Raw genomic sequence first — 230,686 nt, forward strand, 5'->3', positions numbered from 1 at the left:
TATCGTTATTAATCCTACGGAAGCTCTTATTGCAATTGATGTAAATTCCGGTAAATCAACTTCTGAACAAAATATTGAAGAAACGGCACTAAAAACTAATTTAGAAGCAGCCAAAGAAGTAGCAAAGCAAGTAAAGCTTAGAGATCTATCAGGTTTGATAGTTGTTGATTTTATAGACATGAGCGAAGCTAAGAATCGTAAAATTATTGAACGATCCTTTAAAGAGTTTTTAAGTCGTGATCGTGCTCGTATACAAACCGGTAATATTAGTCAGTTTGGACTACTTGAATTCTCAAGGCAGAGATTACGTTCTTCTTTCTTAGAAACTAATTCGGCAATTTGTTCTCATTGTAACGGTAAAGGAGTCATTAGAGCAAGTGACGCTAATGCTATGTTAATTTTACGTACTATAGAGAATGAAATTTTTGAAGAAAGAATTGATGTAATAAATGTTTTTACCAATATCGTTTCAGTTATTTATCTACTTAATAATAAACGTGCTGAGATAAAATTTATTGAAGAAAAATATAATATAAAGCTTAATTTTTATTCCGATCCTAATGCTACATCAGATAGTTATTCGATTGAAAAAGTGAAGTTGTTCAAGAAAAATAACAATAATTTTAATTCTGTTAAGCCGGTAATTCAGAATCATAATGCTGATTATACTGAAGAAGAGCTGAAAAAAGAACAGTTACGCAAAAATAAACATAAATGGAAAACAGCTAATAATAGTAATAATGTTGCTAATGAAGTAAAAGATAAGAGTTTAGAGGCAGAAGAATCGGTGGAGCAAACCGTAAGCGTTGTGGAAGAGGTGAAAGTTGTAGAAAGTAATGCCGGCTTAGAAGAAGCACAAGCTGCTCCAAAAAAGACAAAACGTAGATATCGTAATAAAACATCAAATAAGAAATGTCCTTCTAATACCGTCGAAGATACGGAAAAGAATGCAGAGTCTTGATTTGAGGGCTATAATAATGTCATTCCTGCGAAAGCAGGAATCCAATAATCCTTAATGTCACCCCGTGGGCTTGACCACGGGGTCCATAAAAATAATAAAAAATACTAATAATATTAGTATTTTTAGCTGGATCCCGCGATCAAGTCGCGGGATGATAAATGATAAACCTATCCACGCCACAAGGCCTACGCGGGGATGACATAGCAATGCTGTAATGACGCGATAAAAAACATAAACTGAAAATAAAAGTGCAGAAAAGTTTAATTACAAAATGGTTGTGTATAAATTGTATAATGGTCATAGCGACGATTGTTATAGGGGGGATAACAAGGCTTACCGGTTCTGGTTTATCTATAGTTGAGTGGCGTCCGGTAACCGGTATTTTGCCGCCTTTTAGTTTTGAAAGCTGGCAATCGGAATTTGCTAAATATAAAGCTTTTCCTGAATATAACTCCGTTAATTACGGAATTACTTTATCACAGTTTAAGTTTATTTATCTGTTAGAGTTTATACATCGATTACTCGGTAGAATTACAGCTTTAATATATATTGTACCTGTAATATATTTTTATTTTAAAGATGTTATAAAAAATCGTGACATGTTACCTTATATAATTGCTTTGTTGTTATTTTGCGTACAAGGCTTTATAGGGTGGTATATGGTTAAAAGCGGCTTGTTGAATAGCCCGTATGTTAGTCATTTTCGACTTGCTTTTCATTTAATTATCGCCGTAATTATTTATCACATACTTTTTTATCAACTAATAAAAAATCGTTGTGATATTTTGTTAATCCCGTCACAAACAGATTTTAAATTACCATTAATATTTTCCGGTATTGCTATTACTGTAGTATATGTGCAAATTTTTTTAGGTGCTTTAGTTGCAGGGCTTGATGCAGGGCTGATATATAATAGTTTTCCGCTAATGGATGATAGATTTATCCCGATGGAGATAAAAGATAATTTCTTTGATCTTAAAAATTGGTATGATCCGGTTTTTATACAATTCATACATCGTTTAGTCGGCTATAGCGTATTTTTGGTTGTTGTAGTTTTGATAATTTGCTTGTTAAAAATAGAGCATCCGAAATTAAATAAGATAGCGTATTTTCTAATGATTGCATTATTTATGCAGGTATCTACCGGCATCATTACTCTTTTATACTCTGTACCTATAATAATTGCCTCTATACATCAGCTTTTTGCTATAATCCTGTTATCTGTAATAATTTGGTGCTATTTTTTAATAAAAAGTTCCTAATTTATTAAAAATATGATCATCGATGTCAATACTCCTATTTCTTCTAGATTAGATAAATATTTAAAACGTCTATATCCCTTATTGACTCAAGGAGTAATAGAGAAAGCATTACGTCAAAAACAAATTACCGTTAATTCTCAGAAAGCAGAAGCGAGTTTAAGCGTAAAGGGCGGCGATAAAATTTTTATTAACGATAAGTTTAATTTACCTGTTAAGCAACCTGAAAAATTAGTTTTTACCGACGCTGAAATTAAGCTAGCGAAGAAAATTACTACCGATTATTTGATATATGCAGATGATAATTTAATAGCTATAAATAAACCTGCAGGTCTTGCTACTCAAGGCGGCACTAAAATAAATTTATCTATTGACTCTGCATTAAAATATTTGAATTATAAAGGTACTGATTTTAAGCTAGTACATAGATTAGATAAAAAAACAAGCGGTTTGCTCTTAATAGCCAAAAATTATTTAAGTAGTGTAAAACTTCATGATGCTTTTAAAGAAAAATTGGTTGTAAAAACATATTTTGCCGTAACCTATGGGAAGCCAATTAAAAATGTAGGCGAAGTTAGAAGTAATATAGAAAAGAGTAAAGGAAGTACACCTAAAATTACTGATATTGATAGTGAAAATGGTAAACTTGCCATTACTTATTATAAAGTACTTAAATCACTTGATAATAACTTATTTTTAATTGAATTTACGCCGGTTACAGGTAGAATGCATCAATTAAGGTTGCATGCTAAATTATTAGGTTGTCCGATACTTGGAGATGATAAATATGGTAATAAAGCAATAATGCCGTATAGTAAATATATGTTCTTGCATGCTCATAATATATGTTTATCTGAAAAAATTTTTGGTCAAGAGATTAAGTTAGAAACAAAATTACCGTTTTATTTTACTAGACGTCTTACATAAATTGCTTCTAAAGGTAATTTGTACGTCGATCCGGTACTCGAATCCTCATGTCAAGTGTACGCTGTGGTTCTGCGTTCCGTGTCTCCTTCAAATTTCTTTTTATTAGCTGCGTTATGTAAGACGTCTATTGATAAGTTTGTGGAGTGTTGCAGTTATGATGCGTAGATATTTTTTATTGTTGCTTTTTTTTATTACTAATTGTATTGATTGTTTTGCAGATATACAGCAAAGAATCAATGAAGCAGAAAAAGAATATGTCAGTAATAGGTTTTTAAATGCCGTTTTTATGTTTGCCGATGATTATAAACCTTTATTCACCGGTGCTAAAGGAATTTTTGCTTTAAATGGTGAGCAATTAAAAGCAAATGAAATGATACCTATTGTTTCTGCTACAAAGCCTTTTACAGCAGCTGGAATCTTAAAATTACAAGAACAGGCATTATTAAATATTTTATAAATATCTTGATCCGGAAATGTGGGGTGGAAAAGTGCCGGATTGCGCATATAAAATATCTATCCATAATTTATTAACGCATAGTAGAGGTATTGCTGAATATTTTAGTTTTGTTAAACTTGATTTAAATATGCCTAAGAAAGAGATTCATAAGAAAATATTACAATTTGTTTCTTCTAAGCCTTTAGAAATATCTATAGGGAAAAAATTTAAATATAGTAATACTAATTTTGTTATACTCGGTATGATGATAGAAAAGGTGGCTAAAAAAGATTTAGCTAACTTTTTTTATGATGAATTTTTTAAACCGCTTAATATGAAATCTACTAGTTTTGCTTCATATAGTGAAGCCGCTAGAATCCAAAAAAACATTATTAGTTCTAATTATCCGGTAAGATATTTTTTAACGCCTAATAATAGTAATAAACCTATATTTACTTCTGTAACTGCTGATTTTTTAGCAGTTCCTTGTGCTGACGGTGGTATAATATCAACACCGGTTGATCTTATTAGATGGTATAGGGCATTAAATGAGGAGAAAATTCTTTCTAAGAAGTCGTATAAACTTATGACTACTAAATATTTTTTAGCACAAGATATAGAAGGGCGTAAGTCTTATATGGGTTACGGTATTTTTCTTACTGATCTTGATTCTAAGCGTTTAATGATTCATTATACGGGAAAAGCCCTTGGAATACAAAGTGAAGCAGGATATGTTTTGCCTGATAATCTTTATTTTGCTATACTCAGTAATACTATGATAAAAATTCCTGAAGAAGAAAAAGATAAAATTGACATGAAAAATCCTTTAAATCAACTTGGAATAATTTATTTTAGAGAGAAGGAGGGGTTATACAACAAGTCTAATGCAGATAGTTACTTGGAATATTAATTCATTGCGTCTACGGATCGATTTATTAAGAAAATTAGCATATGAACATCAGCCGGATATTATTTTACTTCAAGAAACAAAGGTAGCTGACTCATTATTTCCTCTTGAAGTTATTAAAAATATAGGCTATGAACATGTAATATATTCAGGGCAGAAATCATATAACGGTGTTGCTATTATTTCAAAATTTCCTTTGAATAATGTTTTTTCATTGGAGTTATATAATAGTGATAAAAGGCATATAGCAGCTATGGTTAATGATATAGAAATACATAATTTTTATGTTCCTGCCGGCGGTGATATACCTGATATCGAGGTAAATACAAAATTTAAGCATAAGCTTGAATATATAAGGTTAATGCAGGAATGGTTAACGACTAACCGTACTAAAAATGATAAAATGATTATTGTTGGGGACTTGAACATTGCTCCGCATGAACATGATGTATGGTCTAGTAAGCAGTTGCGAAATGTTATCAGCCATACCGATATTGAACGCTCGTTATTGGTAGAGCTACAAAATGCGTTAGGTTTTATTGATAGTAGCAGACATTTCGTATCGCTTGACGAAAAATTTTATACTTGGTGGAGTTATAGAAATATAGATTGGAAAAAATCTAACAGAGGTAGAAGACTTGATCATATTTGGGTTAGCGATAATTTAAAAGGTGCATTATTTTCTATGCATTTGCTATCAGAAGCACGTGATTGGTTTTCACCTTCGGATCATGTGCCATATTTTGTGACTTTTAATTTACAGATGTCATCCCGTGGTCAAGCCACGGGATAACAATAGTCTTAAGGAGTAATTAGTGGATATTAAGTTAGGAAAATATAAGCCGACAAAGGAAGAATATATAAAAAGCTTTAAAGATATGCTCCTACTGCGTCGTTTTGAAGAAAAATGCGGTCAGTTATACGGAATGGGAGAAATCGGTGGTTTTTGTCATTTATATATAGGGCAAGAAGCAGTAATTTCTGCAGTAGATATGGTTAAACAAAAAGGTGATAGCACTATTACTAGCTATCGTGACCATGCTCATATTATTTTAGCAGGAACTGAGCCTAAGTATGTTCTTGCCGAGCTTATGGGGCGTGCTACAGGTTGCTCGAAAGGTAAGGGTGGCTCGATGCATTTATTTAATGTACCCAACAAATTTTACGGTGGACACGGTATAGTAGGGGCTCAAGTACCGATAGGTACAGGGCTTGCGTTTGCTGAAAAATATAACGATACGCATAATATCTGTTTTACTTTTTTAGGTGACGGTGCCGTTAATCAAGGTCAGGTATATGAAGCTTTTAATATGGCTGCTTTATGGGGTTTGCCGGTAGTTTATATTATTGAAAATAACGAATATTCGATGGGGACGTCTGTAGCACGTTCTACCTTTATGCGTGATTTATATAAGAAAGGGGCATCGTTTGGGATTAAAGGATTTCAGCTAGACGGTATGGATTTTAAAGAAATGTATGACGGCTCTAAGCAAGCAGCCGAGTATGTTAGAGAAAATAGCTTTCCTCTGATATTAGAGGTAAAAACTTATCGTTATCGTGGGCATTCGATGTCCGACCCGGCAAAATATCGTAGTAAAGAAGAAGTGGAGCAATATAAAGAGCGTGATCCGTTGGTAATAATAAGAAAAACGATACTCGACAATAAATATGTAACCGAAGCGGATTTAAAAGCAATAGAACAGTCGGTAAAAGAAATTGTGAAAGAAGCAGTAGAATTCTCAGAAAATTCACCGCTACCTGATGAAGGGGAGTTGTATACACAGGTGTACTGTTAAGGCGTCATTGCGAGGAAAAACTGTAAGTTTTGACGACGCAATCTCAGAAATTTGTTATTATTTCATGAGATTGTCACGCAGCCTACGGCTGCTCGCAATGACGTTCACGCAGGCAAGCCTCCTTGCAATAATGTTTAATTTGATCAAATAAAAAAGAAAAATGCAAATAACGGTACGTGAAGCATTGCGTGATGCCATGCAAGAAGAGATGATAAGAGACGACAAGGTTTTTGTCATAGGCGAGGAAGTTGCAGAATATCAAGGAGCTTACAAGGTAACTCAAGGATTACTAGAGCGATTTGGTCCTAAGAGGGTAATTGATACACCGATAACGGAATATGGTTTTGCAGGGCTTGCAGTCGGAGCAGCTTTTGCAGGACTTCGCCCGATCGTAGAGTTTATGACCTTTAACTTTGCTATGCAAGCATTCGATCACATAGTTAATTCAGCGGCAAAAACACATTACATGTCAGGCGGGCAGGTCAAATGTCCGATAGTATTTAGAGGACCAAACGGAGCAGCAAGTAGAGTAGCTGCACAACATAGCCAAAATTATACAGCTTGCTATTCCCACATTCCGGGATTAAAAGTAGTAGCTCCTTATAGTGCAGCAGATCATAAAGGACTTATGCTTACAGCTATTAGGGACGATAATCCCGTTGTTTTTTTAGAAAATGAAATTTTATACGGTCATAGTTTTGACGTGCCGAAAACAATCGAGCCTATACCCTTTGGTCAGGCAAAAATTTTAAGAGAGGGTAGTAGTGTCACTATAGTAACTTTCTCGATGCAAGTAAAACTTGCCTTAGATGCTGCAAATGTTGTGCAGAATGATAATATTGATTGTGAGGTGATTGATCTTCGCACTATTAAACCGCTTGATACTGAGACAATAATAGAATCAGTGAAAAAAACTAATCGTTTAGTTGTAGTGGAAGAAGGGTGGTTTTTTGCAGGTGTTGGTGCAAGTATAGCTTCTATTGTTATGAAAGAAGCATTTGATTATTTAGATGCTCCGATAGAGATTGTAAGCGGCAAAGATCTTCCCCTTCCTTATGCTGTTAATTTAGAAACACTAGCTCTGCCGAGTGAGAGCGATGTAATAGAAGCCGTTAAAAAGGTTTGTTATTATAGTATTTAATGTATTAGCTTAGTTTTTTCGTCATTGCGAGCAACTGAAAGGAGCTTGGCAATCTCATAAAGCAAGATTCCAGAGATTGCTTTGTCAAAACTTACAGTTTTCCCTCGCAATGACGATGTCAACTTGTTTAGGCATATCTACTTTGCAGCTCTTTTACGGTCGTTAGGGTCAAGTAGAGCTTTACGTAAACGAATAGATTTCGGTGTGACTTCAACTCGCTCGTCATCTTGTATATAGCTGATTGCCTGCTCTAACGTTAAAAGCATTGGCGGAGTTAGCCTTATGGCTTCGTCTTTACCTGTTGCTCTAACGTTGCTCAGTTGTTTCGCTTTTAGTGGGTTTACCTCTAAATCATTATCACGATTATGTTCGCCGATAATCATGCCTCTATATACTTTGTCACTAGGGTTTATAAACATTTTCCCCCTTTCTTCTAGATTCCATAGAGCATATGCGACTGCTGCCCCGTCACCGTTAGAGATAAGCACACCGTTACGTCTTCCCTCGATATTTCCTTTATAATCAGCATATCCATGGAAAATACGATTCATAATCCCTGTGCCTCGTGTTTCGGTTAAAAACTGGCTGTGATAGCCGATTAACCCTCTAGACGGTCCGATAAACGTAACACGGCTTTTACCGCCGCCTGACGGCCTCATATCAGTCATTTCGGCTTTTCTCAGTGCTAAAGATTTTACGACTACTCCAACATAATCATCATCAACGTCAACTTGGATTTCTTCCATCGGTTCTTGCTTATTACCTTTCTCATCAGTTTGGAATAATACTTCGGGTCTGCTAATAGATAGCTCAAATCCTTCACGACGCATAGTTTCAATTAAGATCCCAAGTTGTAACTCACCACGCCCTGCAACTTGGAAAGCATTTTTCTCCGCAGCTTCAGTAACTTTTAAGGCCACGTTACTTTCAAGCTCACGCATTAACCTAGCTCCAATTAAGCTCGACGTAACTTTTGTCCCTTCGCTTCCTGCAAGCGGTGAGTCATTAACGCTAAAAGTCATGGATAAAGTCGGCGGATCGATAGGTAGAGACGGTACGGCCTCGGTTACCTCAGGGGAGCAGATAGTATCGGCAACGTTGGCGTTTTCAACGCCTGCTACGGCAATAATATCGCCGGCTGTAGCATCATTTATAGCGATTCGCTCTAAGCCTCTAAAGGCTAATATTTTAGTGATACGTCCGGTTTCAAGTACTTTATTCTCACGATTTAATACTTTTACGTTTTGGTTAATTTTAACAGTGCCGCTTTGTACACGACCTGTTAAAACCCTACCGAAGAAAGAGTTATATTCTCTAGTAGTAACAAGCATAGAAAACGGTGCTTTGTCATCGGCTAAGGGTTTTGGTACATGCTGTACTATAAGGTCGAAAAGCGGTGCTAAATCATCTGCTAAATTGTCTAAAGGATTAATTTTATCATCAAAGGTTAAAGATGCTCTACCTGCTCTACCTGATGCATAAACTATAGGGAAGTCAAGCTGATCGTTGTTTGCTTCAAGTGCCACAAATAGCTCAAATACTTCATCGATAACTTCTTTAATTCTTTGGTCATCTCTATCGATTTTATTAATAACGACAATAGGTTTTAAGCCGAGATTTAACGCTTTAGAAAGCACGAATTTTGTTTGCGGCATTGGTCCTTCCGATGCATCGACAAGTAGCACTACACCGTCAACCATGCTAAGGATGCGTTCTACTTCACCGCCAAAATCGGCGTGTCCTGGCGTATCCACTATATTGATACGGATATCGTTCCACATAAGAGCAGTGCATTTGGCAAGTATCGTGATTCCACGCTCACGCTCAAGATCGTTAGAGTCCATAGCACGCTCAGCAACTGCTTGGTTAGCTCTAAATGTTCCGCTTTGTTTAAGCATGTTATCAACAAGCGTAGTTTTTCCATGATCAACGTGGGCAATAATTGCTATATTACGAATAGATGTCATCTTTAAAAATTCTCACAAGTTTACAATAGTTTTTCCTATTATACACTAAAATACCAAAAATTGGAATATAAGTTCTTGAAAAAGAAATTGATTTAACTGTAGAATAAAAATTACTAAGAATTTTTAAACTTTAAAATAAGAGAAATTAATGAACGATAATACAGTTTTATTTATATTTGATTGTGACAATACTTTAGTTGGACATTCGCATAATTATATCGGAGAGAGGTTAGGAGGTTTAATAGCACGTAATATACAACATCGCTTTTTTAGTTCCTATGAAGAACGAGAGCAAGAAAAAGTTAGGCTTGAGCAAAAATTTTCTATAGAGCTGATGGAGAAATTCCTAGATAATGAAAATTTAGGTTGGAAAATGAAGAGCAAATAGCACGCCTTTTTAAGAATATTATATAAAATAGCTATAGCATCATTTAATGATTATCCTCATGCTGTAAAATATGCATTAGCAAGGTTACTAGGAAAGGAAGATGCAGCAAAAATTTATATAAAATCAGCTTTACCTTCTAATAATTTTGAAGAAATACAAAATTGTACTAAAAAAGAATATATAAGAGAAATAATTAATAATACCGAAATAACTGTCAATGCTGCAAAAGACTATGGTATTACAGTAGTTTTGGTTAAGAACAAAGGAACAGAGCATATTCATGAAGCTTTTTTTATATGAATTTAATGAAATGAACAGCATGAAATTTATATTGAGCTAGAAGAACCGGCTACTGAACCTTTGTTTAGTGATGGAGAGAGTACCTATTTAAGTCCTGAAGCAATAAAAGCTATTTCGTTTGAACCTATTTCTAGTGATTATTATTCGGATGGCGAATATATACCATGGGGAGGCGGGAATGTGCCAATGTTAGGTAAAGGTTAAGTTTTTAATTATAGACAAATTGCTTGATGTTATTTATTCTTAGATTAATAAGGGTGTTGCTCCAGTGTCATTCCCACGTAGGCGGGAATCCAGTCATCTTGAATGTCATCCCGCGACTTGATCGCGGAATCTCAGGATACTGCCTGTGACACAAGATCCCGTGGTCAAGCCATGGGATGACAATTCTAGTCGATACCGTTTAACCTAAAAGGATCAAGGATGATATACCGAATATTATGTTTATGCATATTCATAATAAATTTCTCAACTATTACGGAGGCACAAAATGTGCCAATTAAAGAAGATAATTTTAAAGTTAGAGTAGCTGTTGCTGATGTACAATCTATATTGGAAGGTTCGATCGCTATAAAAGATTTGCGTAATAAAATCGAAAAGCTTAATCATAAAATTCAAGAGAATATTGCTGCAAAAGAAGCAGAATTTAAACCGCTGGAAGAGAAGCTGCTAAATGAGCGTTCTCATTTAAGTGAAACTGAATTTGAGCATAAAGTAAACGAATTTAATGCAAAAGTTAGCCACGTGAGAAAAGAAATTCAGATTAAGAAAACAAAACTTGAACAAGCCCACGCTGAGGCTATGAGTAGAGTCCATGAAACAACTATTACAATAATTAGTGAACTTGCTGAGAAATATAACCTTAATTTGGTAATTCCAAGTGCTCAAGTCTTATATGCCAAAAATAATTTGAATATAACTTCCGAAGTGACTTTTATGTTGAATGAGAGATTAAAAGAAGTAACAATAAACTATTGATAGTGTTGTATGGATTTTTGTGTGTCATTCCCGCGTAGGTGGTAATCCAGAAAAATAACTTCAATATTGATACAGAAGTTACATATTTGATAAAATAAATCTATAAAAACTAGTTTTTATAGATTTTACTGGATTTCCGTCTACGCGGGAATGATATAAACAAGAGAGTATTTAATATGGCAGAATTTACACCGATTACAATTGCATACGGGGACGGTATAGGTCCTGAAATAATGGAGGCAGTGCTTTATATATTACGTAAAGCCGAGGCTCGTATTCGTTTAGAAACCATTGAAGTAGGTGAAAAGCTTTACAAGAAGCATTATACTTCAGGCATAAGCGAGGAAAGCTGGGAATCAATACAACGCACCGGTATTATACTTAAAGCCCCGATTACTACTCCGCAAGGTGGAGGATATAAAAGTTTAAATGTCACGATTCGTAAAACATTACAGCTTTTTGCTAATATTCGTCCTGCCGTTTCGTTTCATCCTTTTACTAGAACATTACATCCAAATTTGAACCTAACTATTATACGTGAGAATGAGGAAGATTTATACGCAGGTATAGAATACCGTCAAACGCATAATATGTATGAGTCAATGAAGTTGATAAGTCATACAGGATGTGAGAAGATTATTAGATATGCTTTTGAATATGCAGTAAAAAATAACCGTAAAAAAGTCATGTGTTTAAGCAAAGATAATATTATGAAATTTTCCGATGGGGTTTTGCATAAAGTATTTAATGAGATTGCAAAAGAATACCCGCAAATTAATAACGCGCATTATATTATCGATATCGGGACGGCAAGGCTTGCTACCAAACCGGAAATATTTGACGTTATCGTAACTTCTAATTTATACGGTGATATCATATCTGACGTAGCTGCTGAAATTTCAGGCTCGGTAGGTCTTGCAGGTTCTGCAAATATTGGGCAGCATTATGCGATGTTTGAAGCGGTACATGGAAGTGCTCCCGATATTGCCGGTAAAGATATCGCAAATCCGTCAGGGCTTTTAAATGCTGCAATAATGATGCTAGTACATATAGGGCAGGGTGATATCGCTACATTAATCGAAAATGCTTGGAAAAAAACTATAGAGGATGGCGTTCATACAGCCGATATATATAACGAGCAGAGTTCTAGTAAAAAAGTCGGTACAAAAGAATTTGCCGAAGAAGTAACAAAAAGATTAGGACAGTTACCGACAAAGCTACCTAAAGCAGATTATCCCTTAATTGCTGAGAAGCAAGAAAGCAATATAGATTATAAAATTGATACTAAAGAAGTTAAGAAATTGGTTGGTACGGATATATTTGTGAATATGAATGTATCTTCTGCTCATGATATAGCAGATAAAATTAATAAACTTGATCTTGGTAATTTTGAGTTAAAAATAATCTCGTCAAAAGGATTAAAGCTGTGGCCTCGTGATACAAGGTTTGAAACTGTTTCCGATCATTGGTGTTGTCGTTTTATGAATAAAGACGGCACCGAAATAAAGCATTTAGATATAACAAGATTGCTTGAAGCTTTAAGCACAGCAAATATCGATTTTATCAAAGTAGAGAATCTGTTTGAATTTGACGGGGTTGCAGGTTATAGCTTGGCTCAAGGTGAGTAAAAACGTCATTGCGAGTGAACTTTAGTTCGTGAGGCAATCTCAGGACTTGTGCATGAGATTGCTTCGTCAATTATTTTATAATTTCCTCGCAATGATGAAAGAAGGATAAACACAATGACACTATACTATATAGGAATTTTATTAGTAATTATTGGATTATTTGCTATATTTTCAGGAATAATCGGTTTTTTTAGATTTCCTGATTTTTATACTAAATTACATGCCGCAAGTGTTATTGAGAGTTTCGGCGTGCCTATTTGCTTAATAGGTTTTGCGTGCATTGAAGCAGATATTGTGAACTCTGTTAAATTAATTTTAGCGGCTTTATTGATTTTTATACTAAATCCGGTAGCAACTCATGCACTTGGTAAAGCATCTTTATTTATGAAAATTAGAGCTGATAGTACCGTCATTGCAAGGAAAATTACGAAGTAATTGACGAAGCAATCTCAGGATACTTGATAAAATTGCCACGTCGAAATTACGTTTCTCCTCGCAATGACGTTAAATTTTAATAACCATATGACAGTAAAGACAGCTTTAAATTTTGATCTCGGCAATTACCTACTTAACTTAATTGCTTTTTTATTGATCTTAATCTCGATAAAAATAATTTTTGCTAAAGATTTACTAAATGCAGTGATTGCTGCTTCTGTATTTAGCTTATTAATTGGTGTATCCTATCTTATTATGGATGCTCCTGATGTCGCAATGACCGAGGCAGCACTTGGAGCTTGCTTATCAACATGCGTATATTTGAATTTGTTGCGTAAATTACCTTCGGATTTAAAGAATATTGAGAGAACTAATATTATTCCAGCAAGTTTAATATGTTTATTGTTTGTAGTAACTCTTGCTTATATGGGGCTAGAATTACCGAATTACGGTGATGATAATGCTCCTATTCATATGCATTCAAGTAAATATTATATCGAAAATACCTATAGAGATATAGGTATACCTTCTTTTGTTGCGGCTATTCTTGCAAGTTATCGTGGATATGATACTTTAGGTGAAACTAGCGTAATTTTAATTGCAGGAATTGCCGTGCTGTTGATATTTTCAAGAAAGTCTGATGATGCCATACCGCGACTTGATCTCGGTATCTCAGGACACAGCAGGCGATACAAGATCCCGTGGTCAAGCCACGGGATGACAAATCCAATAATAAAATATATTACTAGTTTTATAATACCTTATATAATTTTATATAGTATATATATTCAGCTTAACGGTGAGTCTTCGCCGGGTGGTGGGTTTCAAGCAGGTGTTATATTGGCATCTAGCCTTATTGCTTATGATTTAGTTTACGGTAATCGAAAATTAAGCCGATATTTTCCTCCTAACGTGCTAGTTTGTATTGCGGTTTTAGGTGTAGCAATATATGCAATTGTAGGAACAATATCACTCTTTTTTAACGATAATTATTTAAATTATTATTCACTAACAAATTTTATCAATGATAAGCTACTTGCTCAGCATATTGCGATAGTTATTGTTGAAATGGGTATAGGTTTAACTGTTGCAGCTATTATGTACTTAATTTACAACGTATTTAATAATTATGAATAGTCTATTTGTACTAATTAAGCGTGAATTGATAGTGCAGAATCGCATTAATAATATAATAAAATATCTAGTTATATTTTTTTTATTTTGCATAATTAGTACTGTTTTAATTAACAGTGAAAGGGATATTAACAAATTCGGTTTAATTTTTTCGGTCATTTGTTTATTAATTTCATTAATCGGTTTTTCTTCGGTTATATTTAAATCTGATTTGGAAGACGGAAGCTTAGAGTTATTATTATCAATTGTTAGTCATGAAAAAATTATATTGGCTAAATTTTTTGCTATATTTATCAGTAGTACGATAGGGCTGGTTTTTGTTTTACCCATTATTTATGTCTTGTTTGATAAAACTTTGCTTGAGATAATATTTTTCTTTATTAGTGTATGGATGATATTAGTGTTATCAAGTAGTTTAGTAGTGTTATCCGGTAGCGTGCAATGTTATTTTAAGAAGAATGCTAACTTTGTCGGTACGTTTATCATGCCGTTATTAATTCCGAATATTATAATGACAGGTTTAATATTACAGGATAATAACTTACAATTAATTTTTATTATGATAGGAATTAATTTAGTATTTTTACCGATTTCATTCTTCTTGAGTTCCTGTTTAATTAAAAATATTTATAATATTACGTGATTTTGCTTTATTTTTACTAATGTAGTGATATAAAATAAGATGAATATTATTAATAAATTTTTTGAGCAAAATATATGTGGCAGGCTTTACGAAGGTTAATGGCAGCAAATCCTATGGGATTTTTTCTGTGGTCTATTATCACTAAATGGTATTTAATTATAGCGGTTGCTTCCTTAATTACTTTATATTATACAGTATTGGGCTTAAAAAAAATTGGGTTTATAGATTATTTTACTGAAACTACAGTCGAGATATTAGATACAACTAAAGCAGTTGCTCAAAATTGTACTACAAAACTCGGTCCTAATTGGAATCGTTTAGTTAGTTTTTGGAATTGCTTAAGTGATCCTGGCGAATATAAGCATGAAGAAGGGACAGGAGCACGAGTGTTAGAAGATGAAATAAATAAACTTACGCCAAAACAAGCAGATAGTGTTGCAGATGCTGAACGTCCTATAATAAATCCTTATGAAGCACGAGAAAATCCAAATAATCTTAATAATACCCCAAGCGGTAGTAATAATAATCATTAATTTATGTCACTTTAATATTATATGTCGGATACTGAAGATAATAAAAACAAACAAACAACACGTCGTGATTTTATGGTTCTAACGGCTAGTAGTGTTGCAGCAATTGGGGCAGCATGTACTCTTTGGCCTCTCGTTGATTCTTTGAACCCTTCTGCGGACGTGCTAGCTTTATCATCAATTGAGGTTGATTTATCAAATATTGCGGTAGGTCAAACAGTTACGGTTAAATGGCAAGGTAAACCGGTTTTTATCACTAACCGTACGCCTGACAAAATAGCTGAAGCAAGAGCCGTGAAAATGTCAGAGCTGATTGATCCTGAAGCAGATGAAGCACGTGTGAAAGCAGGGCATGATAATTGGCTGGTGACGATCGGGATCTGCACGCATTTAGGTTGTGTACCGCTTGCTAATCAAGGTGAATATGATGGATGGTTCTGTCCGTGCCATGGTTCACAATATGATTCTTCAGGTAGAGTTAGAAGAGGTCCTGCTCCTTTAAATTTAGCTGTGCCGCCTTACACTTTTATTAGCGACAAAAAAATTAGAATCGGGTAATTATTTATGAATGAAGATATTACCCCTAAAAAGCCTAATGCTATTATAGAATGGATAGATTATCGTCTTCCTATTTTTGCGTTCCTAAAGCATTTTAGTCATTATCAAACTCCGAAAAATCTTAGCTATTTGTGGAATTTAGGCTCTATTGCCGGTATTGCGTTAGTGATTCAGATAATCACCGGCGTCATACTTGCTATGCACTATACTCCGCATGTTGATCATGCTTTCGATAGTGTTGAGCGAATCATGCGTAATGTGAATTACGGTTGGTTACTGCGTTATACTCATGCGGTAGGTGCATCGATGTTTTTTGCCGCAGTATACTTACACATAGCAAGAGGTTTGTATTACGGCTCTTATAAAGCACCTAGAGAACTGCTTTGGCATATCGGTATCATCATTTTTCTAACCATGATGGCTACTGCTTTCATGGGTTACGTGCTTCCTTGGGGGCAGATGAGCTACTGGGGAGCAACGGTTATTACTAATTTATTTTCCGCTATTCCGTTAATAGGGGAATTCATAGTTACGTGGTTATGGGGTGGTTTTTCTGTTGATAACCCGACATTAAATAGGTTCTTCTCACTACATTATTTATTGCCGTTTATTATTGTTGCTTTAGTGGTGCTGCATTTAGTGGCCTTGCATCAGCATGGTTCAAATAACCCAAAAGGTATAGATGTTAAAAGCCCTAAAGATACTATTCCGTTCCACCCTTATTATACCGTAAAGGATTTTGTCGGTTTCGGAGTTTATTTCATAATATTTGCCTATTTTATTTTTTACGAACCTAATTATTTAGGACATCCCGATAATTACATTCCAGCAAATCCGTTAGTTACGCCTGCCCACATTGTCCCTGAATGGTATTTTCTGCCGTTTTATGCAATACTTAGAGCCGTGCCGTCTAAGCTCGGTGGGGTGCTATTAATGTTCGGAAGTATATTTGTGTTATTGTTACTACCTTGGCTTGATACTTCAAAAGTTAGAAGTAGCAATTATAGACCGATATACCGAATGGCTTTTTGGATATTTATGGCAGATTGTTTATTGCTTGGTTATTTAGGTGGGCAGCCGGCAGAAGAGCCGTATATTACCATTAGCCGTTTTGCTGCTTGTTATTACTTTTTTCATGTCTTAGTAGCTCTGCCGCTGATAGGTAAATATGAAAAACCTCTGCCATTGCCGGAGGAGTTGTAAGAGTTAAGTCATTGCAAAGAGATGTCATTGCGAGGAAATTGCATAGCAATTGACGAAGCAATCTCAGGAGTTTGTTATTATTTCATGAGATTGCCTTGCAGCCTATGGCTGCTCGCAATGGCGTTTTTTGTATTATACAAATTTATGAAGTAACCAATAGTATATTATAGTAACTAATAAGCAAAATGGTATACTCTATACTGGTGTTACTTTTAATTGAATAAAAAGAATATATCAACACAAAAATGATACAATTAAGGAGTTTAGTAAAAATTGCAAAATTTTAGTATTTTATAAAATTCATCAACTATGAATTCAGCAATAAATAGAGAAAAACAAATTAAAGCCGGTTTAAGAAATAAAAAAATTAAATTAATAAAATAAATGGCAAGGAAAGACAAAATCTCAACACAACAATCTTATAAAATAATATATACACTCCTGAGATTGCTTCGTCAACATTTGCAATTTGTCCTTGCAATGACGACTCAAAAAAATTTATGAAAACTAAACTACTGATCTCTATCATCATACTACTAACTTCGTGCTTAAGTTTAGCCAACGAAGAAGTATTACATCCAAAAAAGATGAAATGGTCGTTTGACGGCATATTTGGTACAGTTAATCGTGAAGCAGCACAAAGAGGTTTTCAGGTCTATAAAGAAGTTTGTAGTGTCTGCCACGGTTTAAACAATTTATATTACCGTAATCTTAAAGATATCGGCTTTTCGGATGATGAGATAAAAGAGATTGCCAAAGGTTATATGATACAAGACGGACCTAATGATGATGGTGAAATGTTTGACCGCCCCGCTCTTCCCTCTGATCGTTTTGTACCTCCTTACCCTAATGAGCAAGCAGCAAGAGCAGCTAATAACGGTGCCCATCCTCCTGATTTATCGTTGATAATAAAAGCACGTCATGACGGCGCTAATTATATATATTCGCTACTTACCGGCTATACCGAACCGCCGGCAGATTTTAAGCTGATGCAGGGAACTCATTATAATCCCTATTTCCCTGGCGAGCAAATAGCAATGCCGCCGCCGCTTACAGATGGGCAGGTAACCTATATGGACGGTACTAACGCAAGTGTAGAGCAGATGTCGCAAGATATTGTGGTATTTCTACAATGGGCAGCTGAGCCGGAAATGGAACATCGTAAATCTATGGGTCTTAAAGTTATGATGTTTTTAGCGGTATTTACTATCTTTTTCTATATTGCAAAAAACCGCATTTGGTCTAATTTAAAGTAATTGTTGAGTGGATCAGTTTTCCTATTATTGGCGTTGTTGCATGGATCATTAAACATGTTCAATGTCATTTCTGTGAAAGCAGGAATCTAGTTTTTTAATCTAATTATATACTAAATTTTTATATAGTTTGCTGTGTTTTTATCATTTTTTACTGGATTCCTGCTTTCGCAGAAATGACATAAATAATCAGTCCATGCTGCCCCTTTTTGCCTCTTTCTTAGTATAATGACTTATCTTTGCTATACTTATCCTAAAATTTATATAGATAGGTATTTATGATTACTTTACTTGTGGCGATAACAGGATTTATGAGTTCAATAATTCCTGAAATTTTGAAAATATATAAAGATATTAACGACACAAAACACGAGATAAATATTTTAGACCGTCAAATTGCTAATAACAAAAACTTAATCAGTCTAAAACTTTTACAGAGCTGACCATATTACAAGAAATGGCAGAGTAATATTCTCTTTACTCCACTTATAAATCAGGTGTTAGTTGGGTTGATGCTTTAAATGGCTCGGTAAGGACCCGTGCTTGCCTATAGCTTTTTTGCAATGTATGGAGGAGTTAAATATGTTCAATATAAATCGTTAAAAAGTTCTGCTCTGCTAGTTGAATATCTAGATATATTATTGGGCATAGAAGATCAAACTATTTTTGCGGAGATTATTAGTTTTTATTTTGGGCAGAGTACTTTCAGCAAATTATGGAAATATAAGACTTGAATTTTAAATAGATAATTTTATATATTTAAATATATAACTAACAAAATTAATGGTGGTTTTATGTTAAAGAGCGTAAGATTATATATTCCGTCTATAGCAGCTATGATTTTATCTAGTAATATTGCAATAGCTAATAAGAATTATGATTCCGGTAATGCAACGCCACTGCGTCAGGTAGCAGATTTAATAGATAATCAAATTACAAATATTGATAATTTATTTAAAAATAGATTGCTGCTTTATGAAGCTAATAGCATAAAAAGCAATTTTATTACTAAAGATAAGCAGTATATTATTGTTATGGAAGTACCTGGCTTTGATAAAAGTCAAATTAAGGTTAAAGTAAACGGTAATAAATTATTTATTACAGGGAATATAGAAGAAAAAAATAAAGCTGATGATTCAGATAATTATATGAATAAAAATTTTAATTATGTAATATCATTATATGAAGATGTAGATAAGGCAAATATCTCTTCAAGCCTTAAGAATGGAATACTTACTATTATTCTACCTCGTATTGAGATTAAAGAACAAGAAGCAAGAGAGATAGTCATTGATTAATCAAACATTGCTAAATATTAGCATTTAATTTTTCTGAAACAAAACCTTTCTCTATATAGTTAGGTAATTTTATTAGCTCATGCTTTAGTTCATTATCTACTCCTATGGTTTCAAATTTTCGATCGACTAAGAAAATTATAGGTTTAGTGTTATGAATAAAGAAGAAGTCAAAATTCGGTTTGTTATCAAAATATCGATTAACACGAGGACAATGATAAGCATGAGTAACAATAGCAATTTCAGCATTACTTAAGTCAATATTACCGTTTTCATGCTCTTTATATAGAGTGTTAAATTGTCCGTGCCGGTATTGGTTTGGTATTCCGGCAGCGTAAAAATATAAAAATTTTCTTTTGGATAATCGGTAATAATATTTTTATCAAGCGCTTCTTGTAGTAATTTATTATCATACGCTCCGCCGTTAAACAAAATCATCGGTCCGTATTTTTTCAATTCTTCATATGTTAGGCTAGATATTTGCTTATCAAGTTTTTTATTTGCTACTTCTCTTGCAATCTCTATCTATGCCACGCCTCATCCTAATCCGTCCTCTTTATCTGCAGCCTCTATATTTTGAGTATCGGAATTGATAGGTATTTTGATATAAGAATGTCTTGTGGATTTTTTCATTAGCAGGATCAAACTCTATTTACGGTTATTACCTGCTCAAAATGTTTTATCTTGAGTAAATTTTTGATAACTCTGAAATCCTAGATCGAGGCTATAGCTATAATAAATATAGAAATAGCAGTAGTAAAGTTTTTCTAGTTTTTCATGTTGCGATAAAAATAATAAGATTGAAATATGAAAAGGTCATACCAAAGCTTGACCATGGTATCAAGATAACTTTTAGTAATTTATTCGCTTTTTAGCTTTGCTAGATCTTGAGGGGTAGGCAGGAATTTTTCAAGCTTTTTAGGTAATGTTGCTGTAAGCTTAAATTGTGATACTCCTATTGGTTTTTGGATGCCTTCTATAGCGTATTCTACAGTAATACCTTGTTTTTCTTCGCACAAAATTAATCCAATTGTAGGATTGTCCGAATTATCTTTAATTGTGCGCTCCATTAAATTAAGATAAAAATTTAGTGTACCGGCATATTCCGGCTTAAACTTGCCGGTTTTTAATTCAATAAAACATACATAGCATTTGAGTTTTATGTGATAAAAAACTAAATCCAAATAATAATCTTCTCCCTCAAGTTCTATATGATACTGATTGCCAACAAATGCAAAACCTTGTCCTAACTCTAATAAAAAGTTTTTAATATTATCTATCAATTTATTTTCTAAATCTCGTTCTATTATTTTACCTTGAATATCTAAAAATTCTAAGTTATACGGTTCTTTTATAATCGACCTGGCTAAATCGGACTATAGCTCAGGTAAAGTATTGGAAAAGTTATTTATACCTTTCGCTGACCTTTCATGTAAGTTACTTTTAATTTGCAAAGATAATACATTTCTTGACCAAGCATTTTCGATGGTTTGTTGTGCATACCAAATTCTTTGATTTATATTTTTTAGTTTTGAAAAAATAATAATATTATGACTCCATGTGATTTCTCCAACAGGCGGTTGGAGAATTTGGTCATTATTATATTCTGCAAAAAACTGACGCATATAAGAAAGGTTTTGATATGATAATCCTTGCATTTTAGGAAATTCTTTACACAAATCATCAGAAATATTTTGAATCACTTTTGATCCCCATTTTTCTTTATTCTGACGTGCTAAAATTAATTTTCCTATATGCCAATAAAGAACTATCAATTCTTTATTTGCTGCTAAATGGGCTCTAATACGAGCTTTGCTAATTTCTTGTTTTAAATTTTTGATTAAATTAGTATATGATTCATTACTTAAAGTATTGCTCATTGATTTTCACTACTTCTTACCACCTGCATTCATAGCAAGGTTTGCGGAAACAAATTCTTCAAGGTCACCGTCAAGCACTCCTTTAGTATCGGAAGTTTCATAATCGGTACGTAAATCTTTTACCATTTGATAAGGTTGCAAAACATATGATCTAATTTGATGTCCCCAGCTATTATCGGTTTTAGCGGCATTCTGCTCGTTAACGCTATCAGTACGTTTTTGCATTTCAAGCTCATAGAGTTTGGCTTGAAGCATTTTCATAGCTTGAGCTTTATTTTTATGCTGCGATCTATCGCTTTGGCATTGTGTTACCGTACCGGTCGGTATATGAGTGATACGTACAGCTGAATCGGTAGTATTAACGTGCTGCCCGCCGGCTCCCGATGCTCTAAAAGTATCGATTCTTAAATCTTTATCCTCAATAGTAATTGCTATATTATCATCAATTTCGGGATATATCCAGCTACTTGCAAAGCTAGTCATTCTTTTACCGGCTGCATTAAACGGAGAAATACGCACTAATCTGTGAACGCCAGCTTCGGCCTTAAACCAGCCGTAAGCACGCTTTCCTATTATCCTAATCGTGCATGATTTAATACCTGCCTCTTCGCCGTTAATCATATTGATTATTTCGGTTTTAAAGCCGAGTCTTTCGGCAAAACGCAAATACATACGCATCATAATAGACGCCCAGTCATGGCTTTCAGTTCCCCCGGCTCCAGCATTAATCTCTAAAAAGCAATTATTACCGTCTGCTTCACCTGAAAACAAACATTCCGTTTCAAATTTGGCAGCAATGATGCTTAAATTTTTTAAGTCCTGTTCAATTTGTGACAGTGTTTCTAAATCGTTTTCAGCTTCAGCCATTTCTTCAAGTTCTAAAGCATCTTTTAAATTGGATTTGAGTTTATTAAAAGCGTTTAGTTTTTCTTCTAGATTACTTTTTTCTCGCAGTAATTTTTGAGCATTAGCCTGATCATTCCATAAACTAGGATCGGCTGTTAACTCTTCTAACTCGTTCAGTCTTTCAGTTGATTCTTCAACGTCAAAGTGACCTCCAAAGTAGTTCTAAAGACTGCTCAATTTTTTTTACATAATTTTCTATTTCAGCTCGCATTATTTTTTCCTGTTATAAATTTCGATTTTGTTATATATTATCGTGGTTTAGTGTCATGCTGCGACTTGATCGCGGGATAACAGACAATAAACAAATGCAAATTATATCACAATAATTATGAATCATCAAAAATATATAAGGAACTTCTCAATAATTGCCCATATTGATCACGGTAAATCTACGTTAGCCGATAGGTTAATTGAACATTGCGGCGGCTTGCAGGCTAGGGAAATGAGCCAGCAAGTGCTAGATTCGATGGATATTGAAAAAGAGAGAGGTATAACTATTAAGGCACAAACCGTGCGGCTTGTATATAAAGCTAAAGACGGTAACACCTACTATTTGAATCTAATGGACACTCCCGGGCATGTCGATTTTGCTTATGAAGTTAGTAGGTCACTTGCTGCTTGTGAAGGCTCGTTATTGGTAGTTGATAGTACGCAAGGAGTAGAAGCACAAACGCTTGCCAATGTTTACCAAGCAATCGAGAATGATCATGAGATTGTACTGGTGCTTAACAAGCTTGACCTACCGGCGTCAGAACCTGAACAGGTTAAGCAGCAAATAGAGGATATAATCGGAATCGATACAAGTGAGGCTGTGCTAATCTCTGCTAAAAGTGGTATAGGGATTGATTTAGTTTTAGAGGCTATAGTAAATAAATTACCTCCGCCAAAAGAAAGTAGTTCTGATATTTTGAAAGCTTTGCTTGTTGATAGTTGGTATGACCCATATCTTGGCGTGGTTATTTTAGTACGTGTTATTGATGGCTACGTACGTAAGAATATGCGTATTAAAATGATGGCTACTAACTCAGTTTATACCGTTGAAAATGTTGGCTATTTTACTCCGAAAAAACATATTGCGGATGTTCTGCATGCAGGCGAAATCGGCTTCTTTACTGCGGCTATAAAGCAAGTAGCGGATTGTAAAGTTGGGGATACTATCACTGATGAAAAAAAGCCTTGTGAGCAAGCTCTACCGGGTTTTAAACCACAATTACCCGTAGTGTTTTGTGGTCTTTATCCAACGGATAGCTCGGAATTTGAGCATCTAAAGGATTCACTGGCTAAATTACGCCTTAATGATGCTAGTTTTGAGTATGAAATGGAAAGTTCTTCGGCACTCGGAGTAGGTTTTAGATGCGGCTTTTTAGGGCTGTTACATTTAGAGATAATCCAAGAACGTTTAAGTAGGGAATTCGATTTAGATTTAATCACTACCGCTCCAAGCGTGGTGTATAAAATTCATATGCGGGACGGTGAGAACTTAGAGATACATAACCCAGCAGATTTGCCTGATTTACAAAAAATCGAATCAATGGAAGAGCCTTGGATTAAGGCAACTATAATGGTACCTGATGAGTTTTTAGGTGCGGTACTATCGCTTTGTACGGAAAAGAGAGGGATGCAGCTTGATCATAGCTATATAGCAAATAGGGCTAAAATAATTTATAAATTACCGCTAAATGAGATAGTTTACGATTTCTACGATCGTTTAAAAAGCTGTTCTAAAGGTTATGCAAGTTTTGAATGGCAAATGGATGTTTATGAACCTTCCGAACTTGTTAAGCTTGGGATTTTGGTTAACGCAGAGGTGGTTGATGCACTATCCACAATCGTACACCGCTCACGTGCCGAGCAAAGGGGGAGGGCATTATGCGTAAGGTTAAAGGATTTAATACCGAGACAGCAGATTGATATAGCAATTCAAGCAAGTATAGGTAGTCGTATTATCGCTCGTGAGACCATTAAAGCCCTACGTAAAGATGTGTTATCTAAATGTTACGGTGGTGATATAAGTCGTAAACGTAAATTACTTGAGAAACAAAAAGCAGGTAAAAAGAGAATGAGACAGTACGGTAATATCGAAATTCCGCAATCTGCGTTTATTGCAGCTTTAAAAATAGGTGATGAATAAAACTTTTTTATTTTATATAAAGAAAACGCTAGACGTTATAATAAAGATTTGTTATAAGGAAGTATCTGAATCTTCCAGATGCTTCTAATATTCCTCGGTAGCTTAGTGGTAGAGCAAACGGCTGTTAACCGTTCGGTCGCTGGTTCGAGTCCGGCCCGGGGAGCCATCCCTCAATTTTTGACCACTTTACGAATGAATCAAACGGCGAATGCAGCATAAAGTCAAGCTTTTTGCCTGTTAATTTAATTGAAAACACAGTTTTTATTAGGCATCTTTTTCCCTCAGCATTCGACAAAACACAATATTGATGTGCATTGGCAACTAAATTTAGTACATCTATCATTTTGTCCGTAAAACAATCATCACCTTTATTATGCTCTGCTATCTCTAACATTACTTTATCACGACGTGTTGTTAATTTATATTTATCTTCTTCGTATTCTTCATTTGTAAATATACCGTCTAAAAGTTTACTTCTAAGCTTATCAAGGCTATTTTTTACACTGATAAGCTCTTTATTTCATTCTGTTATTCTTGTGTTATAATAATCTTTTTCATATTTTGCCGATTCTTTAACACTTTTAATTATTTTGCTCAATAAATCAGGCTCAATATACATTGATGCAAAAACTTTTTCTATTTGTTCTATAATTCTTGAGTAACAATAGGCTTGTAAATATGAGGGTAGTATTTGTTGCCTTTTTTATAATGTATTACTCCGTGATAAAAAGTATTATTTAATATTTTATGTCAGGCAATGGCGTATTAGATGTGTTAGTTAACCCTTATGCACTTGGTACAAGCGACAGTATCAGAATAAGATTTATGTAGGATATCGATATTGCCATAAGACATCCTGAATCTTGTGCCGTTGCTAGGAAATGATCAACTAGCTTTTCTTGCTGTTTCCATAGTACGAATACGATTTTAATATGAGGCCATTCATTACGCTAGGTTAATTTTAAATCATATCTTGCTTGTAAATTAATCCCATAACTGGGCTGAAGTGTGAAAATATTTACCTAATCTCAGTGCCATATCAGTAGTAAGAGTTCGTTTGCCATGCACTAGCAACGCTAAGTAAGAAATCATCGCCTATTCAACTATCAAAACCGACAGTACTGCTGGTTGGTTGAGTTAGATTTATAACCGCTTAGATTATTTTGTGCCTTTTGAAGACTATTGCCGACAAAAGGACTAGCCCACGTACCGAAATCTACTGCTGTCTCATCACCGGCAGAAATAGAGAATATTTTTAAAGCCATAGATACGGAAGAAAAGATAAGGGAGTTGTTTGATAAAAATTATCAAGTTCAAGAAGAAAAAATTGATAATATAGTTAAGTCACTAAATGAAGAAAATAAGTTTGCGATACTTCGCAGAAATCTAACTAATAAAAGTACCTCAGAAATAAAAAATATAGTTGAGAAAATAAACAGAATGCAAGTTGATATAGGTAAAGTATTGTGATTCGGTAGTGCAGGAATAGGTAAAACCACGTTAATGCATTATCTATCTTATAAATGGGGAGAAGAAAAACTATGGAACAACAAATTTGATTATGTATTTAGAATCAGGTTAAAGGAATGGTTAAGCTGGACAGTACGTTATGGTACTAATATAGATGACGATATACTAAGTTGTTTTGTCCATTATTGTTTAGATTCTAACGATATAAAACTTGAAGATATAAAAAGCATACAAGATAAAGATAGGATATTATTAATACTGGATGGTTATGATGAGGTAACGTTTTTATCACAGAGTAATCGTGATTACCGAGATATTATGGATTCGGTATTTCAGTATAAAAATATCGTAATGAGTTCTAGGCCTAATGCGGTTATAGTGAGGGAATAGAGCAATATGTACATAAAAATTTTGAGTATGATAAAGAGCTTGGAACACCATTAAAAATCTTTTTGGATACTCATGGCCAAATAAAAGCAATATGTGCAGTTCCTATCAATACTGCATTAATATGTTTGGTTTGGAGCGCTCAAGCAATAAGGGATAAATTTCAAAAAAAACAGTAATCAAGATTTTAATATAAGTCGTTTATATAGTGAAATAATAATTTGTTTTTTTCTAAATGCCTATTATTAAGCCAGTTTATTATTTCACTATATAAACGACTTAAATATAAAAATCAAACTGAAGCTAATAATCACTTAAAAAACAAAATGAGTTTTTTAGAGCAAATAGCTTATGAGTCGTTTGTTGCAACAGGGAAGTGAGTAGAGAACAAAGTAGTCGAAAGCAAGAAAGATATATAGATATAGACGGAACAAGGGCTATTAAGAATAGAAGGGCAAAATTTTCAATTTATTCATTTAACATTTCAAGAATATCTAGCTGCATGTTATTTAAAAAATCAGTTAGCAGATAACAACACAAAATATACAGCAGCAAATTTTATAGGTGCGCATCGAAACGATCCGAAATATCTAATGACTCTGAAGTTTCTAGCAGGGATGGTAAGTAATGAAAATAATCAAGAGTTAATAGCAATATTTTGGAAAGCTGTAACATGTAATGTGGATAGGATATTAGAGTTAGGGATTGAAAGAAAGATTATACTATTAATGCATTTATTAGCTCAAAGCAACATTAACGGAAAATTTGATAGTAGAATACCGAATTTAAAACAAATACAATATTTAATAGATGAAGTTGTGCTAAAAGATATTACAGGTTGGGAACAACATATAATAGACAGTGGTTATTTATCGGAAGCGATTGTTAAAACAGTAAATGAAAAATTACAAAATAAAAAAAACTGACCCTCAAGAATTGAAAAAAGTTATAGGAATCATCACAGGATTAGCAAATAAGAAATGAATGGGGCAGTAAAACAAAAATTTATAAGAAGTTAACAAGCCTATTAGAAATTAAAGATGAACAATTACAAAAATTAGCCCAAATATTAGATAAGACAGTATTACAGGAAAGTTTAAAAAAAATAATACCGTTATTAAATAAAAAGGTATTAAATGAATATGTAAATATAATATTGATTGAAATAATTAATATTATGCCTAATTTAGATATAAAAATATTAAATCAGGTAAAAAAAATTATACAACAAATACTTAGTTACTAAAAGCTTAGTTAAGATAGTAAATACAACACCTAATATAGCACCCAAGGCAATTTAATGCACTGCAAGCATTATTTAATGATCCTATAGAAAATTTCAAGTGCGAGGCAGTTTCAGTTTTAGTTGAAATAGTAAAGGCAAAGTCTAGTTTAGTAAAAGAAGCATTGAACATATTGAAAACACTAATCCGTAATGCCTAATTATGTCAAATTTGATACTGTGCGATGTTTAAAATCAGAATAACTATTTGGTAACCCTAATAATGAAATTTTATATCAAGCTACTTGAGAAGCTTAACTGAAATGCTAAGTGTAATATATGAACAATAAGCTTTAAATACACTGCAAGATCTACTAAATGATTCTAATATTTATATTAAGGTTACGGCTGTTGTAAGCTTATAGTTAATATATATTGTACCAAGTTTAACATTAGCAATATTTAGTATATTGAAAGAAGTATTAAACGATTCCGGCAACGAAGTCAAAATTGTAGTTATTTGGAGCTTAACTGAACCAGTACGTATAAATCCTAGTTTAGCCCAAGAGACATTAAAAATATTGAATACACTACTTAATAACCCTAGTAATTATATTGAATTCACAATCGCCAAAATCCTAGGTTGGATAATACAAATAAACCCCAATATATCACATGACGCATCTACAATACTGAAAAATTTATTTAGTAATTCTGACAAGTCGGAGTCTGCTTTAAGTTTAGTTGAATTAGGAAAGGTAAAACCGGTAGAAGAAGCATTTAAAGTGTTCAAAGATATACTCAGTGGCCCTTATGTTGACAGATATGCTAAGTATGCAGTTGCTGTAAGTTTAATTAATATAATAAATTTAAGATCATTTGATAAAGCTAGTTATAAACAAGTTAATAGGTTAATAAAAATAATTGATCTACATAGAACTCAAAATTTTGATAAGGATTTATATTTAGAAATAGACGCCCAAACCCTCTACACACAATAACCGATTACATCACTCAAGAATATGAAAAAAGTAAAAATCCTGAAGTAATAGAATGGTTTATTGCGAGTTTTAACGAATTACCGAATATAAGCGAAACACAAATCTTTTTAAAAGAAGTTTAGAAATAGACGCCCAAACCCTCTACACACAATAACCGATTACATCACTCAAGAATATGAAAAAAGTAAAAATCCTGAAGTAATAGAATGGTTTATTGCGAGTTTTAACGAATTACCGAATATAAGCGAAACACAAATCTTTTTAAAAGAAGTATGTAAAAGCATATTAAAAAGCGGTGTGATAAATGAGTTGAGTGTAAGTTTATTTTAAATGGTATAAAGAAATATAATTTTACTTTTACGGTATCGGTTAGTAAAGCATCAGGAATAGAAGGCAAGATAATATTTGAAGATAGAAACTATGAAATATTTACAACTGATAATTCAGCAAGCAAAATAGTAAGTTTAGAGGAGTTTATAACTAAATTACTTGCAGAAACAGACGATCCGTTAGCAGAACAATATAAAATAAACCTATATAAATTTGGTGAGGATAATTTAAAGAAAATAGCCACTATTTATCCAGCAGAAATTAACACAGAACTAAGAGGGCAACTATTCAAGAATTTTTAGCCGCATGTTATTTAAAAAATCAGTTAACAGATAATAAGATGCAAAAATAAGGTTGAAAACCAGTAATTTTAAATTACTAGATGCCGGGGCAAATAAAAGATTAGATGCCTATGCAATTAAGATAGATAGCCACAATAAAATACTATAGTGGAACAATACAAAAAGCAGAAATCTTTGAGACATTGAAAGTTTAGCACAAGAAAGCCCATTATTATACGATTACTGTAATGCATTTTATTGGAATATAAAAATATCATAAATGCTTGCTGTATTGCTGAAACTATAAAAATAATATTAATGAGCAAGAGGGTATAATAAAAATTTTAGTAAAAGGTATAGGTTTAATAACGCAAAGTTTCTTAATAGATATATTAACAGATTTGGCTTGCAGTATAGTAGCAGCAACGCATGAGAGAAAGCATGGAAATAAAGTAATTAGTATAAACGATATTATTCGCAATAAAATTGGAATGGAAGATTTAGACGATAACTTAAAGAAAATAGTTATTATTAAAACACAAGAACGTAGAAACGAAATAATAAAGCTCTCAAAAACACCTATGTCACATTCTGATTCTACTAGATTTCGAGCTAATATAAAAGAATTAGGTAATGTAGTTAAAGAATTTGGGCTTTTCTAAAACTATAGAAAGACATGATCAGGATAATATAGCTGTGCAACTAGCTTTAAAGGACTCTATTTATTGAATCTTTATATACAAACCGTGATGATATATTGAATGAAAAAAGTGATATATTTTTTAGAAGAAGATAATATAAAGAAGAAAGTTTTTGGCAGATAAGCTTTATACGGGATAAGCAATAACAGCACTAATCAAACATAATGAAGTTGCTTCCATACCAAAAGGTTAAAATTATTATGCTTCTTTAGGCTTACAAAATCATTTATTACTACAATTTTTAATTGTAATCAACTATTATTAATAAAAATAAGAAATGACTTTTATGGAAGATTTAAGCTCTTGGAAAGAAAAGTTTGAAACTTGCGTTTACGCTAAAAAACTATTAGACAACATCGAATATTTAAATGCTAAAGTAAAAAATCCTGTTGATATAGAAGAAGTTACAAAAGGTATCTACTACGCTCGCAAGTATCACGACTTACAAATACGTCAATTAGGTGATCCTTATTATTTTCACCCGATTGAAGTAGCGATTATGCTTGCAGAGTTTGTCGCCGAAGAAGCTCCTAAGCTTTATAATGCTATTATGCTGCAAGCTGCTTTACTGCATGATACTATTGAAGATATAGCACTGACTGAAGAAGTAATAACTATTGGACCAGAAGTAGCAAAGCACGTAGAGGATTTAACTAGAATAAAACCTTACGGAAAAATAAGTAGTGAGAAAGGTCTGAATGTGCTAGTTAGACAAAAAAGATATGATACTTTTTTAATAAAGTTCTTTGACAGAATGTATAATTTACAAACTTGAGGTGCTAAATCACCTGAAAAAATGCGGAAAGTTTAATTAGTGTTGTAAAAATTGCTGTGTATATAGAGGCACATGAAATAAAACAACAATTAATTAAACTGTGCTACAAATAAATTTTGATGAATAATTTCTGCAGGGCTATAATTAACAGTATTTTTAATATATTAACAATAAATATATGATACATAAAATGCTACAGGACCTGTACAATCTAATAAAAAAAACGCTATAATAGTTTTAATATTACTTTTATCTTCTTAGGATCAATATTAGCTTGTTCTAAAGTTTTTCTTAAATATCGTTTAGCATCCACAAACTCCGGTGTCTCTCTAAGCGAAGTTCTCCCGATGACTCCTACTATAGTGATTCCAGCACCGATTAAAAAAGCTATACGCCAACTAAAACCAAATGAAGTAACTAAAGAAGCTAAGCATAATGCTCCAAAACCACCTTACAAAAACTATCTAAAGTTGCTACAGTTGGATATTGTACAGGTGGTTTAATAAATTCAGTTAAATATACATCTGCTCCTATTACTTTCCCCATTGAGGACATGCCTTGTGCCATAAGGCATGCTATCATAACCCATGTAGCTACAATTCCTATTTCATCATAAGCTGAAGATTTGCCATAATAAAACAAGCTATAGTCATAAGCAAAGTAGTTATTATTATAGTTGATTTTCTTCCTATATTATCACCAAGCCAACCAGAGATTAATGCTCCTATCGGTCTAAATACATATGTTGAACATAATGCAGCTGCTTCATAGATTAGAGCAGTCTGAGGATCAACTTGAGGAAAAGCTCGTTGAGAAGCACTGCTGCCATATGTACATATAAATATAAATCAAAATATTCAAGAAAAGTGCCAATAGACAAAATATCTCATGCTTGTTTTGGTTCTCTATTTAAACTTGTTTGTGCTTTCTCATAGCCGAGCATAAATTCTTTATAAAAAATTAAATTGTAAAGAAATCTATACTGTTTTATATAAAAGTCAATAGGAAATTTCGCTTTATACGAAAATCAGAAAGTGAAGTGCAACTTATTATTAATTTATGTTATCCATTTTGTCAATATAATTGCACTAGTTTAAAGCACTAGTTTAAAGCGGTATGTCTGTGTACCTGAGCATTCATCACAAGCCCAAAGCCGATTAGCATGGATGCGATCATTGTTCCGCCGTAAGAAATAAACGGTAGCGGTACGCCTACTACGGGAAGCAAGCCCATAACCATAGCTATATTAATAAATACGTGAGTAAATAAGATTGAAGTAATACCTATTACTATTAATTTACTAAAAATCTCTCGGCAATTTACGGCAATTAATAAAGAAATAGTTATAAGTGCAAAATATAATATTAGTAAAAACATTCCTCCTATAAAGCCGAACTCTTCAGCGAAGGTAGCAAAGATAAAGTCAGTTTGATGTTCGGGAAGAAAATCCAAATGGCTTTGGCTACCTTGATTTAAACCGCGTCCAAATAGGCTACCTGAACCTATAGCGATTTTAGACTGAATAATATTATAACTAGCACCGAGCGGATCATGTTCGGGATCTAAAAAAACCATTACCCGTTTTTTTTGATAATCATACATCATATTCCAAGCAATAGGTAGGCTAATAAGAGCAGCAAGACCTAGTATTATAAAATATTTTATTCTAAGACCTGCCGCAAAAAATATAATTGCCGAAACAATTAAAACAATCATTCCCGTACCTAAATCTGGTTCTCTAATTATTAGAAAAGCCGGTATTAAAACTCCTATAATCGGTATAATAACTTTATGAAATTTTGTAAGATCATCAATTGTTAGTGAATGGAAATATCTAGCAAGCATTACTACAACGGCGATTTTTATCGGTTCGGAAGGTTGAAGCTTAACTATACCGATATCAATCCATCTTTTACCGCCCATGGCAGTTGAGCCACAAAGCTCCACGGCTACTAGTAAAGCGAGTACGCACAAATAAAAGATATACGATAACCTAAATATTATGCGTAAATCAATTAATGCAATAATAATAGCTAAAGGCAAGAATATACAAAAATTTATAATTTGTTTGTAAGCCCAGGGCTGCAAATTACTATTTGCTGCAGAATAAAGCACAATGAAACCAATACAGCAAATTAAGCTAATTAGTAAAATTAAAGTAATCGGTAATTTTTGTAATTGTTCTAGATAATTTTTATGCATTGTTTTTGTATTCAGTAGAGGTGTTGTATGTCATTCCTGCAAAAGCAGGACTCCAGTACTTTAAAGCTTTTTAAAAGCTCAATTTATTGCGCTTGTTCCTGGCTTCCTGCTTTCGCAGGAATGACATAACAGGATTCCAGCCACAAATCTGCTAACTAAACCTCAACATCAAACACCTTAAAAATAAATACTAATTCGTCAGCTATCTCTTTCAGATAATCAAAACGACCGGCAGAACCTTTATGTCCCGTATCCATATTTGTTTTTAATAATAAGGGATTATTGTCCATTTTTAGTGCTCGTAATTTTGCTACCCATTTAGCAGGTTCCCAGTAACCTACACGTGGGTCGGATATACCGCAAGTAACGAATAGAGCAGGGTAGTTTTGTGCTTTTACGTTATCATAAGGGGAATATGATTTAATATATTCAAAATATTCTTTCTCTTTCGGATTACCCCACTCATTATATTCCAAGAGAGTTAACGGTAAGCTTTCGTCAAGCATGGTACTCAAAACATCAACAAACGGTACATGCGCGATTGCTGCTCTATAGATTTCCGGTTTTTCGTTGAGTATGTAACCGATTAACATACCGCCGGCACTACCGCCCATTATTACTATATTGTTGTTACTTGTATATTGCTTGTTAATTAAAGCTCTACTACAGGCTATGAAGTCTTCAAATGTTCTTTTTTTGGTTAAAAACTTAGCAGCTTCATACCAATCATGACCTAGATCATCGCCACCTCTAATATGAGCAACTGCGTAAATAAAACCGCGATCGGCAAGTGTTACTGCTGTATTTCTAAAATTGACGGGCATAGCGATGCCATAAGCACCGTAACCCATTAGATATAAAGGATTTGAACCGTCTTTTTTAAATAAAGATTTTTTATAAAACAAGGTTATAGGTACTTTTACATCTTCATTATCTGCAAATATTCTCTCTACTTTATACTCCTCCGGGTTAAAGCCTGAAGGTATTTCGTGGCTCTTTAATATCGTTAATTTATCGCTATTAAAATCGTAGCTATAAGTGGTATTGGGTCTTGCTAGAGAAGAGTACTCTATTCTGATATCGTCTTCCTCAAAGTTTGTAGAAAAACTACTTGCTTGGAAACTTTCGTCGGGAAAATGAATTGTATTTTCTTGTAAATCTTTAAATCGCTTTATTTTAATTAGCGGTAAACCTTGGTCACGATAGTTTAAGATTAAATAATTATTTGTAACATTAAAGCTTTTTAAATATTTGTCTTGTTCTTCCTTAATATAAATATCATCCCAATCATCCCAGCTAGTATTTTCAAAATTATTTACCGGCAGTTTTATAACATGGAAATTTTTAGCTTTATAATTAGTTTTAATATAAAAATAATCGCCATTATATTCTATTTCATAGAATATTTTGTTTTCTGCAGCTCGTACTAATTTAGGCGTAAAACTATCATCCTGCATAGAAATTACGTAAATTTCATTTTCATTATGATCGCCTGAATTTATAAAAATATATTCATGACTTGCTGATTTCTTGCAGCTGATAAAATGAAGAGGGTTTTTTACCTCGAATATTAATTTATCCTGAGTGATCTCTTCACCTATACGGTGAAACATTACCTTATCCCAGCGTTGATTCTCATTAATAGTAATATAGAAAAAGCCGTTTAAGTGTTCATGCCAAATTATAGTAGGAGCTACAGCTAAATCTCGATCGCTTGATACAAGCGAAGTTTGCGGCCTTCGCCTAGGCTCACGTACATTTGTACGTTCCGCAGGCTTGTCCTGAAATTCATCTTGTCTGAAGCGATCGAGATTTAGCTGTACATTGCCTAATTCATCAGGTAAGTATTTTTGTTCTTTAAGGTTATATATTTTGATATTGTATTGTTCATTACCTGTAAAATTAACACTATAAGCCATTAAATTGTGATCAGGTGACATTGCAACTGTAGCAACATCAGTAAAACTGCTATTTGGAGCAAGAAGGTTGACATCTAATATTACTTCTTCTGCTGAATCCATATTATTATGCTTTCTGCAATATATCGGATAATTTTTATTCTCCTCTACTCTATGGTAATAGTAATAATCTTTGTTCTTAACATAAACCGATTCATCGTCTAATTTAACCCGTCCTTTTAATTCTTCAAAAATCTTTTCCTTATCATTTTGCAGATCGGCAAAGAAATTTTCGGTATATTGATTCTCAGCTTTTAAATAATCTAAAATTTTAGAGTCTTCTACATTTGGCCACTTAGGATCACGCAGCCAGTGATAATCATCGTTTATTGTTGCTTCGTGAACTTCAAAGCTGTAATTTTGTTTGTCTGTTATTGGTGGTTTCATGTTTTTTTATTTTTTTGTGTTGTTATGCCTAAAATCGTCATTGCGCGGAGCCGTAGGCGACGCGGCAATCTAGTAAAATAATACAAAAATTCTGTAATCAGAATTGTTTACTAGATTGCTTCGTTGAAACTTACAGTTTCTTCTCGCAATGACGATTTTGGTATCTATACAACAATGACATCGAATTATTGTAGTGTTAAAATCAAACTAATTAATAGGAATAATACAATCAATATAGCAGTTTGTTGATTATGCCAAGCAGATATTTTACTGAAAATATTATCCCAAATAACCTTAAAATTAAGATATTCTGCCGCATCTTCGTTATTGTCTGCCGTTTCTTTATATTTATCGATACTGAAATATATAAATTTTTCAATATATTGGTATAGGTCAAGGTTTATGTTTTCTGTCGAAATGCGTGGTATTTTTCTAAATATTAAAGCCAATAACAGTGAGATGGCAAGGATCACTAGCTTAAAGTTAGCAGTATGTGATATTTGAATAGGGTAGAATAAACATATGCATAAAGTTATGATGCAGAAAGAGAGGTAGGTTATAGTTCTTATGTCATTCCTGCGAAAGCGGGAATCCAGAAATATTATAAAGCTTTTATTTTTAAGGTTTTTACTGGATTCCTGCTTTCGCAGGAATGACATAAAGCGAGATGGGAATGACGTAGAACTCTCCATCAACAACCCAAATAATATGGTACAAGTCGCTATCTTGGAAAATAGCATTACACTATTCTTGTTTAAAATATTAGCTATTTCATCTTTAATATAAGAAGAACTAATAGGCAGTATAGATGTATAGATCAATATACTAATAACAAATCCGCTTAATAAAATAAAATTAATTTGAGTATTCTGAAGATCTTGGTAATTTTTAATATCATACTCATCTTCTATATAAGCGAAATATAAAGCAAATAATCCGTTATATAATATATGTATGAATATAAAGCTTGTAATAAGATAAGTTATATTTGGAGAGTTTATGCTAATAGCCGTTAATATAAAACCAAGCTGTGATACGGTAAGATAACATATTAATCGTTTAAGTTTTTTTTCAATTAGAGACAATACTAATCCGTAAATGATCATTGATATCCCAAAAAACTTTAATATCTCAAGACCGCTAAATAATTTTAAAATGATAATTAAAATAACTTTAGTAGTAAAACTAATTAAATATACAATACCGCTACTTGAAGCTATAGGATAGCAATGAACCACCCAGCCGTTTACAAAAATAGCCGAGGCATTAATTAAACAACCTGCAAGTATGAATATTGCTGGTAACTCAAAATTATTTACTGATGCCGTTAAAGAAGTAAAAGTCGTATTACTTGTTGTTTGGATTAGAAGAGTCATACCGATTAAGATTAGCCCGCTGCTGAATAAATGAGTGAGGAAATATTGACGTGCCGGTTTTATCTTTAATTGGTCACAAAAAATAATTATGCAGGCAAAAATAGTCATGAATTCAAGCGAGATTATCATGGAAATAAAATCAGCTGCAAATACGCATATAATAGAGGATAAACAGTATAAACTACCGATTAAGCATTCTAATTTTCTATTTTGGGAAATTGTATAAAGAGTTAAGATAGCAGTAACAATTAGAAATGCTAGAGCTATTAGCTGATTTTGTGGGTGAAAATCAAAAATAAGCTCAAAATTAGTAAGCGGAAATGTACACTTGGTATTTTGAATAAACATTTTAATCCTTAGAAGAAACTGTTAAAACCTCTAGTCCCTGGATTCTTTTAAAGTCTTTTACATTTAGAGTTAATATCAGAAAACCTTTTGTAATAGCCGTTGCTGCAATAAGCATATCATGAGTTCCTATAGTTATACGTTGTGTGTATAAATCATGAGTAATACGTGCATATGTATATACTTCTTCAATACCGAAAGGTAATATAGTAAACAGACTTTTTACGTATTCTATAAAAGCTAAACATTTTATACGTTTATTCTCATTCTTGACTCTATCTACTCCTATTAATAGTTCAGTTAACACAATAGGGCTAATATAAGTCTGACCATAAGGTGACCATTGCTTAGTACTTACCTGCTTTCGCCTTTATAGTAAACTCTATTCATAATATCTGAAAAAGATCGTACAAATTCTGTTGCTCTAATAATTTGTGCCATATTTATCCTCAAAAATAATTACCATATTTATACCTTTGATACTTCAAAATTTGGTACGTCAAATTTCGGGATTTGCCTGTGCTCACTATTGTACGCTGTGTAGGTGCACTGCTTATTTGACTTCCAACTTTTGAAGTATCTACGGTATACATATTATATGATTATGTGTAGATTATGTAAATATGTTTATGTAATATAAGCTAAAAATTCTCTGATTAAGATTTGAATAAAATAGAAAAGAGTTACGGCACAGCAGCACATTATTATACTAATTTGCATAGAGTAGGGGAGTGGTTTTGTTACGTTAGATTCTACTAAAGAAGGTTTATAAATAGAGCTTAATATTTTGAGCAGGTAAAGGCTTGAGAATATACTACTAGCTATTACGACAATCATAACAATGATTTGATTCTGTTCGCTTGCGGCAAGTAATATTGAGAATTTGCTAATAAATCCGCTAAAGATAGGCATACCGATTAATGATAATGAAGAGATAGATATAATAAAAGAAATTAAAGGAAATTCTTTGGATATACCATGTAAATTCTGTACTTGATCGGCTTTCTTTAAACTGTAAATACTGCCCATACTATAAAATAAGCAGATTTTTGTAAAAGAATGTGAAACTAAATGGAGTATTGCGGCTCCAAGTGCCTTAGGTGTTAACATGAAAGCACTAAGCAATGCAAGGCTTAATTGGTTCATAGTGGAGTAGGCGAGTATTTTTTTGATATTATCCGTGTCTAGGGCTTTGATTGAGCTATAAAATATGCTTACTATCGGTATAAAAATTAACCAGTTAAACTCGGCAAATATCATTTGTAAATACGATAAACCGAATATATATAATAGGATTTTGTAAATACAAAATAATCCGGTTTTAACCACTATTACGGCATGCAGCAAACTACTAATGGGGTAATGTGCAACCATTGCAGCAGGAAGCCATGAATGCACCGGAAAAATTGCAGTTTTAGCAATACCGCAAATAAACATTAACAATAAAATAATTGACTGGTTTTTGGAAAAATAATTTTCTACTAAACTCCCACTTGCAAAATCTCCGTTACCGGTTTTAGTATAAATAATTATCACTGCCGGTAAAAATAATATTGTGGCAGAAATCATCAGAATTTTTAGATATTTATATAACCCTCTAAGTACTATATTATTTTTGGTATGTCCTATTAAAAAAGCTGTAGAAATAGTTAAAAGCTCATAGCAAATAAACATCGTGAATAAGTTGCTAGATAAAGCAATTAAAACACCGATTAGAATAGTGAAGTTAAAGAAAAATAAGAATCTAGAAGAATAGTCTATATTATTAATAGCAAGATATTTAGGAGTGTAAAGTAAAGCACAAATCCATAAAAAGCCTATTAAACTTAAGAAAATAAGCCCTAAAGGTTCAAGATGGAATCCTATAGAGTAATTACCGCATATATTAAATTCAAACCCTGCTCTAATACCTTTTAAAAACAACCAGTCTATAATTAAAATATTACCGAAGAAAAAAATAGCGATAGTAATAAGTAAAAAGTTACGTATAAAGCTATCTTTTTGAGTGGCATACGGGCTAGTTAAGTTTAATGCACCAACTAGCAAAGTTGATAGAATCAAAAGACTCGGAGTAGTAAATTGTGTAATCATGATAAGCTGTTATACTTTTTTTGATAGTATGGTTAAAGCATTACCTGTATGGTTTTCTATGTCATGCCTAGCTAAAAGTGGGGAAATCCAGAAAAAGCGAGATAAATCGTGCTTTTAGTTTTAAAAACTTACTGTGTTTATATTTTTTAATTACTGGATTCCCGCTTTCGCGGGAATGACAATAGTACCATTTTATAATGGTAAAATAACGATCCTACGGAGCTAAGTAAAATTATAATAAAATCTAATAGTAGATTTTGTGTTAATAATAATTCAAGAATATTTACTTTGATAAAAAATAATGGACTGATAGGTAAGCCACAGCTGCACATAATAGCAATTATTATTAAAACTTTGTTAGGCTCTCTTTTATAGCTTCCATTATAAGCATCTATCAAGAAAAGAGCTATTTTATTTATACTATCCGCAAGTAATAAACTTGGTAAAACTATTATACCGTTTTCGGTTACGTATAATAAAAATACGTAACCTATTTGAGTGCAACATGAATAAATTATAATATTCTTGAAATCTTTTGTTTGGTAAGCAAAATATGGGGCTATAATAAGAGTAGCTAAAGCGATAGGTTTTATAAAATTTGTAATAGCCGTTTTAATTGTCTCATAGCCTATAATAATATAAGTAAATTTATATATTATATATATTCCTATTATAGTAGAAATCCCTGCTAAATATACTAAAATAACTGAAGCCGTGTTATTATAAGCTCTCATCATCCAAAAATGCATAGGGAAAAAAGCTGTTTTTAAAATAGCACCTATTAAGAAAAAACCGATAGCTATAGTGATTATACGGGAATTAGTATGTGCTTGTAAATACGCTGCAATTTCTGCCATATTCAAACTACCAGTAATGCTTAGCAAAAATCCTATAGATATAAGAATAAGAGTTGCACCAATACTACCTATTATCAAATAATCAAAAGCTCCGATTAAAGATTTTGGATTATTACCTGAGGCTATCAGTACATAGCTACTAAGTGCCGAAATCTCTATAAATATATATAGATTAAAAAAATCGTGAGTAGCCATCATCCCTAAATAGCCCGTATGAGCGAATAATAATATACCGTAAAATAAAGATTTTCTATTATTGTTTATATATTTTAAGATAGTTTGATTAGTAATCTTATGACAAAAAACTAAAAAGAATAATAAAACCAAGTTAAGATAAACAATAATAGCTTGGTTTAGTGCATTTAGCCGATATTCTATTCCTATTTTTGAAGTCCATCCTCCCATGGTGTAAGATAGCTCCGTATTTTGTATAATGCTATATCCATAAACACTGACCAAAAGGCTAGATAAAATACAAATCGTAGTAATTATTCGTGCAAAGGTAATAAAGCGAAAAGATATTATTGAGAGTAAAGCCCCAAATAAAGGGAATAATATTTGTATGATAGGGACATGGTGAGCTAGAATCATTTATCAAAATTAATTTCATTTTCTGATATTGTACCACAATGTTTATAAATTTGATATATTAAACTTAAAGCTACGCTAAGAGTAGCAAACCCAACTACTATAGCAGTTAGCATTAATACATGAGGCAAAGGGCTAGTGTAAGTAGTGATGCCCTCTTGGAAAATAGGTACACCGCCTGTTTTAATTTTTCCGATACTTACATACAATACTAACACCGAACTTTGAAAGATTCCAAGCCCGATAATTTTATGAATATAATTACGACTTGTAAGCATTATAAATAAGCCGCTAGTGAGTAAGATCAAGGCAAAGAAATATATTAAATTATGCATAATTATATTGTTATTGTAAGAAAAGTATTGTTACGTGAATCAGTGTCATCGTCATTGCCGCAGTGACGTTGGTAGACATTAATACGCTTTGAAAGACTGATTAAATACGCATGTGACTTTTTTGCCCTTACGTATAGCGAGCTTAGGAAAAACCTGTTCAAGGATCACCATATTAGGATTATCTTGAGCAAGGCGATAATTTACTAAAGATTCTCGAAGTGAATCATCTACAGCAAAAATACCGGAAATTTCAGCGTTTTTATCTCTAAATTGCAGATAAGTAAACTCGCCGTCATCAAAAATTTTAATAGGAGCTATTTCTTCGCTGCCGCTAATATAGTAATTAAAGTTATATTTTTCAGGATGAGTCAGGTCGGGACTTGCTAGGGCAGCAGAAAAAGTTTGCATATGACCGCTCATATTGTCATTTTCGTCATCCGGATAAAGAAACTTTACGTTAAAGACCATTTCAGGATCACGCATATCAAGAGTTTCGGCGGCATATAGTTCAAAGAAGTACGTCCGTTTATTAGTAATTAAAGTCATATTAGTAGTAGCATCCGGTTCCATCGGTTTAATAAAAATCCTATGACCGGCAGGTACTATTTGCCATGAAGTAGTATCTCCCATAGAAATACTTACTATTTCCTCGTCTCTTGCTAGTTCTATACTTGCTTGATAGCCGTAATATCCTGTGAATTTGAAAACATCGTCAGGGTTATAAGTCATAACTCTGAGACGTGGGTCTCGACCTAGAGGTCGTGATATAGTAAGAGCCAATACATCTAATGTAAGTATTATAAAAGTACAAAATATTATTAGTTGCTTCATATTATTTCTGATTTTTATTCCTTAATAACTTTAGCTTGTAACTAGTAACGGTAAAATTGAACGGCATATCAGGTGATGTATTTGTACTGATAGAATCCATTATAAATCCGATTCTTGCTTCCCATACCATATTTTCTAAAATTGCATCCGTACTATTTTTTGCCAATGATTCAAAAGTAACAACTGCCTCGTTATCGTTTATATTTTTAATTGATAATATATTAATTGAGCGGCTATATAGTTTTTGATATCTTATGACCGGTGATAATGGGTTATCAATATTCATAAAATTAGCAAATTGCATATACACAATACGCGTAGAAGCATTTTTGATAAAGGTAAATTGTTCTTTTAATATATCGTAATTGTATTCTTCTCGTTGGTTTACATAATTCTGAAGCATAATATTTGCAATAGAGGTATAAGGCTTTACTAATGTTGAATGTTTAGTATTAGTAATGGCAGCTTGTTTTTCGGCATCATCTTTTATTAAATAATTTACTTTTTTATTTATAGGTAGCAATATGTTGATATTTATACAAACTAAGGTTAATAATAAGGTAAAAATCGTGCATATTAAAAGCAGAAGACTTCTATGACTGAACGGTAAGATATACTTAAAATTATACCATTTTCTTGCATCAATAAAATATTCGCCGGATTTTATATATTCTTGTATTGCGTTGGTTAATGGGTCCATAATTACTAGATTAATATCTAATTTTATTCTGTTTTAACACTCTATCATAATTATTATAATATGATTATGATTGAATTTAATGTTATTTAAGCTATAAAATAAGTTTATATTGTTGCTACAATACCAAATATTGTTTAACTTTAAAATTAAAATAAATAAATTATAAATTAAAATTATACAATAACAATTATTGATGGTAGTTATTATGTTATACTCATCCCACTTGAAAAATTGGCGACAGTGTCTTTATAAGTCCGCAGGTAGCCACATATTAAGTATACGCTCTTCTCCTAAGCTGAACTTCGTATAACTACTCTTTATTTACTTCAGAGTATAATCGTTTACAATCCTTTTAATATTTTTTTATATTTATAATAGATTTTTTTAAAAAATGCTTGTGAACTATTGTATAGTAAGGTAATTTTAAAATAGTAACAAGATAATTTAATAATGTATAATTAGAATGTTAAAATCATTAAAGCTTCTATTAGTATTAATTATGCTTGCTCAATTGTTGTCATGTACCCCTTCAGCTCCTTATGAAATTAAAAGCCCGTGCGTTTCTGCTGATATAGATGATGGTTCGAGTGTAAGCGTAAATCCTTGTATAAGAAGACCTGTTAATTCAGTAAATATAGTATAAAAGTAATAGTTTTACACAATAACAATGTAATAAGAAAAATACCTTTGATATGAATAATATATTTGGCTTCTTTAAATCAAGTAATAACTCGCAAAGCGGTTCAGGAGATACACAAACGCAAGAAAGTATTAAATCGGCTAATCCTTTAAAAATTACTCAGAATTGGTATGAAGAGCGATCTGATAAGTTACTTGTTCAACGTAACTTGCTTATCATATTAATAATACTACTAACCATTTTTATGGTTATAGCAACTTTAGTAATAGCCTTTGTAGTGAAATCTAAACAGTTTGAGCCTTTTGTTATTCAGCTTAATAGTAATACCGGACGTGCCTCAGTGGTAGAACCTATTTCATCACCAGTGTTAACGGCGGATGAGTCTCTTACAAGGTATTTTATAAAGAAATACATAACGGCACGGGAAACATATAATCCGGTTGATTTTGCAACGATAGCTCGTACGACAATAAGATTATTTTCAACAAGCAGTGTTTATTACAATTATCTTGGCTATATAAGAAATAAAGATTTTGATCCTACTTTAAAATATAAAGAAGCAAATACTACATTTTTAGTAATAAAATCATGGTCAAAAATCGCAGCAGATAAATATATAGTTAGATTTTCCGTAAATGAAACATCAGGAAACCAATTAGTTTATAATAAAATAGCGGTAGTAAGTTATGCTTATGTGCCTATGCAATTAACAGATTCAGAACTTGATGTAAATCCGGTAGGGTTTCAAGTGAACGGATATAGGGTAGACGATGACAATAGTTAGATTTTATTTTTTAGTTTTTATATTATTAAGCGGTTTTACAGTACAACGAGAATGTCCACTTGTAGATGCTCCATGTAATAGTAGTAATAATTATGTAGATGATTTATCTATAACTAAAGATAATAGGATAAAAACTTATATATATAATCCAAATGAAGTTTATTTATTAGTTTTGCATTTTGGCTTTCAATCGCATATAGAATTTGCTAAAAACGAAGAAGTCCAAAATATAATTCTTGGGGATGCTTATGCTTGGAAAATAACTCCTTTGGCAAATAGATTATTTATTAAGCCTCTTGAAAAAGATATTCGTACAAATATGACTATTATAACTAATAAAAGAATATATGAATTTGATATCGCTTCTACGGAACTTATGATGGGTAACGAAAGGGATTTAGTATATGTAATTAAATTTTACTACCCTAAGAAAAATAGTAATTACATGGCAAGATTTTAATCGATGTCATTTCTGCGTGGATATGTCATTGCGAGCAAGCCGTAGGCTGCGTGGCAATCTTATGAAATAATACAAACTCCTGAGATTGTGGACGTACAATTGCTATGCAAATTCCTCGCAATGACGGAAAAATCGATCCACGCAACAATGACAATAAACACTTTAACTAATATAATTTAGATATGGCTGAAGAGCAAAATAACAATCATAATACCGGTGCTTTATCAGGAGCAGATTCTCCTGAAGTACAAAGAGAATTATCAAAAGTTGCGGTTAGCTTTAATAAGAGTATTGCGATAGTAGTCGTAATTTGTGGTATTTTTATATATATTTTTTATACTCTTTTTTTCGGTACTGAAAAAGAAGAAATACCGGAGACTCAGATACCGAGTAATATTGTAAAACCTGTTATGGAGGTTGATGATAATATTCCGGAGATTCCAAAGTTACCTGATCCGCCTAAGCTTGAGACGCCCACCGCTCCTCCAGCGCCTCTCCCTCCGGTAGTAAAAGTTCCACCGGTCTTACCTCCTACTACTCCTGTAGAAGAGAATAAAGACAAAACGCTTCCATTGCCGCCGGTTTCGTTGCCTTCGACTTCAGGAACGTTAGTTGAGAGCGATGCAGAGAAGCAACGTCGTGAAGCAAAAAGAAAATCAGCTATAGTGTTAATTGGTGGTGTAGAGCCTAAAAAAACACCGGAACAGATTACAGCAGAAACGACCTTTAAAGATCGCGGTGATATGTCTTTGGTTCTCGGACGCGGTAAATTAATTGATGCAGTCCTTGAGACGGCAATAAATAGTGAGCTCGGCGGTGAAATAAGAGCCATTATTAGTAGAGACGTATTTTCTGAGAAGGATAAAGTGATATTGATACCGAAAGGGTCAAAAATATTCGGTAAATATGCAACCTCAACTTCGTCCAATAGTTATGGTAGAGTTTCTATAATATGGGATAGAATCGATTTAACGAGCGGTTATACTATAGAATTCGACTCACCTGCAGTTGATAATTTAGGTAGACCGGGATTACAAGGAAGAGTTGATAATAAATATAAAGAACAATTTGCAAATGCCGTATTACAATCCGGCTTTAATATAGGGCTTGCTAAAGTCCTTGATAAGTTAGTGCCGCCTCCTATAGCGTCTCAGGCAGCGGCTACCAATAGTGCTACGGCAAAACAATTGTTAAATACTGCTCAAACTATTGCGTCTAATACCGCTATGGATGCAAATACTAGGATAGTTACAATTTGTACTAATATACTTGCTGCTATTACCGATAAAACTTCGACTGCTTATACTACTATGACTCAAGCATGTACAACCGCACAAACTGCTTCTTCAGCGAATACTGCTGAGCAGAGACTTCAAACCTTAGTACAGGCAGTTAATACGGCAGCTTCAAGTTTGCTTACTACTACCTCTATAGCATCAACTCCGACGCAAGCACAACAAGCTTCTACTCAAGCTTTTACGGATGTAACGCATGTTGTAAAAAATATGATAACTCAGGAGCAGTTTAAGCCGACGACAACGGTTAATCAAGGTACGCCGGTTAGAATATACGTTAATAAGGATTATAAATTCCCAAAAGCCGTTTTATTAAAATCGAAGGTAATGAAATGAGTGAAGAATTTGCAGCCTTAGAGACGTTTTTACTTCCTTTTAAAAATTTATTTGCTGAAGACGGTATTAACGAAATTATGGTTAATAAGCCCGGAGAAGTATGGGTTGAAAAAAAAGGCGATATATATTCTAAGCAAATACCGGAACTGGATAGCGAACATCTACTTGCATTAGGGAGTTTAGTCGCTCAATCTACCGAACAGATGATTTCAGAAGAAAAACCGCTTCTTTCGGCAACTTTGCCGAATGGCTACCGTATTCAAATAGTATTTCCTCCTGCTTGTGAGATAGGACAAATCATTTATGCTATAAGAAAGCCTAACGGTATGAATCTAACTTTAGATGAATATGCTAAAATGGGGGCATTTGATGATACTGCAACAGAGAGTTTAGTAGATGAAGATGCAGTAATTTTAAATAATTTCTTAGCTGAAAAAAAGATTAAAGAATTTATTAGACATGCAGTTGTTTCAAAGAAAAATATCATAATTAGCGGCGGTACTTCAACCGGTAAAACTACTTTTACTAATGCGGCACTCACTGAAATACCTTCAATAGAAAGATTAATTACTGTAGAAGATGCTCGTGAGGTTGTGCTATCACGCCATCCTAACAGAGTGCATTTACTGGCTTCCAAAGGAGGACAGGGGCGTGCAAATGTTACTACTCAAGATTTAATAGAGGCCTGTTTGCGTTTAAGACCAGATAGGATTATAGTAGGTGAGCTTCGAGGTAAGGAAGCTTTTAGTTTTTTGCGTGCTATTAATACAGGTCATCCCGGTTCAATATCCACACTGCATGCTGATAGTCCCGCTATGGCTATTGAGCAGTTAAAGCTTATGGTTATGCAAGCAGATCTTGGTATGCCGCCTGAAGAAGTAAAAAAGTATATTTTAACCGTTGTAGATATCGTTGTGCAGTTAAAACGCGGTAGCGGCGGGAAAAGATATGTTTCGGAAGTATATTATAAGAAGAACAAGAACGCTGAGGGGATGGTTTAAAAACGTCATTGCGAGGAAAGAAGTAATTGACTAAGCACAATCTCAGGCCACGCTCCTTTTAGTTGCGCGCAATGACGTAAAAATTACTCCACGCAAAAACTAATATATAAGCATAAACTAGGAATATCAATTCATGGAATGGCATAAGATACTTAAAGTTACTAGAAATATATTCGGTCATGCTATAATTCATCCGGTTGTTATTTTTTGTACCATTTGGATAAGCGGTGCATTTGTTGCAATTTTTACTAATGAGGTTGGAGCTTTAGGTGTAAATATAAATGCTATAAATATTGCTTATAAGTGGGCTTATTGGCTTATTAACGTTTGGGGGCAGTTAAAAATTTCCGACTATAATTATTTAAAATTGAAGTTACTTGCCTCTTTTCTCAGTCCGACTATTATTGTTATAATATTTTACATTAAAAATTTTGAAAGAATAAAATCATTACAATTTTTCAAACAAGATGAAAAAGTATATGGAGATGCAAGCTGGGCTAATCCGTCAGATATAGAGGCTGCAGGTCTTAGATCTAAGAAAGGTATGCTGATCGGTGTTGATGCCGGTGGATATTTTGTTGCAGACGGGTTCCAGCATGCTTTATTATTTGCTCCTACCGGTTCAGGTAAAGGTGTAGGGTTTGTGATACCTAACTTGTTATTTTGGAGTGATTCGGTAGTAGTGCATGACATAAAGCTTGAAAATCACGGGTTGACAAGTGGTTGGCGTGAGAAGCAAGGGCAGAAAGTTTTTGTATGGGAGCCTTCTAATCCTGATGGTGTTACTCATTGTTATAATCCGATTGATTGGGTTAGTACTAAGCCTGGGCAAATGGTTGATGACGTTCAAAAAATTTCAAATCTTATAATGCCGGAAAAGGATTTTTGGAATAATGAGGCACGAAGCTTATTTTTAGGCGTAACTCTATATTTAATAGCCGATCCTACTAAAACTAAATCTTTCGGTGAAGTAGTGCGTACTATGAGGAGTGACGACGTAGTTTATAATCTAGCGGTCGTACTCGATACGCTTGGTGGTGTAATACATCCTGTTGCATATATGAATATTGCTGCATTTTTGCAAAAAGCCGATAAAGAGCGTTCCGGCGTAATATCTACAATGAACTCATCGCTTGAATTATGGGCAAATCCACTTATTGATTCAGCTACAGCATCTTCTGATTTCAATATACAAGAATTTAAAAAAGTCAAAACAACCGTATATGTAGGGTTAACACCCGATAATATACAGCGTTTACAAAAATTAATGCAGGTGTTTTATCAGCAGGCGACAGAATTTTTAAGCCGCAAAATGCCGGATTTAAAGGAAGAGCCGTATGGAGTAATGTTCTTACTTGACGAGTTCCCGACGCTCGGGAAGATGGATACTTTTAAAGCCGGTATAGCTTATTTTAGAGGTTATAGAGTTCGTTTATTTTTAATTATCCAAGATACACAGCAGTTAAAAGGAACATATGAAGATGCCGGGATGAATTCTTTCTTATCTAATGCAACATATCGTATTACTTTTGCCGCTAATAACTATGAAACGGCAAATTTAATATCGCAGCTTGTCGGTAATAAGACGGTAGAACAAAGATCATTTAGTAAACCTTTATTTTTTGATCTTAATATTGCTACTAGAACCCAAAACGTTTCTCAGGTTCAAAGAGCTTTACTTTTACCTCAAGAAGTAATACAGTTACCGAGAGATGAGCAAATTGTTTTAATAGAATCCTTTCCGCCTATAAAATCGCGTAAAATTAAGTATTATGAAGATAAGTTTTTTACTAGTAGATTATTACCGCCGACTTTTGTACCTACTCAAGTACCTTTTGACCCTAGGGCAAATAATAATGAGGCTTCGGAAGAGACCGAAACAATAACTGTTCCGGAAAATAATGAGTAAAATGCGTTCAGCTATTATTGATATCGGTTCAAATGCTTTAAGAGCTGTAGTTTATGAAAGTGATGAGCTTGGAGCGCCGGAAATTTTTAATTATAAATTTAGAAATTATCTTACAAATTTACTTAATTTAGATAATTTAGACGTAAAACATCAAACATATTTATCTCTACAATATCTTATTCATATTTTTACCAAACTGTCTGTTACTAATATTCGATGTGTTGCAACAGCTATACTTAGGGGGCATCCTAAAGCAGATGAATTCAAAGCTATAATTAAAAAGAGATTCAATATTGATATTGAAATTATCTCAGGTGAACGTGAAGCTTATTTAACTGCTGCCGGATTAATCTCTGGTATTAGTGATGCTTTCGGTATTGTAGCTGATCTTGGAGGTGGAAGTCTTGAGCTTGCACAGATTGGAAATAAAAAAGTCGGTAAATTAAAATCATTGCCGCTTGGTACAAAAATTATTGTTAGTAGCAATTTTGGTGATGTCGGGCTGATTACTAAAATGCTAGAGGAAGAATTTGGAGCTGCACATTATCCTAATTTATATTTAATTGGCGGTGCATTACGTCTAATGAGCCGTATATACATGGAGTCTATAAATTATCCCCTTAAAAATTTACATAATTTTGAAATAAATCGTGTAGAGTTTGAGTTATATTTAGAGAAATTATCGCAAATCGATAAATTAAAACTGAGTTATTACGCGCAGAAAGTCATAAATTATAATGCAGTTTTAGTAATAAAAGCAATGATTAAGGTATTTTCACCGGAAAAAATTATTATCTCAAATTACGGTTTAAAAGAAGGAGTAAGATTTGACTCGTTGCCGTCTCATGAAACAGAAAAAGATATTATTTATGAGAGGGTGAAGAGATTAGTAAAATTTGATAGAAATATATGTAAAATTGAAAAATATATTGAAGCAGTACAATATCTTGTAATTAATGCCGATGCCACGACTCTTATTATTATTGAACTCGCTATAATGCTAGCACAATATAATAAAAATATTGATAAAACGCTTAGAGCAAATTTTGTTTCGGAATTTATATTATCTTCAGACATTCCTTTTAGTCATAGACAGCGTCTTATGCTAGGTATTGCCCTTACGGTTACTTATACTGCTAAAACTGACATGCAGATTAATAAAATAGCTAAGAAAATGATTAGTAAAAGTGATTATTACAACAGTCATATAATCGGTTATTATATAAAAATTGCTAGAGAAATTGATGGGCCAGAATTTCAAGAGCCTTCTTTTTCGATTAAATTAAAAGACGATAAATTTTTACAAATTAATGCTTCAAATATCTTGCCTAAACAAGTCTTTGAAAAGGTTTGTGAACGTTTAAAAGATATAAGTTCTGCTAGAAAAAATATTAGGTATAATTTTAGTGATTAGGGTTTTTTTGTTATAGTGCTGGATAGTTTTCGAAAAGCCAGTGATGTCATACCTGCGAAAGCAGGGGATACAGGCTAAAAAAATCTTGATTGCAAAGATTTTTTTATTATATTGTTTCACTTTTAAAGTAAAATCTTTAAAAAGCCTTAAAGTACTGGATTCCTGCTTGCGTAGGTATGACATAAAAAGCGCCACACAACAATAGCTAAATTAATTACGCTCCATCAAATGTGTCACAATTATATTCCTTTGTACATCCTATAATAGTAGATTCCATTTTAGGAACTATGTGTTCCGCCCAAAAATCTACCAAAAGTTGCATTACATTAATAATAAGTAAGTCTTCGATGGGATGCAATAAATTATCTATACTAATTTCTAGATACCTAACTATGAACTCTGCAGCGCTATCATCTGATTCTCTGTGTATAAGATTTCCAATTCTTTCTAAGTAGTAAACTTGCTCGCTAGTAAGATCTTTATTTTTTATTATTTGTGGTAGAATCTTGGTTAATATACATTGCAATTGAACTTTTTGATCAGTTGCAAATTATTCATAATAATCCTGTTCTTTTACACAAGGTAATTTTAGTAAATTAATAATTAAATTGGTCACATAATATGGGTATGAGAATTAGTTTTTATAACTTCCTCTAATGCTCTTGTATCTGTTCCGGTCTATAATTATTAAAGTAAAATATAGGTAATATAGTCTCGTTTTTTAAATATTTAATCAATGCTTTACTATTGTTATATTTACTACTAATTTCATTTTTTTCCTCTGGTGTTAATATTAAATGTGCCGTTAAATCAAGTATTGGTTTTGCCGCTCTACTATATTAATATGAACTATTAATTAAACGCTTTAAGCTGTCAAAATTTTTAGGCAAAAATATTTTATCATCATTTTGATATGGTACATTTTTTACGAAATCTGTTTTTAAAATTTGAAAACTATTATTTAGTGGGATACTTGCATTGTACAAAGTTTTCTCTATTGCATAATGTCCAAATTTATGTGCTATTATTGATTCTAAATTTAATTTTTCTGCGCCTATACATATTAGGTTATTGTCTCAATCGTAATGAGAAAATGATTTATTATCAAATATTATTTTTAGGTTATCTTGCACTTTAATATTAACCGCTGCTATTATAGGCTAATAACTTATTTGTAGGCCCCTATTGCAAAAGCTTTGTATAGTTATGAAGAATTATATTGTCATTTAAATCGCTTACATTGTAAGTCCTTGTCATTAAAATAGTAATATAGTAATATCAGAGTTTTCGCTATATGCAATCGGTGATAATTTTTCTATTTTAAATTTTGCAATATTAAGTTCTTCAATATTTATCTCAATTTTATTATATTCAATAAAGCTTTTAAACTCTTGAAAACTTAAATAACTAGCTAATTTTTTAATTCAAATCCTTCTATTTTAAATTCACTAATTGCATTGTTATTGTGCTACTCAATCGTTCTCTTCTTAAACTTAATCAACTCTTGCAACATGCTGCTTTTTGTATCTCTATATTGTATAGTATCAAAATTTATAAATGCTGCTACATCAAGCATAGATGTATCATCGATGTTATATATATATCTATCGTATTCAGCAGAAGTAAAGTGGCTAGGGTTAGCATAAGAAAGAATAAGTGTATATGCTTCTAGATCAAATGACGTAATGGCATGATGTAACCCTAACAAATTATAGCTGTTCTTAGAGGCTAAAATTGATTTTATTTCGTCATATTTTTTAGTTTTTATAAAATTTTTATTAGCTTATTCAAAGCTGTTATGGGTCATTGTGAATAATATTCAGATGGTAAAGACATGTTTTATATCCTATCAAGTTGCTATATTTCATGGTAATATGTTTTATAATAAATAGTATATCTTTCTATTTGTAAAGAAATAATTTTAATTACATTAACGAACATGAACATCTTATTAAGCTCTCTTAGTCTACCTCCCAAATCATTATATAATCCTGAAAACAATAAATATATTAGGATATATGATAAAAAATTATTGGAAAAAGTTTTGGAAGAATAGTACTACCAAATCACAAAATTTTATTGAACTAAACGACATTGCATATGGTAATTTAATCAGAGTCGACATAGAAGCTTATCGCGAAAATGTTATAGTATATAGATGTATTAATTTAATTGCACAATCGGCAGGACATGTTCCGTGGAAAGTGCTTAAAAGTAAAACCGGAGCAGTAATATTTAGACTATCCGGTGCATTATTTACTAAAAAAACCGAATCCCAAAAAAGCCGGAGCGGATTTTGTTAGTGAGCTAATTGCAAGCAAATTATTATGCGGTAATAGTTATATTTTATCAGCTCTAGACTCGTACCCTAAAGAGATTTACTTACTACCGGCTCTTGTTACGGAACTGGTTATAGCACATAACAATTTAGTTGCTTATTTTGATTTGAAATTATTTGTCTGTTAACTCTTGCAGTACCGAAAATTAGCGGTATAGGTTCACCGTAATTAACTGTTACATATTTAAAACTTTCTTTGAAATTTTTAATATTGTCATATTCTATCGGTTCGTGATTTAGTTGATCTAAATACTCACCAAGCATTTTGCCGACAAATCTTCCCACGCTTGAAAATATGCCGCCGCCAAATGCATTTCTAACAGTACCGCCAAGCGAACTAAAAAAACTTCCAAACATATTTACCATATTATAATTAATATGGATTGATATTAGCAGTATGATGTGATAACACTAATATATGTAATTCCTGCGAAAGCGGGAATCTAGGAAAACATATAAAAAAACAAGCTTTTATATGTGTATTTTGTCAAACATGTACCAATTATTAAGGTTATTTTTTCTGGATTCCCGCTTTCGCAGGAATTACATAGAAAATCACAGGGTGATATGCTGCCTTTAAAAAAATGGAAATCATAAATGTTTAAAAAATATATATTTATTCTAATATTATTTATTGCTTCTATAGCTCGTGCAGAAATTATAGAAGTGGATAGTTTAAATAAAATAAAACAAGATTTTAAAGAAAATTATAATAAAAATTATGTACCTCAGGATTTATTAGTAGTAACGGTTCTAGATGATTTTTTGTTTAAGTCTTTAGTGCCTATCGTTACACAACTTGATAAAGACATTTATCTTACACTAACTCCTCTTTTACTTAATATTAATAAAAATTCAAAAGCTATTTATATAAAGCAATTGGTTTTAACTAATGATAGTTATAAGAAAGAATTACAAGAATCTGATTTTCCAAATTTTGTAAATGAAATGAGTAATAGTAAAATCCCCATAATAGCAGTAAATGATGGGTTTACCGGTAATTTTAATAATATTCCTAAATTTGAGATATGGTTTGCCGATTATTTAAAGAAAAATTTTGATATTGATTTTTCAAATAGTTTTCCAAACAATAATTATATTATTTTTAATAATTTCGACAGTTTTGCTAATACTTATCCGGTATTTTATAAGGGTATATTGACGAGTAATAATATATCGGAAGCGGAAATGATACTCAATTTCCTTATTCAAATGAATTTTATACCGAAATGCTTTATAATGATTAGTAGTAGCATAGAATTACTAAGCTCAATGGAATTGCAACTTAATAGTTATAGTTCTAATATATTATTTATTGGTTATCATTATAATAATAAAAATACTCAGAAAAATAAAGATGTTGCATATTATACTAAACTGATTAATGATTTAATATCTCAAATAAATAAGCTAAAAAGAAATAATCCACCTTTAAAGAATAATAATGCAAAAGGTAAAAATCCTTATGACACGAATAAATAAAGTTTTATTGAGTTTACTTTGCTTAGTTATTTCGTATGCGGGCTACGGTCAAATTATTCCTACTTACTCCGTAGATTCAGTAACAATGAAAAACTTATTACCGAAGATAGATGCAGATACGCTGGTACTTATAAATATAGATAATACTATCATAACACCGAAATCCAAATTATTTCGATATCAGGATAATTCTTATATAAATTTTACTAAATATTTATATAGTCTTGCAGCGGATAACGCATCAGTTAATAAAACTATTGCAAAATTGATAGTGCAGCGTCAGATGATGCTTGTTGAATCTAAATGGGTAGATTTAATTAATAAGATGAAACAGCAAGGTGCAACGGTTTTAGGTCTTCAGGAAATAACGGCCCCATGTAATTTAATTGAAAATTATGAAGGATGGTTATATACCTTACTTTACGGACTCAATATTAATTTTACTAATAAAGTTAATGATAAAGATGTATTTAGATTTAATCCAAGCGATGCTGAATCCCCTATTTTTTATTTAGGTATAATATTTACCGGTAATATAAATAGAGTAAAAGCTCTTATAGAGTTCTTAAAAATTATACCGAAACAACCTAAAAAAATAGTAATTTTTGCAAATAATAAAAAAGATTTAGAAAATATGGACTCTTATTTAAGTATGGTTGATATAGGATATTATGGAATTGAATATTTGGGGTGGCAAATGTTACCGGGGTCACCTGATCATCAAATCGCTGAGTTGCAGCAATCTACGTTTTTAAATACCGGTCAGTGGTTAGAAGATGATACAGCTGCAAAGATGTTAAATAAATAATTATGAATGACAATTTAATTAATGCTTTAAAAGATTTAATTATTAATACCGGCAAGATTGCACTAGATATAAAAAAGGCAGGAATGTTGACTGATATTAAATCAGATGGGTCAGTAGTCACTAATGCCGATAAGGAAATTAGTAAAATAATTTATCAAACTCTACAAACCTTAACCTCTCAAATAGCTATAGTATGTGAAGAGCAGCCGCTACCTATATTCAGCAGTGATACTTTTTGGTTAATTGATCCTATTGATGGGACATGGAGCTATGTAAACGGTAAAAGTACATATACGGTCAATATAGGGCTTATTGAAAACGGTTTTCCAACCATCGGCTTGATATATCACCCTGAAACAGCAAAGCTATATTATACTGATGTAAACGGTCGGTTAAAAATCGAACAGAATTCTAAAGAAATATTTGTTAATAATGAACCTAAACATGAAGAGCTTCATGCGGTAATAGGTTTTTATAATTCAAATAAAGCTACTAAAGAATTTTTAAGTAAGTATTCATTCGGTCAAATAAATGCAATAGGCAGTTCAATGAAACTATGCTTAATTGCTGAAGGAGCAGCTGATATATATCCAAAATTCGGTCAAACTATGGAATGGGACATAGCGGCAGGTCATGCTTTAATTAAAGCCGGCGGTGGTAATATTTTAGATACGCATGGACAAGAAATTACTTACGGTAAAGAAAGTTTCGCTAATCCTAATTTTTTCGCCTGTAGTAAATATTGGTTGGAAAGGGAGGCAAGGTTGCATAGATACTAGATTGTCATTGCAAGCAGCAGTAGGCTGCGTGGCAATCTCATGAAATAATAACAAAATCCTGAGATTGCTTTGTCAAAACTTGCAGTTTTTCCTTGCAATGATGAAAAAACTGATCCACGCAGGCACTGCCAAACTCGCATCAAACCAACTTCTTTAACTCATAAATTAACTCAAGGGCTTCTTTAGGGGATAGTTTATCAGGATCGATAGTGCTGAATTTTTTATCTAATTTGCTGCTTATAGTAGTTTTATTAGGTTCAAGATAAAACAAACTCAAATTATTTGATTCCGTTGATAAAATATTTTTTCCTTTACCTGTAGAAGTTTTTTCAAATTTAAGCAGAATCTGCTCAGCTCTGTTTATAACACTCGCAGGAAGACCGGCAAGAGCTGCAACATGAAGACCGTAGGACCTATCGGCAGCACCTGATATAATATTATGTAAAAATAGAATATCTTTACCTGACTCCTCAATAGCAATAGTATAATTTTGCAAAGCCGGCAGAAAATTACTCATAACGGTTAGCTCATGATAGTGCGTTGCAAATAAACAGCGACATTTCAGCTTATCATGAATATATTCAAGCACCGACCATGCTATAGATACCCCGTCATAAGTGGATGTGCCTCTACCTACCTCATCAAGTATGATTAGTGAGTTGTTTGTAGATTGAGCAAGGATTGCCGAGGTTTCAAGCATCTCTGCCATAAAGGTCGATTGTCCCTTAATTAAGTCATCGGCAGCACCTATTCGGCTAAATATTTTGTCGACTACCCCTATTTTAGCACTTTTTGCCGGCACGAACGAGCCTATTTGAGCAATGATTGCAATAATGGCGTTTTGACGTAAAAAAGTACTTTTACCTGCCATATTAGGACCGGTAATTAACCAAATACGCTCAAGCTCTGATAAATGACAATCATTATATACAAAGCTTTTGCTTTCTCGCTGTAGTGCTTGCTCTACTACAGGATGCCGTCCTTTAACGATATCAAAGCTTAAATCATCGGTAAACTCAGGCTTAACATAATCATATTCATCAGCGATGTAAGCAAAATTACAAAATACGTCAAGCCCGCTTAAGGAGCTTGCAAGCATTCGTAAATAGGAAGCTTTTTCGATTACTTGGCTACAAATATCCGCATATAATTCTTTTTCTAAGCTTATTACTAAGGTTTTAGCATTGACTAACTCACTTTCAAGCTGTTGTAGTTCAGCAGTAGTGTAACGAACATGATTAACCGTTGTTTGACGGTGAATAAATTTAGGATCAAGGATTTTATTAACATTTTTAGCGGTGATATCGATAAAAAGCCCTATAACATTATTATGAGATATTTTTAAACTGTCTATTCCCGTTTCTTTGCGATATTGATCTTTTAGCTTTTCAATATATAATTTTCCGTTATTAATTAAATCATGTAATTGGGCTACTTTCGGATTATATTCATGTTTTATTATACCTCCGTCATTTAAATTATTCGGTGCATCTTCTCGTATTGTTTCGTCTATTAAATTATATAATTCTGCATCACCTGATAGAGGTTTAATAATTTTTTCGATAAAATCAGGTAAATTAAAACCGTAAGCGTCAAAGAATACTCCTTTAATAATCGTTGCCGTTTCTAAAGTATATTTAATGCTAAGTAAATCACGACCTGAACTTCTGTTCATCGTAATACGTGTTAAGCAGCGTTCTATATCACTAGTTTTTTTTAGAAGTTCTCTAATTTTTTTTACTATTTCTAAGTTGGAATAAAAGAACTCGGTAATATTTAAACGATGATTTATTTTAGCAATGTTGGTTAAAGGACTTGAAAGAAAATGATATAGTAAACGTCCACCTTGTTTAGTAACCGTATGATTAAGGGTGCTTAATAAACTTCCTTGCGAGCCGCCTTGTGAGTTTGTGACAATTTCAAGGTTGCGTCTAGTAGAGAAATCAATAGTCATATAGCTATGAAAATTGATAATTCTAGGGATTGGCAAATGAGGAATATTTTGTTTTTGCGTTAACGATAAATATTCTAAAACGCTACCTATGGCACAAATTTGACTACTAGATATCTCGCCGATTCCTTTAATATCTTTCATTTTATAAAAATCTAAAATGATTTTTTTGCATTTATTAATCGCAAAAAAACTATCAACTTGATAGGTAATACGAAAATTTAATTGTTTGAAAATACTATCCGCAAGATTAGAAGATCTCAGATTTTCGCTAAGCAGAATTTCACGAGGTTTTAAACGAGCCAGCTCATTAAGAATTTCCGTTTCCGGTACATTAACTACAACAATTTCGGAAGTAGAAAGATCAACATAACAAAGGCTAGCTGTTTCTTTATTTTTCGGTATTACGAGACTTGCTAAATAATTAGGTTCGGCTGAAGCAATTAAATTTTCTTCAATTATAGTTCCCGGAGTTATAATACGTGTAACATCCCTAGTAACTACCGCTTTATAACCGCCTCTATTCTTTGCTTCTTCAGGTGTTTCTAGTTGATCACAAATAGCAACCTTATAATTTTCTTCAATTAACTTCGTTAAATAATTCTCAAGGGCATGATAAGGTACCCCGCACATCGCAATTTCTTCTTCGCCGTTTTTGCCGCGCTTTGTTAAAGCAATGCCAAGTACATTGCTTGCTAGAATTGCATCTTCATAGAACATTTCATAAAAATCACCCATTCTAAATAGTAGTAAACAATCTAAATGAGCAAATTTAATGTCTAGATATTGCTGCATCATTTTCGTTGCAACATCGTAATTATATTTTTGTTTCAACTCTTGAAGATTCATATTAAGCAGCATAATTTATATTGTAGTTTGGCTTTATTGCATGGATACCGAATCGTCATTGCGAGCGACTGCAAGGAGCGTAGCAATCTTATGAAATAGTGCAAAATGCCTGAGATTGCCACGTCGAGGCTTTGCCTCTCCTCGCAATGACGGATAATAACAATGTTTAACAGTTTATACAACTATTTTATCTTTGATAGGCGGGTGCTATGTCTGCCGCCTTCAAATTGGGTAGTTAAAAACTTATCTATAATATCAAATACTATTTTTTGGTCTATGGTTTTTGCTCCGAGTATCAAGATATTAGCGTCATTATGAGCTTTAGCATTTTCGGCAGTTAATATATTGTTGCACAAAGCGGCTCTTATTTCCGAGCTACGATTCGCAGCTATAGACATACCAATCCCCGTATCACTAATTAAAATACCGATAGGTGCTGATTTTTCAATAATAATATCTACTACTTTCTTAGCATAATCAGGATAATCAACAGTTTGTGTATTATTTGTTCCGCAGTCATAAATCTTTAGAGATTTCTGCTCTAAATAATTGATAATTTCAGACTTAAGCTCATAACCTGAATGATCACTAGCTATGACAATATTATAAGTTTTCATAGTTAATTTTTTGATGGAAAATAATGATAAAAATTATATACTATGTAAGATTTGTTTTCTAATGTAAATAATAGTTTTGTTAAATATATGAAATATCCTGTTGTACTTAGTATCGTTATATGTTTTTGTTTAGTTGCTTGTGTTGATCAGCCACCGGCTCCAATTGAGTATAAAGTAGGAGATGTTACTGTAAATAATAATTCTACCGCACTAGATCACGATGAGGGTATGATAGTTCAAAGAACGATGGAAGACAATCCCGCGTCAGAAAAAGTTAGCGGTAGACTTGAAGAGCCAAAGGCAAAAATTATAGAAGATGATAATGATGATATTGAGATTCCTATGTCGCGGAATGAAGACGAAGATGAAGAATCGATAGAACAATTAAACTTTGTAAAACCGTTAAATGGGGTAATTATTACCGAGTTTAAAGCCGGTAAAAGTAAAGGGATAGATATTGTAGCTAAAGAATATAGTGAAGTTAAATCGATAGCTGCAGGAACGGTAATATATTCAGGTTATAATAAGCAATTCGGTAATTTAGTAATAGTTAAATTAGATAAAGACGATCTAGAAGTAGCATATGCGAGTTTAGATGATTTATTACTGAAAAAAGGTGATAAAATTGCTAGAAATAGTGTTATCGGACATGTAGAACATAAATTATATTTTGCTATGCGTAAAAATAAAATAGCAGTTGATCCTAATAAGTATATAGAATTTTAAATGGAAGATGTTATTACTCTTACCAAATATGGTGAACCTCAAAATGTTATAGTAAGAAGGAGTAGCAAAGCTAAAAATATAGCCATCCGCATTACGTCTAAAGGTGCAGAGCTTGTATTACCTCTTAAGGTAAAAGCCGAAAAAGGTCATAATTTTTTGTTAAGTCAAGAATATTGGGTTAGGCAAAAATTACGTCGTAATGTAACTGCGATACCAAAAGATGAAGATAAGATTTCTATTTTGGGTAAATCTTATGAAATAATACATATTGATTCGTCTCAAAATCAGATAAAATTAAATGATTCTACGTTAGAAGTGTATTGTTGTAGTCAGGTACTAAAAAAACTTAGTATAGAAGTATTCCTTAAAAAGAAATTATTAGCAGAAATAAAAATAATAGTAGAGAATATATCTAAAAAACATAATTTGACTTATTCCAATATTAGAATAATGGAAAATGTTAGCCGTTGGGGGAGTTGTTGTAGCAAAGGGAATCTTGTTTTTAATTGGCGGGTAGTTTTTGCCCCCTTTGAAGTACTGAAATATTTAGTAGCTCACGAAATGGCACATTTAAAAGAAATGAACCATAGTAAAAATTTTTGGGAGCTAGTTGAGTATATATATCCCGAATACCAACCGGCAAAATTATGGCTAAAAAGAAACGGTAAGAATTTATATAGTTATTTGCCATAACTTTATGTCATTCCTGAGAAAGCGGGAATGACATAAAACAAGCCATGCAACAACGCAGTAATGACATCGGAAAGGTTAATTTAAAGAAAAACATAAAGGATAAATAGAATGCATAACACCACAAAAAGAGTAACAGTCCCGGCACTTGAAGCAATCTTATATGAGCCTATAAAAGTGTTAGATTACGGCTTTATTAGAGTTATCGACTATATGGGGGATGATAGTGCTATAGTACAAGCAGCTCGTGTGTCTTACGGTAAGGGTACGAAGCAATTAAACCAAGATAAAGGGCTGATAAACTACTTGCTTCGTCATTATCATACCACTCCTTTTGAGATGTGTGATATCAAGTTCCATATTAAACTACCGATATTTATTGCAAGGCAATGGATTAGGCATAGAACAGCTAGCGTTAACGAATATTCGGCAAGGTATTCTATTTTAGGTAATGAATTTTATCTACCTGAACCGGCAAATATTGCTTCCCAATCTGCTGTAAATAAACAATGTAGGGAAGGGGATAGCTTACCGAAAGAAGTGGCTGAAAAGGTCCTTGCAATTTTAGAGGAAGATGCTAGACAGTGCTACGGGCATTATAAAGAACTGATGAATGCCGATGAAGAGGGTAATATTATAGATGAGAACGCCACAGGGATAGCAAGAGAGCTTGCTCGTATGAATTTAACTTTAAATTATTATACGGAATGGTATTGGAAGATTAATTTACATAATTTACTTCATTTTTTAAGATTGCGAGCCGACCCTCACGCTCAATATGAAATTAGAGTTTATGCTGAAAAGATGCTTGAGATAGTCAAAGATTGGGTTCCTTTTGTTTACGAAGCTTTTGAAGAATATCGTTTGCAGGGAGCAAACATTTCACGTAAAGGTTTGGATGTAATTAAAAGAATGATAAACGGTGAAAAAGTTACCCATGAAACTAGTGATATGACTAAGAGAGAATGGGAAGAACTGATGAAGATTTTTGGGTAATGTATGTCATTCCTGCGAAAGCAGGAATGACATACAACAACCATAACGGAATTTGATAAAAAGGAGTATTTTAAGTGAGAAATATTATATATTTTATACTATCACTATTATTTAGCGTTACCAGCTATGCACTTGAAACAATAAACATTGAGCATGGGCGAGCTGACCCAACACCTATAGCGGTCAATAAATTTGATGCCGATAATTCTGCCGCTGATGTATTAGGTCACGATATGGTTAAAGTTATCTCTAATGATTTAAAGCTTTCGGGGTTATTCCGTCCTATTTCTGCTGCCTCTTTTATAGAAGAGAAGACAGGAATAGAATATAAACCGCTTTTTGCTGCATGGCGTCAAATTAATGCTAGTCTTTTAGTAAACGGTGAAGTTAAAAAACTAGAAAGCGGTAAATTTCAAATTAGCTTTATATTATGGGATACGTTGCTTGAAAAACAGCTCGTCGGTGAAATTCTTGAAGTACCGAAAAATCTATGGAGAAGAGCAGCACATAAAATTGCTGATAAAATTTATGAAAAAATTACCGGTGATGCAGGTTATTTTGACACTAAAATAGTGTATGTATCAGAAAGCAGCTCTTTACCGAAAATAAAAAGAATTGCTTTGATGGATTATGACGGTGCTAATAATAAATACCTTACCAATGGAAAGTCACTAGTCTTAACCCCAAGATTTGCTCGTTCGGCGGATAAGATTTTTTATGTTTCATATGCTACTAAAAGAAGAGTACTTGTTTATGAAAAAGATTTAAAAACAGGCAAAGAAAGTGTAGTAGGTGATTTTCCCGGTATATCTTTTGCTCCTAGATTCTCACCAGACGGTAGAAAAGCTGTAATGTCGATAGCTAAAAACGGCTCGACGCATATTTATGAAATCGACCTTGCTACTAAACGGCTTCATAAATTGACTGACGGATTCGGTATTAATACCTCTCCTAGCTATTCACCGGACGGTACAAAAATTGTATATAATTCCGATAGAAACGGTGTGCCTCAATTATATATCATGAATTCAGACGGAAGTGACGTTCAGCGTATTAGTTTTGGCGGTGGTTCTTACGCAGCTCCTAGCTGGTCGCCTAGAGGAGACTATATAGCATTTACTAAGATTACTAAAGGAGACGGAGGAAAAACTTTTAATATCGGAATTATGAAAGCATGTCCTCAAGATGATAAGAATAGTGAAAGGATAATAACAAGCGGATATTTAGTCGAAAGTCCTTGTTGGTCGCCTAACGGACGAGTTATTATGTTTGCTAAAGGTTGGCCGTCGAGCGCTAAAGCTCCAGGAAAAAACAAAATTTTTGCAATTGATCTAACAGGTCATAATGAAAGAGAAATTATGACACCGGCAGATGCTTCTGATCCAGAATGGTCAGGTGTACTGAACTAATGTCATTTCTACGGAAGCATTGTTGGGTGGATCGTTTTTCCGTTGTCATACCGTGACTTAATCGCGGTATCCAGTAAAATACTATTAGTTGTTTTTGGATCCTGTGGTCAAGCCACGGGATGACAGTCCAATAAGGCTTAAGCTACTTCTCTACTATGGTTTAAAATAAACTTCTTTATTTTTTCAAAAGCCGTATTTTCTATTTGTCTAATACGTTCCTTAGAAATATTATACTCATTGCTTAGAATATCTAGAGTTTTAGGAGTATCCGTTAATTTACGCTCTGTTAAAATACGCAGTTCCCTGTCATTTAAAATCTTCATAGCATTTGATAGTAACTGCCTTTTACTGGTAGAATTTTGCTTATTAATAGCCATAGCTTCAGGAGTAGGGCGTGTTTCCGGTAATAGTTCTATTAATTCTCCGGATTCTGCATCGTCATTATTTATAGAGTTATTTAACGATAAATCAGGACCTGAAATTCTAGTATTCATTGCAGAAACTTCATTAACCGAAACGCCTAGCTCATCTGCTATTTGTACAAAATCATCGGTAGTAATAGCCCTTGAGTATAAATTAGTAATTTTATGCTTAACTTTATTAAGACTAAAAAATAATTTTTTTTGTGCGGTCGTTGTTCCCATCTTTACTAATGACCAAGATTTTAATATATATTCTTGTATGGCTGCTTTAATCCACCACATCGCATATGTTGATAGGCGAAAACCAAGTTCGGGATTGAATTTTTTTACTGCCTGCATTAAACCTATATTACCTTCTGAAACCAATTCGGTAATAGGAAGACCGTAAGTCCTATAGCCGCTTGCAATTTTTGCAACAAGTTTAAGATGGCTTGTTACTAATTTATGTGCAGCTTGTAAATCATTCCCTTCTAAATAGGATTTTGCTAATAACAATTCTTCTTCTTGCGTAAGTGAAGGAATTTTATTGATTTTCTGTAAGTAGCTATAAAATCCTGATTCGCTAGAAATTGCTAATGCATTAATATTATTAGTCATACTAACCTTAAAAACTATTTTTTTATACTAACACTTTTATACTAACACATATATGATCTAAAATAAACTTTTTCTAGAATATTTTTAAATAAAATCAAATAATGTCTAAAAAATCCAATAAAAATTTAGCTTTTTCCTTGCTGGGATTAATAATTAGTATGGTGTTACTCAGTTTTGCTTCCGTACCTATCTATAATTTATTTTGTAAAGTTACAGGATATGGCGGCACTACTGCAAAAGAAACGGTGAGTGTATATTCTAAGGTAAAAGGCACTAAACCTATAATTATCGAGTTTGATGCTAATGTTGATAAAGATTTACCTTGGCGGTTTATTCCAAGGCAGCAAAGAGTGCAAATTGTTCCGGGGCAGAATACTCTAGTGTTCTATGAAACGGAGAATCTAAGCGATAACGATATAATAGGTACTTCCGTATATAATGTTACTCCAAATAAAGCAGGAAAATATTTCGTAAAAATTCATTGTTTTTGTTTTGAAGAACAATTATTAAAAGCCGGCGAAAGAGTCTTAATGCCGGTTACATTTTATATAGATAAGGATTTTGAGCTTGACCCTGAAATGCAAGACATTAAAGTACTTACTTTATCTTATAGTTTTTTTAAAGTACGAGAGATGTCGTCATTGCGAGGAAATTACGTAAGTAATTGACGAAGCAATCTCAGGAGTTTGTTATTATTTCATGAGATTGCCACGCTCTCTACGTTCGCTCGTAATGACGGCTTTGGAATTATGCAACAACACCAGCTCATTGAATATACTCGATAACCCATTTACGAAGTCTAACAATCGTCGGAGTATTTATAAGAGAGGTAGCAGGTAAAACTTTGCCGTTAGTATTAAAATTAATTATAGGATCTATACCGTATATGCTATACCAAGGTTTTAACGGTGAGCTATTTGAATATTTACGGTGGAACCAAGATAAAGAAGGTGTTGTTTCTTCATATTCTATTACTTTAACCGATTGTGGATTTTTATGATATATAAGGCTCAGTACCGATTGATCGGAATGATGCCATTTATATTCATCGTAGTTAGGATGGATATTATAATTTTTACCTGAAAGAATTCTAATATCTTCACAACTTTTTAGCCATTTTTCAATGAAAGAACGAGAAAGCTTGGTATTACGCACAATAATAACGGCACTCCAAATGTGATCGTCATTTCTGCATTCGTCTGTAAGGCAATCCATTAAAGCAAAAGTTTCGCCTTTAACAAAACTACCGTTTTTACGATTGCGATCATGTACCAGTAATATATCATTATCGCCTAAAAGATTTGTTAAATTACTGATATGCTTTTTAATAACAAATGCTGAATCTAAATATACTATAATAGCTCCTTCTGGTGCATTTTTCATTGTTTCAAGTATAATATAAGGCTTCCATAGCCATAACCCCGCTCCTGCAGGTGCATTAAAAATTTCTTGGTTTTTTTCTATAAACGCTTGATTTATGTGCTTTTTCTTATAGTTAAATATGAAGTCTATACCTTTATTAATTGCATAATGAGTGGTTGCATTTTGATTACGATAAACATACTCCAGACCGTCGGCATAAGAAACTAAATAAATTGGTTCTTTTATGGAATTCTGAATAGATAAATCTACTTTTTGTAACGATAAGTCATTAAGAAAACCTTGACGTGCATATTCTAAAATAATCAGTATGAAATAAATTAGAGCTAATGTAATAACTGTTTTGTATAATATTTTAAATAACATATAATTTTTGCATTATTTGAAGCATTTTGTCATTCCCAGGTGGATTAGTAAAGCGTTATTGCGAGGAAATACGAAGTATTGACGAAGCAATCTCAGGAGTTTGTTATTATTTCATGAGATTGCCACGTAGCCTAGGGCTGCTTGCAATGACGAAATCGATAATTATTAGACAACGCCAATTATAGCATTTTAATATATTAAAAGATAGTGTTGTAATTTAATTATAAATTTAGTATAATTTATTGTTTGTTTAAGGTTGGTATGATTAATTTAGGGGATAAGCAGTCTACTATAGTTGTCGCAATGTCAGGCGGGGTTGATAGTTCGGCGGTTGCCGCAATGCTGCATGAACAAGGACATAATGTTATAGGTATTACCTTGCAGCTATATGATCACGGTATGGCAGTAGGGAAGAAAAATGCCTGTTGTGCCGGTCAGGATATTTACGATGCTAAAATGGTAGCAAATAAGCTAGGTATTCCCCATTACGTACTTGATTATGAGAGCAAATTTAAAGAGTCGGTAATAGATAATTTCGTCGATAGCTATTTACAAGGTGAAACACCGCTTCCATGTGTGCAATGTAATAAATCGGTGAAGTTCAGGGATCTAATTAAAACGGCTAGAGAGCTTGGAGCAGATAAGCTTGCTACCGGTCATTACGTACGAAAAATAAACGGTGATAACGGAGCGGAATTACATACAGGGCTTGATCCAGCAAAAGATCAAAGTTATTTTTTATTTACGACAACTAAAGAGCAATTAGAATATTTACGTTTCCCTCTAGGAGGGCTTACTAAGGGTGAAACACGAAAGCTTGCTAGTAAATTTGGGCTTGAGGTAGTAGCGGATAAGCCTGACAGCCAAGATATTTGTTTCATACCTGACGGAAATTATAAGAGCGTAATAAATAAAATACGTCCAAATAGTAGTGAAAGCGGTAAAATTATTCATGTAAACGGGTTTGAGTTAGGAGAGCATAGCGGTATAATTAACTACACCATAGGGCAACGTCGTGGTCTTGGTATAGCTTATAATGAGCCTTTATATGTAGTAAAGATTGATCCTAAGGACAATATAGTATATGTAGGACCGGAGTCCGCATTAAACGTGCAGGAATTTATCATTAGAGATGTGAATTGGCTTGCAGATGAGATTAAAGATAACGAAAAGTTAGAAGTAGCAGTTAAAATTCGCTCGACAAGACCGCCGCGTCTAGCTGAAATAAGTAAACTCGGTGATGATAAAATGAAAGTAAAATTTTTATGCAAAGAAAAAGCCGTTGCCCCTGGGCAAGCATGCGTTATTTATGCCGGTGAAAGAGTACTTGGCGGCGGATGGATTACTAGAGAGATAAGGTAATTGTGTCATTACGAGGAGGGAAGCGACGTGGCACTCTAGTTAGACCTCCTGAGATTGCCACGCTCCTTTTAGTCGCTCGCAATGAGAGACAATTCACAAAAAAATAAGCTCACTAAAACAGGAGAAACTAATGAGTTTTTTAAGGAAGAAAAGTTTTGAATCAGTAAAAGAGATAGGCAGTTCAAGCGGTTTTAGCAAGACACTTGGAGCATTCGATTTAATATTACTGGGTCTTGGTGCGATGATCGGCACAGGCGTATTCGTCGTTACCGGTATAATTGCTGCTAAATATTCAGGACCTGCAGTAATGTTATCTTATGCGATTGCAGGTATTACCTGTATCTTTGTAGCGCTTGTTTATACTGAACTTGCTGCAATGCTTCCGACATCAGGAAGTATTTACACTTATTCCTATGTAGCGTTTGGCGAAGTATTTGCTTGGATGATCGGTAGTGTTATAATATTAGAACTTGGTGTTGCTGCAGGAATAGTAGCTGCAGGCTGGTCGGGCTACGTACAAGGAATACTAGCAGCAGGTGGAATCAATTTACCGAAAGAATTAACTACTGTACCGACAAACGGCGGTATAATAAATTTACCGGCATTTTTAATCTCGGGATTTATTGGATTTATTTTATATTTAGGTACTAAAGATAGTAAGAGACTAAATGCAATTTTAGTTTTCATAAAAATGACTGCAATATTTGTATTTATACTCGCTGCTGCCCCTCATTTTGATGCTACTAACTGGAGTAATTTTATGCCTTTCGGTTTTAGTAATGTTTTAGTAGGTGCGTCTATTTTATTCTTAGCTTTTACGGGTTTTGGAACGATTGCAACCGCAGCTGAGGAGTGTAAAAACCCAAAACGCGATATAATGATCGGTATTATTGGCTCACTTGTTCTAACTACTATAGTTTATGTAACAATGGCAGGGCTTGTTACCGGTATTGCACCTTTTGATCAGTTAAATAACGATCAACCGCTTGCTTATGCTTTAACTATCAATAATAGCAAGATCGGCTCTGCTATTGTTGCAACCGGAGCAGTTTGCGGTATGATGACGGTGTTGATGATGAATATTTACGGTACTTCTCGTATTTTTTATGCTATTGCACGTGACGGTTTACTACCGAAAAGTTTTGCAAAGCTGCACCCAAAATATGATAGTCCGTATATTACGATTATAATATTTGCTTCTTTAGCCGCTATCCTTGGAGGATTTTGTTCTACGGAATTATTAACGCAATTAACTTCAATGGGAGCTCTTATTGATTATATAACCGTTACAATAATAGTGGTATTATTTAGGGTAACGCTACCTGATGCTCAAAGACCTTTTAGATGTCCTTTAGTATTTATTATCGTACCGTTTATTTTAATTGCTTGTGCATATTTACTATTTATTCAAATATATGACGGTGAATTTAATCTATTAACCGCAGGTCGTGTATTAATATATTGGTTTATTACAATATTTGTTTTATATATTATAAGATCGTTTTTTATGCAAAAAGAGCAGAATTAAGAGGGGATATCCGTCATTGCTAGGAGAGGCAAAGCCTTGACGTGGCAATCTCAGGAATTTTGTACTACTTCATGAGATTGCCACGTCAAGGCTTTGCCTCTCCTAGCAATGACGGTTTCAGTATGTATCCACGCAACAAAACAAAATTAACCAAATGACTGAAAAGCTGCAACCACTCCGAGGAATGAAAGATCTCTTGCCGGATGATTATAAAGTTCACGACTATATAATTAACAAAGCAAGAGATGTGGGAGTATTGTACGGCTATAAACAAATGAGTACTCCTATTGTGGAGTATACTAAAGTCTTTAACCGTTCGATGGGTGAAAGCTCTGACGTAATCAGCAAAGAAATCTATAGTTTTTTAGATAAAAGCAATGATTGCGTAGCATTACGACCTGAATTTACAGCATGTATTATAAGAAGCCTCATCTCAAACAGATTACAACATAAATTACCATTAAAGTTTTTCTCTACCGGTCCTGTTTTTCGTTATGATAGACCGCAAGCAGGGCGTCAAAGACAATTTCACCAACTAAATTATGAGTATATCGGTGCTAAAGGAGCAATTACTGATGCTGATACTTTGAAGTTAGCCGTTGATATATTAAAAGCACTCGAAATAGAGCAGGATACTACCTTAGAGCTTAACTCTCTTGGATGTAATGAATCAAGAAGAGTTTATCAGCAAAAATTAGTAGAATATCTAAATGATTTTAAAGATCAATTATCAGAAGAAAGCAAAATAAGGTTATCCAAAAATCCAATGCGGATACTTGATTCTAAAAGTGAGACTGATCAGAAAATAATAGCAAACGCACCGGTTTTATCTGAATATTACACTGATGAATCCAAAGAATATTTTGAGGAGTTAATACAGTATCTAGATATTTTAGGTGTGAAATATAGCATAAATCCACGCTTGGTTAGAGGGCTTGATTATTATTGCCATACTGCTTTTGAATTCACTACAAAAAAGTTAGGGAGCCAATCTACTATTCTAGCTGGTGGACGTTATGACGGGCTTGCTAAAATCATGGGTAATAACGATGATGTGCCGGCTATCGGTTTTGCTGCCGGTATTGAGCGAATTGCTTTAATGCGGGAATATGATGTATCTGAAGTTAAGCCGGTATTTGTATTACCTATAGGCAAAAATAATATTTGCTATGCTTTAGAAATTGTAGATAAATTGCGAACAGAAAATATTGCTATTATCATAGAATCCCTAGGTAAAATAGCTAAAAGAATGCAACGCATTTTTAATGAAAATGCTCAATTTATTATTTTTATAGGTGACGAAGAGCAGGCGAATAATAACTTAAAAATTAAAGACTTAAAAAAAGAAGAAGAATATATAGTAGATTTTGCAAAAGCTCTTGAGCTATTGAAGAAATAAGATTTTTTCTTGTTATACTGTGAACCTTCTATGGTATCCATCACAACTAACTTTAAGTAATAAGCATTTATGAATCTTGCCACAAGCTCGGCATTGCCCGCATGGCTCTTATGTTATGCCTGCATAGGTCTTGTTGTGTGGATACTGAAGGTCGTCATTGCAAGGAAAAACTGTAAGTTTTGACGCAGCAATCCAGTAAAAAATTCTGATTTACAGAATTTTTTTTATTATTGTTTTGGACTGCCACGCAGTCTACGACTGCTCGCAATGACAGGGCGGTATCTATGCAACAACGCCTTCGCTGGAATGACATAAAACGAGCCGTGCAACAAGAGCTGCAGTTGTTCACAATGGCGATTAGGTGTTTATACAATAACACCATTTAACCACGACATCTAAAAATATGATTATTATAAACGATTTAGCCATGAGTTATGGTACAAGAATACTATTTACCGATGTAAATTTGCATATTAAAAACAATAAACGATATGGTGTAGTAGGTGCCAACGGAGCAGGTCAAACAACTTTTTTCAAAGTCTTAACTAAGGAAGAAGAGCCAGCTTTCGGTGAGATTAACATACCAAAAAACTTCAAAATAGGTTGTTTAAAACAAGCTCAGTTTCTTTATGAAAATACTAAAATTATAGATACGGTAATAGCAGGGAAGAAGGAGTGATGGAAAGTTTTACAAGAAAAAGAAGAGATATTAAATCGGCAGGAATGTAGCGATGAAGATGGGTATAAGTTTGGTGAACTTGAACAGGTAATATACGATAATGACTGTTATACTGCTGAAATTTTTGCAGCTAGCTTGCTTGTAGGTCTTGGAATAGCCGAAAAATACCACATTATGAGCCGCTTTCTGGGTTGTCAGAAGGTTATAAGCTTTCGTGTATTACTCGTACAAAGTCTATTTAATAATCCCGATATTTTACTACTCGACGAACCGACAAACCATCTTGATATAGAGTCAAGAGAAGCTCTGAAAAAATCTCTAATTGATTTTGATGGTACGGTAATATTAGTAACGTACGATCGGAATTATTACTCTTGCCCATAGGAAAAAGATTGTTGATTTTAAAGGTAAATATGATGATTATATTGAGAAATACGGCAACGATTATTTAAGTTCTACTACAAAATTATCCTAAGTTTTAGGCATTGCTCATTAAATATAGATATCGTCATTGCGAGGAGGCGTTGTTGTGTGGATACCACCACGTCATTGCAAGCAGCCATAGGCTGCGTAGCAATCTCGTCAAATATCCTGAGATTGCTTCGTCAATTGCTATGCAAATTCCTCGCAATGACAATAAAAATCGAGTCATGCAACAAAGCAGAATCTTAAAGTTAATCACTCCACATTATAAAACTCCAAATGATGACCGCTAATAAACTTTTTTATTTCAGCATGGTTACCATACTCATCAACATTTAATAATAACCCTTGTTCATTAAAATATAATATATTCGTAAATAATCAGTCATCACAGTCCCACTTAGCTTTAAAAGCATTTTCTTTAATAAGTTTAACTCCGGTTACTCCGTGTTTGTGATATATTATTCCTTTTTTTAAAGCAGAAACAAAAGAGGTAACTTTACTTTTATCAAAGGTGTTATAGATTTTTTTAGACATTGTACCGTAATAATCAAATCCTCTATATTTGCCAAGAAATTTATCCGTACCTTGTGTTACTTCCTGATTATCAATTTTAATTTGACCTTCTTTAGGAATATTCCAAGAATTATTATTGAAGTTGGTAATCTTTTGAATGGCTAGATAAAATTCATGTTTCTTTTTTAGTTGATAATATTGATGGATGTTTTTTGTATAATATTGAAGGGTTAATTGTTCTAAGTTTTCTATTGGCTTATTATCGGGGGAATAGCTTGCAATAATCCCTTCTTGTTTTTTTGACTTCATTTACTTGCATATTCTTGTACTTTTTTAGGTTATTATTTAATAAGGCGGTAACTACTCCAATTTCTACAGTGTTTTCATGGCAAGAATCATTTTGCAGAGCATTTTCAACATTTTGGAAAATCTTTTCAGATTTTTCAGAAGTTAATTTAGTCTCGTTATCTGCTATTAAACCGGTATTAACGGCGTTAAGAACCTCTGTTTTTTCATTGGATGTTAGAGTATTATTTTGAGGTAACGTATAATTTGGGTCCACGTAACTCCGAAGTTTTATAATAGCCTTTTCATACAAATTTATTTGATGCTCAGGTATCTGATTTAAAAGATCAGAAGCCGTTTTAAATTGTGTACTACATATGGCAATTGAGAATGTTAGAAGTATGTTGTTTGGGGTATCACTAATTGCTTTTAGTTTTGCGGTTAATATTGATTGCTGGTTTTTGTTAATTTTTTTATTGGAAATGCTGTTATAAAAAGCCATGTATTCACAGCCATCATATATTGATGAATAGAAAGGAACTAAGGTATTTGTTTTATTACATCTAACGTCTTATAAGAAATTTCATATGGATTAGTTAACATTTCTAGAATGTATTGTATATATTCTACCGGCACATATTGTATTAAGTCATTAGCTTTATCACATTTGCCTTGTATTCTATAATTAGACCATAAATGATAGGCTGCTGTTGGATGTGTAGGTAGAAGCACAAAAGCATGTTCATAACATTTAGTGGACATATAATAGCTCCCGGTTTCTTCATAAACACGCCCTGTTCTATAATACCACTGGGCTAAAACCTGATTTTCAGTGTGAGTATTTAACGAAAAAATAGATTCTTCAAGTAAAGCTTTTACCCCTGCAAAATTTTTATTTTCCATTAATAAATCAGAGAATTGACCTGACAAATCTAAGCTGGATTTTATATACGGTACTAGTGCTTGGGTAATTTTAAGCTTAGATTCCGGTTCAATAAGCTTTAGTACGGGGAGTAGATATTCTGCACATTTGCTATATTGTTCAACTTCTTTTGCAAAGTAATTAAAATATAGATTTATTGCTGCAATGATACATTTAAATATCTCTTTAGCAGCTTCATTGTGTCTATTTAATATACTACATTGAAAGGCAAGACTCATTATTTGAATTTTGGTTAGCGTATCAGGTGGTATAGAAATGATTTTATCCGGCATCCAATTTTATGAGTTCACCATCTAATTGATATTCAAAAAAGCCTGGTCTCTGTATTATTTCATAATTTTTCAACAATTCATGATTTGTGTAACTTTCATATGGATAATTAGGCATTAATTTATGTATTAGTGAATGCTTAATTTCTGTAACTTTCTTGCTACTTACTGTAGATTTTTCACTATTTAAATGTCCAAATATATAATGCATTACTTCTATAGCGGCACCAACAGTTGGTATAGATGAAAAGTTTTTATCCATTTCTACTACATCAAGACCGGAAAAGTTTTTTCTAAAATTTCTTATGTTACTTTCTGATAATATATTGAGGGTGTTATAAACCGTGATAATATCAAGCTTAAAAGTAATTGAAGGCTCTGCATTGTTTATGAATATAATTTAGTATTAGTTGGGCTTAAGAACTGCTACAATGTGATAGGAAAGGTTTAAAATTTTACATAGAATTATTATTAAAACTTACAGTGTATGAACTTTTTATTACTGGATTCCTGCTTCTAGCTAGGAATGACATCGAGAGGTTCCATTAACTCACAAAGCAATTCTTTCTAAGTAATGTCTATTCAAACCCAAATCCAGTAAAATATTTATGAAAATATCCGGTATCATGACCTATCATTTTAACTTTATCATAATAATAAGGTGATTCAGATTCACTATATATAGTTGTGCCGTCATCCATATAGTAAATAGAATAAGATGTAAGGCCATAAGGTCTAAAAAACGTGTCTTTACTTATAACTTTAGGAGCTTTACCGGATTTTTGTATATTTTCTGATTTCAGCATATTAATTTTATTAATAAATGATTGTTTTATTAATATATAATTTTTATATATTATTACAAGAATAATTATAATAGCTATCTACAGAACCTAGAAATTCAGATTTATCAATTGCAGTATTATATTCATAAGGATATTCTAAATATTTTTGCAATTTTAAAGTATTTTTTTGAAACAATGGGTAATTATTTGATTGTTCGTGCTTTGATAAATTGCAATATTTTCTCAAGAATTGCTTATCTTGAACATTATTAAAAGCTTTGATTTTTGAATATCTGTCTTGTTGTTGTTCTTGTAAAAAATAATCTTCATAGTCCTTATAATGCTTTGGAAGATTTAATATAAATCTAGCATATTGTTCTAACTGAAAATTAGTTAACCAAGTAAATATAGAATATCAATTTGCTCTATAGTCCGAAGAAAAAATAACAGCAACTTCTGATCGCTTTATCTCTTCTCTTTGCTCTCTCAATAACGTTATTAGATAATAAAATAACTCTTTATTAAAATGTTTTTTATTTTCTTGAGTTTGAATGATTATATCAAACAGCTCAGTTTCTAATTCATCTGAGGTAAATAATTGTTTGTATTTTGTATTTATTAAGCCATGGACCAAAAGCTATAGATTCAAGTTTTTTTAAATATTGAATTAATTTTATGTGCAACTTTAGATTAAATGTAAGAGCGGCATTTTATATGAAAAATTGACATGAGTCAAGAGATATTAAATTAATGGTTTAAAAATATGTGTCACCTCGTGATTTATTCACAGAATCCAGTTAAAAATACTAATAATATTAGTATTTTTAGTTGTTTTCTGGATACTGTGGTCAAGCCACGGTATGACACTGAAGTGTTTTTCAAAAGCCATACTAAATTGATTACTAAAATTTTTCACATAACCTAATGACAAAAATAAAATATGAATATATTATTTAATTTTAGAATAATTTAAATAATATATATTCAATGAGTGTAGATACTAATATTAGCGACGGTTTAGAAGTCATTACGCAAGATCATTTATCGATTTTTTCTTTAATAAGCTCCTCCGACATTATCGGTAAGTCAGTTATGCTGATGTTGCTTATTGCCTCTATTTGGTCATGGGCTATTATTTTGGATAAAATATTTAAGCTAGTGCAAGTGCAGAAAAGCATGCGGGCATTTGAAAATGTGTTTTGGTCCGGTGGAGTATTAGAGCAATTATATGAAAGCATAAAGAGGTCGGTTAATAATCCGCTAGCTTTAATTTTTGTCTCAGCTATGGATGAGTGTAAAAGCTTAAGCACTAAAGGGCTTTCTGAAAGCTTAAAAAACAACCATAAAGAGCGTATAACGGGTGTAATGTACTTAGCTCAAAATAGGGAAGTCGAAAAGCTCGAGAAAAATTTAAGCTTCTTGGCAACTGTTGGATCAAGTGCTCCTTTCGTAGGTTTATTCGGTACCGTTTGGGGGATTATGCATAGCTTCCAATCGATTGCTACTTCAAAAAATACTTCTCTTGCTGTAGTAGCTCCCGGAATTGCTGAGGCGTTACTTGCAACTGCGATAGGCTTATTTGCAGCTATTCCGGCAGTAATTTTTTATAATTATCTGATTTCCCGTATTACTCTTATCAATAATAAGATTGAAGATTTTATTAGTGAGTTAAACTCTATACTTTCTAAGGCAATTGATCAGGAGAAAATGTAATGGCTATAAAGCTTGCCGGAAGTAATAGAAAAAGTAAAAGAGCGGTAGTTAGCGAAATTAACGTTACGCCGCTTGTGGACGTGATGCTTGTGCTATTAATTATTTTTATGATTACTTCTCCAATGCTTGTGTCAGGAGTAAACGTGGATTTGCCTGAGACAAATTCAAGCCCGATTTCAGGTCAGGATGAGCCTTTGGTTGTTACTATCAATAATAACGGCAAAATTTTCTTACTTGAAAGTCCAATAGAAAGAATGCATTTAACCGACAAGCTTGCAAATATCACTAAAGAAAAAAAGGATGCTAGAATTTTTGTAAGAGGTGATAGAAATGTTTCTTATGGGCAGGTAGTAGAGATAGTTACCGAAATTCATGCTGCCGGCTTTTCGCGTGTAGCTCTTATTTCAAATATTAAAAATAATGAAAAGTAATCAAAATAAAGATAATTTTACGGTTTTCCTTAGCTTCTCTATTGTTCTACACTTACTTCTTTTATATTTTTTTCTATTCGGTATGCCGTCACTTTTTAAAAAATTACCGGAAGAGCAAACTATAACTTTTGAAATGTTACCTGTTAGCGATAAATCAAATATTATCACTCAGACAAAGCAAAAAGAAGCCCCTATAGAAAACGAAGACGCTAAAAAATCTGAGCAAAGTAAGCCAAAAGAAGAACCGCAAGATTTGTCTAAAGAAGAAAAAGCAAAAGAGCCTGAGGCTAAAACAATGGAAGCAAAGCCTAAAATAGAAGAGAAAAAACCTATAGAAGAAGCAAAAGAAGCGTTACCTGAGAAGAAAGAAGAAGTAAAGGAAGAAACACCTAAAGCAGAAGAAAAAAAACAAGCAGAAGAAAAGAAGAAGCCCGAAGAAAAGCAAGAGGAAACGAAACCGGCTGAGAAACCTAAAGATGTGAAGAAAAAAGAGCCTAAAACCGATGAGCTTGATTCTTTGCTGAAGAATTTAGAGCAATCTTCAGAAGGGGATAATGTAAAATCCAATAAGCATCAAAGGTCAAAAAAAGCTGATAATGCACAAGAAGCTAAGGGGGTTTATACGGATGGGCTGCCTCTTTCCGATAGTGACACATCTTTGATAAAAAGACAGATTGAAAGACATTGGAGTAATGTACCGGCAGGAGTTAGAGGTAATAATAAGGTAAAAGTCATTATTAGTATTACGCTAGATAAAGCAGGTAATGTTGAGCAGGCAAAGGTTAACAAAAAAATCTGTCCTAATATTCCGGCTAGTGTTTGTGAAGCTTTGGCAGATAATGCAATTAGAGCGGTATGGCAAGCAAGCCCTATCGAAAACCTTGACTCTGCACGCTTTAACCATTGGAAAGAGATTAATTTTAGCTTTGATCCAAGTAAATTGTAGGTTGGGCATTGCCTGCGTGGATACCACCCCGTCATTACGAGCAGTCGTAGACTGCATGGCAATCTCATGAAATAATAACAAACTCCTGAGATTGCTTCATCAATTATTTCATAATTTCCTCGCAATGACTATTTTCGAGCCACGTAGGCAAGCCTTTCGCAGGAATGACATTAAGAACCATGCAATAATTAAAAAATATTATTCATCATGTTCGTGGTGATCACCGATTAATTCAAGCCCCATATCTTGTGGCTCATTATTGACACAACAGTAGCAGCAATAACCAAACAAGAATAATAAGGTGGCTTCCATTAAAAATAGGGTCACAGCAGCATTACTAGAGTTTGCTAACTCATATTCTGAAGGTAATAAATCTGTAGGGATGTCTTTATTCATAAAACTTAGTTATTATGTTTACTATTTGTAAATTAAGTAAATAATAATACATGGCATAAATTTAGACCGAAATGAACTATCACAGAGCATAATATTTTGCCTGTTTTATAATATGCATAACCATAGAAAAAACCGCATATAGTGCTTAAAGCTATATATTCTGCCTTGAAAATATGTAATCCCAAATATTAAAGATGCTATAATAACAGCTAAAATCTGCTGTTTTGGTCAAAGATTTTGTAATGTTCTTTTAAAAAACCCTAGAAAGAATACTTCCTAAGCCATACAGACGAAAAAGAAATATTGTTGTAATGAGAAAAATGTAGGTGATAGTTAAGAATGACATATAAACCTTTGTAAAAAACTATTTTTAATATATAGTTATTTTTTAGCATTAAAAATAGAAAATTTATTAAATATAGAGATTTTTAATAAATAATAATTGGATTTTAAAAAGAAAATATAAAAGATAATCATCAAAAAAAACAATAAAATAATATATATATATATATATAATGGGACGATTTTATGAAAGATATAGAATATTGGGAAAAAAATTTTGAAAGCTGTAAATATTCAGATCAATTAATCGAAAGGCTTTTATTTTTAAATACCCAAGTCAAACAACCTATCGATATTAGAGAAGTTCAAAAAGGTATTTATTATGCTCGTAAATATCATGGTGAGCAAATGCGTCAATCAGGTGACCCTTATTATTCTCATCCAATCGCAGTAACGATTATGGTAGCGGAATTTGTAGCAAAAGAAGTGCCTAAACTCTTTACTTTTAGAATGCTACAAGCTGCATTACTTCATGACACTATTGAAGATACTGAACTTACTGAAGAAATAATTAGCAATATTTTTGATGAAGAAGTAGCAAGGCATGTAGCAGGTCTCACTAGAATTAAACCTTGGGGCAAAATAAGTAGCGAGAAAAGTCTTATTTTATTAATTAAACAACAAAGATACGATACTGCTCTTATAAAACTTTTTGATAGAATACATAATTTACAAACTTTGGAAGCAAAATCTCCTGAAAAAGCTCATAAAATAATTAAAGAGACATTAAAAAGTTTTTTAGTGTTAAGTGAAATACTTGAAATACCTTCAGTTTCAGAGCTTATATATGCTGAATGTTATAAAAATAATTTAAAATTTAATATAAATTCTACTTTTAATAAAATTATAAATTTCGATTCGTTTCCATTTTCTCAAAATAAGTTACTCCCATAAAAAAAGTGATACCTACCGGAATGAAAATTAAAAATAATCCCCAATATCCTAGAGAATTGGTAATATAAACTAAACCAAATGACGTTATAATATAAGTAAATAATTTTGCTATTGCACTTAGCATACTAGTATATGTAAATCTCTTAAAAACCGGAAAATATTTATAAAATATAGGCGCTGCTGGTACGTGATCAAATACGAATAATGCAGCTAAACATTGAAAAATAAAAATATATAAAGGAGTAGGGTTATAATTTAACATTATAGGAAAAAAAATGAGAGAGGTAAAAAATAGATATAATTTTACCTTTAGGATTTTTAAAGGATGGATTTTATAGCTAATAAATGCAAGACCGATAATACCGAGTAAATCTATTATAGATACCCAAAAATTTTGATTTATAATTTGATTTGGAGTAAATCCACATTCTCTTTTTAATATATCACCGCAATATATATATACGAAATAAAAACACGGTGGCCTAGCACACTGGATAAAGAAATACCAAATAGAAGTGGTGTTTGGAACTTTTTGATCTAGAATATCTTTGTCAATTTCTTCAAGCATAATATTATTTTCTTGAAGTCTTAGTTTTAATTGGTTTCTTTTATTTGAAAATGCCTCTGCTTCTTTTAAACTAGTCCTTGCAATAGTACCTACAAAAGCGATAGTTGCACCAACGAAAAAGGCTATACGCCAACTTGACTCATGGTGATAAATATTTTGATTAGTAAAAATTGATGCAATACCTAGTGCTACCGTAGTGCCTACGGCAGAAAATACGGTTATAATTGTTACTAATGGATATTGTATAGGAGGAGATGAATTTTCGGTTAAGTACAGCTCTGCACCTCGTGCTTCTGCAGTTGCTGACATACCTTGAATTATACGACATATAGTAAGAACCCAAGAGGCTGTGATACCTATCTGTGCATATGTTGGCATGCTGCCTATAATCACACAAGTAATAGCCATTAATAGGGTAGTTAAAACAACTACAATCTTACGTCCAAAATGATCGCCTATATACCCAAATATTAATGCTCCTATAGGTCTGAGCAAATAGGTAGAACAGAAAGAAAAGGCAGTAAGCAACGAAAAAGTGAAAGGATCATATTCCGGAAAAAATAAATTATTTAAAAGCACCGCCATATGCACATAAAGCATAAGGTCAAAATACTCTAGAAATGTACCTATAGAAAGTAATCCGACTGCTTGTTTTTGTTCTGTATTTAAACTTCGTTGTTCTTTTTCGTAGCCTAACATAACCTTTGTATATTAATTAGATTACAAAATAAGCTATACTGCTTTTGATTCGAAGTCAATAAAGGATTAAGAATTTTTAATAAATATTGTAAATATTTAGGTTTCGTAAAGTTATCTAACTTAAAATTTTCAAATTATCTATTTTTCTCTGAAAGCTTTAAATGCAGTATCAGTAACGGGATCAAGTAAATATCTAAGTAGTGTTCTAGTACCTGTTACGATTTGTACCTCAGCTTGCATACCGGGGTGTAATTCAAGATTTTTAACTTTAGCAACTTTGTTAAATTCATCCATATCGATTTCAACTCTTGCAACATAATAATTATCTTGCTGTTGTCCCGGATGCTGTCTTTCATCTTGTACGATATCGGGAGATATGCTTACTACTTTACCGGTAAATGTTGGAGTTGTTCTTGATTTAAATGCACTGAAACGTATTTTTGCAACTAATCCCTCATGTACTGAGTCAATGTTTTTTTGAGATACCTTTGCTTCTATTATTAATGGGTCATTAGTTGGCGAAATTTCCATAATAGGTTGTCCGTGACTTATAACACCGCCTATTGTATGATATTTTAAATTATTAACGATACCGTCAACAGGTGATCTGATTATCACACGATTAAGCGAATCCGTCAGGGCATTATATTTTTCTTTAAGAGATGCGGTTTGTACTTGAGCTTCACGAAGCTCTGTTAAAGTCCGTTCAGTGTATTTATTTTGTTGATTTATAATTTTAATTTGAGTTTCGGTAATAGCATGGCGTATTCCTGCTATTTCGGCTTCAGTTGTTGCAACATCGCTTTTTGAAGCGGCAACTTTTGCCTCTTGGTCTAATAAGGCTGCTTTTTGTACAAAGCCTTTTTCTTTTAAGGTTCTTAAAGCTTTTAAACGGTCTTGATAAACTTCAGCAGTTTTGGAGGCGGCAACTTTTTTTGCTTCTAAACCTTCAATTTTTTTCTCAAGTTGAGCAATATTTTGATGTAATGCATCTTTTTCTGAGTTATATACTTCTTTTCTAGATCTAAATAAATTTTCCTGCGTATGAATTATTTTAGCTACTTCCGGTAAATTGATATCCTGCATTAGAAAATCAGAGAATTCGATTTGTTCTAAATTATCACGTTCGGCAATTAAACGATTTTCAGTTGCTAAAAAATTACGGTATTGACCAAGAATATTTTCATGTTCGCTTTTTATTCTAGTTTCTTCAAGCTCTATTAATTTATCGCCTTCTTTGACTTTATCACCTTGCTTCACATAAATAGCATTGATTATTCCACCTTCATGATGTTGAATCGTTTTTTTATTTGTGCTTGGCATTACGATACCGACAGCTACAGCACCACTATCAAGCGGAGCAAGAGCCGACCATAATCCACCTATTAATACTAAAAAGATCATAACATAAATACCAAAAAGTATAGGTGATCTTGCAGCTTGGGCTACGTTATTACGATCTTTATCGGTTTTCTTGGTAATAAAATTAACAAACCTATCAAGTTTTACTAATAAGAATTCTATAGCATGAGAGGTTTTCTTTAATGTAGTATTTATTAAAGCTTTACGTTTAGAACTTTGACCTTTAAGATTTAACGCATCTTCTCTTAAGGACAATAATTGTTTTAATTGTTCCGGAGTAATTTGAGGTTTATTGTGTTTTAAGTCCTGCATAATATTTAATCATTATTATATTTAGTCAGTATTGTTTGTATTTTGCGTCATTGCGAGGACATGATGTAGTAATTGACGAAGCAATCTCGATAGAATTCATGAGATTGCCACGCTCACAAAGTTTCCACACAATGATGATTTGGAAGTCATGCAACAATGCTAATCAAGTCACGATATGACACTTTAGTTATTAATATGAATTGTATCGCTTTTTAAAGTTTTAAAGTGTTTTTGAATCTCTTCTGCCGTTCCGTAAACTGCAACGGCTCCATCCTGTAATATTAGAATTTTATCAACAACGGATAATACGGATGGTCTATGTGAAATTACAAGAACTGCTATTCCTTTAAGTTTTGCTTGTTTTAAGGCACTTGCAAGGGCAACTTCACCTGCCTCATCTAAATTAGCATTAGGCTCATCTAAAATGATGAGTTTTGGATTACCGTAAAAAGCTCTAGCAAGCCCGATACGCTGTCTTTGACCACCTGATAGATTAGAGCCTGCAGGACCGATATCAGAATCATAACCGTCAGGGAATCTTAATATCATTTCATGAGCTCCGGCTATTTTAGCTGCTTCAATAACTTTTTGCGGATCGGCATCTTCTTCCATTCTAGCTATATTTTGTTTAATACTACCGCTAAAAAGTTCTATTCCTTGAGGAAGATAGCCGACATGTCTACCGAAATCTTCTCTATTCCAACGATAAATTTCAGCACTATCTAAACGTACGGAACCTGATGATTCTTTCCATACCCCGACTATGATTTTAGCTAAAGTTGATTTTCCTGTAGCTGAAGGACCGATAATTGCTAAAACTTCGCCCGGTTGTACTGCAAAACTAACGCCTTTTAAGATATATTTCGGTACGGGAGGTTGCGGTAAATATTGCGGTATAGGGTGAGCATAATAAATATTTTCAACAGTAAGATGACCATCAACGTTCGGAATTGGCATAGTTTCGTCTCTAGAAGAATAAGTGTTAAATAAATTATTAATGTTTTTGTATGATTTAATAGCACCGCTCATACTTTTCCATAAATCAATAGCATTATCGAAAGGAGCAAGAGCTCTACCGACTATGATAGAACTCATAATCATATTACCGGGAGTCATATCTGCACTGTGAGATTTTACAACAATGTAAGCACCGACTCCGGTAACAGCCATTTGCATTATATTACGGATAAACCTTGAAAAGTTAGAAATAACACCGTTACGATAGCTAGCAACCGATTGCTTATCAAGTGCTAATATGTTAAATTTATGCCAATTTTTTGTAACATTCTTCATCATTCCCATTGCTTCAATTGCTTCTGCATTTCTGTTTGCAATATCGGCTTGTGTCATACCTTTTATCGAAAATTCGGTAGCTTCACCAAGTGTTTTATTAGTAGCTGCAGCGTTAAAGAAAGCGGTTGAAACTATTATAATTGCACCAAAAACGGTAATAAGACCGATATATGGATGAATTGAAAAAATAACCGCAATATAGATAAGGCTCCAAGGGGCATCGAATAAAGTATTAATTCCGGTACTTGTTAGGAATGTTTTGACGGCTTGAAAATCACGTAATAATTGGCTAGAACCCATATTTGCTCGTGTTGCAGCTGCAGAAATTGAAGAAGCAAAAATTACAGGAGCTACTGTTCTATCAAGCCATTCTCCTACCTTTATAAGTGTAAAAGAACGAGCAATTTGTAATAATCCGTAAACAAAATAAATATATGCGATTATTATTGATAAAAATAATAATGTTTGTAGATTACCGCTTCCAAGGACTCTATCAAGAACTTGTAGTGAGTAAAGAGGAGTAATTAACATTAGTAAGTTGATTACAAAAGCAAACCAAAAGACTATCCAAAAAGCTGTTCTACATTCGCCTAATGCTATTACTAGTGGGTTTTTTTTATTTAGATTATTATTTTTATTATCCATATTTTATATTATAAATAATTATTAATTAATTCTTCAGCAATTTGAACACTGTTTAAAGCTGCTCCTTTACGTAAGTTATCACATGTGATCCATAGATTTATCGTATTATCTCTACTGACGTCATTTCTAATTCGGGAGACATATACGGCATCTTCGCCTACCACTTCAACGGGTGAGATATACGCAAGGTAATTATTATTAGAAATTGTAACAATTCCATCGGCATCTTGTAATATTTCTTCGACTTCTTTGGCATCAATTTTGTCGTTAAATTCTATGTTAACCGATATAGAATGACCGATAAATACTGGTACTCTAACAGCAGTAACACTAGCTTTAAAGTGATTACCTATAATTTTGTTTAGTTCAGAAGCAATTTTTGCTTCTTCACTTGTATAGCCATCTTTATTTAAATCACCTATATGAGGAAAAAGATTAAATGCAATCTGTTTTGGAAATTTCTTAGGATCATGTTCTCCAAAAACATATTTAGATTTTGTTTGGTCGTAGAGTTCGTCCATTCCTGCTTTACCTGCTCCTGATACTGATTGATAAGTAGATATCACTACTCTTTTAATCTTTATGTCATTATCTAGCGGTTTTAATACTACTGCAAGCGGAATGACGATACAGTTAGGGTTAGCTATGATATTTTTAGTATTAAACTCTTTAAGTGTTGATAAATTAACCTCAGGTACAATTAACGGCACTTGATTATCAACTCTAAAAAGTGAGGATTTGTCGATAACTACACAATTACTAGCAGTAGCTTTTGGTATAAATTCTTTTGACACTTCTGAACCTACACAAAAAAAAGCAATATCGATATCGTCAAAATGTAAACTTTTTAAACTATTAATTTGTAGTATTTTTTCTCCAAAGCTTACTTCTCGCCCTAGAGCGCTATCTGAAGCTATAGCATAAACTTTATTAATGGGGAAATTACGCTCAGCTAGAATATTTAGAGTTTCACGCCCTACATTTCCTGTAGCTCCGATTACTGCAATATTGTATTTTTTAGTCATTATTTATTAATCCGATGAGTTTTTCACCTCCGATAATATGGAAATGGAAATGAAAAATAGTTTGTCCTGATTTCTCGCCTTTATTAGTTATTAAACGATAACCGTCTTTATCTAAACCCGCTTCATTTGCTATATCAGAAAGTTTAGCAAAAAAATGTTTTATTTCGTCTATAGAAGCTTTAGAGATGAAATCGGCATAATCTATATATTCGTTTTTAGGTATAACGATAATATGTACAGGTGCTACGGGTGCTATATCTTTGAATGCTAAAATTTGTTCGTCTTCATAAATTATTGCTGCCGGAAGATTTTTACCTATGATTTTTGCAAAAACATTTTCTTTGTTATACATCATTTTATTCCTGTTAAAAGCTTTATTGTATGGCTTAATTTTCCGTCATTGCGAGTAAAAAATGTAAGTTTTGACGAAGCAATCCAGTAAGAAATGCTAATTTTAGCATTTCTTTAATTTTTTTCTGGATTGCCTTGCAGTGTGCAGTCTACGACTGCTTGCAATGACGATTTAATATTTATGAAACCACGTTGTTGTTAAACAAGCATACTACGTTTTAGAAATTTTAATTCAGCTTCAATTCTAGAGTTGGCAATTATTATATCTTCTAGTCGGTAATTATTTCTTTTTAAATAATTTTCTCTAATATCTGAAGCACAAAAGCCGAAGCCTAATATTAAGACTATCTTAAATATAAACTTTAACTCTTCGATATTAATCGCCGTAACGATTATATTCGCTATTACGGCAATAGTAACAATTAACCACATTTTATGGTATAATGCCCAAAATATACTTAAAAGAGCAGCTATCCATGAAAAGCCTTCTGCAATAACAATAAAATTATTATTTTTTTGTGTGGAGTTAATGTATATTGCGTATATATTCATTATTTAAGTTTAAGCCTTGAAAATTCAAGGGACAATAATTAATTAAATTGGATTAGTCAAGTATACTCGTGTAATTTGGAAAATTGGCTACGTCGTTTTGGTAAGTCCTCGGATGCTCACGTATTAATATACGCTCCGCTCCTCGGCTTACAGACTCCTTGCTCTTTTCCAAATTAAACTTCGTCTATTCGTCTACTTAACAGTAATGCTAATAGTACTTAATTAACAACTTAATATCAATAAATTTTATATTATGTCAGATAATTTATCCTTACACGGTACAACAATACTTTGTTTAAAAAAGAACGAAGAAATAATTATAGCAGCAGATGGACAAGTCTCGCATGGTAATACCGTACTAAAATCTACAGCACGAAAACTTCGGACTATAGCAAATAATAAAATTATTGCCGGTTTTGCGGGTTCTACGGCTGACGGTCTTGCGTTATTTGAAAAGCTTGCAGTAAAGATAGAGCAACATAAGCATAATTTACTTAGAAGTGCAGTTGAGCTTGCAAAAGATTGGCGTAGCGATAAATATTTGAGACGTTTGGAAGCAATGATGATTGTTGCTGATCGTAGTCATATATTAATTTTAACCGGTAACGGTGATGTCGTAGAGCCTGAAAATAATGTTGCAGCAATAGGTTCAGGCGGTTTATTTGCGCTATCTGCCGCTCGCGCTCTAATGTCTTACGAGAATAATTTAACTGCTGAAGAAATTGCTTTAAAATCTATGAATATAGCTGCAGATTTGTGTGTATTTTCTAATCATAATATTATAATGGAAAAAGTTGTATGAAAGCTACTAAAACTACTTATAAAAAAGACCCTATGGGGCTTACCCCTTCTCAAATAGTGAATGAACTGAATAGATTTATCGTAGGTCAAGAAAAGGCCAAAAAAGCTGTTGCTATTGCACTTAGAAATCGTTGTCGTCGTAAAAGAGTAGAAGGTAATTTACGTAATGAAATAGTACCGAAAAATATTTTAATGATTGGTTCAACCGGTGTCGGGAAAACAGAAATAGCACGACGCCTTGCAACGCTGACTAATTCTCCTTTCTATAAAATTGAAGCAACTAAATTTACCGAAGTCGGATATGTAGGGCGTGATGTAGAATCAATAATTCGTGATTTAGTCGAAATAGCCGTTAATACTGAAAAAACTTTAGCAAAAACGAAAGTAGATATTCATGCCCGTGAAAAAGCGATCGAGAGAATATTAGATAGTTTAGTAGGTAAAACTTCTAGTAGTGAGACTAGAGAAAAGTTCAAAGAAAAAATTTTAAACGGCGAACTTGATGATACGGAAATTGAAATTAGCGTAGCTGATACTACACCTGTCGGCGGTGGAAGTTTTGAAATACCGGGTATGCCGGGAGCATCTATGGGCGTTCTTAATCTTGGCGATATGATTGGACGAGCCCTTGGCAGTAGTAAGACTAAAACAAAAAAAATGCTAGTTAAAGATGCTATGGCTATTATTATACCTGAAGAATCAGAAAAATTAATAGACCAAGAAAAAATTATTCAGCAAGCTATAAATTTAGCTGAAAATGACGGTATAGTTTTTATTGATGAAATTGATAAAATAGCTTCAACTGGTAGTGCCAGAGCAAAAAATGCTGAAATAAGTAGAGAGGGAGTGCAAAGAGATTTGCTACCTTTGATAGAGGGCACGACGGTTAATACTAAATATGGACCGGTTAAAACCGATCATATATTATTTATTGCTTCCGGTGCTTTTCATATTGCTAAACCTTCTGATTTATTACCGGAGTTACAAGGAAGGTTACCGATTAGAGTAGAATTAAATTCGCTTACCAAAGATGATATGATTAAAATATTGCTTGAGCCTGAAACTAGTTTAATAAAACAATATTCGGCGTTAATAGGTACTGAAGACGTACGTCTTGAATTTGCTGCTTCTGCTATTGAGAAGATAGCGGATTATGCGATCACCGTTAATTTAGAAGTCGAGGATATAGGGGCTAGAAGGCTGCATACTATACTTGAGAATTTGCTTGAGGATATAAGCTTTGAAGCTAGCGAAATGAAAGGCAAAAAAATAACTATCGATGATAAATTCGTAGAAAATCAATTATCAAAAATAATAACTAATCTCGACTTAGCTAAGTTTGTTCTGTAGTACGTTTTTCAATCAATGGTTAAGATAAGATTGTTATTTTTCATCATTACGAGGCAATTACCTCAGTAATTGACGAAGCAATCTCAGGAGTTTGTTATTATTTCATGAGATTGCCACGCAGCCTATGTCTGCTCGCAATGACGATTTAGTAGTATCCATGCAATAACATCTACAACCTATAAGAAAAATTTCATGATAAGGCATATAGCAAGTCTAACGTGTTAAAGTAGTGTTATCTTCTATAGGGCTTGCACTACATACTAAAAAGATTTTAATAAATTTAGTTCTGGCAGATTTAGTAAAAGAAGGAAACCACTTCGATCTTGTGATTACTTGTGCGATACTTACCGCAATGAATATGTTATCTGAACTTGAAATTGCAGAATATTTGATAATAGGAGAGCTATCATTAGACGGTTCAAGCTTACCGGTAAGTGGAGCTTGACCTGCAGCGATTGGGGCTTCTGTTAGAGGTAAAGGTCTTATTTGTTCAAGTAAAAACAGCTCGGAAGTTGCTTGGTCGGGTAAAATGATAATATACTTGTTGTAGGTCATTTAATTGAACTAGTAAATCATTTTAAAGGTTCACAAGTTTTAACTCCTCCGGAAGCTAAGCTACACGATGAGCCGATAAATTATCCTGATTTTAAAGATATAAAAGGTCAAAAAATTGCTAAACAAGCTTTAGAAATTGCAGCATCAGGTGGCATAACCTTTTAATGTTTGGTCCTCCCGGAACCGGTAAATCAAGACTTGCTGCCTGTCTTCCCAGTATACTAACTAAAATGTCTACAAAAGAAATTTTAGAATGTAGTACGATTACAAGTATTGCAGGAAAATTTTTAGACGGTAAACTTACCAAAGCAAGGCCGTGTAGAACTCCACATTATTCATGCTCATTGGCCGCTATGGTCGGTGTCGGTGTCGGAAAAAAAGTAAAGCCTGGGGGAAATTACGCTAGCTCATAACGGAGTATTATTTTGAGATGAACTACCTGAATTTCCACAGCATGTTATTGATGCATGAAGACAGCCTATTGAAAACGGTGAAATACTAATCTCACGATCAAATGCTCATATAAAATATCTGGCAAATTTCCAGTTAATAGCAGCTATGAATCCTTGTAAATGCGGTTATTGAGGCGATTCTTATAAAGAATGTATGAAAGCTCCAAAATGTGCTAGCGACTATCAAATGAAAGTATCGGGACCTATTATGGATAGATTTGATTTGCATATAGAAGTATCTAGTATTAATGTTTATAATTATGACTTGATTGTAGATAACTCTGAGGAAGAATCTGAATATATAGCTGCAAGAGTTGAGAAAGTACGTTTAATTCAAGAAAAGAGATATGAGGGCTATAATATTAAAACAAATAACAGATTAGATGGGCAGTTGTTAATAGATTATGCTATGCCTGCGGATGAAGGTAAAGATTTACTGAATGAAGCGGCAAATAAATTTTGTTTATCAATGCGTGCTTATAACCGAATACTTAGAGTAGCACGCACGATTGCTGATCTTAAGAATGTTGATAAGGTCTTGAAAGTGCATATTGCAGAAGCTTTGAGTTACCGTAAAATGGAATTTAATAATATGTATACAAAGATCAACTTCAAAAATGCTACGTCGTCCTACAAGAGCTTCGGTACTCACGTATTAAGTATACGATGCGTTCCTCGCCTTGTGGACTCCTTGCTCTTTTTGAAGTTGATCTTTGTATACTGTCTTCATTTTTTGCAATATATTTAAGATGATTTAAGGATAAAAGATATGAGTACTATAATAAGTTTTGATTACGCTATAAAATATTTATTAAAAGATACAGGGGATTATGAAATAGTCGAGGGATTTATTTCGGCTATTCTTAAAGATGCTGGTTATAGTGCTGTTAAAATGCAATCCCCTTACTAGAAAGTGGCAGTAATAAAGAAAATGATAGCTTAAAATCTAGCGTAGCAGATGTCATTGTGGAAGATGAAGAAGGGCATAAATATATAGTAGAAATAGATAAATCCTATACAAATCTTTTTATGCATAAAGCTTGTTTTAATTCTAGTAGATTAATAGTTGATAGTATTTCTAAGAGTGAGGATTATTCTACTATAAAAAAATATTGCATATTAATTTATTGTATTTTCCTTTTGATAATATGAAAGCACCTTTATATCACGGTAAGACTATTTTGAGAGAAGTTGATAAAAAACACCCTATGAAATTTTCTTTGGGAGATATGAGAGGTATTTGATTTATATAATGTATTTCCAGAATATGTTGTAATATCAGTACCATTATTTAATGATGTTATAAGAGATGAATTGGATGAATGGCTATATGTAGTAAAACATTCTGAAGTTAAGAAAGATTTTAAATCACCATATATGAAGAAAGTAGCAAAACGTCTTGATATACTGAAGATGACTCCTAAAGAGCAAATAATTTATCATGCCTATATGAATAGAAGCTATAAAGAGCGTGATTATATAGTTTCTGCTGAAGAAAAAGGTAGAGAACAAGGTATGGCAAAAGGAATAAAGGAGGGGAGGAAAAAAGGTAAACAAGCAGGTATACAAGAAGGTGAAGTTACAAAAAGTATAAAAATAGCAACAAAGATGTTAATGAAAAAAAACTCGATAGAAAAAATACATGAGATTACTGAAGTATCTATAAAAGAAATAGAGCGATTACAAACAGAAATTGAAAACCTTAAAAAATAACTATCTTTAATGACAAAAATTTACTTTATAGCTGGTGAGGTGTCAGGAGACTTTGTAGGTGGTCGTATAATGCAGCATTTAAAAAACAATACAGGAGTACAACTCAATTCACCTGTATTAAGTTTTGTGAATGACGCTGTACAGTTTGTTGGTGTTGGCGGCAAATATATGGAGGAAGCCGGTAGCTTTAAAAGCTTATTTCCTATTACTTCCATAAATTTAATGGGTTTTGTAGAAATTTTGCCTCATATTTTTAAGCTTAAAAAATTAATTGATAAAACTGTGGAGGATATAATAAATAGTAAAGCTGATTTATTAATTACCATAGATTCACCAGGGTTTACTTATCGTGTGGCAAAGCGAGTAAGGAAACTTTTACCAAAGCTGAAAATGATTCATATAGTTGCACCGTCAGTTTGGGCATATAAAGAGGGTAGGGCAGTAAAATACGCTAAAATTTATGATTGTTTATTTGCTTTACTACCGTTTGAACCTCCATATTTTACTAAAGTCGGTCTTGATTGTAGATATATAGGTCATCCGATTATGGAGCAAGAGTTTTATAGTGATAAAATAGCTTTACGTGAAGAGTTTAAAATAGATGAGAATGAGAGAGTTTTGTGTGTTACTCTTGGTAGTAGAAAGGGTGAGATTCTAAGGCATTTATCGGTTTTTGTTTCTTCTATTGAAGAAATATTCGAGAGTTGTAATAATCTTAAAGTTATATTTACTCTTGCAAATCCTGCTCATGAGGCAATAATAAAACCGTTTCTAGAAGATGTTAAGTTTAATTATTTATTTTCAAGTGAGAGACTTAAAACTTATGCTGTTGCGGATGTAGCTTTAGCAAAATCCGGTACTAATACTTTAGAGATAGCAGCTTCTGGTACTCCTATGATTGTGGCTTATAAAGTTAATCTTATAAGCTTTTTTATTATCAGGCTATTGATAAAAATAAAATATGTTACGTTGATAAATATTATAGCCGATAAAGAAATAATTCCGGAATTTATCCAATTTAATTGCCGAGCTAATCTTATTAGTAATAAGCTTCAAGAGTTATTATTTAATTCTAAGAAAGTTTATGAGCAGGTAATAGAAAGCCAAAAAATTTTGCAGCAATTAGGATTTAAATCAAACCGATTACAGCTAAATTCAGAAAGTTTTAGACACGATGAATTTAAAGGCAAGCTAGCTAGGTGTACAAAAGTACTTGGACACAGGCTTAGCTTGGAAAATTCGCTTGTATCAAGTGATCGAGATGACGCTGTACCTTCTTATATAGCTGCAGAAATTATTAAACAGGAGTTCTTAGAACCTAAAATAAAGTTGTTAAAAGAGAAAGATTAGTACTTGAAACCGATGGTCCACAACATTTTCTGAATTATAATAAACATTAATATTAATATAATAACAAAATATATTTCCATGTTTTTTCTTATAGTATGAATTTGTTTCATTAAAATTTTTAAATCATTGGCAATTTTTTTGTATTCCTCATTGTTATCAGAACGCATTGTTGTCAAGAAACCGGATAAGTTTCCTAACTTATTTTGTAAAGCTTTTAACCTTTCAGTCTGTTCTTCGTGTTTTAGATCGGTATTGTGATCTTGTATCATAATATATAATGTCCATTATAAGATCAGTATTAACGCCGGTATAGTAATATGCACTATGAATAAAGATGTATATTTTTTGTTTGTAATAAAAATGCTAACTTTTCATTTTACAGGAGTATACTATTGTTATAGTAAATTGGTTTGCGTTATTAATTTGTTGCTCATTAGTTATCTCATTTTAATTACCAAATATTAAAACTATTGATTGATTTAGCACAAACTATATAATTTAAATTTAGCAAAAAGTGAATTTTACTATATGTTATTTCAAATGTCAAGAAAAAAAACCACATTTCATGGTAATGATTTTTGTCAATATTTCTAAGCCTTATAAAAATAATAGTTATTATGTTAAACAACCTATTAAAAACTAAACTTTTTTTAGTTATAGTATCTCTAACTATATTTATTACTTTGCTAAATTTTAGTATATTTTATATTTTTGTGCCGGGTGATCTTACTCAAAATAAAACGATAATTATTGAACCTAAATTATCCGTAAATCAAATAGTTACAAAACTTTATTCTAATTCAGTAATCAAATATCCAAGAATTTTTAAGGTAATTGCTAAAATTTATTCTATAAAAAGACCTCTTAAAAGTGGTGAATATGTGTTTACTCGTAATATATCGCCTCTGCAAACTTTAAGAATATTAGCAAGCGGTAAATCTATAATACACAAGATAATTGTCCCGGAAGGTACAGTAGTTAGTGAGGTTATAAAGAAAATTAATGAAGAAAGTCGATTACTTGGAGAAATAAAAGGGATAATACCTGAAGGTTTTTTAATGCCTTCCACGTATTTTTTTTCTTACGGTGATCAAAAAGAGCAGATAATTGATCACATGAGAAATTTAATGTCTGCTAATTTAGATAAAGTAATGCAAAATCTTGCACCGGATTCTCCATTAAAAACTAGACTTGAGGTATTAACGCTAGCTTCGATAATTGAAAAAGAAGCCGGCTCAAATGCAGAAAAGCCTATTATAGCAGCAGTATTCATTAATCGTTTAAAGAAAAATATGAAGCTACAAGCCGATTCGACTACTATATATGCTTTGACTGAAGGAAAATTTAAATTAGCAAGAGCTTTAACAAAAAAAGATTTATTGCAAAAACTACCCTATAATACTTATTATATAAAAGGTTTACCACCCGGTCCGATTTCTTGTCCGTCGTTAAAATCTTTAGAAGCAGTGGTAAAATCTGCTAAAACGGATGCATTATTTTTTGTAGTTGACGGTAAAGGCGGGCATAATTTTTCTAACAATCTTAATGATCATAATAGATTTGTTGAAACTTATCGAAAAAGTTTGATTAAAGTACCTGAGCCGGCAATTGATCCTGAAAAACCATCTACTCGATGAACTTCAAAATTGGCTACGTCGTCTTATAAGAGCTGTGGTGCTCATGTATTAAGTATACGCTCCGCTCCTTGCCTTATAGACTCCTTACTCTTTTTGAAGTTGATTTGCGTATATTTTTATCTACTTAAGGGATGTTATCATGAATAATAGTGAATTTAGTAAAATAGCCGAGACAACAATTGCATATATAGCAGAAAAGATAGAAGAGCAGGATAAAGAAGCAAGTATAGATGTAGATTTACAAGGCGATATATTAAACCTTGATACTGATAAAGGGGTATATGTAATAAATAAACAAAGTGCCGCCAAAGAAATTTGGTTGTCGTCGCCGGTTAGCGGTCCTTATCATTTTTTTTATGAACAAGGCAAATGGACAAATAGAGCAGGGCTTGAATTAATGGCTATTTTAACTGAAGAACTTAATATTAAATTTGATACTCGCCCCACTTGAAAAATTAGCAACAATGTCTTTGTAAGACCTCAGATGCTGAACGTTTAATATACGCTCCGCTCCTCAGCTGACAGACCGATTACTCTTTTCCAAGTTAAACTTCGTATCACTACTCTTCATTTTACTTCGGAGTATATATGAAAGATTTTGAAACTGCCGATAGTGCCGAAAAAGTTTATGATTTAATAATAAAAAATGCTCCTACTCGTGCATCTATATTCATTGATGTTGACGATACGCTTATAACTCCTAAATCAAAAACTTTTAAGCAGCCGCCTTATAATCAAATAATTGATAGAATTAAGGAAATGATAATTATGAGGAAATTATAAGTAATTGGCGTTTGCAGCGAAAAGTAATATTAATTGATGAAGAGTGGGTAGAAGTTATAAACAAGCTCAAGGAAAAGTTTTCGGTTTATGGTCTTATACAAATGAATACGGGAGCATTTGGCAATATTCCTTCTATGCAAGATTGGCTATATAAAGAACTAAAAGAGCTGGGTATCGAATTTTCAGATAATAAAAAATTAGCAATTTATAATTCAGGACAAAAGGATGATGCTATTTTTTATAAAGGTATATTTATAACCGGTAATCACTCAAAAAGTGGTACTTTATCAAAATTTTCTGAAGAGCTAAATGCTAGTTTATTGTATTTGTTGATGATCGTGCGAAGCATATTGAAGATGTAGGAGATTATTGTAAAAAGAATAAAATAGGTTTTTTAGACATTTTATTTGACGGGCTTAAAAATTTAACAGGCGAACCTGATCCTACACTTGCCGAATTTTAAGAATCATATTTAATAGAAAACGCTAAATGGCTTGAAGACATAGAAGCTTATGGGCTAATGGTTAAGGAAGTAATAATTAAATAGAATACATGCATAAATAGATATCGTCATTGCGAGCAGCCATATAGGCGGTGTGGCAATCCATAAAAAATAATAAAAATTCTGTAAATCAGAATTCTAATTTCAAATCTAGTATCCGCAAATACTTATAGGCAGATACATTACAAAATAACACCTTTGTCTAATACGTCTGTTTCAGCTATCAAAGTTGAGACGGAAATAATCGGCAATATGAGTGGTGAGGTTGTTTTAGATTTACCCTATGTATGGGCAAATGCCTACATATTACAAGCAAATCAAAAATGTTAAGCTAGAATATCCTATTGGAAAATTACAGTTTAGAAATCAAGACTCGAATAAAGCTATTTTAAATACGAAATCAAGATTATTTGTTTAAGCTACGCAATATATCAAAAAACCGGTAATCCTTGTGATATCCACGAAGCAATAATTAGACAAAATTTAATTTATTCACCGGGTTATGGGCTTTTTGCTACTCCCGGTGATCTAAATGGAAATGATATAGTAGCGTTTAACATTGAATGGAATAATATTCCTGATAGTTGGGAAACAATATCAGATTATGGTCTTGGTAAAAGCGTGAAATTTAAAGCTATGCCGATTGAATTATATAGTGCAGTTTATGCAGCGCGTGATTTACGTGTTTACAAAATTGTCGATCAAAAAAATCCTGTATATCTTTCGTTACATTGTCAATTTGATTTTAAAGATTAAGAAATAGCTGCTTATATAAATAAAATTATCAAGGGACAAAGAACATTTTTCCATGATAATGATTTTGCCTTATTATCTACTAAGCTTAATCGAGGGGAATCAACCTAGACATATAGCCAGAACGGGCTTAACTCATAGTTTTACTGCATTTATTCCTCAAGGTTTGGGCAAACAGGATTATATAAACGTGACTTGCTCATGAACCTCTACATAATTGGACAGGAAAGAAAATACGTAATAACTTAGAACGATTAAATTATTGGTGGAGTGAAGGATTTACCGATTATTATAGTAGGGTTTTAGCCTTACGTTCTAGTGTTATAATAACGCTTGAGGAATTTGTAGAAGAATTTAATAAATTCTTTGAGAATTATTATTTATCACCTGTTATAAATGAACCTAATAATGTAATCGAAACAGATTATTGGCAAGATTATGCAGTAAGATTGCCATATTATAGTGGATTTGTTTTGGCACTTTATTTGGACAATTTCATTAAAGAGAATAATAAGAGTAAATCGCTGGATAATGTTATGCTTGATTTATTTAAAACCTCAAAAGAACAAGAATGTTCAAGCGATTATTTTAAAACAATAGTTAAAAATTATGTTCTAAAGGGCATAGATAAAGAGATAAACGAATATATAGAACAAGGTAAAACTATAGATTTAGCTAATGTTGCTAAAGTGCTGCCGATCGAGAAAATAACAATGTGGGCATATGATCGTGGTTTTGATAGAGATGCTTTAATAAATAATTATACAATAAAAGATATTGACGAAAATAGTAACGCTTATAAATCTGGACTTAGAAACAGGGACATAGTTATAAAATATGATTTTCCTAAATGGGGTTCTCCTGATCAGATAGTTACAAGCAACACAATTAAAGGCGAGTTTCAATTTAGACCTGAAAGTGCTAATAAAAAAGATATATACGGGTTCAAGCCTACTTTGTCTAAAGCAGATAAGCTAAAAATCAAAAAGTTTTTTAACAGCTAAACCTTCTTTTTATCTTAAAGTATTATTAATAATATCCATTGACACAACAACATTTAAGTTCTAATTGCGTCACGATTTAATTTTAAGGGGAAAAATCATGACAAAAAACTATACGGGGCCACAAATAAATAGCGGAAACGTCAATTACAATAATAATGATTGTAAAAACTTCACAAAAAACATCTAGTTACTTTGACAGTGCTACAATTCATTTTCAAAATGCTACCAAAGCTGTGACAGATTTCACAATGTATGGCTACCTTAGCAACGGAACATGCTATTAATGTGATAGAAAACGGTGCAAAAACTGTATGTTCCGTTCAGGGTTGTGTTTCTGATGTGAACAACTCTAATTATTCTGTTGTATCTACATTTGCTCAAGCAACTGTAGCAAGCCTTGCAACTTTTGCTTATTACAATCCTCCGGTTCTTATCGGTGCTTTTACATTAGGAGCAATTTTAATTTCGCCGTCCGATTAAAAAATACAGTAAAAGCAGGACTAACTGCAGGATATGTAGCTTATGAAACTGTGGGAAGGTTTAGTAGCAGGAACAGCAGGTATAGTTTCTCTTATTGCCGATAATATTTACAGTGATACCGCAAAGCTTGCCGGTGCTATTAATACTCACATGATAGAGTATTATAGTTAAAATATTGTCATACTCAATTGTCATTGCGAGGAGTTGCATGGTGTCTATGTCATTCCCGCGAAAGCAGGAATCTAGTAAAACATATAAAAACTTGTTTTTATATGTGTATTTTATCAAATATACAATTTTTGTACCAATAAGATTATTTTTACTGGATCCCCGCTTTTGCGGGAATGACATCGCGAGTCACGCACTAGTTAAACGCTTTATTATCTCTTCTCTATCAATCAAAGGTAAAACGCTTGCGATTTCTGGTCCTGATTCTCTGGCGGTTAAAGCAAGGCGAAGAGGTAAAAATAACTCCTTACCTTTCCTGCCTGTTATATTTGTTATTTCTTTAGTCCAAATGCTCCAGCTATCTTTAGTGATTTCACCTTTCGGTAATAATTCTGCTGCTTGCTTTAAATATTCCTTATCTAAATTTAGATTTTCTACATTCGGAGTTTGATGGCAAATTTCCCACCAATCTTTTACATCACGTAATTTTTGCAAGTTAGGGCTTACCGATAACCAAAAATTTTCATCAATATACTCGGCATCTATTTCTTTAAGGCGTTCTTTTACTGTATCAAAATCTAAACTTATAAGTAATTTATGATTTAATCTTTCTAAATCTTCCGGCTGATAGATAGTTGGACTTTTAGAGAAACTACTTATCTCAAATTGATTTGCTAGCTTCTCCATTGATTTATAAGGCAAGATTTGTGCTGATGAACCAAGTAAACTAAAAAAGCTAGCGATTGCCATAGCTTCGATTCCGATTTCTTTTCTAAGAGTTGCGATCTCAAACCCTCCAACTCTTTTAGAAATTTTCTCATCTTTATTGATTATTAAACTTAAATGCCCAAAAGTCGGAGGAGTAGTATTTAAAGCCTCAAACATTTGCATTTGAATGGCGGTATTGCTAACGTGATCTTCACCCCTAATAATATGAGTAATATCATAATCAATATCATCAATAACTGAGCATAACATATAGGTCATACTACCGTCTGCTCTTATCACTATTGGGTCGCTTAAAGCCTTGCCGTCATATTTAACTTCGCCTTTGATCATATCATGCCAGCTAATCGGTTCATGATTTACCAAAAATCTATAATGCGGTTTTCTTCCTTGTTCTATATATTTCTTTGCTTGCTCTTCAGTTAGATTTAAGCTAGCTCGATCATAAATCGGTGGTAAACCTTTAGATAATTGAAATTTACGCTTTAATTCTAGCTCTTCAGGAGTCTCATAGCAGGCATATAATCTTTTTTTGTCTAGTAATAGATTTTTGATTGCATCATATCTACTTAAACGACTTATTTGATTAAATGTCTGATCCCAATTAATTTTTAAAAATTTTAGATCTTCCTCGATAGCGTCTTTATATTCCTGTTTACTACGCTCTAAATCCGTATCGTCAAATCTTAAAATAAACTGTCCGTTATGCTTCTTTGCATATAGCCAGTTAAGCAATGCTGCCCTGATATTCCCGACATGTAACATACCGGTCGGTGACGGAGCAAATCGTGTTATAACTTTTGTCATAAATAAGTAATTTTATTAATTGTCATCCTGTGGCTTGACCACGGGATCTTGTATCACAGCCTGTGTCCTGAGACCCCGTGATCAAGTCACGGGATGACACTAAACCATTTACGCCTGTTTCTTCTCTAATTTCACTTTATTCTCTTCAATTAGCTTCATCGCATCATCTAAGCTTAAATTTAGAAAATCATATTTTTTTTGTACCGAAATAAATTTACCCATATATTTTATGTAAGGACCGAATTTACCGTATCCTATCATAATTTCCTCGTCGCTATCTTTATGAATACCTATTTTTAGCGGTAAGCTTAGAAGCTTTAATGCTATATCAAGTGTAATATCATTTTGGTTCAAGCTAGCAGGCACGGGGCTACGTTTCGGCTTTACTTTGCCTTCTTGTTTGCCAAGTTGAATATAAGGTCCGTAAGGTCCTTTTTTCAGATATATTTCTACTCCGTCTTTATCCGTACCTAAAACTTTATTCTCATTAGGCATAGCGGCAGGCTCGCCTTCATTCTCGTTGTTATCGTTACCGCTAACAATAGATTTTCTAAAAGTACATTCAGGGTAATTACTACATGCTAAAAACGCTCCGAACTTACCAAGCTTTAAGCTAAGCTCGCCCGTGTGACATGAAGGACAAATTTTAGATTCTTTATTCTCACCGAACAGGTGATAATCAAGGGCTTTTTGTACATAGCTAATAATCTCGGTTATTTTCTGCTCGTTTACTGATTCAATATTATGGTTAAAACCGCTCCAAAAATTATTTAAAGCGGCTTTCCATTCAAGTTTGCCGGCTGCTATTGCGTCTAATTCGTTTTCAAGTCCTGCAGTAAAATCATATTCAACGTATTTTTTGAAGAAACCGACTAAAAATACCGTTACCAAACGTCCAAGCTCTTCAGGTATAAATCGTTTTTTCTCAAGAGCAACATATTTTCGATCTTGTAAAACCGATAAAATACTAGCATAGGTCGAAGGACGACCGATTCCAAGCTCTTCAAGTTTTTTCACTAAACTTGCTTCTGAATATCTTGGAGGCGGTTCGGTAAAATGTTGATTTGGAATAACTGCTTTAGTTTTCAGCGGCTCTTGTTCTTTTAAAGGCGGCAGCATTTTATTTTCTTCTTCAGCTTCATCGTCCATACTTTCACGATAAACCTTATAAAATCCGTCAAAGGCTATAGTCGATCCGTTTGCTTTTGCTAAATATTCTTTATTTTCCGAAGCTAAATTTGCAACTACCAAATCCATTATAACATTTTCCATTTGGCAGGCTATAGTTCTTTTCCAAATCAACTCATAAAGCTTATAATAATCCTTGTCTAGCTTTTCTTTTAAGCTATCAGGAGTATAAGTAATATTTGTGGGTCTTATTGCTTCATGAGCTTCTTGAGCATTTTTTACTTTTGATTTATAAATTCTAGGGCTAGTCGGTAAATATTTATCGCCGTAACTTTTATCGATTAACTTACGTATATCTGCTATTGCATCATTTGATAATGTAACGCCGTCGGTTCTCATATAAGTAATAAGCCCTATAGTTTCCTTACCTATATCAACACCCTCATAAAGTTTTTGTGCTATTTGCATAGTCTTTTTAGCACTAAAACCTAATTTTCTTGCTGCTTCTTGTTGTAGTGATGAAGTAATAAAAGGAGGTTGTGGTTGACGTTTTTGTTGTTTTTTTTCTATCTTATCAACATGAAATTTTTGAGATTTTAATTTTTTGGTTAAATCTTTGGCGTTTTTTTCGTTAATAATTGAGAATTTTTCTAACTTCTGATCGTTTACTTGAGTCAATTTAGCAGTAAATAGTTCGTTATTACTATTTTGCATTTTAAGGCTAATATCCCAATATTCTTCTGACTTAAAACGCTCTATTTCATCTTCTCGCTCACATATTAAGCGCAGAGCCACAGACTGCACACGTCCTGCCGATTTACATCCCGGTAACTTACGCCATAAAAGAGGTGAAAGGGTAAAGCCGACTAAATAGTCTAAAGCTCTTCTTGCTTGTTGGGCATTTACTAAGTTAGTATCAAGTTTCCTAGGGTTTTCAACGGCATGAATAATTGCTTTTTTAGTGATTTCGTTAAATGCTACCCTTTTGAAAAAATCATCGGATTTAACTTGATTTTTTTCTTTTATTACCTCTGCAACATGCCATGAGATAGATTCACCCTCACGATCAGGATCGGTTGCAAGATATACTGCATCAGCTTTTGTAGCATCTTTAACTATGGCATCTACATATTTACCGGCTTTATCGGAAATATCATATTTCATTGCAAAATTTTCATCAGGTAATACCGAGCCTTTTTTAGAAGGTAAATCTCTAATATGACCGAATGATGCAATGACCTTAAACTCATCACCTAAATATTTATTTATCGTTTTTGCCTTTGCCGGCGATTCTACTATTACTAATTTCATCTACTTATTATAAACTAATGATATTTTATTACCGGCGTGACGCATTACTGTCCCGGCGAGTTCTAATTCTAATATTACCGTATATATGATAGGAAGCGGTAATTCTATTGCTTTTTGTAAATATTCCAAGTCTATTATGGGTACTGCCGATAATAATTCCAATATAGCAAGCAGTACGCTCCTTTTGTGACGGTTCTTTAATATATCTCGTATTTACTGTTCCTAGCTCAACAAAATCCTTAAATAATCCATCATCTTTTTTCATAAATTCTTCATATTGCGGTAAATTAGCTACAATATCGTCTACTGATTCCACTAAATATGCTCCCTCTCTAATCAATTTATTTGTACCTTGACATTTTGGATCTAAAGGAAAGCCGGGAACAGCAAATATTGCCCTATTGTGTTCAAGTGCAAATTTTGCAGTTATTAATGAACCGGATTTTAAGCTTGCTTCTACTACCACTAATCCTAAGGCTAGTCCCGATATTATCCTGTTACGCTGTGGAAAATGTTTTCCAAGTGGGGTAAAGCCGATAGGTAACTCATAATATTAAACCTTCTTCTGCTAAATTTTCAAATAGTTTTTTATTTTCCGGTGGATATATATGATCAATACTGCCTGCAATAACTCCGATAGTTTGAGAAATTGCAGCTTGATGTACGCTGCTATCTATTCCTCGTGCTAACCCTGAAACGGTTATATAACCTTCTTTTACTAAATCATTTGCAATTTTATGCGCAAAGCTTCTTCCGTTTGCAGCAGCGTTTTTGTACCTACTATTGCAACGCATTTATATAGTATGATTTAATAACTCTATATTATTATAGCTTAATATTAGCAGTGGATCATAAATTTCAAGTAATAATTTTGATATTCCGGAGATTTATATGTGATGATCTTAGCATTGTCTTTTTCGAGAAGCTCTAACTCGTTTTCAGCATCGCTTTTACTGAAAACTTTAATTGGTTTTGACTTTCCGCCTCGCAATGAAAAATCCGGAACGTTATCTATGGCAGTTGTTACATCACCAAATCATTTAATTAAACTAAAGAAAGTTTTAGGACCGATATTTCACTCCTAATAAGACGTAAAATATTAATTGTTTCAATCAATATTATAAGATATTTTAGGAGCAGAAAATAATTCTTTTAACATTATTTAGGGTTATTGGATATTGCGTTAGTGCTGTATGTCATTCCTGCCTAGGCGGGAATCCAGTCAAGCATACAAAATTTGTGTTTTTATATGTTTATTTTGTTAAATATGTAATTGTTTATCAATGTTAAGGTTATTTTTTGCTGGATTCCCGCTTGCGCGGGATATGACATCGAACCATGCAACAACACTAGACAAGCCACGGTAGGACAGTTTTCCACTTTAATAACACAGTAGTAATATATTACAGCTTCTCTGCATGTGAGCTTAAATAATGTGCTATACCTTCATGTGATGGGGTAATTGCTTCCTCACCTTTATGCCAGCCGGCAGGACAAACTTCGCCGTGCTTTTGATGATGAGTTAAAGCATCGATTACTTTTAATGTATAATTAATATCACGACCGATAGGTAAGTCGTTAACTAGCATGTGACGTACTATGAAATCCTTATCGATTAAAAAAGTTCCACGCAAAGCAACACCGTCTTCATTAAGTACATTATATTTTGAAGAAATATCCTTTTTTATATCGGACACCATTGGGAATTGTACTTGTCCAAGCCCGCCTTTATTATGCGGAGTATTTTTCCAAGCTAAATGGCTAAAATGCGAATCAACACTAACAGCTACTACTTTAGTACGTCTTTCGGTAAATTCACCAAGCTTATTGTGAAATGCTATAATTTCCGATGGACAAACAAAAGTAAAATCTAGGGGATAAAAAAATAACACTATATTATCCCCTGCAGCATAATTGCTAAGTTTAAACTTATCGTCTATATTATTATTAGGCATAATAGCTTTAGCTGTAAAATCCGGAGCAGTTTTGCCGACAAATACTGACATATTCATAACCTTTTATTAATTAATAATCTGATATGATATATAAAACTAATTATTATTACAATAATAAATCGTTATAAATTGCTACTTATCTATTTTCGTTCCCGAAGAAGAAGCTTTTAATTGGTTAAATATAGTTAATGCTTCGGTTATAAAACTACTCGGTTCTGAAAGATTTGCGGGTAAAATTACGGTGTTGGTATCTTTAGCCAAATTACTGAACGCACTAATATATTGCTCGGCTATTTTAAGAGCTACTGCATCACTTCCTCCCGTTTTTTGTACGGCAGTTGCGACAATCTCAATACTATTTGCCGTAGCGGTAGCGACTAAGCCTATTGCTTCAGCTTCACCTTTTGCCCTGTTAACTTGATCTGTATAAGAAGCTTCTGAATTCAGTACGATTTGTGCTTTTTCACCTTCTGCATGGTTAATTTTTGCTTGTCTATTACCTTCCGACTCTAGAATTTGAGCTCTTTTTTGACGCTCTGCCGCTACCTGCAATTCCATAGCTTTAAGTATAGTTTGCGGAGGTTGAATATCTTTAATTTCATAACGCATACATTGTATGCCCCAATTTATAGCAGCCTGATTAATAGCTGCTACAATTGCTACGTTTAAAGTTTCGCGCTCTTCAAAAGTTCTATCTAAAGGGAGTTTACCGATTTCCGAACGCATAGTAGTTTGAGCAAGCTGTGTTATGGCATAGTAAGGATTATTAACACCATAAGATGCTGCCATTGGATCAATGATCTTAACATATAAAACACCGTCTATAGATAATGTTACGTTATCGTTTGAAATAGCTGTTTGAGCGGTAACGTCTATTGCTTCTTCTTTTAAAGTATGTTTGTATGCTACTCTCTGAATAACAGGGATGAGTAAATTTAAGCCAGGCTGCAGTACCTTATCGAATTTTCCCAGTTTTTCTACTACCCATGCTTGTTGTTGCGGTACAACTTTAACCATTTGTATTATAACTAAAATCGCTATAATACTGAAAATTAATAATGCATATTCCATAATTCAATACCTTTTTTTCTTTCCACTCTATATTATTTTTAATTATAAAAAAAGGATTTAAGTTAAACGGTACTTAATTATATATTTTTTTATCATTAAAATGGGTTTTAATTACTTTGAGTAAAGAAAGAATGCTTGAATATTCTTCAAGTTGTTCATTTACATTTTTTATCTCATTTAAAGCGCTATTAAAATCTTTCTGCAATAAATACGTTTCAGCAGCTTTATTTTGTTCTAGTGTTTTAAGTAAAATACTGTGTAAAAATCTATAATAATAGTCGTCTAGTTTAGGTATATCAGACATAATAATAAATCATATAATTATTGAGTTCTTAATTTATATATAAATTTTTTAATAATTCAATAATTTTTAACTAGATTTACATATACTTAAGTCTTTATCTATTATGTCGGACTCTATATTTAAACAGTTAAGGATTGAATGAAATACATAATCATGGCTAATTTCGGTATTAGCATAATTTTTAATTGAAGATACTGATTTAGGATATTTGGCTTGAAAATCATCTGATACCCAAACTATAAGAGGTACGGTTATTTGTTCTGCAAGTAGTGGACCGCCGTGACCGTAATAACCATTTTCTCCGAGGGACTCGCCGTGATCAGATACATATAATAAAAATGCATTTTTATCTTTAAGCAAATCTATTAAATTATATAAAAAAAAATCGGTATATAAAATAGAGTTATCATAACTGTTAACTAAAGCAAGCTTATCGCAATCACTTGCATCTCCCTTAACCTTAATAGGACAGGTAGGAGTAAAATACTCAAACTCTTTTGGATATCTCGCATTATAGTTCCAATGGCTGCCGGAAGTGTGAACTACTAAAAATTGTTTCTCTGAGTTTGTTAGTATTTCTTTTATAAAAGGCAATATTTTTTCATCATGATCATTTAAAGAAAATAGGGCAGAGCCGCCCGGTACTATAGTAAAATTAACGTCATTATATATATTACTGAGGTCAAAATTTGCAAAACTCCTCATTAAAGTTTGAGTCCCGATCCAGGTAGTATTAAAGCCAAGATTTGTTAAAATTGATAAAAAGCTGTTCTCTTGTCTACTATTTTCAATTTGACTTGCAGGATAACGTGAAAGTAACGACGGTACGGAAAGATAGGTAAGGTTAGAAGAAGATTTAGCTTTGAAAGAAATTAGGTTTTGAGTAGTCTTTAAGTAAGGAGTCGTATCTCTTTCATAACCGTTAATACCGAAATGATCAAATCTTGCTGATTCTCCTATAACTAAAACACCGATAATATCTTTATCTGACTTATCTATAAAGTTATATTGTTTGCTAATATCTATATATGCATAATTTTTTTCACCGAAATTTCCGGCAAAATTAAGGTAGCTATTATGTAAATACTGAATGGGAAAATAATTTTTTAGTATCTTAAATGAAGGAGTAATAATATTATATACAAAAATAAGTAAGCACGCGGTAGATAATAGTTTTGTTACGAATGATTTAGAATTTTCGGTGGCAAAAGATTTGAGAGTATAAAAACAGGTCAAAAGGCAAAAAATTATCCATATTATTAACTTAATGCTGGTTAATTCATAAACTTCGTTTAAATCCGTTGAGAAAAAACTACCTATTACTTGTTTAGTAGGATTGATTTTGAAGAAATAAATGTAATAACTAGCAATAGCGGATGTTATAAATAAAAACCCCACGCCGATTTTTAACACTAATCTATGTACGCTAAGACCGAAAAATGCTATAAAAGAAAAGATATAAATATAGCAAAAATCTTTTGATAACTCTAATATCCCTCTAAAGATTGTTGCTTTATAATAATCAAATTTATAAATCAATATTGCGGTATTAAAGAATAAACAATAAATAAAGGCTAAAATCGCTGATAATTTAATTAATTTCGTATCTAAATGTTTCTGAATAGTTTTTAGCATAAATAATAATTAATAAAGTAATTTTTATAACTATCATGATCATAAAAAATCTTCAAGAATTTTATCGGCTTTTAATACCAAATGCTCCGCTTATCGCTATTGATTACGGAAGCAAAAAATTAGGAATCGCATTATCTAATCAAGAACTTAGTATTGCTATGCCCTTAAATACTATAACCGAGATAAATAAAAAAATTGTTATTACTGCCTTGCTTAATATCATCGAGAAATATAAAGTTTGTGGTGTTATAATAGGTCTACCGATTGATATGAGCGGAGCAGTAACGGAGCAAACAAATATAGTGATGAAATTTGCTGAAGAGCTAGCAAAATCTATAAACTTGCCTATATATTTACAAGATGAAAGATTAACTACCAAAGCTGCAAATAATTTGCTTAAATCGTTTGGAGTGAAAAGAAAAGACCGTAATAATAACGATGATGCAGTAGCTGCTAGTATGATTCTTGAAACCGTGCTTGATTCTATAAAAAATATTTAATTAGGAAAGCATTGAGGAGTTGTTGTATGGATCGAAAAACCTACTCAATGTCATCCCCGCGAAAGCGGGGATCCAGCAAAATAACTTCAATATTGATATAGAAGTGGCATATTTGACAAAATAAACCTATAAAAACTTGTTTTTATAGGTTTTACTGGATGCCCGCCTACGCGGGAATGACATAAAACGGTCTATGCAACAAAGCCAAGAATAAATTACCTCCTATTTCACTGGGACAAATTTTACTAGCAGAATTTATTGAACCTATGGGGATTAGTCAAAGCAAACTTGCTCGTGATATTGATGTACCCGTTACTAGGATCAATAATATAATTAAGCATCATCGTTCAATTGCAGCTGATACAGCCCTTCGTTTGGGTAAGTATTTTAATATTAATCCTCGTTGGGAATATGCAAGACCAATATGATTTAGAGCTTGCAGAAGATGAAGGTTGGAAAATTACAGAAGATAGAATAAGAACCTTTTCTATGGCAAGTTTATGGCAAGTTAATTATGTATAACTCAATATTGTTACGCACTCAAAACACTATTGTAAAGATATATTATTTATGATAGAACCGATTCGGTAAAAATAAATAAAATATACTATGAAAATATTAATTTTAGGTGTTACCGGTATGCTAGGTAATAGCATATTCAGGTTTTTAAGTAGTGATAAAAAATTTGACATTTTTGCGACAGCCCGAAATAATTCAGCTCGTTCTTACTTTTCTAAGGATTTATCCGATAAATTAATTACAAATGTAAATGTTGAGAACCATGATGCGTTAGTTGAGGTATTTAATCAAACAAAACCCGATATAGTAATAAATTGTATAGGGCTTGTAAAACAATTGGCAGATGCTAATGACCCATTAAAAGCATTACCGATAAATAGTTTGCTGCCTCATAGGCTAGCTAATTTATGTAAACTAGCTAATTCAAGGTTAATCCATATTAGTACTGATTGTGTGTTTTCAGGAAAAAAAGGTAATTATAAGGAAAGCGATTTTTCTGACTGTTATGACCTTTACGGTCGTTCAAAATTTCTTGGTGAGGTAGATTATCCGCATGCTATCACATTGCGTACTTCCATTATAGGTCATGAGCTAGCAGGCAATAGAAGTTTAATCAATTGGTTTTTAAGTGCAGAAGGTTCAGTGAAAGGGTTTGAGAAAGCTATTTATTCAGGATTCCCGACAGTAGAGCTTGCAAGAATAATAAGGGATTTTGTGTTACCTAATAAAGAGTTGCACGGGCTTTATCATGTTGCCTCAAAACCGATTAATAAGTTAGAATTGTTAAAATTAGTAGCAGAAATATATAATAAAGACATCGATATTATTGCATCAGATGAGCTTGTAGTAGATCGCTCACTAGATAGCACTCGTTTTAATGAGGTGACGGGATATACGCCTCCTGAATGGCGTGAGCTTGTAAAGCGTATGTGTGAGTTTAAGTAAGTTGTCATTGCGAATATAGCCTTGTACACGGAATCCAGCATAAAGTGAGATAAATCGAGCGTTTTATGTTTGTATTTTTTATAACTGGACCCTGTGGACAAGCCACAGGATGGCTACCTTAGAGTGTTTCTCGATTGACACAATGACAGAATGAATAATAACAAAATAGGTATTTATATATAATGTTTGTAGATAAAACTTTAATGATTACAGGAGGCACCGGTTCGTTTGGTAATGCGGTGCTTTCTCGTTTTCTTAAATCCGGTATTATTAACGATATTAAGGAAATTCGTATTTTCAGTAGAGATGAAAAAAAGCAAGAGGATATGCGTATTGCTTTAAATAATCCGAAACTTAAATTCTATATCGGGGACGTACGCAATTATAAAAGTATTGATGAGGCAATGCATGGTGTAAATTATTTATTCCATGCCGCTGCTTTAAAGCAGGTTCCAACTTGTGAATTTTATCCTATGGAAGCAATAAATACTAACGTCTTAGGTACTGAAAATGTTTTAAGTGCTGCTATTAATAACAAAGTTACAAAAGTGATTGTACTAAGTACCGATAAGGCTGTATATCCAATTAATGCAATGGGATTATCTAAAGCATTAATGGAAAAGTTAGCCATAGCAAAAGCACGTATGCGTTCTCCAGGTGAGACTGTGCTGTGCGTTACTAGATACGGTAACGTTATGGCTTCTAGAGGTTCGGTCATTCCTCTTTTTATCAATCAAATAAAACAAGGTAAGGAATTAACCATCACAGAACCGTCAATGACACGTTTTTTAATGTCGCTTGTAGATTCGGTGGATTTAGTTTTATATGCGTTTGAGCATGGTCATCAGGGTGATATTTTCGTACAAAAATCTCCGGCAAGCACAATTGAAGTACTCGCAAAAGCGTTACAAGATATATTCAATAGTAAAAATGAAATATGTTTTATCGGTACACGTCACGGCGAAAAACATTACGAATCATTAGTATCATCAGAAGAAATGGCAAAAGCTGATGATTTAAGGGATTATTACCGTATTCCTATGGACGGGCGCGATCTTAATTATGCAAAATATTTTGTTGAAGGTGAAAAGAAAGTAGCACTTTTAGAGGATTACACTTCCCATAATACAAAACGTTTAAATTTAGAAGAAGTAAAAGAGTTATTACTGACTCTTGATTACGTACAAGAGGAGCTAAAAAATGCTTAAGGTAATGACGATTGTTGGTACTCGTCCTGAACTTATTAAACTATGCTGCGTGATTTCTGAGTTTGATAAATATACTCATCACATCCTAGTTCACACCGGTCAAAATTATGCATATGAATTACATCAGGTGTTTTTTGATGATATGGGAATTAGAAAACCCGATTATTTCTTAGAAGTAGCAGCAGATAATACGGCAAAATCTATCGGGCTTATTATCGAAAAAGTTGATGCAGTACTTGAGAAAGAAAAGCCCGACGCCGTTTTATTTTACGGTGATACTAATTCATGTTTATCGGCAATTGCCGCTAAACGCCGTAAAATTCCAATTTTTCATATGGAAGCAGGAAATCGTTGTTTTGATCAGCGTGTACCTGAAGAAATAAACCGTAAAATCATTGATCATATTAGTGACGTTAACATTACGTTAACCGAGCATGCAAGACGTTATTTAATTTTTGAAGGTTTACCGCCTGAGCTTATTTTTAAATCAGGTTCACATATGCCTGAGGTCCTTGATCGCTTTATGTCTAAAATATTAAAGTCTGATATTTTAGATAAATTGTCACTTACCACAAAGCAATATTTCTTAATTAGCTCACATCGTGAGGAAAATGTTGATGTCAAAAATAATCTGAAAGAATTATTAAGTAGTTTACAAACGCTTATTAAAGAGTATAATTTTCCTGTAATCTTCTCAACACATCCAAGGACTAAAAAAAGGCTTGAGGATTTAGAGGAGTTTAAAGAACTTGGCGATAAAATAAGATTTTTGCCAGCCTTCGGGTTTACGGACTACGTTAAACTTCAGATGAATGCATTTTGTATTTTATCCGATAGCGGTACTATCACTGAAGAGGCATCTATACTTAATTTACCTGCTTTAAATATTCGAGAAGCACATGAACGTCCTGAAGGTATGGACGCCGGAACACTTATTATGTCGGGTTTTAAGGCTGAACGGGTACTACAATCGGTGAAAGCTATTACGGAAGAACACGAGAATAATAAACGCTTGCACGATATCGTGCCGGATTATGCAGACGCAGGACTTGTATCAAAGAAAATATTACGTATAGTTTTAAGTTATGTGGATTATGTTAACCATACAGTATGGTTTAAAAAGTAATCCTATTCATTATTATCATATCAAAAACATGAAATTTTTTAAATTAATAAAACTTAACACTTTATTTTTAAGTGTTTTTTTACTAATAACTCTTATATCTTCTTTTTGCTATTCCAAAGAAAATTCTTATAAAAAAATAGTTTTCCTTGTTAGTACAGAGACATTCGGCGGCAAAGGCGTATACGCAATGTATAATGAGATGAAAAAAATAGGTCACGATGTCAAAATTGTAATAGTACCTCATCCTCATCCCAATATTCAAGGAGGAATAGATACCGGGTTTATTAGTAAATTTGATGCACAAGATGTGATATATCCATGCGGTAAGTATTCTTCTTATTCAAATGTTAATACAAAATGTGAAATTTCTGAACTAAAAAATTATCAGCCGGATTTTATCTTTACGCAAAATCCTTACGAAAATTTTCAAGGCTATATATCAGAACCTTTTACGGCTGCTAATTTGTATAAGAGCTTTAGAGGCACTAAAACAAAAATTATGTATATAGTCTATGGTCCTCATATCTTTCATCAAAAAAATATTGATGATGATAAGTTATCAAGTTGCATAGAGACGGTATTTGTTGATTCAGAAAGTACAAAGGATATCTTTATTAGTCATTATAAATTTCCTAAGGATAGAGTTATTGTTTCAGGTTATCAACCATACTATGAAGTAAGAAATTATAATCTTAAAGAAAAACCAAACTCGGAAACCATTTTATGGCTTCCTAGATGGGAATTATCATTTAAAAATAGAGATTTATATGAAGGAGGTTCTACTTTCTTAAATTATCACTATTTTTTCTATAATTATGCATTACAACATCCTAATATTCATTTTATTATAAGACCGCATGTAACACTATTTACCTATGCAGTCGGTAAAAATTACTTAAGCCAAAGTGATATGGATAATATATTAAGTAGATTTAACTCTTTAAAGAATGTTACTATTTCTGCACATGCATTCAGGTCGTTACTGGATGATATAATGGTGTCAGATATTGTAATAAGTGACGGTACTTCATCTCTTGCTGAAGTAGTAGTTGCCGATAAGCCTATAATTTACTTAAGTAATGGTTGGAATAATGAATTTAATAGCAATGCTCTATCTAAAGAATTAAAAAAATATATGTATTTTGCTTATGAGCCGCAAGATATTATTAACTATATAGAATTTATTAAGCAAAATCATTATTTACCTTATTATGAAAATAGTAGTGGCAGAAATCAATTTAAAAAGATGCTTGATCCTGTAGAAAACCCTGCTGCATTTATCGCCGAATATTTATTAAAATTATAATAGTTTAAATAATTTATGTTAGAAGAAATTTATAATGATGGAGAAAGATTAATTCTTAGGGAAACTTATGATGTTTTAGAGGTAATGCGTCATAAAAGTAGCTATAAGATTTTTAAAAAAATTATAGAAGCCGATATACTTAATAGCCCATTAATGCTAAATCAAAAAATAAAAATTTTAGATATAGGTTGTGGAATGGGACACGGAACTTTCATGCTTAGTGATATATTAGGAGTAGAAATTACAGCAATAGATATCAGTAAAGAATCTATAATTTATGCTGAACAAAATTGTGGAGCATCTAATATACAATATATTAAATCTGATTTAGTTAGTTTTATTAAAAAGGCAGAAGAATATGATTATATTGTATCACGACATGCACTTGAGCATATTGAAGATGGGTTAAATCTAGCACTTAATCTTAAATATAAAAAACGATTAATAGTAAATGTACCTTTTAATGAACAGGAAGGGAATATACATCATTTAGTTAATTGAATTACTGAAAAAGACTTTGAAATATCCGAACAAAGAATTTTTCTATGAAGGAGTAGATGGTGTAACTAACGACACGCATTCTGAAAAAATCCTCCTAATTCTATACTCTGTATATCTAGTAACTCAGATTTAAAGCCTATAAAACAATTATTTAACTATCCAATCTCAGCTTGGACTCTAGAATTTTTAGAAAAGCTAGGTTTGCAATCCCAAGATATATTAAAACAATTGCTGCAAACTAGAGATGCATTTAAAAATAGCGAAGAGAAACACTAAATTAAAATAATACTGTAACAGAGCTAAATAATGCTTTAGAAGAAATAAAAATTTTAAAATAAACTAATTATTAGTGAAGAAGAAAAATCTATTTTTCTAAAACTCTATAGAAAATTTAAACAATAAAACTAACATTTTATAAATTATTTTTAAAAGTTATGACAAATAGCAAAGATAAACCTCTAAATATTTATCATACTTTAGTTTCCATTATTATACCTGTCTATAATGGGGCTAATTATATGAAAGAAGCTATAAATAGTGCTTTAGCACAAACTTACAAAAATATTGAAATTATTGTTGTTAATGATGGTTCAAAAGATAATGGAGAGACAGAACGTGTAGCATTATCATATGGTGATAAAATACGCTATTTTCATAAAGAAAACGGAGGTTGCGGTTCGGCCTTAAATTACGGTATAAAATACATGCAAGGGGAATATTTTTCGTGGCTTAGCCATGATGATATATATTATCCTAATAAAATCGAGCATCAAGTTGAAATATTAAATAAATTAGATAATAAAGATACTATCATTTACGGTGGTTATGAATTAATCGATGAAAAAGGCCACTCTCTACGTTATATTAAACCGGATAGTGTGCTACCTATAAATAAACTTAATATTTCTTTATTACCTTTATTACGAGGATTAATACATGGTTGTTCGTTATTGATTCCTGCTAAATATTTTCATGAAGTCGGTATATTTAATGAGGCTTTACCGACAACGCAAGATTATGATTTATGGTTTAAAATTTTCCGTGTTGCTCCTATTCATTTTGACGAATCTATCCTAATTAAATCTCGTTTTCATTCAGAGCAAGGTAGTAAAAAAATATCAAATCATAACGAAGAATGTAATGTATTATGGTCATCGTTTCTTCACGAGTTAACAGAAGAAGAAATGATCAAAATGGAAGGTTCTCCTTATTTATTTTTAACTCGTACAGCTACTTTTTTATCCAATAATACTCCGTATAAAAAAGCTTGTGATTTAGCAAATACTATGGCTAAACAAGTACTAAATGATACTAAAATTAGTGTTATTATACCGGTATATAATAGAATAAATTGGGCAATTGAAGCTATAGAAAGTGTACTTATTCAAACACACAAAAATTTTGAGATACTTATAATAGATGATGGGTCGACTGATGATATATCAGAATTAACTGCAATATGCAAAAAAGATAAAAGAATAAAATATTTTCATAAAAAAAATGAAGGACCTGCTGCTGCACGTAACTTAGGTATTAAAAATGCTATAGGAAAATATATTGCTTTCCTTGATTCGGACGATTTATTTTATAAGGATAAAATAGAAATCCAATTAAAGTTTATGGAAGAAAATAATTTTATATTTTCTCATACTTCATATCAAAAAATAAATGAAAAAGGAAAATATATCGAATCTGTTCATTCCGGGCTTTTTAGTGGCAATGTTTTTCCTCAAGTCATACAAACTTGTCCAATAGCAATGCCGACAGTTATGGGAACTTTGACATTATTTCAAGAAAATTTATTTCCTGAAAATATAAGAAGCGGTGAAGATTGTTGTTTATGGATATCTATTGCTAGTAAAAACTCAATAGGCGGTATAGACAAAGAATTGTCTAAAGTACGAATTAGCGGTGGTACTAATACGTTTATGGACCCAAATAAATATTCAGTAGGTTTAATAAATATTACTTCTTATGTTCTTAATGATTCTTATTTAAGTAAATTTAGTCCGTTTACTATTAATTTGTTATTAGCAGCTGTTACACAATTAAGATTACTAGAAAATAAAAATGAAGACTATAAAAAAAGTAATATTTCTTTTTTCAAAAATAACTATGTAATTCAAAAAATACGAACATATTGCTTTGTGACAAAAATTTTGATTTTATTAACTATTACTTCTATAAGGCAAGAAGGAATACGTGCAACAATCTCTAGAATACAGAGATGGCTTAAAAAGCATATATAAATAACTATTCCTCAAGTATCTTAACTTTTGAGCCATCACCAATTTTAGTCATACCTTCGGTAACGACTAAGTCACCTGCTTTAATATCGTCAGAGATAATTTCAATTAGACCTTCTGTACGTGTACCGATTTTTACATATAATTGTTTTATCGTATAACCGTCTATTTTATAAATAAAATTACCTTGATTATTGCGTTGAATACAACTTGCAGGAACGGTTAGGTTTTTATGAGGGTTAATTATAAGCATAACATCTACAAAGCTATTATGCAGGATTTTTGTACCCATAGGTAAAATAATTTTAGCTGTTAAAGTACCATTATCTGATAAGTAATGCGATATTGCCCCGATTGTACTTTTAATTTTTCCTGCAATTAAAACTTCAGTATCGACGCCAACTTTTCCGCTTAAAGACTCCGGCAATTCAATAAAAATACTTTGTGAGTTTTCTGTTCCGGTAATGCTAAAAAGATAGTCACCTCTTTTTACTTCATCGCCGACCATAGACTTAATTACGCCTATTTTACCAGAGTAGGGTGCAGTAATTATCATATCATTATATGTTTTTAGAGCTTTGGAATAATTAAATTTTGCATCTTCAAGTTCGCTTTTTGACCTTTTATATTCCTCGTTGCTTACAAATTTTTTAGCGAATAAAGCTGCTTTTCTATTATAATCTTCTTGTTTTGTATTTAATAACGCTGCTGCTCTAGATTTAGTGGTTTCTGCTATGTTTTTATCTATAACTAGCAATATATCCCCTTTTTTTACTATTTCTCCTTGATGTGCTGAGACTTGTTCAACTACTCCGGTGGCATTGGCATAATAATCACGACTATTATCATTCTGGCATTGCCCTACAATATTAAATATGTCGTAAAGCTCAGCAATTTGTACTTTAGTTGCTTTTACTGCTGTAATTGTTTCTTCTTCCTTTTTACTTGCCATAGTAGAAAGCGAGATAAGTAAGGTAAAAAGAACAATAAGTTTTGCAGACATCATATATTATACTCTAAGGTGCATAGGTGTCATCTAGTAGTTTGTCCACGGCATCTAGGAAAAGCAACTAAAAGTGTATGTTATTGTGACATTTTTAGCTGGATACTGTGGACAATCTACTAGATGACACAGTATGCTTTTTCAGTTCCTCATCCGTTAACCATTTATATTCTTTTTCTAGAATTTCAAATCTAATTTTTTCTAATTGTGCATCAAGAACAGGTTCAGGAACGATAGCAGAACCGGTAAACTCAAATCCTTGATAGTTAATTTTTAGTTTCTTACAAATTTCTTGTAATGATAATAAATTTTCTTCCATATCATCGATAAATATTATTGATTGTGGATAATAACTTGTTTTTCGTAATACATACTCAAGCATGCTTCCTTTATCATATTCCGCAGTGTAAATTATTCCGTCTTTTAATGTAGGTTTACCGTAACCGGCATTAAAATCTTCTATTATTATCTCATCTTTTAAAGGTGAAAATTCTTGAAAATTTACCTTTAATGCAGTGAGTTCACGCATTCTCCATTCGATCATATCTTCAATTACACCGAATTTACCGGTAGGAAGTTTAGTAAGACCCATTGCCGGTACATTTTTTTCTATAAGTAGAGCAAATATCGTTAAGATATCTGGGTTAACAAATCTAGCTTTCCTATCTTTAAGAACAATACTAAGTAATAATTCACATTCTTTTCTAGTAAGTCTTTTTTCAATGTTCTTCATTAATTCTTTTCTATAATCATGTGTTAACCTAGATTCATCACTATCCATTACAATTACTTCATCTACATCAAAAAACACCAAGCTAGTATTATCGGCTTGTTTTACCGCTTCTATAACTTCTTTAAAATCATGAACTTTATTTATGTTGCTATACATATTTATTGTTTATTTAATATTACTTAAGAGTCTAATTACTTCTTCTAAGGAATTTATCATTACCTTTAAATCTTCTTCTCTAGATAAATTATGGTGACCGTCTTTAATTAGCTTCATTACTATTTGTTTGCTCGTTATTTTTTCTAATAATTTTACTGAAACATTATAAGGCACGTCTTCATCTAACATCCCATGAATGAGATGTACCGGTATATTTATATCAATCTGTTTCTTTGTCAATAATAAATGTTTTTTTGCATCTTCTATCAGTTTATAGCTTATATGATATTTATGTTCACAATTTTTACCGCTTACTTCTAGTATTCCCTCTTTTTGCATCTTATTTTGATCATTTAGAGATATATTTTGCCAAATATTTTCAGTACAATCTGGAGCAGGGGCTACACACACAAGTCCCTTTATTTTATCAGGAAATCTTAAAGCCGCAAGAAGTGCTAGCCATCCTCCTATGCTCGAACCTACTAATATCGCCTCCGTATTAATTAATTTATCTAAAATTAGTGATACTCCTTCTAACCAATCACTAATTGTTTGATCCTTAAATTGTCCTGATGCGTTTCCATGGCCGAAATTATCAAAAACAATAAAATTATAATTGTTTTTTTTACAATAATCTATTAAATAGATAGCCTTAGTTGATTGCATACTAGACATCAAGCCGTGTAAAAAAATTACAGATGGAATATTTGTATTAATTATTCTATAATTATCATAGACAATAAATTTGTCTTGTGTTTTATTATAAAGCTTGTGCATTTTAAATAATTATTTTAATAGATTGAGATTTAATGCCTTCATTAAAGTCAAGTAAACGATACAATAAATATACTATTTTGCAAGTAGTGCCTGCTCTAGTTTCGGGAGGAGTTGAAAGAGGTACTATAGAAGTTGCAAAATATCTTAAAATTCTCGGTCATACTCCTATAATAATTTCAGCAGGCGGTACTCTAGTTAAAGAGTTAGATAAGGAAGATATATTGCATATTGAAATGAATAGTAACAGTAAAAATCCTTTTGTAATTCTGAATAATGCAAAATTGATAGCAGAAATAATCAAAAAATATAATGTTGATATAGTTCATACAAGATCAAGAGCACCGGCATGGAGTTCATATCTAGCAACAAAATGGACAAATGCTAAATTTTTGACTACCTTTCATGGGGTTTATAATATTCCGAATAGTTTTAAAAAATATTATAATAGCATAATGCTAAAAGGCAAGAAAGTTGTTGCCGTGTCTAATTTTGTAAAACAACACTTGCTCGAAAACTATAAAATTGATGAAGATAAAATAGTAGTAATTGAGCGTGGAGTGAATTGTGATTATTTCGATCCCGCAAATTTAACGCCGGAAAAACTTGAAAAATGTTGTGATAAATATGATGTACCGAGTAACGTGCCGATAATATTAATGCCTTCTAGAATGACAAGTTGGAAAGGACATCTTGTTCTAGTAGAAGCATTAAGTAAATTAAAACATAGAGACTTTTATTGTTTAATGGTCGGTGATATATCTAGACATCCCAATTTTACTAATAGAGTAAAAGAGCTTATAGCTAATCTAAAACTTCAAAATAAAATTCAAATTTTTGGTAATGATTCGGATATAATAAACCTATATGGGATTTCCGATATTATCATTTCTGCCTCAATCGAGCCTGAAGCTTTCGGGCGTACTATTATAGAAGGGCAGGCGATGAAGAAGCTTGTTATTGCAACTAATATAGGCGGGGCAGTAGAGACAATAAAGAATAATATAACCGGTTTCCACGTAGAACCAAATAATGCCGAAGCGTTAGCACAGAAAATCGATTATTGTTTCTCGATTTTAGGTACTGATCTTGCTAAGAAAATCCAAGAAGCGGCACGACATACGGTAATTAATAATTTCTCTCTTGATCTGATGCTAAGAAAAAACCTTGAAATCTATAAAGAAATCTTAAAAAACTCCCATAATTGAACATCTAGATTTAGTATATACTCATGATAAATGAAAAGTAGTCAAGTATATAGGGTTGAATAGAATAGCTATTCTCCTAATAATTTTATTTCAGCATACAAATCTTCAAGATTTATACTGATCATAAAAATTATTATAGTCATGAGATTTACCGTCATGATGCACTACAAGCATTAAAGTTTCCGGTAAAAATTCTTTTAAAGCTTGTTATGCATTTTCTATAGATATTTTATCAAGATTAGCAAATACCTCGTCTAAAATTAATATTTTAGGGTTTGAAATTATAGCTTTAATGATTCCAATTTTTTTCTTTTGACTGCCACTTGGTGCATTTATTACATCATAATTTTTATCACTTAAGTGCTTAATTAATGTACCTAGATCTAATTTTATAATTAGTGTGTTAATTTTTTCTTCTAATAATTGCTTATTACTTTTAATGATTGATTGATCAAGGTCGGAGGTTATTATTTCAAATAAAGTAGATTAAACCGGTATGTAACTATTCTGATCAATAAATATTATTTTTGGATTTTGATAATGGGTAGGTATGGAAATTTCACCAACGCTATGGCATGGATCAGCAATACAATTGACTAAACTCTTTAAAAAAGTAGTGTTGCCTTTTCCTGAGGAAGCTGAAAGAAGATCATGTGCTCCTAGTTTGAATACTAATTGTTCAAAACTCAAAATAGTTCTTTCTTCTATAATTAGGTTATAATCAGAAATTACAAGTTCATCGTTTGTATCATTAGTAGACCATGTTATTCCTTTTGTATTCTCAGAAGAAATTGCCTCTATTAATTTTGTAATTCTCGCTTGTTATATAACTGCTCCACTAAAGATTATTTTTAATGAGGAACTTGTTAAGAATGATTTTAAGGTTTCAAGCCAAGGATTAAGTAGTAGAGCTTGCTCAGGCGTAATCTCTCCATTTTTTACTTTATAAATATAGTAAAGTGATTTTATGAATTTATCGGAGATATCTAGTATAGTAGTTATAGTATTTTTTGTGCTATCTAAAAACAACATTTTCTTTGATATGTCTTTTTTAGCTTTAAGTTGTTTGGCATATTACAAATTGAGCAGAATCAGTTAACAAGATATTTGAAGTATTAGAGGATATATTTCTTACTATAGAAGCTGTATTTTCGTTAATTTCCTCTGGCTTCTTACCTGTAAGAAATATTCATTTGATATAATATATTTAAAAATCCTTCCTTAATATTGTCAAACGCATTAAATATAATAGCTCCTGGAACTAAATTCATTATATCTTGCAATGCAATAAGCTGTATAATTTTTTGAGTGGTTAAATTCTCTAATTGTACAATTCCAATAGTGAAAGTATTATTAAGATCATTAAATAAATTATTAGTAATAGCTTCTATATCCTTTAATCCTAAGATTTTACTTTTATATTCCTAGTTTAGTAACAGTTCTAAAGTTTTTTGTTCGATTAAATCTTGCGTATTTTGTGTTAAAGAAACTTTATATGATTGGAATAGTGTGCTTATTATATTTTTTCCACACCATAAAATACTGATTTTTGCTCCTTGAGAAACAAGAGCTCCTATATCAGCATTAGGGTCCTGTATGAGTAAGGTTAATGCAATTAATAATTGCCATCATTTTCGGTTTTGAATCATTTTTAAAATTGTTAGAAAGTATATTAGGATCAATTACCCTAATATTAGGAGTTAAGTTTATCTGAATTTCTTTTAAATTTTCCTGATAATTTAAGAAATCAGTCCCATAATATGCTAAGCCTACTATTGTAGCTGTAGAAGTTAAATAAATTGGTACTGAATAATTAGGAAAAGTTGTGATGAGATTTGTAGTAATAGGGTAGATTAAACTTCCTTTAAATGTAGCAGAAGTAAGATAATGTTTCTGAAAATACCCTTCGGTTATTAAGATTTCATCAGCAAGAGTTGCCGAAACAAAAAGACTGCTTCCTGTTGTCCCATTTACAATAAAACCAATTATACCACTAATTATTCAATGCGTTCCATATGCTAACTTTTTGGAAAAGGTAGAAGCAGCATTATTTTTATTAAAAATAGATATCGTTATTGTGAGTGGGTGTTGTTATGTGTATCGAAAAAGGCACTCAGTGTTATACCGTGGTTTGACCACGGTATCCAAAAACAACTGAAAAACTGATCCACGCAGCAATACCTTTTGAGCGATTGAAAGTAGCGTGGCACTCCATAAAAATAATAAAAATACTAAAAATTAGCATTTTTATACTTCCTTGCTTCGTCAAAAATTACAGTTTTTTCTTAGCTCAGACGTTAAATTCTTAACTAATCTATCTTTACTAAAAGCTGCCGAATTAGGTGATAAGTTGTATTATAGTATAAAGAAAAAATGTAGGTGTAGGGAAGAAAGTAAAAAGGCAGATAAATAAAACCTGCCTTTTTATAATTGTTAACGAGAATATAACTCGATTACTAAATGCACTTCTGCTTCAAAAGGATATGGGACATCAGAAAGAGCAGGAACTCTTAAATATTTACCGGTTAATGAAGGTACATCAAATGATAAATACCCCGGTGTTGTTTGACCTTGTTTTGAAACGGATTCTTGGATAAGCGGTATTTGTTTTACGGATTCTTTAACTTCTATAACATCGCCTGCCTTTAGTCGTATGCTTGCGATATCGGCTTTCTTACCGTTTAATTTAATATGTCCGTGTGAAACTAACTGTCGTGCAGCAAAAATAGTTGGAGCTATATTCATTCTATAAACTACCGTATCAAGTCTACTTTCAAGTAACCCAATGAAATTTTCACCGGTATTACCTTTCATTTTTTGAGCAAGTGCAAAAATATTTCTAAATTGTTTTTCAGTGACACGACCGTAGTGGCATTTCAATCTTTGCTTAGCTTTTAAATGTAACCCATAATCTGAAGTTTTAATCATGGTATTCTGCCCATGTTGCCCGGGACGATAATTTCGTGTATTGAAAGCATCCTTGCTATCACCCCATAGACTTACTCCAAGTCTTCTACTAGCTTTATATTTAGAACGAACAATTTTTGTCACTGATAATATCCTTAACTTATTATTTATTATTTGAATTACAAAAAAATATATACATTTCTTGCCTCAAAGTCAATCATTGATTTTTAACCTAAAACTTTTTATATTTAATTAAAAAATATTTCATATGAGTTCCTTAGTAAGACCAATCAATTTAGGTAAAATCAATCATTCACAAAGTACTGTTAAAGACTATATTTTACTTATGAAACCGCGTGTAATGTCACTTGTGATTTTTACGGGTTTTGTAGGTATGTGGCTTGCTCCTTATTCCGTGCATCCGTTTATTGCTGGTATTGCAGTTGTTTGCATAGCGCTTGGGGCAGGTAGTGCAGGGGCAATTAATATGTGGTACGATAGAGACATCGATAGCTTAATGAAACGTACCCAAAAAAGACCGATAGTAAGAGGAGTTATAGAATCTGATGAAGCTTTATCTTTTGGTTTGATAACGGGATTTTTTGCAGTATTTTTTATGGCTTTATGTGTTAATCTACTTGCATCCTTTTTACTGCTATTCACTATTTTTTATTATATCTGTATTTATACTATTTGGTTAAAGCGTCGTTCTATACAAAATATCGTTATTGGCGGAGTATCGGGAGCATTACCTCCTGTGATAGGTTATGCAGCGGTAAGCAATACTATATCTCTAGAGTCGATTATATTATTTTTGATTATTTTTATTTGGACGCCGCCGCATTCATGGGCTCTTGCTTTATTCTGTAACGATGACTATAAAAACTGTAAAGTACCGATGATGCCTGCAGTAAAGGGGACTGTATATACTAAAAAACAAATTCTAATTTACAGTATTCTTTTATTTATTGTTTCGCTAATGCCTTTTTTTATTGGAATGAATAATTTTATATATTTAATAATTTCTGGTATCCTTGGGGTAGTATTTCTATATTATGCCGGTTCTTTATTCTATGACACCCCTGATAACAAACAAGCTAAACGATTTTTTGCCTATTCTATATTTTACTTGTTTTTTATATTTTTACTTTTGTACTCAACTAACACTATGTCCACTATTAGCTGAGAGATAATAGTGTTGGGTTACTTTTATAGAAGCTAAAATTGAAATCCAACGTGAAGAAACATATCATAAGTGTATTTTCATGCAAGTGATTTTTTATTTATAACTGTAATTTTTAAATTTTATGCTTTTGTTTCGTAATTTTGATAAGTAGGAAGAGTTAGAATATATATCGTATTTTATTCCATGGGAGCAACCTGTCATGCAACACACTCCATCGTTGGATAAAACTACTCTTAATACCGGCTTTATAACGTACCGCCTTGCCTCCATATTCGCTTACTTTATTTTCCTGTATAATTTGGTTGCCAAATTAAAGCTTCACTCTCTAATCTATTTAAGGCAATATTTCTTTCATGCTGCTTATCGTTATGCGTTAAAAATATGCATTCCGCTTTTATAAACGGTTTATATTGGTTGTGTATGTATTGAGCTAAATCTTCAAATAACTTTGCATATTCGGTAAGCCAGCCTTCATAAGCAATAATAGGAGCAAAGTTTAGATGAACTTCGTAACCTGCTTCAATAAAAATATTCACCGCTTTTATTCTCTCGATAATTGGACTCGTTTTTGGCTCTAATATCTCACTCATTCTTGTCGGTATCAAACTAAATCTAATCCTTATTTTGTTTTCAGGATTAAAATTAAGTAATTTAGGATTGACATATTTAGTAGCAAAAGTGGCTTTAGCACGTGGATCTTCTTTAAAGAAATTAAATATCTTTAACCAATTAGTGTGTTTCCAATGCAAACTTACATCGGTAGAACAACCTATATCATATGTCCAATATTTAGAATCTGTTTGATTGGAAATTTTAGTCGGTAAGTTTGCTATATGTTTATCCAATACGTCAAGTATTTGATCTATATTTTCATTGATATATAATGTCTCATAGTTATGATGCATAACATAACAATAACTATTTCTACAACCTCCGGCGCAGCCATACATGAAGTTAGGAGTTATGTAATCAGCTGATCTTCCATTAGGACGTACGTGCAAAGTTTTCGTATTTTGTACTATTTTCTTAATCATACGATTTTAAATTAAAGTTTATTTAAACTACTTACTTAGCTTTACAAACTTCAGATTTATTTACTTACGTTGAAATTGTAGTTATAAATTATTAATTACAAATATATCATAAGTTATGGAAAAACCAAGCTATCTAAATTTTGATAATAAAAGTTATAAATGGAAAAATGATATTGAGTATCGTAAATGCCCGGAAAGCTATAGAGTAGGTAAAGGGGAGCAAGGAGTATGCATTTGTCAACCATATAAAAATGAAAATTTGCCTTATTGGAAGTTTAAAACTTCTGAAATTGCTAAAGAAAGTAGTGAAAAAATATCTCGATCTTCATAACAGATATCCAATATCAAGAAGAAAAACACAATCTACGAAAATGCGTTTAAACTGATCCTGAAGAAATTTTATTGAAACTTATGATAAGACTGAAAAATATAACAATAGAGAAGCTGAAATTTTTCATAGTTTAAGTTCTATTTTAATGGAAAAACAACAAGATAATGCGATTAAATCATTAAAGAAAGCTATTGAACTAGATCCAAGTAAAGTATACTATCACGAAGAGTTTTTTAATAAATTACATAAAATAAATCCGGAGGAAGCACTCGCTTCTATCAAAAGAGCTATAGGGTTAAATCCAAATAAAAAATCATTATATGAAGACCTTATTATTGTGTTGAAAAAGGTAAATTATGATGGAGAAGTAGCAAAAATTACTAAAGTAATTCAAGATTTCCCTAAAAACATACCTAATTTGGTATTAGGTACTGAGGAAACAAAGGATTTGTATCCAATTAGGTTTGGCACAGGAGTAACTGTATCAAAACGTGGGTATTTATGAGTTTTGCACTGTCATCTAGTTGCTTGCTAACTAAGTCTAGAAAAAATAACTTCAACATTGTTACTACACTATATTATATGTTTTGCTGGATGATGACATAGAGAGGAATAATAAGTCACACAACACCCGTGACGGTCACATTAAAACAGTTTCTTCAATCCTTTTTGTAGAAGCTTATTCGCAGGATCTGCTTGTTGGTTTTCCTGCGGAGGGTTGTTTTGTTCCTCTGTATTTGTATCCTTTTTCTTTCTGAGACCCAAAGCATCTTTAATAATATTTTCAGGTTTCTTCTCTCCGCTTTTTAAGTCTTTAATAACGCTATTAAATACGTTTTTAACTAAATATGTTTGAAAGGCTTGAACGTCTAATTTATGCTGCGGATTATTTATGAATCCGTATAATTTAACGGCTATAGGCGGTAAATCCGCAATAGTAACGCTTGCACTAATATCCATCATATATTGTGGTAAGTTAATTTGACCGCTTGCATTTGTTGTGGCAGGTGAAGCATCTAAACTACATTCATTTAAATTAAGCTTGCCTTGCGTTATATTTCCTCTGGCAATTAAATTTTTGAACGATGTGGATCCGCCACTAAAGGAGCTGTTAATCAGTCGCAATACTCCTTCGGTATTTTTAGCATTATTTACCGCATCTGCGATTCGGTTTAAATCAAATCCGCTTATTTCCCCGTTATCGCTATTTACGTTAAATTGTCCATTTAGATTATTAACATATGTATAAACGCTATTACCGCGAGAAGTAAGATCGGCTTTAAAGCTTAGTCGCCCATCAGTTATTTTTATTTTATCCGATTGCGGAGTGAAACTTTTGAGATAGGCATTTTTTAAATCGATTTTAATTGCAGCGTTTTGATCTTTAGCTGAACTCACATAACCGGTGCTACTTAGTTCGCCACCGTAAATGCTTGCATTAACTGAAGTAATATTCAGCGTGCCGCCGGTGATATTTAATTTTGCTTTTAAATTATTTATGATTAATGAGTCGTTAGTTAATTTATCAATATTTGCGGATAATTGCCCTTCAATTTCATTTAAAAACCCTAAATTAATAGGATTATTTGACCAAGGAGAATTATTTTTAGCTGTAGGTATGTTTTGAGTAGCAGGACTATTAGTTTTATTTGGAGCAGGAGTAGGACTATTACTTGTAAGAATTTTATCCAAATTCACTAACGGACTATATAAGTTAAGATTAAAATTGGGCTTCTGAGTTTCTAAATTAATATCTCCTTTAATAGATATATTAGTATTAAAAGCGGATATTTTATTATTAATATGGAAAGTATCTTTAATTTTTTGCACTCCTCCGTTTAACTGCAATACTCCAATCTGACTTAAATTACTTACTCCCATAAGAGACATAAACGACTCAAAATTATTAATTTTTAGATTGTGCGAAATAGTTATATCTTGTGCTAAATTTTTAAGCTCAATATCTCCCGTTAGATTACTATTTGCAGCCGATAAATTAATATTTTGTAATTTTATTGCTTGAGCATTACTAATTACATTAGAAGTAAGTATAAGTTTTTGGTTAATAATAGACGGTAATTTATCGGTCTTTAGTTTTAGAGCATCAAGTATAGGTTTTAAACTATCAGCTTGTAGCATAATATTTGTCTTATCTAAATTAGAGCTAATCTCGGTTATAATGTTACCGGGATTGATAATAATATTTGATTTCAGGTTATTACGCTCTATATCATAATTTGCATTTGCTAGTAATTCTATATTTGGATAATTAAGTCTAGCATCTTTAATAGCTATATTTTTACTATCGGCAGTAATTGCCGTAGTTAGCTCGTAGTCATTTTGTAAATCAGCAGGCATACCTAAAGTTTTAGTATTACCTTTAATATTTGTGTTACCTATGAACGAATTATTTTCGCTATCAAATTTTCCTTCGATTGTAATTTTTTCACCGGCAAGATTAATATTGGCACTTAACGGAATTATTTTACCGATTTCTTCAATATTGCCGTCTATATTAATTTGCTGTTCCAAAGCCTTTAAAGCTAAAGTCAAATCTATAGGACCTTTAAGGCTTTTAATTTTAGCCTCTAAGTTAATATCGTTAAATATTTTCTCACTGTTTTTTTCTATATATATTACTTTGCCGTCTATAATTTTAAAATGACTAATCAAAATAGGAAGTGCTAATTCAGTTTTAGTATCGGTAGATTCTACAGAGCTAAGTTCATTTGTTTTGGATGCATTATTAGGTGTAGAAAATTGCCAATTTTTTTGCCCATTACTTAAAACTTCTAGATTTATAATCGGTTTTTGCAGTTCTATAGAAGCTACTTCAATTGCTCCTCTAAAAAGAGGAAAAAGTCGCAATGACGCTTTAGCACCTTCAACGGAAACTAGATGAGGTTCTTTTGTACCGTTTATTGATGATAATTTAATTTCTGATAGTGATATTGCGGGATTCGGTAGTAAAGATAATTTTATGTCGCCGTTAATAGTTAAATCTCTATTTGTAGCCTCTTTAACTTTATCTATTACTATTCCTTTATAATTATTTAAAGGAATAAAGAAAGGAATAACAATTAATAATAATATTATACTTATAAATATAATAAGTGAGTATTTTAAAGTTTTAGGCATAGAGCTTAACCTTCTATTTATATACATATATTAATTATAGTATTTAAGGATTAATTGTCAATTTTATATAATTTACTCAATTAAGGATTAAAATAATTATATTCTATGTCATTCCCACGAGGCGTTGTTGCGTGGACCGGTAAAACCCACTGTGTCACCCCGTGGTTTGACCACGGGGGCCATAAAAACAATAAATACTAATAAATTTAGTATTTTTAAATGGATCCCGTGGCACGCCACGGGATGAAACAGAGGTGAATAAGAATCGTAGGGTACTATAAAGAAATTGAAAACTACGGTAAATTATTCAAGCTTCTCTTTGATAATTTAAAATCACATAATCTTTAGTTATAATAGGAAAAAATTCTTTATTGAAAGGTAATAATTCGGTTGTTTGATCTGAAAATTCTATTTCAATTATGTCACCGGCACCAAAGTTAAGAATATTTTTAATTTTGCCTATTTCTTTATGATCTTGGTTTAATACCGGTAAATGAGTTAAATCCGCTATATAAAATTCATCTTCTTCTAGTTCCGGTAAACTTGCTCTTAAGCAAAATATTTTATAACCTTTTAAATGTTCAGCTTCATTTCGAGTAGCTATATCATTAAATGTACAAATTAATTCTCCTTTGGCATTTTGGCTAATTAGCTTAATATGTATATTTGCTCCTGACTCATTTACTAAATTTCTTTCAAGTATTTTTGTAGCAGGGTCGGTAAAAGATTTTAACATTACATGACCTTTAATTCCATGACATGATTTTATTACACCGACTAAAATTAAATTTTCTAAAGAATTCATTAATTTGCCTTTAAATTTTGATAATTATATATAATAATATATTTAAACACTTTTTTACAGACATGATAAAAAAAATAGCTGCCGGCGTCATAATTTGTTTTTCATTATTGTTATTTATAATGTTTGGTGCATTATCGTTTGTTAACTATAATTCGGTTACTAATAATTTTACCAGTCATTTAGGAATTGCGAAAGAAAATATCGGAAAAATAAAGATGCATAAATTTCCTTTGTCCTATTTAGTTATTGAGACGATACGAGAAGAAGGAAAGTTAGATTTAGAGCAGATTAAAATTCATTTTTCGTTGTGGTCGCTTATAAAATTTAATCCTAAAATTAATAAAATAGATATATTAGATGCTAAATTTTATTCACATTCTAATGTATTAAATATTTATAATCATGAAGAGTTAATAAAGAATTTCTTTAAATATAAATTACAAAATATAAATCTAAATGTTACTAATCTAAGTATTATTAATAAACAAGATTATTCTATTTTAAATTTTAATAATTGTATATTAAAAAAAGAAAATGCTTTATCGTCTAATTACATATTTAAAACTACAAGTAACTACATAGGTAAAATTTCAGGTTCAATTAATAAACGTGACGATATAGTAGATTTTAGTCTTAATATTGATAATAATGATTATGGTTTTAAGTTATCGCAAATTTACAAAGATTCTAAGCTTACTAGCGGTAGTGGTGAATATCAGATTAAAAATTTAGCATCGGTAATGTATAATATATTACCGGATTTAAACCATCTTTTTAATAAATTTAATCAACATGAGGCAGTAAACGTTAAATTTAATATTTCAAATAATGAAGATGCAATAGAACTAAAAGACATAGTAATAGCATCATCTTTTATTATTGGTCATGGATTTGTTAACATTGCTAAAAATGATAATATTACTACTAATGTAAAACTAGATTTTCCTAAAATAGATTTAAGTTCGTTAATTTCTCCAAATGCAGAGGGAACATTTAATACTTCTTCTTCAAATATTAGATTTATTTTTGCCAATAAATTACTTAAAGCAGACGTGGCAATTAACGAAATAATTTTAAGTAATAATGAAGAACTAAAAAAAATAGTCTTTTCTTCTAACTTATCAAAGGGTACTTTAAAGATAAATGAATTTTCAGGTAATATTAAATCAGGTGGAGAATTTAAGCTGACAGGTAATGTAACACAGAATGCCGTTAGAAGTATGTTCGATGGACAGCTATATTTAAAGCACAACGATATAAATTCGTTACTGAATATTTTAGGATTTAACGACGTTACTATTAAAGAAGCTATTCCTTTTAGCTTGTCATCGGATTTAAAACTCACTTTAATAGATTTATTTTTTAAAAATTTATTACTCAAAACAGATCATTTAAATTTATCAGGAAATTTTTCTAGTAAATTTATTGCTCAAACACCTCGTTTAGACGCTACGCTTAATATATCTTCGCTTGACTTAAGCAGTAGAACGTATCCAATAATTTCGCCGCTTATCGAATTTACAAAAAATTTAACTAAAGATATGAAAGCTCTAGATTATCCAAGTAAATTCATCCCTATTAGAACAATAGGATATTTAGCTAATTTAGATATTCTGATAGATAGCGTTAAGTATAACGATCATGTATTTGACAAAATGAATTTGCTTGCTAAAATCGTACCAGCTAATATAAAAATTAGTAATTTAGATTTTAAAACTGCTAACAGCTATTTATCAACTAGCTGGAACTTAGATGCATCGAGTGTATTACCGTCTTTGACCGTAGAAATTAAGGACGGTAATCTTACTACTGATTTATTATCACCGGCAGGAATGCTGAATTTAAGAAATAAATTAATAAATGATTATAGTTTAGATAAAGCTACCTTACAAGTTTCCGGTACATTGTCGACATTATTACAAAATGATTTAATATTGAAAAATGTTAAATTTTATGTAGCAAATAATAATAATTTATTACAATTTAATAATATTGAAGCAGAATTATTAGGTGGTAAGCTTCAAGGTAACGGCAATATTTTATTAGAACCTTATGCTATAAATTTCGTATATGCTTTAAATACAATAGATTTAAACAAAGTTTCAGCTCTTATGCCTAAAATCTTTACTGCAAGTGGCGGAAAAATAAGTATAAGCGGTAGTTTAGGAACTAACGGTAACACTCTTCAAAGCCAGCTATATAACCTTACTACAAAATCACAATTTGCTATAAACAATATAGATGTTAATAATTTTGCAATTGATGCTTTTATAGAAAAAATTGATACAGCTGATTATAAGGTACAAAATTTAGATAAAGATATAAATAGTGCTATAACCACAGGCCAAGAAAATATTAGAGGTATAAGCGGTGATATTGAACTACAAAAAGGTATTGCCCTTTTAAAGAAAGTAAAATTTGCAACACAATATAGTAGCGGTGCGGCCTCTTTTGCAGTTAATATATATAATTTTGATATGGATGCATCTAGTATTTTATCATTTTACGTGCCGGCAAGGCTTGTTAAGTTAAATACCTCAAATACAAGTTCTGATAAAGATAGCTTGGCACATCTTAATATAAAAATGCAAGGGAGTATTTTTGCTCCTAAGAAAACTTTTGATAGTAGTGAGCTAAAAAAATTACTTATACCCCAAACAACTGAAGACACAATTACTACAGATAACCATTAAAAATAAAAATAAATGACTAATACTAAAACTTTAGAAGCAAATATTAGCTTTGAAGAAGCTTTAAAAGAGCTTGAGGAAATTGTTAAAAAAATAGATAACGGACAAGAGAGTCTAGAGACGGCAGTTAATAGCTTTGAAAGAGGTATTTTACTTAAGAATCATTGTGAGAAAAAACTAAAAGAAGCTCGGTTAAAAATTGAAAAAATTACTAAACTTGCTGATTCTACAGTGGTCTTAGAAGAGATGGAAGTGTAGTGTTGACATAAAGCATACATTGTACTAATATCATAAGATGACAAAGAAATGTAATTATAGCTTTTCTGCTGAAAAAAATTATAAGTTAATAAGTGAGCGCAAGGTAAGTTTTGAAGAAATAATATCAGTTATAGAAAGTAATTGTTTATTGGATATAATAGAACATCCAAATCCTAATAAATATTCAGAGCAAAAAATGTATATAGTTAAATTTAATGAATACGCCTATTTAGTGCCTTTTATTAGTGAAGTTGATAGAACAATTTTTTTAAAGACTATTATTCCACGTCACAAAGCTACTCAGGAATATCTAAAAATAGGAAAAGTAATGAGAAATAAAGAGAATATATCAAATATAATACTAGATGCTGAAGAAAACGCATTGCTGGAGTCTTTTGAAAATGATGAATGGCAAAGAATTAAAAATTTTGAACAAGAGAAACATATATCACAAGTGGCAGCAGCGAATTATTTAAAAAAAGATACTCGAATAAATATTCGTATTTCTAGTAGTGATTTAATGAGAATAAAACAAAAAGCTGCTTATGAGGGATTACCTTATCAAACTCTTATTTCTAGTATATTACATAAATATTCAGCAGGACATGGTTAATAATACCTATGTAATCATATAATTGACTTTATCTATACCGTTCCTAATATTGTTTTGATGAGTTTTTGTGTTGGATGTTTATATTTAACAAAATACATTATTCCTAATAATTTTCAAAAAGAAGAGCTTGGAAGTCTTGGTGGGTTTTTATCAGGTGTAGTCGGTAGTATGTATGCGGTATCAACCGGTTTTGTATTAATTTATTTACTCGGTAATTTTAATAAAGCACAAGAAGGGGTGGCAGCAGAATCTATAGTGTTGATGAGGCTTGCAGATAGTGTAGGTTGCCTTCCATGCCTACAATTTATCTAGATATTAAAAATTATACCAAAGGTGTAATGCGGCGTGAATGGCAATTAATGAAAGACTGCAAGCAAATCGGTCATGAAGTTCTTAGTTTCCTCCAAGATATTAATAAGAGACTAAAAGCTGATAAAGCACGCGAGCAAATGCAGCTATTGACTAAGCAGGTAAATCATTGAAGAGATAAAAGAGCTTTATACAGTAAGGTATAAAAGGATTAAAATGTCCTATTTTTCCTTAAATATTCAATATTGGATAGTTGTATGTATAATGACTGCTATTAATTTAATTTTTGTCTGTATGCTTGGCACCAAGCTTTATTTACATAAGATTTCGGTTGGTTTAGTTTGTATCACTTCATCATCAATGCTTTTGTTATTATTTATATTAGACAAACCTTTTCGAGGTCCTTTTGCCGTAAATCAATATGACCTTATTAAGGCTGTACATTATATTGAGAGATTAAATTAGTGATATCTGTAACAACATAACGCCATAATTTATCCGTGCCTTTAGTAATACCTATACGAGCAGTAGTAGAGTAGGGTAGCTTTAAGCCGATATCGCCGACAAAAAATTCGTTGTTATTTATGAGATCGCATTTATTATGAGAAATATTAATTCCTAAATATTTGCATAATTTACCCGGACCGTTGAGGTATAGATTTTCAGGCGAAATAACATGTACGCCTCTTATTAAGGTCGCAGCAGGGAAGCCTTTAGCTTCGGTTACGAAATTTAAACAATAATACATTCCGTAAATTAAATAGACATAGCTAAAGCCTGCAGGACCAAACATTATATCCGTTCTTTTTGTCCGCCCTCTTGCTGCATGGCAAGCAGGATCATTCTGCCCTATATAGCTTTCAGTTTCAGTAATGATAGCTGTTTTACCTTGGAAATAAAGAGTTTTACCGATTAACTCAGTGCTTACTACATTAGTATCTCTTGCAAAAAATTCACGAGGTAAAGGGATTAGTTTATTCATGTTTTTGAAAAAAAATATTTAAATTCTTATTCCATTTTGTAGGAGTGAAGTTAGTAATTTCATATTCAGATATATTATTTATATAAAAAGGATCTTCTCTTAATATATCTTTAAGCTGACTTAGTTTTTCTATATTAGCTAAAATAATACCGCCAATTCTTGGATGTATAGGACCTAATAAAATGTCCTTTATCATAACATGTATCTAAACATTTTCTATGTTGCGTAATAAATTTTCAATAGAAGAAAGATCTAAGCCTAAGGTATATTTAAGGTTTACAATAAACATAATTTATATTTTTTTATTAAGTGGTTTAGAATTTTTTATAGAGATTGGAACTGTATCATATCCGCCGTCGCAAAACGGTTGACATTTGATGATTCTTTTAAAGGTAAACCACAAGCCTTTTATGCTGCCGTGCATTGATATAGCTTCTTTGGCATATTCAGAACAAGTGGGGTGAAACCGGCAATTATTGCCAAGTAGTGGAGAAATGAAATATTGATAAAATCTAAGTAATAATAATAAGATTCTAGTCATTTTGAAGCTTGTCTATTATTTGCCCCATTTTTTCTTGAGTTAGATCTTCATAATAATCGTCATTAATCTGTACGACCGGAGCGTTAACGCATGCTCCCAAACATTCTATCTCGCTTAAAGTAAATTTTTGATCTTCAGTAGTTTCTTTGAGTTTTACACCTAATTTCTTTTCGCAAATTTTCATTATATCATCACTACCACTCAGCCAGCAAGGAGTGGTAGTACATACTTGGATATGATATTTACCAACTCGCTTTAAGTTAAACATAGTATAAAATGTTGCAACCTCATAAGCCCGTATATAAGGCATTGCTAACATATTTGCTACATATTCGATAGCAGGAACAGGTAGCCAGCCGCCGTTTTGACGTTGTGCTAGATCAAGCAGCGGAAGTATTGCACTTCTTTTTCCATGCGGTGGATATTTTTTTATAATCTCTTCTGCTAGATTTAAATTTTTCTTATCAAATGTAAAATTTGTAATTTTTGTATTCATATATTTTTAGTATGGTATAGTTTTATGTCATTTCTGCGCAAGCAGGAATCCGTAGAACTATTTAATTAAATCTGTCCATTCAGGATTAGTTTTTTCTATCAGTTCTATTTTCCAACTACGTTGCCATTTTTTCAAGTTTTTTTCTTGTAAGTGCTTCTTGAATATCAGTAAATTCTTCTGTATAAACAAGCTTTATAATATTATATTTTGAGGTAAAACCTTTATTATTTTTTGTTTATGTTCATAAGCACGACTTATTATATTATTAGTAATACCAATATATAAAGTACCATGCTTATTAGAGCATAATATATATACCCAATATATTTTTTGTTTTGTAGTTTTATTTTATGGATTCCTGTTTTCGCAGGAATGACAGAGCAACGCAAGTACAAGCCCACGGCATGACAAATATATTACCTATCTATCTCACCAAATACTATATCAAGCGTGGCAATAATAGTAATAACATCTGCCATTAAATGACCTTTAGACATAAAATCTAGTCCTTGCAAATGAGCAAAGCCGGGTGCTTTAATACGACATCTATAAGGTCTATTACCTCCTCGCGAGTATAAATATACACCAAATTCGCCTTTAGGGGCTTCTACGGCTTTATAGGTCTCACCGGCTGGGACGTCATATCCTTCTGTATAGAGCTTAAAATGATGAATCATTGCTTCCATAGATTCTTTCATTTTGGCTCTTGTCGGTGGTGTTAATTTAGGATCATCGGTTTTAATTGCACCTTTCGGCATTTTTTCTATACATTGCTTGATTATCTTGATTGATTCGTACATTTCAAGCATACGAACGAAATATCTGTCGTAACAATCACCGTTTTTGCCGATTGGTACTTTAAAGTCCATTTCATCGTAAACGTCATAAGGGTTTGACTTGCGTAAATCCCAAGCTATACCCGAACCTCTAAGCATTGGTCCTGAAAACCCCCAGTCCATTGCCTCTTTTTGAGACACAACGCCGATATCTACTAAACGTTGTTTCCATAATCTATTTTCATTTAGTAGACTTTCAATATCGTGAAGTTTAGGAGGAAACTGTTCTATAAACTTATCTATATCCTCAAGTAAACCTTCGGGTAAATCTGCTACAACCCCGCCCGGTCTAAAGTAGTTTGAATGCATACGAGAGCCGGAAACATGCTCGTAAAATTCCATGATCTTTTCTCGCTCTTCAAAGAGCCATAATAAAGGAGTAGTAGCACCGATATCTAAAGCTTGGCTGCCAATATTCAAAGTATGGTTCAAAATTCTTGTTAGCTCTGAGAATAGTACCCTGATAAACTGAGCTCTTCGTGGGACTTCGCATTCTAATAACGACTCAACAGCTAAAGCAAATGCATGTTCCTGACACATCGGTGCAACATAATCAAGACGATCAAAATATGGTATAGCCTGCAAATATGTTTTATGCTCAATAAGCTTTTCCGTACCACGATGAAGTAACCCAATATGAGGGTCGGCATTATTTACTACTTCCCCGTCCATCTCAAGGATTAACCTTAAAACTCCGTGAGTTGCCGGATGCTGTGGACCAAGGTTTAGAGTTATAGTTTTGGTGTTGTTAGTCATAGTATTTTTCCTACTGTCACCTAGTTCGCTTGACCACGGGGTCCAGTCTTTTGTATTTTTTCTGGATCCCGCGATCAAGTCACAGGATTACATTCATTTTATTTCTGGATTCCTGCTTTCGCAGGAATGACATTGGTTGCCTTCTCATCACCTGGCAATACATAACTCGGGCTATGCCAGTGCGAGCTAAAATCAAACTCACGATATTCTATGTCTAAATCGACCGGTTCATAAGCTACTTTCTTTAGGTTCTCATCATATTTAACTTGTGTATAGCCTGTTAACGGGAAATCTTTACGTAATGGATGCCCCTCAAATTCGTAATCGGTTAGTATGCGTCTTTTATCGTCATTACCCTCGAAATTTACCCCGTACATATCGTAAACTTCACGCTCATACCAACAAGCGGCACTAAATATACTCATTGCTGAAGGTATAGTTTCTTGTTCAGATATATATACTTTTATTATAAGACGCTTATTTAATTTTAAGCTTAATAAATTATATACTACTTCAAACCTTTTATAGTCAATTGATTTGGACTCGCCTACATTGTCGCTCGTCGTTCTCCTATTAGTTATAGGCTTCGCGCCTTGCTCCTTGTGGCCAAGCCCAACTGAATTGACTACGTTATTCTGAGGAAAATCAGCCCCAAATAAATCAGTAAGTAAAGTGAAGCGTAATTCTTCCGATTCTTTTAAAGCTTTTAAAAACGGCAATAAAAAATTCGGCTCGATTTTATAAGCTAGGTAATCTTTAACCGTGATCGGAGTTATTAAAATGCTAGATTTAGCTGCAAGTCTTTCAATGAGTTTGTCTAGCGTCATACTTAAAACCTGTAGTGCGTTTAATTTTTTTCTGTAACTGCATCAGCCCGTAAATTAATGCTTCGGCGGTAGGAGGGCAGCCAGGGACATATACGTCCACCGGTACGATTCTATCACAGCCACGCACTACCGAATAGGAAAAGTGGTAATAGCCGCCGCCATTGGCACAACTACCCATTGAAAGCACCCATTTAGGTTCAGCCATCTGATCATATACTTTACGTAGAGCTGGTGCCATTTTGTTAGTAAGCGTTCCTGCAACTATCATAAGGTCGGACTGTCTTGGACTTGGTCTAAATAACATACCGAAGCGATCCATATCATATCTACTTGCTGCTGCCTGCATCATCTCAACAGCACAACAAGCAAGCCCAAAAGTCATAGGCCATAAGGAATTAGCTCTCGCCCAGCCTATAACGTCATCAACTTTAGTGAGTAAGCATCCTCTATTAGAAAGCTCATTACTTAATAATTCGTCTTCTTGATAAAAATTATTTTTCATATTACTACCAGTCTAAAGCTCCTTTCTTCCATTCATATATGAACCCGATAATAAGTACGAATAAGAAAAACATCATTGAGAAAAAGCCTATTTGACCTATCGTATTAAGACTAATAGCCCAAGGCACTAAAAATGCAATTTCAAGATCAAAGATAATAAATAAAATAGCAACTAAGTAAAAACATATGTCAAATTTTGATCTTGCATCGCTAAAAGGCTCAAAACCGCACTCATAAGGTTCTAGCTTATCTTTATTATATTTTTTTGTCGATAATAGGTTAGGTAGAATCATTATTAAACCGGAAACCAATAACGCAATACCGAAAAATATGGCAATCGGTAGATATTCTTGTAAAAGTTCTAAGTTTTGTAGCATATGTTTTTTATTATATTGTTCCGTCATTGCGAGAAGAATTGCACAGTAATGCGACGAAGCAATCTCAGGATATTTGATGAGATTGCCACGCAGCCTACGGCTGTTTGCAATGACGTAGATTTAATGACACTTAACTCTATATTTACCTCAAATAGCATCAATTATCAATGACAATATCAGGTTTAACTAGTAGCTTCATTAAAACTAGTACCCAAATACCGCTTGATATCCACCATATTTGCCAAATATTATATGAAATCATGCCGATAATATAGTAATTTATAAAACATGCATAGGAAATTGCCTTGAAATTTTTATTTTCGAGATTACTAATTTGTTTGAGATATTGATAAACTAAGCATAAAAATAATATTAAACCTATTATACCGAGTTCAAGAGTAATTTGTAATATATTATTATGAGGATGAAGCGGCAAAGGATGCCATTTTTCTCCATTGTAATCGATCATTTCACTATCACCAGCTTCGATATATTTAGAAGAAGCTAAGCCATAGCCTAAAATCGGCTTTTCAATGATTTTGTTTGCGACGAAATGCCAAATAAATAAACGATGAGCAGCGGAAGGTTGTGTAGCTAAATATTTTTCAGATAAATCTTGTGGTTCTATTTGTTTAGCTATCACAGGAAATAGTAACGAGCCGGTAATTAAACTTATTGCGATTAATTTGAAAAATATCGGCTTCATAAATCTTGTTAAAATAAATATTACTCCTCCTATACCGAAGCCTAAAAAACTTGCTAAACTATCGGAAATACTTAGTAAATAAAGTACTAATATATATAGCATTAAGGTATGTCGTTTTTTACCGTGAGAAAGTAAAATTATAATCGCTACCCAAGCGGTAATTGAAAGTAAAGCACAACCACGATCTAGCATATATAAGCCAAAACTAGTTTTGAATATTCTTGTTAAAAATCCATTAGAAGAATATTCGATGAAGAATAATAATATTGCTGTGAGAATTCCGAATATTAAGGCTTTTTTAAGCTGTAAGCGATTTTGAAAAGGAGCAGAATTACTAACTGCAAAGCCAAGAAATACGAGTATAAAAACTTGAGTAAAAGTAGCTAAGCTATTAATAAGATGAATTGCGAATAAACAAGATATAAAGCACCAAGCGGTGAATAACATTGTCATACCGTGAGCTTGTAGTGGGATCCAGTCTTTTTTTATTTTTTGGATACCGTGGTCAAGCCACGGTATGACATTGTTACTGGATTGCCACGCTCCTTTCAGGCGCTTGCAATGACGATTAATACCTCGCAGGAATGATATAAGCAAAAAAATTGTAACAGTAGCTGCAGCGGATAAGCCCGCCAGCATCCCAAGGCTTGGAATTAAAAATATTAAACTTGAAATTAAATATTGCATCTAAAAACAATCTTTAGCAAAAATTTCGTAGATTGGGTGTTCAAACGTTGAAAGTGAAATGCTTGAAGAAATCATCCATCCTTGAAAGAGTAAATTAGGATCTTCGTCTATTTTATATTCCGTTATGGTCATCAACAAATAATTATCTTCATTATATGGATCAAGGTTTTTTATACATTTGTGCAATTTGATTTTTATATTACCGAAATATTTTTCTTCCCCGACTTTAAAATCTATCTCTTCAGAAGTAGCAGTAATGTTATTTAGAGCAATAATTTTGCCATTTGTATAATTTTTAAACTCAGAACTATCATTAATATTATCGTTTGGATTTAAAATAGGATGATTTTCATCAAGAGGGATAAATACGTCATTTTCAATATCTTCGGTTGTAGTAACCGACTCTAAATTTTCTGCGAATATAGGAAAATTAATGCATATAGTAATGATAAAAATAATTTTTAGTAATTTCATAGATAAATATATTATTTTTCAAAATTATATACTATAGGGGATTAATGGCAATGATAATTTATGATAAGGTTTTAAGGTCATTACAAGCGATTTCAAGGAGCGTGGCAATCTCAGGAATCTTGCCTGAGATTGCTTAGTCAAAACTTACAATTTTTCCTCGCAATGACTATGTAGGTACAATATGCTCCACTCTAAAGAACTCTTAAATTCTATTTTACGACAGGATTTTTATAGTTTTATAATTAATTTAATACTATTAATCCTGGAGCGGAGTATTATCCAAGTAAGCATATAAGAATAATTACCGATTATTTAAATGCCGTGCAAAGCGGTGATATTAATCGTTTAATAAAAAATATACCGCCAAGGAGCTGACTACAATCTATTTGTGTTAGCGTTGCTTGGCCTGCTTCTTTATTGGGGGTTAATCCTACCAAAAGGATTATGGTTGCCAGCTATTCTCAAATACTTAGCATTAAACACTCACTAGATTGTCAGTTCATTTTAAATTCTGATTGGTATAAAGAACTTCAAGTACTATCCTTAGTAAACCCCATAATCAAAAAAGTAAGTTTTTAACAACAGCTAATGGCTTTAGATTTGCAACATCGGTTGGAGGATCGGCAACAGGTGAGGGCGGTGATATCTTAATTATCGATGATCCTCATAACCCCACGCAAATTCATTCTTATAAAATACGTAAGAAAGTTTATAGATTGGTTTGAGCAAACTTTTGTTAGCAGACTAAATAATCGTAATAAGGGAGCGATAGTTTTAGTTATGCAGCGTCTGCATACGGATGATTTATCCGCTTATCTACTTAATAATAGCAATTCATGGCATCATTTAACAATTCCGGCGATTAGCATGCAAGATTACTCCTTTAAATTAATGAATAAAGAATATCAATATCTTAGTGGTAAAGTTATTAGACAGCTATTAAAGAACCTCCTGATTGTTTAATGAAATTAGAGCAGGAAATAGGTAGCTATAATGATAATGCTCAATATTTACAAGAACCGATAGCACAAAGGTAATCGTTACTGAATATGGAAGATATTAGATTTTATGAAAATCTACCTTCAAGATTTGATTATTTTGTGCACAGCTGGGATACGGCAATTAAGAGTTCCGAAGATTCCGATTATAGTGTTTGTAATATATGGGGGATGCAGAAATATTATCTAGTATCATTAGTACGGAAAAAAATTAATTATCCTGAGCTTAAGAATTTGACGGAAAAATTAGCTAGAGAATATCAGCCAAAATTTATATTAATCGAAGATAAAGCAAGTGGTCAACAATTGATTCAAGATATAGGATTTTTAGGTGGTAATATTAGAGTGATAGGGATTAAGCCAAGCTGTGATAAAGGTACAAGATTCGCCTCGGTAGTTCCTTTATTGCAATCAGCTAGTGTTCTAATACCTAAACAATCAAGCATAATTTTAAAGGAATTACTGAATTTTCCCCATATTAAAAATGACGATATAGTAGATTCAGTTAGCCAGTTCTTGAATTGTATTAAGGATAAATCGTTTAAATATCCTGCAAGGATTCGGAGTTTAATATAAAAATAGTTGCTTTTTTGTATGGATGTTGGTAGTATTTATGTCATTCCCGCGAAAGCGGGAATCCAGTAAAAATACAATTATCCGTTTATGGATTCCTGCTTTCGCGGGAATGACATAGGATTGTGGTATGACACTGATTAGGCTGGGTAGCAAAGTGGTAATGCCGTGGACTGCAAATCCTCTATTCGTCGGTTCGATTCCGACCCTGGCCTCCATTATAGAAATTAAAACATCTTATGGAATTTATTGCGCAATTCCTAGAAATGCTTTTAGCCGAGAGAGCCTTGTCAAAAAATTCTATACTTAGCTATAAGCGTGACTTATTCGATTTTCAAAATTATCTTGCTAAACACAAATTATCCGAATTAAATATTACTACTGAGAATATTAGAGACTGGATTGAGTATCTAGCAAGTAATGATTTGCAAGCACGCTCAATCAACAGAAAAATCTCAACTATAAAAAGTTATTATGAATTTTTAATTAGCGAAAACCATACCGCGTTTAATCCGGTTCTTAACGTAGATTTGCCTAAATATCAAAATAAACTTCCCGAAATATTATCTATAGCTCAAATTAAATCGTTACTTGAACATTGCTCTCAAGATAATTCTCCTGAAGGTATCAGGCTTAATGCTATGATTCATTTGCTTTATGCTAGCGGTCTTAGAGTCTCGGAGCTTGTGAGTCTTAAGCTTGCTGATATTCTGACTAATAAAACGTCTAAAGGAGAAGTAAGAAAAATATTTTCGGTACTTGGTAAAGGTAATAAGGAAAGAGTCATAGTAATAAATGAACAGGCAGTTATCAGTATTGCTAAATATCTTGCAATTAGAGGTGTTTTTGTGAATAAAGCTAAACCAAGAAATCTAATTTATTTATTTCCTTCATCAGCTTTAGCGGGTTATATGACTAGGCAAAATTTTGCTATTCTGTTAAAATCTGCTGCCCTTTATGCAGGACTTAACCCTGAGTATATTTCTCCGCATATATTACGTCACAGTTTTGCAAGTCATTTGCTTGAGGGCGGAGCAGACTTAAGAGTAATTCAAGAGCTGCTTGGTCACGCTGATATATCTACTACCCAAATATATACTCATCTTCAAACTAATCATCTCAAAAAAGCATTGTTGCATCATCCTCTCAATAAAAATTAATTTATCTTAATCTTCTATAAAGTACTTGTTAATATTTCTTAACTAAATATAATAATCCTTATTAAATCTAAGGAATAAATTATATGAAGCTAAAAGACATTATGAACTCTTGTATTAGTAAACCTAGAGAAATTGAAAAAGAATATACTGGATTAGCTCAAAAGCAAGAATCAGGATGCAATGTTTATGGCGGGTTAGGATGTAAAAATCAAGAAGTAAAATTTAGCAATGAGTTACTTAAAAAAATTCAACAAGGTGAAATAACTTTAGAAGTTCTAGAAAATTTAAGGAAATTAAAAATAGATGATAAAAAATCTTTTCTAGCAGATGCAGCAGAGGTGATATCTAACAATATGTTACATGAGCTTAATGCAACAATAATGAAACATGCTTTAGATTTAGTTGATTCTAAAGATACAGCTTTTTTACTTCGTAGAACAAAAGAGGATAGTATATTTCGAGATCTAATATATTTAGAGGCAAAAGAAAACAGGTTTACTGTAGAAATTGATAAAAAAGGAACTTTGAAAATTAACTTTCCTAGTGTGATACTTAAGCTGTACAAGCTATTAATTGATAATTTCTATTTGAAAAAGTTTGAGGAGGAGGCATTGCAGAAAAAATTATATCAAGAATTGTTCACTGATTTCAACATTCCTTTTGAAGAACTAATTGAAAAAAAGGAATTGCAGCAAAAATTATATCAAGAATTATTACCTGATTTCAACATTCCTTTTGAAGAACTAAATTTTTTTGAACATTTTATTGAATGCTTAAAAGGCTTGTATATTAAAAATAGTTTAGCACGAAGCATAATGAGTTTATTTGTAAGTAGAGATATTAAAGAACATGCTGTATGTGAAGAATTACTTGAATTAGATACATTTAAAAAATTATTTGAGGCAAAAATGTCATTATATGGAACTTCTGCTGATTCTAAATTATTAGTGGTTGATTATGTATTAAATGATGTACAAGGTGTTTATATTAGCAATTTAGCATCTTCAAATATTTTAGATTTAGTAATGCATAGTCAATCGCATAATGAAACAATAGAATCAATAGAAATTTTGGGTAATAGCTCAGAACCAGTATGACTTGCTAGATACTGTTTTAAAGTTTTGATTATAAATATAGTAAAAACATCTAGAAATTAATTTAATCTATCATTAATATTTAAATAATTATAAGTGAGATTAATACTAAATATGGCTGCAAAAAATAAAAAAGAAACAGTGAATACTGAAACAAAAAATTTAGCAAATTTAGTTATCCAAGAAATAGGTAACAAAAATTTTGATTTTGTTGTTTTGCAAAAGATGCAGCAGGCGTTTAGTACTGCAAGTAAGCAAAAACAAAGAGAAGCTTTTATAAGTTTGTTAGATAAAAAACTTAATAAAGAGCAATTACATAAACTCAATCAAGCAATAATGGAAAATGCAAATGAATTAATGCCGGATAACGATCCTAATTTCGTTTGTCGTACTCCTAATAATAAAGTTTTTCAAGAAATATTATTATTGGAAGCCAAACGCTCAGGTATGAAAGCAAAATTTAATGATAAAGGAGAATTACAATCTCTTGATGTAAAAGATATAACACAGGAAATATTAGATCACTATAGTATTTTACAAGAAAAATTTTATCCCAAAAGAGATTCTAAAGATTTGATAGATAGTAGAATAGCTCAAAGTATTAATTTTTTATTATATGCTCCACTTTTCCGAGAATCAGATATATATACAAAATTAGGTTTAAAATCCGCTGAGATAGAGCGAGAAATACAAGATCCTAACGGTAAGTATGCTAAACAATTAGTAGATGCTAAAATAGGAACTAATATAAATTTTAATACCAAAGCAAATTTAGAAAATAAAGCACATGAAGGAAAAGAAACTAAGATATCTTCAATAATTGAAAAAGCAATAACAAAACTCAAGAAAGACAAAAAAGTAAATATTGAAGATAAGAGACAAGGAGAAATAAAAAGGCATTTATCTAAATCTTTAGAAGGAGTTTCTGATTATATATTAACATTCAAAAAAAATGATTTAGTAGATGTAATATATCAAGGATTAGATAAAGGACAAACTTGGTGGTCAAAGATTGTTAATTATATAGGTATAAAATCATATTCTATTTCTAAAGAAAATCTTGAGAAAATAGGCACAATAATAAATAGTGAAATGAAAAATTCTTATACTCCTTTAAAGATAGAAGTACAAGAACAGTTAAAACAAATCTCAAAAGAGTTAAATAGATTGAATAATCTGGCATTGCCGTTAGAGGCTAAAAAGGTTCAGGCAAAATCTAAAAAACCGCCTGTTCCTCCAAAACCTGAACACCTCAAAAAAAGAAATCATGGATTGTGATGATTTTGTTGTGTGACTTGAAAAGTACAGTTGTCATCCCGTGATTGATTCACGAGATCTAGCTTAAAATACTAATAATATTAGTATTTTTATTGTTTTTATGGACCCTGTGGTCAAGCTACGGAAGTGATACAGTGGATTTTATTGGTCTACACAAGCAAGCCTTTTGCGGGAATGACATTAATCCCTACAATAATTTATAATTTATTACTTCCCATAATATTATAACCGCAATCTACATAATGGATTTCACCGGTAACACCTTTAGATAATTCACTAAATAAATATACTGCTGCTCCTCCTACATCTTCTTGGGTAGTATTACGTTTTAACGGTGCGGTTGCAGCGTGAGATTTAAGCATCGTACTAAAATCACCTATTGCACTAGATGCTAAAGTTTTGATAGGTCCTGCCGAAATAGCATTTACCCTAATATTATTTTCTCCCATATCGTTTGCTAAATATTTTATACTAGCCTCAAGTGCAGCTTTGGCGACTCCCATAACGTTATAATTAGGTATAACTTTTTCAGCGCCGTAGTAAGTTAATGTCACAATGCTTCCGCCGCTATGCATTAAGGCTTCTGCGGACCTTGAGAGTTCTAAAAGAGAGTAACATGATATATGTAAAGAATTATGAAAATTTTCTAAGCTAGTATCAACATAACGTCCTTTTAATTCATTTTTATCGGCAAAAGCCATACCGTGAAGTAAGAAATCGAAGCTACCCCATTTTTCTTGTATATCATCAAATAAATTACTAATTGATTTTGGCTTCGTAACATCAAGTTCGCTAACAAAATTACAACCTATTTCCTCAGCGAGTGGTTTAACTCGTTTTTCTAGTACTCCCGATTGATAAGTAAACCATAGCTCTGCTCCGTGTTTTTTAGCAAGCTGTGCAATCGCCCACGATATTGACATATTATTTGCAATACCTGTAATTAAGCCTTTTTTTCCTTGTAGTAATCCTGTAGTCATTTATTTACTCATTATATTAAAACTTGCTGAAATGATAGCATGATGTATTATTTTGTAAACAAATAATCGATAAAAATGTATAAACCTAAAATCATATGTTTACTGCTAGGGATATTAAGCGGTTTAGTTTTTGCTCCGACTTTCTTTATACCGGCATTATTAACGTTGTCTTACTTATGTTATATAGTTCAAAAATCCGAAAATTGGCAAGAAGCCACAAAATTTGGTTATTTATTTGGTTTGGGGCATTTTTTAAGTGGAATATATTGGATAAGTATCGGTGTTAGCGTTTATATTGCAGATTTTTGGTGGGCAATTCCTTTTGCGTTATTTGGACTACCTATAGTTTTAGCTTGCTTTATATCGGCAAGCTGCACGTTTAGTTTTTTTGCTAAAAATAATAAATATTACCAATTTATATTCTGTTTATGTTGGGTATTATTTGAGTGGGTACGTTCATGGATTTTTACCGGTCTTCCTTGGAATTTGATTGGTTATGCTTTTTCGTTTTCAGATATTTTAATACAGCCTTTAAGTATAATAGGGATATATGGGCTTAGTTTTATAGTTATATATATTTCTACATCAGCTTATCCTTTATTTAGCAAGCAATTTACTCAGTTAAAAATATTACTAGCTAGTTCAGTCCTAGTATTAACCATCATTGTCATTTATGGAGCAGTAAGGCTAAGTAATAACCATACAAATTTCACTGATATAAAAGTACGATTAGTGCAACCTTCAATACCTCAAACCGAAAAATGGAATGAAGAAGAATTTTGGCATAATTTAATGCTACATATTAATTTATCGGAAAATTTGGAACCTACCGATTTAATTATTTGGTCTGAGGCAGCATTAGTAGTACCTGATGATATACCACAAGTTAAATCAAAATTATTAAAAATGCTAAATTCTACAAATGCTATTTTGATAACAGGAGGAATTTCGGATAATAAAAAACAAGGTGATGAGTTTGAACTTTACTCAGCTATGTATGCTCTTGATAAAAATAATCATAAATTATTTGAATACCATAAATCACATTTAGTACCTTTCGGTGAGTATATGCCCCTTAAAAAGATACTACCGTTTAAAAAATTAACTCATGGTTTAATTGATTATAAAGAAGGAAACGGAGGGCTTGTGTATCTTGAAAAATATAATCTTAAAATTAAACCTTTAATTTGTTATGAATCTATTTTTCCTGATTTTGTACGGACGAATAATGAAATAGCCGATGTAATAATTAATATTACAAATGATGCATGGTATGGTAAATCCAGCGGTCCATATCAGCATTTTCATATTAGTAGAAGTAGAGCCGTAGAGAACGGTTTACCTATGATTAGAGTAGCGAATAACGGTATTTCAGCTATAGTAGATCCTTTTGGCAGAACAATAAAAAAACTAAATCTAAATGAAATAAATGATACTCAAGGTTTAATTCCTAAAAAACTAATCTCTCCCACTATATTCTCGCAATTCGGTAATTTTACTATTTTATTACTCATCGTTTTTATACTTTTAATTAATTATTTATTAGCCTTGATTCTTGATAACAAAGGGTTTTAGTATTATTATATTAAATTTTTAATAAAGTTGCTTGATTAAATATAAAGTAATATATACTGCATTTAAAGTTGAATAGCCTTTATCAATAATTAATTTTTAATTAAAGCTTATTGTTAAAATGAATGATTCAATAAAACATCCAGACAAACTCGCAAGTGAACGTTTAAAAGAACTACGTCTTGCTGTAGGTATTATCCAAAAAGAATGAGGGCAAGCTTTTTCGATATTAGTGCTCTCCAAGTTCAAAAATATGAAGAAGGTTTAAGTAATATACCTATAAGTAGGTTATATGTTTTTGCAAAAGTTTTCAATACGCCTTTAAAATATTTCTTTAATAGTTCTGAAGAAGAAAAGTTAAAAGCTGACAATGAAAATACTCCTAATAATAAAATTGAATATCTATTCAAAGAAATAGAAAGTGATTTCTTAAATAATATTGCTTAAGCAGAAGGGCAATATGAACATGACGTCTCTTTTGATTATAAAGAATTATCAAGGACTATGGAAAGAGCACTTTTATCGTTAACTAGAGCATTTACTACAAATATTAGAAAAATAATCATTGAACGTGTCAGATCAGTATCGATACCTTGTGAATAATATTTAAATTTGCATTGACTTAGCATTACCAAAGTATTAATTTTTATTAAGGTTTAGTAAATTCTGAACCGTCAACAATTATTAAATATATTGGAGGAAAGTTATGAGCAAAAGTAAGGCTATTGAAAATAACGGTATTAGTAATACCAATAGTCCAAATTGTAAATATATGGCCCCAAGACCGGAAGGAGTAAAACCTACCTGTGTAGTAATTACTTATTCTGTAAGCAAGGATATTAAGACTGTTCGTGAAGTATTGGATGAGCGAGGTGCAAGTGTTCATTACATAATTGATAAGGATGGGACTCAAAAAGAATATCATAATGATTTAACAGATCAAGCTTTTTATGCAGGCAAGAGTAGTTGGAAAGGAGAAGTAGGTGTTAATAAGTTTGGTATTGGAGTCATGCTTATTAATGATGCAAAAAGTGATTTTCCTGAAGAGCAAATAGGGCAATTAAAAGAATTTCTTAAGGATGTAACAGAAAGATATCCAAATTTAGATTTAAAACATGATTTAGTCGGTCTTGGTGAAGTAACTGTAAACCGAGAGGGCAATGCTCATATAGCTCCTGGATCAAAATTTCCTTGGAAAGAATTAGCTGAAGCTGGTTTTGGTAGATATTTTGAGACTACGCAAGAGCAAAAGAGTAAATTATTATTAAGTCTTGATAGTACTGGAGAAAAAGTTAATACTTTACAGGAAAATTTAAAAGAATATGGCTATGGAGTAGAATCCACAAGTACATTTGATCAATTTACTCAGCAAGCAGTGAGAGTATTTAATGATCGTTATGGTACAGGTTTACCAAACGAAGAGCCACCTGTAAGTTGGACTGAAGCAGGTCAAGATGTTCTATCGCAATTACTAGGGCAAACGGTATTAGAACAAACAGAAAATGCATAGTTTAAGAAATGAGTTCCTTTTTCATTTTGCAAGCCTTGCTGCATGGGTACTGAACGTCATTAAGAGGGTTAATGGCTTGTTTAGGTCATTCCTGTGTGGATCGATTCCACCCCTGTCATCCTTGCGACTTGATCGCGGGATCCAATTTAAAATACTAAAAATTTAGTATTTTAAAGTTACTTTTATGGATGCCGTGGTCAAGCCACGGTATGACATCGAGTAGGTTGTTTGTAGCCGTGCAACAACTTTATGCAATAATAACGTTTCGTAAAAGCGGTCATGACATCGAAGTATAGGCTATCTCAAATAATTTTTTAGTACTATTTATTGGTTATTGACATAATCTAAAAATAGTGCTAAACATTAAAAATTAAGAGGCTATCTGTAAATAAGTTTTAATTGGTAATTAAATTATTTTTTACTGCAAATTGTAAGACTTTTTTGAAATATAAAGTAATATTCTTTCAAAAATCTTATCAATTTTCACTAAACAAGCTCTTTAATTACCAATTAAAACTTATTTACAGATAGCCTCTAAGGTAGAGCTTTCTTGACTATTTAGCTTCTAGTCAAAGAAAGCTAAGTTTTTTATCTTTACTTTATATTTCTACAGTTAAAAATATTTATGATATCTTTAAAGGTTAATAGTTTAATACAAAATTGGCGTTGGCGTAGATAATTTTTTGCGTTTATGTGTTTGCTATATGCAAATTTAAATTTTGATTATTAAATTATAACTTATAACAGGATATTAAAATGTTTATCTCTAATATTTTTCAAAAATTTTTTTCTTGTCTTTTTGTTTTATTCATCACAGCTGCAGTTTATGCGGATCAAAAAAAAGTAGCAGTTATTGTTCCACTTGAACATGCCGCAATGACTGAGATTATATCAGGAATTAAAGAGTCGCTAAAAGATATAGATGCAGAAATTATAGTTAAAAATGCTCATGCTGATTCTAATATTTTACTTGCCATTATAAAGCAAATAAAAGATCAGGATATTGATGTAATAATTCCAATAGGCACGACAGCCAGCCAAACTGTTATTTCTCATATAACAAATAAACCGATTGTTTGTGCTGCTGCTATGATTAATAGTAAAAACCTACCTTTAGTTACTGGTGTTAACGATGAGATAAAAATCACTGACACCATTAGTAAATTACCTGTTTTACAGAATATCACTTTAATTTATAGCAGTAGCGAGAAAGTTATACCTGAAGTAGAAATGTTAAAATTATATGCTGGAAAAAACAATATTTCTCTGTACACGGTAATGATACAAAATTTCAATGATATGCCTGTGGCTGTAAAAAATGCTCCTGAAAATACGCAGAGTTTTATAATTTTGAAAGATCATTTAATAGTCAGTGGGATTAATATTTTAAAGCAAGAAGCATTTAAACGCCGTATTCCGATAATTGCTTCCGATGAAGGTTCGGTAATGAGCGGGGCAACTATTGCGGTAGGAGTACAAGAGAAGCAAATAGGCGTAGAAGCAGGTTTAATGGCAAAAAAAATCTTACAAGGAATAGAACCGAAAGATATTCCATTTGGAGATATGAAAGACTTAACTTTATTTATTAACCTTAAATCATTTGTTAAACAAGATATTCTTACTAAAGAAAATTTATCCGTACTTCCTTTCGCGCGTAAAGAACTTGAAGAGTAGTAACATGAACATTTTAGTTACTGCTCTTGAGCAATCCTTAATAATGCTGCCGCTTATTTTAGGGATGTATATAAGTTATCGGATTCTCAAAATTACCGATCTTACCGTAGACGGTACTTATGTACTTGGTGCGGCAGTGTTTGCCCGCAGCCTTTCATTTGGGTTATTGCCTGCATTAATATTTGCCGTAATAGCAGGCGGAATTATAGGCAGTATAGTTAGTGTTATGCAGAAGAATAACCGCATTAACGGGCTTATAGCCGGAATACTTGCAAGTTTTATGCTTTATTCGGTTAACTTACAAATTATGCAGCGTCCTAATATATCGGTTCTTGGTATGCCGACTCTATTATCTATATTAGATCTCGAACATTGGTTAATACCTTTAGTAATAATCAATTGTCTTATTATATGTTCAGTTATAATTTTATTAAAAGGTAAGCTCGGTTTATTTCTTCGTGCTTTTGGTTTTAATAAAGATTTATTGATTAATTTAGGAAAACCTGCTGAGCTTTACCGTACTATCGGTTTTAGCATAAGTAATTGTTTGGCTGCTTTAACCGGTACTTTATCTGCACAAGTAAATGGTTTTGCCGATATTAATATGGGTTTCGGGGTTGCACTAGTCGGTATTGGTGCAATTGTTATAGGGCGTCATATTTTAATCCATGATAATAATTTTAATGTGTTTAAAGAGATATTGTCTTGTTTGATAGGTATATTATTTTACTTTATTGCTCTGGGCTTTTTACTCCGAATTGGAATCGATCCCATAAATCTTAAGCTTATTTTAGGTATAGTATTGTTTATTTCGTTGAGTTCTGTAAAAAGAGAGGCTTTATGAAACCTTATTTATATGCAGAAAATATACAGTTCAAAGTTAAAGAAAGAACCGAACCTATAATTGCTGAAACTACTTTAAATATTGCTAAAGAAGAGTTTGTTGTAATATTGGGTCATAACGGTAGCGGTAAGTCTACTTTAGCTAAAATACTTGCCGGCTATTTAAAACCTAATAGCGGGAAAGTGTTTCTAGATCAAGTCAGAATCGATAAAATACCTAAAGGACAAAAAGCTTCTACATTAGTTACATTAACACAAAAAGCTGAAGAGAGGCTATTTACCGAGCTAACCCTTGAAGAAAATATCATTTTGTGGGAAAGTAGATTCTCTAGTAATGAACGGTTAGCAAGTAGCGAGTTGTTAGAGCTTACAGGTGCACCTAAACGCTTTGTGCCTTTACTTTCACAGCCATTAGGTAAATTTTCCGGTGGAGAAAAGCAGATGATACTGCTGGCACTTATCATAGCTCATCCACCTAAAATATTATTTCTAGACGAACATACGGCAAATTTAGATCCGAAAGCTTCTTTGGAAGTGATGAAAAAAACAGCAGAGATTATAGAGAAACATAAGATCACTTCCGTTATGATCACGCATAATTTAGAAGATGCCGTAAATTACGGCAAAAGGCTTATAGTCTTAGATAGTGGTAAGGTAATACTAGACTACCTAAAACCACCGGGTTTTTCTTTACAAGCACTTAAAGAGATTTTAAATTAGAATTGAATATCTGTACCTATCTGTCTGGCTAATTCAGTATCGAAAGAATATTCACAGATATAATCTATTAACTCACTTTTTACATTCTCGTTAGTATTCTGATAAAGAAGCACGAAATTAATAATATCATCCTTATTTTCCCTATTGTAAGACGTGTCTTCACTTCAGCCGATAACTTTTCTTCTGTTGCAGTTGATGGAGTCGGTACTACTATAGGGGTTGCTACAGGAGTAACTAATGCTGGAGCTGCTACAGGATTATTATCATTAACATTATAATTTAAAACTTTTTCTATTAGCTCTGTTCTTGTATCTTCATTAATACTAATCTCAATTAATGTATTAATAATGCCATCTCTATCTTCACTGTTTTTAAGACGTTGCATAACATCTTTTAATAATTTTTCGTGTGTATTTTTTGCAAACCCTTCTTCATCCGGTAAATCATAATGATAACCATTAACATCCATGTCTTTATAATTGTTAGCTGATTTTGCACCCAAGTATTTTTGTATGTAATTTTTAATTGCTCATTAATATGAGAATTATCTTTTCTTTATCAACACCTATCTTTACAAGTTCTGCTATACTGTGATCGAATGGATTATGCAATAGAACGCCTTGTCGTCCTATATCAGCACCTTTAGATATTAACTTCTCAAGTAACCATTTATCTCTTGATGTTAGTGCGTGATTAAAAATTGACTCACCACACGCATTAATCTTAAGATTAACGTTATTATTTAAAAAGAAGTCCAGTAACGTTTTATTTTGACCTGATTCATGCTTTAGTAGCAAATAGCAAAAAGGTGTGCCGCCATAATTGTCTACTGTATCAATTTCACTGCCGGGTTGTAATAAAATTTGAGTTATTTCGTGCTGTTTAGAATAAGTTGCATAATTTATACGTCCCTTTCCATCTTTAGTATTAACATCCACATTTTTTTTAAGTAAAAAGCTGCTTATTGCCTATTGTTGCCGCCTAATGTATAGGTGAGTATAGATATTTATGCTCAACTTCAAAACTTGTCCCTTGGTCTAATAAAATTTTAGCTATTTCTTTAGTGCTTGCATAAAATAATGCCGTATTTCCTTGTTCATCCTTAGCATTGACATTATGACCTTGCTCAATTAATTTTTGAACAATATTTGCATTTCCAGTTGAGGCTGCTATACTAAACGGTGTACGGTTGTCTTCAGCTTCAATTAAGGTGTCATATATTTCAGGGTTTGGTGTACGTACATTGTCCTCTGCTGCTATTTCTGTAGAAGTAGTGGTTGTTACTGGTGCCGGTGCTGCTACCGGAGCTATTACTGGATTATTATCGTTAAATTATAATTAAAAAGTTTTTCTATTAATTTCTCTCTTGTAACATCATCTATATCAGAATAAAATTCAGGATTCATAATTAATCCGTTGATAATTTTATTTTTATCATCCTCATTTTTAATATTTTTCTTCATCTCAGCAAGCTTTTGTTCTGCTTTGAATTCAGGTAGTGCTGAGCGTACATTAGCATCAGTTAGTATTTCTTTAATTTCTGGTTTAGATGCATAATCTATAGTTTTTTTCCTTTAGCATCTAAAGCATTAACATCGGCACCTTGTGAAAGTAAAAGTCTAACATTATTTACATTCCCTATACGTTGCTGCATTATGTAAAACCGTACTACCGTCTGGCAGTCGGTAATTAGCATTATTTGTTGGTTGATTCATCATATAAATATTCCTTTATGTTTAAATATTATTTTGTCGTGTGAGCATTATACATAATATTTTGAATTTCTGCAATCCAATAGTTAATGTTTAACTATTTATTAGATTTTGGATAAAACCACACGAGGAGTACACAGATTAGAAGACCGATATTTAAGAGTAGATTATACTCTGTCATAGAAATACCAAAGATTTTGATGGCGGGTTTCATGCAGGACGTGATTGGCTGCGAGTAGAACATTTGTTTGATGTGTTGTATAGACACGCCTTTCGGGATATGAAGCATTGATGAACAAAGAGCACTTGGTTGTACTATGCCTCTTTCTACGAAGCTATGATAGGTTGATAATATACAAGAGCTAAGGATAGTTAGGAGAATGAATATTAAAGTATACTTACTTAACTGTCGGATGATTAAAGCAGTTAAGCAAATTTTGATTAGGGTTAAATAGGGAAATCGTTCGTAAACGCATAAAGGACATGGTGTATAATGGAATATATATTCAGCAATATAAGCGGTAGAAAGTGCTATTATAGAAATTGCGATCAGTCCTAAATGTAGAACTTTATAGCTATCTTTTCTGATGTAATTTATAATAGTATTAAATTGCATGTTTTTTTGTTCTTAATGTCATTGCGAGCGACTGCCAGGAGCGTGGCAATCTCGGGAAGTTTGATGAGATTGCCACGCTCCTGGCAGTCGCTCGCAATGACGGCGTTTAATTTGATATTTTACAAATAAATAAATTTAGTATATTGTCAATGATTATTAATTAAAGCGCAAGAAAAATCAATGTCAGAAATTTGGGAAGATGCTATTAAGTCAAACGCATGGCCTTTTGTTGAGGCTAAGAAGATATTAGATAGCTTAAACGGTCAAAGTCCTGAGAAGGGGTATGTATTATTTGAAACGGGTTACGGTCCTTCAGGTTTACCTCATATCGGTACTTTTGGTGAAAATGCCCGTATGGTGATGGTACAGAAAGCATTTGAGCAATTATCCGATATTCCGACTAAACTAATTTGCTTTTCCGATGATATGGACGGGCTTCGTAAAGTACCTAGCAATATCCCAAATCCTGAAATGGTGGCACAGTATATGGATATGCCGCTTACTTCTATCCCTGATACATTCGGTGAATGTGAAAGTTATGGGCATTATATGAATGCAAAGCTTCGCTCATTCCTTGATAAATTCGGCTTTGAGTATGAATTTTATAGCAGTACTAACTGTTATAAAGCTGGTATGTTTGATGAGATGCTGATAATGGTGCTTGAGAAATATGACGAGATAATGGAGCTAATGCTACCGACTTTTAGAGAAGAGCGTAAGGCTACCTATTCACCTTTCATGCCTATATGTCCGAAAACAGGTAAGGTACTGCAAGTACCTATAGAGAAATGGGATGCTAAAGCAGGCACTGTAACGTATAAAGACAAAGCCGGTAATTATATAGAAGTACCGGTAACGGGAGGGCATTGCAAATTACAGTGGAAGCCGGATTTTGGTATGCGTTGGGCTGCGCTTAAAGTCGATTATGAGATGTACGGCAAAGACCATTTGGCAAATGCTCGTCTTTATTCGGAAATTTGCCGAATCCTAGGAGGAAAGCCGCCGGTGCAGTTATGTTATGAGTTATTCTTAGATGAAAACGGTGAGAAAATATCAAAATCAAAAGGTAATAGTATTAGCATTGATGATTGGCTGAAATATGCTCCTGTTGAAAGTATGGCATTATTTATGTATCAAAATCCGACTAGAGCTAAGCGTTTGTTTTTTGATGTAATTCCTAAAAATGTTGATGAATATATTACTTTTAACCAGAAATATCATTTAGAAGAGGACAGGGCAAAGCGTGTTGCAAATCCCGTTTATCACATCCATCACGGAAATGTACCGAAAATTGAGACTTTTGGAATTACCTATTCGTTGCTTTTAAATCTTACTTCTGTGTGTAATCCTTCGGATAAATCGGTGCTTTGGGGATTTATTAGCAAATATGAGCCACAAGCAACTCCAAATACTAACCCTTATCTTGACCATTTAGCAGAATTTGCTATAAGATATTATAATGACTTTATTAAAGCACATAAATCATATTTATCTCCTTCTGAAAAGCATAAGGTTATTTTGCAGGATATATTAGATATGTTATCTGATATAGCTGATCAAACCGAAGCTGAAGCAATTCAGAAAGCAATATATGATATAGGAATGAAAGCAGGATATGAAAATCTGCGTGATTACTTCAAAGATTTATATCAAATATTGCTTGGACAGAATGAAGGTCCCAGACTTGGGACTTTTATAAAGCTTTACGGGGTGCAGGAAATGAAAAAGCTGGTTGAAGGGCAGTTGTAGCCTATATATCATTCCCGCATGGGTATCTAAGCGTCATTGCGAACGAAGTGAGTGTGGCAATCTCAGGAAGTTGGACGAGATTGCCACGTCGCTTCGCTCCTCGCAATGACGTTAAAATAAAAACTATTAACAAATGAATGAAATTTTTTGTAGTACGTTACCTATTTTTTTAATTATGCTGCTTGGTAGTATTATCAAAAATAAATGGTTAACTTCAGAAGAATTTTGGCGTGGTATTGAGAAATTATCGTATTTTGTATTATTTCCTGCCATGTTGTTTAGTTACGTATCCACTGCCGATTTAAGCATTGCACTCATAATTAAATTAGTAGTGGCTCTTATTATATCCACTATTCTTGTATCAATCGGTCTTATAATTTACCAAAAAAAATACAACATAGATAAAGTCCAGTTTACTTCCATTTTTCAAGGATCGATTCGTTATAATAGCTACATTTTTTTTGGGGTAAGTAGCCCCTTGCTTGGTTCTAGCGGACTTTCAATCGTTGCCATTATTTCTTCTTATATGATTATTTTTACCAATATTTTATCGGTAATGATTTTCGCTTATTATGTCCCTAATAAATCCGTGACTAATACTATTAGCACTAGTTTTGTTTTAATGATGAAATTAATTGTGCGTAATCCGTTAATTATCGCCAGTTTAGTAGGATTCGTTTTTAATTACTCAAATCTTGAATTACATTTAGGGCTTAAGCAAACGTTAGATAGCCTTTCTAATGCCGCTTTAGCTATCGGTATGCTAAATGTTGGGGCAGGGCTTAATTTTACTATTAGACAAGAGCTTTTACATAATGTAATGTTTACAAGCTTTGTTAAATTAGTTGCATTTCCTCTAGTTAGTGTAGTAGTACTATGGTTAATGTCTATTGACGGATTAAATAGATCGGTAGGAATATTATATAGCTGCCTGCCATGTGCAAGTACGGCTTATGTTTTATCTCGTCAACTTGACGGTGATCCTGATTCTATGGCGTTGATTATAACATTTACTACTTTTTTCTCGGTAGTTACTATATCAATTATTATGTATATAATGGGGTGAATTTACCACGTCATTGCGAGCGACTGAAAGGAGCGTGGCAATCTCAGGAATGTTGCCTGAGATTGCTTCGTCGATGCCTATTGCGTTTGCTCGCAATGATGAAAAACTAAAACAAACAAATAAAACAGGAATTTCTAAAATGGATGAAATAAATTATGCTGAGGCCCTTGAATATCATGAAAAAGATAAGCCTGGTAAGATCGCTATTTCTGCAACAAAGTCTTTAGTTACTCAGCAAGATTTATCACTTGCTTATTCCCCAGGGGTTGCGGCTCCTTGCCTTGAAATTGCTAAAAATTTAGAGGATGTATATAAATATACTGCTCGCGGTAATTTAGTTGCCGTAATCTCTAACGGTACTGCCGTACTTGGGCTTGGTAATTTAGGAGCTGCCGCTTCAAAACCGGTGATGGAAGGTAAAGCGGTACTATTCAAAAAATTTGCTGATATTGATGCAATTGACTTGGAAGTGAATACGGAAGACCCTGAAGAATTTATTAATGCCGTGAAGTATCTCAGTTATAGTTTTGGGGGTATTAATCTTGAAGATATTAAAGCTCCGGAATGTTTTATTATAGAAGAAAAATTAAAATCTTTAATGGATATACCGGTCTTTCATGACGATCAGCATGGAACAGCGATTATTACCGCCGCAGGGCTAATAAATGCTGCGTATCTTACTAATCGCAAGCTTGAAGATTTAAAAATCGTAGTTAACGGAGCAGGTGCAGCAGCTATTGCTTGCATTGATTTATTAATTGCTCTTGGAGCTGATAAATCAAAGATTATTGTATGTGATACTAAAGGCGTTGTTTACAAAGGACGCTTAGAAGGTATGAATAAATGGAAAGAGCTATATGCAAGTGATACCAAGTTTAGAACTTTAGCGGAAAGCTTAAATAACGCTGATGTATTTATAGGGTTATCGGTAAAAGGGGCAGTAACTAAAGATATGGTGAGTAGAATGGCAAATAATCCGATTATTTTTGCCATGGCTAACCCTGATCCGGAAATTACTCCGGAAGATATAAAACTTGTACGCGATGATGCGATTATAGCAACAGGGCGATCTGATTATAATAATCAGATTAATAATGTTATGGGATTTCCTTATATTTTTAGAGGAGCATTAGATATAAGAGCTAAGACTATTAATACGGAAATGAAAATAGCTGCAGCAAAAGCCATTGCAGATTTAGCCCGTAGACCTGTACCGGAAGAGGTGTATAAAGCTTATTCAGGGCGTAAGATGGTTTTTGGTAAGGAATATATCATTCCTGTACCGTTTGATCCTCGTTTAATTACCGTAGCAGCGGCGGTTGCCGTTGCTGCAATAGAAAGCGGCGTTGCTAGGGTTAAAGATTTTAGTATAGGTAAATATAAGAAAGAATTAGGTAGCAGATTAAATCCTACTGCTAACTATATGAATTTCTTAGCTGACAAAATTCATAATGCACCGCTTAAACGGATTGTTTTTGCTGAAGGTGAAGAAGAAGAAGTAATTTCTGCCGCTCTTATGATGCGAGACAAGAAATACGGTCATCCGATTATAATTGGTCGTGTTGAACGAATTGAGGCTATGTTAAAAAAGATAGGTCAAGATATTAACTTAGACGGAATTCAAATAATGAATGCGGCCTTAAGCGATAGTTTAGAGAAATATACTGGTTATTTATATAAAAAACTTCAGAGAAAAGGTTATTTATACCGTGATTGTGCAAAGCTTGTTAAAACTGATAAGAATATTTTCGCTGCTTGTATGTTAGCATGCGGTGATGGTGATGCTCTTCTAACCGGTGTTACGCAAAGTTATATCGATAGTTTAGAAGATATCATGAAAGTCATTTCACCAAAAACTAATCGTAGAATCCTTGGCTATTCAATTATGATTGCTAAAGATAATAATATTATTATTGCCGATAATTGTATTACAGAATATCCAAACAGTTGGGAACTTGCACAAATAGCAACCCAAACTGCAGAAATTGCTAAAAATATGGGAATCACGCCTCGTGTTGCACTTCTTTCTTTTTCAACATTCGGTAATTCTTCTAAGGCAAAAACAGCTCGTATTCGTGAAGCAGTAAATATACTAGATAATTTTAGCAAGGACAAAGAAGAGCTGAGCGGCATGAAGGTAGATTTTGAATATGACGGAGAGATGTCAGTTAAAGTGGCTTTAGATGGTGATTTACGTAAATTATATAAATTTTGTAGATTATCAGGATCTGCAAATGTATTAATTATGCCTGGTTTAAATTCAGCTGCTATTTCTACTGAGTTGTTACAAGAATTTTCGTCAAACAGCTTTATAGGTCCTATAACAAACGGTTTTGAAAAACCCGTTCAAATACTTCAAGCTGCAGCAACAGCTAATGAAATACTAAAAATAGCAACTTTTGCTTGCGTTGAAGCTATAAACGAGGTTTAATTACTATATCTTTAAAATCAATTAACTTGTGAGAGGTAAAGTGGAGTTGATTACAGAACTTCATAAAAATATACAAGAAATTACAAAAGATTTACGAAAACATGATCCTCAAATACCTGATACCAGTAAAAAACCGTTAGCTTCTAGAGAAAATTTTGACGATCTAATACATTCTGATTTAGGACAGCCTGTACGAAATAAACCGCTTTCCTTTGATGAAGAGTTAAAGAAAAAAGTTCAAAGCAGACAAGTACAGGATTTTTTCGAGCCGCAAACAAAGAGTACAGAAGAAAAAATAGATAATCATGCAAAACGTATAGAAGAATTAAAGCAAAAACAGAAAGAACTAGAAGAGAGGCAAAAGGGGCTTGAAGAAAAAAAAAGCTAATTCTAATATTACTAGAGAAGAAAGATGGAAAATCGCTGCAGCATTAGAAGCTATTAATAATCAATTTAAGGCTATAGAAAAAGAACATAATACTATTAATAGTGCTTCCGATAGAGAACAAAAGTTTGATAATAAAAATAAACACTTAACTGCTACAAAAAGAGAGCTGATAGCTGCAGGTTTATAGCAACAAGGAGCATTAGCAGCTATAAAACGTATGAAAGAAGAGAAGATAAAGCAGCAGCAAGCAGAAGCTGTTAATCAATCTTCAAAAAATACTCCAACTATGCCTAGCGGTACTATACCGGTGCTGCCTCTAATGCCTGGAAGCGGTATTCATATTTCCCCATCGCCTCCGCCACCACCTATATCAATTCCAAAAACTATAAAAAAAGAGGCAAAGGATGCTGGTAAACAAATGCCTCAAGGAGGAGATCAGCATAAAGAAGAACTAGCAAAGGCTATGAAAGCACGAAGAGCAAAAATAGAAAAGCAAAACTCAGGAAGAGGAAGGTAATTATTATAGAGGAAGGTAATTATTATAGTATCATAATGGCTCTTTGTTCAAATTGTATCATAAAATGAGCTGTTAGTCTCTATGAAGATTTCTAAGAAGATTTAATTTTGATTATTTTTTGCTGCAAATTATAAGGTTTCTTTGAAATAGGAGTAGCGATTCTTTCAAAAATCTTATTAATTTTCGCTAAAAAATACCTCAAAATAGCAAATCAATTAGAAATCTTCGTAGAGCCTAGCGAATTAGAACGATTTTACAATTTAATTGCAGTTTAGCCCAAATTTTATCTGCAGTATATATAGGATAGCCTGTAATTAATCCTAGGCTAATGCAAGCTCTGTCACCAAGAGATAAGCCAAATTGTTCTGTTTCTTTCTTTAAGCGTCCAATTTCTATAGCTTGATCAAAATCTAAGGCTACAATTTTATTTATGGAAGCTGAGATCATTTCTTTACTTTGAATAAAAGATATGTTCAATTTTTTATCTAGTTCAGCTACTACTTCTGCTATATTTACTGTAGACATAATAGATAACGGTAATAATTCTTCGACCTTGTCACTACCAGTTTCTAAGTTAAATAATGCAAGTAAAGCAGATGAATCTAAAATATATTTATTCATTATTAAATTCCTTTCTTCTTGATTCAATTAAAGAGTCAACTAATGATATGTTATCTTTATTTCTAGATTTTACTAATGCTTGAAATTCTTTAATTTTATTTTTTAGAGGAATCAATGTTAATTCTTTATCAAGTATTAGCATTAACTGATCTCCTGAAGCAAGATGTAATTGATCACGAATTTTTGCAGGAATATTTATTCTGCCATTTTCAGATATAGTAACTTTATATTCTAAGTGCATATTTTTAAAACGGTTAAAAATTGAATATATACCAAATATAAAATATTATAATTAAAACTACAATAGTAAAATAAATATAAAAGATTTCTATATTGAAATTATGCTGTAGTTGTTCCTATTTCAAAAAAATCTTATAATTTGTAGACACAAAGAGTAAAAATAGATTAAATTAATTTTCTTTCACACAGCCTAAATAGTTGGTATCATATGCTGTTGCCACAAAAAGAAAATATTATATGTCTAATTCAGCTTTTTTAGTTGCATTTTTCACAACGATTATCCGTTATTATGATTATGCTCTATTCGGTTTATCGGCTAGTATTCTTGCACAAAATTTCTTACCTAATATAGAGCAGGATAAACAACTACTTGTTTTTTTTGCTATTCTTAGTGCAGCCGTTATAGTACGACCTTTAGGGTCCTTAATTTTTGGATTTATCGGAGATAAATACGGGCGTACTAAATCTATCAAGATATCAATGTGTATGAGTAGCATTGCTACTGGATTAATTGCTATTACTCCTTCCTTTGAGATAATAGGTATTTTTGCTACGGTAATACTAACATTATGTCGAATGGTTTTTTTAGCAAGCCTTGCCGGAGAAGTTGACGGAATAAAGGTTTATGTAGCTGAAAAAACAGGAGATAATCAGAAAAATTTAAATATAGGAATAGTTTCATGCTGTAGCCAAATAGGTGCATTACTTGCGGCTATAGCTTATTATTACGCTAGTAATTCCGATATCCAATATTTATGGCGTTTTAATTTCTTTATTGGTGCAATATTTGGTTTATTTGCTATTTTGATGAGAAATTTTTTTAAAGAAAGTAGCGAGTTTTTAAGAACGTCATCAAAAAGTACCTTGCGGCAAATTATATGGAATCATAAACTATCCGTTATGATAGCATTACTAATAAACGGTGCTATTGGAGGAGTGTATCACTTTTTAGTAATTTTCTTAGGAGTTTTTTTAACAAAAATAGCTCTTATAAATCATCCTGAAATAAGATTTATGAATATAGCTCTTACTACTACCTATGGAATATCAGCTGTTTTTGCAGGGCTGTTTGCCGATAAAATCAACCCTTTAAGACAGATTACATGGGCTTTATTTGTCAGCATTATTGTTGCTTTAGGAATGCAAATAATGTTATACAAACAAATATTTAATATTCTCTGTCCCGTTATATTAATAGGACTTGCAGCATTTTATGCAGTACCGCTACAAATTATTGTTCAATCCTTATTTAAGACTAATGTTAAAATGAGGCTTTATAGTCTATCACATTCTTTTGGAGGTATTATTCTATCCTCAACTACTCCTTTCTTTAGTATGTTGTTATGGCAAAATTTTAAGTCACTATCTCTCACTTTAAGCTTTTTCATATTTTTGCTTATAATATTAATGAGTACAGTGTTGGTTTTACGTAGGATGTCATCCTCACAACAGTAAAGTCTTGTTGCATGGCTTGAAAAACCTACTCAATGTCATCCCTGCGAAAGCGGGGATAACTTCAATATTGATATATTTGACAAAATAAACACATAAAAAACTTGTTTTTTTATGTGTTTTACTGGAGTCCCGCCTCCGCGGAAATGACATAAACGCGCCATGCAACAAGACCCAAAAACAAGAATAACATCAATTGCCTTATATATTTCTTCCGTCTTTACTGCAACCTGTAGGTTTTATGCTAGGACTACTTGAAGATTTGGAGCTTGGCTGTGCTTGTGTCCCAATTTGCTTCGCTTCTTTTGCTAAGTTTTCAAATTTGTCTTTTAAGTTTTTTGTATTGCCTTTTAGCTTTAAATCGTGAGTTATTTCGTTAATATTCAATTTTTCAGGAGTTGGATTATATATAGGCTCTTTAGATTGAGTATGTTTAGAATGTTCTATTGCAAATTTTGTACGAGGTCTTATTAGTTCATTCTCTTTTCCTATACCTTTCTGTGTTTCTTCCTCCCATTTATCCTATCCCGCCGGTGATGTCCAGTATCTTGTTGTTTTACTATCAAAGCCTTTTTCAAATTTGTTTATTAAATTTTTGGTACTATTCTCTTTAATTTCTTTACCTCGCTTTTCAAACTCAAAATTTTTCTGAGGAGTTATATGGTCAGATTGAGTATTTGCATGTTGTTTTTCTACAGTCTGTTTCTTTTCTTCTGTCCAGTATTTTTTGATTTTGCTGTCAGAGTCTGCTTCAAATTTTGCTATTCTATCTTTTATACCGGTAACTGCTCCTGTAGATATTTTAGGTTGATTTTGGGTTGATTGCTTAATATGTTTCGTAGATGTATTTTTAGATAATTCATAAGTCAAAGATTCTAAATTAGATAAATTCTTTTAAACTTTTTCTATATTGGAATTTAAATATTCTATTTCGGGTCCTTTATATTCCATTATATTTTTTAATGTGGTATTAATTTCTACAAAAGATGCTTTAATCTCTTTATTAAATTTATCATCATTATTACTTATCTTACTACAATTAGTAGAAATTTTTTGAAGTTTATCTACTATATCATTAATTCTCTCATCTTGTTGAGAAGTCGATACCATACTTGCTAAAAATTCACTTCTTCCTCAATTGCTATTAACATTATTTCAATATAGAGGTATGGTAGAGACTTTAGTATAATCTTGTGGAAATTTATCGATCTCTTCTTTAAACCTCTTTAAGAACTTTATTGTATCATCGAATATAGGATGAGTATTCCAGGAAAGAGCAGGAGGAGTCGTTATTGCTGCCTGCATTGGATGAGTTATTGCCTCAACTTGTTTCGGGGATGTATCTTTAGATAGCTTTTCATTTTGTAGCTCAGATATATAATCATCTACTGCTTCTTTTAATTTATCTGAAAGGGCACTATTTTGGGCAGGAGGCAGTATTCCGGTGTCATCCCACTCTAAATCAGTATCAGTAGTTAGCATTCCAGTATCATCCTGCTCTAAAGCGATATTATCGCTTCTACGCTCCTCACTAGGATCAGTTAGCTTATAGTAATTTTTATTTAGTAAACGAGGAACACGTGAATTGTCGCTCTTTTCATATTCCTTAATTTCTTCAAATATACCTAGTGTCTTATAAATATTATCTATTTCTTCTTGAGTAAGTCTTTCATTGCGTACTTCTTTTTGTTGGATAGATTTTTGTAGTTCTTTTGTTACAGTTAACTTATCTTTTGCTATATTTAAATTTGATAAAATTTTCGCTTGTACTAAATCAAGAGCTTCAATTAAATTAGTAGCGCTGCTTTTTCCAAATGTGGTAGATAATTCTTCTTGACTTGAGGCTATTCCTGAATCAATAGAAGAAGATCTAGAAACGGTATTAGATTGAGGATTAATATTTGCCTGTTGTACATAAGATTTGCCGGTATCTATTAATATTTTATCAGTGAATTGTGCTAGTTCATTGAATGAATTTTCTAGTTTTGCAAAAAGTTCTGTTGAGGAATGTACTATTGCCGGTGATAACATAGAATCTTCAGGTATAGTTTCTAAAGCAGGAGAATATTTACCTGTTTCTTTTTGTAGTAACTAAATTTATTTGCTAATTCTTCAGATAATATATCAATCTTGTTATTGTTATTACTTCTGGCATATAAGACTAGAGCCTCCTTTATATTTTGCGAGATATTATCTTAACAACATCTTATATTGTAAATCTAATTCGCTTGAATTATTAGTATTACGGAAGTAATTTTTATTTACTGATATACTTTTGCTGAGTATCTTTTTAGAAGCTTCTATAAGTTCTTTTTCCCCTGTCGCTTCTTTATTTTTTAACTTCTCAAATAAATTTTGTAAACCATCTGAAAAATCCCAGGCATTATCAAGGTATAAAAATTTACTTCTTATAATCTCTTGCACTTTTTGTGTCTCTTGCATTACTCCTAGAATGATATTTTTATCTAATGAATTAATCACATCATAAAAATTTTTCATTTCATATAATTTTTCTCTAGGCTCTTTTATTTTTTGTAATCTCTCTCTGTAATTCTTGAAATTTATCCAATGCATGTTGTTCAAGAAAAAATCCCTCTATTTTTATATTTTTAGTATTAGGGCTTTCTCCGCTACTTAGGATTTTATTTCTAGCTGCCTGTAATCTAAATGGTTGATGAGCGTTGATATTATTAATCAAACCTAAAATTTCTTGTGATGTCTTATTAAATTCTTCATTATTAGTTGGATTTTTGATTGTTTCTTGAAATGCTTCCCTTAACTTGATTATTTCTTCTTTAAGGCTAAGTTCTACTTTTTGTTGACCGTGTGTTATAGCTTGTTCGTTTTTTGTGAGGTAAGTACTTTTTTATCTTGCTTTATATTTAAGCTCTTTTCCCCTACTTTCTGAACAACTTCTTCCATCAATTGCAATAGATTAATATTGCCCTTTATTTCTAGTTCTTGCTCATTAGTGATCGGTAATGAATTACTTAGTCTTAATCATGCTGAAAAATCTGAAGGGGATATTAGGACATCAAGTTGAGCCTTTGTTTTTCTACCTTTTCCGTCTTCCTTAAAGCCTTCAACTTTACCAATACTAATAGGTAGATTTTTTAAATAAATTTCTTTACTAGCACCCTGTATATTTTTATCATTTGTTACTTTGAAGTTAGCTTGTTGTTGAGAAACATACGGTCCCGGCGTTCTAGGGTCTATTTTGTTTATTAGAGCTTCTATAAAATTAGTTGTACGTGTTATAGCTAGTTTATCTGTTTCTAAAATATTATTTAAATTAGTATTTTTTATTAAATAAAGATTTCTTATTAGCCGGTCTAATTCATTCTTATGTTTCATAATTTCCCTCTATTAATAAAAATAAACCAAAATGTAATACCATTTATGTTCAATTAACAATACTAATAATTAGTATTAATTCAATATTTTAAATCTTGTTGCATTTGTGCTTCAATAATATAATTTTATCATTTATTTTATCGTCTCAATGAGTTTTTTAACTCCTTCGACTGATTTATCAAATAGTGCTTTTTCCTCTGCGGTTAAATGCAGTTCTATTACTTTTAGCACACCTTCTTTACCGATCATAATAGGCACTCCGACATATAAATCATGTACGCCGTACTCACCTTGTAAATAAGCGGCACAAGTTAGAATCTGACGTTTATCTTTTAAATATGACTCAAGCATTTCTATTGCTGAGGCTGCAGGAGCATAATAAGCAGAACCTGTTTTAAGTAATGCAACAATCTCACCGCCGCCGTTTCTAGTACGATCGATTATTTTTTCAATATTTTCATTACTTGATAAGCCCATTTTTATCAAGTCAGGTATCGGCACGCCTGATATTGTAGAATATCTTGCAAGAGGTACCATAGCATCGCCGTGACCGCCGAGAACCATGCTATTAACATTGCTAACCGATACTTTAAACTCTTCAGCAAGAAAAAGATTAAATCTTGATGAGTCAAGTACTCCTGCCATACCGATTACTTTATTGTGAGGCAATCCGCTTTCTTTAAGCATGACATATACCATAACATCAAGTGGATTGGTAATTACTATTACAAAGGCATCAGGAGCGTATTTTTTAACATTTGCTGCAACCGTTTTCATAATACCGGTGTTAATGCTAATTAAATCGTCTCTACTCATTCCTGGTTTTCTTGGTAAACCGGCAGTAATAATTATGGCATCAGATCCTTTAATATCTTTATAGTCGTTTGTGCCTTTTATTTTGATATTAGACCCGGCTATTGTACCGGCTTGCATGAGATCCAATGCTTTTCCTTGCGGTACTCCTTCAGTCACATCAAATAACACGATATTGCCGAGTTCTCTAAGGCTAATTAAGTGAGCAAGTGTACCACCTATGTTACCGCTACCTATTAATGAGATTTTTGGATGTTGTTTCATTACTCCCTCTACAAATATTAAATATGTCTATTACTATATTACAAATAGATTCAAGAAAAAAGAATTTTTAAATTATATTGTTAATTGGTGAATTCATAAAAATTAACCATTCACATTGACTTTATTAAAATATATTAATATAATGTCGAGTCAAAAATACCATGAAACATGGAATTTTAATAAAATAACTAAAAAAAATAATTATGCCTAAAATTTCTAAGTTAATAAATATTTTTAATCTTGTATAGGAAAGGGGAGTAATGCAAAAGAATGTAAAACCGCTCCAGAAATGTTTCATGATTTACGCATTAGTATTAACAATAGTCTTAATAGTAAAACAGTAAAGATGTTAGTTTTGATACGGTGGATAGCCCAGAAAACAAAAGTACCCTACATTATGTAACTGACTTAGCAGACCTTAAAGAGTTACTGCAAAAAGGTATTGATCTTAATATACAATATGAGAATGGTGATACTGCTTTAGAGGTTACAGGTAATTTTAAAAAAGCCAAAATGTTACTTGAATATGTCGTAACTTAGTAGAAAACAAAATTATTCTTTCACTATTAATGCATAACAATGCTAATACTAATTTTACAAAAGCAAATTTAGTAAGACAATGTAAAGAACCGTATGAAGAGGCAGAGCGGTTAATAAAACAAATTGAAAAAATAGAGAGCTTAATATATCAAAGTAAAGAAGTAAAGAAGTAGAGACGTTAAGAATATATGTTGACAGATTACAGAGCTTAAAAAATAAATATGAAAAAGCAAAGGATAGTAGCCAAGCTGTTTTAAAAATAATATTAGATTATATTAAAAATCAATAGAGTGATGGTTTAAACGCTCAACTTGTTATTATTGTCAAAATCTAGGGTTAATCGAAAATTATTCGGCAGTAGCTCAAGAAAATGCAGTTATAAGTGCTTGGATGAGGCTTTTGATTTGCTTGATCAAGGATTAATAGGAGAGGATGTTCAAAATACAGTAGTTTGATTCATAGCATCAAGCAATTTTTGAAAAGCACTGGTCATTTCTGTTCAGCATTGTATACATGGATCGTTTTATATCATTCCCGCGTAGGCGGAAATCTAGTAAAACCTATAAAAAATTTGTTTTTTTAGGTTTATTTTTTTAATAAATAACTTCTATATCGATATTTGAAGTTATTGTGCTAGATCCCCGCTTTCGGGCCTTGTTGCGTGGATCAATGTTCCCGATGTCATCCCGCGACTTGATCGCGGGATCCAGTGAAAAATACTAGAATTATTATTGTTTATTGTTTTTATGGATCCCGTGGTCAAGCCACGCGATGACACAGGGGATTTTACTGGTTTACGCAACAATATTGAGCTACGAATGACATCGTACGCCTTTTCTGAGTTATGCAACAATGCCTACGTAGCTCATGAAGATTATAGGTATCAACGCAAGCAAGCCTTCGCAGGAATGGATATCCTTATCAACGTTGTATCATCTTATTATAATATTTTGATAAAACTTTCACGCCATATAGCCATAATAGACATACGATAATAAAACTAAGCATCAATAAACCGGCTATGTCGTTATGTATGGCGTTCGGGAAAATACTAAAGGATATGAATTGAATAATAGCACCTATTGATTTACCGATTTTAGCACCCATAACATCAACTGCAGCTTTACCTTTGGTCTTCATTTCACTATCGAGCGGAATATATACCATTTCTTTGGTAGCATCAAAAAGTGAATATTTTACGGATTTAGAAAGTACATGCCAAAGTCCGCCGATAAAAACTATAACGACAAGCGGTGCACTATAGCCGAGAGTATTTACGATATTTCCTAGGTGATTTTCAAAAACCGTGAATGAAAAGAACATAACACCTGCTCCAAACATCATAATCGGTGTTATAATAGCTCCCCAAAACCAGCCGCATATTCTAATTAAACTACTGCCTAAAAACGCACTAACTAACGTGAGTATTCCCGTCCAAAAAAACACTTTACCGTGATAGGCTATAAAATCCTTTGTAGCGGGATAGAGTTGCTTTACTTTGGACATCCATAATCCTTCTATTAGGCTAATACTCATAGAATAAGACATTACAAGAAGACAAATAAAACCGAGATATCTAGAAGTTAATATTACTTTTGCACTGTCGACCAAGCTTAATTTTAATATATCCGTTCTTTGGTTTTTAAATTTAATATTTTTGTCAGCTTCTACGACTGATTTATCAATAAGTTTATGAAGAGCTAAACAAATTAATCCGGATATTAAAATAACCGTAATAAATGATTTTAAAAGAATTTCATTTGTATCGTTTAGATGAGAAAATAAAGGTAATAAGAAATGCTCACTCTTAGCAAAATAAATAATTACGGTTCCTGAGATGAGTAAATTAGTTTGTCCGAATAAAGTAAAAAATGAGTAAAATCTTGGTGCTTCTTCGACTTTGGTAATTTTATTTGCAAGCTGCCAATATAAAAGCGTAAAGACTATAACCGGCCATAACTCTCCCATAATATAAAATAATACCAAACTCCACTGTCCCCAAATTATTAAAAACCATTTTAAGTGAGGAAGAACAGTGATATAGTGCTTAATTAATTCGGGATCGGGATGAAAAAAGTCTCTGTACGGAAATAAAATAAAACCAAAAATTGTGAAGAAAAATAAAAAAGTACCGATAATTATCCTAAAAACTTGCTCTGTTGTCATAATATTACAGAGTTTAGAATAAAAAATAACAAATAAAATTCCCATCGGCATTTCGCCCCAAAGTTTGATAAAACTCAATACTTCCGAGCTAATTAAGGTAACAACAAAACTATCTTTAATACTACGAACTAAGTTTTGATTAAGTAGAATAAAAAACATTAGTAAAGCCATCGGGATGAACTTGGTTAATTCATACGATCTAATCGGCCATACTATATCCCTAAATTTACTGTTTCTGGCTTTATTCCAAATTGTGCAATTAGAATCCACGCTATCCATTGATTTACTATGAGCTTATTTTTTGAGTACCGGATAGTTTTTAAAAATGTTATGTTTTTGCAAGGCTTAGAGCTTTAGAGGCCATTCCCGCATATGCGGGAATGGCCTCAAACGTTTTTTAGAAACTGTCCGGCTATATTATTTTTTTGCACCCTAGACTATAATAAAAACTATGTCAAGATTTTTTAAAATAGTCTCATATATTGTTGTTAATTACATTTGTTATACTCAATCGTTGCTTTAATAAACTGAATAAATAACGGATGAGCTTCAAAAGGTTTAGATTTAAATTCCGGATGAAATTGTACTCCTACGAACCAACGCAGTAGCGGTAGTTCAATTATTTCTACAATCTCTTCATCTTTTGAAAAACCGCTAAATACTATTCCGTGTTTTTCAAAAATATTTTGAAATTCATTATTAAATTTATATCTATGACGATGTCTCTCATTTATTTCAAGGCTTTTATAAGCATTTGCTGCAATGGTATTTGCGACCAAACTACAAGGATAAGAGCCGAGCCTCATAGTCTTTTTTACATTTTCAATTGTTATTTTTGAGTCTTCACAGTTTTTATTTATTTTCTCAATAATTTTTGTACCGTCTACTTTAAATTCTTCCGTTACTGCATCTTTAATACCGATTAAATTCTGAGCTATTTCGATCGTCGCAAGTTGCATACCGAAACATATTCCAAAAAAAGGTATGTTATTAGTACGGGCATATTTTATTGCTATAATTTTTCCTTTAGTTGCCCGTGCTCCAAATCCACCTGGTACTAAAATCCCATCTATATCTAATAATTTTTTATTAATACTCTCTTCAGTTAGATTTTCAGCATTTGTCCATACTAAATCAATTTTGTATTTGTAATAAATACCTGCATGATTAAGTGCCTCGATTACTGATTTATAAGCATCTTTTAATTTATGATATTTAGCTATTATAGCGATTCTTACTTTTGAATTAGAATCTTTTAGCCTATTAATTATATCATACCATTTATCTAATTTAGATGGCATGATATTAATATTAAAAAATTTTAATACTTTATTATCAAGACCTGAATTATGATATGCAATCGGTACTAAATATATATTTTTTTGATCTATTGCCGGAACAACATACTCAGATTTTATATTACACAATAAAGATATTTTATCTATTGCGCCTTTTGAAATGTGACGTTCTGCACGACACACTAGTATATTAGGTGAAATACCTATAGCGCGTAATGCTTTAACTGAGTGTTGGGTAGGTTTTATTTTTAATTCACGGGCGGTTTTAACATAAGGTAATAATGTTAAATGAATAAATAAACAATTTTCGCTTTTTAATTGGTTACCAATTTGCCTTATAGCTTCAAAAAACGGTAGACCTTCAATATCACCGACTGTACCGCCTATTTCACAAATAATAAAATCCACACCCTTGGTGTTTGAAAGTATAAAATCTTTTATTATATTTGTAACATGCGGGATGACTTGAACAGTAACGCCGGCGTAATTTCCTAAACGTTCATCTTTAAGTAATTTTGAGTATATCGCACCTGTTGTGATGCTATCAAATTTGCATGCGGAAACTCCGGTAAAACGTTCATAATGTCCAAGATCTAGATCGGTTTCTGCTCCGTCATCGGTTACATATACCTCACCATGTTCATGAGGATTCATAGTTCCCGGGTCAATGTTAAGATAAGGATCTAGTTTTCGTACACTTACTCTAAAACCTTTCGCTTGCAATAGCATAGCAAGAGATGCTGCCGTTAGACCTTTACCGAGTGATGACACAACGCCGCCGGTAACAAAAATGAAATGTACCATTATTATAAACCTAGTTTACTAATATTTTCGTAAAATTTTACTGCTTTTTTTAAGTCTTCTTCCGTATCTATGGAAATAGGAACATTCTCTACTAAACATGTACCTATAGTCATGCCGTTTTCAAGGACACGTAATTGTTCTAAACGTTCTGTTTTTTCTAAAAAAGTTGGCTTAAGAGATACAAATTTTTCTAAAGCGTTTTTGCGAAAACCATACATGCCTACATGGTATAAAAATTCTTCTGCACCATTTGGAATAAGACTACGCGAAAAATACAATGCTGTCCCCGCCGAGTCAACCACTACGGTAACATTACTACTAGCTTTCACTGATGCCCTATCTACTTTTACTATCGGTGTAACAATATCGTATTTGCTGTTTTTTAAATATTCTATAATTTTCAAAATAGAGCTAGGTTCAATGAAAGGCATATCTCCCTGTACATTAACTATGTAATTAATGTTTTGATTATTTGGAATTAATTTAAAAGCTTCATAAGTACGATCAGTACCGGTTGGGATAGCACTATCCGTGAATATTACTTTTCCTCCGACTTTTGTAATAACGCTTGCTATCTCTTCCGAGTCGGTCGCAACATATGTATGCTCAAGGCCCGCTTGATTTACTTGTTTGAATACCCGCTCGATTAAAGTTATAGAGCCGATAAGCTGCAGCGGTTTTTGTTTAAGCCTAGTTGAACTTAGCCTTGAGGGGATAATTATAGCCACGTCCTGATGCCGCATAAACTTCCTAAGTTTAAATGAAAAAATAACTGTTGACAGATTAGCCTTTTTCGGCGATAAAGTAAAACATAATTTTTGAATATATGCAGTATATTTAAGAGCTCGTAGCTCAGTCGGTAGAGCATTTGACTTTTAATCAAAGGGTCCCGGGTTCAAATCCCGGCGAGCTCACCATACTTCTACACTGTGGGTTTGTAGCTCAGCTGGTTAGAGCACACGCCTGATAAGCGTGAGGTCGGAAGTTCAAGTCTTCTCAAACCCACCATTCAATCCGCTACAACAATAAAATCTGTATTATCATAATTATAAATCAAGGTGATCTATTAAAATTGCTAAGTTAGGATGATATTGTCAAGCTAAGGATTAGATTATGAAAAAATACAAATTTACTGAAAAAGAACAAGAAATACTAGATTATTTTGAACAAGATGAGCTTTTAGAGTTGCCTAAAAAAGAACGAGAGAGCGAAAAAATATAGCTAAAATTGCCGCAGCTAATTTTTTTTAAAAAATCGGAAAGAATTAATATTAGATTGCCGTTATACGATTTAAATCATATAAAAAGAATTGCAGCATAAGAAAGAATGTCTTATCAAACTCTTATTGCTAGTGTTTTACACAAATACGCGTCCGGATATTTAAAATTAGATAAACTTAGTTAATCAATACTTTTTTTATATAAATAACATTTTTTCTCAATGAGTCTTTTTAGAGGTAGAAAAAGGTTAGAGGGTAAATTATCAAGAGCAAACCACTACCAGCTTTCTACTTTATGACCCTCAAGATTCTGTAATTCATGCTCATTTAAACAATGAGCTTTAAGGCAAATCAAAATGTAATACTTTTGTTCTTTTTCAAAAATATCGTTAGTCACCGCTATCAATTGTGGATTTTCAATGATCAGATTTGTTTCTTCTAAAACTTCACGGATAGCACATTCTGCAAATGTTTCTCCAAATGCTAAATGTCCACCGACAGGAGCATAACTAGACTTACCATGGGAACTAAATATGTTTACCTAATAAAAGTTCATTCCTATTATTCAAAGATTAAAATACCGATACCGATGCGTAGGTGGTTAGTCATATCTAACTATTAACTCTGGATTGACTTATTAATATCGTATGTTAGCTGCTAAAGCAAATAAAAAAATATTGCTTATTTAAATACCGTGAGCTATTTGTAGATTCTATTTAATATTTACCTGTAGTTATGAATTCTACCAATCAATTACAAAATAATAGCTTAACTAATTCTTGGCTTAAGCTTGGTATTTTATCCTTGGGATTTGCAGGTTTATATTCAATTATTTTGGTGGTACTACGTACCCCGCAATTATCAAGCTTTTTCCCAAATCCGCATATTTTCAAATCTGCTTTAATTATTCATGTTAATTTATCGGTATTGATTTGGTTATTGTCAGTGACGGCTAGTGTTTGGGGGGGTGCAACGTCATTGCGAGGAGAGGCAAAGCCTCGACGCGGCAATCTCATGAAACAATACAAAATTTCTGAGATTGCCACGCTCTTTACGTTCGCTTGCAATGACGTGTTTCGCCTTTACCCCAAACTTGCTTTTCTAGCTACTCTTCTAATCGCCATCTCCCCAATAGCCGGGCATAATCCGGTGATGAATAATTATATACCGATGCTTGAAAATATCGTATTTATTGTGGGGTTAAGCTTATTTGGTATTACGTTGCTATTGTACGCTATAAATATTTTATATTTCTTCGATTGGACGAACTTAAATAGTCTAGTTAATTTTACCGTATTATCGACTATTATAATGTTTATTTTAAGTTTTGTTTGTTTTGGATGGTCTTATAATGGCTTGCAAAACATCATTAAAATTATTCCAATCGAGATAGAATTTTATTATGAATTACTTTTTTGGAGCGGAGGTCATTTACTGCAATTTATATATACTCAAATATTAATATTTATTTGGGTTAGTTTATTTAGAGAGTTAATAGCTAGAGAAGTGAAATGTCAAAAATTCTATCTTTTCTTACTTTATTTAAATTTTATTTTCGGAATTCTTACACTTTTCGGTCATATATTTTATGATATTATCGATGGAGCCTTCAAAGTATTCTATACAAATCATATGAAATATCTAGGCGGCATTGCTCCTGTTTTATGTTTAATAGGTATGGGGGTTGAGTTGGTGTGGGTATTTGTCATCCCGCGGGATGACACGGTTACAATAAATGACAGAGTAATCAAAACCATCTTACTTTGCTCTATTACTTTATTCTTACTTGGCGGGTTTATAGCAATGAATATCACAGGTATAAATGTAGCAATTCCTGCTCATTATCACGGGTCTATAGTAGGGATTAGCATTGCTTGTATGGGGTGTAGTTATTTGGGTATTGGGAGGTATCAACGTCATTGTGAGCGACTAAAAAGAGCGTGGCAATCTCATGAGGTAATACAAAAACTCCCTAGATTATCGCGTCGGCACTTCGTGCCTCCTCGCAATGACAATATTATTAATTTTACATTTTACCTCCTAACATTCGGGCAGATTCTGCACATACTAGGTCTAGCATTCGCCGGTGGTTACGGTGTTATGCGGAAAGACCCAAATAGTGTAATGCCGATGTCAGCTAAGCTATTAATGGGAATGATGGGCGGAGGAGGGGTTATTGCTATAGTAGGCGGCTTGATGTTTGTATATATTTGTGTTAAAGTAATGTTTTTTAAAAGTATAAAACTAGCACATGAGTAAACCAACTAGAGAAGAAGCTAAAGAGGCAGTAAGAACGTTACTAAAATTCATTGGTGAAGATCCAAGCAGAGAAGGGTTGCTTAAAACGCCTGATAGAGTAATTAATAGCTACGCAGAAATATTTTCCGGTTATGGAAAGGATGTAGCAGAAATATTAAATACCAAGTTTTATGAAACTTGTAATTTTCGAGATTTTATCTTACTGAATATAAAATTTACCTCTTTCTGTGAACATCATATATTACCTTTTAACGGTACAGTAGATATAGCTTATGTTCCTGATAATTGTATTGTCGGCATAAGTAAGCTAGCACGAATAGTAAATATTTTTGCTAGAAGACTACAAATCCAAGAAAAAATGACGGTACAGATAGCAGAAAGCGTGCAGGAGAATTTAAAGCCGCTTGGCGTTGCCGTTAAGATTTCTGCCGTACATAGCTGTATGTCAATGCGTGGCGTAATGCAAGATAATAGCGTTATGAATACCATGCATTATACGGGTATATTTGCCGAACAGCAGAAATATCGTCATGAGTTTTTAAACCTTACTGCTAAAAGGTGATACGTTATTAATGTCATTTCTGCGGAAGCGGGAATCCAGTAATTTTATCATACCACGAATTGATCGCGGTATCTAGAAAAAAATTTAAAAAAACTGGATCCCGTGGTCAAGCCACGGGATAACCAAATAAATGATTATAAATATAGCAAGAAAGTAAATAAAATATGTTATTATCAAAATATTTTTTACCTGTGTTAAAGGAAGAGCCAAGTGAAGCTCAAGTAACTTCGCATAAATTAATGCTTAGAAGCGGAATGATTAGGCAGCAAGCAGCAGGGATTTATACTTGGCTTCCGCTTGGCTTAAAAGTATTGAAGAATATCGAGAATATAGTACGCTTAAATATGAATAAAGCGGGAGCTTTGGAAGTTCTAATGCCTTGCATTCAGCCGGCACATTTATGGATGGAATCAGGACGTTTTGATAACTACGGTAAAGAAATGCTGAAATTTCAAGATCGCCACGATAATACTTTACTATTTGGTCCTACTAACGAAGATATGATTACGGATATTTTTCGTCATAATATTAAGTCATATAAGGATTTGCCGAAAAATCTTTATCATATCCAATGGAAATTTCGTGATGAGATTAGACCTCGTTTTGGTGTTATGAGAGGACGAGAGTTTTTAATGAAAGATGCTTATTCTTTTGATATAAATGAAGAAAATGCTGTTAAAACCTATAATCAAATGTATAAGGCTTATATCAATGCTTTCAGGGATTTAGGCGTGTTTGCTATCCCTGTTATTGCCGATAACGGTCCGATCGGTGGCAATTTAAGCCATGAGTTTCATATAATCGCTGAAACTGGTGAAAGTACTATTTATTACGATAAAAAATTTAAGATATTAAAAGATAATCCTGATATCGATGTAGAGGAAATTAAAAGTTGGTACGCAGCAGCTGAAGAAAAATATGAAGTAAATAAATTACCTATATCTGAACAAGAAATAACCAGCAGTAAAGGAATAGAAGTCGGGCATATTTTTTATATAGGCTCAAAATATTCGGTTAATATGAATGCACTTATTAATGATGAGTATGGTAAACTAACTCCTATAGAAATGAGTTCTTACGGCATAGGCATTTCAAGGTTAGTTGCTGCTATCATAGAAGCAAATTGCGATGAGAAAGGTATCATATGGCCTTCTAGCGTTGCTCCTTTCAAAGTTTCTCTAATTAATTTAAATATTCATGATAGTAAATGCGTAGAGCTTGCGGAAATGGCTTATAAAGAGCTATCAGATAAAAATATAGAAGTGTTATATGACGATACCGAAGCACGTCCAGGCAGTAAATTTGCAACGCATGATCTTATAGGCTCACCTCATCAAATTATAATTGGTCCTAAAAAAGCCGCAAATAATATTGTTGAATTAAAAGATCGTAAAAGTGGTGTTATAGAAGATATTGAGGTAGGTAGTCTAATGAGTGTATTGTAAAATAAAGAGATATACGTCATTACGAGAAAATTGCATAGCAATGGATGAAGCAATCTCAGGAGTTTGTTATTATTTCATGAGATTGCCACGCAGTCTACGGCTGTTCGCAATGACGATTTTGGAGTCATGCAATAAGGCTAATACCCTATGGGTATGATATAGCAAAAATATTCTTCGTAGACAATGATAGTATCATATGATACTATCATATGATACTATCATATAATGAATAGTAAACCGTCTTTTCAAATAACTAATAAAATCTTGGAGTTATCACAAGATATTTCTTATGAGCTTGGTATTGTAGCCGGTAGCAAGCTTTACTCTCAACCTATAAAACTTAGAAAAAATAATCAAATTAAAACCATCTATTCTTCTTTAGCAATTGAAGGAAATAGTTTAAGCGTAGAGCAGATAACCGATATAATAAACGACAAGCGTGTACTCGCACCTGAAAAAGATATTGTAGAAGTAAAAAATGCTATAAAACTATACAATAATCTGACTATATTTAATCCCTTCAAAATTGAATCATTATTAAAAGCACATAAGATATTAATGCAAGGATTAGTAGAAGATAACGGAAAGTGGCGTAAAGGTAATGCCGCTATATTTAAAGGCACAGAGATTATATATTTTGCCCCTACGGCACGCCGTGTATCTTTATTAATGCAGGATTTATTTGAGTTTATAGCACAAGATAAGCCAATTTCTGGAATAGTTAAAGCTTGTATATTTCATTATGAGTTTGAATTTATCCATCCTTTTTCAGACGGTAACGGACGAATCGGTAGATTATGGCAACAATTATTACTAATGCAAGCTAATAAAATTTTTGAGTATATTTCCGTTGAAAGTTTGATAAGGAATAATCAAAGTGAATATTATAATGTTTTAAGTAAGTGTGATAAGCTTGGTGAATCGACCTTATTTATCGAGTTTATGCTTGATAAAATAGTTGCAGCATTAAGATTATATAGTAACAATATTACATATGAGGCAAATACGCCTTTATCTAGAATGGCATTTGCTAAGGTTAATTTAATAGATCAATGGTTTTCTAGAAAAGATTATATTACTGTACATAAAAGTATTGCTACGGCAACGGCTAGTAGAGATTTGTTATATGGTTTAGAGCGTAAACTTTTAATAAGTAAAGGGGATAAGAATCAAACTTATTATAAGTTTGTGTAGTTTTTAATGTAATTCCCGCTTTCGTGTATGAGTGTTAACTTAAGAGAAGAAAAAACCTCTGATGCCATTTCCGCGAAAGCCGGAATCCAGTACTTTAAAGCTTTTTAAAAGCTCGATTTATCTTGCTTTACCCCTAGATTTCTACTTTCGCAGGAATAACATCATATCACTGATTCAAAAAGAGATTAACATGAAAAATTTTATAAAATATTTGTTTTTTACCGGTCTATATATTAGTAGTGACGATAATAGTTGCTTATATGGTTTTGGCTCAAACTATTCCTAATGATGGGCAGTGTCATATGATGGATAGACCGTTTGTTATTCATTACATCTTAGCAGCAATTATTACCGCTTTACCGACACTAATTTTAATATATAGTAAAAAGAAAAAGTAAATATATGATCGGTAAATTAAGTGGTAAAGTTGATTCCCAAGGCGATGATTACGTTATAATTGACGTAAACGGGGTAGGGTACTTAGTCTATGCTTCAGGTAAAACTTTAGGTACACTTGCTGAAGGGGAGTTTTATAAACTATTTATTGAAACCCATGTTCGAGAGGAACATATTCATCTTTACGGTTTTTTGACTCTAGAAGAGAAGATTTTTTTTAATTTACTACAATCAGTAAATGGTATAGGTACAAGAATGGCTTTATTTATCTTATCAAGCCTTACACCTTCAGATATTCAAATTGCTGTAAATAATGAAGATAAAAATATATTTAAAGCAATATCCGGAGTAGGGGCTAAACTTGCTGAACGTATAGTGCTAGAGCTGAAAGGTAAAGTAGCGAAAATATCAAGCGGTTCAGCTATTATTAAAGAGAGCTTAAATATTAAGAATATCACACCCGTTGCAAGTAATGAAGTAATAAAAGCTCTAGTAAATCTAGGATTTTCTAGATTTGAAGCTCAAAACGCTGTTCAAGGCATCATTACCCAAAATCCCGAAATCTCTATTGATGAATTAATCAAAACAGCCCTGAAAAATCGAAATTCTAATTTTTAGTTGATAAATTAGCAGTGATTTTATATTAATTTAATTACTAAAATTAATAGGTAAAATATATGTCCAAGTTAATAGAATATTTAGGAAAAATAAAGGCTGAAGAAATATTAAAAGAGCTATAGAAAGACCCTGCTACTTTAAGTATTACCGAGGTTAATTTTGTACCACAATCACCGGTATTTGCAGCTGCTGGATACTCTAAAATTCCTGAAGATGCTTTAAAATGGGTTATTTAATGCTTTACAAGGAGACGCTACTATAAAGTACTTAAGCACTGATAGTTTTGTGTGGAGTTTAAAATCAATAAAGTTATTTGCTGAATTTTTGAAAGATCCGCTATGCCGCATTACCGACATTAGTTTTATAAATGCTTTGAATAATGCTAATAAGATAGATGTTCTTTTAGATACCTTAAGAGTAAACAAAACAAAAATAAGCGCTTTAGATATAAGTGGGATATTTTTTGATAATAATGTTCCTGCCTGATCCTCATTTGTTAAAAATACTAAACTTGCCGGATTGAATTTTTCATTAAGTACAGAAGTAAGCGAGGAATCAAAGAAAGCCTTATCGGATTCTATAAAAGAGAATAAAAGCTTAATTGGATGTAATATTTTAGGTTATAAGATAGGAATGAAATCTCAAGATAGACAAGAATTGGACGCACAAATTACAGAAATCACTGATGAAAATAACCTTACTCTAAAAGATGTAGCAGAAGTTTTGAAAAATTATTATGAAAATCCTAATATAATATTATCAAATGAGATATTTGGCCATTATTTCAAGTTATATAAAGGATTAAATCAAAATTACCTTAAAGAAGAATTACAAAACTTAGGCGTCACTGATACAGACAAATTTTTTGAAACCTTAGATAAACTGAGAGCAGGGGTAACTAGTTTCTATGAAGAGGGCTAATATAAAAGTCTAAAATAATTTATAGCATAAAACTATTTTTTGGCTATTATTAGTCATTATATTTGATTTAAAATAATGACTAATATATTATCACCTGAAAAAAGTGAAAATGATCAAGCATTGCCGATAAGGCCATCATATTTGCAAGAATTTGTCGGTCAACAGCAGATTAAAGAAAATCTTTCGGTATTTATTAAGGCTGCAACATCTCGAAATGAGCATCTGGATCATACTTTATTTTACGGTCCGCCCGGGCTTGGTAAAACTACGCTTGCTAAAATTATCTCTAACGAAATCGGCGGTAATTTTAAATCTACCTCCGGTCCTGCTATACTTAAGGTAGCTGATCTTGCTGCTATTCTTACCAATCTTGAAAAGAACGATGTATTATTTATTGATGAAATCCACCGCTTAAATACTGCGGTTGAAGAGGTTTTATATCCTGCTATGGAAGATTTTGAGCTTGATATAATTATCGGTGAAGGATCTGCTGCAAGGTCAGTGAAAATAACCTTGCCGAAATTTACCTTAATCGGTGCTACCACACGCCTCGGGCTGCTTAGTAATCCTTTGCGTGATAGGTTCGGTATCCCTATGCGGCTAAATTTTTATAATACTGAGGAATTGAAGAAAGTTCTAAATAGAGCAAGTAAACTACTTGATATTGATTTGACCGATTCAGGTTCTGAAGAAATAGCTAAAAGAAGTAGAGGAACGCCAAGAATTGCATTAAGATTGCTTCGTCGTATAAGAGATTTTGCAGCAGTTGACGGTAAATCAAGAGTAGATAAGGAAGTTTCTGATTTTGGGTTAAATCGTTTGGAAGTTGATCGCATAGGACTTGATAGCAATGATTATCGTTATCTAAAATTCATAGCGGATAATTATAACGGCGGTCCTGTCGGAATTGAAACGATTGCAGCTGCCTTATCTGAACAACGTGATGCACTTGAAGAAACCATAGAGCCTTATCTTATACAGATAGGTTTACTACAAAGAACTCCTAGAGGTAGGGTAATCACGATTGCCGCTTTTGAGCATTTGAAAATGCCTGTACCGAATCAATCACATCATCAATTTAATATTTTTAACGAGAATGAATAACAATAATTTAAATTATAACTACACAGCCGCAGATGTTATAAAAAGGCTGATAAAAGATCATGTTAAACCTTACGCAAATAAAATATATTTTTCGATATTTTGTATGGTTGTTGCAGCACTTTGTACGGCAGTGATCGTACATGCGGCTAGACCTATTATTGATAAGGTTTTTTTAACGCATGATAAGAAAATGCTTATAATAATGCCCATAGTGCTTACTGTAACTTTTGTTATAAAAGGAATTTCAGAGTATTATCAGAATTATCTAATAAAATTTGTTGGGCAGAGGGTACTAAACGATTTACAGATAAAAATGTATGAGCATTTGTTATTTGCCGATATTTCTTTTATTCAAAACCAATCTTCAGGACGTTTAATATCTCGTTTTACTAATGATATTTCTTTGATGCGTGGAGCTGTTTCTAACTTACTTGTCGGATGTGCTAAACACTTCCTAACTGTAGTATGTTTAATAGCAACAATGTTTCATTTAGAACCGCTATTATCTTGCGTAGTTTTTCTTGTTTTCCCTTTAGCTGTTTATCCGGTGCAAAGGATGGGTAGAAAGATAAGAAGAATATTTGCACAGTCACAAGAAGAGCTTGGGCATTATACCTCTCGGCTTGATGAAACATTTCAGTCAATTAAGATTATTAAATCTTTTGTAGGCGAACAAATAGAAAGTAATAGAGCATCGTTGATTATTAATAATATTTTAGAGTTCTACAAAAAAACATCTAAGCTAGATGCGATGGTTTCACCGATTATGGAGGGTTTAAGCGGTCTTGCAGTTGGAGGGATGGTATGGTATGGAGGTAATCTAGTCCTGGAGGGGAAAAGTACGCCAGGGGCTCTTTTTGCTTTTTTGGCTTCTTTTGCAGCGGCTTATAGACCGTTTAAAAGTTTGGTATCGTTAAATATTAATTTGCAAGAAGGAATAGCAGCAGCTAAGAGGGTATTTAGTATTTTGGATACCGAGCCTCTTATTAAAGATCATGCAGATGCTAAAGACGTAGATTTATATAATCCACAAATTACTTTTGAAAAATTAGCTTTAAGGTTTGAGAGTAAAATAGCTATAAAATATATAGATTTAAGGCTAGAGCCTCATAAAATTATTGCGTTTGTCGGGCGTTCAGGTAGTGCTAAGACTTCGCTTAGTAATTTATTAGTGCGTTTTTATGATCCAAATGAAGGAAGAATTTTAATTAATAATCATGATATTAAAGATATTAAGCTTACTTCACTTAGAGGTCAGATTTCCTTAGTTACTCAAGATACTCATTTATTTGATACAAGCGTTGCAGAAAATATAGCATACGGTCAGGACAACGCTACAAGAGAAGAAATAATTAGAGCAGCAAAATATGCCGATGCTCATGAGTTTATTATGCATCTGCCGAATGGTTACGACACGCAGATAGGGGGGCAGGGGACGACTCTTTCAGGCGGTCAGCGTCAGCGTTTATCTATTGCTAGAGCTTTCTTAAAAGATGCCCCTATTTTAATTTGGGATGAAGCAACAAGCAGCTTAGACCAAGCTTCCGAACAGAAAATTCTAGAATCGTTAAAGAAATTACGCCAAGGAAAAACCACTTTAATTATTACGCATCGTTTAAGCAGTATTACCGATCTTGATAATATTATCGTCATGAAAAACGGTGAGATTTGTGAACAAGGAACTCATACACAATTGCTTAAGAATAAAGATGAATATTATAGGTTGTATAATAAGGAGTTAAGAGAAAATGGTTGATTTATAAAGTAAATAGCTTATATTTATTAATTATTATTGCAACACTAATATTTTCGTCATTGCGAGGAAAAATTGAAAATTTTGACGAAGCAATCCAGTAAAAAATGCATAGCATTTTTTTATTATTTTCCTAGATTGTCAAGTTGGGACTATGCCCCTACTCGCAATGACGATTTAATGAAATATCACAATGCGCATTACCAAGATTTTTAAAGACTATCGATTATTTGAAATATTTATTTTAGGAATAGTTAGCGGTATGCCGCTGGTTATAATTTTTTCTACTCTTGCAGTATGGTTAAAAGAATCCGGTATAGATATCGCCGTTATTACTACTTTTGCGGTTGCAAGGTTATCATATTCGTTAAAAGTATTTTGGTCGCCTCTAGTCGACAATTTTAAAATACCTTTTTTAAGTAGGTGGGGACATCGCAAAAGCTGGCTTATATTATGTAGCTCTTTAATGGCTTTAGTACTAATTGCTATGAGCAAGGAAAATCCTGAAGTTTCTTTAACTTCTTTATATTTTTTGACTATATTATTAGGCTTTTTATCTAGCACGTTTGATATTGCCGTTGATGCGTTGCGTATAGATAAGTTTGATCAAGAAACACAAAGCATAGCTAGTGCAACCGCTGTATTCGGTTATCGAATCGGTATGCTGATTACAGGGGCAGGTGCTTTGTACCTTGCAGAAATAACTGGAAATAATTGGCAACTAACTTTCTGTGTTATAGCTATAATATTTGTCGTTGCAACGATATTTATAATAACCGTAAACGAACAAGAATTAGTAAGAGAAAAAATTAATATTATTTCTATTACTTCATGGATTTCTACAGTAATTAATCCTTTCCAGGATTTTTTCAAAAGAGAATTTGCTGCAACTATTTTACTTGCGGTAATATTTTTTAAATTAGGCGATGCTATGCTTGGAGCGGTTGCCTCACCTTTTTATATAGAGCTTGGTTATACAAAAGGCGAAATAGCAATAATAGCTAAACTTTATGGATTGATTGCAACTTTAGTTGGCGGTTTTGTCGGTGGTATTGTAATGTATAGGGTGGGGAATTTTAAAGGTTTGATTATTACCGGTATTGCCCAAAGCTTAACACATTTTGCATTTATTTGGCTTAATCATCAGCCTCCTTCTTTTGAAGCTTTATTAATTGCTATTACTATAGAGAATTTTGCTGCCGCTATGGGTGCTACTGCTTTAGTCGGATATATAGGTAATTTATGTAATAAAAAATATTCCGCAACACAATATGCTTTACTTAGTAGTGCTAGTAGTTTATGTAACAATACTGTCACTATTTATGCTGGAAAACTTGTAAATATGATGGGCTGGGACGGTTTTTTCCTCTTTACTATAATTTTAGCCTTGCCTGCTTTGTTTATATTAATGTATCTTAATAAAAAGGTTAATGTGTAGTAAGTATTATTTTCATTGTCATTGCGAGCGCATAGGAAGCATGAAAATCTAGGAAAATAATAAAAAAATGTTATGCATTTTTTACTGGATTGCTTCGTCAAAATTTTCAATTTTTCCTCGCAATGACGAAAAATCACATTTGGTTTAATTTGAATAATATTTTATTTATTTAAAATGTTTAGGAAATTTTTATTACCTTATATTTTTGTCGTAACATTTTTCTTTGCGCCTATAAGCGAAGCAAAAAAAGCCGTAAAAAATACCCCTAAGCCTCCTGTTCAAACTAGTTTAGTAATTGATGCAAAAAGCGGTAAAGTATTGCAGGCCCATAATTCACAAATTCGGATTTACCCCGCTTCTTTAACTAAGCTAATGACTCTATACTTAATGTTTGAAGCAATTGAAGCCGGTAAGTTACCTTTAGATAAAAAATTACTTGTATCAGCAAAAGCTTCAAAAATGCCACCGTGTAAGCTGGGTTTAAAAGCAGGGGAAACTATAACCGTTCGAGAGGCAATTAATGGATTAATTATAAAATCTGCTAATGATGCTGCTGTAACGGTTGCTGAGGGCATGAAAGGTTCAGAGAAAGCTTTTGCTCATTTAATGAATATTAAAGCTAAACAGCTCGGTATGAAGAATACCTATTTTAAAAATGCTTCAGGTTGGCATGACCCATTGCAGCAAACTACCGCAAGAGATATGGCTAAACTTGCTATGGCTTTGAAGAGAGATTATCCTAAATTTTATCCGTTATTTGCTAAAACCAGCTTTGTATTTCGTGGAAATGTAGTAAACGGACATAATAGGGTTACTAAAAATTATCAAGGTGCAGAAGGGATGAAAACAGGTTTTCATACACCGGCAGGTTATAATTTAGTAACTACTGCTTCTAGGAACGGTAAATCATTGATTGCCGTTGTTACAGGCGGTAGAAGTGCCGAATCTCGTGATCAAAAGATGATGGGGCTATTAGATCAGCATTTTAATATTAAGCCTATAGTCTCTAAACCTTCAATCAAGCTTGCCTCTAATAATAAATCTACTACAAAAGCTAAATCAAAAATAATAAAGAAAAAGAATATACGTAGTTGATATGTATCGTCATTGTGAGACCACAAAGTGGTCGTGGCAATCTCATGAGGTAATACAAAAACTCCTGAGATTGCTTTGTCGAAACTTAAGTTGCTCCTCGCAATGACGTTAAAAATCGAGCCATGCAACAACGCCTACGACTATTGACGATTTAATATTCACACATCTTTTAAGGAGTTACTGCCAATTTATACTTTAAATTTATAAGTTTTATATGACAATTAACGCTACATTTATTGTTGTTTGTAACGTTATTAGATGAAGATTTTTTAGAGTTTTGAGCTAAAGTTTTACTTTGTGGTTTTTTTAGATTAATATTTTTTAGAAATTTCTCAGTTTCATTAGGTAAATATTCTATTTTTACTTTAGTTATACCTTGATTTTTAAATGCTAAAATTTCAGCCGCTTTTTGAGAAACATCTATTATACGATTTTTCTTAAAAGGGCCTCTATCATTAACCATTAAAATTACTGCTTTATTATTGGCTTTGTTGGTAACTTTAACTAAGCAAGGGAGCGGAAGAGTTTTATGTGCAGCAGTTAATAAATTTCTATTAAATCTATCGCCATTAGCTGTTTTTTTACCGTGAAAACCGTCTTTAAGTCCACCGTACCATGAGGCATAACCTGTTTCGGTAAAAGATTTAGGGTTGTGAGGTTTGTAAGTCTTTCCTTGTATTTTATAATTTTTACCGACTTTATAATGTCCTTTATAAGTTAGATTATGAGGATCATCTTTTGATAATTCTTTGTAAGAATATTTGTGGGAATAAGGTAATCTTTTTGAGGTATTACAACCGCTTAGACCAAAACAAAAAATTAACAAAAGTAATAAACCCTTTGCATAACTTGCTCCTAAAGGTAATTTGTATACCTTTGATACTTTAAGATTTGGTAAGTCAAATTTCGGGATTCGCCTGTGTTCACGTATTTTTATACGCTGTGCAGGCTCACCACTTATTTGATTTCCAACTTTTGAAATATCTGCGGTATACGTCAATCCGATACTCGCATCCTCACGTACTAAAGTGTATGCTGCAGTGCTACATGCCGTGTTTCCTTCAAATTTCTCTTTATTAGCTTCATTCTGCAAGAGGTCTAATTTGAATTTATGATTCTTCACTATTATCATTATTGGTGTTAAAGTTATTCATTATTTTAGCGTAACACACAACTTTTTCAACACCTTTTATTTTTGATGCAATAGAAGCAAGCTTTTCTAGCTCTTCTTCTGATCTTGCAACTCCAAATAAATAAACAATATTATCTATAGTTAGAATAGTATAATTAGCAAATTTAATGTCTTTTCTGACTAAATTTTTAGCTTTAATTTGTGTGGTTATCATACTATCTTTAGTATATTGGGCTAAGTCAAAATTATTACTGTTTTTATTTACTTTCAACTCATTAATAACTTCTTTTACGCTTTTTTGATTCCAAGCAATTTCTACGGCTTTTAACGCATCAGATTCTTTTTGAATATTTCCTGTTAATAATACTCTTCCTTGTGATACTTCAACCTTTATTTTAGCACCTAAATCTCTAAAATTATTTTTTACTAAATCAGCTTTAATGCTGGCAGAAATCCTTGCATCATTTAATGTTTCAGATATTGGTTGATCTTTTGAAGCAACAATACCGGTAGTGGTTGCTGCGGTAAAAATAGCAGGTAAACAAGCAGATAGACTAAAAGAAAGAGCTATAAAAATTAGAACTCGTAATATCATAACAATAGTACCCTACGATTTTTAAAAAGATTGTATTTGTTCAAGAATTAACTGTTTGTTTATTATAGTACCGGACAATTTTTAAAAAGCCATCGGTGTTATCTCTGTGAAAGCAGGGATCCTGTGTCATCCCGCGACTTGATCGTGGGATCCAGCTTAAAATACTAATACTAGTATTTTAAATTGTTTGTATGGACCCCGTCGTCAAGCCACAGGGTGACACAGTGGATTTTACCGGTCCATGCAACAACACCTACGCGGTAATGACATAAAGTAAAAATAGTAAGGTATTATATATCATATCTTACTATCCGGTAATTTATTCTTTAATAAAAGAGGTAATTGCAGTAAAATAAATATAAAAGTAATAGGTATTACACCGAATACTTTGAATTTTACCCATGTTTCATCTGAGCAATTACGCCAAACTACTTCATTAACTACAGCCATAAAAAAGAAAAAAGCCGCTGTTCTATAGCTTAAGGTTATCCAACTTTCTTCTTTAAGACGTACTATACTCTCTAAAGCATATTTGATAAAAGGATTTTTTCTTATACCGCTCATGAGAAATATTATTCCAAAAATAACATATAATATAGTAGGTTTGATTTTTATATACATTGAATCGCCGCTAATTAAAGTAATACTTCCCGAAACTAATAAAACAGTCGTAGAAATAATAGAAAGCTTCGATACTTTCTTATCTATAACATAACAAAGGGTAATACAAATAACAGAGGTAATAAGCATATAAAGAGTAGCGTGTTGTATACCGCCTCCATAAAAAAAGCCTGCAAAAAATGCTATTACCGGACCAATTTCTGATAAAAATTTTAACATATTTAATTTAATTGTTCTCTTTGATAAAATTAATTTGATTCATTTTTTTGTACTGATATTAAGTTATTTTTGGAATATCTTAATTTTATTTGTATGAAAATATTTATCAGTAATATAGTAGTAAAATAAGCCAGTACTTGTAGCCCGTTAGGTCTTGCAATATAACCGGTAACAATATGTAAGATTTTACCTATCATACTTCTATCTGCTACTAACCATGAACTATCCCAAAGTTGATCGGATAAAAACATAATTAGACCGGAAGAGGTTAAAATACCTGCAGCACTTGCTGCAAATCCGCCTGCTATTAGCATTAATAATATGGTAGAGATTTTAAAAATATATTTTTGATTAGCAATCTTAATGAAACCGAAATATATTACTAAACCAAGTAAGAAGCCACTTGTAGCACCTATTATCACTCCTTGCAAGTAAATACTGCTTGATATTGTTTCAACTGAAGATATACTATATACTAAAATAATAATTTCTGCACCTTCTCGTAATATAGTAGTGGCAACTAAAAAAAACAACATGAAATAACTGGCATTACCTTCATGAATTTTTACTGATAAGTCGTTTATATGTTGCTTTACTTTTATACCGTAACCTTGCATCCATATTATTGTCCAGCTAATCAGAATTGTTATTAGTATCATAATTCCGGAATTGAATAACTCATCGCCTATTCCGCCAAAAGATAAAGATAATTTACGTGTAAAAAATGCAAAAATTGAAGCAAATACTACTCCAAGCATTACTCCAGCAATAATATAAAGACGAGATTTTTCTATTTGTTTTGTTACGACGAGTATTATACCAAGTAATAAGGATATTTCTAAACATTCACGAAACACTACTAAAGCAATTTTAAACATATTTTTTATCTAATCATTAACAATTATAAAACCCTGCGCCGTATCTTGATGAAAATCTCCAAAAAATTCATATTTTCCGGACTTGAGAGGTGCAAGTATAATATGTATTGACTCATTTGGCATAACTATTTTTTCACGATGTAAATCGTGACTTTCAAACTCTTCTACCGTATCATCTTCATTATGAACAATTAACCTTATCTTAGTCGATTTTGGTACTTCAACTATATTCGGAACAAATTTATGATCTTGTATAGCTATCTTTACTTCTAATATATTATCATTTGTTTTATTATCGGAACTCTTACTTGTAGAGATATAAATAATTACTGCTAAAAATATTAAACCTACTAATATAATAATATTTTTGTTTTTTTTAATAATTTCCATACTATAATTAAAGTTTAAAGTAAGATGCTTATATACTCGTTTAATTTGAGTTTTAAATTTTTAATAATTACAAAATTTATCCTGCAATTTTTATTAATGCTATAAGATATACAATTATTATCATTATGACAAGGATAGATAATAAAATATAATTTTTTTGTCTTTGAATTTTATTTTGTTTCATATTTATTTAATTTTGTTTAAAGTCTCCTAGTTCAAGCAAAAGATATTCATTTATCGGTAACGATTCATGAGAAATAATTTTATTTATGTTAGAACCTAAAGTTTTAAATGTTTTGCCTTCAGCAATAACACTGCGTGTTCCAATCGTTACTTTACCTTGCAAGGCGTAAGAAAAAATTAAAGGATATGTAATATCGCCGATTTTCATATCTATTGGTTGTCCTTTTGCTTTTGAATCATATAGTATTTTACCGTTTGATAAGCGAGTAATTTTAGCATTAAAGCTTACTTTGTCACCACATAATAAAGGAACACGATAAGCTATCTCATCGTCATAAATTTTAACTTCATTACTTTTAACAAAATTTTGCGGTAATATGGATTTTAAAATTACATTAACTTTATAATTATAAGCATCATCGAAGATAATATTATTACTATTATTAACAGCATATTTTGCCGGAATAATAGCTTCTCGTGCTTCTCCTACCATCATACCGATTATTACATTATCTAAGCCAAGCATTACAGGAGCAGAGCCTAAAGTAAAAGTCTTAGTATCTTCAGATATTAAAGTATTGTTCATATCTGATATTTGATAAAATACGGTAACTACATGTCCGCAAGAAGCGGGACCGATATTACCGCTACCGAGAGTATTAATTTTGAACAGTGTTTTTACTAAATCCTTACGTACTTCAATAGTGTAATCATTAGGATTGATAGGTCCATTTAACGGTTGTAAAATATTTTCAAAAAATGCTTTCCCTTCTTCGGTTTTAAGAGCATTTATTACTATTTTGGAAACCGTACGTTCAAATAAGTTGCCGTTTAATGAAATAGGAGGTTCATTATTTATACTAGTTTGGTTTTCATTGGTAGATGAATTATTTGAAGCCGTTTGCTCTACAGTTGTAAGATTATTGTTGTCGGGAGATATTTTTAACTTTACTATATTGTAAAGTATTAGAATTACAATTATTAAAGATAAAAATTTTTGCATATATATAATATTTTAGTATAACAAAGTTTACTATAACAATCAATTACTTAATAATCAAATGAGAATAAAAATAATTTGATTAATAAAAATAATTGATTTAAATTTAGATGCAGAATTTTATAAATATAGTGGTGAAAAGTGAAAAAATTTATATTTTGTTTTTTATGTTTATGGACATTAAACATATTTGCTGCTTCTAAAACTTACCCTAATAAGCTTAATCGTTGTAAAATTACTAGAAATATATTTAATGATTATGAACCAAAAGTTTTTGAAACTACTAATAATTTATTACGTAAAACAGGAAGATTATCAAAATTTTACGGTGAAAGAATATTAATTAAAGGAAAAGTATTAGATCAAAATTGCGTGCCGGTTGCGGATGCTAAAGTGTATTTATGGCAAGCAGGAAGCGGGGGTAAATATCCTTACGAACCTTTAAAAACTAGAGTTGATAAAAGAAGATTTACAAGTAAAAGCGATTCAAGTTTTACCGGTTCCGGTATTGCTACTACTAATAATAAAGGAGAATATTACTTTATTAGCATGTTGCCTTATACATCTTCTCGTTATTTGAGCAGTGCAAATATAAGAATAGAGCATCCTAGTCTTACTACTCTCGAAACACGCTTAGACTTATCTAATCAAAATATGTGTGATAATGAGTGCGGTGCAGTAAATCCGATATTGATCGAACCGCAAGAAAATATGCCGTCTTATTGTTTTGACTTAGTTTTGCAAGGTACGACGCTTAAGAGGTATTGATACAGTAAGTCATTGCAAGGAAAATTACGAAGTAATTTGACGAAGCAATCTCAGGATATTTGACGAGATTGCCACGCAGTCTACGACTGCTCGCAATGACGTTTTGCCTCTTTCTGCGGTGCTTCTAAAGGCTTTTTTATACCACAACTACATAATGTAAGTGCTAATACGAATAAATAAAATGTCTTCATTACTATAAATTATTATATGACCTTAAGAAATTATAATAAATATCTTATATATATTATAGTATTTTTATTATATATAATAATTTTTATTCCTAAAATTCATGCTAGGCTCTATGAGCAGCATAAGGATAAATTAGCATTTTTAAGAGGTTCAAGCGTTCCTGATAATATAATTTTTTTTGATGAAGAAAAAAATCAATATTCTCTTGATCAGTTTGAAGGAAAGACTATATTGTTAGTGTTTTGGGCTACTTGGAGTGCTCCTTGTGTCAAAGAAATGCCTGACCTTGATATGTTGCAAAAAGATTTTAGGAAATTACCTTTTTCAGTAATTCCGATTTCAGAAGATTATCAAGACATAAAAGTTGTGAAAGAATATTTTAAAAGCTATCAAATAAGATATTTGCCGATTTATCATGATTATAGAAATGAATTATTTAAAGCCTTAGGGGTTGTTAGTTTGCCGACTAGTATATTAATAGACCCAAACGGCAAAATAGTAACTAGCTTTGTCGGCAATACAAATTGGTATGACGAAAAAGTTAGAGGTACTATTTTATCTGCCATTTCCGGAAATTATCCTGAACCTAAAAATAGTTATAACGCGCAATCTCTGAATAAACCGGCTAAGCCTTTGCTGCCAATAAAAAAGGATGCTCTATAGTAACTCCAAGTAAATAGACGAAGTGTAATTTGGAAAAGAGCAAGGAGTCTATAAGGCGAGGAGCGGAGCGTATACTTAATAGGTGAGTACCGCAGATCTTATAAGACAACATAGCCAATTTTTCAAATGAAACGAGTATATTAAATTAAAAATGAGTAAAATTAATGAATGAAGTAAATAAATCAACTATGGCGAATGCTGAATTTGATCAGATAATAACCAAGCGACAGATAAGTAAATTAGATCAATTATTTGCTTCGGTTTTTGGTAATTCTAAAGAGGTGATTGCCGTTTTACGCCTTAGCGGTGTTATCGGTAAAGTAAGTACTATGCAATCGGGACTTACGTTAGAATCATTAAATGCACTAATAGAAAAAGCTTTTAAAATAAAGAAATTAAAAGCATTATGTTTAATTATTAATTCTCCCGGCGGTTCTCCGGTACAATCTGAACTTATTGCAAAACGTATTCGTGATCTTGCTGAAGAAAATAAAATAAAAATTTATAGTTTTATTGAAGATATGGCGGCTTCAGGCGGATATTGGTTGGCTTGCAGCGGTGACCGGATATATGCTTTGCCGAGTTCGGTTATCGGTAGTATCGGAGTAGTATCAAGCGGATTCGGTTTTCATGAAGCAATTAATAAACTTGGGATAGAGAGGAGAGTTTATACGGAAGGCAAGAATAAATCAGTATTGGATCCGTTTAAACCTATTAATAAAGATGATCTTAAAATTATCAAAGATTTGCAAAAGCAGGTTTATGAACATTTTATAGAATATGTAAAAACAAGAAGAGCAGGGAAGTTAACTCAGCAAGACGAAATTTTATTTAACGGTGAATTTTGGGCAGGGCAAACGGCGCTTGATTACGGCTTAATTGATGGCATAGGTGATATGTATAGCGTAATGAAAGAAAAATTCGGTGATAATATTAAGTTTCAATATCTGTGTGCTAAGCAACCTTGGCTTAAAAAGAAACTTGGCATGGGAAGTAAGATATTAACCGATAATCTTGCTAATTCTTTAATTGATGCGGTAGAAAATAAAATTATTAACGATAAATTTGATATGAAATAATATGACAATAACACAAGTTAAAATTAAAAAACTAGAAAATTTTTCCGGCAGTTTGCCGGAATATGCTACAGAGCATAGTGCGGGGATGGATTTAATAGCCGCAAACGAGCAACCTATAACAATAAAAGCAGCCGCAATACAGCTAATTCCAACAGGCATCGCTATAGCACTACCGGATTCGTTTGAAGCCCAAATAAGACCCCGTTCGGGTCTTGCCGTTAAACACGGTATCACGGTTGCTAATTCACCCGGTACTATTGATGCAGATTATCGAGGTGAAATAAAGGTCATTCTTATTAATCTCGGTAAAGAAGATTTTATTATAGAAAAAGGCATGCGAATTGCACAGATGATAATCGCAAAGTACGAACGTATATTATGGGAAGAAAGTATTAGTCTTATGGAAACGATGCGTGGTAGCGGTGGCTTTGGTTCTACCGGTGTTTAGTGGGTCTCTATGTCATTCCCGCGTAGGCGGGAATCCAGAAAAATAACCTTAATATTGATACAAAAATTACATATTAGATAAACCTATAAAAAATAAGTTTTTTATAGGTTTTACTGGATTCCTGCTTTTGCAGGCATGACATTAACGAGCCATACAACAACGCTTTTAGTAGCTCGTAATGACTATTAGGTATCCACGAACAAATCATAAAACTTATGAAAATCACAATAAAATTGTTAACCTCTATATTGTTGTTATTAGCTTTGAAAGTAAATGCTAATTCTGATGCTGTAGATAATGTTAAACAAGTTTTTACCTATATCGATCAAAAAAATTGGTCACAAGCCGAAGATTTAGCTCTAGAAGTAAATAATAAAATTTTAACAAAAATTGTACTTTCTCAGAAATATTTAGATAATAAATATTCAGATAATAGTTTTGAACATGTAATAAGGTTTTTATGCAATAACCCGGATTGGCCTCAAAATAAGCTGCTTGAAGAAAGAGCAGAAGAATATCTAAATAATAATACAAATAAAAAAGTAATTGTTGATTGGTTTAGTAAACATCCTCCTCTTACCGGCAAAGGTTATAAATTTTATGCGGCAGCTGCAAGTAGTTTAATCAAAGATCAGAAGATATTACTACCTATTATTAAAGAGGCTTGGGTATACGCCAATTTCACTCCTGAAGAAGAAAATGCATATTACAATAAGTGGCATAAATATTTAACTGCGAGTGATCATTTAGAGCGAATAGAAGAACATTTATGGAAAAATGATATTAGATCTGCTAAGCAATCCCTGAAATATGTAGAGCAAGGTTACCGTAATTCTTTTAAAGTCCAAATTGCGATTATAGGTAAATCGCCAAATGCTGAAAAGCTTTTTAAAAGTGTTCCTGAAAAATACTATACTTCCGGTTTATTATATCGTTATTTAGATTTTAAAAAAATGCAAAAGCCGACAAAGGAAATTATTACTTTGTTTAAGAAAGCTAAAAATAACCGTAAACATTTTGCTAAATGGTGTCGTATTCAGTCCTATTATGCTCGTGAATTCATCGATTACAAAGATTTTGCTAATAGCTATAGAATGGCAACGCTTCCTTTTGCTACTTGTCCTGAAACTATAAGGGAGCAGGAGTGGCTTGCGGGCTGGCTTTCTTTAAGTTTTTTAAAAAAACCTGATCAAGCATTAGTACATTTTAATAAGTTTATTAAAGTTGTTAAGACTCCGATTAGTTTGGCACGTGGGTTTTATTGGCTCGGTCGTACTTATGCAGCAAAAGGCGATAAGCAAATGGCTAGAAAATTTTACGAGCAGGCAGCTAAATATTCTTTTACCTTTTATGGGCAGGTAGCAAATATTGAATTAAATAGGACAAAGTTAGTTTTACCTCCTATTCCCGTAATAACTTCTGAAGAAAGGAAAATTATAGAAAATAAAGAGATTATTAAAGCAATAAGGTTATTGGTTAAATATAATAAAAACTACTTAGCCCTGATATATTCCAAAGCAGCAATGAAAAATACTAAAAATTCTGCAGAAATTCAAATAATTGCGAATATTATTAAAGCCAATAATAATACTAATCATATGGTTGAGGTGGCAAAAATTGCTGCCCAAAATAATGCTTTTATTCCGGATTGTGCTTTTCCAACGCCTTATAATCTAGTAGGTTTGCCTATCCCACCTCATTTAACTTATGGAATAATTAGACAAGAATCGGTTTTTGATCATAAAGCAGTAAGTGATGCAAATGCTATGGGTCTCATGCAACTTATTAAAGGTACTGCTTGTGATACCGCAAGGTCCATAAATGTTAAATGTAATGTAGCAGACTTAACTAGAAATCCGGTATATAATATTAAACTTGGTGCGCATCATTTCAAAAAATTATTAGATAATCATAAAGGTTCTTATATTCTATCCATTGCTTCTTACAATGCCGGAAGTCATAATGTAGTAAAATGGATAGATAGGTTTGGTGATCCAAGGGATATAAAAGATACAAGAAAAGTGATTGACTGGATAGAACTTATACCTTATCGAGAAACAAGAGATTACGTTCAAAGAGTACTTGAAAATGTTCAGATTTATCGGGTAATCTTAAATAAGAATAGTAGTTTGTACTTTAAGCGTGACTTACATGCTTGTGATATAGCAAAAAGTTAATTTCTATTAGTGTTTTATTTTGACATAGTAGTAATATATAAGTATAACATCAACACTAATTAAAAGCTATGAATTAAGGAGCAGAGTATGAAAAAATTAGAGCAACACTTTAAAAAACAGCGTAATGGTCACGATATTCAAGTAAAGAAATATAAAAACGATCTTGATGTAATCGGCATTAGATATGACCATAAATTTGCACATGTTGCAGTTCCAAATCATGCTACCGGCGGTTTTGAATATTTTAAATGGGATTGGATGACAAGCATTACGGATAGTCATTCAGAAATAGTACCAAGATTTAAGACAATAGTAAGCATTTTAAAAGAAGCTAAAAGTAACCCAGCCCAGTATGAAAACTTAGTATCTAACTTGGATGCTAGTACTAAAAATGCACTTGAGGTTACTATTAAGAGTAATAATATTACTGTACCGATACAAGACACTAATAAGGTAATGTCAGAAATATTATCAGGAATGCAAACATGGCTAGATACAAAAAGTCATATCCCTATGGACCTTAAACAAAAATTCTTAGATTTAGGTTCTAATCATTTAGAACTATTCATAAAAGCTGCTTATAACAAATTTAACAATAAGTGGATAGTTAAAGAGTTTGTTGATAATGCTGTAAAAACTGGAGAAGAAGGTAGAAAATATCTAGCCGATTGTGATTGTAGTGCAACTGACCAGCTATGGACAAAGCTTGTTGAACCTATAATAGAAAACCTTAGAATAAGCGAAAATTCAACTGATAAATCTGAAGATGATGAAATATCAGAGGCTTCGGCGAATAAACTTGGAGCAAAAGTAAAGACTTTAGCACTATCTAATACTCATGAACTACCAGCACAAAAAGAAGCATTAAAGCTTGTATATGATATGAGGAAAGGTGATATAGATAAAGCAACTGTTGTTAAGAACATTAATTTTTTTGGTCAGGATGATACTGTATTAGGTGGGTCTGTAGAATATAGTGGCCTTACTATTGACCAAATCAGGGCTAAAGCAGTAGAGATTGCCGGTGATGATGCTGCTTTAGAATAGCTTCTTAAGGTTATTCGCATTGTCTATGTCATGTCTGTCCCCAGCTAAAATGGGAATCCAGTGCTTGCCTCTGTCATAGCGTGTCTTGTCCACGGTATCTAGAAAAAATAAAATAAAGACTGGATGCCGTGGTCACGCCACGGCATGACATAGTAGGTTTACCTGTTCATATAACAATACCTATCAATTATATTCATGATTCTTAAAAATATATCTTTACTAATAATATTATTTTTTTCAATATCAACTTTTGCTGCTGGTCATAGTCTAAAAAATATCTCTATTACTGTTGTTGCTCCGGCAACAGGAGCGGATAATAAAACCTTGTCGGATTTAAAAAATATTAATGGACTAAATTTACAAATTTCTTCTAAGTGTTTTGCTAAAGGTAAGCTACCCTTTCTTGCAAGTAGCGATGAAGTAAGATTTAATTGCCTGCGGGATGCATTATTTGATGAGTCTGATAATATAGTATGGAGTTTACGAGGTGGTTACGGCTCTGCGAGAATAATTCCCGATTTACTAAAGCTATCAAAACCAAATAAAGAGAAATTCTTTATAGGATATAGCGATATAACAGCGTTACATCTTTTTCTATCACAAGAATGGGGCTGGAAAACTATTCACGGCAGTAATATAGCCGATCTCTTAAAGCCGGAACAAGATCAAGGTAATTTTACCAAGCTTGCTGAAATATTAAAAGGTAAAGTAAAGCAGGTTACTATAGATAATTTAGTGCCTCTTAACGATATAGCAAAATCAAGTGATCTTGTTAACGGCAAACTAACAGGCGGTAACTTAACTATGGTGCAGACTAGTATAGGAACGAGTTGGCAAATAAAGACTAAGGGCAAAATTCTTTTTTTAGAAGATGTGAATGTAGTTCCTTTTAGATTAGATCGTGAGCTTTTACACTTAAAGCAAGCAGGGTTACTTGAGGATGTTAAGGCTATAATATTTGGTTCATTTGGTAAAGATTTTGATGCCACAATGTTAGTGCTTCGTAATTTTGCAGATAGTTTAGATATACCGGTATTTAAAACAAATAGATTCGGTCATGAAAAAATTAACGATCCGATTATTTATAATACGAATAGTAAGATTATTAAAAGTAAAGCATTTAAGTTAGTGATGGGGTTGTAAGCACTATTGCGAGCAGTTGCTAAGCCGTCATTGCGAGCGACTGAAAGCCTTGTTGCATGGTTTGTTTATGTCATATTCCCGTGTAGGCGGGAATCCTAGGGTAAAGCGAGATAAATCGAGCTTTAAAAAAAGTTTTAAAGTACTGGATTCCTGCCTACGCGGGAATGACATTGAGTCTTAAGTTGACACCCATGCACCTGCACAGGAATGACATAATTAGCCTATCGACTCAAATGCAAATAATCATTATACTTTGATAAATTCAAATCATAAGAAAAGAATTTATTTGTAATATAATGTTCAAGTAATTTTACTAATCCTGCTTTATGTCTATTTAAAGTCTCGATGCTTAAAGCTATTTCCGTTGTGTGCACATAAGGTTCGGTACTAGTTATTTTTACGTATGCGATAGTAATATTGTTATTTATAACTGGATTCCTGCTTTCGCGGGAATAACACAAAAGGGGCTGGGGATGACATAAAAGGGACAGAGAATTACATTGCGTAAATCCGTTTTCTAGTAACATCAAACTTTCTATGATAAGTTGCGGAGAGAGTCCAAGCTCTATTTCTTTCTTAGTCGGAATAGTACCGGTCTTATAATCTAGTATAGTTATATTGTTTGATTTACTTATTTCAATTCGGTCAGCTATACCGATTATTTTTATATCTTGACCTACAATATTTAGCCGTAACTCCCCTTTAGTTTCAAAATAGATTTCTTTGCAGTTTTTTCGGCGTTCTATATCAAATAAAATAAAAGCTTTGCTGAAAGCCGTGAGTTTTATTTGCCAAGTTTTTTTGGTATAGCTTGGTAAAATAGTGCTATATAAAATATGATTACCGATATTTATTAAAGCATTTTGTTTATCAAGCAAATTTAAATTAATATATTGTTTGTTGTAATTTTTAGAATATTCCTCTAAAACTTTATGAATCAAATTACCGAAATCCGATATTTTAGGTTCTTCCCATATATGATCTTTTTTACGTAGTCCAAGAATTTTCTTAGCATAAAAACCGTATGGGTTTCTTATTAATGTTTCTATTTCGGTTACTGATAAGGTGGTTGGGAAAGAGGGGCTGTGGATCTCAATACTCTTGTCATACCGTGGCTTGACTACGGTATCCATATCATTACTGGACCCCGTGATCAAGTCACGGGGTGACACAGAACCTTTTTCTAGCTTCAAAAATAAATTACTCGGCACTGACAGTTTCCCATCATATTTTTTAGCATTCAGTATAACTATTTGCTTATTTTGTAGAAATAAATTGAAGTAATCTGAATATAGAGTAGGAGCAATTTCATCGTAATCTATATTTAGTATCTGCAATGCTTTCTTGCTAAGCCATGGGTGAGCTTTAGCACTAAGTGTCCAGTTTTCATTATTAAAATGCGGTAATATAATTAAGTCAAATTCACATAATGCTAAATCTTCAGGCCGTCCTATAATAATACTAGCAGCGTCAGTATTTTTGTAATATTTGATATTAGAAAGTAAAAAAGAAAAAATTTTAGGAAAATCCTTTTTATCCGTTGAATTTATATATTTACTATATGCAGTTAAATTGGTTAAAAACTCAAGTAGTTCTGCTCCTCCTTCTTTTTCCCAAATAGTAGGCAAAAGTTTTTCAGTTATTTCTTTAGTTAAGGTTAGAATAGCTTGTATATTATGTGGAGTATCGGTAAATAAAATATCTATTAAGTTACGGCAATACTCTCTTATATCCTCATTATCAAATTGTAATTGCAATAAATATTTCGGTGAGGATATAAAACGGTTTTTATTAGATAGCATTAACTCTAACTGCTGCACAGTAGGGCAGTTAATTAAAGGATTTTTAAGTAATAAAAATAGAAGTTTTAAATCAAAATTATTACATAATATTTTAATAATGGAAGTTAGTAATTCACCTATATTAGTAAGCCTTAAGTCATTACCTAGTAGATCTTCATATTTGTCTAAAAAATTACAATATACTCTTTTAAGCTTATTATTATTTGTAACGATTGCAATCCGTCTGTCTTTATTACGGCTACATATATAAGATATTTGTTTAGTTTCTTCATAAATGTCATTAGGTTCATAATAAGATATACCATCGCTAATCTGCTTGGAGGCAGGATTATAGTGAATTATGTAATCCTTTAATTCTTCTTCAAATCTTTTTAAAAAAACATTAGGCTTGAATATTCCGGCGAGTATTACCTGCTTATGTCCTGTTTTTATTTTTATTATTTCTTCTTGTAATAGCTTTAATTTATAAACTGCTTTAGTTTGTTTTTGAGTAAACGATATTTCTTCTTGCCATCTTAAAAAGCAATATTCTAGAAATTTATAAATCTTGTGCCAATAGTTAGAATTGTTATAGATTTCAATTAATTTTATATCGATATTATTGATTATAAGATCATTAAACAATTTTCTTAAAAGTTCTGCAGCTTTTAATGATTCTTTTAATGATTCATTGTTATTCAAAGGTAATTCTTTATATTCGGTGATAATGGATGATAAAATAAGTAATTCTTCTATTTTAGATATATAATCCGAATCGGTTTTTTTTGAAATAAGAGAATTAAAAGGAATAATGATAGGTAATTTAATTTTATATTTATCGGTTAAAATCTTCTTTAATTCTAGGCATGAGAAATTATTAGGCAATATTATTTGAACTTTTGTATCTTTACCTAATTTATCAATGATATACTCAGCAAAACTTTTCAAAAAAGAATAATCAGCAGTCATAAATAATGTTTTTGATGATAATATAGCAGATCAAAGGTCCGAAATCTTATTTAAAATGATAATATAGTACAATAAATAATATTTGATTATTAGTTTCTTATTAAGTATCTTTAAAATATATTAATTTAAATTTAATAAATAAAGAAATTTTTTATATTATTTACTATTATAGTCTCTATAATATCACGCGCTTATGCTAATAATTTAAACTCACATATAGCTTATTGTGATAATATACAAGTAGAACAACAAGAAGATTTGGTAATACAAAAATTGGTTAAACTACTTGTGACTGAAATGCATTGTATTATTAGCGGCTGTTTACAACAATGGGATGTGCAAGATAATCGGGTAAAATATTCAATTACTTGGCAAGAACAATGTGGACCTGTAATTTATGGTCAGTATCAACTAGAAGGTAATTGTAGAGGTTCTACTTTCGTATATGAACGCTCTAAAAATTCCGTATATTGTTGGCCGCTTGGATATGAATATAATAAAGCGTTTGTAATATGTTCATCTAATGATGTTAAAAACTAATATTTACTTACTAACTTTTACGAATTCTTTAAATAATTCTAAATCTACTCCATTATCGTTAAGATATTCAGGATGCCATTGAACGCCGATAACAAATTTATGTTTTGTTGATTCAATGGCTTCAATTATACCGTCTTCTGCTGTTGCAGATACGATAAGATCATTACCAAGTTGTTTAGCAGCCTGGTGATGAGTCGAATTAACCATAGTTTGTAGCTGATTATTAGCTATTTTAGCAAGTTTAGTATTTGCTTCTATATTAATTGCATGCGAAACGATGTTTTTAGGCGAAGGTTGTGTATGATTAATTACAGTTTCAATATAATCAGGAATATGTTTAATAAGCGTACCCTTAAAAATAACGTTTAATAACTGCATACCTCGGCATATTCCTAAAACCGGAATATCTCTCTCTAATGCTTTCTTTAAAACTAATATCTCAAAATTATCACGTTCTTCATTGGAAACGACTATATCTTCGGCGTATTCCGGCTCATAAAATTTAGGATGTATGTCCTCATCACCGCCTGGCATTACAACACCATCAACAAGTTCCATAAGCTGATTTATTGTATCACTTTGATAAGGTAATAATAGCGGTACACCGCCGGCTGCAATAATCGCATCGGTATAGTTTCTTCGCAAGGCGTACCATGGAAAAGCAGCGTAAGTATATTTTTCACAATTTTGAGCTAAATCAGGTGTAACACCTATTATCGGTTTTTTATACATTTTATTATCATTTTATTATTTTGCTGTCAGCTATGTCATTCTTCAGAGTACCGGACAGTTCATAAAAGTCCTATCATTGCAAGCCAGCATTTATGCTGACGTGGCAATCTCAGGAGTTTTTTTTATATTATCTTATGAGATTGCCGGGTCGTTGCTAACGCAACTCCTCGCAATGATGATGACTTGGCATCCATGCAGCAAAGACACTATGACCCCTCAATATGCGGTGGTGTTTCAAAAGTATGGAACGGCGGTGGTGAGGTAAGTGTCCACTCTAATGTGTCTGCTCCTTCTCCCCAAGGATTGTTTGGACAATCTTTGCCGTATTTTAGCGTATAGAAAACGATAAATACAAAATAAAGGGCAGCAAACATAGAAATACCTGCTCCTATCGACGAAACCATATTCCAGCCGGTGAAAGCTTCAGGGTAGTCCGGTATTCTTCTTGGCATGCCCGCAAGACCTAAGAAATGCTGCGGGAAGAAAGTTAAATTAACGCCTATAAAGGTAATCCAAAAATGAATTTTGCCTAAAATGTCCGAATATTGTTTACCAGATATTTTGCCAAACCAATAATAAAAGCCTGCAAATGCCGTAAATAAAGCACCGAGCGACATCGTATAATGGAAATGTGCAACAACATAATATGTATCGTGCAGAACTCTATCAAGTGCCGAATTTGATAGGATTATGCCGGTTACGCCGCCGATCGTGAATAATATAATAAATCCTATCGCAAATAGCATAGGAGTTGGAAATGTAATCGAACCACCCCACATAGTCGCTATCCAGCTAAATATTTTAATACCCGTCGGAACTGCTATAATCATCGTTCCGGCAGTGAAATATATAAGTGCATTATAAGAAAGCCCAACAGTAAACATATGGTGAGCCCATACGATAAATCCAACAAAGCCTATGATCACCATAGCCCCGATCATACCTTGATAGCCGAATATAGGTTTGCGTGAAAAAGTTGAAATAACTTGACTTACTATACCAAAGCCTGGAAGTATTACGATATATACTTCAGGATGACCGAAAAACCAAAATAGATGCTGAAATAATACAGGATCACCGCCGCCGTCAGGCTTAAAGAAAGTAGTTCCAAAATTACGATCTGTAAGTAGCATAGTAATAGCTCCACCAAGTACCGGCATCGCAAGAATTATTAGAAATGCGGTAACTAAAATAGACCAAACGAATAACGGCATCTTGAAAAGTCCCATTCCCGGAGCTCTCATATTAAAGATAGTAACGATTAAGTTAATTGATCCAAGGATTGACGATAGACCGGTTAAATGTAAACTGAAAATAGCCATATCAACGGCTGCACCGGGGTGACCGCTTAAATTACTTAAAGGAGGGTAGAGTGTCCAGCCCGTTCCTGGCCCACCGTCAACAAAAGCTGATCCCATAAGTAAAAGAAAAGCAGGCACTAGTAGCCAAAAACTGATATTGTTAAGGCGTGGAAATGCCATATCGGGAGCCCCTATTAATAGAGGTACGAAATAGTTACCAAAGCCACCGAACAAAGCCGGCATAATCATAAAGAATACCATAATAACCGCATGTGCTGTGATAAGTACGTTATATAGCTGGAAATCATGATTTAAGAAAGTGCCGCCGGGCATTGCAAGCTCTAACCTAAAAAGCAGTGAGAACAAACCTCCGACAATTCCGGCAAAAACGGCAAATATGATATACATAATGCCGATATCTTTGTGATTGGTAGAAAAAAGCCATCGCCTCCAACCGTGTGGGGTGTGGTGGCTATCGTGATAAATTTCGGTAGTAGTTATATCCATAATTATTATTCTGCCTGTTTTAATTTTTCGATATCTGCTCTAACAATTGCCGGAATATTCCGAGTGATTTTATCATAATCCCAATCCCACCATTGAATTTCAAGTAATTGCTCAACTCTCTCATCAGGAAATCTATATCTTTGCAGGATTACCGACAACAATACTATACTAGTACCCATAGCAATAGCACAAAATTTTCCTATAATCAATTTAACAAAATAAGCTCCTCTAACATTTTCATATTCAAATTTCTCAGGGTGATTAGCGTCATTATAATAAGTGTAATCTCCGACTATGATATTTAGATTATGGATAAAATGTTTTAAAAATATCGTTTCTTTTGCTTGTTTAGGAACAAGATGGGGATAAGGGTTATTGTGGTTAGGCATATATTAAAAAATTTAAAGTAATAGTTTTAGTTTATACAATACTTTCGTTATAAATTACCATGCTTCTGTACCTGCTGAATCATCACTACTTAATAATTTCTTGATGTCGATTAGAATCGGTTATATCGTTTAGTAATTTATCTAGTGCAGATATTTTTGTATTATAATTTTTCCATAGAACTTCTAAATATAATTAGTTAGCTGCCAATTTTGGCTTCTTGCCATTCATAGCAGTCTTATTCTGGCTTGCAATCCAATTGTCGAAATCCTCTTTACTTACTACTTCTATAGCAATCGGCATGAAGCCGTGATGGATGCCGCATAGTTCAGAGCATTGTCCGTAATATACGCCTTTTTTAGCCACTCTTGTCCAGGTTTCGTTTATTCTGCCTGGGACTGCGTCTATTTTAAATCCAAGTGATGGAACGGCAAAACTATGTATTACGTCACCTGCGGTAATGAGAAACCTTACGGTAGTATTTTCAGGGATAACAATTCGATTATCAACATCTAATAATCTTTTGTGGTTAGGTTTTAAATTTTCGTCAGAGATCATTACGCTATCAAATTCTAAATTGTCATGATCAGGATATATATAATGCCAATACCATTGATAACCTACTACTTTAATAGTGAAATCCGTTTCGGGTATTTTTTCGGCATGACGCAATATTTTAAAAGACGGTACTGCAATAATAACTAAAATTATTATAGGTATTACAGTCCAAATTATTTCTATTAAAACATTATGTGAAAATTTTGCCGGTACGGGATTATTTTTTGCATTAAATCTGATGCATACAAAGCCAAGTAATCCGGCAACAAATAAAACAATAGCTGTTGAGATATAAAGCAGAAAATTATGAAAATGATGTAATTCCTCCATAATCGGACTTGCCGGTGGCTGGAACGTTACTTGCCAAGGTAACGGCTCGGAAGCAAAGCAATTACTGCTAACAATCAAAAAACAAATTAAAGCAATAGACATTTTGCCAAATTTCGCTTTTGGAGGTAATGTATACGTCAATCCGGTACTCGAATCCTCACTTACGCTTTTGTACTCTGCGGTTCGAGGGGAAGTGTCTTCTTTAAATTCCTCTCTATAAGCTGGTTTGGAAAGATGTCTAATAATATTTTTCATAGCACATATAAAGTTATTTACATTTAATATAAATGGATATACAGTAAAAATCGATAAATTTTTGTAAAAACTACATATTTTTAATAATATTTGAGCTAGACAGTATACCTATATTAGGATGTTGCAGTAAGTCAATAACTTCTATTACTTTCGCATTTCTTAATTTTGCTTGAATTTATTTATTAACTGAGGATCATGCTTTGTTACAGCGATTACAGCAGGACAAATATTGTGCACTAACCGAGCATAATCATTAAAATCTTTTAGTTTAGGTAATATGAGTACTTTATCAACAAATGTGAAAGAACTTAAAATTTTTGCTTGTTGTAATTGATTATGGATAGGTTGACGTTTTTTATATTTAATAATTGTTTTATCCGGCTCTAAAGCAACGATTAAGTATTTACCGTGTTTTTTAGCTTTGCGTAGAAATTCTATATGACCGTAATGTAATAAATCACAACAACCGCCTACTAGAACTATTTCACTATTTATAGGACAGTTTTTATTTAAAGAAATATTCTCATAATATTCTATTTGGGTAATTTGACAGTATTATGGCTAGATGAGCAGGACATAAGATTTATAAAAATTAATAAAACATTAATACAAATAGGAAAAGTCTAGGCATAATATTTATCTATATAAGTTAATAAAAATTAACTTTTAATCAATAAAAAACTAATTAAGACAGAAATAAAACAAGATTTTACAATTTTCTATTGTAATTTGTTTGTATATAGTGCATATTATTACTAGTAATGAAAAATTGATTCAAATAATCTTCAGAGCAATTTTAATGAATGATACCGCACTATCTTGTGATTTTAATGGCATATTACCATCATCTTTTATTAGTGCACGTCTCAGGAAAATCCTCACCTCTGCCTCCTTATTATTATTTATAGGATTAGTTGTTTTTGTCTCTTTTGCTGTTAATAATTATGTTAACAACACTTTATCCATAACCTTAGTACAACCTGATAGTAGTGAAGAAGAAACAATTTTATTTAAAGAAGTAGTAGTAAAAAAAGGCGATACTATAAAGTCAATTTTGATAGAACAACATATCCCTAAAAATGAAATAGACAAAATTGTAAGTTTAATAAAGGAGGGAAAATTATCTGCGCTGAAAATAGGGCAGCAAATTACTTTTGAATATGAAACAAAAATTATCGAAAACGAGGATGAAGATTTAACCTCAGAGGTAGCATTCTTAAATAAAATCGTTATAATTATCGATAAGCTAAAAACTATTGAAGTAATTAGAGAAGGTGATAATTTTAAAGTTGAAGAAATTGTAGTACCTTTAAATAAAAAAGTTGCTAAATCGTCGGTAAGTATTGAGGCAAATTTCATGTCAGCTCTTAAAAAACTGGGCTTATCGGATAACAGTATAATAGAGCTGATTAATGCTTATGCTTATCAAATCGATTTTCAGCGTCAAATAAAAAGCGGTGATACTGCAACCGTAATAACGGAAAAATACGTAACGGAAGATGGTAAATTTTCCCACTACGGTAAAATTCTATATGTTTCATTAAATCTTTCAGGGAAAGAATATAATATATACCGTTATTCTCATGACAATAACGCAAATAATAATGCATTTTTTTCCGAAGACGGTAAAAGCGTAAAAAGAAGCTTACTTAAAACTCCGCTAAAAGTTATAAAAGTTTCTTCACATTACGGTAATAGAAAGCATCCGATACTCGGTTATACTAAAATGCATAGGGGGGTTGACTTTGCAGCTCCAACCGGTACGCCTATATATTCCGCAGGAAACGGAGTTATAACAGAAATAGGTTGGAAGTCGGGTTATGGCAAATTTATTCAGGTAAAACATAGCGGTACGCTATCTACTGCTTATGCGCATGCTTCAAATTTTGCAAAAAATTTAAAAGTCGGAAGTATCGTAAAACAAGGACAAATCATCGCATATGTCGGAAGTACCGGCAGAGCTACAGCTCCACATTTACATTATGAAGTTAAAATTGATGGAAAACATGTTAATCCTATGTCAGTTAAAACAACACCGGGTATAGAATTAAACGGAAAAAATTTAGAGAAATTTAAACAATTTAAAAAAGAAATAAAAACTTTAAGTGTTAAGCTTGATAAGGAATTGCAAGCTGATAAAGCAGCCACAGTTTCATTGTAGCGTGAATATCCTTGTCATACCGTAATCAACTTTGTGTTGTACGGCTCTTATGTCATTCCTGCGAAAGCGGGAATCTAGTAGAATCTATAAAAAACTTGTTTTTTATAGATTTATTTTATCAAATATATAATTTTGTATTAATATTAAGGTTGTTTTTTCTGGATTCCCGCTTTCGCGGGAATGACATTTACAATTATGCTCCCACTACTAAAAAAACTATATCTCACATTTGCTCGTAGTAGTCGTATAATAATAACCTTAGTGATTATTGATCAGTTAAGTAAATGGTGGTTTATTGATAATTTGAGATGGAAGCCGGGCTTAATGCTTAAGGTTACTTCTTTCTTAAATATGGTTTATACTTGGAATTACGGTATTAGCTTTGGTCTAATGCGTGAATATTATCAATATAGCAATGCTATTTTCTTAATAACGAATACGATTGTTGTCTGTTATTTATATTATTTGATGATACGTTCAAAAACGATCGGAAGCTTTGCCGGTTATAGCTTTGTAATCGGCGGAGCTGTTGGTAATCTAATTGATAGATTTTTTAGAGGAGCAGTTTTTGACTTCATCCATTTTCATTATCAGAATTATAGCTTCCCCGTATTTAATTTAGCTGATTGCTTTATTACAATAGGAGTAATTATCTTAATAGAAGATTATTATAGTACTAAAAAAGTTATTGAAGAAAAGGCTAAAGGGAATTATGATAATGCTCAAATTGAAGCTATGGCTGAAAAAATTCGTAATACCGATAAGGGTGGTAATGATAAAATAGCTTCCTTGCAAAATTAAACTTATAGAGAGGAATTTGAAGGAAACACAGAACGCAGAACCGTAGCGTAGTAGACCTACTTGAGGATTCAAGTACCGGGTTGACGTACAAATTACCTTCTAGAAGTTCATTTTGCAAGGAGGCTATTTTAATTTTAATTTATAGGTGTTTAAGTGAAAAAGATTTTTGTATTATTTACTGTTTTATTAATTACTTCTGCTTGTAGTAAAAAGTTAAAAGAAACCGTAGGTATATCAACAGTTGGACCTAATGAGTATCAAGTACAGCGTGCTAAAGCACTAGAAGTTCCGCCTCATTATTATTTACCTGATCCTGGGCATAGCAAAACAACTTACAGTAATGTAAAAGGACAAGGTGAATTTAATGAAGGTGAACAAGCATTAATGCAGGACATGCATTAGTATACTTGCTCAACTTCAAAAATTGGCTACGTCGTTTTACAAGATCTGCGGTGCTTACGTATTAAGTATACGCTCCGCTCCTCGACTTGTAAACTCCTTGCTCTTTTTGAAGTTGATCTTCATATACCTGTTCTTGAATACTAAGACTGCAATGTTTTTTCAAATTAATTCATGAATTCTCATACAAAACAAAAAATAGGTGTTTTTGGGCTTGGTAAAACCGGTATATCGGTTTACGAGGAATTGCAAAATAAATATGATGTAATTGTTTATGATGATTTAAAAGCAAATAGAGATATATTTGAAGAATTATATAGTAAAACCGCTATCGCTGCTTTATCTGATTCAAGATGGCAAAATTTAGATACAATTGTCTTAAGTCCTGGAATTCCTTTAACGCATGAGATAGTCAATATTGCAAAAAGTTTTAATATTCCAATCACTTCCGATATAGACTTATTATTTGCAAAATCAAAAAACTTAAAATTTATAGCTATAACCGGTACAAACGGTAAAAGTACTACTACTGCTTTAATAAGCCATATCTTAAATAGTAGCGGTTTAGACTATCCGGTTGCCGGTAATATTGGAGTTTCTGCTTTGCAAGCTAAAGCAAGTAAGGATGGATATGTACTTGAATTGTCTTCTTTTCAGCTAGATCTAGTAAAAACCTTTACAGCTAAAATAGCCGTGCTTCTTAATATCACTCCCGACCATTTAGATAGACATCAGGATATGCCCTGCTATATTGCAGCAAAATCTAAGATCTTTGATCGAATGGATCAAGAGAGTTATGCGGTAATTAATATCGATAATGATTATTGTCGTGAAGTCTTTATAAAATTGCAGCAAGAGCAGCGTATAAAGCTAATTCCTTTTTCGGTTACTCAAATTCTTGAAAACGGTATTTCGGTAGTTGATGATAAAATTAGCGCTAATTTTTTTGATGATATAAGTTTTGAATTACAGCATAATTCAGAAAGTTTTAGACAAGATGAATTTCAAGGTGAGCCTGCGGAGCCGGAGTGTATAAAAATACGTGAGCACAGGCAAGACCTGCACAATTCGCTTGTATCAAGCTTTATGCATTATACTGTACCTTTTAATAAAAACCTGCAAGGAGTTCATAATTGTGAGAATATTGCAGCAAGTTATGCAGTAGCTAAAATAATAGGAGTAGAACCTAAAAAAATACTTGAATCTATAAGTAGTTTTCAAAGTTTACCTCATAGAATGCAATATATCGGTAGTATAAATAATATAAGTTTTTACAATGATAGTAAAGCGACCAATGCCATATCTGCTGTGCAATCAATTAAAGCACTCGATAATATTTACTGGCTTGCGGGAGGAATCCCTAAAGAGGGTGGTATTGAGGAAATAAAGCCTTATTTCAGTCAAATTAAGAAAGCTTATTTTTATGGTCAAGCTAAAGAAATATTTGCAAATACTGCTAAGAATATAGTAGATTTTGTAATATGTGATAATCTTGAGCAGGCTTTCGATCTTGCTTATAAGGATGCAGTAGGTGATAACGCGGAGGTAAAAAATATCTTGTTAGCACCTAGTTGTAGCTCATATGATCAGTTTAAAAATTTTGAAGAGCGTGGCGAGTTGTTTATAAAATTGTGTAGTATCCTGTCACTCCATGGCTTGACCGCAGGGTCTAGTTAAAAATACTAAATAATATTAGTATTTTTTATTGTTTTTCTGGATACCGTGGTCAAGCCACGGAGTGACATCGCGGGTGTTTTCCGATCCATGCAATAACATTATAAATATAGCCATAATTGAATAACTATAATATGAATAACGAAATATCTAATAACTTTATAAAATTATGGTGGCGGAGTACCGATAGGCAAATAATAATTTCTTTAATTATCTTATTTGCTTTTAGTCTAATGCTTGTTACTACCTCAGGTTCAGCAGTAGCAAGTAGAATAGGTCTTGAAGAAAGTTATTTTGTATCTAGACAAATATTTTATTTAGCTACCGCTTCAGGACTTATATTATTATTTTCATGTCTTAATAAAAAATGGTTAAGGCGTTTTGCAATAGTTGGATTTATTGCTAGTATAGTTTTATTAATAGCAGTTAAATTTTTTGGCTATGAAGTAAAAGGTGCAGTGCGATGGATTAATATTCTAGGTCTATCTATTCAACCTTCGGAATTTATCAAACCGTTTTTTGCAGTTGTTACGGGCTGGATATTATCGCTAAAATTTAATGATGATTTTCCAAGTTTTACGATTTGTTTAATACTTTATTCTATTGTTGCTATTCTCTTAATTATTCAGCCGGATTTTGGAATGCTTGTAATGATTACGGCAGTTTTCGGTATTCAACTGTTTATTGCGGGTATGCCGATATTTTGGATTGTTTTAGCCAGTTTTTTAGGAATGATAGGAGTAACTATTGCTTATTTTTGGTTACCGCACGTAACGCAAAGAATTAATTCGTTTTTAGATCCAGATAGTAGCGAGAATTATCAAGTTAGTAAGTCTCTTAAGGCGTTTGAGCATGGCGGGTTATATGGACGAGGTCCAGGGGAGGGGGCAGTCAAGCAGGTACTACCCGACTCGCATACGGATTTTATTTTTGCTGTAGCAGGTGAGGAGTTTGGAGCTATTATTTGCCTTATTGTTATAGGTATATTTGCTTTTATAGTATTAAGAAGTCTTATTAAGTTATTAAACGAAACAGATAAATTTGTACAATTTGCTGCTAGCGGTATAATTGCACAATTAGGGCTTCAGGCAATAATTAATATGGGTGTGACTTTACATTTACTTCCTACTAAAGGTATGACATTACCGTTTATTAGTTACGGTGGTTCTTCAACGCTTGCAATAGCTATCGCTACCGGTATGCTTCTTGGCTTTACAAGATACCGAACGCCGTTAAATTCGTACAAAATTCGTAATATTGAAATATGAAAAAAATCATTTTGGTAGCAGGAGGGACGGGGGGACATTTTTTTCCGGCAGTTGCTCTTGGAGAAGAATTAATCAAACGTGGCTATGAAGTTCATTTTATTACTGATTTAAGATGCAAACAATATATAAAGCAGGATATGAAAGTAATTTTTCATATCCTAGATTTAAAACGCTCAGGTAATATTTTCTTGTTTTTACCTAGGTTATCACTTGCAGTTTTAAAAGCTATTAAATTATTATATAATATGAAGCCTTCCGTTACTGTAGGGTTTGGCGGTTATCCTGTTATAGCTCCAATGTTTGCGGCAATTTTTTTAAGAGTACCGATTATAATTCATGAACAGAATTCTTACCTTGGAAAAGTTAATAAATTTTTTGCAAGCTTTGCTAAAAAGATAGCTATTTCTTATGAAAAAATAAAGAATTTACCGGAATTTGCAAAAAGTAAAATAGTAGTTACCGGTGGGGTAGTTAGAGAGAATATTAGGGAATTAAAGGTTATAGAAATGTCGTCCCGTGGCTTGACCACGGGGTCCAAAAAGTCTTTAATAAAAGCACTGGACTCCGTGGTTAAGCCACGGAATGATAAGCTTTTTACAATATTCATCTTTGGCGGTAGTCAAGGAGCTAAGTTATTTTCAGAGCTGATACCTGCAAGTATCCAAATTTTGATGCAAAAACAGCCAAGTCTTGAATTAAATATAATCCAGCAAGCGGCATTAGATGATCAAGTAAAAATAAAAGATATATACTCGAAATTAAACATTACCTATGAATTTGCTGAATTTTTTGATAATATGGCATTGCAATATAAAGAAGCCGATTTAGTGATTTCAAGAGCAGGAGCATCTACTATAGAAGAATTGACCTATATAGGGTTGCCGGCAATCTTTATTCCACTGCCTAGTGCTGCGGATAATCATCAATATTACAATGCACAATTATTGGCAGATGAAAAAACAGGATGGTGTTTAGAGCAGAATAATATTTCTGCAGGAAAATTAGCAGATAAAATACTTGATTTGATAAGTAATCCAAAAATATTAGAGGATGCTTCACAAAATTTATTAAAAAGAAGAAAAGAAGGGCATAAGCTATTAAGTAACCTAATAGAAGAGGTGATTTAGATTTTGTTTTCCGTCATTGCGAGGAAAGACTGTAAGTTTTGACGAAGCAATCTCGTGCTAAAGTCCTGAGATTGCCACACTCCTTTTAGTCGCTTGCAATGACGGGGTGGAGACATACAACAAGACCAAAAATACCTCAGAATAACAATAATTTAATTAAGCACATAGCAGTTCGGCTCTTTATTCTTGCAAGTTTGGCTATTATGTGGCATTAATCATATTAGACTTTCTGTATAACTTGCTTCTAAGGGTAATTTGTGCGTCGATCCGGTACTCGTATCCTCACGTACCAAAGCGTACGCTGCGGTGCTGCGTTCCATGTCTTCTACAAATTCCTCCTTATTAGCTAAGTTGTACAGGAAGTCTAATAAAAGTTTTGGAATAATATAAATATATGTTAAAAAAAATTATAGTATTATTTTTAGGAATGTTTTTACTTTCAGCTTGTACAGATAATTTTAGAAGCTATTTTCAAAGATCAGCAAATAACAGATTGGTTGATAGCAAAGGTGCTAAAGGCGGCAAGAGAAAACCTGTATATAATAATAAATATATTACTTTGGCTAAAAAGAATATAGTAGAAGATAATCTTGATTATGATAACGATGATGACTATGATAGTGATAGTCCTTTAAGAGGAGAAAGCATCGATCCTGTAAAGAGAAATCGTGAAATGTATCTTAAGATGATTAAAAGGGATATAGCAAGGCAAAAAGCAGAAGCCGGTTTCGCTGAATCCGATGATGATATGACTTTAAGTAGAGCGAATAAAAAGGTTAGAAAAGACGATAGCGATAAAGAAAAAAAGATACAAGAGGAATTAAATCAGATAAAAGCCATGCTTAGAGAAACTAAGCGTGATATATCAAAATATACTTGTCCAAATGCTGTAGTAAATCAAAATTATGCCCCGCCCGTTACAAATTATGAGCCTGTAAATTATCCACCGGTAAAAAATAGTAAGCCGTATAATAACAATTCTAAGGTAAAGCAAAAATTTATCCTTGAAGATGATGATAACGACAGTAATGCTTGTTCGATATAATAAGCCTATTCTTAGCTAAAAGCAGAAATCTCCAGTCTTTAGATATATAAAGCAATCTCTGATATGATATATTTATCACTACCAATAGGTTTATTATTTATTAATAAAAATTAATATTTGAATATAGAAATATGTTAAATTGATTAATAGGTATATTATGAAAAGTAAACTTTCAGCAAGTACTGCTAGTCTTATCTTTATAAAAGGCCTTCAAAACCCTATTGTTACTGCAATAAAAGAATTAACAAAAAAATTACATTTTTAAAGATCAAGAGCTTGAAAAAGCTTACTGTATGGCTTCATCAGATGATGTTTCTATTCAAGCAACACGAGAACAGATATTATATGCTTTAAGAACTGTGGAATCTGCAAAACAACATTCAACAGACAAGACACAAGAATTTATTAAATGACTACGGTATTTGTGTTGCTTACTCATTATAAAAGAAGCAGTAAGGACATACTAGAGTTTGTATCACCTTATTTATTAAAAAACGCATCTGATATGGAATATATTAAGGCATATATTCCTGAAGTATATATAAATAAAAGAAAGTAATAAAAATGATGCTATGGAATTGCTTGGTAAACGAGAAGTAAGAGATTATTTAGATCAAAAGTCTTCTGAGTTAGTAAGCACATCGCCTGTACCGTCTACTCCTTTTACAACAGACACATTTAATTATGATAGTGATGAAATTACGGTTGTTGGAGAAGAGAAAACGATGCCGAATACTGAACACGCTTGATACCACTGTCAAGCCGTAGCTTGTCCATGGGAGCTAGTCAAAAATACTAATATTATTAGTATTTTTAGTTATTTTCTGGATATCGTGGTCAAGCCACGGTATAATGCCGAACGAGTTTCTCGAGCCATACAACAACATTAAGATTTCCAATTTAATTCCGGATAGTTTCTAATTTCAGCTTTATAATTGCTATGCTTTAACCATTTCTTAGCTGTGTCTAAATATAGGCAAATTATCGGTGTGCTGTATAAAGAGTAAGTAATTGCAATGTGTGAGTAAACCTCCCACTACTGCAGGCCCTAGTGATCTTCTCTCTGTTCTTGTTGCTCCGACTCCAAGCGCAATAGGTATAGTTCTCATTAAGGCAGCTAGGGTAGTCATCATAATCGGTCTGAATCGTATTATACATGCTTTATAAATTGCTTCATGCCGAAGATTTATTGCCAGTTCTCTTAAGTTCTAAGGCAAAATCGATAATCATGATAGCGTTTTTCTTCACTATACCGATTAACATTATAAGTCCGACAAATCCGTACATATCAAGTTCGCTATTAAATATTAGTAGAGTGAGTAATGCTTCCAATATAGCGGTAGGTAGTCCTAAAAGTATAGTTATAGGATGCACAAAACTTTCATATAACATGCCAAGGATGATGTAAATAACTATAACGGCAAGTCCAAGCAATAAGCCAAGATCGGAAAAAGACGACTGACATGCCTGAACTGTTACTTGGAAGCTGCCCGTAATCGTAGCCGGCATTTGTAACTCTCTTATTGCTTGATTAACTTTTGGAACGGCATCACTAATTGAATATCCATCTTGCAGGTTAAATGATACCATAACTGAAGGTAATGGCCCGAAATGTGAAATACTAAGCGGGCCAACAGTGTTAACAATTTTAGCAATGGTAGTTAGCGGTACTAAATTGCCGCTTGCGGAGTTAATATTGACTAGAAATAACATTGACGAATCTGTTTGATATTTAGGATCTAGCTCTAAAATAACATCATATTGAGCTGTTGGGGTATATAATGTGGAAATCTGCTCAGCACCGTAAGCTGTATATAAGATATTTTGGACGTGCTCGACTGATATACCGAGTTTTGCAGCCTTATATCTATCAATCTGCACTAAAGTTTATGGCTGTGCTATTTGTAAATCCGAAGTTACGTTAATAAAACCTGGCAGTCGTGCGAGCTTGTCCTTTAATTTCGGTGCAAAGCTAAATAGTACATCTTGATCGAGTTCTTGCATAGTATATTGATATTGGCTTTTGGTTGCTGGTCCGTCGATCGTAATAGTAGGTACGTTCTGGATATATACCCTTAAACCTACTAAATGATTTAGTTTTGAACGTAACTGATCTATAACGGCGTCAGCTCCTATTCTTTGGTCACGAGGTTTTAAGCTAATCAAAATCGTACCCTGATTTACGGCAGAGTTTCTACCTGAAACACCTACGGCAGAAAAAAATGAATCTATATTAGGATTTTTAAGTAATACATCACTTACTTGTTGCTGTTCTTGCACCATCGTATCAAAAGAAATAGTTTGAGCGGCGTCGGTAAAAACTAAGATTTGTCCCGTATAGGAATAAGGCATAAGGCCTTTGCGTACTTTCCCAAATAAATAAGCCGTTGCGATTATTACTAAGAGAAAAATATAAGCATAGTAGCTTTTGAATGCTCTACTACTGTTTTTAGACTGCTACCATATTTTTGTTTGACATATTCAAAGGCTTTTTCGGTTAGTGGTAGGTCGTCATTGCGAGGCGTCAAAGACGCCGTGGCAATCTCGGTTGGTTGCCCTGAGAGTGCTTCGTCACTACGTTCCTCGCAATGACGATCCCTCAAAAACACATTACATAACATAGGAGTTACGGTTATCGCGATAACTCCCGAAAGCAAAATAGCGGTAGTAATAACAACGGTAAGTGCGTGCAGTAGCTTCACTAAAATTTTGCTCATAAATAATATTGGGATGAATATCGTCATTAGGGATAAAGTCCTTGAGATGATAGTAAATCCTATTTCTTTAGTACCGTTAATACATCCTGCTATTTTACTCTCGCCTTTTTCCATATGTCGTGTGATATTTTCAAGCACTACTATTGCATCATCCACGACAAAACCCATCGCAAGCGTTAGAGCCATTAAAGATGCTATAACCGAATAGATATATAAAGGCAAAAGTACCGACAACTGATAAAGGAAGGGCAATAGTCGGAATAATCACGGACCGTAAGTTATGTAGAAAGCGAAATATAGCAATCACTACGAGTATTAAATAAAGCGAGTAGCATAGTAAAATTGGCATCATTTACCGATTCTCTGATATAGAAATTGACCTATCAAACATGATATTAATATTAATGCCCTCAGGGATTTGTCTGCGAAGCAACGGCAATACTTCTTTTATAGAGTCGACTATTTCAATAGTATTAGTAGTATCCGGTTGTTTTTGAATAGCAAGTATTACCCCCGGCTTATCCCTATACCAAGCGGCTATTTTATTATTAGCTACGCTATCAATGGCTTTCCCAATATTTTTAAGAAAAAGCGGATTACCGTTTTTATAAGCTAATATTAACTCATTATATTCTTTAACATTTTGTAATTGCCCAGAGGCGCTAATGCTTGAGTAGATATCTGTACCGTATAAAGCTCCGGTCGGTAAATTAACGTTAGCAGAGCTGATAATGTTTGATACGTGGTCAAGCCCTATATTATTTGCTGCCATTTTAACAGGGTCAATCTGCATACGCACTGCATATTGCTGTGAGCCGTAAACTTGTATCTGTGCAACACCCCCGGCAGCATAGATAAACGCTCAGCCATAATTGTTTCGGCGTAATAGTCCACGGTATATAAGGGGAAGAGTCTCAGAGGTTAAAGATAAATAAAATATAGGTGCGTCGGCAGGATTTACTTTACAATATGAGGGCGGGGTAGGTAAGTCGTTCGGTAGTTGCTTGTATGTCTTGTGCCGCTGCATCTATATTTCGGTCTAAATTAAACTGCAAAGTAATTTGAGTAGTACTGTTACTATTAACCGAACTCATCGAGTCAATATCTGATATCGTCGATCATTGCTTTTCAAGCGGTAATGCAACTGAAGATGCCATAGTAGTAGGGGCAGCTCCAGGCAAGCTTACTGAAACCGGAATAGTCGGGCAGTTGATGTCAGGTAAAACGCTTACCGGTCATATCCTATAGCCGAATGCTCCAAACAGCAAAATAGTTGCCATGAATAAAGTAGCAAGAACCGGACGCTTAATAAATATTTCTGAAATACCCAATTATTTTTTCCTGTTTTATGGATTTTTTCTGTCATACATATCGTCATTGCGAGCGACTGTAAGAAGCGTGGCAATGTCATGAAATAATGACAAACTCCTAATATTGCTTCTCGTCAATTACTTTGTAATTTCCTCGCAATGACGATTTGACACTACTCCTCCCTAACACTCACCTCTGCTTCGTTAGATAATCGTAGCTGCCCGTTGGTGATTACCGTTTCTCCCCCATCTATACCGCTTTTAATAACAATAAAATCATCATTAGAAAACACTATATCTATATTCTTGACCACGGCTTTATTATCTTGATCGACAACAAATATATAAGGACCTTGATCGTTAGTTTGCATGGTTTTAGACTGAACTATTAAAGCCTCTTGTTCGATGTAAATCGTTAGGGATACACGAACACACTGTCCCGGCCACATAATATTTCGTTTTGGTTAGGTAATGTTGCTTTAACTTTGATAGTGCCGCTATTTGGATCAATCGGATTATCGACAAAAACGATCTCACCGTCTTTAATTTCTTAGTCGCTTACGGTTCTAACCGTCAAAGCTAAATCATTAGATTTTTGAGATTTATTAATACGATCGAGATATTTTTCAGGTACGGAGAAGCTGACATAAATAGGCGAGCTAGTATTGATAGTTACTAGACGCACAAAATCCGGCGATACTAAATCACCTATATCCACATTACTCGCACTAAGTTTACCATCAAAAGGAGGTACTAATTTTTGAATACTCGATTTGTAAATTAGCGTCTGCAATAATTGCTTTATCGCGTTCCACGGTGACCCTAAGCATATTCATATTAGTTAGCATCTGTAAATACTGCTCTTTCGAAACGGCTTTTTCCTCGTATAAAGCATGATATCTTGCCTCTTCTTTTATAGCATCTTCAAGGTTATAAGTATCTACTTAGTAAATTTGCTTGTGCTTGCTGTAATTGATTTTGAAAAGGACGAGAATCGATTTCATATAATCAATTACCTGTTTTTACTTCTTGTCCGTCATCAAAATTTACACTTAATATTTGGCCCATAACTTGAGATTGAATATCGGCACTTTGGTCAGTTTCAGCTACTCCTGCAAGTTCTATCACATCAGATACGTCTTTTCTGATAACTTGTGTTACCTCAACCGGAGCTGCTATAGTGATTTGTTTACTGCTTTTATTATGATGTTTTATTAACCAAACCACTAATATTACTATTTAGTACTAGTAATGTTATCAATATCAAATTCCGCATTATTGTTTTAAGCATTGTTATTTGCCAAAATCACAAATAGGTCCTGCTATGTTGCCGCCTACCTGCCAAGTCTCAGCTGAGTTAGTAAACAGAGTATTAAGTTTATTGCTACCGTATCCTAATAAGCCTGTTAAAGAAATTTGTGGAAAATAAGTAGCTTTTATTGTTTTTAAGTTTACATCTGCTGCTAGTAAATTCTGCTCTGCTGTTTTAATATCCGGTCTTTGCTCTAAAAGCTCTGATGGTAATATTTTAGGTAATACCGGTAGAGCAGGGAAGTAATCTATTGGTTTATTACGATAAATTAAGCCGTTTACTATATTTTCAGGAATTCTACCTACTAAAATTTTTAAAGCGGTTTCCTGCTCATGTCTTTGTTGTTTTAAAGGCGGCAATGATAACTTAGTAAGTGCAAGGTCGGAAGCAGCTTCACTAACCGATATTAAATCACCTACGCCAAGATTATATAATTTCTGATTTAATTTATAAATTTCCGTTTGAGCCTCAATTAGCTTTTTAGTTAGATAGATTTGTTTGTCTAATACTAAAAGATTAAAGTAACTTATAGTGACGTTACTTATAACTGATAAACGTACCGCTGCCTTGCTATACTCACTTGCAAGGCAAGTTTTTTGAGCTGATTCGCTAGCGTTGGCGGCTGCCTCTATAAATCCAGCTCGTAATTAAGCACGCTTGCTAGCCCCAAATTATTAGAGAATTTCGGTTCATTCGGTGCTTTTGTTTCTTTACTGTTTTTTGTTTGATTTGCTCCGCCTTGTAAATTGATTTGTGGAAATCTATAAGAATTAATAAGGTTAAGCTGTGCTTGCGCTGCTAGCACATTACCCATTGCCAGCTCAATATCGGAGTTACCGGTTAAAGATTCTTCGATTAGGTTATTTAACACCGGATCGTTAAATTGCAGTCACTACTTGGAGGATGCATTATTATTTTGTTCTAGAGAATAATTATTCCAAGTAGTAGGTAATGAGAGTTTAGGGGGAATATTATCGTGTTTTGCATTACAACCACATAGAAGAAATGATGAAATCGATAAAACTAGAATATATTTTAAGTAAATGCAAAATCGGCATATGAAGTTCATCGATTAGGTTCATTAAAATAAATTCATATTACTTAATATTAATTATGAATCTTTAAACCGTTATGTCAATATAGACTATTATTTTTTCAACTAACTATTTTTATAATTACGTAATAATGTTGCTATAGCATATTTTAGAAAGCTTGATATAAGTGAATTTTGCAGGATTCGCTTGTGTTCACGTATTTTTATAAGCTATGTAGGCTCACCCTTAAATTCATCTTATCTGAAGCTTTCTAAAATATGCTGTAACTTTTCAGAAACAACTTTAATTTCATAATTTTGTTTGAGAGTAAGGTAGGCGTTTTTAGAAAATTCTTGTGCTTTTATAGGGTTTTCTATTAGATAGACAATTTTTGTTGCTAAATCTTCAGCAGAGCCGGCTTTACAAATAAGCCCGTCTTGCATGTCGTTTAAGATTGCTGCAGGTCCTTCAGTATCTGTACTAACGATAGGCATGCTTGCCTCCATTGCTTCAAGCACTATAATGCCAAACGGTTCATGAAGAGACGGTAAGCAAAAAATATCTATTTGTTTAAAGAATTTATCTCTATCGTGAACCCATCCCGTAAATGATATTTGATCTTGTAGATTAAGTTTATGTGCTAAAGCAATTAAATTATCTTTTTCCTCGCCGCTTCCACCTATAACTGCATGAAGATCATATTTTTTTTCTTTTAAAATTTTGATAGCTTTAATAAAAACATCAACACCTTTCTTAGCTACAAATCTTGCTAGTACACCAATTACGACAGGTTTTCTATATGTTTTATTTGGAATAAAGTCTTTAGCAATATTTATCATATTCGGTAGGATGCATATCCTAGATGCGGCAAAGTGATTTTTTAATAAAAATGCTTTCATATGATGCGTCAAGGCAATAACAAAATCACATTTACGTAGTCCTTTTAAACTATAATTATGAGCGATACCGATTAATTTTATATTTTGTGATTTAGCCAATTTACTAAAATTTATTGCTCTATTACCGTGTGCTATAATTATATCGGGTTTAGTCTTATGAATTATATACTTAAAAATAAGTACCGAGAGTAAATCAAACGGTACTATATTAGGTAGTTTTAAGCTTTGTTTGTATAGAAGAAAGGAATTTATTTTTGCCTTGTAAGAAGTGATATTTATAACCTCAATTTTTTGCATCTCTAAAGCAGTGCTATAATCTAAAAATGCTTGTTGAATGCCGCCAAGGTCACGACTTAGCATAATATTAAGGATCTTCATTACTTATAATTGCTCGATTTCTTTTTCTGTTAAACCGGTAAAATCTATAATTTTATCTAAAGGTTTATTTTTTGCTAACATTTTTTTAGCTATAGAAATTTTTTGTTTTGCTTCCCCTCTGGCTTCCCCTTTAGCTTCAGCATCCATAATTTTCTGCTCTTCTACGGCTAGATGATCCATTTCGGTTTTTATCATTTTGTCATAAGTATTTAACTCTTTTTCAGACCAACTAGCTTGATCCAAAGCATAAAAAGCTTTTTTAATAATAAAATCATGATCTATCAAATTCTCCATTTCTTCTAGAGTGCTTTCATGTGCATGTTTAAAGAAATATGCCCATTTTTCTTGAAGGTTCTCTAATTGATCTAATTCTTTATTAAATTTCTCAAGCTCTAAAAAGATAAAATACAAATCTTGTAGGTCGTTCTCATAAGTTTTAGTATCAAGTAATCTATGATTTGATCTCCAATCTTTTTTATCGGGCAATAAAATAAAATCGGCAATAGCTAAGAATATTACTCCTCGAAGTTTTGCATATACTGCTATTTTTTTTATGATCTTCATCTTTGTTTATTATTTTTCTTGAATAGGCCTTTGCTGTATAAAGCTGAGTTCGTTTTTCAAAACCTGGATGTTTGCTAACCTGCATCTCTACAATAAATTGAGTACCGTATTTATCTCTACATAATACATCAACTATAGATTGTCTATAAGTAGCGATGTCAGAACCTTAGATTTTTTTTAAAAAAGTAACTTCGGTAATTACTTCTTTTCCCGTATAACCTAAAATGTTATTTAGAAAATGAATAAGTATATCCTTATTTTTTTCTGTACCGAAAATTTTTAAAAATGCATAGTTATTTTTAGGGTCTAAGAAACGTGAAATTAGCATAATAGTCTATATTTTATATATCATCACTTCATTATAGCAAATTCCAAGAAATTTGCTATAATACAATTTCCTAATATATAAAACATTATGATTAGTAAAATTAATTTTGTAAAAATGCATGGTCTCGGTAATGATTTTGTTATTGTTAACAAACGAGATTTATCAAGTTCATATGATTTATCGCAGTTAGCAAAAAATATGGCTGAGCGTCATACAGGTATCGGTTGCGATCAGTTTATTATTTATGAAGAGCATAATGATTTTTATGAAATGATTATATATAACATAGACGGCTCTAGTGCTAAATTATGCGGTAATGCTACAAGATGTTTAGCCAAGTTAATTTATCTTGATACGGGAAAGCAGGATATTACCGTAATGGTAGGCAATAAAAAATTGCTATGTAATGTCAATGATGAAAATAATATTAGCGTTAATGTAGGAAGCGTGAGTTTTAATGAAGCTTGGATGCCAAGTCGTGATAAAGTTTGGGAATTTGCAGAGCGTTATATGATTGATTTAAAGGAAACTATTTGCGTTGATATAGGTAATCCGCATGTAGTTATTTTTAGTAAGTTAGAACCTCAAGATCAAAAAATTGTCGGTGAAAGATTGCAGGCTAAGGAATTATTCGCAGATGGGGTAAACGTTAATTTTGCTGAAGTAAAAGATAATAAAATCTATTTATCCGTTTGGGAGCGGGGGGCAGGGTTAACGCTTGCTTGCGGAAGCGGAGCTTGTGGTAGTTTTGCTGCCGGTTTAAAGCACGGTTTTATCCATTCACCAAGTACTATAGTTTTTAAGCACGGTAACCTTACTATGAAAGAAGAAAACGGTAATATAATAATGCAAGGGGCAGCTACGCTTGTAGCACGTGGGGAATATTATTGTGAGCAATAATTTAAGACAAAACGTAGTAACATTTGGCTGTAGACTTAATATTTACGAAAGTGAGATAATACGAAAAAACTTGGCATTGTCGGGTATCGATAATGTAGCAATATTCAATACTTGTGCGGTAACTAAAGCAGCTGAGAAACAAGCAAGACAAGCTATACGCAAGGCTAAAAAAAATAATCCTGATTTAAAAATTATTGTTACCGGCTGTAGTGCTCAAACAAGTCCGCAAATGTACGGTAATATGCCGGAAGTTGACAAAGTTATAGGTAATGAAGAGAAGTTATTACCTAATTACTACCAAATTACCGATGCAAAAATAACAGTTAACGATATAATGTCGGTGAAAGAGACGGCAAGTCATTTAGTAAGTAGCTTTGACTGTAAGTCTCGTGCTTTTATTCAGGTACAAAACGGTTGTGATCATTTTTGTACTTTCTGTATTATCCCTTATGGTAGAGGAAAAAGTAGATCAGTAGCAATAGGAGCTATAGCAGAGCAGGTCAAGCATTTGGTATTAAACGGCTTTAAAGAAGTAGTTTTTACCGGTGTCGATGTCACGGCTTATGGTAGTGATTTGCCAGGAAGTCCAACATTCGCACAAATGATTAAACGAGTGTTGAATTTAGTCCCTGAATTAAAGAGGCTTAGATTATCTTCAATAGATGTTGCAGAAATAGATGATGAACTTTTTGAGCTTATAGCTTATAGTGAAAGGATAATGCCGCATTTTCATATTAGCTTGCAAGCAGGTGATGATATGATATTAAAACGTATGAAAAGACGTCATAATAGAGCAAACGTAATAGAGTTTTGTCAGAAACTGCGGGCAATAAGACCGGAAGTATCTTTTGGTGCGGATATTATAGCTGGTTTCCCGACTGAAACCCCTGAAATGTTTGAAAATACAAGAAAATTAATTTCAGAAGCGGAATTACAATATTTACATGTTTTTCCTTATTCGGAAAGAGAAGGAACGCCTGCAGCACGTATGCCACAAGTACCTAAAAATATAAGAAAAGAAAGGGCAGCAATTTTAAGGCAAGAAGGGCAAAACCAGTTGACCGAATTCTTTACAAAACATATAGGACAGAAAGTGGAGTTATTAGTAGAGAATAATAATATTGCCCATACCGAAAATTTTATTCCGGTAAAGCTAGATAAACCTTTAGAAATAGGGCAGATATTTAAAGCGAAGTTGGTGGCGATAGAAGAGAATTATATGAAGTGTATGTTGGTTTAACGTCATTGCAGGGAGGTATTGTTGCGTAGATACTGAAGGTCGTCATTGCGAGGAGCCATAGGTGACGCGGCAATCCAGAAAATAATTAAAAAAATTCTGATTTACAGAATTTTGAACTGGATTGCTTCATCAATTGCTATGCGATTTCCTTGCAATGACAGATAAACAGGTTCACGCAACAATGCCCGCTCGCAATGACGTTCTACCGTACAATAAAAAATCAAAAACAAAAAAAAACAATCATGGAAAATATAGGAACAATATTAAGGCTTGCTGAGGACAAAATCTTATTAGTACAAAACTTAAAAGCTCTGCAAGAATATAAAGTAGAATTTTTAGGCAAGAACGGTATAGTGACCGGTGAGCTTAAAAAATTAGGTAGTTTAAATGAACAGGAACGTAAAGAATTTGGCTTAAAAATCAATAAATTAAAAGATAAAATACAGAATATAATAAAAGCAAAAGCAGAAATTTTAGAGGAGCAGGAACTAAATTTTAAACTTGCTGCCGATAAAATTGATTTAACAATCCCTGCACGGAGATATAAACAAGGTTCTATTCATCCAATAACACAATGTAGTGAGGAATTAATACAAGTATTTTCGCAGTTTGGTTTTACTATAGAAAACGGACCGAATATCGAGAATGATTTTCATAATTTTACCGCTCTCAATTTTGAAGATGATCATCCCGCAAGGCAAATGCATGATACTTTTTATTTGAAAAGTCAGGAAAATAATAAGCCGCTGTTATTACGTACTCATACCTCAACAGTGCAGATTAGAGCTATGAAAAACGGCAAACCGCCTTTTAGGTTTATAGCACCGGGTAGGACTTATAGATCGGATTCGGATATGACGCATACGCCAATGTTCCACCAAATAGAAGGGCTTGTTATGGATAAAAATATCAATATGGGACATTTAAAATATGTTATCACGACATTTATAAAAAGCTTTTTTGAAAATTCTAATATTGAATTACGTTTTAGACCCAGCTTTTTCCCATTTACCGAACCTTCTGCCGAAGTTGATATTCGGATGAATAAAAACGATAAATGGCTTGAGGTCCTCGGTTGCGGGATGGTTCATCCAAATGTGCTTAAAAATGTTGGTATCGATAGCAGCGAGTATCAAGGTTTTGCTTTTGGGCTTGGAGTAGAGCGTTTTGCAATGTTAAAATATAATATCAAAGATTTAAGACAATTTTTTGAAGGAGATATGCGTTGGCTTAAACATTATAATTTTGGGAGCTTTGATATACCGAATTTAGCAGGCGGGCTTACGAAATGAAATTTACGTTATCATGGTTAAAACAATTTTTAGAGACATCGGCTTCAGTTACTGAAATTGCCGAAGCCCTAACAGCTATTGGCCTTGAAGTGGAAGAGGTGATAGATAAAGCAGCGGAATTACAAAAGTTTGAAGTAGCATATATTACAAATATTAAACCTCACCCGTCAGCTGATAAATTAAAGCTTTGTGATGTTGAGACTAAAAGCGGTATGTTGCAAATAGTTTGTGGTGCGCGTAATGCAAGAGCAGGTATAAAAGTAGTACTTGCAAATATCGGAATAGAAATACCAAACGGTAAATTTAAGATTAAGGAATCTGTTATTAGAGGCGAAAAAAGCTGTGGTATGCTTTGCTCTGAAGAGGAATTACTGCTAGCTTCAGAGTCTGAAGGGATTATAGAGCTATCTGAAGATGCCGTAGTTGGAGAGAATTTTACTAAATATTACGGTTTAGATGATCCTATATTTGTTATTAATGTTACTCCTAATCGTGGTGATGCACTTGGAGTTTACGGCATCGCAAGAGATTTAGCAGCTAAAGGAATAGGCATACTTAAAGAGCTAGAAATTTCGGCAATAAAGAGTACATTTATTTCTAAAATGAAGCTTAACGTGCAAGATAAGGAAGCCTGTCCGTTATTTACTTTTAGAGAGATAAGAAATTTAAAAAATAAACCAAGCCCTGATTGGTTACGGAAATTATTAAAAAATGTTGGGGTAAAAACTATTTCAAGCTTAGTGGATGTAACAAATTATATTTCCTATAGCTTTGGGCAGCCGATGCATTCTTACGATGCAGATAGGATAAAAGGGGGAATTACTGTAGCACGTCATTGCGAGAAGCGTAGCGACGAAGCAATCTCAGGACAACAAAATGAGATTGCCACGGCTGCTTTGCAGCCTCGCAATGACGTAGCTAAATGCCACGCCCTAAACGGCAAAGAATATTTACTTACAGAAAATGATTTAGTTATAAAAGATGAAAGCGGTATTCAAGGTCTGGCCGGTGTCATTGGCGGGGCTGATAGTAGTTGTACTGATAGTACGACTAATATAATACTCGAGGCTGCTTGTTTTAATGCTAAAATGGTTGCAGCTAGCGGGCGAAGGTTCCAAATTGATACGGATGCTAGATATCGTAATGAGCGTAATATCGATAGAAATTTTACGGAAAAGGCTTTGGATATAGCAACTAATCTTATTTTGTCAATATGCGGAAACGGTGAAGTATCGGAAGTAGTGAAAGTCGGTGAAAAAGAGTCACAAAAAAAACCTTTAGATTTTTCAGCATGTTATTTAGAAAAAATTACAGGAATTAAACTAAATATCAAAGCGATAGAAGCCATATTACATAAACTAGGATTTATTACGGATGTTAAAGGTGATATTATAAAGGTAATAGCTCCTTCTTGGCGTCACGATATAACTATTTTAGAAGATATAGCTGAAGAAATCGCTCGTATTTACGGCTATGATAAAATAGAGAGTATAAAATTACCTGAACTAGACCAAGATAATAATAAGCTAAGAGAGCATAAAAGAATATCTAGTTTTAAAAGGATATTAGCAAGCAAAGGTTATGATGAGGTAGTAACTAACTCTTTTATGAGTAGTGAAGATGCAAAGTTGTTTGCTGAATTAAAAGAAGAGTTATTTTTGCTTAATCCTATTAGCATAGGAGAAAATTATATGCGTCCTACTATACTGCCGAATTTGTTAAGTATAGTAAGTAAAAATCTAGCACGCTCTATAAAAGATATGGCTTTTTTTGAAGTTGGACCAAGTTTTATAGATTTAAATACGGAAGCAACTTATTTGACGGCAATTATAAGCGGTTCATATAATAATAAAAACCCTCATTCGCTTGGACGAGGCTATGATGTTTTTGATCTTAAAGGCGATTTAGAGTTGGTAGCTGATTATGCAGGACTATCTATAGATAAATGTATAGCAACAAATTGGACAGCATTGCCACAATATTATCATCCAACTAGAGCAGTAAATATAGGGCTTGGTAAAAATTTATTAGGTCATTTTGGGCAGATACACCCTAAAATCTTGAAATATTACGATATTAATCAGGAAATATTTGCATTCGAGCTAAATATTACGAATTTGCCGTTGATCAAAGCTAAATTTGGTAAAAGAGACGAATTTGCAGTATCGGATTTCCAAGCTAATGTTAGAGATTACGCATTTATTGTTGGTCAAGATCATAGAGTCGGTGAAATAATAGCATATATAAATAATTTTAATAAAAAGCTTATCAAATCAGTTATATTATTTGATATTTATAGCGGTGATAAATTACCTGAAGGTAAAAAATCTATAGCGGTTAAAATAGAGCTACAAGCAGATGATCGGACGTTATCTGATACTGATTTAAATTCGTTCAGTAAAGATTTAGTTGCTGCCATCTCACAAAAATTTCAAGGAACATTAAGAGAATAACAATATGTTAAAATTAATAGTTGAAACAAAAACATTAGTTCAGTCCCTAGGGTTTGCAAGTTCCGTTGTTGAAAAACGTAATGTCATACCTGAATATGCAAACATTAAATTATCGGCACAAGACGGCAATCTAGAGCTTAGTGCTACTAATATGGATTTGTACTTAAGTCAAAAAATAGCAGTACAGGTAGTAAGTGAAGGTGAATGTACCGTTTCTACGAAAACTCTAAATGATATAGTCCGAAAACTTCCGGATTCCGAGCTTACATTAACAGATCTCGGTACAACGGGACTTGAGATCAAAGGAAAAAATTGTAAATTTAATTTATTTACTTTGCCGGTTAGTTCTTTTCCTGCAATGGATAGTATTAATCCTGAAGCAAGTTTTAAAATTTCCTGCACGGATTTTGCTAAAATAATCGAATCGACAAAATTTTCGATTTCTTTAGATGAAACTCGTTATAATTTAAACGGTGTTTATTTACACATAAAAGACAAAGAGTTTTGTTCGGCAAGTACCGATGGGCATAGACTTTCGATTTCATGGGTAACATTAGAAAAACAAATAAAGAATTTTGGAGTTATATTACCCCAAAAAAGTGCAGAGGAAATTTTAAAAATCGTTAAAGATCCTAAAAATATAAATGAAGATATAGAAATTTTATTAAATAGCAATAAGATTAAATTTATATGTAACGAAAATACTATTATGCTATCAAAGCTTATAGACGGTACTTTCCCTGATTATAGTACTTTTATTCCGGAAAGCAGCAGCTCAAAATTAGTAATTAATCGAAAAATGTTTGCAGATAGTATAGAAAGGATAGCGATAATAACCGTTGAAAAATTTAGAGCAGTAAAATTATCGTTATCTCGTGAAACCTTAGAGATTAGTGCTGTCGGTGAAGCAAGAGGCAACGCAAAAGAGGTTATTAATTCTTCACAAGATAAGGAAAGTTTTTATGAATATAATAGTGATGAGTCTTTAGCTATAGGCTTTAACCCGCAATATTTGGAAGATGTCTTAAAAGCAGTGAAATCGGATTTAGTAGAACTATATTTTTCAGATGTTTCAGCACCGGTACTTATTAAATTTCCTGAGAATCCTAAAGATATTTTTGTCGTCATGCCTGTTAAGGTGTAAGTGTTATGAGAACCGGAATATATAAGCATTACAAAGAAAAATTATATCAAGTTATAGATACTGCAAAACATACTGAAACTTTGCAAGAGTTATATGATAATTTCCAGCTTCTGGGTAAGGCCGCTTGAAATGTTTAACAAAAAGGTTTTATTACACGGCAAAAATATTCCACGTTTTGAATTTATTGCTGAGAAATAATTAAATCTGCCCTATGTCATTCCCGCATAGGCGGGCATCGAGTGGGTTTTTTTGAGCCATATAACAATGCCAAAGAACGGTGGGAAGAAATAATTTTTGACTAATAGCTAAAGCTTCTCTATTATTTCCCTCAAGCACACTAATTAAATATTGGTTATGAAGAAAATTATCGGATTATTTTTTGTAATTATACTTAGTGCAATAAGTACTAGTATCTTAGCGGGTGATTATCCAAAAACAGAACGAGAGCAGAAATGGGACGAAGTAGGTTCTATAGCAGGTGAAGAAGGATTAGTTTTTAGACCGGGTAGGGTTAAGAATGAATCTACTAAAGCTATAGGAGGTTCAGTTAATAAATATCTCTGGCAAGCAGCATTAGAGACTATAAGTGTTGCTCCTCTTGCATCAGCCGACTCAAACGGCGGCGTGATTATTACGGAATGGTATAGCCCACGTTCTAATCCTAATTTTCGATTTAAAATAAATATATTTATTAAAGACGATGTAATCAGCCCTGATTCAATCGAAGTGAAAGTATTTGAAGAAATGCTTAAAAATAAACAATGGGTACTTAATGAAAACACCTCAAATCTTGCTATCACGCTTGAAGATAAAATTTTAAGAAAAGCTAGAGAGATATATATTAATAGTGTGAGGTAATAACAGTATTGCCGTCATTGCGAGGAAATTACGGAGTAATTGACAAAGCAATCTCAGGATATTTGATGAGATTGCCGTGCAGTCTACGACTGCTCACAATGACAATGCAGTATATAAATTAAAAAAATATGAACCAAATAGAACAAAAATGGCAGTACATTTGGCAAGAAGAAAAAGCTTTTGAGGTATCAAACGCGAGTAGCAAGCCAAAATATTACGTACTTGAAATGCTGCCTTATCCTTCCGGTAAAATCCATGTAGGTCACGTACGCAACTATTCTATAGGTGATGTTATTGCAAGGTTTATGACTATGCAAGGTTTTAATGTACTTCATCCGATGGGTTGGGATGCTTTTGGGCTACCTGCCGAAAATGCCGCAATAAACAATAATTCTCACCCAAAAAAATGGACATATTCTAATATCAAGAATATGAAAAAGCAGCTAAAATCTATGGGCTTTTCTTATGATTGGTCTAGAGAGATAAATAGTTGCGATCCTGAGTATTATAAACATGAGCAGAAATTCTTTTTAGAGCTTTATGAACGAAATCTTGCTTATCAAAAAGAATCATTTGTTAATTGGGATCCGGTTGATAATACCGTGCTTGCGAATGAACAAGTTGTAGAAGGGCGTGGTTGGCGTTCAGGTGCAATAGTTGCAAAACGTTATTTAAAGCAATGGTTCTTAAAAATTACCGATTATGCTGAAGAATTATTAAACGAAATTCAGAATTTAAAAGAGTGGCCTGAAGCTGTTCGGTCTATGCAAGAGAAATGGATAGGTAAATCGATAGGTGCTAATTTTCATTTCAAAATTAAGGATAATGA

245 protein-coding genes, 4 tRNA genes and 24 pseudogenes (2 of these 273 cut by a window edge) are annotated in these 230,686 nt (G+C 32.6%); 152 read left to right on the forward strand and 121 right to left on the reverse strand.

Going from position 1 to position 230,686, the window contains the following annotated elements; translation table 11 throughout:
- From RSA_RS01755 to RSA_RS01765, 3 genes are all read left to right on the forward strand, one after another.
- Nucleotides 1-961 carry the end of an Rne/Rng family ribonuclease gene (locus RSA_RS01755; protein WP_014364522.1) on the forward strand. The gene continues 1,112 nt to the left of window position 1, outside the view, so 961 of the gene's 2,073 nt are visible here — the last part of the coding sequence; the start codon falls outside the window, past its left edge; it ends in the stop codon at nt 959-961.
- A 248-nt stretch (nt 962-1,209) separates the two neighbouring features.
- Nucleotides 1,210-2,223: a COX15/CtaA family protein gene (locus RSA_RS01760; protein WP_014364523.1), complete on the forward strand. Its 1,014-nt coding sequence runs from the start codon at nt 1,210-1,212 to the stop codon at nt 2,221-2,223.
- Nucleotides 2,224-2,235: 12 nt separating this feature from the next.
- Nucleotides 2,236-3,147: an RluA family pseudouridine synthase gene (locus tag RSA_RS01765; protein WP_014364524.1), complete on the forward strand. Its 912-nt coding sequence runs from the start codon at nt 2,236-2,238 to the stop codon at nt 3,145-3,147.
- Here the strand turns inward: RSA_RS01765 and RSA_RS09265 are convergent.
- Nucleotides 3,129-3,257: pseudogene (locus RSA_RS09265) on the reverse strand (palindromic element RPE1 domain-containing protein); the annotation flags it as partial. The gene RSA_RS01765 and the pseudogene RSA_RS09265 sit on opposite strands and share 19 nt — an antisense overlap.
- 44 nt (nt 3,258-3,301) lie before the next feature.
- On the opposite strand from RSA_RS09265, the pseudogene RSA_RS01770 reads away from it, so the two are divergent.
- The 4 genes and pseudogenes from RSA_RS01770 to RSA_RS01785 all read left to right on the forward strand — a co-directional run bounded on the left by RSA_RS01770 (nt 3,302) and on the right by RSA_RS01785 (nt 7,427).
- Nucleotides 3,302-4,493: pseudogene (locus RSA_RS01770) on the forward strand (serine hydrolase domain-containing protein).
- Nucleotides 4,468-5,283, forward strand: a complete 816-nt coding sequence (gene xth, locus RSA_RS01775; RefSeq protein WP_012150559.1) for an exodeoxyribonuclease III — start codon at nt 4,468-4,470, stop codon at nt 5,281-5,283. Before RSA_RS01770 ends, xth begins: the two are co-directional and overlap by 26 nt.
- 22 nt (nt 5,284-5,305) lie before the next feature.
- Nucleotides 5,306-6,286 (forward strand): pyruvate dehydrogenase (acetyl-transferring) E1 component subunit alpha, encoded by a 981-nt coding sequence (pdhA, locus tag RSA_RS01780; RefSeq protein ID WP_014364525.1) that lies wholly within the window; start codon nt 5,306-5,308, stop codon nt 6,284-6,286.
- 160 nt (nt 6,287-6,446) lie between these two features.
- Nucleotides 6,447-7,427: a pyruvate dehydrogenase complex E1 component subunit beta gene (locus RSA_RS01785; protein ID WP_014364526.1), complete on the forward strand. Its 981-nt coding sequence runs from the start codon at nt 6,447-6,449 to the stop codon at nt 7,425-7,427.
- Nucleotides 7,428-7,564: 137 nt separating this feature from the next.
- Here RSA_RS01785 and typA read toward each other — a convergent pair whose 3' ends face one another.
- Nucleotides 7,565-9,394, reverse strand: coding sequence for a translational GTPase TypA (gene typA, locus RSA_RS01790; RefSeq protein ID WP_010977004.1), 1,830 nt, complete (start codon nt 9,392-9,394; stop codon nt 7,565-7,567).
- Between the two features lie 148 nt (nt 9,395-9,542).
- On the opposite strand from typA, the gene RSA_RS01795 reads away from it, so the two are divergent.
- The 13 genes from RSA_RS01795 to RSA_RS01850 all read left to right on the forward strand — a co-directional run bounded on the left by RSA_RS01795 (nt 9,543) and on the right by RSA_RS01850 (nt 19,742).
- The gene (locus RSA_RS01795; RefSeq protein WP_012150563.1) at nt 9,543-9,782 is read left to right on the forward strand and encodes a hypothetical protein; all 240 of its coding nucleotides are present in this window, start codon (nt 9,543-9,545) and stop codon (nt 9,780-9,782) included.
- Nucleotides 9,783-10,142: 360 nt separating this feature from the next.
- The gene (locus RSA_RS08790) at nt 10,143-10,286 is read left to right on the forward strand and encodes a hypothetical protein (RefSeq protein ID WP_014364527.1); all 144 of its coding nucleotides are present in this window, start codon (nt 10,143-10,145) and stop codon (nt 10,284-10,286) included.
- Nucleotides 10,287-10,505: 219 nt separating this feature from the next.
- A complete protein-coding gene (locus tag RSA_RS01800) occupies nt 10,506-11,060 on the forward strand; it encodes an OmpH family outer membrane protein (protein WP_010977007.1) in 555 nt (184 codons plus the stop codon).
- A gap of 176 nt (nt 11,061-11,236) precedes the next feature.
- Entirely contained in the window at nt 11,237-12,688 is a 1,452-nt protein-coding gene (locus tag RSA_RS01805; protein WP_014364528.1) for an NADP-dependent isocitrate dehydrogenase, read from the forward strand.
- A 114-nt stretch (nt 12,689-12,802) separates the two neighbouring features.
- On the forward strand, nt 12,803-13,123 hold the full coding sequence (locus tag RSA_RS01810; RefSeq protein WP_004996272.1) for a Na+/H+ antiporter subunit G: 321 nt from the start codon (nt 12,803-12,805) through the stop codon (nt 13,121-13,123).
- A gap of 63 nt (nt 13,124-13,186) precedes the next feature.
- On the forward strand, nt 13,187-14,260 hold the full coding sequence (locus RSA_RS01815) for a DUF4040 domain-containing protein (protein WP_014364529.1): 1,074 nt from the start codon (nt 13,187-13,189) through the stop codon (nt 14,258-14,260).
- The gene (locus RSA_RS01820) at nt 14,253-14,900 is read left to right on the forward strand and encodes a heme exporter protein CcmB (RefSeq protein WP_012150568.1); all 648 of its coding nucleotides are present in this window, start codon (nt 14,253-14,255) and stop codon (nt 14,898-14,900) included. Before RSA_RS01815 ends, RSA_RS01820 begins: the two co-directional genes overlap by 8 nt.
- Nucleotides 14,901-14,974: 74 nt before the next feature.
- Nucleotides 14,975-15,433 carry a DUF2670 domain-containing protein gene (locus RSA_RS01825; protein WP_014364530.1) on the forward strand — a complete coding sequence of 153 codons (459 nt, stop codon included), beginning with the start codon at nt 14,975-14,977 and terminating at the stop codon, nt 15,431-15,433.
- 21 nt (nt 15,434-15,454) lie between these two features.
- Nucleotides 15,455-15,988 carry a ubiquinol-cytochrome c reductase iron-sulfur subunit gene (gene petA, locus RSA_RS01830; RefSeq protein ID WP_004996261.1) on the forward strand — a complete coding sequence of 178 codons (534 nt, stop codon included), beginning with the start codon at nt 15,455-15,457 and terminating at the stop codon, nt 15,986-15,988.
- Nucleotides 15,989-15,994: 6 nt separating this feature from the next.
- Nucleotides 15,995-17,191, forward strand: a complete 1,197-nt coding sequence (locus tag RSA_RS01835) for a cytochrome b (protein WP_014364531.1) — start codon at nt 15,995-15,997, stop codon at nt 17,189-17,191.
- 500 nt (nt 17,192-17,691) lie between these two features.
- Complete coding sequence (locus RSA_RS01840; RefSeq protein WP_014364533.1) at nt 17,692-18,447, forward strand: cytochrome c1; 756 nt, start codon at nt 17,692-17,694, stop codon at nt 18,445-18,447.
- A 308-nt stretch (nt 18,448-18,755) separates the two neighbouring features.
- The gene (locus tag RSA_RS09935) at nt 18,756-18,887 is read left to right on the forward strand and encodes a hypothetical protein (RefSeq protein WP_268957846.1); all 132 of its coding nucleotides are present in this window, start codon (nt 18,756-18,758) and stop codon (nt 18,885-18,887) included.
- A 351-nt stretch (nt 18,888-19,238) separates the two neighbouring features.
- A complete protein-coding gene (locus tag RSA_RS01850) occupies nt 19,239-19,742 on the forward strand; it encodes an Hsp20/alpha crystallin family protein (protein WP_014364534.1) in 504 nt (167 codons plus the stop codon).
- A gap of 249 nt (nt 19,743-19,991) precedes the next feature.
- Here RSA_RS01850 and RSA_RS01855 read toward each other — a convergent pair whose 3' ends face one another.
- The 4 genes from RSA_RS01855 to prfB all read right to left on the reverse strand — a co-directional run bounded on the left by RSA_RS01855 (nt 19,992) and on the right by prfB (nt 22,736).
- Complete coding sequence (locus RSA_RS01855) at nt 19,992-20,177, reverse strand: hypothetical protein (RefSeq protein WP_014364535.1); 186 nt, start codon at nt 20,175-20,177, stop codon at nt 19,992-19,994.
- A gap of 422 nt (nt 20,178-20,599) precedes the next feature.
- On the reverse strand, nt 20,600-21,097 hold the full coding sequence (locus RSA_RS09270) for a DUF1016 domain-containing protein (RefSeq protein ID WP_331270649.1): 498 nt from the start codon (nt 21,095-21,097) through the stop codon (nt 20,600-20,602).
- 18 nt (nt 21,098-21,115) lie between these two features.
- On the reverse strand, nt 21,116-21,619 hold the full coding sequence (locus RSA_RS09275; RefSeq protein WP_014364538.1) for a DUF1016 N-terminal domain-containing protein: 504 nt from the start codon (nt 21,617-21,619) through the stop codon (nt 21,116-21,118).
- Nucleotides 21,620-21,628: 9 nt separating this feature from the next.
- Nucleotides 21,629-22,736 (reverse strand): peptide chain release factor 2 gene (gene prfB / locus RSA_RS01870; RefSeq protein WP_155813320.1). Its coding sequence is split into 2 segments (ribosomal slippage): nt 21,629-22,666 and nt 22,668-22,736, totalling 1,107 coding nucleotides; the frame shifts between segments, so codons are not numbered across the junction.
- A 117-nt stretch (nt 22,737-22,853) separates the two neighbouring features.
- On the opposite strand from prfB, the gene lepA reads away from it, so the two are divergent.
- Together lepA and RSA_RS01880 are read left to right on the forward strand one after the other, a co-directional pair.
- Nucleotides 22,854-24,656 (forward strand): translation elongation factor 4, encoded by a 1,803-nt coding sequence (gene lepA, locus RSA_RS01875; protein ID WP_014364540.1) that lies wholly within the window; start codon nt 22,854-22,856, stop codon nt 24,654-24,656.
- A gap of 91 nt (nt 24,657-24,747) precedes the next feature.
- Nucleotides 24,748-24,822 (forward strand) — tRNA-Asn (locus RSA_RS01880).
- A gap of 933 nt (nt 24,823-25,755) precedes the next feature.
- Here RSA_RS01880 and RSA_RS10205 read toward each other — a convergent pair.
- Nucleotides 25,756-25,909: pseudogene (locus RSA_RS10205) on the reverse strand (autotransporter outer membrane beta-barrel domain-containing protein).
- Between RSA_RS10205 and RSA_RS09280 the strand changes: the two are divergent.
- The 6 genes from RSA_RS09280 to RSA_RS01905 all read left to right on the forward strand — a co-directional run bounded on the left by RSA_RS09280 (nt 25,839) and on the right by RSA_RS01905 (nt 30,823).
- Nucleotides 25,839-26,126, forward strand: a complete 288-nt coding sequence (locus tag RSA_RS09280; RefSeq protein WP_230453513.1) for a hypothetical protein — start codon at nt 25,839-25,841, stop codon at nt 26,124-26,126. The pseudogene RSA_RS10205 and the gene RSA_RS09280 overlap by 71 nt on opposite strands.
- Before the next feature lie 33 nt (nt 26,127-26,159).
- Entirely contained in the window at nt 26,160-26,516 is a 357-nt protein-coding gene (locus tag RSA_RS09285) for a hypothetical protein (RefSeq protein ID WP_231284245.1), read from the forward strand.
- A 590-nt stretch (nt 26,517-27,106) separates the two neighbouring features.
- Nucleotides 27,107-27,439 (forward strand): hypothetical protein, encoded by a 333-nt coding sequence (locus RSA_RS01890; RefSeq protein WP_231284246.1) that lies wholly within the window; start codon nt 27,107-27,109, stop codon nt 27,437-27,439.
- Between the two features lie 766 nt (nt 27,440-28,205).
- Nucleotides 28,206-28,736: a hypothetical protein gene (locus RSA_RS01895; protein ID WP_014364542.1), complete on the forward strand. Its 531-nt coding sequence runs from the start codon at nt 28,206-28,208 to the stop codon at nt 28,734-28,736.
- A 1,012-nt stretch (nt 28,737-29,748) separates the two neighbouring features.
- Nucleotides 29,749-30,009, forward strand: coding sequence for a hypothetical protein (locus RSA_RS01900; RefSeq protein ID WP_014364544.1), 261 nt, complete (start codon nt 29,749-29,751; stop codon nt 30,007-30,009).
- Between the two features lie 325 nt (nt 30,010-30,334).
- On the forward strand, nt 30,335-30,823 hold the full coding sequence (locus tag RSA_RS01905; RefSeq protein WP_014364545.1) for an HD domain-containing protein: 489 nt from the start codon (nt 30,335-30,337) through the stop codon (nt 30,821-30,823).
- Nucleotides 30,824-31,249: 426 nt separating this feature from the next.
- Here RSA_RS01905 and RSA_RS09290 read toward each other — a convergent pair whose 3' ends face one another.
- The 13 genes and pseudogenes from RSA_RS09290 to RSA_RS01960 all read right to left on the reverse strand — a co-directional run bounded on the left by RSA_RS09290 (nt 31,250) and on the right by RSA_RS01960 (nt 42,493).
- On the reverse strand, nt 31,250-31,465 hold the full coding sequence (locus tag RSA_RS09290) for a hypothetical protein (protein WP_014364548.1): 216 nt from the start codon (nt 31,463-31,465) through the stop codon (nt 31,250-31,252).
- On the reverse strand, nt 31,426-31,668 hold the full coding sequence (locus RSA_RS10210) for an MFS transporter (RefSeq protein ID WP_331270650.1): 243 nt from the start codon (nt 31,666-31,668) through the stop codon (nt 31,426-31,428). The genes RSA_RS09290 and RSA_RS10210 overlap by 40 nt, the downstream gene beginning before the upstream one ends.
- Nucleotides 31,669-31,924: 256 nt before the next feature.
- Nucleotides 31,925-33,025: a rod shape-determining protein RodA gene (gene rodA, locus RSA_RS01915; RefSeq protein WP_012150587.1), complete on the reverse strand. Its 1,101-nt coding sequence runs from the start codon at nt 33,023-33,025 to the stop codon at nt 31,925-31,927.
- A 155-nt stretch (nt 33,026-33,180) separates the two neighbouring features.
- Nucleotides 33,181-35,370, reverse strand: coding sequence for a prolyl oligopeptidase family serine peptidase (locus RSA_RS01920; protein ID WP_014364549.1), 2,190 nt, complete (start codon nt 35,368-35,370; stop codon nt 33,181-33,183).
- A 185-nt stretch (nt 35,371-35,555) separates the two neighbouring features.
- Nucleotides 35,556-37,094, reverse strand: a complete 1,539-nt coding sequence (locus tag RSA_RS01925; protein WP_014364550.1) for a proton-conducting transporter transmembrane domain-containing protein — start codon at nt 37,092-37,094, stop codon at nt 35,556-35,558.
- Nucleotide 37,095: 1 nt separating this feature from the next.
- Nucleotides 37,096-37,458 (reverse strand): annotated as a pseudogene (gene vapC / locus RSA_RS01935) (ribonuclease VapC); the annotation flags it as partial.
- Nucleotides 37,452-37,532: pseudogene (gene vapB / locus RSA_RS09300) on the reverse strand (type II toxin-antitoxin system antitoxin VapB); the annotation flags it as partial. The pseudogenes vapB and vapC, both read right to left, overlap by 7 nt.
- Before the next feature lie 30 nt (nt 37,533-37,562).
- Nucleotides 37,563-37,687 (reverse strand): annotated as a pseudogene (locus tag RSA_RS09305) (palindromic element RPE5 domain-containing protein); the annotation flags it as partial.
- Nucleotides 37,688-37,718: 31 nt separating this feature from the next.
- Nucleotides 37,719-39,182 (reverse strand): proton-conducting transporter transmembrane domain-containing protein, encoded by a 1,464-nt coding sequence (locus RSA_RS01940; protein ID WP_014364552.1) that lies wholly within the window; start codon nt 39,180-39,182, stop codon nt 37,719-37,721.
- A 146-nt stretch (nt 39,183-39,328) separates the two neighbouring features.
- Nucleotides 39,329-40,630, reverse strand: a complete 1,302-nt coding sequence (locus tag RSA_RS01945; RefSeq protein WP_012262296.1) for a proton-conducting transporter transmembrane domain-containing protein — start codon at nt 40,628-40,630, stop codon at nt 39,329-39,331.
- Nucleotides 40,627-40,962, reverse strand: a complete 336-nt coding sequence (locus RSA_RS01950; RefSeq protein WP_012150595.1) for a Na+/H+ antiporter subunit C — start codon at nt 40,960-40,962, stop codon at nt 40,627-40,629. Before RSA_RS01950 ends, RSA_RS01945 begins: the two co-directional genes overlap by 4 nt.
- A gap of 78 nt (nt 40,963-41,040) precedes the next feature.
- On the reverse strand, nt 41,041-41,793 hold the full coding sequence (virB9, locus tag RSA_RS01955) for a P-type conjugative transfer protein VirB9 (protein WP_014364553.1): 753 nt from the start codon (nt 41,791-41,793) through the stop codon (nt 41,041-41,043).
- Between the two features lies 1 nt (nt 41,794).
- Nucleotides 41,795-42,493, reverse strand: a complete 699-nt coding sequence (locus RSA_RS01960; RefSeq protein WP_014364554.1) for a virB8 family protein — start codon at nt 42,491-42,493, stop codon at nt 41,795-41,797.
- A gap of 463 nt (nt 42,494-42,956) precedes the next feature.
- Here RSA_RS01960 and RSA_RS01965 point away from each other — a divergent pair, with 463 nt between their 5' ends.
- The 7 genes from RSA_RS01965 to RSA_RS01995 all read left to right on the forward strand — a co-directional run bounded on the left by RSA_RS01965 (nt 42,957) and on the right by RSA_RS01995 (nt 50,332).
- A complete protein-coding gene (locus RSA_RS01965; RefSeq protein ID WP_010977041.1) occupies nt 42,957-43,136 on the forward strand; it encodes a DUF2706 domain-containing protein in 180 nt (59 codons plus the stop codon).
- Nucleotides 43,137-43,185: 49 nt separating this feature from the next.
- A complete protein-coding gene (locus tag RSA_RS01970) occupies nt 43,186-43,917 on the forward strand; it encodes a virB8 family protein (RefSeq protein WP_014364555.1) in 732 nt (243 codons plus the stop codon).
- Nucleotides 43,904-44,377, forward strand: a complete 474-nt coding sequence (locus RSA_RS01975; protein WP_012150599.1) for a TrbG/VirB9 family P-type conjugative transfer protein — start codon at nt 43,904-43,906, stop codon at nt 44,375-44,377. The genes RSA_RS01970 and RSA_RS01975 overlap by 14 nt, the downstream gene beginning before the upstream one ends.
- A gap of 182 nt (nt 44,378-44,559) precedes the next feature.
- Nucleotides 44,560-46,008, forward strand: a complete 1,449-nt coding sequence (locus RSA_RS01980) for a TrbI/VirB10 family protein (RefSeq protein ID WP_014364556.1) — start codon at nt 44,560-44,562, stop codon at nt 46,006-46,008.
- Nucleotides 46,005-47,009 (forward strand): P-type DNA transfer ATPase VirB11, encoded by a 1,005-nt coding sequence (gene virB11 / locus RSA_RS01985; protein WP_012150601.1) that lies wholly within the window; start codon nt 46,005-46,007, stop codon nt 47,007-47,009. Before RSA_RS01980 ends, virB11 begins: the two co-directional genes overlap by 4 nt.
- Before the next feature lie 133 nt (nt 47,010-47,142).
- Nucleotides 47,143-48,918 (forward strand): type IV secretory system conjugative DNA transfer family protein, encoded by a 1,776-nt coding sequence (locus RSA_RS01990; protein ID WP_014364557.1) that lies wholly within the window; start codon nt 47,143-47,145, stop codon nt 48,916-48,918.
- Between the two features lies 1 nt (nt 48,919).
- Nucleotides 48,920-50,332 (forward strand): Ppx/GppA phosphatase family protein, encoded by a 1,413-nt coding sequence (locus RSA_RS01995; protein ID WP_014364558.1) that lies wholly within the window; start codon nt 48,920-48,922, stop codon nt 50,330-50,332.
- On the opposite strand, the pseudogene RSA_RS10215 reads toward RSA_RS01995, so the two are convergent.
- Nucleotides 50,329-50,515 (reverse strand): annotated as a pseudogene (locus tag RSA_RS10215) (hypothetical protein). The gene RSA_RS01995 and the pseudogene RSA_RS10215 sit on opposite strands and share 4 nt — an antisense overlap.
- Before the next feature lie 1,285 nt (nt 50,516-51,800).
- Entirely contained in the window at nt 51,801-52,100 is a 300-nt protein-coding gene (locus RSA_RS02005) for a hypothetical protein (protein WP_331270651.1), read from the reverse strand.
- A 250-nt stretch (nt 52,101-52,350) separates the two neighbouring features.
- On the opposite strand from RSA_RS02005, the gene RSA_RS02010 reads away from it, so the two are divergent.
- Complete coding sequence (locus RSA_RS02010) at nt 52,351-52,635, forward strand: hypothetical protein (protein WP_012262299.1); 285 nt, start codon at nt 52,351-52,353, stop codon at nt 52,633-52,635.
- A gap of 107 nt (nt 52,636-52,742) precedes the next feature.
- Here the strand turns inward: RSA_RS02010 and RSA_RS02015 are convergent, their stop codons facing one another.
- The gene (locus RSA_RS02015) at nt 52,743-53,027 is read right to left on the reverse strand and encodes a hypothetical protein (RefSeq protein WP_012150606.1); all 285 of its coding nucleotides are present in this window, start codon (nt 53,025-53,027) and stop codon (nt 52,743-52,745) included.
- Between the two features lie 240 nt (nt 53,028-53,267).
- On the opposite strand from RSA_RS02015, the gene RSA_RS02020 reads away from it, so the two are divergent.
- From RSA_RS02020 to RSA_RS02030, 3 genes are read left to right on the forward strand one after another with little or no spacing between them, the layout of a single operon-like run.
- A complete protein-coding gene (locus RSA_RS02020; RefSeq protein ID WP_014364562.1) occupies nt 53,268-54,152 on the forward strand; it encodes a DUF2608 domain-containing protein in 885 nt (294 codons plus the stop codon).
- Entirely contained in the window at nt 54,115-54,960 is an 846-nt protein-coding gene (locus RSA_RS02025; protein WP_014364563.1) for a DUF2608 domain-containing protein, read from the forward strand. The genes RSA_RS02020 and RSA_RS02025 overlap by 38 nt, the downstream gene beginning before the upstream one ends.
- Before the next feature lie 2 nt (nt 54,961-54,962).
- Entirely contained in the window at nt 54,963-55,739 is a 777-nt protein-coding gene (locus tag RSA_RS02030) for a 3'(2'),5'-bisphosphate nucleotidase CysQ family protein (RefSeq protein WP_012150609.1), read from the forward strand.
- 139 nt (nt 55,740-55,878) lie between these two features.
- On the opposite strand, the gene mutS is transcribed toward RSA_RS02030, so the two are convergent.
- Together mutS and rpiB are read right to left on the reverse strand one after the other, a co-directional pair.
- Nucleotides 55,879-58,539, reverse strand: coding sequence for a DNA mismatch repair protein MutS (gene mutS, locus RSA_RS02035; RefSeq protein WP_014364564.1), 2,661 nt, complete (start codon nt 58,537-58,539; stop codon nt 55,879-55,881).
- A 182-nt stretch (nt 58,540-58,721) separates the two neighbouring features.
- On the reverse strand, nt 58,722-59,156 hold the full coding sequence (rpiB, locus tag RSA_RS02040; RefSeq protein ID WP_010977056.1) for a ribose 5-phosphate isomerase B: 435 nt from the start codon (nt 59,154-59,156) through the stop codon (nt 58,722-58,724).
- Between the two features lie 51 nt (nt 59,157-59,207).
- Here rpiB and RSA_RS02045 point away from each other — a divergent pair, with 51 nt between their 5' ends.
- The 4 genes from RSA_RS02045 to tolB all read left to right on the forward strand — a co-directional run bounded on the left by RSA_RS02045 (nt 59,208) and on the right by tolB (nt 62,977).
- Nucleotides 59,208-59,882 (forward strand): murein hydrolase activator EnvC family protein, encoded by a 675-nt coding sequence (locus tag RSA_RS02045; RefSeq protein WP_014364565.1) that lies wholly within the window; start codon nt 59,208-59,210, stop codon nt 59,880-59,882.
- A complete protein-coding gene (locus RSA_RS02050) occupies nt 59,883-60,575 on the forward strand; it encodes a M48 family metallopeptidase (protein WP_014364566.1) in 693 nt (230 codons plus the stop codon).
- A 108-nt stretch (nt 60,576-60,683) separates the two neighbouring features.
- Nucleotides 60,684-61,568, forward strand: a complete 885-nt coding sequence (gene thyX / locus RSA_RS02055) for an FAD-dependent thymidylate synthase (RefSeq protein ID WP_014364567.1) — start codon at nt 60,684-60,686, stop codon at nt 61,566-61,568.
- A 74-nt stretch (nt 61,569-61,642) separates the two neighbouring features.
- Nucleotides 61,643-62,977: a Tol-Pal system beta propeller repeat protein TolB gene (tolB, locus tag RSA_RS02060; protein WP_014364568.1), complete on the forward strand. Its 1,335-nt coding sequence runs from the start codon at nt 61,643-61,645 to the stop codon at nt 62,975-62,977.
- 137 nt (nt 62,978-63,114) lie between these two features.
- Here tolB and rpoH read toward each other — a convergent pair whose 3' ends face one another.
- Entirely contained in the window at nt 63,115-63,996 is an 882-nt protein-coding gene (gene rpoH, locus RSA_RS02065; RefSeq protein WP_014364569.1) for an RNA polymerase sigma factor RpoH, read from the reverse strand.
- A 101-nt stretch (nt 63,997-64,097) separates the two neighbouring features.
- Between rpoH and RSA_RS02070 the strand changes: the two genes are divergently transcribed.
- A complete protein-coding gene (locus tag RSA_RS02070) occupies nt 64,098-64,664 on the forward strand; it encodes a cytochrome c oxidase assembly protein (protein WP_004996151.1) in 567 nt (188 codons plus the stop codon).
- Nucleotides 64,665-64,761: 97 nt separating this feature from the next.
- Here RSA_RS02070 and RSA_RS02075 read toward each other — a convergent pair whose 3' ends face one another.
- On the reverse strand, nt 64,762-65,742 hold the full coding sequence (locus tag RSA_RS02075; RefSeq protein ID WP_012150616.1) for a hypothetical protein: 981 nt from the start codon (nt 65,740-65,742) through the stop codon (nt 64,762-64,764).
- Between the two features lie 261 nt (nt 65,743-66,003).
- Here RSA_RS02075 and mnmA point away from each other — a divergent pair, with 261 nt between their 5' ends.
- The 4 genes from mnmA (at nt 66,004) to RSA_RS02095 (ending at nt 70,710) form a co-directional block, all read left to right on the forward strand.
- Nucleotides 66,004-67,104 (forward strand): tRNA 2-thiouridine(34) synthase MnmA, encoded by a 1,101-nt coding sequence (gene mnmA, locus RSA_RS02080; protein ID WP_014364570.1) that lies wholly within the window; start codon nt 66,004-66,006, stop codon nt 67,102-67,104.
- A 130-nt stretch (nt 67,105-67,234) separates the two neighbouring features.
- On the forward strand, nt 67,235-68,632 hold the full coding sequence (locus RSA_RS02085; protein WP_014364571.1) for an amino acid permease: 1,398 nt from the start codon (nt 67,235-67,237) through the stop codon (nt 68,630-68,632).
- A 154-nt stretch (nt 68,633-68,786) separates the two neighbouring features.
- On the forward strand, nt 68,787-70,031 hold the full coding sequence (gene hisS / locus RSA_RS02090) for a histidine--tRNA ligase (protein ID WP_014364572.1): 1,245 nt from the start codon (nt 68,787-68,789) through the stop codon (nt 70,029-70,031).
- Between the two features lie 403 nt (nt 70,032-70,434).
- On the forward strand, nt 70,435-70,710 hold the full coding sequence (locus RSA_RS02095; RefSeq protein WP_014364573.1) for an ATP-binding cassette domain-containing protein: 276 nt from the start codon (nt 70,435-70,437) through the stop codon (nt 70,708-70,710).
- An 804-nt stretch (nt 70,711-71,514) separates the two neighbouring features.
- On the opposite strand, the gene RSA_RS02100 is transcribed toward RSA_RS02095, so the two are convergent.
- The 6 genes from RSA_RS02100 to RSA_RS02120 all read right to left on the reverse strand — a co-directional run bounded on the left by RSA_RS02100 (nt 71,515) and on the right by RSA_RS02120 (nt 74,565).
- Nucleotides 71,515-71,958, reverse strand: coding sequence for a hypothetical protein (locus RSA_RS02100; RefSeq protein WP_014364575.1), 444 nt, complete (start codon nt 71,956-71,958; stop codon nt 71,515-71,517).
- The gene (locus RSA_RS02105) at nt 71,909-72,436 is read right to left on the reverse strand and encodes a hypothetical protein (RefSeq protein WP_014364576.1); all 528 of its coding nucleotides are present in this window, start codon (nt 72,434-72,436) and stop codon (nt 71,909-71,911) included. Before RSA_RS02105 ends, RSA_RS02100 begins: the two co-directional genes overlap by 50 nt.
- Before the next feature lie 38 nt (nt 72,437-72,474).
- A complete protein-coding gene (locus tag RSA_RS09310) occupies nt 72,475-73,149 on the reverse strand; it encodes a tetratricopeptide repeat protein (RefSeq protein WP_231284247.1) in 675 nt (224 codons plus the stop codon).
- Nucleotides 73,139-73,408, reverse strand: a complete 270-nt coding sequence (locus tag RSA_RS07240) for a hypothetical protein (RefSeq protein WP_041472515.1) — start codon at nt 73,406-73,408, stop codon at nt 73,139-73,141. Before RSA_RS07240 ends, RSA_RS09310 begins: the two co-directional genes overlap by 11 nt.
- A 316-nt stretch (nt 73,409-73,724) precedes the next feature.
- Entirely contained in the window at nt 73,725-73,952 is a 228-nt protein-coding gene (locus tag RSA_RS02115) for a hypothetical protein (protein WP_012150625.1), read from the reverse strand.
- Nucleotides 73,953-74,346: 394 nt separating this feature from the next.
- A complete protein-coding gene (locus tag RSA_RS02120) occupies nt 74,347-74,565 on the reverse strand; it encodes a hypothetical protein (protein ID WP_012150627.1) in 219 nt (72 codons plus the stop codon).
- Between the two features lie 353 nt (nt 74,566-74,918).
- Here RSA_RS02120 and tolQ point away from each other — a divergent pair, with 353 nt between their 5' ends.
- The 3 genes from tolQ to RSA_RS02135 are packed head-to-tail and all read left to right on the forward strand — an operon-like array spanning nt 74,919 to nt 77,021.
- On the forward strand, nt 74,919-75,644 hold the full coding sequence (gene tolQ / locus RSA_RS02125) for a protein TolQ (protein ID WP_014364578.1): 726 nt from the start codon (nt 74,919-74,921) through the stop codon (nt 75,642-75,644).
- The gene (tolR, locus tag RSA_RS02130; protein ID WP_014364579.1) at nt 75,644-76,075 is read left to right on the forward strand and encodes a protein TolR; all 432 of its coding nucleotides are present in this window, start codon (nt 75,644-75,646) and stop codon (nt 76,073-76,075) included. Before tolQ ends, tolR begins: the two co-directional genes overlap by 1 nt.
- Nucleotides 76,065-77,021 carry a periplasmic protein TonB, links inner and outer membranes gene (locus RSA_RS02135; RefSeq protein ID WP_014364580.1) on the forward strand — a complete coding sequence of 319 codons (957 nt, stop codon included), beginning with the start codon at nt 76,065-76,067 and terminating at the stop codon, nt 77,019-77,021. The genes tolR and RSA_RS02135 overlap by 11 nt, the downstream gene beginning before the upstream one ends.
- Nucleotides 77,022-77,219: 198 nt before the next feature.
- Here the strand turns inward: RSA_RS02135 and RSA_RS02140 are convergent, their stop codons facing one another.
- Both RSA_RS02140 and RSA_RS07250 read right to left on the reverse strand, forming a co-directional pair.
- Entirely contained in the window at nt 77,220-77,417 is a 198-nt protein-coding gene (locus RSA_RS02140; RefSeq protein ID WP_014364581.1) for a hypothetical protein, read from the reverse strand.
- Between the two features lie 32 nt (nt 77,418-77,449).
- On the reverse strand, nt 77,450-77,602 hold the full coding sequence (locus RSA_RS07250; protein ID WP_014364582.1) for a CPBP family glutamic-type intramembrane protease: 153 nt from the start codon (nt 77,600-77,602) through the stop codon (nt 77,450-77,452).
- Nucleotides 77,603-77,945: 343 nt separating this feature from the next.
- Here RSA_RS07250 and RSA_RS02145 point away from each other — a divergent pair, with 343 nt between their 5' ends.
- Complete coding sequence (locus RSA_RS02145; RefSeq protein ID WP_012150632.1) at nt 77,946-78,653, forward strand: HD domain-containing protein; 708 nt, start codon at nt 77,946-77,948, stop codon at nt 78,651-78,653.
- Here the strand turns inward: RSA_RS02145 and RSA_RS02150 are convergent.
- From RSA_RS02150 to RSA_RS07255, 7 genes are all read right to left on the reverse strand, one after another.
- Complete coding sequence (locus RSA_RS02150) at nt 78,604-79,920, reverse strand: MFS transporter (RefSeq protein ID WP_014364583.1); 1,317 nt, start codon at nt 79,918-79,920, stop codon at nt 78,604-78,606. The two genes, RSA_RS02145 and RSA_RS02150, sit on opposite strands and share 50 nt — an antisense overlap.
- Before the next feature lie 138 nt (nt 79,921-80,058).
- Nucleotides 80,059-81,594, reverse strand: coding sequence for an HlyD family type I secretion periplasmic adaptor subunit (locus RSA_RS02155; protein ID WP_014364584.1), 1,536 nt, complete (start codon nt 81,592-81,594; stop codon nt 80,059-80,061).
- Nucleotides 81,595-81,777: 183 nt separating this feature from the next.
- The gene (locus RSA_RS02160; RefSeq protein WP_012150635.1) at nt 81,778-83,532 is read right to left on the reverse strand and encodes a type I secretion system permease/ATPase; all 1,755 of its coding nucleotides are present in this window, start codon (nt 83,530-83,532) and stop codon (nt 81,778-81,780) included.
- Nucleotides 83,533-83,540: 8 nt separating this feature from the next.
- Nucleotides 83,541-84,557 (reverse strand): aspartate-semialdehyde dehydrogenase, encoded by a 1,017-nt coding sequence (gene asd / locus RSA_RS02165; RefSeq protein ID WP_012150636.1) that lies wholly within the window; start codon nt 84,555-84,557, stop codon nt 83,541-83,543.
- Nucleotides 84,550-84,909, reverse strand: coding sequence for an HIT domain-containing protein (locus RSA_RS02170; protein WP_014364585.1), 360 nt, complete (start codon nt 84,907-84,909; stop codon nt 84,550-84,552). Before RSA_RS02170 ends, asd begins: the two co-directional genes overlap by 8 nt.
- Before the next feature lie 197 nt (nt 84,910-85,106).
- Nucleotides 85,107-85,460, reverse strand: coding sequence for a DUF2628 domain-containing protein (locus RSA_RS02175; protein ID WP_012150638.1), 354 nt, complete (start codon nt 85,458-85,460; stop codon nt 85,107-85,109).
- A 52-nt stretch (nt 85,461-85,512) separates the two neighbouring features.
- A complete protein-coding gene (locus RSA_RS07255; RefSeq protein ID WP_081498210.1) occupies nt 85,513-85,632 on the reverse strand; it encodes a palindromic element RPE5 domain-containing protein in 120 nt (39 codons plus the stop codon).
- A gap of 81 nt (nt 85,633-85,713) precedes the next feature.
- Here RSA_RS07255 and hslV point away from each other — a divergent pair, with 81 nt between their 5' ends.
- The 9 genes and pseudogenes from hslV to lpxB all read left to right on the forward strand — a co-directional run bounded on the left by hslV (nt 85,714) and on the right by lpxB (nt 91,681).
- Nucleotides 85,714-86,262 carry an ATP-dependent protease subunit HslV gene (gene hslV / locus RSA_RS02180; RefSeq protein WP_004996101.1) on the forward strand — a complete coding sequence of 183 codons (549 nt, stop codon included), beginning with the start codon at nt 85,714-85,716 and terminating at the stop codon, nt 86,260-86,262.
- Entirely contained in the window at nt 86,259-87,611 is a 1,353-nt protein-coding gene (gene hslU / locus RSA_RS02185) for an ATP-dependent protease ATPase subunit HslU (protein WP_014364586.1), read from the forward strand. The genes hslV and hslU overlap by 4 nt, the downstream gene beginning before the upstream one ends.
- Nucleotides 87,612-87,840: 229 nt before the next feature.
- Nucleotides 87,841-88,056 (forward strand): magnesium chelatase domain-containing protein, encoded by a 216-nt coding sequence (locus RSA_RS09315; protein WP_230455884.1) that lies wholly within the window; start codon nt 87,841-87,843, stop codon nt 88,054-88,056.
- A 274-nt stretch (nt 88,057-88,330) separates the two neighbouring features.
- Entirely contained in the window at nt 88,331-88,579 is a 249-nt protein-coding gene (locus tag RSA_RS09940) for an ATP-binding protein (RefSeq protein WP_269208627.1), read from the forward strand.
- A 118-nt stretch (nt 88,580-88,697) separates the two neighbouring features.
- A pseudogene (locus tag RSA_RS02205) lies at nt 88,698-89,249 on the forward strand (ATP-binding protein); the annotation flags it as partial.
- A gap of 138 nt (nt 89,250-89,387) precedes the next feature.
- Nucleotides 89,388-89,528, forward strand: coding sequence for a hypothetical protein (locus RSA_RS08825; protein WP_012150640.1), 141 nt, complete (start codon nt 89,388-89,390; stop codon nt 89,526-89,528).
- Entirely contained in the window at nt 89,516-89,770 is a 255-nt protein-coding gene (locus RSA_RS02210; RefSeq protein WP_075807906.1) for a PD-(D/E)XK nuclease family transposase, read from the forward strand. The genes RSA_RS08825 and RSA_RS02210 overlap by 13 nt, the downstream gene beginning before the upstream one ends.
- A pseudogene (locus tag RSA_RS09325) lies at nt 89,746-90,331 on the forward strand (hypothetical protein). Before RSA_RS02210 ends, RSA_RS09325 begins: the two are co-directional and overlap by 25 nt.
- 9 nt (nt 90,332-90,340) lie before the next feature.
- Nucleotides 90,341-91,681 carry a lipid-A-disaccharide synthase gene (lpxB, locus tag RSA_RS02220; protein ID WP_014364588.1) on the forward strand — a complete coding sequence of 447 codons (1,341 nt, stop codon included), beginning with the start codon at nt 90,341-90,343 and terminating at the stop codon, nt 91,679-91,681.
- Here the strand turns inward: lpxB and RSA_RS02225 are convergent.
- On the reverse strand, nt 91,678-91,950 hold the full coding sequence (locus RSA_RS02225; RefSeq protein ID WP_014363058.1) for a hypothetical protein: 273 nt from the start codon (nt 91,948-91,950) through the stop codon (nt 91,678-91,680). The genes lpxB and RSA_RS02225 overlap by 4 nt on opposite strands.
- A gap of 348 nt (nt 91,951-92,298) precedes the next feature.
- On the opposite strand from RSA_RS02225, the gene mltG reads away from it, so the two are divergent.
- The 10 genes and pseudogenes from mltG (at nt 92,299) to RSA_RS09955 (ending at nt 97,011) form a co-directional block, all read left to right on the forward strand.
- The gene (gene mltG, locus RSA_RS02230; protein ID WP_014364589.1) at nt 92,299-93,318 is read left to right on the forward strand and encodes an endolytic transglycosylase MltG; all 1,020 of its coding nucleotides are present in this window, start codon (nt 92,299-92,301) and stop codon (nt 93,316-93,318) included.
- A gap of 139 nt (nt 93,319-93,457) precedes the next feature.
- Complete coding sequence (gene cyaY, locus RSA_RS02235) at nt 93,458-93,769, forward strand: iron donor protein CyaY (RefSeq protein WP_012150646.1); 312 nt, start codon at nt 93,458-93,460, stop codon at nt 93,767-93,769.
- Nucleotides 93,770-93,906: 137 nt separating this feature from the next.
- Complete coding sequence (locus RSA_RS09335) at nt 93,907-94,101, forward strand: hypothetical protein (protein WP_041472328.1); 195 nt, start codon at nt 93,907-93,909, stop codon at nt 94,099-94,101.
- A gap of 11 nt (nt 94,102-94,112) precedes the next feature.
- Nucleotides 94,113-94,463, forward strand: coding sequence for a hypothetical protein (locus RSA_RS09340; protein ID WP_041472329.1), 351 nt, complete (start codon nt 94,113-94,115; stop codon nt 94,461-94,463).
- On the forward strand, nt 94,451-94,564 hold the full coding sequence (locus RSA_RS09345) for a hypothetical protein (RefSeq protein WP_230453593.1): 114 nt from the start codon (nt 94,451-94,453) through the stop codon (nt 94,562-94,564). Before RSA_RS09340 ends, RSA_RS09345 begins: the two co-directional genes overlap by 13 nt.
- Nucleotides 94,565-94,801: 237 nt before the next feature.
- On the forward strand, nt 94,802-94,933 hold the full coding sequence (locus RSA_RS09950) for a hypothetical protein (RefSeq protein ID WP_269208629.1): 132 nt from the start codon (nt 94,802-94,804) through the stop codon (nt 94,931-94,933).
- 656 nt (nt 94,934-95,589) lie between these two features.
- Nucleotides 95,590-95,679: pseudogene (locus RSA_RS09350) on the forward strand (hypothetical protein); the annotation flags it as partial.
- Between the two features lie 162 nt (nt 95,680-95,841).
- Nucleotides 95,842-96,360 (forward strand): hypothetical protein, encoded by a 519-nt coding sequence (locus RSA_RS09355; protein WP_014364591.1) that lies wholly within the window; start codon nt 95,842-95,844, stop codon nt 96,358-96,360.
- Nucleotides 96,361-96,645: 285 nt separating this feature from the next.
- Entirely contained in the window at nt 96,646-96,840 is a 195-nt protein-coding gene (locus RSA_RS02260) for a hypothetical protein (RefSeq protein WP_041472379.1), read from the forward strand.
- 42 nt (nt 96,841-96,882) lie between these two features.
- Nucleotides 96,883-97,011 carry a hypothetical protein gene (locus RSA_RS09955; protein ID WP_014364593.1) on the forward strand — a complete coding sequence of 43 codons (129 nt, stop codon included), beginning with the start codon at nt 96,883-96,885 and terminating at the stop codon, nt 97,009-97,011.
- Between the two features lie 186 nt (nt 97,012-97,197).
- Here the strand turns inward: RSA_RS09955 and gltX are convergent, their stop codons facing one another.
- From gltX to RSA_RS09965, 5 genes and pseudogenes are all read right to left on the reverse strand, one after another.
- Nucleotides 97,198-98,541, reverse strand: a complete 1,344-nt coding sequence (gene gltX / locus RSA_RS02265) for a glutamate--tRNA ligase (protein ID WP_014364594.1) — start codon at nt 98,539-98,541, stop codon at nt 97,198-97,200.
- Between the two features lie 108 nt (nt 98,542-98,649).
- The gene (gene topA / locus RSA_RS02270; protein ID WP_014364595.1) at nt 98,650-100,980 is read right to left on the reverse strand and encodes a type I DNA topoisomerase; all 2,331 of its coding nucleotides are present in this window, start codon (nt 100,978-100,980) and stop codon (nt 98,650-98,652) included.
- Entirely contained in the window at nt 100,981-101,142 is a 162-nt protein-coding gene (locus RSA_RS09360; RefSeq protein WP_329517943.1) for a DprA-like winged helix domain-containing protein, read from the reverse strand. It lies immediately after the preceding gene.
- A gap of 208 nt (nt 101,143-101,350) precedes the next feature.
- Nucleotides 101,351-101,518, reverse strand: a pseudogene (locus tag RSA_RS09960) (DNA-processing protein DprA); the annotation flags it as partial.
- A 7-nt stretch (nt 101,519-101,525) separates the two neighbouring features.
- On the reverse strand, nt 101,526-101,774 hold the full coding sequence (locus tag RSA_RS09965; protein WP_014364596.1) for a DNA-processing protein DprA: 249 nt from the start codon (nt 101,772-101,774) through the stop codon (nt 101,526-101,528).
- Nucleotides 101,775-101,876: 102 nt separating this feature from the next.
- Between RSA_RS09965 and RSA_RS08835 the strand changes: the two genes are divergently transcribed.
- Nucleotides 101,877-102,065, forward strand: a complete 189-nt coding sequence (locus RSA_RS08835; protein ID WP_196792872.1) for a hypothetical protein — start codon at nt 101,877-101,879, stop codon at nt 102,063-102,065.
- A gap of 318 nt (nt 102,066-102,383) precedes the next feature.
- Here the strand turns inward: RSA_RS08835 and RSA_RS02285 are convergent, their stop codons facing one another.
- From RSA_RS02285 to RSA_RS02300, 4 genes are all read right to left on the reverse strand, one after another.
- Complete coding sequence (locus tag RSA_RS02285; RefSeq protein WP_012150652.1) at nt 102,384-102,986, reverse strand: peroxiredoxin; 603 nt, start codon at nt 102,984-102,986, stop codon at nt 102,384-102,386.
- A gap of 81 nt (nt 102,987-103,067) precedes the next feature.
- Nucleotides 103,068-104,006 (reverse strand): SPFH domain-containing protein, encoded by a 939-nt coding sequence (locus RSA_RS02290; protein ID WP_014364597.1) that lies wholly within the window; start codon nt 104,004-104,006, stop codon nt 103,068-103,070.
- A 73-nt stretch (nt 104,007-104,079) separates the two neighbouring features.
- A complete protein-coding gene (locus RSA_RS02295; RefSeq protein WP_012150654.1) occupies nt 104,080-104,310 on the reverse strand; it encodes a hypothetical protein in 231 nt (76 codons plus the stop codon).
- A gap of 66 nt (nt 104,311-104,376) precedes the next feature.
- A complete protein-coding gene (locus tag RSA_RS02300) occupies nt 104,377-105,945 on the reverse strand; it encodes a phosphoethanolamine transferase (RefSeq protein WP_014364598.1) in 1,569 nt (522 codons plus the stop codon).
- A gap of 35 nt (nt 105,946-105,980) precedes the next feature.
- Between RSA_RS02300 and ruvX the strand changes: the two genes are divergently transcribed.
- The 9 genes from ruvX (at nt 105,981) to RSA_RS02345 (ending at nt 114,299) form a co-directional block, all read left to right on the forward strand.
- Nucleotides 105,981-106,445 carry a Holliday junction resolvase RuvX gene (gene ruvX, locus RSA_RS02305; protein WP_014364599.1) on the forward strand — a complete coding sequence of 155 codons (465 nt, stop codon included), beginning with the start codon at nt 105,981-105,983 and terminating at the stop codon, nt 106,443-106,445.
- A 266-nt stretch (nt 106,446-106,711) separates the two neighbouring features.
- A complete protein-coding gene (locus RSA_RS08840; protein WP_014364600.1) occupies nt 106,712-106,873 on the forward strand; it encodes a helix-turn-helix transcriptional regulator in 162 nt (53 codons plus the stop codon).
- A complete protein-coding gene (locus RSA_RS08845) occupies nt 106,857-106,967 on the forward strand; it encodes a hypothetical protein (RefSeq protein WP_014364601.1) in 111 nt (36 codons plus the stop codon). Before RSA_RS08840 ends, RSA_RS08845 begins: the two co-directional genes overlap by 17 nt.
- A gap of 87 nt (nt 106,968-107,054) precedes the next feature.
- Nucleotides 107,055-107,909, forward strand: coding sequence for a dTDP-4-dehydrorhamnose reductase family protein (locus tag RSA_RS02320; protein ID WP_012150659.1), 855 nt, complete (start codon nt 107,055-107,057; stop codon nt 107,907-107,909).
- A 182-nt stretch (nt 107,910-108,091) separates the two neighbouring features.
- A complete protein-coding gene (locus RSA_RS02325; RefSeq protein WP_014364602.1) occupies nt 108,092-109,117 on the forward strand; it encodes a polysaccharide biosynthesis protein in 1,026 nt (341 codons plus the stop codon).
- Nucleotides 109,110-110,243, forward strand: a complete 1,134-nt coding sequence (gene wecB, locus RSA_RS02330; protein ID WP_014364603.1) for a non-hydrolyzing UDP-N-acetylglucosamine 2-epimerase — start codon at nt 109,110-109,112, stop codon at nt 110,241-110,243. Before RSA_RS02325 ends, wecB begins: the two co-directional genes overlap by 8 nt.
- Entirely contained in the window at nt 110,203-111,549 is a 1,347-nt protein-coding gene (locus RSA_RS02335) for a hypothetical protein (RefSeq protein WP_041472330.1), read from the forward strand. Before wecB ends, RSA_RS02335 begins: the two co-directional genes overlap by 41 nt.
- Nucleotides 111,550-111,564: 15 nt before the next feature.
- Complete coding sequence (locus RSA_RS02340) at nt 111,565-112,050, forward strand: class I SAM-dependent methyltransferase (protein WP_014364605.1); 486 nt, start codon at nt 111,565-111,567, stop codon at nt 112,048-112,050.
- Between the two features lie 434 nt (nt 112,051-112,484).
- Nucleotides 112,485-114,299, forward strand: a complete 1,815-nt coding sequence (locus tag RSA_RS02345; protein WP_014364606.1) for a glycosyltransferase family 2 protein — start codon at nt 112,485-112,487, stop codon at nt 114,297-114,299.
- 4 nt (nt 114,300-114,303) lie between these two features.
- Here RSA_RS02345 and RSA_RS02350 read toward each other — a convergent pair whose 3' ends face one another.
- From RSA_RS02350 to RSA_RS02360, 3 genes are all read right to left on the reverse strand, one after another.
- Complete coding sequence (locus tag RSA_RS02350; protein WP_014363048.1) at nt 114,304-115,302, reverse strand: efflux RND transporter periplasmic adaptor subunit; 999 nt, start codon at nt 115,300-115,302, stop codon at nt 114,304-114,306.
- A 91-nt stretch (nt 115,303-115,393) separates the two neighbouring features.
- A complete protein-coding gene (locus RSA_RS02355) occupies nt 115,394-116,188 on the reverse strand; it encodes a DUF2608 domain-containing protein (RefSeq protein ID WP_014364607.1) in 795 nt (264 codons plus the stop codon).
- Between the two features lie 9 nt (nt 116,189-116,197).
- The gene (locus RSA_RS02360; RefSeq protein ID WP_014364608.1) at nt 116,198-116,965 is read right to left on the reverse strand and encodes an alpha/beta hydrolase; all 768 of its coding nucleotides are present in this window, start codon (nt 116,963-116,965) and stop codon (nt 116,198-116,200) included.
- Nucleotides 116,966-116,997: 32 nt separating this feature from the next.
- On the opposite strand from RSA_RS02360, the gene RSA_RS02365 reads away from it, so the two are divergent.
- Nucleotides 116,998-118,170, forward strand: coding sequence for a glycosyltransferase family 4 protein (locus tag RSA_RS02365; protein WP_012150668.1), 1,173 nt, complete (start codon nt 116,998-117,000; stop codon nt 118,168-118,170).
- 207 nt (nt 118,171-118,377) lie between these two features.
- Here RSA_RS02365 and RSA_RS10445 read toward each other — a convergent pair whose 3' ends face one another.
- The 4 genes from RSA_RS10445 to rpsD form a co-directional block, all read right to left on the reverse strand.
- Nucleotides 118,378-118,641 (reverse strand): ATP-binding cassette domain-containing protein, encoded by a 264-nt coding sequence (locus RSA_RS10445; RefSeq protein WP_395164774.1) that lies wholly within the window; start codon nt 118,639-118,641, stop codon nt 118,378-118,380.
- Between the two features lie 15 nt (nt 118,642-118,656).
- Nucleotides 118,657-118,860, reverse strand: a complete 204-nt coding sequence (locus RSA_RS07295; protein WP_014364609.1) for a hypothetical protein — start codon at nt 118,858-118,860, stop codon at nt 118,657-118,659.
- Nucleotides 118,861-118,992: 132 nt separating this feature from the next.
- Nucleotides 118,993-119,202 carry a hypothetical protein gene (locus RSA_RS02370; RefSeq protein WP_014364610.1) on the reverse strand — a complete coding sequence of 70 codons (210 nt, stop codon included), beginning with the start codon at nt 119,200-119,202 and terminating at the stop codon, nt 118,993-118,995.
- 1,401 nt (nt 119,203-120,603) lie between these two features.
- The gene (gene rpsD, locus RSA_RS02375) at nt 120,604-121,221 is read right to left on the reverse strand and encodes a 30S ribosomal protein S4 (RefSeq protein ID WP_010977111.1); all 618 of its coding nucleotides are present in this window, start codon (nt 121,219-121,221) and stop codon (nt 120,604-120,606) included.
- Nucleotides 121,222-121,345: 124 nt separating this feature from the next.
- On the opposite strand from rpsD, the gene cyoE reads away from it, so the two are divergent.
- Nucleotides 121,346-122,263 (forward strand): heme o synthase, encoded by a 918-nt coding sequence (cyoE, locus tag RSA_RS02380; protein WP_014364611.1) that lies wholly within the window; start codon nt 121,346-121,348, stop codon nt 122,261-122,263.
- A 281-nt stretch (nt 122,264-122,544) separates the two neighbouring features.
- On the opposite strand, the gene RSA_RS02385 is transcribed toward cyoE, so the two are convergent.
- Nucleotides 122,545-123,297: an SPL family radical SAM protein gene (locus RSA_RS02385; RefSeq protein ID WP_014364612.1), complete on the reverse strand. Its 753-nt coding sequence runs from the start codon at nt 123,295-123,297 to the stop codon at nt 122,545-122,547.
- Between the two features lie 115 nt (nt 123,298-123,412).
- Here RSA_RS02385 and RSA_RS02390 point away from each other — a divergent pair, with 115 nt between their 5' ends.
- A complete protein-coding gene (locus RSA_RS02390) occupies nt 123,413-123,628 on the forward strand; it encodes a DUF4385 family protein (protein WP_012150673.1) in 216 nt (71 codons plus the stop codon).
- Between the two features lie 145 nt (nt 123,629-123,773).
- Nucleotides 123,774-124,133 (forward strand): tetratricopeptide repeat protein, encoded by a 360-nt coding sequence (locus RSA_RS02395; protein ID WP_014364613.1) that lies wholly within the window; start codon nt 123,774-123,776, stop codon nt 124,131-124,133.
- A gap of 140 nt (nt 124,134-124,273) precedes the next feature.
- Here RSA_RS02395 and RSA_RS02400 read toward each other — a convergent pair whose 3' ends face one another.
- Both RSA_RS02400 and rimM read right to left on the reverse strand, forming a co-directional pair.
- Nucleotides 124,274-126,766, reverse strand: coding sequence for an AsmA family protein (locus RSA_RS02400; protein WP_014364614.1), 2,493 nt, complete (start codon nt 126,764-126,766; stop codon nt 124,274-124,276).
- Between the two features lie 307 nt (nt 126,767-127,073).
- Nucleotides 127,074-127,571: a ribosome maturation factor RimM gene (rimM, locus tag RSA_RS02405; protein WP_012150676.1), complete on the reverse strand. Its 498-nt coding sequence runs from the start codon at nt 127,569-127,571 to the stop codon at nt 127,074-127,076.
- 62 nt (nt 127,572-127,633) lie between these two features.
- Between rimM and RSA_RS02410 the strand changes: the two genes are divergently transcribed.
- The 4 genes and pseudogenes from RSA_RS02410 to RSA_RS10220 all read left to right on the forward strand — a co-directional run bounded on the left by RSA_RS02410 (nt 127,634) and on the right by RSA_RS10220 (nt 131,906).
- Nucleotides 127,634-130,264: an AsmA-like C-terminal region-containing protein gene (locus RSA_RS02410; RefSeq protein WP_014363040.1), complete on the forward strand. Its 2,631-nt coding sequence runs from the start codon at nt 127,634-127,636 to the stop codon at nt 130,262-130,264.
- 12 nt (nt 130,265-130,276) lie between these two features.
- On the forward strand, nt 130,277-130,519 hold the full coding sequence (locus RSA_RS02415; RefSeq protein WP_004996011.1) for an exodeoxyribonuclease VII small subunit: 243 nt from the start codon (nt 130,277-130,279) through the stop codon (nt 130,517-130,519).
- Between the two features lie 37 nt (nt 130,520-130,556).
- Complete coding sequence (locus tag RSA_RS08850; RefSeq protein ID WP_014364616.1) at nt 130,557-131,132, forward strand: hypothetical protein; 576 nt, start codon at nt 130,557-130,559, stop codon at nt 131,130-131,132.
- Nucleotides 131,133-131,189: 57 nt separating this feature from the next.
- Nucleotides 131,190-131,906: pseudogene (locus RSA_RS10220) on the forward strand (hypothetical protein).
- Here the strand turns inward: RSA_RS10220 and RSA_RS02435 are convergent.
- From RSA_RS02435 to RSA_RS09970, 12 genes and pseudogenes are all read right to left on the reverse strand, one after another.
- Complete coding sequence (locus tag RSA_RS02435; protein WP_012150679.1) at nt 131,872-132,423, reverse strand: DNA-3-methyladenine glycosylase; 552 nt, start codon at nt 132,421-132,423, stop codon at nt 131,872-131,874. The pseudogene RSA_RS10220 and the gene RSA_RS02435 sit on opposite strands and share 35 nt — an antisense overlap.
- Entirely contained in the window at nt 132,416-132,619 is a 204-nt protein-coding gene (locus RSA_RS02440) for a hypothetical protein (protein WP_014364617.1), read from the reverse strand. Before RSA_RS02440 ends, RSA_RS02435 begins: the two co-directional genes overlap by 8 nt.
- A 96-nt stretch (nt 132,620-132,715) precedes the next feature.
- Nucleotides 132,716-132,964, reverse strand: coding sequence for a membrane protein insertion efficiency factor YidD (gene yidD / locus RSA_RS07330; RefSeq protein WP_012262333.1), 249 nt, complete (start codon nt 132,962-132,964; stop codon nt 132,716-132,718).
- Nucleotides 132,957-133,460 (reverse strand): NADH-quinone oxidoreductase subunit NuoE, encoded by a 504-nt coding sequence (gene nuoE / locus RSA_RS02445; protein WP_014364618.1) that lies wholly within the window; start codon nt 133,458-133,460, stop codon nt 132,957-132,959. Before nuoE ends, yidD begins: the two co-directional genes overlap by 8 nt.
- A gap of 57 nt (nt 133,461-133,517) precedes the next feature.
- Nucleotides 133,518-133,787: pseudogene (locus tag RSA_RS07335) on the reverse strand (GIY-YIG nuclease family protein).
- 89 nt (nt 133,788-133,876) lie between these two features.
- Nucleotides 133,877-135,052, reverse strand: a complete 1,176-nt coding sequence (gene nuoD, locus RSA_RS02450; RefSeq protein WP_014364619.1) for an NADH dehydrogenase (quinone) subunit D — start codon at nt 135,050-135,052, stop codon at nt 133,877-133,879.
- A 98-nt stretch (nt 135,053-135,150) separates the two neighbouring features.
- Nucleotides 135,151-135,879 (reverse strand): NADH-quinone oxidoreductase subunit C, encoded by a 729-nt coding sequence (locus RSA_RS02455; RefSeq protein WP_014364620.1) that lies wholly within the window; start codon nt 135,877-135,879, stop codon nt 135,151-135,153.
- Nucleotides 135,857-136,381: a NuoB/complex I 20 kDa subunit family protein gene (locus RSA_RS02460; RefSeq protein WP_014364621.1), complete on the reverse strand. Its 525-nt coding sequence runs from the start codon at nt 136,379-136,381 to the stop codon at nt 135,857-135,859. Before RSA_RS02460 ends, RSA_RS02455 begins: the two co-directional genes overlap by 23 nt.
- 4 nt (nt 136,382-136,385) lie before the next feature.
- Nucleotides 136,386-136,757 (reverse strand): NADH-quinone oxidoreductase subunit A, encoded by a 372-nt coding sequence (locus RSA_RS02465; protein WP_014362330.1) that lies wholly within the window; start codon nt 136,755-136,757, stop codon nt 136,386-136,388.
- A gap of 157 nt (nt 136,758-136,914) precedes the next feature.
- On the reverse strand, nt 136,915-138,150 hold the full coding sequence (locus RSA_RS02470; protein ID WP_014364622.1) for an O-antigen ligase family protein: 1,236 nt from the start codon (nt 138,148-138,150) through the stop codon (nt 136,915-136,917).
- On the reverse strand, nt 138,151-138,624 hold the full coding sequence (locus tag RSA_RS02475; protein WP_004995979.1) for a DUF2155 domain-containing protein: 474 nt from the start codon (nt 138,622-138,624) through the stop codon (nt 138,151-138,153).
- Between the two features lie 308 nt (nt 138,625-138,932).
- On the reverse strand, nt 138,933-139,061 hold the full coding sequence (locus tag RSA_RS09970; RefSeq protein ID WP_269208630.1) for a hypothetical protein: 129 nt from the start codon (nt 139,059-139,061) through the stop codon (nt 138,933-138,935).
- Nucleotides 139,062-139,281: 220 nt separating this feature from the next.
- Here RSA_RS09970 and RSA_RS09390 point away from each other — a divergent pair, with 220 nt between their 5' ends.
- The 6 genes from RSA_RS09390 (at nt 139,282) to RSA_RS02505 (ending at nt 143,727) form a co-directional block, all read left to right on the forward strand.
- Nucleotides 139,282-139,587 carry a hypothetical protein gene (locus RSA_RS09390; RefSeq protein ID WP_014364623.1) on the forward strand — a complete coding sequence of 102 codons (306 nt, stop codon included), beginning with the start codon at nt 139,282-139,284 and terminating at the stop codon, nt 139,585-139,587.
- An 86-nt stretch (nt 139,588-139,673) separates the two neighbouring features.
- Nucleotides 139,674-140,198 (forward strand): phage terminase large subunit, encoded by a 525-nt coding sequence (gene terL, locus RSA_RS09395; RefSeq protein WP_014364625.1) that lies wholly within the window; start codon nt 139,674-139,676, stop codon nt 140,196-140,198.
- Between the two features lie 140 nt (nt 140,199-140,338).
- Nucleotides 140,339-140,413: transfer RNA gene (locus tag RSA_RS02490), tRNA-Cys, on the forward strand.
- Nucleotides 140,414-140,434: 21 nt separating this feature from the next.
- The gene (locus RSA_RS02495) at nt 140,435-141,355 is read left to right on the forward strand and encodes a site-specific tyrosine recombinase XerD (RefSeq protein ID WP_014363033.1); all 921 of its coding nucleotides are present in this window, start codon (nt 140,435-140,437) and stop codon (nt 141,353-141,355) included.
- A gap of 83 nt (nt 141,356-141,438) precedes the next feature.
- Nucleotides 141,439-142,452, forward strand: a complete 1,014-nt coding sequence (locus RSA_RS02500) for a DUF5410 family protein (protein WP_014364626.1) — start codon at nt 141,439-141,441, stop codon at nt 142,450-142,452.
- A gap of 111 nt (nt 142,453-142,563) precedes the next feature.
- Nucleotides 142,564-143,727, forward strand: a complete 1,164-nt coding sequence (locus RSA_RS02505) for a DUF5410 domain-containing protein (RefSeq protein WP_014364627.1) — start codon at nt 142,564-142,566, stop codon at nt 143,725-143,727.
- A 197-nt stretch (nt 143,728-143,924) separates the two neighbouring features.
- Here the strand turns inward: RSA_RS02505 and fabI are convergent, their stop codons facing one another.
- Nucleotides 143,925-144,707: an enoyl-ACP reductase FabI gene (fabI, locus tag RSA_RS02510; RefSeq protein WP_014364628.1), complete on the reverse strand. Its 783-nt coding sequence runs from the start codon at nt 144,705-144,707 to the stop codon at nt 143,925-143,927.
- Between the two features lie 75 nt (nt 144,708-144,782).
- Between fabI and lnt the strand changes: the two genes are divergently transcribed.
- From lnt to RSA_RS02540, 6 genes are all read left to right on the forward strand, one after another.
- Nucleotides 144,783-146,282, forward strand: a complete 1,500-nt coding sequence (lnt, locus tag RSA_RS02515; RefSeq protein ID WP_014364629.1) for an apolipoprotein N-acyltransferase — start codon at nt 144,783-144,785, stop codon at nt 146,280-146,282.
- Nucleotides 146,283-146,486: 204 nt separating this feature from the next.
- A complete protein-coding gene (locus tag RSA_RS08370) occupies nt 146,487-146,726 on the forward strand; it encodes a hypothetical protein (RefSeq protein WP_014364631.1) in 240 nt (79 codons plus the stop codon).
- Between the two features lie 259 nt (nt 146,727-146,985).
- Entirely contained in the window at nt 146,986-147,789 is an 804-nt protein-coding gene (locus tag RSA_RS02525; RefSeq protein ID WP_012150694.1) for an N-acetylmuramoyl-L-alanine amidase, read from the forward strand.
- Nucleotides 147,790-148,545: 756 nt separating this feature from the next.
- Nucleotides 148,546-149,463, forward strand: coding sequence for an ABC transporter substrate binding protein (locus RSA_RS02530; protein ID WP_014364632.1), 918 nt, complete (start codon nt 148,546-148,548; stop codon nt 149,461-149,463).
- Between the two features lie 4 nt (nt 149,464-149,467).
- Nucleotides 149,468-150,307, forward strand: a complete 840-nt coding sequence (locus RSA_RS02535; RefSeq protein ID WP_014364633.1) for an ABC transporter permease — start codon at nt 149,468-149,470, stop codon at nt 150,305-150,307.
- On the forward strand, nt 150,304-151,026 hold the full coding sequence (locus RSA_RS02540) for an ATP-binding cassette domain-containing protein (protein WP_014364634.1): 723 nt from the start codon (nt 150,304-150,306) through the stop codon (nt 151,024-151,026). Before RSA_RS02535 ends, RSA_RS02540 begins: the two co-directional genes overlap by 4 nt.
- A gap of 79 nt (nt 151,027-151,105) precedes the next feature.
- Here the strand turns inward: RSA_RS02540 and RSA_RS02545 are convergent, their stop codons facing one another.
- From RSA_RS02545 to RSA_RS09400, 3 genes are read right to left on the reverse strand one after another with little or no spacing between them, the layout of a single operon-like run.
- Nucleotides 151,106-151,528, reverse strand: coding sequence for a hypothetical protein (locus tag RSA_RS02545; RefSeq protein ID WP_014364635.1), 423 nt, complete (start codon nt 151,526-151,528; stop codon nt 151,106-151,108).
- 19 nt (nt 151,529-151,547) lie between these two features.
- On the reverse strand, nt 151,548-151,964 hold the full coding sequence (locus tag RSA_RS02550; RefSeq protein ID WP_014364636.1) for a hypothetical protein: 417 nt from the start codon (nt 151,962-151,964) through the stop codon (nt 151,548-151,550).
- Between the two features lie 43 nt (nt 151,965-152,007).
- Complete coding sequence (locus RSA_RS09400) at nt 152,008-152,286, reverse strand: ankyrin repeat domain-containing protein (protein WP_331270652.1); 279 nt, start codon at nt 152,284-152,286, stop codon at nt 152,008-152,010.
- Between RSA_RS09400 and RSA_RS09975 the strand changes: the two genes are divergently transcribed.
- Complete coding sequence (locus tag RSA_RS09975) at nt 152,237-152,368, forward strand: hypothetical protein (protein ID WP_014362331.1); 132 nt, start codon at nt 152,237-152,239, stop codon at nt 152,366-152,368. The two genes, RSA_RS09400 and RSA_RS09975, sit on opposite strands and share 50 nt — an antisense overlap.
- Before the next feature lie 467 nt (nt 152,369-152,835).
- On the opposite strand, the gene RSA_RS07355 is transcribed toward RSA_RS09975, so the two are convergent.
- Nucleotides 152,836-153,354, reverse strand: coding sequence for a disulfide bond formation protein B (locus RSA_RS07355; protein ID WP_014364638.1), 519 nt, complete (start codon nt 153,352-153,354; stop codon nt 152,836-152,838).
- A 180-nt stretch (nt 153,355-153,534) separates the two neighbouring features.
- On the opposite strand from RSA_RS07355, the gene RSA_RS02560 reads away from it, so the two are divergent.
- From RSA_RS02560 to RSA_RS02580, 6 genes are all read left to right on the forward strand, one after another.
- Nucleotides 153,535-155,103 carry a lysine--tRNA ligase gene (locus RSA_RS02560; RefSeq protein WP_014364639.1) on the forward strand — a complete coding sequence of 523 codons (1,569 nt, stop codon included), beginning with the start codon at nt 153,535-153,537 and terminating at the stop codon, nt 155,101-155,103.
- 133 nt (nt 155,104-155,236) lie between these two features.
- On the forward strand, nt 155,237-156,169 hold the full coding sequence (locus tag RSA_RS02565; protein ID WP_012150704.1) for an AEC family transporter: 933 nt from the start codon (nt 155,237-155,239) through the stop codon (nt 156,167-156,169).
- Between the two features lie 139 nt (nt 156,170-156,308).
- Nucleotides 156,309-158,600 carry an NADP-dependent malic enzyme gene (locus RSA_RS02570; protein WP_395164776.1) on the forward strand — a complete coding sequence of 764 codons (2,292 nt, stop codon included), beginning with the start codon at nt 156,309-156,311 and terminating at the stop codon, nt 158,598-158,600.
- A 46-nt stretch (nt 158,601-158,646) separates the two neighbouring features.
- Nucleotides 158,647-158,988 carry a hypothetical protein gene (locus RSA_RS09405; protein WP_231284250.1) on the forward strand — a complete coding sequence of 114 codons (342 nt, stop codon included), beginning with the start codon at nt 158,647-158,649 and terminating at the stop codon, nt 158,986-158,988.
- Complete coding sequence (locus RSA_RS09410; RefSeq protein ID WP_231284251.1) at nt 158,969-159,175, forward strand: hypothetical protein; 207 nt, start codon at nt 158,969-158,971, stop codon at nt 159,173-159,175. The genes RSA_RS09405 and RSA_RS09410 overlap by 20 nt, the downstream gene beginning before the upstream one ends.
- Nucleotides 159,176-159,205: 30 nt before the next feature.
- Nucleotides 159,206-159,505: a hypothetical protein gene (locus RSA_RS02580; protein WP_014364641.1), complete on the forward strand. Its 300-nt coding sequence runs from the start codon at nt 159,206-159,208 to the stop codon at nt 159,503-159,505.
- Between the two features lie 234 nt (nt 159,506-159,739).
- Here the strand turns inward: RSA_RS02580 and RSA_RS02585 are convergent, their stop codons facing one another.
- Nucleotides 159,740-160,126, reverse strand: coding sequence for a type II toxin-antitoxin system VapC family toxin (locus RSA_RS02585; RefSeq protein ID WP_012150708.1), 387 nt, complete (start codon nt 160,124-160,126; stop codon nt 159,740-159,742).
- Entirely contained in the window at nt 160,119-160,367 is a 249-nt protein-coding gene (locus RSA_RS02590) for an AbrB/MazE/SpoVT family DNA-binding domain-containing protein (protein WP_010977150.1), read from the reverse strand. Before RSA_RS02590 ends, RSA_RS02585 begins: the two co-directional genes overlap by 8 nt.
- A 236-nt stretch (nt 160,368-160,603) precedes the next feature.
- On the opposite strand from RSA_RS02590, the gene RSA_RS02595 reads away from it, so the two are divergent.
- Nucleotides 160,604-161,821, forward strand: coding sequence for an MFS transporter (locus tag RSA_RS02595; RefSeq protein WP_014364642.1), 1,218 nt, complete (start codon nt 160,604-160,606; stop codon nt 161,819-161,821).
- Between the two features lie 198 nt (nt 161,822-162,019).
- On the opposite strand, the gene RSA_RS02600 is transcribed toward RSA_RS02595, so the two are convergent.
- The 8 genes from RSA_RS02600 to mdh form a co-directional block, all read right to left on the reverse strand.
- Entirely contained in the window at nt 162,020-162,205 is a 186-nt protein-coding gene (locus tag RSA_RS02600) for a hypothetical protein (protein WP_012262343.1), read from the reverse strand.
- A gap of 135 nt (nt 162,206-162,340) precedes the next feature.
- A complete protein-coding gene (locus RSA_RS02605; RefSeq protein WP_014364643.1) occupies nt 162,341-162,688 on the reverse strand; it encodes a hypothetical protein in 348 nt (115 codons plus the stop codon).
- A gap of 24 nt (nt 162,689-162,712) precedes the next feature.
- Entirely contained in the window at nt 162,713-162,928 is a 216-nt protein-coding gene (locus RSA_RS02610) for a hypothetical protein (protein ID WP_014364644.1), read from the reverse strand.
- A 45-nt stretch (nt 162,929-162,973) separates the two neighbouring features.
- Nucleotides 162,974-163,849 carry a hypothetical protein gene (locus RSA_RS09415; RefSeq protein ID WP_231284252.1) on the reverse strand — a complete coding sequence of 292 codons (876 nt, stop codon included), beginning with the start codon at nt 163,847-163,849 and terminating at the stop codon, nt 162,974-162,976.
- Between the two features lie 159 nt (nt 163,850-164,008).
- Entirely contained in the window at nt 164,009-164,317 is a 309-nt protein-coding gene (locus tag RSA_RS02625; RefSeq protein WP_041472331.1) for a hypothetical protein, read from the reverse strand.
- Nucleotides 164,318-164,333: 16 nt separating this feature from the next.
- A complete protein-coding gene (locus RSA_RS02630) occupies nt 164,334-164,516 on the reverse strand; it encodes a hypothetical protein (RefSeq protein WP_230453526.1) in 183 nt (60 codons plus the stop codon).
- A 302-nt stretch (nt 164,517-164,818) separates the two neighbouring features.
- Nucleotides 164,819-165,172: a hypothetical protein gene (locus RSA_RS02635; RefSeq protein ID WP_014363022.1), complete on the reverse strand. Its 354-nt coding sequence runs from the start codon at nt 165,170-165,172 to the stop codon at nt 164,819-164,821.
- Between the two features lie 132 nt (nt 165,173-165,304).
- The gene (mdh, locus tag RSA_RS02640) at nt 165,305-166,249 is read right to left on the reverse strand and encodes a malate dehydrogenase (protein WP_014364645.1); all 945 of its coding nucleotides are present in this window, start codon (nt 166,247-166,249) and stop codon (nt 165,305-165,307) included.
- A 363-nt stretch (nt 166,250-166,612) separates the two neighbouring features.
- Between mdh and RSA_RS08385 the strand changes: the two genes are divergently transcribed.
- Together RSA_RS08385 and RSA_RS02650 are read left to right on the forward strand one after the other, a co-directional pair.
- A complete protein-coding gene (locus tag RSA_RS08385; RefSeq protein ID WP_014364646.1) occupies nt 166,613-166,789 on the forward strand; it encodes a hypothetical protein in 177 nt (58 codons plus the stop codon).
- Nucleotides 166,790-166,818: 29 nt separating this feature from the next.
- A complete protein-coding gene (locus tag RSA_RS02650; RefSeq protein WP_014364647.1) occupies nt 166,819-166,962 on the forward strand; it encodes a hypothetical protein in 144 nt (47 codons plus the stop codon).
- Nucleotides 166,963-167,710: 748 nt separating this feature from the next.
- Here the strand turns inward: RSA_RS02650 and tlc2 are convergent.
- The 3 genes from tlc2 to RSA_RS02665 form a co-directional block, all read right to left on the reverse strand.
- Nucleotides 167,711-169,234, reverse strand: coding sequence for a nucleotide exchange transporter Tlc2 (gene tlc2 / locus RSA_RS02655; RefSeq protein ID WP_014364648.1), 1,524 nt, complete (start codon nt 169,232-169,234; stop codon nt 167,711-167,713).
- Nucleotides 169,235-169,443: 209 nt separating this feature from the next.
- Nucleotides 169,444-171,057 carry a CTP synthase gene (locus RSA_RS02660; RefSeq protein WP_014364649.1) on the reverse strand — a complete coding sequence of 538 codons (1,614 nt, stop codon included), beginning with the start codon at nt 171,055-171,057 and terminating at the stop codon, nt 169,444-169,446.
- Nucleotides 171,058-171,059: 2 nt separating this feature from the next.
- Nucleotides 171,060-171,800, reverse strand: a complete 741-nt coding sequence (locus RSA_RS02665; protein ID WP_014364650.1) for a 3-deoxy-manno-octulosonate cytidylyltransferase — start codon at nt 171,798-171,800, stop codon at nt 171,060-171,062.
- Between the two features lie 98 nt (nt 171,801-171,898).
- On the opposite strand from RSA_RS02665, the gene RSA_RS02670 reads away from it, so the two are divergent.
- Together RSA_RS02670 and RSA_RS02675 are read left to right on the forward strand one after the other, a co-directional pair.
- A tRNA-Lys gene (locus tag RSA_RS02670) sits at nt 171,899-171,974 on the forward strand.
- Between the two features lie 14 nt (nt 171,975-171,988).
- Nucleotides 171,989-172,065, forward strand: a tRNA-Ile gene (locus RSA_RS02675).
- 488 nt (nt 172,066-172,553) lie between these two features.
- On the opposite strand, the pseudogene RSA_RS10225 reads toward RSA_RS02675, so the two are convergent.
- Nucleotides 172,554-172,845 (reverse strand): annotated as a pseudogene (locus RSA_RS10225) (nucleotide triphosphate diphosphatase NUDT15).
- Nucleotides 172,846-173,011: 166 nt separating this feature from the next.
- Here RSA_RS10225 and RSA_RS02680 point away from each other — a divergent pair.
- The 13 genes and pseudogenes from RSA_RS02680 to RSA_RS10450 form a co-directional block, all read left to right on the forward strand.
- On the forward strand, nt 173,012-174,535 hold the full coding sequence (locus RSA_RS02680) for a cbb3-type cytochrome c oxidase subunit I (protein WP_014364652.1): 1,524 nt from the start codon (nt 173,012-173,014) through the stop codon (nt 174,533-174,535).
- On the forward strand, nt 174,528-175,097 hold the full coding sequence (gene folE, locus RSA_RS02685; RefSeq protein WP_012150725.1) for a GTP cyclohydrolase I FolE: 570 nt from the start codon (nt 174,528-174,530) through the stop codon (nt 175,095-175,097). The genes RSA_RS02680 and folE overlap by 8 nt, the downstream gene beginning before the upstream one ends.
- 164 nt (nt 175,098-175,261) lie before the next feature.
- Entirely contained in the window at nt 175,262-176,542 is a 1,281-nt protein-coding gene (gene proS, locus RSA_RS02690) for a proline--tRNA ligase (protein ID WP_012150726.1), read from the forward strand.
- Nucleotides 176,543-176,767: 225 nt separating this feature from the next.
- Nucleotides 176,768-177,736, forward strand: coding sequence for a Fic family protein (locus RSA_RS02695; protein ID WP_014364653.1), 969 nt, complete (start codon nt 176,768-176,770; stop codon nt 177,734-177,736).
- Nucleotides 177,737-177,926: 190 nt separating this feature from the next.
- Nucleotides 177,927-178,134, forward strand: a pseudogene (locus RSA_RS07375) (Holliday junction ATP-dependent DNA helicase RuvA).
- A gap of 4 nt (nt 178,135-178,138) precedes the next feature.
- Nucleotides 178,139-178,750 (forward strand): Holliday junction branch migration protein RuvA, encoded by a 612-nt coding sequence (ruvA, locus tag RSA_RS02700; RefSeq protein ID WP_014363012.1) that lies wholly within the window; start codon nt 178,139-178,141, stop codon nt 178,748-178,750.
- Nucleotides 178,751-179,035: 285 nt separating this feature from the next.
- Nucleotides 179,036-179,236: a hypothetical protein gene (locus RSA_RS02705; protein ID WP_012150730.1), complete on the forward strand. Its 201-nt coding sequence runs from the start codon at nt 179,036-179,038 to the stop codon at nt 179,234-179,236.
- 147 nt (nt 179,237-179,383) lie between these two features.
- Nucleotides 179,384-179,671 (forward strand): hypothetical protein, encoded by a 288-nt coding sequence (locus tag RSA_RS02710; RefSeq protein ID WP_041472388.1) that lies wholly within the window; start codon nt 179,384-179,386, stop codon nt 179,669-179,671.
- A 75-nt stretch (nt 179,672-179,746) separates the two neighbouring features.
- The gene (ruvB, locus tag RSA_RS02715) at nt 179,747-180,775 is read left to right on the forward strand and encodes a Holliday junction branch migration DNA helicase RuvB (RefSeq protein ID WP_014364656.1); all 1,029 of its coding nucleotides are present in this window, start codon (nt 179,747-179,749) and stop codon (nt 180,773-180,775) included.
- Nucleotides 180,768-182,531 (forward strand): ABC transporter ATP-binding protein, encoded by a 1,764-nt coding sequence (locus RSA_RS02720; protein ID WP_014364657.1) that lies wholly within the window; start codon nt 180,768-180,770, stop codon nt 182,529-182,531. The genes ruvB and RSA_RS02720 overlap by 8 nt, the downstream gene beginning before the upstream one ends.
- A 190-nt stretch (nt 182,532-182,721) precedes the next feature.
- Nucleotides 182,722-183,966, forward strand: a complete 1,245-nt coding sequence (locus RSA_RS02725) for an AmpG family muropeptide MFS transporter (protein WP_014364658.1) — start codon at nt 182,722-182,724, stop codon at nt 183,964-183,966.
- Nucleotides 183,967-184,140: 174 nt separating this feature from the next.
- A complete protein-coding gene (locus RSA_RS02730; protein ID WP_014364659.1) occupies nt 184,141-185,061 on the forward strand; it encodes a D-alanyl-D-alanine carboxypeptidase family protein in 921 nt (306 codons plus the stop codon).
- A 7-nt stretch (nt 185,062-185,068) separates the two neighbouring features.
- Nucleotides 185,069-185,168 (forward strand): annotated as a pseudogene (locus RSA_RS10450) (lytic transglycosylase domain-containing protein); the annotation flags it as partial.
- A 62-nt stretch (nt 185,169-185,230) separates the two neighbouring features.
- Here RSA_RS10450 and RSA_RS02735 read toward each other — a convergent pair.
- The 6 genes from RSA_RS02735 to RSA_RS02760 all read right to left on the reverse strand — a co-directional run bounded on the left by RSA_RS02735 (nt 185,231) and on the right by RSA_RS02760 (nt 190,082).
- Nucleotides 185,231-186,193, reverse strand: coding sequence for a septal ring lytic transglycosylase RlpA family protein (locus tag RSA_RS02735; protein WP_014363008.1), 963 nt, complete (start codon nt 186,191-186,193; stop codon nt 185,231-185,233).
- On the reverse strand, nt 186,171-186,788 hold the full coding sequence (locus RSA_RS02740) for a BON domain-containing protein (protein WP_014364660.1): 618 nt from the start codon (nt 186,786-186,788) through the stop codon (nt 186,171-186,173). The genes RSA_RS02735 and RSA_RS02740 overlap by 23 nt, the downstream gene beginning before the upstream one ends.
- A 297-nt stretch (nt 186,789-187,085) precedes the next feature.
- Nucleotides 187,086-187,628 (reverse strand): septation protein A, encoded by a 543-nt coding sequence (locus RSA_RS02745; RefSeq protein WP_012150739.1) that lies wholly within the window; start codon nt 187,626-187,628, stop codon nt 187,086-187,088.
- A 29-nt stretch (nt 187,629-187,657) separates the two neighbouring features.
- The gene (locus RSA_RS02750) at nt 187,658-188,506 is read right to left on the reverse strand and encodes an FTR1 family protein (RefSeq protein WP_012150740.1); all 849 of its coding nucleotides are present in this window, start codon (nt 188,504-188,506) and stop codon (nt 187,658-187,660) included.
- A 9-nt stretch (nt 188,507-188,515) separates the two neighbouring features.
- On the reverse strand, nt 188,516-188,896 hold the full coding sequence (locus tag RSA_RS02755) for a cupredoxin domain-containing protein (RefSeq protein ID WP_012719649.1): 381 nt from the start codon (nt 188,894-188,896) through the stop codon (nt 188,516-188,518).
- A 190-nt stretch (nt 188,897-189,086) separates the two neighbouring features.
- The gene (locus RSA_RS02760) at nt 189,087-190,082 is read right to left on the reverse strand and encodes an FKBP-type peptidyl-prolyl cis-trans isomerase (RefSeq protein ID WP_012150742.1); all 996 of its coding nucleotides are present in this window, start codon (nt 190,080-190,082) and stop codon (nt 189,087-189,089) included.
- 138 nt (nt 190,083-190,220) lie between these two features.
- Here RSA_RS02760 and RSA_RS02765 point away from each other — a divergent pair, with 138 nt between their 5' ends.
- The 7 genes from RSA_RS02765 (at nt 190,221) to RSA_RS02795 (ending at nt 197,593) form a co-directional block, all read left to right on the forward strand.
- Complete coding sequence (locus RSA_RS02765) at nt 190,221-190,847, forward strand: dioxygenase family protein (protein WP_014364661.1); 627 nt, start codon at nt 190,221-190,223, stop codon at nt 190,845-190,847.
- A gap of 207 nt (nt 190,848-191,054) precedes the next feature.
- Nucleotides 191,055-191,699, forward strand: coding sequence for a TlpA disulfide reductase family protein (locus RSA_RS02770; protein WP_014364662.1), 645 nt, complete (start codon nt 191,055-191,057; stop codon nt 191,697-191,699).
- A gap of 164 nt (nt 191,700-191,863) precedes the next feature.
- Entirely contained in the window at nt 191,864-192,778 is a 915-nt protein-coding gene (locus RSA_RS02775) for a S49 family peptidase (RefSeq protein WP_004995853.1), read from the forward strand.
- Between the two features lies 1 nt (nt 192,779).
- Nucleotides 192,780-193,226: a dUTP diphosphatase gene (gene dut / locus RSA_RS02780; RefSeq protein ID WP_012150745.1), complete on the forward strand. Its 447-nt coding sequence runs from the start codon at nt 192,780-192,782 to the stop codon at nt 193,224-193,226.
- Between the two features lie 215 nt (nt 193,227-193,441).
- Nucleotides 193,442-195,403, forward strand: a complete 1,962-nt coding sequence (locus tag RSA_RS02785) for a lytic transglycosylase domain-containing protein (protein ID WP_014364663.1) — start codon at nt 193,442-193,444, stop codon at nt 195,401-195,403.
- Between the two features lie 87 nt (nt 195,404-195,490).
- Nucleotides 195,491-196,450, forward strand: a complete 960-nt coding sequence (locus tag RSA_RS02790) for a hypothetical protein (RefSeq protein WP_014364664.1) — start codon at nt 195,491-195,493, stop codon at nt 196,448-196,450.
- Between the two features lie 195 nt (nt 196,451-196,645).
- Nucleotides 196,646-197,593: an LD-carboxypeptidase gene (locus RSA_RS02795; protein ID WP_012150748.1), complete on the forward strand. Its 948-nt coding sequence runs from the start codon at nt 196,646-196,648 to the stop codon at nt 197,591-197,593.
- A gap of 221 nt (nt 197,594-197,814) precedes the next feature.
- Here the strand turns inward: RSA_RS02795 and RSA_RS02800 are convergent, their stop codons facing one another.
- Nucleotides 197,815-200,343, reverse strand: a complete 2,529-nt coding sequence (locus tag RSA_RS02800; protein ID WP_014364665.1) for a PD-(D/E)XK nuclease family protein — start codon at nt 200,341-200,343, stop codon at nt 197,815-197,817.
- A 297-nt stretch (nt 200,344-200,640) separates the two neighbouring features.
- Here RSA_RS02800 and RSA_RS09425 point away from each other — a divergent pair, with 297 nt between their 5' ends.
- Complete coding sequence (locus RSA_RS09425; protein WP_231284262.1) at nt 200,641-200,883, forward strand: hypothetical protein; 243 nt, start codon at nt 200,641-200,643, stop codon at nt 200,881-200,883.
- Between the two features lie 3 nt (nt 200,884-200,886).
- Here RSA_RS09425 and RSA_RS02810 read toward each other — a convergent pair whose 3' ends face one another.
- The 5 genes and pseudogenes from RSA_RS02810 to RSA_RS07390 form a co-directional block, all read right to left on the reverse strand.
- Nucleotides 200,887-201,615 carry a gamma-glutamyl-gamma-aminobutyrate hydrolase family protein gene (locus RSA_RS02810; RefSeq protein ID WP_010977188.1) on the reverse strand — a complete coding sequence of 243 codons (729 nt, stop codon included), beginning with the start codon at nt 201,613-201,615 and terminating at the stop codon, nt 200,887-200,889.
- 206 nt (nt 201,616-201,821) lie between these two features.
- A complete protein-coding gene (gene ctaD / locus RSA_RS02815; protein ID WP_014364667.1) occupies nt 201,822-203,423 on the reverse strand; it encodes a cytochrome c oxidase subunit I in 1,602 nt (533 codons plus the stop codon).
- A 5-nt stretch (nt 203,424-203,428) separates the two neighbouring features.
- Entirely contained in the window at nt 203,429-203,812 is a 384-nt protein-coding gene (locus RSA_RS02820; RefSeq protein ID WP_014364668.1) for an acetyltransferase, read from the reverse strand.
- 193 nt (nt 203,813-204,005) lie between these two features.
- Nucleotides 204,006-204,953: a cytochrome c oxidase subunit II gene (coxB, locus tag RSA_RS02825; RefSeq protein WP_014362997.1), complete on the reverse strand. Its 948-nt coding sequence runs from the start codon at nt 204,951-204,953 to the stop codon at nt 204,006-204,008.
- Nucleotides 204,954-205,112: 159 nt separating this feature from the next.
- A pseudogene (locus RSA_RS07390) lies at nt 205,113-205,531 on the reverse strand (adenylyltransferase/cytidyltransferase family protein).
- 221 nt (nt 205,532-205,752) lie between these two features.
- Between RSA_RS07390 and RSA_RS02835 the strand changes: the two are divergent.
- From RSA_RS02835 to murG, 6 genes are all read left to right on the forward strand, one after another.
- Complete coding sequence (locus RSA_RS02835; RefSeq protein WP_014364669.1) at nt 205,753-207,114, forward strand: M23 family metallopeptidase; 1,362 nt, start codon at nt 205,753-205,755, stop codon at nt 207,112-207,114.
- Nucleotides 207,115-207,309: 195 nt separating this feature from the next.
- Complete coding sequence (gene lspA, locus RSA_RS02840) at nt 207,310-207,915, forward strand: signal peptidase II (RefSeq protein WP_014364670.1); 606 nt, start codon at nt 207,310-207,312, stop codon at nt 207,913-207,915.
- A 153-nt stretch (nt 207,916-208,068) separates the two neighbouring features.
- Entirely contained in the window at nt 208,069-208,317 is a 249-nt protein-coding gene (locus RSA_RS02845) for a DUF3035 domain-containing protein (protein WP_004995830.1), read from the forward strand.
- Nucleotides 208,318-208,488: 171 nt separating this feature from the next.
- The gene (murD, locus tag RSA_RS02850; RefSeq protein ID WP_014364671.1) at nt 208,489-209,991 is read left to right on the forward strand and encodes a UDP-N-acetylmuramoyl-L-alanine--D-glutamate ligase; all 1,503 of its coding nucleotides are present in this window, start codon (nt 208,489-208,491) and stop codon (nt 209,989-209,991) included.
- Between the two features lie 131 nt (nt 209,992-210,122).
- Nucleotides 210,123-211,256: a putative lipid II flippase FtsW gene (ftsW, locus tag RSA_RS02855; RefSeq protein WP_014362994.1), complete on the forward strand. Its 1,134-nt coding sequence runs from the start codon at nt 210,123-210,125 to the stop codon at nt 211,254-211,256.
- The gene (murG, locus tag RSA_RS02860) at nt 211,253-212,383 is read left to right on the forward strand and encodes an undecaprenyldiphospho-muramoylpentapeptide beta-N-acetylglucosaminyltransferase (protein ID WP_014364672.1); all 1,131 of its coding nucleotides are present in this window, start codon (nt 211,253-211,255) and stop codon (nt 212,381-212,383) included. Before ftsW ends, murG begins: the two co-directional genes overlap by 4 nt.
- A 224-nt stretch (nt 212,384-212,607) precedes the next feature.
- On the opposite strand, the pseudogene RSA_RS10455 reads toward murG, so the two are convergent.
- Nucleotides 212,608-212,703, reverse strand: a pseudogene (locus RSA_RS10455) (palindromic element RPE1 domain-containing protein); the annotation flags it as partial.
- Between the two features lie 74 nt (nt 212,704-212,777).
- Here RSA_RS10455 and RSA_RS02865 point away from each other — a divergent pair.
- From RSA_RS02865 to RSA_RS08865, 3 genes are all read left to right on the forward strand, one after another.
- Nucleotides 212,778-213,428 (forward strand): hypothetical protein, encoded by a 651-nt coding sequence (locus tag RSA_RS02865; RefSeq protein ID WP_014364673.1) that lies wholly within the window; start codon nt 212,778-212,780, stop codon nt 213,426-213,428.
- Between the two features lie 409 nt (nt 213,429-213,837).
- Nucleotides 213,838-213,987 (forward strand): hypothetical protein, encoded by a 150-nt coding sequence (locus RSA_RS08860; protein ID WP_012150762.1) that lies wholly within the window; start codon nt 213,838-213,840, stop codon nt 213,985-213,987.
- 13 nt (nt 213,988-214,000) lie between these two features.
- Entirely contained in the window at nt 214,001-214,177 is a 177-nt protein-coding gene (locus RSA_RS08865; protein ID WP_014364675.1) for a hypothetical protein, read from the forward strand.
- 36 nt (nt 214,178-214,213) lie between these two features.
- On the opposite strand, the pseudogene RSA_RS10460 reads toward RSA_RS08865, so the two are convergent.
- The 15 genes and pseudogenes from RSA_RS10460 to RSA_RS09455 form a co-directional block, all read right to left on the reverse strand.
- Nucleotides 214,214-214,315 (reverse strand): annotated as a pseudogene (locus RSA_RS10460) (permease); the annotation flags it as partial.
- 69 nt (nt 214,316-214,384) lie between these two features.
- Nucleotides 214,385-214,561, reverse strand: coding sequence for an efflux RND transporter permease subunit (locus RSA_RS09980; RefSeq protein WP_081498215.1), 177 nt, complete (start codon nt 214,559-214,561; stop codon nt 214,385-214,387).
- Between the two features lie 40 nt (nt 214,562-214,601).
- Nucleotides 214,602-215,780 (reverse strand): annotated as a pseudogene (locus tag RSA_RS09435) (efflux RND transporter permease subunit).
- Between the two features lie 47 nt (nt 215,781-215,827).
- Nucleotides 215,828-216,938: pseudogene (locus RSA_RS09440) on the reverse strand (efflux RND transporter permease subunit).
- Between the two features lie 169 nt (nt 216,939-217,107).
- Nucleotides 217,108-217,239, reverse strand: a complete 132-nt coding sequence (locus tag RSA_RS07420) for an acriflavin resistance protein (protein WP_012262369.1) — start codon at nt 217,237-217,239, stop codon at nt 217,108-217,110.
- A gap of 24 nt (nt 217,240-217,263) precedes the next feature.
- Nucleotides 217,264-217,368, reverse strand: a pseudogene (locus RSA_RS10235) (AcrB/AcrD/AcrF family protein); the annotation flags it as partial.
- 260 nt (nt 217,369-217,628) lie between these two features.
- Complete coding sequence (locus RSA_RS02890) at nt 217,629-217,904, reverse strand: hypothetical protein (protein WP_155813326.1); 276 nt, start codon at nt 217,902-217,904, stop codon at nt 217,629-217,631.
- 101 nt (nt 217,905-218,005) lie between these two features.
- Nucleotides 218,006-218,248 (reverse strand): HlyD family efflux transporter periplasmic adaptor subunit, encoded by a 243-nt coding sequence (locus RSA_RS09445; RefSeq protein WP_231284253.1) that lies wholly within the window; start codon nt 218,246-218,248, stop codon nt 218,006-218,008.
- Between the two features lie 215 nt (nt 218,249-218,463).
- Complete coding sequence (locus RSA_RS02900) at nt 218,464-218,682, reverse strand: acriflavin resistance protein (RefSeq protein ID WP_014364681.1); 219 nt, start codon at nt 218,680-218,682, stop codon at nt 218,464-218,466.
- A gap of 66 nt (nt 218,683-218,748) precedes the next feature.
- On the reverse strand, nt 218,749-219,126 hold the full coding sequence (locus tag RSA_RS02905; RefSeq protein WP_041472334.1) for a TolC family protein: 378 nt from the start codon (nt 219,124-219,126) through the stop codon (nt 218,749-218,751).
- Nucleotides 219,127-219,399, reverse strand: a pseudogene (locus RSA_RS09985) (TolC family protein); the annotation flags it as partial.
- Nucleotides 219,396-219,638 carry a TolC family protein gene (locus RSA_RS09990; protein ID WP_041472335.1) on the reverse strand — a complete coding sequence of 81 codons (243 nt, stop codon included), beginning with the start codon at nt 219,636-219,638 and terminating at the stop codon, nt 219,396-219,398. The pseudogene RSA_RS09985 and the gene RSA_RS09990, both read right to left, overlap by 4 nt.
- A gap of 420 nt (nt 219,639-220,058) precedes the next feature.
- Nucleotides 220,059-221,078: a glycosyltransferase family 4 protein gene (locus RSA_RS08875; protein WP_014364682.1), complete on the reverse strand. Its 1,020-nt coding sequence runs from the start codon at nt 221,076-221,078 to the stop codon at nt 220,059-220,061.
- Between the two features lie 3 nt (nt 221,079-221,081).
- The gene (locus RSA_RS08880; protein WP_014364683.1) at nt 221,082-221,642 is read right to left on the reverse strand and encodes an Rpn family recombination-promoting nuclease/putative transposase; all 561 of its coding nucleotides are present in this window, start codon (nt 221,640-221,642) and stop codon (nt 221,082-221,084) included.
- A pseudogene (locus RSA_RS09455) lies at nt 221,554-221,970 on the reverse strand (PD-(D/E)XK nuclease family transposase). Before RSA_RS09455 ends, RSA_RS08880 begins: the two are co-directional and overlap by 89 nt.
- A gap of 87 nt (nt 221,971-222,057) precedes the next feature.
- Here RSA_RS09455 and dapF point away from each other — a divergent pair.
- From dapF to leuS, 9 genes are all read left to right on the forward strand, one after another.
- Nucleotides 222,058-222,870 (forward strand): diaminopimelate epimerase, encoded by an 813-nt coding sequence (dapF, locus tag RSA_RS02925; protein WP_014362984.1) that lies wholly within the window; start codon nt 222,058-222,060, stop codon nt 222,868-222,870.
- Nucleotides 222,845-224,110, forward strand: coding sequence for a tRNA (N(6)-L-threonylcarbamoyladenosine(37)-C(2))-methylthiotransferase MtaB (gene mtaB, locus RSA_RS02930; RefSeq protein WP_014364684.1), 1,266 nt, complete (start codon nt 222,845-222,847; stop codon nt 224,108-224,110). Before dapF ends, mtaB begins: the two co-directional genes overlap by 26 nt.
- 242 nt (nt 224,111-224,352) lie before the next feature.
- Nucleotides 224,353-225,402, forward strand: coding sequence for a phenylalanine--tRNA ligase subunit alpha (pheS, locus tag RSA_RS02935; protein WP_012150774.1), 1,050 nt, complete (start codon nt 224,353-224,355; stop codon nt 225,400-225,402).
- Entirely contained in the window at nt 225,399-227,855 is a 2,457-nt protein-coding gene (gene pheT, locus RSA_RS02940) for a phenylalanine--tRNA ligase subunit beta (protein ID WP_014364685.1), read from the forward strand. Before pheS ends, pheT begins: the two co-directional genes overlap by 4 nt.
- A gap of 4 nt (nt 227,856-227,859) precedes the next feature.
- A complete protein-coding gene (gene dnaN / locus RSA_RS02945) occupies nt 227,860-228,999 on the forward strand; it encodes a DNA polymerase III subunit beta (RefSeq protein WP_014364686.1) in 1,140 nt (379 codons plus the stop codon).
- A gap of 5 nt (nt 229,000-229,004) precedes the next feature.
- Complete coding sequence (locus RSA_RS09995) at nt 229,005-229,127, forward strand: DUF1653 domain-containing protein (protein WP_012262374.1); 123 nt, start codon at nt 229,005-229,007, stop codon at nt 229,125-229,127.
- Between the two features lies 1 nt (nt 229,128).
- A complete protein-coding gene (locus RSA_RS10000; protein ID WP_250637617.1) occupies nt 229,129-229,197 on the forward strand; it encodes a hypothetical protein in 69 nt (22 codons plus the stop codon).
- A gap of 156 nt (nt 229,198-229,353) precedes the next feature.
- Nucleotides 229,354-229,857 (forward strand): DUF3576 domain-containing protein, encoded by a 504-nt coding sequence (locus tag RSA_RS02955; RefSeq protein ID WP_012150777.1) that lies wholly within the window; start codon nt 229,354-229,356, stop codon nt 229,855-229,857.
- A gap of 128 nt (nt 229,858-229,985) precedes the next feature.
- On the forward strand, nt 229,986-230,686 hold the 5' end (the start) of the coding sequence (leuS, locus tag RSA_RS02960) for a leucine--tRNA ligase (protein ID WP_014364687.1). The gene runs 1,807 nt beyond the window's last position; only the first 701 of its 2,508 coding nucleotides appear in the window; its start codon is at nt 229,986-229,988; its stop codon lies beyond the right edge, outside the window.

Origin of the sequence: Rickettsia philipii str. 364D (assembly GCF_000283995.1) — a bacterium.
GTDB classification, from domain to species: Bacteria; Pseudomonadota; Alphaproteobacteria; order Rickettsiales; family Rickettsiaceae; genus Rickettsia; species Rickettsia rickettsii.

What these genes read in the sequence shown, in the direction of transcription:
- RSA_RS02865 (WP_014364673.1), top strand. Translation starts at nt 212,778, where the DNA reads ATGTTAAAAAAAATTATAGTATTATTTTTAGGAATGTTTTTACTTTCA.
- nuoD (WP_014364619.1), bottom strand. Translation starts at nt 135,052, where the DNA reads ATGACTAACAACACCAAAACTATAACTCTAAACCTTGGTCCACAGCAT.
- RSA_RS07355 (WP_014364638.1), bottom strand. Translation starts at nt 153,354, where the DNA reads ATGCAATTTAATACTATTATAAATTACATCAGAAAAGATAGCTATAAA.
- RSA_RS01980 (WP_014364556.1), top strand. Translation starts at nt 44,560, where the DNA reads ATGGCTGAAGAGCAAAATAACAATCATAATACCGGTGCTTTATCAGGA.
- RSA_RS02795 (WP_012150748.1), top strand. Translation starts at nt 196,646, where the DNA reads ATGATTCTTAAAAATATATCTTTACTAATAATATTATTTTTTTCAATA.
- RSA_RS02395 (WP_014364613.1), top strand. Translation starts at nt 123,774, where the DNA reads ATGGAAAAACAACAAGATAATGCGATTAAATCATTAAAGAAAGCTATT.
- mltG (WP_014364589.1), top strand. Translation starts at nt 92,299, where the DNA reads ATGTTAAACAACCTATTAAAAACTAAACTTTTTTTAGTTATAGTATCT.
- RSA_RS08875 (WP_014364682.1), bottom strand. Translation starts at nt 221,078, where the DNA reads ATGAAGATCCTTAATATTATGCTAAGTCGTGACCTTGGCGGCATTCAA.
- lepA (WP_014364540.1), top strand. Translation starts at nt 22,854, where the DNA reads ATGAATCATCAAAAATATATAAGGAACTTCTCAATAATTGCCCATATT.
- RSA_RS02340 (WP_014364605.1), top strand. Translation starts at nt 111,565, where the DNA reads ATGTTAGAAGAAATTTATAATGATGGAGAAAGATTAATTCTTAGGGAA.
- RSA_RS02320 (WP_012150659.1), top strand. Translation starts at nt 107,055, where the DNA reads ATGAAAATATTAATTTTAGGTGTTACCGGTATGCTAGGTAATAGCATA.
- RSA_RS02360 (WP_014364608.1), bottom strand. Translation starts at nt 116,965, where the DNA reads ATGCACAAGCTTTATAATAAAACACAAGACAAATTTATTGTCTATGAT.
- RSA_RS01945 (WP_012262296.1), bottom strand. Translation starts at nt 40,630, where the DNA reads ATGATTCTAGCTCACCATGTCCCTATCATACAAATATTATTCCCTTTA.
- RSA_RS09955 (WP_014364593.1), top strand. Translation starts at nt 96,883, where the DNA reads ATGAAACTGTGGGAAGGTTTAGTAGCAGGAACAGCAGGTATAGTTTCT.
- RSA_RS07240 (WP_041472515.1), bottom strand. Translation starts at nt 73,408, where the DNA reads ATGGATAAAAACTTTTCATCTATACCAACTGTTGGTGCCGCTATAGAA.
- RSA_RS02470 (WP_014364622.1), bottom strand. Translation starts at nt 138,150, where the DNA reads ATGCAATATTTAATTTCAAGTTTAATATTTTTAATTCCAAGCCTTGGG.
- ruvA (WP_014363012.1), top strand. Translation starts at nt 178,139, where the DNA reads ATGATCGGTAAATTAAGTGGTAAAGTTGATTCCCAAGGCGATGATTAC.
- RSA_RS01810 (WP_004996272.1), top strand. Translation starts at nt 12,803, where the DNA reads ATGACACTATACTATATAGGAATTTTATTAGTAATTATTGGATTATTT.
- tolR (WP_014364579.1), top strand. Translation starts at nt 75,644, where the DNA reads ATGGCTATAAAGCTTGCCGGAAGTAATAGAAAAAGTAAAAGAGCGGTA.
- RSA_RS02560 (WP_014364639.1), top strand. Translation starts at nt 153,535, where the DNA reads ATGTCAGAAATTTGGGAAGATGCTATTAAGTCAAACGCATGGCCTTTT.
- RSA_RS02800 (WP_014364665.1), bottom strand. Translation starts at nt 200,343, where the DNA reads ATGACTGCTGATTATTCTTTTTTGAAAAGTTTTGCTGAGTATATCATT.
- RSA_RS02680 (WP_014364652.1), top strand. Translation starts at nt 173,012, where the DNA reads ATGAATTCTACCAATCAATTACAAAATAATAGCTTAACTAATTCTTGG.
- RSA_RS01990 (WP_014364557.1), top strand. Translation starts at nt 47,143, where the DNA reads ATGGAATGGCATAAGATACTTAAAGTTACTAGAAATATATTCGGTCAT.
- lpxB (WP_014364588.1), top strand. Translation starts at nt 90,341, where the DNA reads ATGACAAAAATTTACTTTATAGCTGGTGAGGTGTCAGGAGACTTTGTA.
- RSA_RS02650 (WP_014364647.1), top strand. Translation starts at nt 166,819, where the DNA reads ATGCATAACAATGCTAATACTAATTTTACAAAAGCAAATTTAGTAAGA.
- RSA_RS09285 (WP_231284245.1), top strand. Translation starts at nt 26,160, where the DNA reads ATGCATTATCTATCTTATAAATGGGGAGAAGAAAAACTATGGAACAAC.
- RSA_RS08865 (WP_014364675.1), top strand. Translation starts at nt 214,001, where the DNA reads ATGGAATTGCTTGGTAAACGAGAAGTAAGAGATTATTTAGATCAAAAG.
- RSA_RS02890 (WP_155813326.1), bottom strand. Translation starts at nt 217,904, where the DNA reads ATGTGGCCGGGACAGTGTGTTCGTGTATCCCTAACGATTTACATCGAA.
- RSA_RS02335 (WP_041472330.1), top strand. Translation starts at nt 110,203, where the DNA reads ATGTGGATTATGTTAACCATACAGTATGGTTTAAAAAGTAATCCTATT.
- RSA_RS01970 (WP_014364555.1), top strand. Translation starts at nt 43,186, where the DNA reads ATGAATAATATATTTGGCTTCTTTAAATCAAGTAATAACTCGCAAAGC.
- RSA_RS02025 (WP_014364563.1), top strand. Translation starts at nt 54,115, where the DNA reads ATGCAAAAGGTAAAAATCCTTATGACACGAATAAATAAAGTTTTATTG.
- RSA_RS02345 (WP_014364606.1), top strand. Translation starts at nt 112,485, where the DNA reads ATGACAAATAGCAAAGATAAACCTCTAAATATTTATCATACTTTAGTT.
- typA (WP_010977004.1), bottom strand. Translation starts at nt 9,394, where the DNA reads ATGACATCTATTCGTAATATAGCAATTATTGCCCACGTTGATCATGGA.
- RSA_RS02300 (WP_014364598.1), bottom strand. Translation starts at nt 105,945, where the DNA reads ATGCTAAAAACTATTCAGAAACATTTAGATACGAAATTAATTAAATTA.
- RSA_RS02070 (WP_004996151.1), top strand. Translation starts at nt 64,098, where the DNA reads ATGTCTAAAAAATCCAATAAAAATTTAGCTTTTTCCTTGCTGGGATTA.
- RSA_RS02295 (WP_012150654.1), bottom strand. Translation starts at nt 104,310, where the DNA reads ATGTCTGATATACCTAAACTAGACGACTATTATTATAGATTTTTACAC.
- RSA_RS09335 (WP_041472328.1), top strand. Translation starts at nt 93,907, where the DNA reads ATGAAAGATTTTGAAACTGCCGATAGTGCCGAAAAAGTTTATGATTTA.
- coxB (WP_014362997.1), bottom strand. Translation starts at nt 204,953, where the DNA reads ATGAAAAATATTATTAGACATCTTTCCAAACCAGCTTATAGAGAGGAA.
- RSA_RS02610 (WP_014364644.1), bottom strand. Translation starts at nt 162,928, where the DNA reads ATGGTATCGACTTCTCAACAAGATGAGAGAATTAATGATATAGTAGAT.
- RSA_RS01800 (WP_010977007.1), top strand. Translation starts at nt 10,506, where the DNA reads ATGATATACCGAATATTATGTTTATGCATATTCATAATAAATTTCTCA.
- RSA_RS02105 (WP_014364576.1), bottom strand. Translation starts at nt 72,436, where the DNA reads ATGGCTTTTTATAACAGCATTTCCAATAAAAAAATTAACAAAAACCAG.
- RSA_RS02010 (WP_012262299.1), top strand. Translation starts at nt 52,351, where the DNA reads ATGATAAAAAATTATTGGAAAAAGTTTTGGAAGAATAGTACTACCAAA.
- RSA_RS02460 (WP_014364621.1), bottom strand. Translation starts at nt 136,381, where the DNA reads ATGAAAAATAATTTTTATCAAGAAGACGAATTATTAAGTAATGAGCTT.
- RSA_RS09425 (WP_231284262.1), top strand. Translation starts at nt 200,641, where the DNA reads ATGCATTGTATTATTAGCGGCTGTTTACAACAATGGGATGTGCAAGAT.
- RSA_RS02590 (WP_010977150.1), bottom strand. Translation starts at nt 160,367, where the DNA reads ATGCACTTAGAATATAAAGTTACTATATCTGAAAATGGCAGAATAAAT.
- ruvX (WP_014364599.1), top strand. Translation starts at nt 105,981, where the DNA reads ATGATCATAAAAAATCTTCAAGAATTTTATCGGCTTTTAATACCAAAT.
- RSA_RS08860 (WP_012150762.1), top strand. Translation starts at nt 213,838, where the DNA reads ATGACTACGGTATTTGTGTTGCTTACTCATTATAAAAGAAGCAGTAAG.
- nuoE (WP_014364618.1), bottom strand. Translation starts at nt 133,460, where the DNA reads ATGAATACAAAAATTACAAATTTTACATTTGATAAGAAAAATTTAAAT.
- RSA_RS02760 (WP_012150742.1), bottom strand. Translation starts at nt 190,082, where the DNA reads ATGCAAAAATTTTTATCTTTAATAATTGTAATTCTAATACTTTACAAT.
- RSA_RS07420 (WP_012262369.1), bottom strand. Translation starts at nt 217,239, where the DNA reads ATGAGTTCGGTTAATAGTAACAGTACTACTCAAATTACTTTGCAGTTT.
- rpiB (WP_010977056.1), bottom strand. Translation starts at nt 59,156, where the DNA reads ATGAAAACTTATAATATTGTCATAGCTAGTGATCATTCAGGTTATGAG.
- RSA_RS09275 (WP_014364538.1), bottom strand. Translation starts at nt 21,619, where the DNA reads ATGAGCAATACTTTAAGTAATGAATCATATACTAATTTAATCAAAAAT.
- proS (WP_012150726.1), top strand. Translation starts at nt 175,262, where the DNA reads ATGTTATTATCAAAATATTTTTTACCTGTGTTAAAGGAAGAGCCAAGT.
- RSA_RS01855 (WP_014364535.1), bottom strand. Translation starts at nt 20,177, where the DNA reads ATGATTTTGTTTAACGGCGGAGCGTATGATAATAAATTACTACAAGAA.
- RSA_RS02580 (WP_014364641.1), top strand. Translation starts at nt 159,206, where the DNA reads ATGAAAGAAGAGAAGATAAAGCAGCAGCAAGCAGAAGCTGTTAATCAA.
- xth (WP_012150559.1), top strand. Translation starts at nt 4,468, where the DNA reads ATGCAGATAGTTACTTGGAATATTAATTCATTGCGTCTACGGATCGAT.
- RSA_RS02020 (WP_014364562.1), top strand. Translation starts at nt 53,268, where the DNA reads ATGTTTAAAAAATATATATTTATTCTAATATTATTTATTGCTTCTATA.
- RSA_RS02175 (WP_012150638.1), bottom strand. Translation starts at nt 85,460, where the DNA reads ATGAATATATACGCAATATACATTAACTCCACACAAAAAAATAATAAT.
- RSA_RS02150 (WP_014364583.1), bottom strand. Translation starts at nt 79,920, where the DNA reads ATGTTAGGCTACGAAAAAGAACAACGAAGTTTAAATACAGAACAAAAA.
- RSA_RS01765 (WP_014364524.1), top strand. Translation starts at nt 2,236, where the DNA reads ATGATCATCGATGTCAATACTCCTATTTCTTCTAGATTAGATAAATAT.
- RSA_RS02505 (WP_014364627.1), top strand. Translation starts at nt 142,564, where the DNA reads ATGGCTGCAAAAAATAAAAAAGAAACAGTGAATACTGAAACAAAAAAT.
- RSA_RS09390 (WP_014364623.1), top strand. Translation starts at nt 139,282, where the DNA reads ATGATCCTCATAACCCCACGCAAATTCATTCTTATAAAATACGTAAGA.
- murD (WP_014364671.1), top strand. Translation starts at nt 208,489, where the DNA reads ATGAATTCTCATACAAAACAAAAAATAGGTGTTTTTGGGCTTGGTAAA.
- RSA_RS02695 (WP_014364653.1), top strand. Translation starts at nt 176,768, where the DNA reads ATGAATAGTAAACCGTCTTTTCAAATAACTAATAAAATCTTGGAGTTA.
- RSA_RS02410 (WP_014363040.1), top strand. Translation starts at nt 127,634, where the DNA reads ATGATAAAAAAAATAGCTGCCGGCGTCATAATTTGTTTTTCATTATTG.
- RSA_RS02325 (WP_014364602.1), top strand. Translation starts at nt 108,092, where the DNA reads ATGTTTGTAGATAAAACTTTAATGATTACAGGAGGCACCGGTTCGTTT.
- RSA_RS02710 (WP_041472388.1), top strand. Translation starts at nt 179,384, where the DNA reads ATGAAATCTCAAGATAGACAAGAATTGGACGCACAAATTACAGAAATC.
- RSA_RS01965 (WP_010977041.1), top strand. Translation starts at nt 42,957, where the DNA reads ATGTTAAAATCATTAAAGCTTCTATTAGTATTAATTATGCTTGCTCAA.
- RSA_RS01815 (WP_014364529.1), top strand. Translation starts at nt 13,187, where the DNA reads ATGACGTTAAATTTTAATAACCATATGACAGTAAAGACAGCTTTAAAT.
- RSA_RS01820 (WP_012150568.1), top strand. Translation starts at nt 14,253, where the DNA reads ATGAATAGTCTATTTGTACTAATTAAGCGTGAATTGATAGTGCAGAAT.
- RSA_RS01850 (WP_014364534.1), top strand. Translation starts at nt 19,239, where the DNA reads ATGTTAAAGAGCGTAAGATTATATATTCCGTCTATAGCAGCTATGATT.
- RSA_RS02540 (WP_014364634.1), top strand. Translation starts at nt 150,304, where the DNA reads ATGAAACCTTATTTATATGCAGAAAATATACAGTTCAAAGTTAAAGAA.
- RSA_RS02530 (WP_014364632.1), top strand. Translation starts at nt 148,546, where the DNA reads ATGTTTATCTCTAATATTTTTCAAAAATTTTTTTCTTGTCTTTTTGTT.
- rpoH (WP_014364569.1), bottom strand. Translation starts at nt 63,996, where the DNA reads ATGACTAATAATATTAATGCATTAGCAATTTCTAGCGAATCAGGATTT.
- RSA_RS02790 (WP_014364664.1), top strand. Translation starts at nt 195,491, where the DNA reads ATGAAAAAATTAGAGCAACACTTTAAAAAACAGCGTAATGGTCACGAT.
- wecB (WP_014364603.1), top strand. Translation starts at nt 109,110, where the DNA reads ATGCTTAAGGTAATGACGATTGTTGGTACTCGTCCTGAACTTATTAAA.
- RSA_RS02835 (WP_014364669.1), top strand. Translation starts at nt 205,753, where the DNA reads ATGAATGATACCGCACTATCTTGTGATTTTAATGGCATATTACCATCA.
- RSA_RS08840 (WP_014364600.1), top strand. Translation starts at nt 106,712, where the DNA reads ATGGGGATTAGTCAAAGCAAACTTGCTCGTGATATTGATGTACCCGTT.
- RSA_RS02465 (WP_014362330.1), bottom strand. Translation starts at nt 136,757, where the DNA reads ATGCTACAAAACTTAGAACTTTTACAAGAATATCTACCGATTGCCATA.
- hisS (WP_014364572.1), top strand. Translation starts at nt 68,787, where the DNA reads ATGACTGAAAAGCTGCAACCACTCCGAGGAATGAAAGATCTCTTGCCG.
- RSA_RS01925 (WP_014364550.1), bottom strand. Translation starts at nt 37,094, where the DNA reads ATGTTTATTCAAAATACCAAGTGTACATTTCCGCTTACTAATTTTGAG.
- RSA_RS01995 (WP_014364558.1), top strand. Translation starts at nt 48,920, where the DNA reads ATGCGTTCAGCTATTATTGATATCGGTTCAAATGCTTTAAGAGCTGTA.
- dut (WP_012150745.1), top strand. Translation starts at nt 192,780, where the DNA reads ATGACAATAACACAAGTTAAAATTAAAAAACTAGAAAATTTTTCCGGC.
- RSA_RS02570 (WP_395164776.1), top strand. Translation starts at nt 156,309, where the DNA reads ATGGATGAAATAAATTATGCTGAGGCCCTTGAATATCATGAAAAAGAT.
- pheS (WP_012150774.1), top strand. Translation starts at nt 224,353, where the DNA reads ATGGAAAATATAGGAACAATATTAAGGCTTGCTGAGGACAAAATCTTA.
- RSA_RS02955 (WP_012150777.1), top strand. Translation starts at nt 229,354, where the DNA reads ATGAAGAAAATTATCGGATTATTTTTTGTAATTATACTTAGTGCAATA.
- RSA_RS02820 (WP_014364668.1), bottom strand. Translation starts at nt 203,812, where the DNA reads ATGCCTAACCACAATAACCCTTATCCCCATCTTGTTCCTAAACAAGCA.
- RSA_RS02720 (WP_014364657.1), top strand. Translation starts at nt 180,768, where the DNA reads ATGAATAACAATAATTTAAATTATAACTACACAGCCGCAGATGTTATA.
- hslV (WP_004996101.1), top strand. Translation starts at nt 85,714, where the DNA reads ATGTCAGATAATTTATCCTTACACGGTACAACAATACTTTGTTTAAAA.
- RSA_RS02095 (WP_014364573.1), top strand. Translation starts at nt 70,435, where the DNA reads ATGATTATTATAAACGATTTAGCCATGAGTTATGGTACAAGAATACTA.
- ftsW (WP_014362994.1), top strand. Translation starts at nt 210,123, where the DNA reads ATGAATAACGAAATATCTAATAACTTTATAAAATTATGGTGGCGGAGT.
- RSA_RS02660 (WP_014364649.1), bottom strand. Translation starts at nt 171,057, where the DNA reads ATGGTACATTTCATTTTTGTTACCGGCGGCGTTGTGTCATCACTCGGT.
- mnmA (WP_014364570.1), top strand. Translation starts at nt 66,004, where the DNA reads ATGATTAATTTAGGGGATAAGCAGTCTACTATAGTTGTCGCAATGTCA.
- RSA_RS01920 (WP_014364549.1), bottom strand. Translation starts at nt 35,370, where the DNA reads ATGAAACCACCAATAACAGACAAACAAAATTACAGCTTTGAAGTTCAC.
- RSA_RS02810 (WP_010977188.1), bottom strand. Translation starts at nt 201,615, where the DNA reads ATGTATAAAAAACCGATAATAGGTGTTACACCTGATTTAGCTCAAAAT.
- RSA_RS02735 (WP_014363008.1), bottom strand. Translation starts at nt 186,193, where the DNA reads ATGATAATAGTGAAGAATCATAAATTCAAATTAGACCTCTTGCAGAAT.
- RSA_RS02495 (WP_014363033.1), top strand. Translation starts at nt 140,435, where the DNA reads ATGGAATTTATTGCGCAATTCCTAGAAATGCTTTTAGCCGAGAGAGCC.
- RSA_RS02030 (WP_012150609.1), top strand. Translation starts at nt 54,963, where the DNA reads ATGAATGACAATTTAATTAATGCTTTAAAAGATTTAATTATTAATACC.
- virB11 (WP_012150601.1), top strand. Translation starts at nt 46,005, where the DNA reads ATGAGTGAAGAATTTGCAGCCTTAGAGACGTTTTTACTTCCTTTTAAA.
- RSA_RS01825 (WP_014364530.1), top strand. Translation starts at nt 14,975, where the DNA reads ATGTGGCAGGCTTTACGAAGGTTAATGGCAGCAAATCCTATGGGATTT.
- RSA_RS02155 (WP_014364584.1), bottom strand. Translation starts at nt 81,594, where the DNA reads ATGCAGGACTTAAAACACAATAAACCTCAAATTACTCCGGAACAATTA.
- RSA_RS02050 (WP_014364566.1), top strand. Translation starts at nt 59,883, where the DNA reads ATGGAAGATGTTATTACTCTTACCAAATATGGTGAACCTCAAAATGTT.
- RSA_RS02740 (WP_014364660.1), bottom strand. Translation starts at nt 186,788, where the DNA reads ATGATATTACGAGTTCTAATTTTTATAGCTCTTTCTTTTAGTCTATCT.
- RSA_RS09965 (WP_014364596.1), bottom strand. Translation starts at nt 101,774, where the DNA reads ATGCGTTGCAATAGTAGGTACAAAAACGCTGCTGCAAACGGAAGAAGC.
- RSA_RS02500 (WP_014364626.1), top strand. Translation starts at nt 141,439, where the DNA reads ATGAAGCTAAAAGACATTATGAACTCTTGTATTAGTAAACCTAGAGAA.
- lspA (WP_014364670.1), top strand. Translation starts at nt 207,310, where the DNA reads ATGCTCCCACTACTAAAAAAACTATATCTCACATTTGCTCGTAGTAGT.
- RSA_RS02225 (WP_014363058.1), bottom strand. Translation starts at nt 91,950, where the DNA reads ATGATACAAGATCACAATACCGATCTAAAACACGAAGAACAGACTGAA.
- RSA_RS08835 (WP_196792872.1), top strand. Translation starts at nt 101,877, where the DNA reads ATGATCTTAGCATTGTCTTTTTCGAGAAGCTCTAACTCGTTTTCAGCA.
- RSA_RS08845 (WP_014364601.1), top strand. Translation starts at nt 106,857, where the DNA reads ATGCAAGACCAATATGATTTAGAGCTTGCAGAAGATGAAGGTTGGAAA.
- RSA_RS02390 (WP_012150673.1), top strand. Translation starts at nt 123,413, where the DNA reads ATGGAAAAACCAAGCTATCTAAATTTTGATAATAAAAGTTATAAATGG.
- RSA_RS02585 (WP_012150708.1), bottom strand. Translation starts at nt 160,126, where the DNA reads ATGAATAAATATATTTTAGATTCATCTGCTTTACTTGCATTATTTAAC.
- terL (WP_014364625.1), top strand. Translation starts at nt 139,674, where the DNA reads ATGGAAGATATTAGATTTTATGAAAATCTACCTTCAAGATTTGATTAT.
- RSA_RS01785 (WP_014364526.1), top strand. Translation starts at nt 6,447, where the DNA reads ATGCAAATAACGGTACGTGAAGCATTGCGTGATGCCATGCAAGAAGAG.
- RSA_RS02745 (WP_012150739.1), bottom strand. Translation starts at nt 187,628, where the DNA reads ATGTTAAAATTTTTATCAGAAATTGGTCCGGTAATAGCATTTTTTGCA.
- RSA_RS02535 (WP_014364633.1), top strand. Translation starts at nt 149,468, where the DNA reads ATGAACATTTTAGTTACTGCTCTTGAGCAATCCTTAATAATGCTGCCG.
- mutS (WP_014364564.1), bottom strand. Translation starts at nt 58,539, where the DNA reads ATGAATCTTCAAGAGTTGAAACAAAAATATAATTACGATGTTGCAACG.
- dapF (WP_014362984.1), top strand. Translation starts at nt 222,058, where the DNA reads ATGATTAGTAAAATTAATTTTGTAAAAATGCATGGTCTCGGTAATGAT.
- thyX (WP_014364567.1), top strand. Translation starts at nt 60,684, where the DNA reads ATGCATAACACCACAAAAAGAGTAACAGTCCCGGCACTTGAAGCAATC.
- RSA_RS02455 (WP_014364620.1), bottom strand. Translation starts at nt 135,879, where the DNA reads ATGACGCTAGACAAACTCATTGAAAGACTTGCAGCTAAATCTAGCATT.
- cyoE (WP_014364611.1), top strand. Translation starts at nt 121,346, where the DNA reads ATGAGTTCCTTAGTAAGACCAATCAATTTAGGTAAAATCAATCATTCA.
- RSA_RS02755 (WP_012719649.1), bottom strand. Translation starts at nt 188,896, where the DNA reads ATGGAAATTATTAAAAAAAACAAAAATATTATTATATTAGTAGGTTTA.
- RSA_RS01975 (WP_012150599.1), top strand. Translation starts at nt 43,904, where the DNA reads ATGACAATAGTTAGATTTTATTTTTTAGTTTTTATATTATTAAGCGGT.
- RSA_RS01835 (WP_014364531.1), top strand. Translation starts at nt 15,995, where the DNA reads ATGAATGAAGATATTACCCCTAAAAAGCCTAATGCTATTATAGAATGG.
- tlc2 (WP_014364648.1), bottom strand. Translation starts at nt 169,234, where the DNA reads ATGGATAGCGTGGATTCTAATTGCACAATTTGGAATAAAGCCAGAAAC.
- RSA_RS02665 (WP_014364650.1), bottom strand. Translation starts at nt 171,800, where the DNA reads ATGCGGCATCAGGACGTGGCTATAATTATCCCCTCAAGGCTAAGTTCA.
- RSA_RS02145 (WP_012150632.1), top strand. Translation starts at nt 77,946, where the DNA reads ATGAAAGATATAGAATATTGGGAAAAAAATTTTGAAAGCTGTAAATAT.
- RSA_RS02115 (WP_012150625.1), bottom strand. Translation starts at nt 73,952, where the DNA reads ATGCTGAAATCAGAAAATATACAAAAATCCGGTAAAGCTCCTAAAGTT.
- RSA_RS01960 (WP_014364554.1), bottom strand. Translation starts at nt 42,493, where the DNA reads ATGGACCCATTAACCAACGCAATACAAGAATATATAAAATCCGGCGAA.
- RSA_RS02400 (WP_014364614.1), bottom strand. Translation starts at nt 126,766, where the DNA reads ATGCCTAAAACTTTAAAATACTCACTTATTATATTTATAAGTATAATA.
- RSA_RS02775 (WP_004995853.1), top strand. Translation starts at nt 191,864, where the DNA reads ATGAATGAAGTAAATAAATCAACTATGGCGAATGCTGAATTTGATCAG.
- RSA_RS02135 (WP_014364580.1), top strand. Translation starts at nt 76,065, where the DNA reads ATGAAAAGTAATCAAAATAAAGATAATTTTACGGTTTTCCTTAGCTTC.
- RSA_RS08825 (WP_012150640.1), top strand. Translation starts at nt 89,388, where the DNA reads ATGAGTACTATAATAAGTTTTGATTACGCTATAAAATATTTATTAAAA.
- folE (WP_012150725.1), top strand. Translation starts at nt 174,528, where the DNA reads ATGAGTAAACCAACTAGAGAAGAAGCTAAAGAGGCAGTAAGAACGTTA.
- RSA_RS09310 (WP_231284247.1), bottom strand. Translation starts at nt 73,149, where the DNA reads ATGCCGGATAAAATCATTTCTATACCACCTGATACGCTAACCAAAATT.
- RSA_RS02415 (WP_004996011.1), top strand. Translation starts at nt 130,277, where the DNA reads ATGACTAATACTAAAACTTTAGAAGCAAATATTAGCTTTGAAGAAGCT.
- asd (WP_012150636.1), bottom strand. Translation starts at nt 84,557, where the DNA reads ATGACTAAAAAATACAATATTGCAGTAATCGGAGCTACAGGAAATGTA.
- ctaD (WP_014364667.1), bottom strand. Translation starts at nt 203,423, where the DNA reads ATGGATATAACTACTACCGAAATTTATCACGATAGCCACCACACCCCA.
- RSA_RS02750 (WP_012150740.1), bottom strand. Translation starts at nt 188,506, where the DNA reads ATGTTTAAAATTGCTTTAGTAGTGTTTCGTGAATGTTTAGAAATATCC.
- RSA_RS02370 (WP_014364610.1), bottom strand. Translation starts at nt 119,202, where the DNA reads ATGTTGTTTTTAGATAGCACAAAAAATACTATAACTACTATACTAGAT.
- tolQ (WP_014364578.1), top strand. Translation starts at nt 74,919, where the DNA reads ATGAGTGTAGATACTAATATTAGCGACGGTTTAGAAGTCATTACGCAA.
- RSA_RS02440 (WP_014364617.1), bottom strand. Translation starts at nt 132,619, where the DNA reads ATGATAAAGGACATTTTATTAGGTCCTATACATCCAAGAATTGGCGGT.
- hslU (WP_014364586.1), top strand. Translation starts at nt 86,259, where the DNA reads ATGAAAGCTACTAAAACTACTTATAAAAAAGACCCTATGGGGCTTACC.
- RSA_RS02015 (WP_012150606.1), bottom strand. Translation starts at nt 53,027, where the DNA reads ATGTTTGGAAGTTTTTTTAGTTCGCTTGGCGGTACTGTTAGAAATGCA.
- ruvB (WP_014364656.1), top strand. Translation starts at nt 179,747, where the DNA reads ATGACTAATATATTATCACCTGAAAAAAGTGAAAATGATCAAGCATTG.
- RSA_RS08880 (WP_014364683.1), bottom strand. Translation starts at nt 221,642, where the DNA reads ATGAAGATCATAAAAAAAATAGCAGTATATGCAAAACTTCGAGGAGTA.
- rimM (WP_012150676.1), bottom strand. Translation starts at nt 127,571, where the DNA reads ATGAATTCTTTAGAAAATTTAATTTTAGTCGGTGTAATAAAATCATGT.
- RSA_RS08370 (WP_014364631.1), top strand. Translation starts at nt 146,487, where the DNA reads ATGAGGGCAAGCTTTTTCGATATTAGTGCTCTCCAAGTTCAAAAATAT.
- RSA_RS01805 (WP_014364528.1), top strand. Translation starts at nt 11,237, where the DNA reads ATGGCAGAATTTACACCGATTACAATTGCATACGGGGACGGTATAGGT.
- virB9 (WP_014364553.1), bottom strand. Translation starts at nt 41,793, where the DNA reads ATGAAGCAACTAATAATATTTTGTACTTTTATAATACTTACATTAGAT.
- cyaY (WP_012150646.1), top strand. Translation starts at nt 93,458, where the DNA reads ATGAATAATAGTGAATTTAGTAAAATAGCCGAGACAACAATTGCATAT.
- rodA (WP_012150587.1), bottom strand. Translation starts at nt 33,025, where the DNA reads ATGCATAAAAATTATCTAGAACAATTACAAAAATTACCGATTACTTTA.
- petA (WP_004996261.1), top strand. Translation starts at nt 15,455, where the DNA reads ATGTCGGATACTGAAGATAATAAAAACAAACAAACAACACGTCGTGAT.
- RSA_RS02525 (WP_012150694.1), top strand. Translation starts at nt 146,986, where the DNA reads ATGAGCAAAAGTAAGGCTATTGAAAATAACGGTATTAGTAATACCAAT.
- RSA_RS01905 (WP_014364545.1), top strand. Translation starts at nt 30,335, where the DNA reads ATGGAAGATTTAAGCTCTTGGAAAGAAAAGTTTGAAACTTGCGTTTAC.
- RSA_RS02625 (WP_041472331.1), bottom strand. Translation starts at nt 164,317, where the DNA reads ATGAAAAATTTTTATGATGTGATTAATTCATTAGATAAAAATATCATT.
- RSA_RS02140 (WP_014364581.1), bottom strand. Translation starts at nt 77,417, where the DNA reads ATGAATAAAGACATCCCTACAGATTTATTACCTTCAGAATATGAGTTA.
- RSA_RS01840 (WP_014364533.1), top strand. Translation starts at nt 17,692, where the DNA reads ATGAAAACTAAACTACTGATCTCTATCATCATACTACTAACTTCGTGC.
- RSA_RS02785 (WP_014364663.1), top strand. Translation starts at nt 193,442, where the DNA reads ATGAAAATCACAATAAAATTGTTAACCTCTATATTGTTGTTATTAGCT.
- RSA_RS02475 (WP_004995979.1), bottom strand. Translation starts at nt 138,624, where the DNA reads ATGAAATTACTAAAAATTATTTTTATCATTACTATATGCATTAATTTT.
- RSA_RS01890 (WP_231284246.1), top strand. Translation starts at nt 27,107, where the DNA reads ATGACTCTGAAGTTTCTAGCAGGGATGGTAAGTAATGAAAATAATCAA.
- RSA_RS02635 (WP_014363022.1), bottom strand. Translation starts at nt 165,172, where the DNA reads ATGAAACATAAGAATGAATTAGACCGGCTAATAAGAAATCTTTATTTA.
- RSA_RS02565 (WP_012150704.1), top strand. Translation starts at nt 155,237, where the DNA reads ATGAATGAAATTTTTTGTAGTACGTTACCTATTTTTTTAATTATGCTG.
- RSA_RS02770 (WP_014364662.1), top strand. Translation starts at nt 191,055, where the DNA reads ATGACCTTAAGAAATTATAATAAATATCTTATATATATTATAGTATTT.
- topA (WP_014364595.1), bottom strand. Translation starts at nt 100,980, where the DNA reads ATGAAATTAGTAATAGTAGAATCGCCGGCAAAGGCAAAAACGATAAAT.
- RSA_RS01795 (WP_012150563.1), top strand. Translation starts at nt 9,543, where the DNA reads ATGAACGATAATACAGTTTTATTTATATTTGATTGTGACAATACTTTA.
- RSA_RS09415 (WP_231284252.1), bottom strand. Translation starts at nt 163,849, where the DNA reads ATGTTATCACCGGCAATAGTACATTCCTCAACAGAACTTTTTGCAAAA.
- dnaN (WP_014364686.1), top strand. Translation starts at nt 227,860, where the DNA reads ATGTTAAAATTAATAGTTGAAACAAAAACATTAGTTCAGTCCCTAGGG.
- RSA_RS08850 (WP_014364616.1), top strand. Translation starts at nt 130,557, where the DNA reads ATGACAAAGAAATGTAATTATAGCTTTTCTGCTGAAAAAAATTATAAG.
- RSA_RS09940 (WP_269208627.1), top strand. Translation starts at nt 88,331, where the DNA reads ATGTTTGGTCCTCCCGGAACCGGTAAATCAAGACTTGCTGCCTGTCTT.
- RSA_RS02385 (WP_014364612.1), bottom strand. Translation starts at nt 123,297, where the DNA reads ATGATTAAGAAAATAGTACAAAATACGAAAACTTTGCACGTACGTCCT.
- RSA_RS01950 (WP_012150595.1), bottom strand. Translation starts at nt 40,962, where the DNA reads ATGCATAATTTAATATATTTCTTTGCCTTGATCTTACTCACTAGCGGC.
- RSA_RS09980 (WP_081498215.1), bottom strand. Translation starts at nt 214,561, where the DNA reads ATGATGACTACCCTAGCTGCCTTAATGAGAACTATACCTATTGCGCTT.
- RSA_RS02160 (WP_012150635.1), bottom strand. Translation starts at nt 83,532, where the DNA reads ATGGATAATAAAAATAATAATCTAAATAAAAAAAACCCACTAGTAATA.
- mdh (WP_014364645.1), bottom strand. Translation starts at nt 166,249, where the DNA reads ATGAAACAACATCCAAAAATCTCATTAATAGGTAGCGGTAACATAGGT.
- RSA_RS02435 (WP_012150679.1), bottom strand. Translation starts at nt 132,423, where the DNA reads ATGAATAAACTAATCCCTTTACCTCGTGAATTTTTTGCAAGAGATACT.
- gltX (WP_014364594.1), bottom strand. Translation starts at nt 98,541, where the DNA reads ATGACAAAAGTTATAACACGATTTGCTCCGTCACCGACCGGTATGTTA.
- RSA_RS02100 (WP_014364575.1), bottom strand. Translation starts at nt 71,958, where the DNA reads ATGAAGTCAAAAAAACAAGAAGGGATTATTGCAAGCTATTCCCCCGAT.
- fabI (WP_014364628.1), bottom strand. Translation starts at nt 144,707, where the DNA reads ATGACTACAGGATTACTACAAGGAAAAAAAGGCTTAATTACAGGTATT.
- RSA_RS02285 (WP_012150652.1), bottom strand. Translation starts at nt 102,986, where the DNA reads ATGTCAGTATTTGTCGGCAAAACTGCTCCGGATTTTACAGCTAAAGCT.
- RSA_RS02355 (WP_014364607.1), bottom strand. Translation starts at nt 116,188, where the DNA reads ATGTATAGCAACATAAATAAAGTTCATGATTTTAAAGAAGTTATAGAA.
- RSA_RS02365 (WP_012150668.1), top strand. Translation starts at nt 116,998, where the DNA reads ATGCCTTCATTAAAGTCAAGTAAACGATACAATAAATATACTATTTTG.
- RSA_RS02595 (WP_014364642.1), top strand. Translation starts at nt 160,604, where the DNA reads ATGTCTAATTCAGCTTTTTTAGTTGCATTTTTCACAACGATTATCCGT.
- lnt (WP_014364629.1), top strand. Translation starts at nt 144,783, where the DNA reads ATGTATAAACCTAAAATCATATGTTTACTGCTAGGGATATTAAGCGGT.
- RSA_RS02075 (WP_012150616.1), bottom strand. Translation starts at nt 65,742, where the DNA reads ATGTTATTTAAAATATTATACAAAACAGTTATTACATTAGCTCTAATT.
- RSA_RS09995 (WP_012262374.1), top strand. Translation starts at nt 229,005, where the DNA reads ATGAGAACCGGAATATATAAGCATTACAAAGAAAAATTATATCAAGTT.
- RSA_RS02350 (WP_014363048.1), bottom strand. Translation starts at nt 115,302, where the DNA reads ATGATGTCTGCAAAACTTATTGTTCTTTTTACCTTACTTATCTCGCTT.
- RSA_RS02085 (WP_014364571.1), top strand. Translation starts at nt 67,235, where the DNA reads ATGAGTTTTTTAAGGAAGAAAAGTTTTGAATCAGTAAAAGAGATAGGC.
- RSA_RS02725 (WP_014364658.1), top strand. Translation starts at nt 182,722, where the DNA reads ATGCGCATTACCAAGATTTTTAAAGACTATCGATTATTTGAAATATTT.
- RSA_RS02290 (WP_014364597.1), bottom strand. Translation starts at nt 104,006, where the DNA reads ATGGAATATGCATTATTAATTTTCAGTATTATAGCGATTTTAGTTATA.
- pheT (WP_014364685.1), top strand. Translation starts at nt 225,399, where the DNA reads ATGAAATTTACGTTATCATGGTTAAAACAATTTTTAGAGACATCGGCT.
- murG (WP_014364672.1), top strand. Translation starts at nt 211,253, where the DNA reads ATGAAAAAAATCATTTTGGTAGCAGGAGGGACGGGGGGACATTTTTTT.
- RSA_RS02170 (WP_014364585.1), bottom strand. Translation starts at nt 84,909, where the DNA reads ATGTATAACAAAGAAAATGTTTTTGCAAAAATCATAGGTAAAAATCTT.
- RSA_RS09935 (WP_268957846.1), top strand. Translation starts at nt 18,756, where the DNA reads ATGAGTTCAATAATTCCTGAAATTTTGAAAATATATAAAGATATTAAC.
- RSA_RS02730 (WP_014364659.1), top strand. Translation starts at nt 184,141, where the DNA reads ATGTTTAGGAAATTTTTATTACCTTATATTTTTGTCGTAACATTTTTC.
- yidD (WP_012262333.1), bottom strand. Translation starts at nt 132,964, where the DNA reads ATGACTAGAATCTTATTATTATTACTTAGATTTTATCAATATTTCATT.
- RSA_RS01940 (WP_014364552.1), bottom strand. Translation starts at nt 39,182, where the DNA reads ATGATTACACAATTTACTACTCCGAGTCTTTTGATTCTATCAACTTTG.